This is a genomic window from Pseudomonas sp. P8_229, assembly GCF_034008635.1.
Taxonomy (GTDB): domain Bacteria; phylum Pseudomonadota; class Gammaproteobacteria; order Pseudomonadales; family Pseudomonadaceae; genus Aquipseudomonas.
The window spans coordinates 4694513-4923980 of record NZ_CP125378.1 but is presented as its reverse complement, the minus strand read 5'-3'; the positions used below and the strand labels follow the sequence as shown (position 1 = coordinate 4923980).

Below are 229468 nucleotides of genomic sequence, written 5' to 3'. Positions count from 1 at the left end.
CGCAGCGAAGAACCTGGGCTTCCGTTGCACGCTGGTGGAAGACGCCTGCGCCACCCGTGACCTGCCATTCAAGGGTCGCGTACTCAGCGCCGAGCGGGTGCAGGAAGCGGAAATGGCGATCATGGCCGACAACTTCGCCACCCTCGCCTTGACTCAAGACCTGATCTGATCGCGCACTGATATCAAGCTCCGGTGAGCGGCACACAGCGCCGCTCATCCGCAAAAGCCTCGCATTTGCTTCAATTGCCTTAGCCTCAGGAACAACCCGGTCAACTCCCGGTCGAAGGGCCGATACCCATTGAGGAAGGTCGGAATGAAGTTATCCGATGGATTTGACGCACGCCGCTTGCGGCCCAAAGGCCAAAGCAACTGGCGTTTTCGATTCGGCGCAGCGATCGCCGCCATTCTGGCGATGTTCGGTGTGCTGCTGGCGATGGCCGGTGCCGCCAGCCTGCTGGGACGCCCGCCCGCGCTCGGCGAGCTGAATGCCTCGCCGATGGGTTCGGCGATCATTCTGGCGGTCGGTTTGCTGTTCCTGTATTTCGGCGTGGCGCTGTGGCGTCGTTGCCGGCGTCGTGCACGGCAATCGCGGGAACTGAACATGTCCCCGCACCTGATGAAAAAACACGACTGAATCACCGGCCTGGCTTTTTGCCGGGCCGTTTTGTTTCGACTTGGGTAAACTGGCCGCCCTTCGCGGAGGCTGACATGCAAGACGACGATTTTTCCCTGTTCAAAAGTGCGATTCAAGGCGTCAAGCCGATCAAGCACGACCGCGCCGACACCGGCAAACCCAAGGCAGACCGCGCACAGATCGCCAAGCTGCGCCAGTCCGCCACCGTGCGCACCGACACCACCACCGTGGATGGCCTGTCCGATCAGTTCGTGATCGACGTCGGCCCCGAAGACGAGTTGATGTGGGCCCGCGACGGGGTTCAGGAAAGCCAGATGCGCAAGCTCAAGATCGGGCAGATCCCGTTTGAAGGCAGCCTCGACCTGCACGGTATGAACGTCGAAAAAGCCCGCGAAACCCTCTGGGCCTTTCTCGCCGAAGCGACCAAATTCGAAATCCGCTGCGTGCGTGTCACCCACGGCAAGGCCGTGCGTCTGGACGGCAAGCGGCCGATGATCAAAAGCCACGTCAACACCTGGCTGCGCCAGCACTCGCAAGTACTCGGTTTCTGCTCCTGCCAGGCCAAACATGGCGGTGCCGGCGCGGTTTACGTGATACTTAAACGCACCATGATGGAAGGCCGCGACGAATAATCGCGTTACACCGAACTTGCAGGGTCGTGTCCGCCACCGTACCCTTGCCCTTTGCGAAAATCCCCACAGGTAGTTTCATGTCCCTGGAACAGAATTACACCGCGATCCTCGGCCAACTGGGCGAGGACGTGTCCCGCGAGGGCCTGCTCGACACGCCAAAGCGTGCCGCCAAAGCCATGCAGTACCTCTGCCGCGGTTATGAACAGACGCTCGAAGAGGTCACCAACGGTGCCCTGTTCAGCTCCGACAACAGCGAAATGGTGCTGGTCAAGGACATCGAGCTGTACTCGTTGTGCGAACACCACCTGCTGCCGTTCATCGGCAAGGCGCACGTCGCGTACATCCCGAGCGGCAAAGTGCTGGGCCTGTCGAAGGTCGCGCGGATCGTCGACATGTACGCCCGTCGCCTGCAAATTCAGGAAAATCTCAGCCGCCAGATCGCTGATGCGGTGATGCAAGTCACTGGCGCGCTGGGCGTGGCCGTGGTGATCGAGGCCAAGCACATGTGCATGATGATGCGCGGTGTCGAGAAGCAGAACTCGTCGATGATCACTTCGGTGATGCTCGGTGAGTTCCGCGAAAACGCGGCAACCCGCAGCGAGTTCCTCAGCCTGATCAAGTAATCGGCTGCAGAAAAAACCGGCGTTGATCGCCGGTTTTTTTTCGCCCGTGAAAAATCGGGTAAGCTGCGCGCCTTTCTCAATTTGCACCGTGAGGCTTTCAACGTGTTCGTAAAAGCGCTTCGTGTCGGCCTTGGCCAACTGATCATCTTCATCGACTTCATCACCCGCCCGGGCAAGAAACAGCGCCCTGCCGAAACCCAGGCCCAGGTCAACGCGGCCGCGAAAGGCCTGACCCTGTATCAGTTCCACGCCTGCCCGTTCTGCGTGAAAACCCGCCGCACCCTGCGCCGCCTGAACGTGCCGGTGGCACTGAAGGACGCGAAGAACAGCGAACAGGATCGCCAGACGCTGCTGGACCAGGGCGGCAAGATCAAGGTGCCGTGCCTGCGCATTGAAGAAAATGGGCAGACCACCTGGATGTATGAGTCCAAGGTGATCATTGATTATCTGGACAAGCGCTTCGCGGCGGTCTGATGTTTCTGTATTGCGGCTGATGGCCCTATCGCGAGCAGGCTCACTCCTACATTTGGAATGCGCTCCCCTGTAGGGGTGAGCCTGCTCGCGATGAGGCCCGCGCCGATACCACAAATCCCAGACAAAAATAAACCGGCCCTCGAGCCGGTTTATTGGTTTTTCAGGCCGCTTTATCTATCTGCGCCTGTCGCACCACCGCCGCCAATCGTTTGAGTCCTTCATCCAATCGCGCCGGATCGATGTGGCTGAAATTCAGACGCAAATGCCCATGATGTTTATCCGGCTCGGGAAAGAACGGCTCGCCCGGCATGAACGCCACGTCATTGGCCAGCGCCTCATTGAGCAAGGTGCGGGTATCCAGCGGCTGCTTCAGCGTCAGCCAGAAAAACAACCCGCCCTGCGGCGTGTTCCAGTTCGCCAGATCGGAGAAATGCGTTTGCAGTGCTGACTCAAACGCATCGCGCCGCTCACGGTAAAAGCCGCGCAGTTCGCTCAAGTGCTGCTGATATTGTTCCGTGCCGATCCATTGCAGTGCCTGCCACTGACCGATGCGGTTGGTGTGCAGATCCGCCGATTGCTTGAGCTTGAGCAGGTGCGGGAACAGGTCCGGACTGGCAATCAGGTAACCGACACGCAAACCCGGCAGCAGGGTTTTCGACACGGTACCGGTGTAGATCCAGCTGGCTGTTTTCAGGCGCCCGGCAATCGGCTTGGCGCTGCCGCCATCGAAGGTCAGTTCGCGGTAGGGCTCGTCTTCGATCAGGGTCACGCCGAATTCATCCAGCAACGCGGCGACGGCGGCGCGCCTGGCTTCGCTGTAGCGCACGGCGGACGGGTTCTGGAACGTCGGGATCAGGTAGATGAACGCCGGACGATGCTGCTCAAGGCGGCTGCGCAGTTGGGCCAGATTGGGTCCGTCAGCCTCTTGCGGCACGGTCAGGCAATCGGCGCCAAACAGCTGGAAGATCTGCAAGGCGGCCAGATAGGTCGGCGCTTCCAGCAGAATCTCGGTGCCCTTGTCGATGTACAACTTGGCCGCCAGATCGAGGGTTTGCTGGGAACCACTGACCACCAGCACCTGACTCGCCTTACAGTCCAGGCCAAGCGCCCTCGCCTCTGCTGCCAGGGCTTCACGCAGCGCCGGCTCGCCTTCGCTCATGCCGTATTGGCCGAGGGAAAGCGGCATGTCGGCCCACTCGACCTTCGGCAACATGGCTTCGGCGGGCAGGCCGCCGGCGAACGACATCACCTCCGGGCGCTGGGCGGCGGCGAGGATTTCACGGATCAGAGAACTTTTAAGGCGCGAGACACGTTCGGAAAAAGCCATGGGAGTCACCGGTAGCGAGGCCTGGGAAAAATAAGTCAAACTGGTTGACTGAAACTACGACAGCTTGAGCGAGTACGTCAATATGCTTGACCTTAAAAGCCCTGCAAGCCAACAACAGGCGATGGAAGCGTTTTTCTTCGGCTATCAGGCGTTCACTGCCAAGGCGGATGAAATGCTGGAGCGTCGCGGCTTGTCCCGGGTGCATCAGCGGATTGTGTTTTTCATCGCGCGTTATCCCAATCTCAGCGTCAAGCAGTTGCTGGGATTGCTCGGCGTCAGCAAACAGGCGTTGAACATGCCGTTGCGCCAGTTGCAGGAGATGCACCTGGTGGACAGCGTCGCATCAGAGGCGGACAAGCGTAAGCGCCTGCTGGAGCTGACCGCCGAGGGTGCGAAGTTCGAGCAGGCGTTGCGCCGCGAGCAGGTGAAATTGCTTGAGCGAGTGTTTGCCGAGGCTGGGGAGGCGGCGGTGAATGGGTGGTTGGCGGTGAATATGGCGTTGGGCGACAGCCAGGCACATCTCGATTGATCAGACTGGCCTCTTCGGGAGCAAGCCCCCTCCCCCAGGGTTCTGCTGAGTACCCATGATCCGGGTTCACCGGAGATCCACTGTGGGAGGGGGCTTGCTTCCGAAAGTGCCGGAACGGGCGATATATCCCTATCGCCTGACCTTTCGTAAACAAAACCAAAAACAATATTTGCTTTATTTGTACACAAAAGCATAATCCACAGCGTGCGAGTTCCTGACCGCATGGTCAACAAATTCGCGTATGCCTCAAAGGGCTGCTGCCACCCCTCATGGGTCCGGCCCTGGAAATAACAATAAAACTCTTGAGGAGTACTCGCTGTGGAAAGCCGCAAATCCGAAGCATCGACGCTGGAACTCTCACCGCCATTACGCAGTGGCGTGCTGGAGCGCATCTTTAAACTCAGCTTGCATGGCACCACGGTGAAGACCGAGCTGATTGCCGGTCTGACAACCTTCATCACCATGGCTTACATCATCTTCGTCAACCCGAACATCATGGCCGATGCCGGGATCGATCACGGTGCAGCCTTTGTCGCCACCTGCATCGCCGCCGCACTCGGCTGCCTGCTGATGGGCCTGTACGCCAACTGGCCGGTCGGTCTGGCGCCGGGCATGGGCCTCAACGCCTTCTTCACCTACACCGTGGTCGGCACCATGGGCTACAACTGGGAAACCGCGCTCGGTGCGGTATTCGTCTCCGGTGTGCTGTTCATGATCCTGACCTTCTCGCGCATTCGCGAATGGCTGCTCAACAGTATTCCGGTCAGCCTGCGCTTTGCGATGGGCGCCGGTGTCGGCCTGTTCCTCGGACTGATCGGCCTGAAGACTGCGGGCATCGTGGTCGACAGCCCGGCAACCCTGATCAAGCTCGGCTCCCTGCGTGAACCCGGCCCGCTGCTGGCGGCGATCTGCTTCCTGATGATCGCGATCCTCAGCTACCACAAGGTGTTCGGCGCGATCCTCATCAGCATCATCACCGTGACCCTCGCCGGTTGGGGCCTGGGCATCGTGCACTACTCAGGCATCATGTCGACCCCGCCAAGCCTGGCGCCGACCTTCATGGCGATGAACGTCGCGGGGGTGTTCAACGTCAGCATGATCAGCGTGGTCCTGGCCTTCCTCTTTGTGCACATGTTCGACACCGCCGGCACCCTGATGGGCGTTGCCCAGCGCGCCAATCTGGTCAACGCCGACGGGCGTATCGAAAACCTCTCGCGCGCCATGAAAGCCGACAGTGCCTCCAGCGTATTCGGCGCCGTGGTCGGTGTGCCACCTGTCACCAGCTATGTGGAAAGTGCCGCCGGCGTAGCCGCTGGTGGTCGGACTGGTCTTACCGCCGTCACCGTAGGTGTGCTATTTATAGCCGCGATGTTTTTCGCACCGCTGGCCGGCATGATTCCCGCTTACGCCACCGCCGGTGCACTGATCTACGTTGCGATGCTGATGATGGGCGGCATGGCCCACATCGAGTGGGACGAAGCCACTGATGCGATTCCGGCGATTGTCACCGCGATCATGATGCCGCTGACCTTCTCGGTCGCCGATGGCATCGCGCTGGGCTTCATCACCTACGTGGCGTTGAAGGCCGGTACCGGCAAGTACAAGGAAATTTCCGTCAGCCTGTGGGTGCTCTGCGCGATCTTCATCGCCAAGTTCATCTTCTTGTAAGCGTCACGCGGTTCAAGCGTCAAAACGGCCTCACCCTCGCGGGTGGGGCTTTTGCACATTCTTGAGTACAACAAAAAAGGAGAAAGTGATGAGTCTGGAAACCTGGCTGCTGTTCAGCGGCGCTGCATTGGTAGTGATCCTGATCCCAGGGCCGCTGTCGCTGCTGATGATCAGCAACAGCCTGAACTACGGTCTGCGCCGTTCGTACCCGGCGTTTCTCGGCGGCGTGATCGCCTCGATCTGCCTGCTCAGTGCCTCGGCGCTGGGGCTTGGCGCCCTGCTGCTGGCGTCTGAACAGCTGTTCAGCGCCTTGAAGATCGTCGGCGCGCTGTACCTGTTCTACCTCGCCTGGCAGAGCTGGCAGCAATCGCGCCAGCCAGCCGTGGGCGCTGAAGTGCCGCAAGCGGCGCCGGTACCGCGCTTTCGCACCTTGTTCGGGCGCGCGTTTGTATTGGGCGCGAGCAATCCGAAAGACATTCTGTTCTTCGCCGCGTTTCTGCCGCAGTTCCTCAGTGCACAACAGCCGTTCCTGCCGCAGTTGCTGATCATGATCGCCACCTGGGTGGTGCTCGATCTGTGCTGCAAACTGGCTTACGGGCTGGGTGCGCATGGTGCGGCGCGCTATCTGCGCAGCGGCAAGGGGCAGAGCTGGTTTAACCGGGTGAGTGCCGGGTTGTTCAGTGGCGCTGGCGCCGCTTCCCTGCTGAGCCGCTAAGAGCAAAAACATCGCGAGCAGGCTCACTCCTACAGGGGATCGCATTCCAAATGCAGGAGTGAGCTTGCTCGCGAAGGCGTCAGATCAGGCAACACTTTTCCAAAGACGAAAAAAAGCCCGCAGTGTGAGCGGGCGAAAGACCAAAGAAGCTATATGCGCAGTCGCTTCCCGGTGGGGGCAGCTGCTTGGGGGTCAGCTGCCCCGGTAGGTGGAATAGCTGTAAGGCGAGATCAGCAGTGGCACGTGGTAGTGATCCTGTTCGGCAGAGATGCCGAAACGCAGCACCACCACGTCCAGAAACGCCGGCTCCGGCAACTGCACGCCACGGGCGCGGTAGTAATCGCCGGCGTGGAACTGCACCTGATAAACCCCGGTGCGGTAGTCATCGCCTTGCAGCAGCGGCGCATCGACCCGGCCATCGCTGTTGGTTATCGCACTGGCGACCAATTCCAGGTGCGAACCTTCAACGCGGTACAGCTCGACCTTGATCGAGCTGCCCGGGCAACCGTGTGCAGCGTCCAAAACGTGTGTTGTCAAACGTCCCATTGATTCTGCGCGCCTGCCTGCGTGGAGCAGTCAGACCTCGCGCCTCCCGAAGTCAGGTAAAAAGGAGACCGCACCGATTCGGAGCACGAAAAGCTGCGGCGAGCGACTGATTAAGACACTTTTAAAAAAAATTGTACACAATAAAAACGACATTTTTCACCTCACCCCCGCCGTTCGGGCGTTTACCCTTGATCTGCCTCTCAAGTGCCTATCTATTGAACCTGCGATCCATTAGCTGACTGATCAGGCAGGTTTCTTGCAGGCTCACGTCTTTAACAGCAAAAGATGACAGTCGGTGAAAAATGCGAAAATTCAGGCTTACAAAGTGAGATTAAAGTTGTATACAATCAGCCCATCGCTGTGACGCCAGCCTGCTTACTCACCGCCAGGCCGCCACACCCTCTGTCAACGAATAAGAAGGAAGACTGCAGTGAGCGCTGACTACCCACGCGACCTGATCGGTTACGGCAGTAACCCTCCTCACCCACACTGGCCGGGCAATGCCCGCATCGCCCTGTCGTTCGTGCTCAACTACGAAGAAGGCGGCGAGCGCAACATCCTGCACGGCGATAAAGAATCCGAAGCCTTCCTCTCCGAGATGGTTGCCGCCCAGCCGCTGCAAGGCGCGCGCAACATGAGCATGGAATCGCTTTACGAGTATGGCAGCCGCGCCGGTGTCTGGCGGATCCTCAAACTGTTCAAGGAATTCGACATTCCGCTGACCATCTTCGCCGTGGCCATGGCCGCTCAGCGCCACCCGGATGTGATCCGCGCGATGGTCGAAGCCGGTCACGAGATCTGCAGCCACGGCTACCGCTGGATCGATTACCAGTACATGGACGAAGCGCAGGAACGCGAGCACATGCTCGAAGCGATCCGCATCCTCACCGAACTCACCGGCGAGCGCCCACTGGGCTGGTACACCGGCCGCACCGGGCCGAACACCCGTCGCCTGGTGATGGAAGAAGGTGGTTTCCTTTACGACTGCGACACCTACGACGACGACCTGCCCTACTGGGAACCGAACAACCCGACCGGCAAGCCGCACCTGGTGATCCCGTACACCCTCGACACCAACGACATGCGCTTCACGCAAGTGCAGGGTTTCAACAAGGGTGACGACTTCTTCGAATACCTTAAAGATGCGTTCGACGTGCTCTATGCCGAAGGCGCTGAAGCACCGAAGATGCTCTCGATCGGTTTGCACTGCCGCCTGATCGGTCGTCCGGGTCGCCTCGCCTCGCTCAAACGCTTTATCGAATACGCCAAAAGTCATGAACAGGTGTGGTTCAGCCGTCGCGTCGACATCGCGCGCCACTGGCACGAAACCCAGCCGTACCAAGGGGCCGCCAAATGAGCTGCTTTCAAACCCTGCAACCGTCGACCCTGAGCCGCGACGCTTTCGTCAAAGCCTTCGCCGACATCTACGAACATTCGCCATGGGTGGCCGAGAAGGCCTACGACCTGGGCGCGGACGCTTCGATCGACGAGATCGAAACCCTGCACCAGCGCATGAGCGACATCCTGTTGAGCGCCGATCACGCCAGCCAGCTGGCACTGATCAACGCTCACCCGGACCTGGCCGGCAAAGCTGCCGTCCAGGGCCAGCTTACCGCGGCCAGTACTGAAGAACAGTCTGGCGCGGGGATCCACCAATGCACGGCCGAAGAGTTCCAGCGCTTCACCGAGCTGAACGACGCCTACAAAGCCAAGTTCAAGTTTCCCTTCATCATGGCGGTAAAAGGCAGCAACCGGCATCAGATCCTCGCGGCGTTCGAAACGCGCATTCACAACTCGGTCGACACCGAATTCAAATGCGCGCTGGCGGAGATCAACAAGATCGCCCTGTTCCGTTTACTGACTCTTTAGCAAGCCTGACCCGAGTACATCAGACGCGGAGAGTACCCAGGGTCTTGCAAGCATCCCCAGCCACTTATTTAAAGGCAGACAAGAAGAATGAAAGCTTACGCCGTACCTTTCGAGAAGTTCGTCAACCTGGCCGATGCCCGTCTGGGCACCAAAATCATCTCGGTCACCGATGACTGGTTCGCAGACGCCAATCGTCTGTTTCAGCCGACCCCGGCCGTGTGGAAGGAGGGTGTGTTCGACGACAACGGCAAGTGGATGGACGGCTGGGAATCGCGTCGCAAGCGCTTTGAAGGCTACGACAGCGCGGTGATCCGCCTGGGCGTACCGGGTTCGATCAAAGGCGTGGACATCGACACTTCATTCTTCACCGGCAACTTCCCGCCATCGGCCTCGCTGGAAGCGTGCTTCCTGGCCTCCGGCGAGCCGGACGAAAACACCCAGTGGACTGAAGTGCTGTCGGCCGTCGAGCTGCAGGGCAACAGCCACCACTACCACGAAATCAGCAACGACAAGGCGTTCAGCCACCTGCGCTTCAACATCTACCCGGACGGCGGTGTTGCCCGTCTGCGCGTGTACGGCATTCCGTTCCGCGACTGGTCGGCAGTTGGCGACAACGAGCAAGTCGACCTGGCCGCAGCCCTCAACGGTGGCCGCGCCCTCGCCTGCTCCGACGAACACTTCGGCCGCATGAGCAACATCCTCAACCCGGGCCGTGGCATCAACATGGGCGACGGCTGGGAAACCGCACGTCGTCGTACCCCGGGCAATGACTGGGTGATCGTCGCACTGGGCCACCCGGGCGAGATCGAAAAAATCGTCGTCGACACTCTGCACTTCAAAGGCAACTACCCGGACACCTGCTCGATCCAGGGCGCGTTCGTCAAGGGCGGCACCGACAGCCAGATCGAAACCCAGTCGCTGTTCTGGCGTGAACTGCTGCCGAGCCAGAAGCTGGAAATGCACGCCGAACACACCTTCGCCGAGCAGATCAAGGCGCTGGGCCCGATCACCCACATCCGTCTGAACGTGTTCCCGGACGGTGGTGTGAGTCGCCTGCGCGTTCTCGGCAAGGTCGCTAAATAACACCGCAATGATCGTTCCCACGCTCTGTGTGGGAATGCATCACTGGACGCTCTGCGTCCACTCTGGATGTGACGCAGAGCGTCACGGGCTGCATTCCCACGCGGAGCGTGGGAACGATCACTCAACGAAAAGAAGAACAGCATGCGCACACTACAGATTGAACCGCTGACCAAAGAAGCCTTCGCCCCCTTCGGTGACGTCATCGAAACCGAGGGCAGCGATCACTTCATGATCAACAACGGTTCGACCATGCGCTTCCATAAACTGGCGACGGTCGAAACCGCTACGCCTGAGGACAACGCGATCATCAGCATCTTCCGCGCCGACGCGCAGGACATGCCGCTGACCGTGAGCATGCTGGAACGCCATCCGCTGGGTAGCCAGGCTTTCATTCCGCTGCTCGGCAACCCCTTTCTGATCGTGGTCGCGCCACTTGGCGATGTACCTGTATCAGGCTTGGTCCGCGCCTTCGTCACCAACGGCAGGCAGGGCATCAATTACCATCGCGGCGTCTGGCACCACCCGGTGCTGACGATCGAAAAGCGGGATGACTTCCTGGTGGTTGATCGCAGTGGCACAGGCAATAACTGCGATGAGCATTTTTTCAAAGAGGATGAGCGTTTGATCCTCGCCCCCCACCAATAAGAGAAGGTCTGATCACTCGACAACAAGAGTGACAGGCGAGAGGTAAAGACTGTGGAAGCACATCTGTTGGAATGGCTGAACCTGAGCGTGCGCTGGGTTCACATGATCACTGGCGTGGCCTGGATCGGCGCGTCGTTCTACTTTGTCTGGCTGGAGAACAACCTCAACCGCGTCAACCCGAAAACCGGTCTGGCCGGTGATCTGTGGGCGATCCACGGCGGCGGTATCTATCACCTGGAAAAATACAAACTGGCCCCACCGTCGATGCCGGAGAACCTGCACTGGTTCAAATGGGAAGCCTACTTCACCTGGATGTCGGGGATCGCGCTGCTGTGCGTGGTGTTCTACTCCAATCCAACGCTCTACCTGCTGGCTCCGGGCAGCACACTGAGCGGCCCTGAAGGCGTGGCCATCGGTATCGGCTCGCTGTTCCTGGGCTGGTTCATCTACTCCTTCCTGTGCGACTCGGCCCTGGGCAAACGCCCTGCTCTGCTGGGTTTCATTCTGTTCGTGCTGATCATCGGCGCGGCGTATGGCTTCAGCAAGGTGTTCAGCGGTCGTGGTGCGTACCTGCACGTCGGCGCGATCATCGGCACCATCATGGTCGGTAACGTGTTCCGCATCATCATGCCGGCGCAGCGTGCACTGGTCGCGGCCATCGCCGAGAACCGCACGCCGGACCCGGCGCTGCCAGCCAAGGGCCTGCTGCGTTCGCGTCACAACAACTACTTCACCCTGCCGGTGCTGTTCATCATGATCAGCAACCACTTCCCGAGCACCTATGGCAGCCAGTACAACTGGTTGATCCTGGCCGGGATCGCAGTGTTGGCGGTGTTGGTTCGTCACTACTTCAACACCCGTCACGACAGCCACAAGTTTGCCTGGACCCTGCCAGTGGCAGCGGTGGGCATGATCACCCTGGCGTACGTCACCGGCCCTGCGCCGATGCCGACCGCGCCGGACGTGGCCAAGGCTCCAGCGAAAATCGAGTACCAACCGCTGCCGGAAACGGCACTGGGCGGTGGCGCGAAACCGGCTGAAGCGGCGGCACCTGCAGCGCCAGCCGCAGCCCCTGCTGCGGCACCCGCGCAAGCGTCCAACGCAGGCCCTGCGTTCGACAAGGTGCACAACGTGATCCAGGAACGCTGCGCGGTCTGCCATTCGGCCAAACCGACCAGCCCGTTGTTCAGCGCGGCGCCCGCCGGTGTGATGTTCGACACCCCCGAGCAGATCCGCCAGAACGCGGCGCGGATCCAGGCGCAAGCCATCACCACGCAGATCATGCCACTGGGCAACATCACCCAGATGACCCAGCAGGAGCGTGACCTGATCGGTGCATGGATCGCCCAGGGAGCCCAGACCAATTAAGCAACAAAGCTTCGCGAGCAGGCTCGCTCCCACAGAGATCGCGCATTACCTGTGGGAGCGAGCCTGCTCGCGAATCGCCTTGACGCGGTTTACCTGATGCAAAGAAACAGCTGTGAGCAACCCGGCAGCTGTTCAATCACAAGAATAAAAAGATCCGAGGTGTTGCATGTCCGAGCTGTCCAAAGCGCGCATCCCCGACGCACCCGCCATTCAGCGTTTGCCCCTTTTGCAACTGATCCTGGTCGGTTTGCAACATGTTCTGCTGATGTACGGTGGTGCCATCGCGGTGCCGCTGATCATTGGACAGGCCGCAGGCCTGAGTCGTGAAGAAATTGCCTTCCTGATCAACGCCGACCTGCTGGTCGCAGGTGTCGCCACCATCGTCCAGTCGCTCGGGATCGGCCCCATGGGTATCCGCATGCCGGTGATGATGGGCGCCAGTTTTGCCGCAGTCGGCAGCATGGTCGCCATGGCCGGCATGCCCGGTATCGGTCTGCAAGGGATCTTCGGTGCAACGATCGCCGCCGGATTCTTCGGCATGCTCATCGCGCCGTTCATGTCCAAGGTCGTGCGCTTCTTCCCGCCGCTGGTGACCGGCACGGTCATCACCTCGATCGGTCTGTCGCTGTTCCCCGTGGCCGTGAATTGGGCGGGTGGCGGTGCCGCCGCTGCGCAATTCGGTTCACCGGTTTATCTGGCCATCGCCGCCCTGGTGCTGGCGACCATTCTTTTGATCCACCGCTTCATGCGCGGTTTCTGGGTCAATATTTCCGTACTGATCGGCATGTGCATCGGCTACGTGCTGTGCGGCGTGATCGGCATGGTCGACCTGAGCGGCATGGCCAACGCGCCATGGATTCAGTTCGTCACTCCGCTGCATTTCGGCATGCCGAAATTCGAACTCGCACCGATCCTGTCGATGTGCCTGGTGGTGGTGATCATTTTCGTCGAGTCCACCGGGATGTTTCTGGCGCTGGGCAAGATCACCGGCCAGGAAGTCTGCCCGCGCATGCTGCGTCGCGGCTTGCTGTGCGATGCCGGCGCCTCGTTCGTTGCCGGTTTCTTCAACACCTTCACCCACTCCTCGTTCGCGCAGAACATCGGCCTGGTGCAGATGACCGGCGTGCGCTGCCGCTCGGTGACCATCGTTGCCGGCGGCCTGCTGATCGTGTTGAGCCTGCTGCCGAAAGCGGCGTTTCTGGTGGCGTCGATTCCGCCAGCAGTGTTGGGCGGTGCGGCGATTGCGATGTTCGGCATGGTGGCCGCGACCGGGATCAAGATCCTCCAGGAAGCCGACATCGGTGACCGGCGTAATCAACTGCTGGTGGCGGTAAGCATCGGCATGGGCCTGATCCCGGTGGTGCGTCCGGAGTTCTTCGCGCACCTGCCGATGTGGATGAGCCCGATCACCCACAGCGGCATCGCCATGGCCACGCTCAGCGCGCTGACGCTGAACCTGCTGTTCAACATTCTTGGTGGCAAAGAGCGCGCGACCATCAACGACTGCCACGCACACCAGCACTGACAGCAACAGAAAAATGCCCTTGTGGGAGCGGGCTTGCTCGCGAAAGTGGTGTGTCATTCAGCATTGATGTCGACTGACACGCCCCCTTCGCGAGCAAGCCCGCTCCCACAGGGGTCAGCAACACCCTGCCTCAACAATAAAAACAAGAGGGAGCAACAGATGATTCGCACGCAAACCAACGTTCTGTTGAGTGGCGGCCTGCTGGCCGCGAGTCAGGCCATGGCCGGCGATCTATTGCTGTGGCAGACCAACAGCCTGAGCTATCTGTACGGCAAGAACTTCGCGATCAACCCGTCGATCCAGCAGACGATGACGTTCGAGCACGCCGACAAGTGGAAGTACGGCGACAACTTCCTGTTCGTCGACAAGATCTTCTACAACGGTCAGGAAGACCGCAACAAAGGCCCGCACACCTTCTACGGCGAATTCACCCCACGCTTCTCGTTCGGCAAGATCTTCGACCAGAAAATCGAATTCGGCCCGATCAGGGACGTGCTGCTGGCGATGACCTACGAGTACGGCGAAGGTGAAAGCGAGGCCTACCTGATCGGCCCCGGCTTCGACCTGAAAGTACCCGGTTTCAACTACGTGACCCTGAACATCTTCCGGCGCCAGACCGAAGGCCCGCGTCCTGGTGACGGCGTGTGGCAGATCACACCGGGCTGGTCGTACAGCGTTCCCCTGGGCAATTCCGATGTGCTGATCGATGGCTACCTCGATTGGGTCGTCGACAACGACGAGAACTCGCGGGGCACCTACCACGCCAACCTGCACATCAACCCGCAGATCAAATACGACCTGGGCAAAGCCTTGGGCTGGAGCCACAAGCAGTTGTATGTCGGCACCGAATACAGCTACTGGAAAAACAAGTACGGGGTCGAAAGCAGCCACAACCTCGACACCAATCAGAACACCGCCAGCCTGCTGGTGAAGGTGCACTTTTAAGATGGCCCGCAACCGTGCCCCATACCTGTCGTCGGTGCTCTGTTGCGGGGCACTTGAGACCTGGCCGAGGAGTCAGTATTCTCCGCGGCCTCTTGAATTCGGTCTAAAAAAAAGCCCGAATTTAATTCCTGACCAACGGGCCAACTTATCCCGGCCCCGGTCAGTACCGAGGCATCCCGAAAACACGCGCAATCGACTGTTTTTCAGCAGCCGAACGGGCGTTTTTTTGCTTTTCGAAAGCCTTGGCTCAGCTCTTGCTAACAGCATCAAAGCTGACCGGTCGGATGACTTTTGCAGCAACGAAAAAAGGCGCCACACCAGAGCGCCGATCTTAAAAAAATAAACGTGGAACACCTACTTTGGGAGCAACCGAATGAAACGTATGTGCACCAGCCTGATGCTTGCGGGATCGATGTTGGCCGGCGGCCAGGCCATGGCCGAGGGCCTGCTGCAATGGCAGAACAACAGCCTGACCTACCTCTACGGCAAGGACTTCAAGGTCAACCCGGCGATCCAGCAGACCGTCACTTTCGAGCACGCCGACGCCTGGAAATACGGGGATAACTTCCTGTTCGTCGACAAGATCTTCTACAACGGCAAGCCTGACTACAACGTCGGCAACAACACCTATTACGGTGAGTTCCAGCCACGCATCTCGCTGGGCAAGGTGCTGGATCAGAAGATCGAATTCGGCCCGATCAAAGACGTGCTGCTGGCGATGACTTACGAGTTCGGTGAAGGCGACGTCGAGTCGTACCTGATCGGTCCAGGCTTCGACCTGGCGATCCCGGGTTTCGACTACTTCCAGTTGAACTTCTACCAGCGCCATACCGAAGGTTCGCGCCCGGGTGACAACGTCTGGCAAATCACCCCGGTCTGGTCCTACACCATCCCGGTCGGCAGCTCCAACGTGCTGATCGACGGTTACATGGACTGGGTCGTCGACAACGACGTCAACAGCAAAGGTGAATACCACGCCAACCTGCACTTCAACCCACAGGTCAAATACGACTTGGGCAAGGCCCTGCATTTCGGCGAGAAGCAGCTGTACGTCGGTGTTGAATACGACTACTGGAAAGACAAGTACGGGATCGAAGACTCCCGTGGCTTCACCACCAATCAGAACGTGACCAGCTTCCTGGTGAAGTTCCACTTCTGATCCTGATGTCAGTGGCGTCTGCATGGACGCCTTCGCGAGCAGGCTCGCTCCCACATGGGTTTTGTGAACGCCACAACTCCTGTGGGAGCGAGCCTGCTCGCGAATAGCTTCAGCACAAACCTCAGGCCGGAACCACCGCCTCGGTGATCCCCAGAAACCGGCACAGCTCCTCGCGCTTGGCCAGCGCATCGCGGCGTCCCAGGTCGATCAGTTCGCTGCAATACCCCGACTCGAACAGCAGATAACTCAACACCCCTGCCCCGCTGGTCTTGGTCGCCCCCGGGCCGCGCAAGAACAGGCGCAATGCCGCCGGCAACTCTTGCCGATGCCGCGCCGCAATCTCGTCGATCGGTTGGCTCGGCGCAATCACCAGCACCTCCACCGGCGCCACACCCAACTCACGAGTCGGTACGCCCTCGGGCATCAGGTGACTGAACTGGTTCAGACGCTGCAGCAACTCGATGTCACTCTCAAGACTGTCAATGAATGTGCTGTTGAGCATGTGCCCACCAATCTGCGCCAGCGTCGGCTGTTGCCCGGTATAGGCGCGCTCCAGCGGCTGCTGTGGATCGAAACCGCGCGGGTTGCCGCTGCCCCCCACCACCAGCACCCGGCTCGCGCCCAGATGCAGTGCCGGGCTGATCGGCGCCGATTGGCGCACCGCGCCGTCACCGAAATATTCCTCACCGATTTTCACCGGTGCAAACAGCAACGGGATCGCCGAACTGGCGAGCAGGTGGTCCACCGACAACTGCGCCGGCACGCCGATCCGCCGATGGCGCAGCCACGCATCGATCTTGCCGCCGCCCTGATAGAAGGTCACTGCCTGCCCCGACTCGTAGCCGAACGCAGTCACCGCCACTGCATGCAATTGCTTGCGCGCGATGGATTCGGCGATGCCGGGCATGTGCAGTTTTTCATTGAGCAGGTCGCGCAACGGCGAGCTGTTGAGCAGCGCGACCGGCAGGTGCCGGCCCATGCCCAGCAGACTGTGACTGACAAAGCGGCTGGCCTGGCGAATCACCCCGGGCCAGTCGCTGCGCAACACCCGATGGCTGCGAAAGCCCTGCCAGAACAGCGTCAGGCGTTCGATGGCGGCGCGAAAATCGGTGGCGCCGCTGGCCAGGCTGACCGCATTGATCGCCCCGGCCGAGGTGCCGACGATCACCGGAAACGGATTGTCCGCGCCCAGCGGCAGCAATTCGGCAATCGCTGCCAGCACCCCCACCTGATACGCCGCCCGAGCCCCGCCGCCGGAAAGAATCAAACCTGTGACCGGTTCAGCTGGGCTCATCGCAACGCTCCATGGTGCCTAAAGGGATGGGTCGATCAACTACGCCGCTTGGCGTACAACTTCGGCTCGCCCGGTGGACGGCTCTTGAAGCGTCGATGCGCCCACAAGTATTGCTCAGGGCAGGCGCGCAGCGCACTTTCCACCCACTGGTTGATGCGCAGGCAGTCGGCCTCCTCGGTCTCGCCCGGGAAATCTTCCAGCGGCGGATGGATCACCAACCGATAACCGCTGCCGTCCGCCAGACGCTCCTGAGTGAACGGCACCACCAGCGCCTTGCCCAGACGGGCGAACTTGGTGGTCGCGGTCACGGTCGCCGCCTGAATGCCGAACAGCGGCACGAAGATGCTTTGCTTGGCGCCGTAGTCCTGATCCGGCGCATACCAGATCGCCCGCCCCGAACGCAGCAACTTGAGCATGCCGCGCACGTCGTCACGTTCCACCGCCAGCGAGTCGAGGTTGTGCCGCTCGCGGCCACGACGCTGGACGAAGTCGAACAACGCATTCTTGTGCTCGCGGTACATGCCGTCGATGGTGTGTTGCTGGCCGAGCAGCGCTGCGCCGATTTCCAGCGTGGTGAAGTGCGCGGCCATGAGAATCACACCCTTGCCTTCGCGCTGGGCTTTTTGCAAATGTTCCAGCCCTTCGACATGCGCCAGTTTCGCCAGGCGCTCACGGGACCACCACCAGCTCATCGCCATTTCAAAGAAGGCGATGCCGGTGGAGGCAAAGTTTTCCTTGAGCAGGCGCTTGCGCTCGGCGGCGGATTTTTCCGGGAAGCACAGCTCAAGATTGCGCTTGGCGATGCGCCGCCGGTCGCCGGCCACGCGATACATCAACGCGCCCAGGACACGACCGATCGTCAGTAAAACCGGATACGGTAACTGCACGACCAGCCACAACAGCCCCAGACCGCACCAGAGCGGCCAGAAGCGGGGAGAAAGATAGGCTCTTCGAAAACGCGGGCGATCCATTAAAGCTTCCGTAAATACAGTGGCCGCGCATTCTACATCGTTCGACCCGGCTTGCGGCTCGCGGGCGTTCTCGTTATAAGTCTCGGCACTTTTAGTGACAAGCCGTTGTATGCCGATATGAGCCAAAACGAATCGCCAGACCAAGATCCCGTGTTCCAGTTGAAGGGCAGCATGCTGGCCATTACGGTGCTGGAGTTGTCCCGCAACGACCTCGACAGCCTTGATCGGCAACTGGCCGCCAAAGTCGCCCAGGCGCCGAATTTCTTCAGCAACGCACCGTTGGTCCTGGCGCTGGACAAACTGCCGCCTGGCGAAGGCGCAGTCGACCTGCCCGGGCTGATGCGCGTGTGCCGTCAGCATGGCCTGCGCACCCTGGCAATCCGCGCGAGCCGCATCGAAGACATCGCCGCTGCCATCGCCATCGACATCCCGGTGCTGCCGCCGTCCGGTGCCCGTGAACGGCCGCTGGAAGCCCCGGAACCGGAAGTCAAAAAGAAACCGGAAAAGCCGCCCGAGCCGACCATCAAACCGACCCGCGTCATCACCACGCCAGTACGTGGTGGCCAACAGATATATGCCCAGGGTGGCGATTTGGTCGTGGTTTCTTCAGTCAGTCCGGGGGCGGAACTTCTGGCCGATGGCAACATCCATGTATACGGCCCGATGCGTGGCCGTGCGCTGGCCGGCGTGAAGGGTGACACCAAGGCACGGATTTTCTGTCAGCAATTGAGCGCTGAACTGATCTCCATCGCCGGGCATTACAAGGTCTCCGAAGATTTGCGTCGCGATCCGCTGTGGGGCTCCGGCGTTCAAGTCAGCCTGTCGGCCGACGTGTTGAACATCATTCGGCTTTAACGGATACTGCCGCATTTTCCAAGCATCTCTAAAACGTAGCGAAAACGGCTCAAACGAAGTAGGAAAAAGGCCAAAAGCCAAATTCCAGCCAAGGCTGTCCGACTGCAGTAGTTTTCAAGAGATGTTTTTCAGGGGCTAAAAAGTCCTTCTTCCTTAGGGGTGAAACACCTTGGCCAAGATTCTCGTGGTTACATCCGGCAAGGGTGGTGTGGGTAAGACCACCACCAGCGCCGCTATCGGTACCGGCCTCGCTCTGCGCGGCCACAAAACAGTGATCGTCGACTTCGACGTAGGCCTGCGTAACCTCGACCTGATCATGGGTTGCGAGCGTCGCGTGGTGTATGACTTCGTCAACGTGGTCAACGGCGAAGCCAACCTGCAGCAGGCCCTGATCAAAGACAAGCGCCTGGAAAACCTCTACGTACTGGCCGCCAGCCAGACCCGCGACAAAGACGCGCTGACCGTCGAAGGCGTGGAAAAAGTCCTGATGCAGTTGAAGGAAGACTTCGACTTCGTGGTCTGCGACTCCCCGGCGGGCATCGAAAAAGGTGCGCACCTGGCGATGTACTTCGCCGACGAAGCGATCATCGTGACCAACCCGGAAGTGTCCTCGGTACGTGACTCCGACCGCATGCTGGGCCTGCTGGCCAGCAAATCGCGTCGCGCCGAAAACGGCGAAGATCCGATCAAGGAACACCTCCTGCTGACCCGTTACAACCCACAGCGCGTCAGCGATGGCGAAATGCTCGGCGTTGAAGACGTGAAAGAAATTCTGGCAGTGACCCTGCTGGGCGTCATCCCTGAGTCGCAGGCGGTCCTGAAAGCTTCCAACTCGGGCGTCCCGGTGATTCTCGACGACCAGAGCGATGCCGGTCAGGCCTACAGCGATGCCGTTGATCGTCTGCTGGGCAAAGAAAAAGAACATCGTTTCCTCGATGTTACGAAGAAGGGATTCTTCGAGCGCCTGTTTGGAGGTAGGTAATGAACCTTTTTGACTTCTTTCGTGCCAACAAAAAGCCAAGTACCGCCTCGGTAGCGAAAGAGCGTCTACAGATCATCGTGGCGCATGAGCGCGGCCAGCGCAGCACGCCGGATTACTTGCCAGCCTTGCAGAAGGAACTGGTCGACGTGATCCGCAAGTACGTCAACATCGGCAACGACGACGTACACGTTGCACTGGAAAGCCAGGGCAGTTGCTCGATTCTGGAACTCAACATCACCCTGCCAGATCGCTGAGTCGATCCGGCAGGAACGACGGCGGCTCAGGGCCATTCCCATTGCGGAATGGCCCTGAGCCGCCGTTGGCATTTGTTACGAGGCTGTTTTAATGCCGCTGTCCAACATCCGCATCATTCATCAGGACGCCGCCGTACTGGTGGTCGACAAACCGACGCTGCTGCTTTCGGTGCCCGGTCGCGCCGACGACAACAAGGATTGCCTGATCACCCGCCTGCAGGAAAACGGCTACCCGGAAGCGCGCATCGTCCATCGCCTGGACTGGGAAACCTCCGGCATCATTTTGCTTGCGCGTGACGCCGACACTCACCGCGAACTGTCGCGGCAGTTTCACGACCGCGAAACCGAAAAGGCCTACACCGCTTTGGCCTGGGGTCAGCCGGAACTGGACAGCGGCAGCATCGACTTGCCGCTGCGTTACGACCCGCCGACCAAACCACGCCATGTCGTCGACCACGAATTCGGCAAACACGCGCTGACCTTCTGGCGCGTACTGGAACGTTGCGGCGACTGGTGCCGCGTCGAACTGACGCCAATCACCGGCCGTTCGCACCAGTTACGCGTGCACATGTTGTCCATCGGCCACCCGCTGCTGGGCGACGGGCTCTACGCCCACGAACAGGCCCTGGCGGCCTGGCCGCGCCTGTGTCTGCACGCGAGCATGCTGAGCTTCACCCACCCGCAAACCGGCGAGCGCTTGCGTTTCGAATGCCCGGCACCGTTTTAAGCGCCGCCTGAATGGCAACGCTGTAGTTAAGACAAGGATTCAGTTTCGGATGAGTTGTATTGATTCCCTGGCAACACCCCTCAAGAAAGTTCGTCACCAGTTGCTTTACCTGATTTACGGCAATCAGGATGTGTACCGGCGCGAAGCCAAGTTCAGCATCCTGACCGCGCTGTCCCAAGCCAAAAACAGCGAGCGTCCGGCCATCCGTATTCTCACCGACCGCCCTGAGGATTACGCCGGCTGGCCGGTCGACACGGTGTTGCTGGACGAGGCGACCCAAACCCGCTGGCAAGGCACCCACGGTTATCATCACCGACGCAAGGCCTGCGCCATTGCGGCCGGCATGCAGTGGGCGCAAAAGACCCTGTTCGTCGACACCGACACCCTGTTCACCCGCCACCCGAGCCAGCTGTTCAAGTTCATCGAGCCGAGCTGCTCGGTGATGGATCGTTTCGAGTACGACTGGAAAGACGTACACCTGCGCGCCGACTATCAAAAACTGGGGCGCGACCTGCGCAGCCACGGCGTGACCCCGGACCACGGCTTCAAGCTCTATAACAGCGGCTTGTGCGGCGTGACCGAACGTGATTCGGCGCTGTTCGAAGAGTCGATCCGCCTGATCGATGAGTGGACACTCGGCGGCTTCGAAATCCATACCATCGAGCAGATTGCCCTGTCGTACGCCATGCGCGGACGTCAGGTGGTGGAGGCGCGCAAACACGTCTATCACTATTTTGCCGAAAAACGTTTCTTCCACGCGATGCAGACGTACTTCTTCTCCCAGCACGGCGAGCAGTTCAGTCAGCGCCTGGTGGACCTGTGCACCGACGTGCCACGAGTCAAACCGTTTCCATCGGCTTTTCAGCGCCTGAAAATCAAATGGAAGCTGCGCCATCAGAGCGGCGCGTTGCGCAAGGTCGGTCGCGATCTGCTGTACGGCAGCGCTGCGCCCGAGAACCCGTATTACAGCGCCTGCCGACACGAATGGTGGGAGTGTGCCTCGCGGGAGATTCTGCGCTGGGACGAAAGCCGTCAGAAGAAACTGCTGAGCCAGAACCCCTGGCCGCAACAGCTGCCGCGCCCGAATAAACCGGAAGACGAAAAGGTCATCATGAACTACCTGAAAAAGCGTGTGACCGCTGCTCGTTGATCCATGGGGAACACTGTGGAAGCGGGCTTGCTCGCGAAGGCGTCGTGTCAGTCACAGCGCCATTGGCTGATACATCGTCTTCGCGAGCAAGCCCGCTCCCACAGGTTTTGCGTTCGCAACCAACATCCGCATTGTCATGCCCCAAGCCTTGAGCCGATGCGTTAAACTCCCGCCCATTGCTGTCTGGAGCTTCTTATGCGCGAAGAGTTGAACCAAGGCCTGATCGACTTCCTCAAGGCCTCCCCTACCCCGTTCCACGCCACCGCCAGCCTCGTTCAGCGTCTGGAGGCCGCCGGTTACGTGCGCCTCGACGAGCGCGAGCCGTGGAACACCGAGGCCAATGGCCGCTACTACGTCACCCGCAACGACTCCTCGATTGTCGCGATCAAAATGGGCCGCAACTCGCCGCTGCACGACGGTATCCGTCTGGTCGGTGCCCACACCGACAGCCCGTGCCTGCGGGTCAAGCCGCAACCAGAACTGCAACGCCAGGGCTTCTGGCAACTGGGCGTTGAAGTCTACGGCGGCGCGCTGCTGGCGCCGTGGTTCGACCGCGACCTGTCGCTGGCCGGCCGCGTCACCTTCCGCCGCGACGGCAAGGTCGAAAGCCAGTTGATCGACTTCAAGGCACCGATCGCGATCATTCCCAACCTGGCGATTCACCTCAACCGTGAAGCCAACCAGGGCTGGGCGATCAATGCGCAGACCGAGCTACCGCCGATCCTCGCGCAGTTCGCCGGTGACGAGCGCGTCGATTTCCGCGCCGTACTGACTGATCAACTGGCCCGCGAGCACGGTCTGAACGCCGACGTGGTACTGGATTACGAGCTGAGCTTCTACGACACCCAAAGCGCGGCGATCATCGGCCTGCACGGCGACTTCATTGCCGGTGCGCGCCTGGACAACCTGTTGTCCTGCTACGCCGGCCTGCAGGCCCTGCTCACCGCCGACACCGAAGAAACCTGCGTGCTGGTGTGCAACGACCACGAAGAAGTCGGTTCCTGCTCGGCCTGCGGTGCCGACGGCCCGATGCTCGAACAGACCCTGCGGCGCCTGCTGCCCGAAGGTGACGAGTTCGTCCGGACCATCCAGAAGTCGCTGCTGGTCTCGGCCGACAACGCCCACGGCGTACACCCCAACTATGCCGAGAAGCACGACGCCAACCACGGCCCGAAACTCAACGCCGGTCCGGTGATCAAGGTCAACAGCAACCAGCGCTACGCCACCAACAGCGAAACCGCCGGGTTCTTCCGCCACCTGTGCATGGCCGAAGAGGTGCCGGTGCAGAGCTTCGTGGTGCGCAGTGACATGGGTTGCGGCTCGACCATCGGCCCGATCACCGCCAGCCATCTGGGCGTGCGCACCGTCGACATCGGCCTGCCGACCTTCGCCATGCACTCGATCCGCGAACTGTGCGGCAGCCACGACCTGGCACACCTGGTCAAAGTGCTGAGCGCGTTCTACGCCTCGCGCGAGCTGCCTTAAAAGCTTCGCGAGCAGGCTCGCTCCCACATGGGAATGCATTTCAACCTGTGGGAGCTGGCTTGCTCACACATAGGAATGCATTTCAAACTGTGGGAGCAGGCTTGTTCAGACATTGGAATGCATTTCAAACTGTGGGAGCGGGCTTGCTCGCGAAAGCGGTCGTTCAGATGACAATGATTCATCGTAGAACCGAATCATTCCTGATACACATCACCCCCTGCTGCAGAAACCGACCTAGACTTAAATCATTCCCTTCGACAAGGCAGTCTCCATGATCTCGATGTCTTCGTTCCACGCCATGCTCGTCCCGATCCTGAGCGGGATGATCCTGCTGGCCATCGGTTTCAACTTCCGCGACAAAAACGCCGGTGTCTTCGCCATGTGGATCGGCATGCTGATGATCCTGGCGACCGTGGTCTACAAGATCCTCGCCAAACTCAACGAATAAATCAGCGCCCGGCTCGCATTGATTCTGGCTGGCTCGTACACTCGCTCAATTCGCCCCTTTGCGAGGTTGACCGCCTAGTGTTCGCTCGTCTGTTTGCTCTGCCCTGCCTGTTCCTTGTCTGCCTGATGACGCTGCTGCCGCTGGCCCCTGCCCACGCGGTCGGCTTGCCGGGGCTGCTCAACAACACCAAGGCGCAACCCGAGGCGCAGGAACCACTGGGCCAGTCGCTGGATGAAGTCATCAAGTCGCTGGAAAACGACAAGCAACGAGCGCAGTTGCTGAGCGATCTGAAAAAGCTGCGCGACGCCACGAAAAAAGCCCAGGCCTCACCCGAAGAAGGCGTCCTGGGACTGATCGGCGGCACGCTGGCCAATTTCGAGAAACAGTTCTCCGGCGCCGACAGCCCGCTCACCCGCTGGTCCAACGAATTCGATCAGGCCCGGGGTGAGCTCGACAACCTGATGCTGCCGGCCAGTGAATGGCTGCCGATCATCTTCGGCTTTGCCGTGATCCTGATGGTCTGGAGCCTGCTGGCCGCCGCGCTGATCTGGCTCGGGCACCGGGTACGCATGCGCTTCGGCCTGACCGAAGAGCTACCCCAGCACCCCAAGGCTCTCGACATGCTGCGCTTCGCCCTGCGCAAGCTCGGGCCGTGGCTGATCGCGCTGGTCATCACCGTCTACATGAGCTACGCGTTGCCATCGTCATTGGGCAAGAGCCTGGCGATGGTGCTGGCTTATGCGCTGGTGGTAGGCACCTGTTTCTCGGCGATCTGCGTGATCGCGTTCTCGCTGCTCGACGGCCCGCACCGGCACCGGGCGCTGTACATCCTGCGCCATCAGGCCTTCCGCCCACTCTGGCTGATCGGCAGCTTCGCCGCGTTTGGTGAAGCGCTGAACGATCCGCGCCTGGTGGAAAGCCTCGGCGTGCACCTGGCGCACACCACCGCGACCATCACCAATGTCCTCGCGGCGCTGTTCACCGGCCTGTTCATCCTGCGTTTCCGCCGGCCGATCGCGCACCTGATCCGCAACCAGCCCCTGTCCCGCCGCCTGACCCGCCGCGCCCTCAGCGACACCATCGATATCCTTGGCACCTTCTGGTACATGCCCGCGCTGGTACTGGTCGGGATCTCGCTGTTCGCCACCTTCGTCTCCGCCGGAGACACCAGCACCGCCCTGCGCCAGTCGCTGATCTGCACGGTGCTGCTGGTGATGTGCATGGTGATCAATGGCCTCGTGCGCCGTCATTCGCTCAAACCACAGCGCGGGCCGAAGCGCCATGCATTGTACTCGGAGCGCCTGAAAAGCTTCTTCTACACCCTCGCCCACCTGCTGGTGTGGCTGACCTTCATCGAACTCGGCCTGCGCGTATGGGGCAAATCGCTGATCGGTTTCGCCGAGGGCGAAGGGCATGACGTCAGCGTCAAACTGTTCAGCCTGATCGGCACGCTGATTTTCTCCTGGCTGATCTGGATCCTCGCCGACACCGCCGTGCATCACGCCCTCACCCGCTCGCGCAAAGGCCTGGCGAATGCCCGCGCGCAGACGATGATGCCGCTGATCCGCAACGTGCTGTTCGTGGCGATCTTCATCATCGCGCTGATCGTCGCCCTGGCGAACATGGGCATGAACGTCACACCACTGCTGGCCGGTGCCGGTGTGATCGGTCTGGCCATCGGTTTCGGTGCGCAGTCGCTGGTGGCGGACCTGATCACCGGCCTGTTCATCATCATCGAAGACTCACTGGCGATCGACGACTACGTCGACGTCGGCGGTCACCTCGGCACCGTCGAAGGCCTGACCATCCGCACCGTGCGCCTACGCGACATCGACGGCATCGTCCACACCATCCCGTTCAGCGAAATCAAAAGCATCAAGAACTACTCCCGAGAATTCGGCTACGCGATTTTCCGGGTGGCGGTGCCGTACAACATGGAAATCGACGACGCGATCAAACTGATGCGCGAAGTCGGCCAGAAAATGCGCACCGATCCCCTGCAACGCCGCAATATCTGGTCGCCGCTGGAGATACAGGGCGTAGAAAGTTTCGAGTCCGGCAGCGCGATCCTGCGCGCCCGCTTCAAGACCGCGCCGATCAAACAATGGGAAGTTTCCCGAGCGTTCAACCTGTCGCTCAAACGCCATCTCGACGAGGCCGGCCTGGACCTGGCAACGCCGCGCATGAGCGTGCAAGTGATCACCGCCGGCGGTGGCCAGCCCAAGGAATAGCACTTGGGCGCAATGTGCGGGTCACAGGCAGGGAAGCCAGAAAAACAATAACCATGGAGAAACCCGATGCAACTGACCCGCATTGCCCAAGCCCTTCTGCTCAGCCTGGTCGCCGGCCACGCCGGTGCTGCCCCCCTGGACAGCACCCGCGAACACATCGCCGCGCAAGCCAAGGCACTTGAACCGGAACTGCTGGAAACCCGCCGCGACATCCACGCCCACCCGGAACTCGGCAACAGCGAAAAACGCACCTCGGAGTTGGTCGCCAAACAACTCAAGGCGCTGGGCCTGGAAGTCAAAACCAACGTCGCCCGCACCGGCGTGGTCGCCATCCTCAAAGGCGCCCTGCCCGGCCCGACCGTGGCCCTGCGCGCCGACATGGACGCACTGCCGGTCAAGGAAGTCGGCGACCTGCCATTCGCCTCGAAAGCCAAAGGCACTTATCTGGACAAAGAAGTCGACGTGATGCACGCCTGCGGCCACGACGCGCACACCGCGATCCTGCTGAGCACCGCGAAAATTCTCACAGGCCTGCGCGACACCCTGCCCGGCACCGTGGTGTTCTACTTCCAGCCCGCCGAAGAAGGCCCGAGCGACTTCATCCCCGACGGCAAAAACACCTGGGGCGCGAAAATGATGGTCGAGGAAGGCGTGATGAAATCGCCCAAACCCGACGCCGTCTTCGGCCTGCACGTCTGGGCCGGAGTCCCCGCCGGCCAGATCGCCTACCGCCCCGGCGCCACACTGGCCAGCTCCGACGACCTGCGCATCAGAATCCTCGGCAAACAGACCCACGCCGGCCGCCCCTGGGACGGCATCGACCCGATCACCGTCGGCGCGCAAACCATCGTCGGCCTGCAAACCGTGGTCAGCCGCCGTACCGACATCTCGTCGTATCCGTCGGTGGTCAGCATCGGCACCATCAACGGCGGCACCCGCTACAACATCATTCCCGAGTCCGTGGACATGAGCGGAACCATTCGCTCCTACGACTACGGCATCCGCCAGAAACTGCACGCGGACGTGCGCCAGACCATCGAAAAAATCGCCGAAAGCGGTGGTGCGAAAGCTGACGTGACCATCATCGAAAAATACGACCCGACCATCAACAACCCGGCGCTGACCGAAAAAATGCTGCCGACTTTGAAATGGGCAGCCAAGGACGACGTGGTGAATGCACCGCTGGTGGGTGGCGCGGAAGACTTCTCGTTCTTTGCCAAGGAAGTGCCCGGGCTGTTTGTGTTTCTCGGGGTCACGCCACGGGATCAGGACATGAGCAAGGCCGCGCCGAATCACAATCCGGGGTTCTTTGTGGATGAGTCGGCGCTGGTGGTTGGGGTGAGGACGATGGCGTCGCTGGCGACGGATTATTTGTATGGAAATGCTGAGGCTGCCAGATAGATATGGGGGGATTGTGGGGGCGGCTTCGCGAGCAGGTTCGCTCCCACAGCGGGATTGGGTGTATTCAGTTGTAGATTGGTCGGCTGGCAGGCCGTCTTCGCGAGCAAGCCCGCACACAGCGGGATTGGGTGTATTCAGTTGTAGATTGGTTGTCTGGCAGGTCGCCTTCGCGAGCAAGCCCGCTCCCACAGTGGGATTGGGTGTATTCAGTTGTAGATTGGTCGGCTGTCAGGCCGCCATCGCGAGCAAGCCCGCACACAGTGGGATTGGGTGTATTCAGTGGTAGATTGGTCGGCTGTCAGGCCGTCTTCGCGAGCAAGCCCGCACACAGTGGGATTGGGTGTATTCAGTGGTAGATTGGTCGGCTGTCAGGCCGTCTTCGCGAGCAAGCCCGCACACAGCGGGATTGGGTGTATTCAGTGGTAGATTAGTCGGCTGTCAGGCCGCCATCGCGAGCAAGCCCGCACACAGTGGGATTGGGTGTATTCAGTGGTAGATTGGTCGGCTGTCAAGGCCGCCATCGCAAGCAAGCCCGCACACAGTGGGATTGGGTGTATTCAGTGGTAGATTGGTCGGCTGTCAGGCCGTCTTCGCGAGCAAGCCCGCACACAGCGGGATTGGGTGTATTCAGTTGTAGATTGGTTGTCTGGCAGGTCGCCTTCGCGAGCAAGCCCGCTCCCACAGTGGGATTGGGTGTATTCAGTTGTAGATTGGTCGGCTGTCAGGCCGCCATCGCGAGCAAGCCCGCACACAGTGGGATTGGGTGTATTCAGTGGTAGATTGGTCGGCTGTCAGGCCGCCATCGCGAGCAGGCGAAGGCCTACAGAAAAGCAAAAGCCGACCGCATGCTTCTCACCACTCAACAGGATGAGCGCAAGCTCGGCTGCAGCTCTTGATCTTGCCGTACCGGCCCCATCGGAAGGCTGAGTGGAGGGATTGATCCGGGGGTGGGAGCGCAGCGACCGTTCGACGAAGTCGAACACATCGAGAGGAGGTGCAGCGAAGCAAACCGGAGGCGATGCGCCCGGATCAATTCCGGAACGAAGGAACCCGAGCCACGGCGAGGGCCGAACGCCGGGGCCAAGCCTTTTGGTTACTTTTCGGCGTCTGGAAAAGTGACTCGCCGTCAGGGCGAAACCGTCAGCGGCAGCAACCGAAGAAACGGATATTCACCCCATCAACAAGAACCTGGTCGGCCCAAAGGCCGCCAAGGTCAAACGCTCAAACCACATCTACACCCACGTGAATCGCATCATGCCGCCAAAACTCCAGATCACAATCAATCAACCGCTCATGCTGATCATAATTAACCCGAGCAATCCTCAATCCCGGACTCCCCACAGAAACCCGCAAAGCCGCCGCCGCATCCACAGACAGTGACGTAGGCACAATCTCGAACCGCACCCGCCCATAGTGCAAATCGTAATGCCGCGCATACAACTCGGTAATCGACTGATTCAAATCAAACCCCAGAATCCCCGGAAAAAACTGCGGATTCAGATAGTGCTCCACATACAACACCAATCGCCCATCAATGCGCCGCGACCGGCAAATCTGAATCACGCTCGACAACGCCGGCAACTGCAACCACGCACACACCGCCGCCGAAGCCGGTTGCAGGCGCGCCGAAATCACCTCGGTCGACGGCACTCGCCCCTGCGCACTGACCATCGCGTGAAAGTGACTGCGCTGCATCAGGTTGTACGCCAGACGCGGCGGCGAGACGAACCAGCCGCGCCGCTCCTCACGATAAATCTGTCCCTGTGCCTCCAGCTGCAACAGCGCCTCACGCACTGTGATGCGCGTGGTACCGAACAACTCACTGAGCTTGCGCTCGGCCGGCAGCTTGCTGCCCGGCGCCAACAGGCCGTGATCGAGCTGCTCCTGCAGCACCTGGCCGATGGCTGTCACCGCTTTTGTTGCCTCATCGCGCATCAACGTTACCTATCTGGACTAGACCAGCACTGTTTCAGGGCAAAAACTGCACGGCCTGCAAGCCGTTTCCATGTGTTGCAAGCCTAGGCAGTGCAGATGACCGAGAGATGACAAACCCGCCCGACGGTCGCCCTCATGACTTGCAATACATCGGCCAAGTCCCTTGCCAACCGGGGCTTTGACCTTGGTCTACGCTTACCGGGCAAGCGCCAGAACCGGGCCAATAAAAGCCCTGCCGGACCCGCGCCGACATCAAAGTGTCATCCAGCCCCCTTAAATTGGCTCAGGTATTGCTGACCTAGACCAACACAAACCGCAATCGCAGCGTTGAACACGACCAAGGAGCTTCGGAATGAAACAGCTTTTCCTGGCAACACTGTTAGGCTCGACCATTGCAATGTGCACCGCCGCCATGGCGGCCGACACCGACCTGAAAACCCTCGAAGCCGCTGCGAAAGCGGAAGGCGCCGTCAACAGCGTCGGCATGCCCGATGACTGGGCCAACTGGAAAGGCACCTGGGAAGACCTGGCCAAGACCTACGGCCTGAAACACATTGACACCGACATGAGCTCGGCCCAGGAAATCGCCAAGTTCGCCGCTGAAAAAGACAACGCCACCGCCGACATCGGCGACGTCGGTGCCGCCTTCGGCCCGATCGCGGTCAAGCAGGGCGTAGTGCAACCGTACAAGCCAAGCACCTGGGATCAGGTTCCGGCCTGGGCCAAGGACAAGGACGGCAACTGGGCACTGGCCTACACCGGCACCATCGCCTTCATCGTCAACAAGAAGCTGCTGCACGGTTCCGAAGTACCGACCAAATGGGCTGACCTCAAGGGCGGCAAATACAAGGTCTCGATCGGTGACGTGAGCACCGCTGCGCAAGCCGCCAACGGCGTTCTCGCCGCCGCCCTGGCCAACGGTGGCGACGAGAAGAACATCCAGCCGGCCCTGCTGCTGTTTGCAGACATCGCCAAGCAGGGTCGCCTGTCGATGGCCAACCCGACCATCGCCACCATGGAAAAAGGCGAGATCGAAGTCGGTGTGGTCTGGGACTTCAACGGTCTGAGCTACAAAGCCAAGATGGCCAACCCGGATGACTACGTGGTGCTGATCCCGTCCGACGGCTCGGTGATTTCCGGCTACACCACCATCATCAACAAGTACGCGAAAAACCCGAACGCCGCCAAGCTGACCCGCGAATACATTTTCAGCGACGCCGGCCAGACCAACCTCGCTCGCGGCAATGCTCGCCCAATCCGCGCCGAACACCTGCAACTGCCGGAAGACGTGAAAGCCAAGCTGCTGCCGAACGAGCAGTACAAGAAGGTCACGCCGATCAAGGACGCCGACGCCTGGGAAAAAACCTCCAAGGCCCTGCCGCAGAAGTGGAACGAAGAAGTCATCGTCGAGATGAAGTAAGGCGGCGAATCACCTCTGTGTGATTTGTTGGAGATCCAAATGTGGGAGCGGGCTTGCTCGCGAATGCGGTGGATCAGTCAAGAATTATCGACTGACACTCCGCATTCGCGAGCAAGCCCGCTCCCACAGGGGATCCAGGTTGAATTTGAATTTCCTGTTTTTCGCGGAGTTTTTGCCCCTATGAAGCACAACGTCATCCTTGTCGTGCTCGACGGCCTCAACTTTGAAGTCGCGCGGCACGCCATGGGGCATCTGCAGGCTTACGTTGGCGCAGGACGCGCGGCGCTCTACCAGTTGGAGTGCGAGTTGCCGGCCCTGTCCCGACCGCTTTACGAATGCATCCTCACCGGCGTACCGCCAATCGACAGCGGCATCGTCCACAACAACGTTGCGCGCCTGTCCAACCAGCGCAGCATCTATCACTACGCCCGCGACGCCGGCCTGACAACCGCGGCGGCGGCCTATCACTGGGTCAGCGAGCTGTACAACCGCTCGCCGTTCGTGGCAGCACGCGACCGGCATACCGACAACCTGTCGCTGCCGATCCAGCACGGCCACTTCTACTGGAGTGACCACTACCCGGATTCGCACCTGTTCGCCGACGCGGAAAACCTGCGCCTGCGCCATGCGCCGAATTTTTTGCTGATCCACCCGATGAACATCGACGACGCCGGTCACAAGCACGGTCTCGACTCCTCGCAGTACCGCAACAGCGCGCGCTCGGCGGACGTCATCCTCGCCGATTGCCTGCAAGGCTGGCTCGACGCCGGTTATCAGGTACTGGTGACGGCCGACCACGGCATGAACAACGACCGCTCGCACAACGGCCTGCTGCCGGAAGAACGCCAGGTGCCGCTGTTCGTCCTCGGCGACGCTTTCAGCCTCAACGCGGACGCGGCGCCGAAACAGACTGAAATCTGCGGCACTGTCTGCGAACTGCTCGGCGTGCCCCACGACAAACCTGTGTGCCGGGAGCTGCTCAAGTGAACTCAATGACTCGCGGCAAATGGCTGGCAGCCTTGTGCCTGGTGCCCTTCGCCCTGTTCTTTATCGTGTTCGAAATCGCCCCGCTGGTCTGGGTGATGATCAACAGCCTGCAGTCGGAAGAGTTCGGCTGGGGCTTCGAAAACTTCAGCAAGATCTTCAGTTCGAAGTTCTATCTGCAGGCGATCCAGTACAGCCTCGAGATCAGCTTCTGGTCGAGTGTGTTCGGCATCATCATCGCCGTGCTCGGTGCGTATTCGCTGCGCCGGGTCGACTCGAAACTGCGTAACTTCGTGAATGCCTTCGCCAACATGACCAGCAACTTCGCCGGCGTGCCCCTGGCCTTCGCCTTCATCATCCTGCTCGGCTTCAACGGCAGCATCACCATCATGCTCAAGCAGGCCGGAATCATTCAGGACTTCAACCTGTACTCGAAAACCGGCCTGATCATCCTTTACACCTACTTCCAGATTCCCCTCGGCGTGCTGCTGCTCTACCCGGCCTTCGACGCCTTGCGTGAAGACTGGCGCGAGTCCGCCGCGCTGCTGGGTGCCAACGGCTGGCAGTTCTGGCGCCACATCGGTCTGCCGGTGCTGACCCCGGCGCTGCTCGGCACCTTCGTGATCCTGCTGGCCAACGCCCTAGGCGCCTACGCTACGGTGTATGCCTTGACCACCGGCAACTTCAACGTGCTGCCGATCCGCATCGCGGCGATGGTCTCCGGCGACATTTCGCTGGACCCGAACCTCGCCAGCGCGCTGGCCGTGGTGCTGGTGGCGTTGATGACCATCGTCACCGTCGTGCATCAACTGCTGTTGAAGAGGAGCTACCATGTCTCGCGCTGAATCCGGCCCGGCCGGCGTCTACCACCGCGTCGTGGTTTACCTGTTGTTCGCGATCCTGCTGCTGCCGCTGGTGGGCACGCTGATCTACTCGATCGCCAGCAGTTGGTCGGCGACCATCCTGCCCAGCGGCTTCACCTTCAAATGGTATATCCAGTTGTGGAGCGATCCGCGCTTTCTGCACGCCTTCGGCCAATCGTTGCTGGTGTGCGTCGGCGCACTGGTGCTGTCGGTGGTGTTGATTCTGCCGCTGCTGTTCGTGGTGCATTACCACTTTCCGAAACTCGATGCGCTGATGAACATCCTGATCCTGCTGCCCTTCGCGGTGCCGCCAGTGGTGTCGTCGGTGGGGCTGTTGCAGCTCTACGGTTCCGGGCCGCTGGCAATGGTCGGCACGCCATGGATCCTGATCGGTTGCTACTTCACCGTGGCGCTGCCGTTCATGTACCGGGCGATCACCAACAACCTGCAAGCGATCAACCTGCGCGACTTGATGGACGCGGCGCAACTGCTTGGCGCCAGCACCTTTCAGGCGGCATTCCTGGTGGTGCTACCCAACCTGCGCAAAGGCCTGATGGTCGCATTGCTGCTGTCGTTCTCGTTCCTCTTCGGCGAGTTCGTCTTTGCCAACATTCTGGTCGGCACGCGTTACGAAACCTTGCAGGTTTATCTGAACAACATGCGCAACAGCAGCGGTCACTTCACCAGTGCGCTGGTGATCTCGTACTTCTTTTTCGTGCTGGTCCTGACCTGGATCGCCAACATCTTGAACAAGGACAAAAGCGAATGAGCTATGTCAGCGTCCAGAACCTGAAGAAAAACTACGCCGGCACCCCGGTGTTCAGCGACATCAACTGCGAAATCAACAAGGGCGAATTCGTCACCCTGCTCGGCCCTTCGGGTTGCGGCAAGTCAACGCTGCTGCGCTGCATTGCCGGCCTGACCCCGGTGGATGGCGGCAAGATTCTGCTCGATGGCGTCGATATCGTGCCGCTGAGCCCGCAAAAACGCGGGATCGGCATGGTGTTCCAGAGCTACGCACTGTTCCCCAACATGACCGTTGAACAGAACGTTGCCTTCGGCCTGCGGATGCAAAAGGTCAATGCCGACGACAGCCACAAGCGTGTCTCAGAGGTGCTGAAACTGGTTGAGCTCAACGACTTCGCCGGCCGCTATCCGCACCAGCTCTCCGGTGGTCAGTGCCAACGCGTCGCCCTCGCGCGCTCGCTGGTCACCCGTCCACGCTTGCTGCTGCTGGATGAACCGCTGTCGGCGCTGGATGCGCGGATTCGCAAACACCTGCGTGAACAGATCCGGCAGATCCAGCGCGAACTCGGCCTGACCACTATTTTCGTCACCCACGATCAGGAAGAAGCGCTGACCATGTCCGACCGGATTTTCCTGATGAACCAAGGGAAAATCGTCCAGAGCGGCGACGCTGAAACCCTCTACACCGCGCCGGTGGATCTGTTCGCCGCCGGCTTCATCGGCAACTACAACCTGCTCGACGCCGACGACGCATCGAAGCTGCTGCAACGGCCGATCAACCACCGCATCGCGATTCGTCCGGAAGCCATCGAATTGAGCCTCAATGGCGAACTCGACGCGCAGATCCGCAGCCACAGCCTGCTCGGTAACGTGATCCGCTATCGGGTCGAGGCGCGTGGCGTGGAACTGGTGGTGGACGTGCTCAACCGCTCGGCGGCGGATCTGCATCCCGACGGTCAGCGCCTGGCACTTTCAATCGATCCGACGGCCCTGTGTGAGGTAGCCTGATGACTTTGCTGACGTTGAAGAGAGAACTGCACTGATGGCCCTGGCAATTTTTGATCTGGACGAAACCCTGATCCACGGCGACTGCGCCACCCTCTGGAGCGAGCAGATGGGGCGCCTGGGCTGGGTCGATCCCGAGTCGTTCATGCGCAAGAACGACGAGCTGATGGACGCCTACAGCCATGGCAAATTGCGCATGGAAGAGTACATGGACTTCAGCCTGGAGCCATTGATCGGCCGCACGCCGGAAGAAGTCGATCATCTGGTCGGGCCTTGGGTGGAAGATTTCATCGAGCCGATCATCTTCAGCGATGCGACCAAAACCATCGCCGCTCATCGCAAGGCGGGTGACCGGATTCTGGTGATCTCGGCGTCGGGCACGCACCTGGTCCGACCGATTGCCGACCGACTCGGCATCGACGAGATTCTGGGGATCGAACTGGAAGTCGCGCATGGCGTTTACAGCGGCCACACCGTTGGCACACTGACCTACCGCGAAGGCAAGATCACCCGCTTGCTGGAGTGGCTGGACGCCGAGGAAGAAAATCTTGAAGGCGCGAGTTTTTATTCCGACTCACGCAACGACTTGCCGTTGTTGCTGAAGGTGGATTTCCCGCATGTGGTGAATCCGGATCCGGTGCTGCTTGAGCACGCCGAAAAAGCCGGCTGGCCGATCCACCTCTGGAAATGACAAAGATTTAATGCAGGAGTGAGCCTGCTCGCGATGGCGTCTGGTCAGTCACCATCAATGTTGACTGATAGTCAGCTATCGCGAGCAGGCTCACTCCTACAGGGGGTCTGTGTTGTCAGCTCAGGCTGTCGTCAATCACCAGCACCACCTTCCCCGCCACCGTATTGCTCGCCAACTCGGCAAACGCCGCTTCGGCATCTTTCACCGGAAAAGTTTTCGCCAGTTGCGGGCTCAACCGCCCTTCGGCAAACAGCGGCCACACGTGCTGCCCCAGGTCACTGAGCAGGTCCGCCTTGAATTGATCATCACGGCTGCGCAGGGTCGAACCGAGCAACTGCACACGCTTGGCCAGCACCTGCGCCAGATCCAGCTTCGCCTCACGCCCGCCCATCAACCCGATCAGCACCCAACGTCCGTCGAGCGCCATCAGCTTGAGGTTCAGCGCGGCGTAAGTGCCGCCAACCGGATCGAGGATCACGTCAAACGGAGCGAAGTCGCGCAGGCCCTCCAGGTCATCGCTGCGCACCACGCCGCCCTGGGCGCCGAGCGCTTCACAGTAGGCCAGACGCTCGGCCGAGCCGACGCTGACCCAGCACGGGTTGCCGAACGCCTTGCACAGCTGAATGGCCGCTGAACCAATTCCACTGGCTCCGGCGTGCAAGAGAACTTTCTCACCCGGTTTCAACGCCGCCAGTTGAAACACATTCAGCCAGACCGTTGCATAAACCTCGGGTAATGCCGCGGCTTCGATCAGCGAGACGCCCTCGGGCACCGGCAGCACGTGCCGCCCGTCGACCACCACCTCTTCGGCCATCCCGCCCCCGGCCAGCAAGGCGCAGACCCGGTCACCAACCTGCCAGGAGGACCCGGCGCCGACCTCGCTGATCACCCCGGAGCACTCAAGACCGAGCACCTGACTGGCGCCGGGCGGTGGCGGATAAAGCCCGGCTTTCTGTAATAAATCGGCGCGATTGAGGCCGGCTGCCGCCACGCGAATGCGCACTTGTCCTACATCGCACGCAGGACTCGGCTCTTCAACCCATGCCACTTGACCTTCAACGCCTTGCAATGCCTTCACAGTGCCTCCATAGTGAGTCTGGACTGAGCCCGAAGCTGTAGCGCCGGGCTTTTTGCATTATGCGACCGGCTCTCGTAGAACCGGCGACTTCAAAGACGGCCTAATATGCGTTATCAATTGTCCCCGCGTCGAATCAGCATGAAGCATTTGCTCCCCAGCACCGCCCTCGCTCTTTTCATCGGTATCGGCCTGTTGCCGATGTCGGGCAAAACATTCGCAGCCAACAGCTGGGACAACTTGCAGCCTGATCGCGACGAAGTGATCGCCAGTCTCAACGTCGTCGAGTTGCTCAAGCGTCACCACTACAGCAAGCCGCCGCTCGACGATGCGCGCTCGGTGATCATCTACGACAGCTACATCAAGCTGCTGGATCCATCGCGCAGCTACTTCATGGCCAGCGACATCGCCGAATTCGACAAGTGGAAGACCCAGTTCGACGACTTCCTCAAAAGCGGCGACCTCAACGCCGGGTTCACCATCTACAAGCGCTATCTGGACCGCGTCAAGGCGCGCCTGGACTTCGCCATTGCGGAGTTGAACAAGGGCGTCGACAAGATGGACTTCACCACCAAGGAAACCTTGCTGATCGATCGCAAGGACGCCCCTTGGCTCAAATCCACTGCTGAACTCGACGACCTGTGGCGCAAACGCGTCAAGGACGAAGTGCTGCGGCAGAAGATCGCCGGCAAAGAGCCGAAGCAGATCCAGGAAACCCTGACCAAGCGCTACAAGAACCAGTTGGCGCGCCTCGACCAGACCCGTCCGGAAGACATCTTCCAGGCGTACATCAACACCTTCGCCATGTCGTACGATCCGCACACCAACTATCTGTCGCCGGATAACGCGGAGAACTTCGACATCAACATGAGCCTGTCCCTGGAGGGCATCGGCGCCGTGTTGCAGAGCGACAACGATCAAGTGAAAGTCGTGCGTCTGGTGCCCGCAGGCCCGGCCGACAAGACCAAACAGGTTGCACCGGCTGACAAGATCATCGGCGTTGCCCAGGGCAACAAAGAGATGGTCGACGTGGTGGGCTGGCGCCTGGACGAAGTGGTCAAGCTGATCCGCGGCCCGAAAGGCACCGTGGTTCGTCTGGAAGTGATTCCGGCCAGCAACGCGCCGAACGACCAGACCAGCAAGATCGTGCCGATCACCCGCGAAGCGGTGAAGCTTGAAGATCAGGCGGTGAAAAAATCCGTGCTGAACCTGAAACAGGACGGCAAGGACTACAAGCTCGGCGTGATCGAGATTCCGGCCTTCTACCTCGACTTCAAGGCGTTCCGTGCCGGTGATCCGGATTACAAGAGCACCACCCGTGACGTCAAGAAACTGCTGACCGAACTGCAGAAAGAGAAAGTCGACGGCGTGGTCATCGACTTGCGCAACAACGGCGGCGGCTCCCTGCAGGAAGCCACCGAGCTGACCAGCCTGTTCATCGACAAGGGCCCGACCGTCCTCGTGCGTAACGCCGATGGCCGCGTCGATGTACTGGAAGATGAAAACCCGGGCGCGTTCTACAAAGGCCCGATGGCATTGCTGGTCAATCGCTTGTCCGCCTCGGCTTCGGAGATTTTCGCCGGCGCCATGCAGGACTACCATCGCGCGCTGATCATCGGTGGCCAGACCTTCGGTAAAGGCACGGTGCAGACCATTCAGCCGCTGAACCATGGCGAACTGAAACTGACCCTGGCCAAGTTCTACCGGGTTTCCGGTCAGAGCACCCAGCATCAGGGCGTCCTGCCGGACATCGATTATCCGTCGATCATCGACACCAAGGAAATCGGCGAAAGCGCCCTGCCGGAAGCCATGCCGTGGGACACCATCAAGGCGGCGATCAAGCCTGCGGTCGATCCGTTCAAGCCGTACCTGGCGCAGCTCAAGTCCGAGCATGATGCACGCAGTGCCAAAGACGCCGAGTTCGTGTTCATCCGCGACAAGCTGGCCCTGGCGCAGAAGCTGATGGAAGAAAAAACCGTCAGCCTCAACGAAGCCGAACGCCGTGCCCAGCACACCGACATCGACGCCAAGCAACTGGCGATGGAGAACATCCGTCGCAAAGCCAAAGGCGAAGAGCCGCTCAAAGAACTGAAGAAAGAAGACGACGATGCCCTCGCGGCCGCCGAGCCGGACAAGGTCAAACCAGAAGACGACGCCTACCTGAGCGAAACCGGGCGCGTGCTGCTGGATTACCTGAAGCTGAGCAATCAGGTAGCCAAGAAGTAAGGTGATGGCAATTTAATGCTGACGCTCCTCGGAGCGTCATCAAACAGTCATCATTCTGTCGTGAAATAAAGGACTGGAGCCACTCTCTTCATCGAGAGCGCTCCCAGTCCTTTTTTTATCGCCAGAGATTGCCATGACCACGACCGAACAGCTGAGTGCCTTGAGCTCGATCCTGACTCAAAGCGGTTTGCACAGTCTGTTCCAGCCGATCATCAGTCTCTCCGAACGCCGCATCCTCGGTTACGAAGCCCTCACCCGTGGCCCGTCCAACAGCCCGCTGCACTCGCCTATCGCGCTGTTCGCCGTGGCGCGTCAGGCCGGCCGCCTGAGCGAACTGGAGATCGCTTGTCGCCAGTCTGCCTGCCGTCGCTTCAACGAGCAGCAACTGCCGGGCAAGCTGTTCCTCAACGTCTCGCCGGAATCCCTGCTCGAAGCTGCGCATCAGCCGGGGCGGACGCTGCAATTGCTTCAGGACTTCGGCATTCCACCCAGCCAAGTGGTGATCGAACTCACCGAACAGACACCGATCGACGATTTCCAGTTGCTGCAAACCGCCCTGCATCACTACCGGGCGATGGGTTTTTCGATTGCGCTGGATGACTTGGGCGCTGGCTATTCGAGCTTGCGCCTGTGGTCCGAACTGCGTCCGGATTACGTGAAGATCGACCGCCACTTCATCGACGGTATTCATCAGGATGCGCTGAAACGCGAGTTCGTCGGCTCGATCCTGCAAATCGCCAAGGCTTCGCGAGCGCAGGTGATTGCCGAGGGTATCGAGTTGCCGGAAGAGCTGGCGATGTTGACCGAAATGGGCGTCGATCTGGTGCAGGGCTATCTGCTGGGGCGCCCACAGGAACATCCACCCCACGATGCCCGGGCCCTGATGCCCAAACACGACAGCAATGCCGTGGCCCTCAACGACGAAGGCAGCGACCTCAGCGCCCTGCTCAACGACCAACCAGCCGTGCATCGCGACACACCGACCGCCACGGTGCTGGAAGCCTTCCGCCGCCAGGCCAACCTCAACTCACTGGCGGTGCTCGATGAACAAGGCCAGCCGTGCGGCATCGTCCATCGCCATTCGTTGTCCGACGCGTTGCTCAAACCGTTCGCCACCGACCTGTTCGCGCGCAAACCGATCAGCCGCCTGATGAACGACGACTTCCTCGCCGTGGAGATGAGCCAGTCGCTGCAACAGGTCAGCCGCCTGATCACCAGCCGCGCCCGTCAGCGCATCGAAGAAGATTTCATCATTACCCTCAACGGCGGCTATCTCGGCCTGGGTCGGGTAATTGACGTGCTCAAACTGATCACCGAACTGAAAATCCAGCAGGCCCGCTACGCCAACCCGCTGACCCTGCTGCCCGGCAACGTGCCGATCCAGCAATGCCTGACCCGCCTGCTGCAACAGGGCCGCGAGTCGATCATCTGCTACGTCGACATCGACAGCTTCAAACCCTTCAACGACATCTACGGCTACGGCCGTGGCGACGAAGTCCTGCTGTGCCTGGCGCAATGCCTGAACGAACGCGTTGACCCTTCCCGCGACTTCGTCGGCCACATCGGCGGCGACGACTTCCTCCTCGTCCTCGGCCCGGAAGACTGGCGCAAACGACTCAATCAGCTGCTCGACGACTTCCAGAGCCAATGCCGGCGCTTCTATCGCCCTGAGCATCTTGAGGCGGGGTGCTTCATCGCGCCGAACCGTCAGGGTATGCGGCAGGAGTTTCCACTGCTGTCACTGTCCATCGGCGTAGTCCACCTGCACCCCGAGGCCTGCGCCGAACTGGATGCCAGCCAACTCGCGGAAATGGCCTCGCAGGCGAAGCATCATGCGAAGAATGTTCCGGGGTATAGCGTGCATGTGATTGATAGTCTTACCGTTCCAGAACTCCTTGCTCCACAAACAATCGGCCAACGCTGATATCCCCAACACCCCAAATACCCTGTGAAAACTTGCGTGCTCGCGGAGGGGGGGGGCAGTCACTACGACTTATCCAAATGAAATTCAGACCACCCATTATCAAATTTCTGCTTTTTCGATTAATGCAACGAAACTACTTCCTTCAATCAATCCACCTCTTCTAACTCCAGAACTGCGAGGGGATGGAGTTTTTCTGCAGCCTTTATCATCCAGAATTCGGCTTTAGACCTATCTCTCCGCACCCCCAACAACCCCTCTAAGTATATTTTTCCAAGCTCATACTGTGCATTTGGATCATCTGCTTCCGCGGCCTCTATAAACAATTGAATCGCCACATCTGTATTAATAGGTCCTCCCTCGCCGTCTCTGAGCATTTTGGCCAAATTCGTTTTAGCATAAGAGCTACCAAGTTTCGCAGACTTGCTATACCAGGATCTTGCCTCTATATCACTCCTTATAACTCCCCGCCCATTCCTGTACATATCAGCCAATCTATTCTGAGCATAACTATCGCCGCTTTCGGCACCCTTCTTATTCCAATAAGCCTCAGCTGACTCATCCTTCTCTACAAGCTGACCTTCTCGATAGATCTGAGACAAAACAAAATATGAGGTCACATGCCCCTGCGCTGCAGCCTTTAAATATAAACCCATGGCAGCGCTATCGCTCCTTGGTATATTTCTTGACACATATCGCCCACGATCATACATTTGCGCCAATCCGAATTGAGCATTAGCATTTCCTTGCTCTACCGCTAATCGATACCAAACTAAAGCTTCTTCTTCATTTTTTGCGTTCCACGTGCCAACGAGTTTTTTAGCAAGTTCGGCTTGCGCAACAGCATTACCTTGCTCCGCGGCAAGACGAAACCAATCTATGGAGTATCTTCCCCCTAATTCAACCGCTCCACAGAGGTTCTGGCTTGCAGCGTATCCAAATGCTAATTGTGCTTCCGCATTTCCAGTTAAAGCAATTTCATGAAGTTTATTCGCTGCTGGATGACACTCACCCTGTTCAATTAAACTGAGAAAATCTCCCGCGTCTTCAGCTAAAACATCCGTCATGATCGCCAAGAACAAAGCACAAACAAACGCTTTAATAAAAAATAAAACTGAAACCATTATCAACCCTCCAAATCCAATTGCCAAATTCAAATATCTGCATTACCACAAAGACTGATCCTCCAAACCAGCCCGATACAAATCCACCTCCCACTCTTCAAGTGCCGCTCTATATATCTCTTCAAAAAAAACTCTGGAATTGTCGATTTCAGTTTCGTCCCAAGCCAAATAGATATTGGCTTCATCATCACTTTTGAACAAGGATGAAAAGTCGAAATCAGGGCACGACAGTGCATCCTTCAGTATTTCAACTAACAAAAACCGGTGCCGACATGTCAAACATTCGAATCGACGCAATATATATTTTCGAATAATTGCAGCTCTATCCCCTTGATTATTAGGATTATAAGCCCACAATTCTGCACCGAGCGTTTCCTCTCTATCAAACACGGAAACCCCACCCAGCCAATAATGCATCGTAGGCTCAAATGGCGTATTAAACTTAGGCCACCTCAACATATTTTTTCACTCCTCAATCTGGAAAAGCCGTATAAGGCCTGCCACTTACCTGATCAAACCTAACTTCTGAAAAATTAAGATCCTTTATGAATTTTGGATTATTTTTATCTTTCTTATTCGGCTTGTAGCCTCTACCCCCACCAGGCATTTCCTTTCTAATAACAGGATCCCCATCTTGGGTATAGCCTGTTGGAGTAGGATTTTTTCTCTCCATCCTAGTTACTGCATCATTTATTGCGTTAAGTTGTAGCAACCAGGTTTTGAATTGGGAGCTAGGTCTTATTGGACCTTTCTGACCTTTTTGGGTTGGATGACTACCGTCAATGGATCTCTGCTTCAGCGCCTTATCAGATATCTCCGGGTTATGTTTCGCGACGGTGTGCATTTTGTACTTTTTCTCCAGTTTCAAAACTTCACGCTTCGCGTTCGCCTCCGCCAGCGTATCAATCCTCGCCCGCCGCTCCTGCGCAGTCATCTTTGGGAGCGCTGGCTCTCCTTCATGAACCTTGACGCCACTGACATCACCGGGCACCGGACAACCCGGCCTGTTCGGCGGCGGACAGTTTGAGCTCAACCCCAACGGATCCACCCACCCCGTCGGATTCGGCACATACCGATACTGATTCAACCCACCCGCCAACTTGATGGGATCCGGCGTCAGATACCGCCCCAGCCTCGGGTCGTAATGCCGATGCCGGTTGTAATGCAGCCCGCTCTCCGCATCGAAATACTGCCCCTGAAAACGCAGTGGCTGATCCAGATAGTCCTCACCCGCCAGGGTGATCGCCGAGACTTTGCCGTAGGCGTCGTATTGCGCTGACCAGACGATGTCGCCGCTGTAGTCGGTGAGTTCCTGCGGGGTGCCGAGGTGGTCGAGTTGGTAGTAGAACGGGCAGGCCTTTTTCGGGCCTTTGCCGTCGAGCAGCGCCAGTGGGCGGAAGGTGCCGGGTTCGTAGACGTAGCTGCGGTGGTGCGTCGGGCTGCTTTCGGCGACGAGGTGGTCGCCTTGCCAGAAGAACTCGGTGCTCTGGCCGTCGACGGTCTTGCGGATGCGGCGGCCGAAGGCGTCGTACTGGTAGGACGCGGTGTTGCCATCGGGGCGGGTCAGGCCGATCAGGCGGTGCTGGCAGTCGTAGCGGTATTCGGTGACGAGTTGCTGATCACGGCCGCGACGTTCGCGGATCAGGTTGCCGAAGGCGTCGTAGTCGTAGTGACGGTCGCCCTGCATCAGCAGACGGTTGCCGTGGATGTTCGTCGGGCCGGGACGGTCCTGCATCAGCAGGTTGCCGGCCGGGTCGTGGGCGAAGGATTCCGGCAGTTCGTCACGCGAGTGGCGTACGCGGATCAGCTGGTCGAGGGCGTCGTAGGCGTAGGTGCGCTGGCCGTGGCGGGTGTCGGCAATGTGCTCAAGATTGCCGTTGGCGCTGTAGGCATAATCGCGGCGGTACAGCGAGTCGTGCTGATGGCCTACAGCGTGGGCGAGTAAACGGCCCTGGTCGTCGTAGGCGTAGTCGCTGCGCAGCAGGCCTTGCTGGCGTTGTTGTTCGCGACCGGACTGATAGACGTGGCTGGTCAGCCGTGCACCGTTGAGGTCGATGGCGGTCAGCGCGCCACCCTTGGCGTAGTGGTAGTCGAGTTTGCTGTTGTCCGGCAGACGCTGGTGTTTGAGCTGCCCGCAGGCGTCATACGCATAACGCAAGGTGCCCCAGCCCTGATGCTCGGTGATCAGCCGGTCCTGGCGGTCGTATTCAAAGGCCAGTGGGTGTTGCTGGCCGTCATCGACCCCGGTTAACCGGCCCAGGCGGTCGTAGGTGTAAGCCACCTGAACCCCGTCCGGCAGGGTCTTGAGCAGCAGACGCCCGGCCGTATCGCGCGCGTAAGCGGTGACCAGCGTCGAGCCGTCATCACCGAATTCGGTCTTTTCCAGCAGATGCCCGTTGCGGTCATAGGCATACGCGGTGCGCCGCCCGTCGAAGCCGGTTTCCTGTCGGATCAGTCCGGTCGGTGTGTAGTCCAGTCGGTACTTTTCGCCGGATTCGTTCTCGATTTCCGTCAGCAGCAGTTGCGCATGGTCGTAGCGGTACTGCACCCGCGTGCCGTCGGGGTTGATTCGGCGCGAGACCAGATGCAGGTCGTCGTCATATTCGTAGCGGGTGATGCGCCCGAGTTCGTCGCGTTCGGCAGTGAGCTGGCCGTAAGCACCGTAGCTGTAGGCGCGGGTGGCGCCGGTAGGCACCGTGGTCTGCACCCGTCGGCCCACCGCGTCCCACTGCTGGCGCGTAATCGCGCCGTGTTCGTCGCAAGACGTCGTCCGCCGCCCCAGCGCATCGTAGGAAAAACGCCGCACGCCGCCGTCGGGCAGGGTTTCCTCAATCAGTTGGCCGAGGTCATTCCACGCCAACTGATGCCGACTGCTGTCCGGGTAACGGATCGACAGCAACTGCCCGCGCGTGTCGTAGTAGTAATAGGTGACCAGGCCGTCGGGATCGACCGCTTCGGTGACATCCCCTTCAGCGTTGCGCCGCCAGGTCCACACTGCCTCGCCGCGGGAACGGCGGTGCAGGAAACCGTTGCGGTACTCGTAGGACGTCGGCTCGTCTTGCGGCGGAAGCAGCGCCACCAAGCGTCCGACTTCGTCGTAGCGGTACTCGGTGACCGCGCCCAGCGGATCCTGCTCGGCGATCAAGCGACCCGCCGCGTCATAGACCTTGAGGTGCTCACCACCATCGGCCTCGACCTTGCGCACCAGCCGTGCACGGTCGTCGTGGACGTAGGTCTCTTCGCTGCCATCGACGTAATGCACGGCGACGCTGCCGTCATCCGCCCAGACGTAACGCGTGTCCATCTGCGAAAACGACGCCCAGTGCCGCACACAGCGCGCGGCTTTGCCAGAGCGCTCCCACTCCCAGAAGAAACTCGCGCCGCCGGTCAGTTGCCGCTGCAGGATGACGTGGGCGTCGTCGTAGTCGTAACGCTCGCTGTCACCGACAGCGTTGGTCGCCTCCAGCAGGCGCTGACGGGCGTCGTAGCGGTAGCTGGCGAGGGTCTGTTCGGTGTGCCAGCCAGTCCCGTCAGAGCCAAAGGACTGATAGTCGACGGCAACCAACTGTGCCCGCTCATAACGCAACAGCAGCGACCGCCCCGCGCCATTGTCCAGCCGAACAATCCGCTCCTGATGATCACGAGCAACCCGCAGGCGATTGCCATACGCATCACTGATCGCCGTCAGCCGCCCGGCGCGAAAGTGATAAAACCGCGCCACGTCCCCGGCCAGCGCAACAATCAGTTCCTCCGGCTCATCCCCCAGAAAAATCGCCGCCCGCGATAGGCTGTTGTGAATCGCCGGCCGCTCGACACTGGGCAACGGAAATCGCGTGCGGCGGTTTTCGTGATCGACCCAGACCACCGCATCGCCATCGAACGCCAACCGATGCGCCAACGAGTGGCTCCAGCCAAAGCCCAGCCCGACATCAATCTCGACGGCACTGGTGCGATACAACCGGGTGAACTCGAATGGCAACACCCCATCGAGCGAACCATCGCTCAGGGTCAACAGTTCTTCGCCGGTGACCATCGACACCGGGCAGCCGTTGGTGCAGGTAAACGGCACACAATCGGCGCTGTCGCCGTTGGGGTTTTTCGCTTGATCGGGTGAGTCGTCGTGGTGCTCGTTTTTCTTCAGCGAGGCATTGCGCTTCGCATCCCAGCGCAATTGCAGACGGCCCTTTTTCACCCCAGCGGCAATGCCCCGCGCGGCGACTTTTTTGTAGCGGTCGACGTATTCGATAAACGTGCTGACGATGCCAAACATCGCCTTCACCAAGCGTTTAACAACCGAGAGCAATTGAGCAGCGCGGTCCGCCAGACGCAGGGTCAGATAGGCAATCCCGGCACCGGCCCCGACGAAGGTCAGGACGATGCCGATCAGCACGTCGATCAACAGTTGCACCACAACCATCGACGCCGCTTCAGCGGTTTTCCCGGCGATTTCGCTGGGTGGCAGCATCTCCAGCCAAAGGCTCGCGGCGCGCAGCAGCAAACACAACGCCGCCTCGTCGCTGACCAGCAGTTGCAGCTTCTGCATCACCTGCGGAGCGGTTTGCGCCAGCTTGATCAGATCATCCGCCGCACTCCCCAACCGCTCGGCAAACTTGCCGGGGTTCTGCAGGATCTCCGACAGCATCCCGATGCTGTCCCACACACCCTCGATCGCCGCCCAACTCCCGGCAAGCATGCCGTTGCCCGCCGCCGTCGCCACCGACTGCGACCATTGCGGCTTGAACCCTTGCCACTCGCTACGCAGCCAGCCATCCAGTTCACGCGTCAGCCCGCCATAAGCGGCAAACAGATCGTTTATCTGCTCGGGAGTGACCTCACTGCGGACCTGGACCCGGTAGAATTTGCCTGCCTCGCCGGTGAATGAGCCTTTACCCTGCGCATCCAGCGTGACCGGTGTGATCTCCCCACCATCCGCCGCCACTACATCGACCACGATGTCGCCCAGCGGGATGTCATACACCGACTCGAACTTGCTCTCGATCGCCATCACCCCACCCTGCGGGCACTGGACGACGTTGGAGAAGAATTCGTTGTCGCCAGTGCTGACGGCGGTGACACGATCACCGAAGCGGATGATCCGCTCCATGCCCATCAGCGAAGGCAGGTCCGCCGCGTGGCTGACCTGGTCGGCCGCACGGCTGAACCAGTGTTCAAGCTGTTGGCGATAGAGGCTGAGGGTGTCGGGAAAGCTGTCGAGTTCCTGCTCGATACGGCTGACGGTGTCCATCAGCGCACGCCACCCTGCGGGGAGGAATGAAAAACCGGGTCAAACATGAACGTTCCCTCGCGCAAAAATTAGGCGCGGGGACTTTGCGGGGGATCAATCAGGAAAGAAGTCAGGCGAGTAGGCGTTTGCTGTAGGACTAATCTGCAAAATGCCCATGACTACAAAACGTATGGATTTAAACGCAAACGTGGCGCGAGGTTTCCCTCGCGCCACGTTTATCGGGCCGACACAAATGGATTTACTGCGTTGAATCCCGAGCACTCAACTCTTTGAGTTTGAGCTCGGCCAACGGGTGGCCGGCCTTGGCGGCCAGAGTCCACCAGCGCGCCGCTTCTGCCGGATCCGGCGCCTTGCTCGCAGTGCCGGCCAGGCTGATCACACCGACCTGATAGGCCGCTTTGCCATCACCGGCGAGTGCCGCCAGACGCAACAACCGCACACCCTCTTCGCGGGCGCCGAGGCCAACACCACGAAACGTCAGAATGTGCCCGTAAAAACTCTGCGCACCGACGTCGCCAAGGTTGGCCATGCGCGCGAACTGCCCTTCGAGCCAGTGCCAGCCTTTTGGCTGACGGACAAACCACGACCAGTGAAACAACCGGCGCGCCAGCCAGTAACTGATCTGCGCCTTGAGTCGTAAGAACACTCAGGCCTCCGCCGATTCCGGGTACTCGTATTCGAAAACCCTGACCACTTCCGACGCGTGCCAAGAGGCTGCCGCGACGCCATCGGATGGCCCGGAAAAACGCCCCAGACGTTCGACGCATTCAAAAAAACCGGTACGTGGCAGGCGGCTCGCACCCTGGCTGATCACCAGCGAACTGCGCAAGGGTTGTTCGGCCTTGGCGTCCAGTGCGGCCAGATGTTCCAGTGCGGCGGTCAGGGTTTGCATCGCCGGCGTCGGCAGTTGCAAACGCTCGAGTAACGCCCGATAGGTCAGTAGATGGCGCTGCCTGCGTGCCTGATCGAGTTCCCCCAGCAATCCGTCCCAATGTTGACGACTGATGCGTACGCTCACGATTCATCCCTCCAACCGGGCACCGTCAGTTCCCAGGCCAGGCTGCGGCGAATTGCGGCGTCAGGCTGACGCTCGCCACTTTCGATCATGGCCAGATAAGACGGGCTGATGCCTACCGTGCGGGCCAGCGCCTCGATGGCGATGCCCTTCCCTTCGCGCAAACTGCGTAATTGATCCAGACCTGGAAGAATCGGGTCCGCTGTTGCCGCGAGCGGCGCTGGGGCCTGCTGCGACGGTGTTTCGTTGATGCCTGCTGCTTTCAGTAGAGCCTGATACTGGACCCATGGCAGAACCGCGTATTCGGGTTCGCCATCGCGTGCAATTATCTGAATATCCATGACTACCCCGTAGGACAACAACACTTAGCGAGTCGGCACTTTTCCCTAGAAGTGTAATCCTAACAGCGGCTAAGGTCGCGGGGGGTATCTATCTGTATGCAGGCAGGAATGAATCAGGGCTTTTTCGGGCCCTGAAGCTGCAGTTGCTCCGGGGTATCGGGCAGGCGCTCGACCACGGCGAGCTTTTCCGGCTGCTGGCGGTTACGCCATTGCCGGAAGGCATTGAGTTCATCATCAAGGGTTTTCATCACCCAGGCGAGGACGGCGATGTCATCGAGCATGCCGAACACCGGAATGAAATCGGGGATCGCATCCACCGGGCTGAGGAAATACATCAGCCCCGCCACCACCGAGATCATGGCTTTCGGGCTGATGGCCCGATACTCGCCACGCCAGTAGGCCAGGCACAGCGCCTGAAGCAAACGCAGATCATCCTTGAGCTTGCCCAGGCGATTGCCCTGCGCGGCACCTTTGCTCGCCACCGCAAATAGCAGGGTCGGCAGGCGGCCACGGGCCAGCAGGCGTCCGGCCAAAGGCAGAAATCGGGCGAAATTCCACGGTGCTTTCATCTATTTCTCCCGTTGAAATGTTATCCACACAAATTGTGGATAACCTTGTGAACAGAGCTGCATTTCAGCTCTGAGAGCCCCGTTTTATAAGGGCTGCGCTCAGATCGGGCGTTTTTTACTCACATAAAAAAGCCCAATATTTCATTGACTTGGCGGCTCAGGGCGTCTAGCGCTGGCGGCCTCAATCTCTAGGACTGCTGTCAGCGGGATCCGTTCGCTCTGTTTACCCTTGCCATACTCCAGATGCAACAACGCCCCGCTTAAGCGAGGCGTTGTTGGCGAAGTCGTTGCCGATTACTTGGCAGCAGCAGCGTCTTCTTTGCTCGGGTCCTTGATGGCCAGCAGTTCCAGGTCGAAAACCAGAACCGAGTTGGCCGGGATTGCCGGGCTTGGCGATTGCGCGCCGTAGGCCAGATCGCTAGGGATGTACAGTTTGTACTTCTCGCCAACGTGCATCAGTTGCAGACCTTCAACCCAACCCGGGATCACACCGCTGACAGGTAGATCGATCGGGCTGCCGCGCTCGACGGAGCTGTCGAATACGGTGCCGTTGGTCAGCTTGCCGGTGTAGTGAACAGTCACTACGTCGGTCGGCTTAGGCTGTGGGCCATCGGCTTTCTTGACCACTTCGTACTGCAGGCCGGAAGCGGTGGTGGTAACACCAGCCTTCTTGCCGTTTTCTTCGAGGAATTTCTTGCCAGCAGCTGCCGACTCTTCGCTCATCTTGGCCATACGCTCTTCAGCACGCTTTTGCAGCGCGGCGAAGGCTTCGACCAGTTCGTCGTCTTTCAGCTTCTGTTCTTTCTTGCCGACGGCATCTTCGATGCCCTGGGCTACCGCTTTGGAGTCCAGATCATCCATGCCTTCCTGAGCAAGGCTCTTGCCCATGTTCAGGCCGATACCGTAGGAAGCTTTTTGCGCCGGGGTTTTCAGCTCTACGCTGGTCTGCGAATCACAACCCGCGAGGACCAGGCTAACCAGGGCTACCGCCGCCGCCAACCGATGCTGTTTCATGCTATTTCCTTGTTCATGCGCCGAAAGGGCAATCGAGTAAAGCCGCGAGCTTATCAGGCCGCCACGACCAATGGCTACCGGCATGAGAGCAGGAAACGTCCGATAAGTTCAGGGATTAAAACGCATTCGAGAAAAGGGACGATGAAGCTTCTGTCATCTTGACCTGACAAGGACTGACGAGACTTGTTGCGACAGTTGGCGTAATGGCCACTTGCCGCACCTGCAACAGCTGAGGCATAACAGCGCAACAACTCGACAAGGATGTTTAACTTGCGCCTCTTATTCCGTGTGCTAACCCTGATCATCGTGCTGCTGGGCCTGGTCCTCGCCGTGGTTCTGTATTACGTCGCCAACCCGAAATTACCGTTCTACACCCCCGCTCAGCAGGTGCATTACCTGAATCAGTGGAGTGAAGAGGAACGTCAGACCTACTATTTCACGCCCCAGGGCACGCAGGTCAAAGGCCTGCGCTATGAATGGTTTCAGGCGCTGGAGCTGCCCTTCTCGCAGCAGCGCTTCGCGTCCCCGGAATACCTCGCACGGTTCGGTTTTCTGGTCGATCCGCAACAGAAAGCCACAGCGAACAATCCCGGCAATCTGCCGGTTGGCTTTGCCCGCCACCCGAATCCAGGCGGCACCGAGCAATTTCTCGATATCACCTGCGCGGCTTGCCACACTGGCGAATTGCGCTTCAAGGGCCAGGCCGTACGGATTGACGGTGGTTCAGCGCAGCACGTGTTGCCCTCCAGTGTTCCTACGCTGCGCGGTGGCAGTTTCGGACAGGCATTGGTCGCCAGTCTGACTTCGACTTACTACAACCCATGGAAATTCGAACGTTTCGTCCGACAAGTGCTGGGCAATGACTACGAGGCGCGCCATGCGCAACTGCGCAAGGACTTCAAGGCCTCGCTGAACACCTTCGTGAAAGTCGCCTGGAACGACACCCACCGTGGCCTCTACCCGACCGAAGAGGGCCCGGGACGCACCGATGCCTTCGGCCGCATCGCCAACGCCACCTTCGGCGACGCGATCTCCCCCGCCAACTACCGAGTGGCCAACGCCCCGGTGGATTACCCGCAGCTGTGGGACATGTGGACGTTTGATTGGGTGCAGTGGAACGGTTCGGCGCAGCAACCGATGGCGCGCAACATCGGTGAGGCGCTGGGCGTCGGCGCCACGTTGAATTTTTTCGACAGCAATGGCCAGCCGCTACAGGGCGATGCGCGTTATGCCTCCAGCGTGCGCGTACGTGATCTGCACACAATCGAAGAAACCCTGCAACACCTGCAACCGCCCGCCTGGCCGGAAGAGGTGCTGGGTGCTGTCGACAAACCGTTGGCCGCCAAAGGGCGCGCGCTGTTTGCGCAGAACTGCGCCGGTTGCCACGTGCCGCGCAAGACTCAGGAGGGCGAGCGCTGGGTGCAGCATTTGCACATGCTGCCGGTGGAGGTGATAGGCACCGACCCGAACGCCGCCACCAACATCGCCAATCACCGTTTCGACCTGACACCGCTGCAATGGAACCTCAAGGAGCTTGAGCAGATGGACGTGAAACTGCATCCGACACCCACGCAACCACTGGATCTGAGCCAGCTATCGGTGGCCAAGGGCCTGGCCTACGTCACTGCCTTCGTTGAAAACCGCGCTTATCGCGAGGCCGGGGTCACCGCGCAGGAGAAGCCTCAACTCGATGGTTTCGGCCTGCCTATTGGCGTGCGTGAAAAAGTCGCCTACAAGGCCAGGCCTCTGGCCGGTGTATGGGCCACCGCGCCGTTCCTGCACAACGGTTCGGTGCCGAGCATTTATCAGCTGCTGTCGCCGCAGGATGAGCGCGCCACCACGTTCTATAAGGGCTCGTTCGAATACGACCCGCGCCATCTGGGTTACCGCACCGAGGCCTTCACCAATGGCTTTTTGTTCGACACGCGGATCACCGGTAACCACAACAGCGGCCACGAATTTCGCGCTGGCGAGCGGGGTAATGGCGTCATCGGTCGACTGCTGCAACCGGAAGAACGCTGGGCCTTGCTGGAGTACCTGAAAGTGCTGGGCGGACCGCTGGAGGCGCAATTGCCATGATGATCACCCCCTACAAAAAACCGTCCATGCTGACCCGTGTCTGGTTATGGCTGGGACGACTGATTGGCAAAACCCTGTTGGCATTACTGATTGTCGGCCTGCTTGGCTGGGCCATCGCCAGCGCAGGGTTTGCCTGGCAACACCGCGGCCCAGTGGCGGCGCAGGAGCAGATTCCCGTCGGCGAATCAGCCATGACCCAGAACGTGATCCAGACCGCAGTGCGCATCGTCGATCAGCATCGCGAAAGCACGCGTTATCTGCGTGATGCGCATGCCAAGGCGCATGGTTGCGTGAAAGCTGAAGTGACGGTGTTGCCGGAACTGACGCCAGCGCTGCGTCAGGGCGTCTTCAGCGAACCGGGCAAAATCTGGCAGGCGATGATTCGTCTGTCCAATGGCAACGCCTACCCGCAGTTCGACAGCATTCGTGACGCCCGGGGCATGGCGATCAAACTGCTCGATGTGCCCGGCAAACCGTTGCTCGGCGACCGTCAGGATCGCCGTGAGCAGGACTTTGTGATGTTCAGTCACCCGAATTTCTTTGTCAGCGATGTCGCCGAGTATCGTCAGAATGTGGCGGCTCAGGCTGACGGCAAAAAGATCATGGCGTTTTTTCCCGGCCGGGATCCGCGCACTTGGCAGATCCGCCACTTGTTCATCGCGCTGGCAACCCTGTCGCCAGCGCCGGACAGCCCGACCGGGACCACGTACTTTTCGGTATCGCCCTACAAGTTCGGTGAGGCCAACGCCAAGTTTCGCGTTGTGCCGGATCCGGACAATTGCCCGGCGTACGCCCTGCCCCCGCAAAACCACGACCTGCCGAACTTCCTGCGCAGCGCGCTGAATCAGCAACTGTCGGCGGATCGGGTGCCAGCCTGTTTCGTGTTGCAGATTCAGCGCCAGGACGCGAACAAGTACATGCCGATCGAGGACACCAGCATCGAATGGCGCGAGCAGGACTCACCGTTCGAAACCGTGGCGCGGATTACCCTGCCTGCGCAGGACTTCGACACGCCGGCGCTGAATCTGGCGTGCGACAACCTGTCGTTCAATCCGTGGTTTGGTATCGAGGCGCATCGGCCGATTGGCGGGATCAACCGCTTGCGTAAAGCGGTGTATGAGGCGGTGAGTGACTATCGGCACAGCCAGAACGCCACCCAGTAAAAAGACGAGCAGATGGTTTGTGGTGAGGGGATTTATCCCCTCACCCCAGGTTTAGCGTCAAACCTGAGATTTCATAAATCCCAGACAGCAAAAAGCCCGCACTAGGCGGGCTTTCTGTGGAATCTGGCGTTCAGTGTTCCAGATTCCGAATATGGCGCAGCGGACGGGACTCGAACCCGCGACCCCCGGCGTGACAGGCCGGTATTCTAACCGACTGAACTACCGCTGCGCGAAACGCTTGAAACGAATGGTGGGTGATGACGGGATCGAACCGCCGACATTCTGCTTGTAAGGCAGACGCTCTCCCAGCTGAGCTAATCACCCTTCGCTTCGTTACGGGACGCATTATGTCACAAGTTTTCGTAATGTGTTGATTTAATTGAAGTTTTTTTCAAAAAAATCCGAAAACCGGTGAAACGACACAAACCCGATGGAACAAGGTACAAACTTGAGACAGAAAAAAACCCGCTTCAGCGGGTTTTTCCGTGGTGACCTGGCGTTCAGTGGTCCAGGTTACCGAATATGGCGCAGCGGACGGGACTCGAACCCGCGACCCCCGGCGTGACAGGCCGGTATTCTAACCGACTGAACTACCGCTGCGCTAAACACTTTAAACGAATGGTGGGTGATGACGGGATCGAACCGCCGACATTCTGCTTGTAAGGCAGACGCTCTCCCAGCTGAGCTAATCACCCTTCGCTTCGGTGTGGCGCGCATTCTACGGAGCGACCCAACCTCTGGCAAGCACTTTTTTAAATAATTTTCTCAGGCCTTCCAAAGGCTTAGAGAAGGGTTGGCCTATGCCACGGCGAAGACAATAATGCCCCCCTTTGTATAAAGGAGAGACTCACCCCATGTGGTTCAAAAACCTGCTTATCTATCGCCTGACCCAAGACCTGCCTGTCGATGCCGAGGCGCTGGAAACTGCACTGGCCACCAAACTGGCGCGTCCATGTGCAAGCCAGGAGTTGACCACCTACGGTTTCGTCGCGCCGTTCGGCAAGGGCGAAGATGCTCCACTGGTGCACGTCAGCGGTGACTTCCTGCTGATCGCCGCTCGTAAAGAAGAACGTATTCTGCCGGGCAGCGTCGTGCGCGACGCGGTCAAGGAAAAGGTCGAAGAGATCGAAGCCGAGCAGATGCGCAAGGTCTATAAGAAGGAACGCGATCAGATCAAGGATGAAATCATCCAGGCCTTCCTGCCGCGCGCCTTTATCCGTCGCTCGTCGACCTTCGCCGCCATCGCGCCGAAACAGGGGCTGATTCTGGTCAACTCGGCCAGCCCGAAACGCGCCGAAGACCTGCTCTCCACAATGCGCGAAGTACTCGGCACCCTGCCCGTCCGTCCGCTGACCGTGAAAACCGCGCCGACCGCCGTGATGACCGAATGGGTCACCACCCAGCAAGCCGCCCCGGACTTCTTTGTCCTGGACGAGTGCGAACTGCGCGACACCCACGAAGACGGCGGCATCGTGCGCTGCAAGCGTCAAGACCTGACCAGCGACGAAATCCAGCTGCACCTGAGCACCGGCAAAGTCGTGACTCAACTGTCGCTGGCCTGGCAGGACAAGCTGTCGTTCATGCTCGACGACAAAATGACCGTCAAACGCCTGAAGTTCGAAGACCTGCTGCAGGATCAGGCCGAACAGGACGGTGGCGACGAGGCCCTGGGCCAACTGGACGCCAGCTTCACTTTGATGATGCTGACCTTCGGCGACTTCCTGCCGGCACTGGTTGAAGCGCTGGGTGGTGAAGAGACGCCGCAGGGGATCTAACGCCCGGCGAGTTTCAAAATTGTGGGAGCGAGCCTGCTCGCGAATGCGCAGTGACAGTTAACATTAATGTGTCTGACACTCCGCTTTCGCGAGCAGGCTCACTCCTACATTGGTTTTGTGTGTAACCAATAATAAGGAACAAGCCATGCGCGCACTGGCTGCACTCAGCCGCTTTGTCGGCAACACCTTCGCTTACTGGGTTCTGATTTTCGCCGTGATCGCATTCCTGCAGCCGGCGTGGTTCCTCGGTCTCAAAGGCGCCATCGTGCCGTTGCTGGGGCTGGTGATGTTCGGCATGGGCCTGACCCTCAAACACGACGACTTCGCTGCTGTCGCCCGCCATCCGTGGCGCGTGGCGCTGGGCGTGGTTGCGCATTTCGTGATCATGCCCGGCGTGGCGTGGTTGCTCTGCCAGGTCTTTCATCTGCCGCCGGAAATCGCCGTCGGGGTGATTCTGGTCGGTTGCTGCCCAAGCGGCACCTCTTCCAATGTGATGACCTGGCTCGCCCGGGGCGACCTGGCGCTGTCGGTGGCGATTGCTGCGGTCACCACCCTGCTCGCCCCGCTGCTGACCCCGGCGCTGATCTGGCTGCTGGCTTCGGCGTGGTTGCCGGTGTCGTTCATGGAGCTGTTCTGGTCGATCCTGCAAGTCGTGTTGCTGCCAATCGTGCTCGGCGTGGTTGCGCAACGTTTGCTCGGTGACAAGGTGCGACACGCGGTCGAGGTGTTGCCGCTGGTGTCGGTGGTCAGCATCGTGATCATCGTCACGGCGGTTGTTGCCGCCAGTCAGGCGAAGATCGCCGAGTCCGGTCTGCTGATCATGGCCGTGGTGATGCTGCACAACAGCTTCGGCTACTTGCTGGGTTACTTCACCGGGCGTCTGTTCAAGTTGCCACTGGCTCAGCGCAAGTCACTGGCGCTGGAAGTCGGCATGCAGAACTCGGGACTGGGCGCCGCGTTGGCCAGTGCGCACTTCTCGCCACTGGCGGCGGTGCCGAGCGCGCTGTTCAGCGTCTGGCACAACATTTCCGGGGCGCTGCTTTCGACCTGCTTCCGGCGCATGAGCGAAAAAGAAGATCGTGAAACGGCAGCTCAACAGGCCGCCGACTGACCTCAAACCTTGATCCCCGGATGAATGCTCGTCAATATGTTGCGCAACGCGGGGACGACCCTGCGGCTCGATCGAGTTATTAATCTGGGGACGACCCCGTCAATCGATGGAGGTCTCTCATGTCCTGGATCATTCTGTTTTTCGCCGGCCTGTTCGAAGTCGGCTGGGCCGTCGGCCTGAAATATACCGACGGCTTCACCCGCCCGCTTCCCACCGTACTGACCGTTGCGGCCATGGCCATCAGCCTTGGTCTGCTGGGTCTGGCGATGAAGGAATTGCCGTTGGGTACGGCTTATGCGATCTGGACCGGCGTGGGCGCCGTGGGTACGGTGATTGCCGGGATCATTCTGTTTGGTGAGTCGATGGCGTTGATTCGCCTGGCCAGTGTGGCGTTGATCATTACCGGGTTGATCGGCCTCAAGGTCAGCGCCTAGGCCACTACCGCTTTCGCGAGCAGGCTCACTCCTACAGGGCAACGCGTTTCAAATGCAGGAGTGAGCCTGCTCGTGATGAGGCCCTTAAAGTCAGCGATTATCTGACTGCCCCACGCAACTCCCCCACCACCCCCTGCAACTTCGCCGGTTCCGCGGCTTCAACCGCTACCGCCGAACCCGCCACCAACGTCACCCGCGACCACAACCGCTTGAACAAACCCTTGTTCGGGTCGCGACTGAAGAAACTCCCCCACAACCCCTGCAACGCCAGCGGAATCACCGGCACCGGTGTCTCTTCGAGAATCCGAGTCAGCCCGCCCTTGAACTCATTGATCTCACCGTCGGTGGTCAATTTGCCCTCCGGGAAGATGCACACCAGTTCGCCGTCCTTCAGATACTGGGCAATCCGGGTGAAGGCCTTTTCGTAGATCTGGATGTCTTCGTTGCGTCCGGCAATCGGAATCGTCCCCGCCGTGCGGAAGATAAAGTTCAGCACCGGCAGGTTGTAGATCTTGTAGTACATGACAAAGCGAATCGGCCGACGCACCGCGCCACCAATCAGCAAGGCATCGACGAACGAAACGTGGTTGCACACCAGCAACGCCGCGCCTTCGTCCGGGATCGCCTCCAGGTTGCGGTGCTCAACGCGGTACATGGAATGGCTGAGCAGCCAGATCATGAAGCGCATGCTGAACTCGGGAACGATCTTGAAGATGTACGCATTGACACCGATATTGAGCAGCGACACCACCAGGAACAGCTGCGGAATAGACAGTTTGACCACACTGAGCAACACAATCGAAACGATCGCCGACACCACCATAAACAGTGCGTTGAGAATGTTGTTGGCGGCGATCACCCGCGCCCGCTCGTTTTCGGCGGTGCGCGACTGGATCAAGGCGTACAGCGGCACGATGTAGAAGCCGCCAAAAATGCCGAGGCCGAGAATGTCGACCAGCACGGCCCAGGTATGCACAAAACCCAGCACGTCAATCCAGCTGTGGCCGGTGACACTTTCCGGGATACCGCCGGAATGCCACCACAGCAGCAGGCCGAACACAGTCAGACCGAACGAGCCGAACGGCACCAGGCCGATCTCGACCTTACGCCCGGAAAGCTTCTCGCAAAGCATCGAACCCAGCGCGATGCCGACCGAGAACACGGTAAGAATCAGCGTGACCACGGTTTCGTCGCCGTGCATCCATTCCTTGGCGTAGGCCGGGATCTGCGTCAGGTAAATCGCCCCGACAAACCAGAACCACGAGTTGCCGACAATCGAGCGCGACACCGCTGGCGTCTGGCCCAAGCCGAGTTTGAGGGTGGCCCAGGACTGGCTGAAGATGTTCCAGTTCAGGCGCATTTCCGGCGACGCCGCCGCTGCACGCGGAATGCTGCGACTGGCGAGATAACCCAGCACGGCAATGCCGACAATCGCGGTCGACACCAGTGGCGCGTAATGCGTCGAGGACATGATGACCCCGGCGCCAATGGTCCCGGCGAGAATCGCCAGGAACGTGCCCATCTCCACCAGACCATTGCCGCCGACCAGTTCATCCTCTCGCAGCGCCTGCGGCAGTATCGAATACTTCACCGGCCCGAACAGCGCCGAGTGGGTGCCCATGGCGAACAGCGCCACCAGCATCAGCGACAGGTGATCGAAGAGAAAACCGATCGATCCTACGGCCATGATCGCGATTTCTGCGAGTTTGATCAGACGAATCAGCGCGTCCTTGGCGAACTTTTCCCCGAACTGCCCGGCCAGCGCCGAGAACAGAAAGAACGGCAGGATAAACAGCAGCGCACACAGGTTGACCCAGATCGAACGGTCACCCTCGATGGTCAGCCGATAGAGAATGGCGAGAATCAGCGACTGCTTGAACACGTTGTCGTTGAAGGCGCCCAGCGACTGTGTGATGAAAAACGGCAGGAAGCGCCGGGTGCGAAGCAGGTTGAACTGTGAGGGGTGACTCATCTTCCGTGTTTCCCTGAGGTCGGTAGAGAATGGCCTGGATCTGCATATTGGAATCCCGATCCGCGATCCAGGCCACACATTACCTAAACTTTTCAGGTTATTTCTTCAAACCTGCAATACAAGGTGAGACAAACAGTTCACCGCGCCACGCGCCTTGCACGGTGCGTTTACCGACGATCAGCCACATCACCGCCAGCAACGTCACCAGCACGCAGCCCACCACACTGAAAAATCCGAGGTTCAGCGTGCTGGCAAGCTTGAGGGTCGCCAGCGAATACACGCCCAGCGGGAAGGTAAAACCCCACCAGCCAAGGTTGAACGGGATGCCGTCACGCAAGTAGCGAGCGGTGATCAACAGCGCCATCAACATCCACCACAAGCCGAACCCCCACAGCGTGATGCCGGCGACCAGGCCAATACCGGAAGCGATTTCACCGATGCCCGGCAGACCGTTGGCGGCGAAGATCGCCGGCGCATCACTGCCCAGCAGCAACATGCCCAACGCGCCGGTGCCGATCGGGCCTAGAGCCAGCCAGCTCGAGGCCGCCATGTTTTCGTGAGGCAGTTTGTGCAGGGCCATGCGCAGCAACAGGATGGTCAGAATGCTGAACGCCACCGGCAGGGAAAATGCCCAGAGCACGTAGCTGGTGGTCAGCACCACCAGTTGCGCGTGAGCATCGGCCAGATGCGGCGCGAGCAAGCCACCGCTGGCCGCCGCCACTTCCGCGGCGACCACCGGCAACAGCCAGACGGCGGTCATCTGATCGATGCTGTGTTCCTGGCGGGTAAACATCATGTAGGGGATCAACACGCCGCAGGCCAGCGACATCGCCACGTCGAGCCACCACAGCACCTCGGCCAGATGGATCACGCCCTCGCCCCAGCGTGGCAGACCGAACAGCAGAAAGCCGTTGATGATGGTCGCCAGGCCCATGGGAATGGTGCCGAAGAACATCGATACGGTGGAGTGGCCGAAGATCCGCCGCGCTTCATCGAAAAACAACACCCAGCGCGCGGCATAAGCGAAAGTAAACAGGGTGAACAACAGAATGTTGAACAGCCACAACCCTTCGGCCACCGCGTGCAGCCCGGGAATCGCCACCGGAAGTTGCGCCAGCGCCAGGGCCAGCACGCCGGTGCCCATGGTCGCGGCGAACCAGTTGGGGGTGAATTGACGGATCACTTCACGCGGATGCTGAAGCTGGCTGAACGGCTTGATGCCGGGTTTGGCGCTGTTGGGGCAAGTCATCATGAACTCCTGTCCTCAGGTGAGGTTGAGTCCATGGTAGAACCGAATCGAATATCTATATAACGGGTAATTTCTCTATCTGTTATCTACTTAATAGATAAGCCTCTAGACGCTGCCTTCGCTCTCGATCACCAGAATCCGCGCCGCACCCTGCGGATGCGCTACGTGCTCGGTACCGACCGAGGCGTAGAAGATGTCCCCGATCTCAAGCAGCACCTGCTTTTCTTCACCCTGTTCGCGGTAGTGCATCTGCACTTGGCCGTCGAGCACCACGAACACTTCTTCGCCATCGTTGACGTGCCATTTATACGGCTGGTCGGTCCAGTGCAGGCGCGTGGTGATGCCATTCATGTTGGCGATGTCCAGCGCACCCCAGGCACGCTCGGCGGTGAACGACTTGCTGCGGATTATCTTCATGTCTCGATCCGTGAAATACAGGGCCGGCCAAGGCTAACCCAAACGGCGCCGCTTATGGAGCGCGACAAACCTTGGCCGCACGTGGACGCAGGCTGAGCAACAGCGCGCTCAAGGCCAGTACGATCAAAGCAACACCGTAGCCATCGGTGGTCGCCAGCAGGCCATACGTGCGGGTCAAGTGCCCGGCCACCAACGCCGGCAGGCAGAACGCCAGATAACTCAGCGCGTAGTACGCCGACATCAACCCGGCCCGTTCATGGGGCGACGCCAACGGCACCAGGCTGCGCACCGCGCCAAGGAACCCCGAGCCAAAGCCGCAACCGGCGATTAGCGTGCCGAGGAAAAACAGCGCCAGACTGGCGCTGTGCACGCCGAGCAAAATCAACAGCACCCCGAGCGGCAGCAGACCGGCGCCGATTTGCAGGGCTTTGCTGGCCGGACGATTACGCAAGGTGAAGATCATCAGCGCGCCGGTCACGGTCAACGCCGAGACTGTCGCGCCACCGATCAGATTGGACGTCGAACCGGTAGCGGTGCGCACCAACGACGGCGCCAGCGAGGCAAAAAAGCCGCCAAGGGCCCAGGTCGCGGTGTTCAGCGGCAGTACGCGCCACAAAGTCGAACGTGCCTGGACCGGCACATGCAGGGTCGGCCGCAGCGATGCCCAGGCCCCGGCTTGCGGCGTCACGCTTTCTGGCATGCGCCAGACATACGCCGCTTGCAGCACAAACAACCCGAGCAGTAGCCAGTAGGTCAGTTGCAACGGCGCCGGGGCGAACTCGGCCAGCAAGCCACAGCCCATGCTGCCCAGCGCCATGCCGAGCAACGGTGCGACGCTGTTGATCAACGGCCCTTGCTCGCGGTCGGTGTCGAGCAGTGTCGCGCTCAAAACAGCGGTGGCCATGCCGGTGGCAAAACCCTGCAGTACGCGGGCGCTGATCAGCCAGGCGACACTGTCGGCGCTGATAAACAGCAACATCGCCAACGCGTTGAGCAGTACCGCGGTGAAAATCACCGGTTTGCGCCCCAGGTGATCGGACAGCGATCCGACCGTCAGCAGCGCTGCCAGCAGGCTCAAGGCATACACGCCGAAAATCAGCGTCAGCACCGCTGCCGAAAAATGCAGTTGATCCTGATACAGGTGATACAGCGGCGTCGGCGCTGTGGAAGCGGCGAGAAAACTCAGTAAGGTGATCGCCAGAAAAATCAGGCTGCCACGGTTGGAAGCAAGGCTGGTCATGTGCACACTCCGCAAAAGCTAATTTTTTGCTTTTGCGGAGTGTGCTCTTGGCTTTGGCTTAAAGCAAATTCTTTGTGTTAAGGTCGGACACATGGCTATTAAAGAAGGTTTACGCCCCGGCGGCCGTAGCGCCCGGGTGCAAGAGTCGATTCATTCGGCAGTCCGCGCACTTCTGCAAGAACAGGAGCGCAGCACCGTGACTGTGCCGCAAATCGCTGCACGCGCCGGCGTGACGCCCTCGACGATCTATCGACGCTGGGGTGATCTGGCGGCGTTGCTCGCGGACGTCGCCCTCGCCCGCATGCGCCCCGACAGCGAACCGGCCGTGACTGGTGATCTGCGCGGTGATATCCGCGCCTGGGCCGAGCAGTATCTCGACGAGATGAGTTCCGAGCCCGGGCGCAACATGATGCGCGACGTGCAGGCCAGCGCCACGCCGGGGTATTGCGTGACGATCCTCGGTGCGCAGTTGCAGACCATCATTGACCGCCACCCGGACGAAGCGGCGCCGAGCGTTGACCGGTTGATCAATCTGGTGGTGGCGCCGGTGGTGTTCCGGATTCTGTTTTCGGCGGCGGCACTGGAGGTCGAAGAGTTGCATCGGTTGATTGATATCGCGCTGCAGCAGGGCTGATGCCATCGCGAGCAGGCTCGCTCCCACAGGGGATTGCATACCAAATGTGGGAGCGAGCCTGCTCGCGAAGAGGCCCGACCAGTCAACTCAGAAACCACCTGGATTCAGCACTGCGACACCCCGCCACGCCACGACCTTGGTCGACACTGACTAACCGCCGCACTCATGCGAGACTGTCCGCCCGGGCAGGATTGCCGGGGAGTCTTCTGTCGGGAGTGTTGCATGTCGTTGTCCACCGGGCTGATCGCCGCCGTCGCCCTCGCCTATATGGCCATCATGTTCGCCATCGCCTTTTACGGCGACCGTCGCAGCGCGCCGTTGCCGCCGCGGATGCGTGCGTGGGTGTACAGCCTGTCGCTGGCGGTTTATTGCACCAGTTGGACATTCTTTGGCGCGGTCGGCCAGGCCGCGGAACAGCTGTGGTCATTCCTGCCGATCTACCTCGGGCCGATCCTGTTGCTGCTGGGCGCGCCGTGGGTCCTGCAGAAAATGGTGATGATCAGCAAGCAGGAGAACATCACCTCGATTGCCGACTTCATCGCCGCGCGTTACGGCAAATCGCAATCGCTGGCGGTGGTGGTCGCGCTGATCTGTCTGGTCGGCGTCCTGCCCTACATCGCCCTGCAACTCAAAGGCATCGTCCTCGGTGTGAACCTGCTGATCGGCGCCGGCGCCGACGCCATGGGCACCCGCGCCCAGGACACCGCGCTGATCGTGTCGCTGGTACTGGCGCTGTTCACCATCGTCTTCGGTACGCGCAACCTCGACGCCACCGAACACCACCGGGGCATGGTGCTGGCGATTGCCTTCGAATCGCTGGTCAAACTGTTCGCCTTTCTCGCCGTCGGCGCGTTCGTCACCTTTGGCCTCTACGACGGTTTCGACGACTTGTTCAATCAGGCGATGCTCGCACCACGGCTTGAGGAATACTGGAAAGAAACCATCAACTGGCCGTCGATGGTGGTGCAGACCGGGGTGGCGATGATGGCAATCATCTGCCTGCCTCGGCAGTTTCATGTCACGGTGGTGGAGAACATCGACCCGCAGGACCTGCGCCTTGCCAAATGGGTGTTCCCGGCTTATCTGGCGCTGGCTGCGCTGTTCGTGGTGCCGATCGCCCTTGCCGGGCAGATGCTGCTGCCGAGTCACGTGCTGCCCGACTCGTTCGTGATCAGCCTGCCACTGGCTCAGGCCCATCCGGCATTGGCACTGCTGGCATTTATCGGCGGTGCGTCGGCGGCCACCGGTATGGTGATCGTCGCCAGTGTGGCGCTGTCGACCATGGTCTCCAACGACATGTTGTTGCCGTGGCTGCTGCGGCGCAACAACGCCGAGCGCCCGTTCGAAGTGTTCCGCCAGTGGATGCTCTCGGTGCGCCGCGTGAGCATCGTGCTGATCCTGCTGCTGGCTTACGTCAGCTATCGCTTGCTCGGCTCCACTGCGAGTCTGGCGACCATCGGCCAGATCGCCTTCGCCGCCGTGACCCAACTGGCCCCGGCGATGCTCGGCGCGCTGTACTGGAAACAGGCCAACCGCCGTGGGGTTTTCGCGGGCCTCGCCGCCGGCACATTCCTCTGGTTCTACACGCTGATCCTGCCGATTGCCGCCCACAGCCTTGGCTGGTCGCTGAGCACTTTCCCGGGGCTGGCGTGGCTGCACAGCAACCCGCTGAACCTGCCGATCACCCCGCTGACCCAAGGCGTGGTGCTGTCGCTGGCGGGCAACTTCACCCTGTTCGCCTGGGTCTCGGTGCTGTCGCGCACACGGGTTTCGGAACACTGGCAGGCCGGACGCTTCATCGGCCAGGAAATCAGCGCCCGTCCGAGTGCGCGCTCGATGCTTGCGGTGCAGATCGACGACTTGCTGCAACTGGCGGCGCGGTTTGTCGGTGAAGAACGTGCGCGACAGAGCTTCATCCGTTTCGCCTACCGTCAGGGCAGAGGCTTCAACCCGAACCAGAACGCCGACGGCGAATGGATCGCCCACACCGAACGCTTGCTCGCCGGCGTGCTCGGCGCCTCTTCGACGCGCGCGGTGGTAAAAGCCGCCATCGAAGGTCGAGAAATGCAGCTCGAGGACGTGGTGCGTATCGCTGACGAAGCCTCGGAAGTCTTGCAGTTCAACCGCGCCTTGCTGCAAGGCGCGATCGAGAACATCACCCAGGGCATCAGCGTGGTCGACCAGTCGCTGAAACTGGTGGCCTGGAACCGGCGTTATCTGGAGCTGTTCAACTACCCGGACGGTTTGATCAGCGTCGGCCGGCCGATTGCCGACATCATTCGCTACAACGCCGAACGCGGCCTGTGCGGCCCCGGTGAGGCTGAAGTCCACGTTGCCCGACGCCTGCACTGGATGCGTCAGGGCCGTGCACACACCTCGGAGCGCTTGTTCCCCAACGGCCGGGTGATCGAGTTGATCGGCAACCCGATGCCCGGCGGCGGTTTCGTCATGAGTTTCACCGACATCACCGCGTTCCGTGAGGCCGAGCAGGCGCTGACCGAGGCCAACGAAGGACTGGAGCAGCGCGTCAGCGAGCGCACCCAGGAACTCTCGCAGCTCAACGTCGCGCTGACCGAAGCCAAGGGCAACGCCGAGGCCGCCAACCAATCGAAAACCCGTTTCCTCGCGGCGGTCAGTCATGACCTGATGCAGCCGCTGAACGCCGCGCGACTGTTCTCCGCCGCCCTCTCTCACCAGGACGACGGCTTGAGCAACGAGGCGCAGCAACTGGTGCAACACCTCGACAGTTCGCTGCGGTCGGCGGAAGACTTGATCAGCGACCTGCTGGATATTTCCCGCCTGGAAAACGGCAAGATCAACCCCGATCGCAAGCCGTTTGCGCTCAATGAGCTGTTCGATACCCTCGGCGCCGAATTCAAGGCGCTGGCTCACGAGCAAGGCCTGACCTTCCGCGTGCGCGGCAGCCACTTGCGCATCGACAGCGACATCAAGTTGCTGCGGCGGATTCTGCAGAACTTCCTGACCAACGCTTTCCGCTACGCCAAGGGTCCGGTGCTGCTGGGCGTGCGGCGACGCCGCGGTGAACTGTGCCTGGAAGTGTGGGATCGCGGGCCAGGTATTCCGGAAGACAAGCAACAGGTGATTTTCGAGGAGTTCAAACGCCTCGACAGCCATCAGACCCGCGCCGAAAAAGGCCTCGGGCTCGGCCTGGCGATCGCCGATGGTTTGTGTCGAGTGCTGGGCCATACGCTGCGCGTACGCTCATGGCCAGGACGCGGCAGTGTGTTCAGCGTCAGCGTGCCGCTGGCCCGGCCGCAGTCGGTGCCGGCGCACGCTGCGGTCGAGTTGAACGGCAAGTTGCTCAGCGGCGCACAGGTACTGTGCATCGACAATGAAGACAGCATTCTGATCGGCATGAACAGCCTGCTGAGCCGTTGGGGCTGTCAGGTGTGGACGGCGCGCAACCGCGAGGAATGCGCGGCGTTGCTCAGCGATGGCGTGCGGCCGCAACTGGCGTTGGTCGACTATCACCTCGACCACGGCGATACCGGGACCGAGCTGATGGCGTGGCTGCGCACTACGCTGGGAGAGCCGGTGCCGGGGGTGGTGATCAGCGCCGATGGTCGCCCGGAAACCGTGGCGCAGGTGCATGCGGCTGGGCTGGATTATCTGGCCAAACCGGTGAAACCGGCGGCGTTGCGGGCGTTGTTGAGTCGGTATGTGCCGCTCTAACCGTTCGACTTGAGTGTTGCAGCGCTACTGCTGACGCCTTCGCGAGCAAGCCCGCTCCCACCTTTGAAATGCATTTTCCTGTGGGAGCGAGCCTGCTCGCGAAGCTTTTGGGGCTATTCAGGTAGCTCGACCAGACCATCGACATCAGTCATCGCCCGCTCCAACAGATCCGCCGGCAGACTTTTGCTCGCCCGCGCGCCCAGCAGTTTGAGCTGCTCGCTGCGGCTGACCAGGTTGCCGCGTCCTTCCGTGAGTTTGTTGCGCGCCGAACTGTAGGCCTTGTCCAGCTGTTGCAGGCGATTGCCGACCTCATCCAGATCTTGAATGAACAGCACGAACTTGTCGTACAGCCAGCCGGCACGCTCGGCGATTTCCCGGGCGTTCTGGCTTTGCCGCTCCTGCTTCCACAGACTGTCGATCACCCGCAGGGTCGCCAGCAACGTGGTCGGGCTGACGATCACAATGTTGCGGTCGAACGCCTCCTGAAACAGCGTCGGCTCGGCTTGCAGGGCGGCGGAAAATGCCGCCTCGATCGGCACGAACAGCAAGACGAAATCGAGGCTGTGCAGCCCCTCCAGGCGCTTGTAGTCCTTGCCGGCGAGGCCTTTGACGTGGCTGCGCAGCGACAGCACGTGCTGCTTGATCGCGACTTGGCCGATGCTGTCGTCTTCGGCGGCGACGTACTGCTGATAGGCGGTGAGGCTGACCTTGGAATCGACCACCACCTGCTTGTCGCCCGGCAGATAAATGATCACGTCGGGCTGGAAGCGCTCGCCGTCCGGGCCCTTGAGGTTGACCTGCGTCTGGTACTCACGGCCCTTCTCCAGGCCTGCGTGTTCCAGCACTCGCTCAAGAATCAGTTCGCCCCAGTTGCCTTGGGTCTTCTGGCCTTTGAGGGCGCGGGTCAGGTTGGTCGCTTCGTCGCTCAGGCGCAGGTTCAACTGCTGCAGACGCTCCAGTTCCTTGGCCAGCGAGAAGCGCTCGCGGGCTTCGGCCTGATAGCTTTCTTCCACGCGTTTTTCGAAGGACTGGATGCGTTCTTTCAACGGGTCGAGCAGTTGGCCGAGGCGCTGTTGGCTGGTCTCGGCGAAGCGCTGCTCGCGCTCATCGAAAATCTTGCCGGCCAGCTCGGCGAACTGCGCCCGCAGTTCATCGCGCGAGCCTTGCAGGTCGTTGAGGCGTTGTTGATGGCTTTCCTGTTGCTCGCGCAACTCGGCGTTCAGCGACGCTGCCTGGGCGTCCAGACGGCGTAGTTCGGCTTCCTTGTTGGCGCGCTCGATGTTCCAGGCGTGGGAGGCGTCGCGGGCGTCATCGCGCTCGATCTGCAGCAACTCGACTTCACGGCGCAGGGCGGCCAGTTCAGCCTGTTTCGCGGCGTTGGCCTGCGCCAGATCAACCGTTTCATCGCGACTGGCTTCCAACTGCGCGTTGAGCCCGTCCTGCGCCAGTTGCGCCATGGCCAGTCGCTCTTCGAGCAAGGCGACCTCGGCTTGTCCGTTGCTCGCCCGGCGCTGCAGTTGCCAGGCCAGCGCCAGCAGCGGCAACCCCGCACCTGCCAGACCGAGCAACACGCTGGTCAAGTCCATAGCCATAGCCACTCCTGCCGATTCGATAAAGCCTGAAGGTTAACCAAGGCGTGGGACGTTGGACAGCTCAGTCTTCGAGCAGGCCGAGTTCCTGTTGCGCACGGCGATCACCGGCACGCGCGGCCTGACGCAGCAGATCCTGTCCGATACGGCGATCCCGGGCGTTGCCGCACTCACGGCACATCAACTGACCGAGACGGCTCTGCGCCGCGACCACGCCTTCGCGTGCCGGTTGCTTGAGCAGACGCCCCGCCAGGTGCTTGGCATTGTGGCTGTCGCCCAGACGCGGACTGTCGAGCAGCCATTCGGCCACACGCACGGAAAATCGTTTGGGAGAGGTAACACGAGGGTGTTCGGAGGTAACAGAGTCTGATACTGAGCGAAACTTCATAAAACACTGTGGGGCAGATCGGAAGGCGCGCCACTCTACTCTCTTTTTCGTACAGGTAAAGCCCGAAAAAAACCCGGCACGCCCGTCCTAGAGCAAGCGCTAGGGACAATCCACAGAAGCTGTGGATAACTCAGTGGACAACCGCTCCCGAACCCGCGCAAAGCCTTGTGGAATGGGGCCCGCAGTCAAACTGACGATTTTTTCACCAACAAAAAAAACCGATGTTTTTCATTGACTTAAACTTTTGATGCAGGCAGCCGCTGGGGTCAGGATTGATATGACAGTCGCGTTACGGCCTGCGCAACTAATGTGCACAAGTACCTGTTACCCGGTTATATCGATGCGCTTTTTCGGGTCGTTTTGCGCCTCGGGCTGGGGATAAGCGGCTTGGCGAGGGGGATGACTGCACGCTTTTGTGGCGATGGATGGTTCCTTCGCGAGCAGGCTCGTTCCCACAGGAGTCCACGATCCCCTGCAGGACTGAGCCTGCTCGCGATGGGGCCGGCAATGCCAGCCTATGACTCTGCTACCGGTCGTAATCTTTTTTGCCGCAGGGTTTGCATTGCCCAGGACGATCCGTTAGTATCCGCGGCGTTAGTACCAAGCTGAAAGTCAATTCCGGTCGAACACATCCCCACGGTCAGCCTTCTTCACAGAAGCCTTCCACCGAAAAAGCGGGAACGACCCCTCGATGGTTTCCAGGTAAAACTTGCGTCAACACAGCCTTTGAATGAATGCAAAGGGTGTTGCCAAGCACACTTACTCTGACCGAACCAACCTGCAAATTGATCAGGATCTTCACCCCGGGCCCAGAACCTCTGCCCTTGATGTGTTGCCTGCCCTCCTAAGTACCTACCTGCCAGCCCAAGCGCGCCAACTTAATAGCGCTTCAAACTGGCTGCTTTGTTCCAGTCGGGTTCTTCGTACGACCAATGGTGGTCGACGTTACTGGAACGTTTTAACGTTGCACGGTTCTTATCCGTGTCATTTGTAGGAACACCTAATAACTATGTCTACTCAAATCCAGACTCAGGATGCCATTCGCACCCTAACCAACGCTTTTGCCCCAATGAACTGCCTGATCATGGCCGCTCGCAAAGGCTGCTTCAGCTTCACCGTGGTCAATGAACACGGAATCGCCCGCCACAGCGAGCGTCTGTACCCCGATCAATACTCCAGCGCCGAGCCGCTGCAGGCCGTGATCGACCGTACACGTCAGGCATTGATTGCCTGAGAGCCGAAAAGGCCGCAAAAGCACAAGCCCCGCACAAAATGCGGGGCTTTTTATTGCCCGATGTTTCGCTTTTAGCCCTGCGCGCCTAAGCACCATCGGATATAACGCTTTTGGCTCGCAGCCGGAAATATTTTAAAAACAGGCCTTTACGTCGTGAATATGACACTACACTTCAACTCAAGCGGCTTGATCCGCTTCCGGCGAGCCTGAGTCGATCCACCGCTGCCAAGGCCCCTTCAGGTATCGCCGCCCATTACAAGAATCGAGGGCATTATGGGTATCGCTGCCAGCGAACTGTGTCGCTACGTGATCCGTCCCACATTGATTTATCTGGGACGTCACTGCGCAACCGCCGAATCCCTGCTGCTGGGGATCGCCGCCAGCCAGTCCGCCCTCGGTTCCGCCCTGCATGACCGCCGTGGCCACGGCCTCTACCGGATCGCCGAACATCGCCACCAGGCCCTCTGGGATCACTATCTGGCGCTTGATCCGGAGCGTGCCAGCCTGGTTCGCGGCCTCGCCAGTCAGCATGCTTTTCTCAGTGGCCCGCACCTGGAACTGACCGTCAACCTGCGTTACGCCACCGCCATCGCCTGGCTGCTGGTCGAAGAACAAAACCCCACCCTCCCCGACCCGAATGATCTGTTGGGCATGGCGCGAATCTGGCGTCAGACCTTCCAGCCGCAAGGGCGTCTGCGCGACTTCACTTACGCCTGGCAAACTTGTGTTTCACCGGTGAATCAGGTCGCGTGCTGACCAAGCGGTTTCACAAAATCGCCCAACAGGTCGCGAATCTGGTCGGATTGTCCTACAAAACCGCTCTAACTCAAGCCATAGGGACTATAGCGCTGGAACGAAAATGTTGGTAATTTTCGCCCCGGTGATCACCAGGAGTTCTAATAATGAAAAAAGTAATGCTCAAAACCACCCTTAGCCTCGCCGTGACCATGGCATCCACCCAGATCTTCGCAGCTGGCTTTGCCATCAACGAACACAGCATCAGCGGGATGGGTACTGGTTACGCTGGGCGATCTTCTTCTGCCGACGACGCAAGCACTGTTTATGGCAACCCTGCCGGCATGTCGCGCATCACGCGCGAACAAGTCACTGGCGGTGTTGCATTCCTCGATGCCAAGACCGATATCAAAGACGCCAGCTCCAGCCCTAACGGCGGCAGCAACAAAGGCGACATGGTGCCCTTCACCTCCGTACCTATGGGCTTCTACGTCAAACCGATCGATGAGCATTGGGCATTCGGCCTCGGCGTATACGTGCCGTTCGGCCTGATTACCGACTACGAAAAAGGCTTTGGCGGCCGTTACTTCGGCAGCAAGTCCGAAGTGCAAGTCATCACCTTCCAGCCGACTGTCAGCTACAAGTTCAACGACGTGGTGTCGGTCGGTTTCGGTCCGACCATCAACCGTATCGACGGTACGCTGGAATCCAACCTGTCGATCACCCAGGCCGCTCCGGATGGCAAGGTCAAGATCAAGGGTGACGACACCGCGCTGGGTTACAACATTGGCGTGCTGGTACAGGCCACTGACACCACTCGCCTGGGTCTGACCTACCACTCGAAAGTCGACTACAAGCTCGAAGGCAACACCAAGGTCAACTACGGTGTGCTGGGCGCAGTCGGCCTGGGTGCCGAGCAGAAGTACGACGCTTCGCTGAAGATCACCACGCCTGAATCCGTGGACTTCTCGGTCACTCAAGCGATCAACGACCGCTGGAACGTCTATGCCGGTTCGACCTGGACCCGCTGGAGCCAGCTGAAGAAGATCACCGTCGAAAACTCGGGTGTCCAGCCGCTGCTGGCCGGTCAGTTCGGCGAGATCACCGAAGACCAGAACTGGCACGACTCCTGGGCTTACGCCGTGGGTACTTCGTACCAGTTGAACAAGGAATGGGTACTGCGCACCGGTCTGACTTTCGACCAGTCGCCGACCAACAACGTCGACCGTTCGCCACGCATCCCGACCGGCGACCGGACCATCTTCAGCCTCGGTGCCGGCTGGAGCCCGACCGAAGACCTGACCATCGACGTGGCTTACTCGTACTTGAAGGAAGAGTCGGTCAAAGTCCACAACCAAAACGATCGTGGCCAGACCTACGACGCCAAGTATGAAAACTCGGCAAACGGTTTCGGTGTCGGCGCGACCTATCGCTTCTGATGCTGCACGGCGAGGCTGATCCCTCGCCCACAAAAAAGCCCCGTTTTCTTTACAGAAAGCGGGGCTTTTTTGTGCCTGCATGAACATCAATATGGGAGCGCGCCTGCTCGCGAAAGCGCTGGATCAGACAAACATTATGTCGCGGGTCAGACCGTCTTCGCGAGCAGGCTCGCTCCCACAAAAAGACCGTGTTTCAGTCAGCCAGGGGGTTTGAGGCTATGGCTTTCTCGATGGCGGCGATAAATTCCGGATCATCCGGCTTGGTCAGGCTGGAAAAATTCGCAATCACCTTGCCCTGACGGTCGATCACGTACTTGTAGAAATTCCACTTCGGCGCGCTGCTCTGCTCCGCCAGCACCTTGAACAGGTGGGTAGCGCCATCGCCACGGACCTTCTGCGGCTCGGTCATGGTGAACGTCACGCCGTAGTTGGCATAGCAGACCTTGGCGGTCTCAGCGCTGTCCTTGGACTCTTGCTTGAAGTCGTTGGACGGCACGCCGAGCATCTCCAGACCTTGTGCCTTGTAGCGCTGATTAAGCGCTTCGAGGCCCTCGAACTGCGGAGCGAAGCCACAGAAGCTCGCGGTATTGACCACCACCAGCGGCTTGCCGGCGTAGCGCTGACAGAGGTCGATGGATTCCTTGGCGCGCAACTTCGGCAGCGAACCTTGCAGCGCATCCGGACAATCAGCGGCCTGGGCCAATCCGGTCAACGCCATCAGCAACGCGGGTACAACACACCAGCGCATGAGCATGTCGGGCATCCTTGAGCAGTCATCAGACCCCGACGTTACTCGCCATCAAAGCCTACAGGCAAGCGCCCATACCCAGTTGCATCAGCGCCAGGCCGCCCTGATGCCAGCCCCACCACACCAGCGCCAGCAACAGGGCGCCGAGTGCGGCGAAGGCGAATCGCGGCCAGGAACGCTTCATGCGGCGCTCACACCCGGTTGCAGGCGCGCCACCGGACGCTCGCGCACCGGCCAGTTCAGCGCAGCCGCCAGCAGGCTCAAGAGAATCGCCACTTGCCAGATCAAGTCATAACTCCCGGTACGGTCATACACCACCCCGCCCAGCCAGCCGCCGAGGAACGAGCCGAGCTGGTGGAACAGGAACACGATACCGCCGAGCATGGACAGATTGCGCACGCCAAACAAGGTCGCCACCGTGCCGTTGGTCAACGGCACCGTCGATAACCACAAGAAGCCCATGGCCATGCCGAACAGATAGGCCGAAGTGGTCGTCACCGGCAGCCACAGGAACAGCACAATCACCACTGCGCGCAGCAGGTACAACGCGGTCAGCAGACGCGGTTTGGACATGCGCCCGCCGAGCCAGCCGGCGGTGTAGGTTCCGAAGATGTTGAACAACCCGATCAACGCCAGCACCGTGGTGCCGACCGTGGCCGGCAGATGCTGATCGACCAGATAGGCCGGCAGATGCACACCGATGAATACCACCTGAAAACCGCAGACGAAAAAGCCGAACGCCAGCAACCAAAAGCCGGAATGCGAACAGGCTTCACGCAACGCTTCAGGCAGGGTCTGTTCATGACCCAGCACCGGCAGCGGTTTGTCCTTGAGCATGCTCACCAGCGGCACGATCAGCGCCACCAGCAGGCCGAGCACCAACAGCGCAGCCGACCAGCCGAGCCAGCCGATCAAACCCAGGGTGCCGGGCAGCATGGCGAACTGGCCGAACGAGCCGGCGGCGCTGGCGATACCCATGCCCATGCTGCGTTTTTCCGGCGGCACGGCACGCCCGACCACGCCGAGGATCACCGAGAACGACGTACCGGAGAGGCCGATGCCGATCAACAGACCGGCGCTCAACGACAGGCTCAGTGCCGAATCGGACAGCCCCATGAACACCAGGCCCAAGGCGTAGAACACACCGCCGACCAGCACCACTTTGGCCGCACCGAAACGGTCAGCCAAAGCCCCGGTGAACGGCTGTGCCAGCCCCCAGATCAAGTTCTGCAAGGCGATGGCGAAGGCAAACACTTCGCGCCCCCAGCCGAACTGTGCGCTCATCGGCGACAGGAACAGACCGAAGCCGTGCCGCACGCCCAATGACAACGCCAGAATCAGCGCACTTCCCAGCAACACCCAACCGCACGTACGCCACATCGATGTCATTGTTATTCTCCGCTTGCGGGTATATACCCGCTTGAGTTTGGAAAAAACCGGCCTCAGGCCAGTTCATCCAGCAATCTGAGCAAGGTTTCACGCTTCTCGGCGCCCAGGCGATCAATCAATCGCTGTTGCGCCGCTTCCCAGGCTGGCAGGGCCGCCGCCAAGCGCTGCACACCGGCCTCGGTGAGCCTGACGATGCGGTTGCGCATGTCTTTGCCCTCGGCCAGCGCCACCAGGCCCTCGCCTTCCAGCACCCGCAGATTGCGTCCCAGGGTACTGCGATCCAGACCCATGGCTTCGGCCAGTTCGGAAATGCTTGGTTGATCCAGGCGCTGCAGGTTGCACAGCAAAGAATACTGGGCAACGTTGATCCCGAAGCCGTCGAGAGCGCCGTCGTAATGCCTGCTGACGCCACGAGCGGCGCGACGCAGGTTGGTGCACAAACACTGAGAAGGAAGCATGATGCGTGTATATACCCGGGACTGTGTTAAATCAAGTTACACGTGAGTTTATCAATAAGGTTTGTGGCGTCTGACACACCGCCTTCGCGAGCAAGCCCGCTCCCACCCTTGGAATGCGCTCCCCCTGTGGGAGCGGGCTTGCTCGCGACGGGGCCAGCACGGTTATAAAGATATCTCAGACCAACACCACCCCAATCAACACCGCCATCTCCAGCAATTCGAGCAACGCCCCCGCCGTATCGCCCGTGGCCCCGCCCAGCCGCCGCATCATCACCTGCCGCAGCCAGACAAACACCCCTAACGCGACAGCCAGCGCAACAATCGCTTTAGCCCCTGCGATCAGCACACAGCCCAGCGCACTGAACCCAAGCACCCACCACCCCGCCCTGCGCGGCAGATGATCGGCCAGCGCCTGCCCCAACCCACCCGCCCGCACATACGGTGTGGTCAGAAACAATCCTAACAACGCCGCACGCCCCAGCAGCGGCACGATGATCAGCGCCAGCCCATGCCCTTGCTCGATCAGCGCCAGCAACGCGCAGAACTTGAGCAACAACACCAGCACCAGCGTCACCACCGCGATCGGCCCGCTGCGCGGATCCTTCATGATCGTCAGCGTGCGTTCGCGATCACCGAAACCACCGAGCCAGGCGTCAGCGCTGTCAGCCAGACCGTCGAGATGCAGCGCGCCGCTGAGCAGCACCCACACCGTCAGCAACAGCGCCGCATGCAGCAACAATGGTGCGCCGGCCAACGCCAGGTTGAATGCCCAGAGGATCACCCCGAACAGCAACCCCACCAGCGGATAAAACAGCAACGAGCGCCCGAGTTGCTCCGGCTGAGGCATCCCCGGCAGACGAATCGGCAAACTGCTGAGAAATTGCAGGGCGATCCACAGTGGCAGCATGTCAGTGACCTTCCTTGAGCGAGCCATCGGCTGCAACGGTCAGGGAAAACAACGAAGCATGCGCGACTTCGACATTGAGCAACTGCTGACGGGGCAAACCACGCGCTTGCGCCAGCAACAGGCGCATCACGCCGCCGTGACTGATCAGCAACACACGCTCGCCGACGTACGCCTGATGCAACCGCGCAACCGCGCCCAGCACACGCGCAGCAAAATCGCTGACCGGTTCACCCTGCGGCGGCGTAAAGGCATACGGGTCAGCCCAGAACAGCCCCAGCGCCTCGGCGTCAGTCTCCATCAACGCCGCAGCGCTCTGCCCTTCCCAGGCGCCGAAATGCAGCTCCTGCAGATCCTTGTCCAGATTCACCGGCAAATTCAGTTGCTCACCCAGCTCCGCGGCGAACCGCGCACAACGCTGCAGCGGCGAACTGACCAGCCGATCCCAGGGCCCGCCCGCGATCACCGCCGCACGCATCTGCGCCCAACCGTTTTCCGTCAGCGCATCATCGAGGCTGCCGCGCAAACCACCGCCCAGTTCAGTCTCGCCGTGACGCAACAGGTCCAGGCGCAAAGTCATGCCGGACGATCCGCCACTGCGGCTTCAGCGAACGTCGCCATCTGCCCGTGCAGGTCGCACGCCAGACGCAACAGCGGTACGGCCAACGCCGCTCCACTGCCCTCGCCCAGACGCAAACCGAGCTCCAGCAACGGCTCGGCATTGAGGGCTTCGAGCACATGACGATGGCCCGGTTCGGCGCCACGGTGGCCGAACAATAGCCACTCGCGACAGGCCGGATTCAGCCGCACCGCGACCAACGCGGCGACCGTGCAGATAAATCCGTCGACCAGCACCGCGACGCCTTCCTGGGCACAGGCCAGATACGCGCCGACCAGTGCGGCGATTTCAAAACCGCCAAGATTGAGCAGGGTTTGCAACGCATCACCCCGTTGCGCCGCATGCAGGGCCAGCGCGCGCTCGATCACTTGCGCCTTATGGCTGACGCCTTCGGCATTCAAACCCGTGCCAGGGCCGGTCAGGTGCACCACCGGGCAATCGAGCAAGGCGCAGGCCAGCGCACTGGCGGCGGTGGTGTTGCCGATGCCCATTTCGCCACCGATAAACAACTGCGCGCCTGCTGCCTTGGCACGCAGCACACTGTCGCGACCGGCCTGCAAAGCGAGCTCGCCCTGCGCCCGGGTCATCGCCGCGCCCTTGGCGAAATTCGCCGTGCCCGGGCCGACCTTCAAGTGCCGTACGCCGGGCAGGTTCAGCGACGGTGTCACGGTGCCCAGATCCACCACTTCCAGTTGTGCATCGAGCTGGCGCGCCAGCACGCTGATCGCCGCGCCACCGCTGACGAAGTTGAGCAGCATCTGCCCGGTGACTTCCTGCGGGAACGCCGAAACACCTTCCGCGACCACGCCATGATCACCGGCGAAAATCGCGATCCACAACTGATCAACGCTCGGTTTGACCTGGCCCTGCAATCCCGCCAACTGCACCGCCACCGTTTCGAGGCGACCGAGAGACCCGGCCGGTTTGGTCAGTTGCTGTTGGCGCGCCGCCGCTTGTTCAACGATCTCGGCATTCACCGGTTTGCACGGGTTCAACCACCACGCTTGAGTCATAACGCAGGTCCTTTCAGGGTCAGGGGCAGGCCGGCGACGGTCAAGACGACACGCTGACAGCGCTCAGCCAGAGCTTGATGCAGCCAACCGGCTTCATCGACGTAGCGGCGAGTCAATTCGCCCAGCGGCACGACACCCATTCCGGTCTCGTTGCTGACAAAAATGGTTTCCCCCGGCAATAACGCCAGGCAGTCCAGCAAGGCTTCGCGCTCAGCGGCGAGACGTTCGGCGTCATCGAGCATCAGCAGATTGGTCAGCCACAGGGTCAGGCAATCCACCAGCAAGCAACGCTCGGCGCTGGCGTTTTCACGCAGGACGCGAGCCAGTTCCAGCGGCTCTTCGATCAACGCCCATTCGGCCGGGCGACGGGCGCGGTGATGCGCGACGCGGTCGTTCATTTCGCCGTCCAGCGGTTGGCTGGTGGCGATGTAGGTGACGGCCAGTTGGCTGGCGCTGGCGAGTTTTTCCGCGAGGCGACTTTTGCCGGAGCGGGCGCCGCCGAGGATCAGTTGGAGCATGGGAGACATCCTGAATTTTGTGTGTTGGGGCGGCTGACGCTTTCGCGAGCAAGCCCGCTCCCACAGGGGTTAGGTGATCCAATGTGGGAGCGGGCTTGCTCGCGAAGAGGTCCGCACAGACGATTCAAATCCCACAGAGCCGACGCAACAGACCGGTATCCAGATGCTTCTCCACCAGATCCGCCAAACGTTCGATATCGCGCTCGCGCAAGCCGTGGTAATCCACGTCCTGCACATCGCTCAACCCGGCCCAACGCAGCAACGCCGCACTCGCCGCCGGCGATTCGAACAAGCCATGCAGATATGTGCCGAACACCTGCCCATCCGGACTCTGCGCGCCGTCGCAACGACCGTCTTCCAGATGCACCGCCGCATTCTCCAGCGCCGGCCCCACCGTGACCCCGGCATGGATTTCATAACCACTGACCTCGGCCTCTTCCAGCGCCAGATGCCCGCGCACGTTGCGCAATTGCTTCTCGGCTTCCAGCGTCGTTTCGAACGCCAGCAAACCGAGGCCGGCACTCGAACCGGGCGCGCCTTCCAGCCCCAGCGGGTCATGCACCTGCTCGCCGAGCATTTGCAGACCACCGCAGATCCCCAACAGTTTGCCGCCGTAACGCAGGTGCCGATTGATCGCCGCGTCCCAGCCATTGGCACGCAGATACGCCAGATCGCTGCGCACGCTTTTCGAGCCCGGCAGGATGATCAGATCGGCGGCAGGAATCGCCTGCCCCGGGCCGATGAATTGCAGGTCCACTTGCGGGTGCAAACGCAGCGGATCGAAATCGGTGTGGTTGCTGATGCGCGGCAGCACCGGCACGACTACTTTGAGCACTTGCTCGGCCTTGTCGGTCTGGCGCTGGTCGATACCGTCCTCGGCTTCCAGGTGCAGATCCATCACGTACGGCAGCACGCCCACCACCGGTTTGCCGGTGCGCTGTTCCAGCCAGTCGAGGCCCGGTTGCAGCAAAGCGATGTCGCCGCGAAAACGGTTGATGATGAAACCTTTGACCCGTGCCTGTTCGCTCGGCGACAGCAACTCAAGGGTGCCGACCAGATGCGCAAATACCCCGCCGCGATTGATGTCGGCGATCAGCAGCACCGGGCAATCCACCGCCTCGGCAAAGCCCATGTTGGCGATGTCCCCGACACGCAGATTGATCTCCGCTGGCGAACCTGCGCCTTCGACCATCACCAATGGATACGCCGCGCTGAGCCGCTCGTGCGAAGCCAGCACCGCTTGCATGGCGATGGCTTTGTAGTCGTGATAAGCCACGGCGTTCATGCTGGTGACGGCACGGCCATGGATGATCACTTGTGCGCCGGTGTCACTGTTGGGCTTGAGCAGCACCGGGTTCATGTCGGTGTGCGGTTCGAGGTGCGCAGCTTGCGCCTGCACCGCTTGCGCGCGACCGATCTCGCCGCCGTCAGCGGTCACTGCGCTGTTGAGCGCCATGTTCTGTGGTTTGAACGGCACCACCGCCACGCCCTGACGGGTGGCCCAGCGGCACAGCGCCGTCACCAGCGTGCTTTTACCGGCGTCGGAAGTGGTGCCCTGCACCATCAGGGTGGTCATGTCGATTCCTTGGCAAAGGCTTGCAGCGCTTGTTCGAGACGCGCTTCTTCAGCCGCGTTGGCGGGCAGGCCAAAACGCAGACTGCTGTTGTGGGTGAAGATGCGCAGGAGGATGCCGCGTCGGGCCATGAATTCGTGCAACGCAGGCGCGTGTTCGGTGATCAGCCACTGAAACAGCGCGCAACCGCCCTGGGGTTTGAAGCCGTAGCGCTCCAGCAGCCGTGCCAGGCGTTCACTGGCCTCGTCGCTGCGAATGCGCTGGCGGGTGTGCGCTTCGGTGTCTTGCAGGCAGGTTCGCCCGAGCACCCGTGTCGGCCCGCTGACCGCCCATGGCCCGACCTGTTCGGCGAGCAATCTGAGCAGCTTGCGTTCGGCCAGCACAAAGCCCAGGCGCACGCCGGCCAGACCGAAAAACTTGCCAAACGAGCGCAACACGACCAAGCCGACCTGATGGGTGTACGACGCCAGACTCAGGTGCGGCGTGTTGTCCATGAACGCTTCATCGACCACCAGCCAGCCGCCACGCTGGGCCAGCCGCGCGTGCCAGTCGAGCAGCCGCGCCGGCGTCAGGCTCAGGCCGGTGGGATTGTTCGGGTTGACCACCACCAGCACGTCGAGGCTGTCGAGAAAGAATTCGACTTCCTGCTCCAGCACTTCGCGCACGATGTAGCCGCTGCGGCGCCAGGCTTCGGCGTGCTCGGCATAACACGGCGACAAAACGCCGACCTTGCCGGCGCGGCGCAGACGCGGCAGCAACTGGATCGCCATCTGCGAACCGGCTACCGGCAGCACCTGGGAGGCGCCGTAGTAATCGCACGCGGCCTGCTCCAGTCCGTCGTCGGTTTCCGGCAACCGTGCCCAGGCACGCAACGGAATCTCCGGCACCGCAAATGGCCACGGCGCCAGGCCACTGGACAGGTCGAGCCAGTCGGCCTCGGCAATCCCGTATTCGAGTGCCGCCTTGCGCAGCCGGCCACCGTGCTCAAGCATAGAATTCAGCCCCCACGCAGAGAATCAGCAGCCATAACCATACCCCGCGCTGGACCAATTGCCAGCCGCGATCAATCGAATCGGCATCCGCCGGCGCGCCTGCGCCCAGTTGCGGACGCTCGTGCAGTTCACCGTGATAGATCGCCGGACCGCCCAACTCGACATTCAACGCACCGGCACCAGCGGCCATCACTGGACCTGCGTTGGGGCTGTCCCATTGCGGCGCCTGGGTGCGCCAGCATTTCCAGGCGAGCCGGGTGTTGCCCAGCAGCGCGTAGGTCAGCGCCACCAGTCGTGCAGGAATGTAGTTGAGCACGTCGTCGATTTTTGCCGCGCACCAGCCGAACCGCTCGAAGCGTTCGTTGCGATAACCCCACATCGCATCGAGTGTATTGCTCAAGCGATAGAGCACCACGCCTGGCGCACCGGCCACGACAAACCAGAACAGCGCGGCGAACACTGCATCACTGCCGTTTTCCAGCACCGATTCGGTGGCGGCGCGTGCGACGGCGGTGCTGTCCAGTTCACTGGTCTGACGGCTGACCAGATAACCGACGCGCTTGCGCGCCTCTTCCAGATCATCACTGCGCAGGGCTTTGGCCACAGGCTCGACGTGCTCGCCAAGGCTGCGCATGCCGAGGGCGCAATACAGCGCAAGAATCTCGACAATCCAGCCCACGTAGGGCGCCCAGGAAAACGCGGTGGCGAGCAAGGTCAGCGGCAGCACCGCAATCACCCACGCGGTGACCCCGTGACTGCGCCAGCCACGGCCGCCCGCATTGAAACGTCGCTCGATGCGTCCGGCAAAATTGCCGAACGCCACCAGCGGATGCCAGCGTTTCGGTTCACCCAGCAGCGCATCCAGCGCGACTGCGGCGACACTCAACAACGCCACACTCATTGACTCACTCCCCAATAATTTTCATACAGCAACTCATTGAGCGGACGCGCCTGCGCCCACCCTTCGAGTACCAGCATCGGCGCCGGATAGAATTCCTTGACCGGGCCCAGGCACAACACCGCCAACGGCTTGGCCCCGGCCGGCAGTTGCAGCAGATCGGCCAGTGCCTGCGGGTCGAACAGCGAGACCCAGCCCATGCCCAGTCCTTCGGCACGGGACGCCAGCCACAGGTTCTGGATCGCGCAGGACAACGACGCCATGTCCATTTCCGGCAATGTGCGACGACCGAAAATGTGTTTTTCACGATCGTCCATCAGCGCCGCGACCAGCACTTCGGCGCAATCATTGATGCCTTCAACCTTGAGCTTCATGAACTCGTCGCTGCGCTCGCCGAGCGCTTCAGCGGTGCGGATGCGTTCTTCTTCGACGAGGTTCTGGATCTGGCCACGTAAAGCTCGGTCGCTGATACGAATGAAGCGCCAGGGCTGCATCAGGCCGACGCTTGGGGCCTGATGCGCGGCTTCCAGAAGTCGGCGCAGCAACTCGGGCTCAACCACCCCACCGATGAAGTGGCGCATGTCGCGGCGTTCGGCGATGGCTTTATAGACCGCTTGGCGCTCGGCTTCGGAGAATGCGTTGTCGGTCATGGCCCCATCGCGAGCAGGCTCGCTCCTACAGGGGATTGCGTTTCGTCAGGCACACCATCGCCCACTGTAGGAGTGAGCCTGCTCGCGATAGCGTCCTCAAGTGGCGGCGCAAACAGTGCAGCGACAGCCGCAGGATTCGACGGAAAATAGAAGTGCACATAAGAAGCCGTCATCCGCCCTTCCCGATAAACCGCCTCGGCGCCGCGCCCACCATTCGGGCTCAGCCCTCGAGCAATCGGCGTCAGCTCGGTGGTGGTCAGCGAATGATGATAAGTGTGCCCACGCAACGAACCTTCCGGCAGATCCACCGCCTGCAACGCCAACGCCGCCAGACGCTTTTGCATCACCGCGTCGCCCTTGAGCAACCCGACCAGTTCAGCACGCGCGCCTTCAACATCCGTCAACGAATCGAGCAAATACAGCATCCCGCCACACTCAGCGAGCAACGGTTTCCCTGCCGCATGATGGGCACGAATCGCATCGAGCATCTCGGTGTTTTGCGACAACGCAAGGTGATGCAATTCCGGATAACCACCGGGCAGATACAAGCTGTCCGCTTCAGGTAATTGCATATCGCGAATCGGCGAGAAGAAACTCAACTCGGCGCCCATCGCCCGCAACAGATCGAGACTCGCGCCATAGGTGAAGGCAAACGCCTCATCACGCGCAACGGCAATGCGCACATCCTTCAGCAGCGGCTCGACAGCGATGACGTCAGGCGCGGCGAACTCAACCGCTGGCGGCAGCGCTACCTCGCAACTACTGGCCAGTGCGTCGGCAGCGGCGTTGAGACGCACATCGAGGTCATTCAGTTCGCTGGCCTGCACCAGGCCGAGATGGCGGCTCGGCAGTTCGATGCCAGTCTCGCGCGACAACGCGCCGTACCAGCGCAGACCTTCCGTGAGACTGCCTTCCAGCAATTGCGCATGGCGCAAGGTGCCGACACGATTGGCCAGCACGCCGGCAAACGGCAGGTCCGGCTGATACTTCGCCAAGCCCAGCGCCAACGCACCAAAGGTCTGCGCCATCGCCGTGCCGTCGATCACACCGAGTACCGGCACACCAAAATGCCGCGCCAGATCGGCGCTCGATGGCGTGCCGTCGAACAGGCCCATCACGCCTTCGATCAGGATCAGATCGGCCTCGGCGGCGGCTTCCCACAGCAGGCGTCGACTTTCCTGTTCGCCGACCATCCACATGTCCAGTTGATACACCGGCGCACCGCTGGCGCGTTCGAGAATCATCGGGTCGAGAAAGTCCGGGCCGCACTTGAAGACGCGCACTTTACGTCCCTGATTGCGATGTAATCGAGCAAGCGCGGCAGTGACCGTGGTCTTGCCCTGACCGGAGGCCGGCGCGGCAATCAGCACCGCCGGGCAGTGACGTGGTTGATTCAAAGTTCGACGCCTTTCTGCGCTTTGATGCCGGCCTGGAAGGCGTGTTTGAGCATGCCCATTTCGGTGACGGTGTCACCCATCTCGATCATTTCCGGCTTGGCCGCGCGACCGGTGACGATCACGTGCTGCATCGGCGGACGCGCCTGCAAATCGCTGAGCACCTGATCCAGGTCGAGGTAGCCATGCTTGAGGGCGATGTTCAGTTCATCCAGCACCACCAGGCCGATCGACGGATCGCGCAACAGCTCACGGGACACTGCCCACGCGGCTTCGGCGGCGGCGATGTCGCGCTGACGATCCTGGGTTTCCCAGGTGAAGCCCTCGCCCATCACGTGAAAGCGCACTTGCTCCGGGAAACGGCGGAAGAACAGTTCTTCACCGGTGCTGTTGCGGCCCTTGATGAACTGCACCACGCCGCACTGCATGCCGTGGCCCATGGCGCGAGCGAGCATGCCGAACGCCGAGCTGCTTTTGCCTTTGCCATTGCCGGTCAGCACCAGCACCAGGCCGCACTCGTCAGGCGAGTTGGCGATGCGTTCGTCGATCACGGCTTTTTTGCGCTGCATACGCGCCAGATGGCGTTCGTCACGCTCGGGGGAATCGGTCATGGGGGAGCTCTCCGTTGAGGCTGGGTAACGGCGGGCGGGCACAAGAATAGACGGCAAAAAGCCTGGCATCGCCCACCGTGATGCCGCTGGATGGATCAGGCCGGTCTCCGGGCTCATGAGCGGCGCATCGCCTGGCTGCACGCCTTCCCGCATCTTTCGAGGCAGTGGCTGAATGTGCAGCTTTTACTCATTTACCGTTGCGGGGGCAGCGCCGGGATCGTGATCGTTCTTCGCCTGAAGACAACCCTCACCGGCTTCCCTGTTTCACTCTGTCGACACACGTCACAGAGCACCTGAAACAAGCCGCGAAGGTTAGAGGGTTGGGGGTGGAGCGTCAATTAAAGAGGCGGCCGTCGGGCGAATAACTGCCGCCGATCAATTATCTGGCGCCAATCTTGTGCCACACTGTTACAAATGATATCAAAGAGCCATGCTTTTCTCGAAAAAGCCCATCACAACAATAAGGATGATTACGATGCAAGGCATGATCATCAGCAACCCGCGCCTGGAATTCCTGCGCCCGATGCTTGAACGCTGGTTTGACTGTATCGACCGCTACAACGCCGTGCGCGGCGACAACGACACGCCTTACTGGCATGACGAGAAAGCCAATCTCGGATTGCTCTCCGCTGCGGCATGGATGGCCGAGCTGGTGACCCTTTGCGACACCACCACCCGCAAGCAGAACGAGGACGGCGAGCGCAATGCCCGCGCCGACCTGTTCCTCGCCGGCGCCGAAGACCGCGCCTACCTCCAGGCCACCCAGCGCTGGCCGCGAGTCAACAACCTCAACCTGACCCAGGCCTTGCAGGACATCACCAGCGATGCCAAACGCATCAGCTTTGCCAGCGACCTCAAGCTCGGCTGCCTGTTCGTCGCCCCGCAAAAGGCCCAGCACAGCGCCAGCCCCGAAGAGCTGCAAGACATGGTCGACGACCTGCAAAAGGAACACTGCTGCGCGGTCGCCTGGTATTTCCCCTACGCCTACCGCAAGTTGCGCAGCGAAGCGGGCAACTACCATCCCGGCATTGCCGTGCTGTTCAAAGAGGCCCGTGGCTGAGCGGTTGAACCATCGGGTGCGCAGGCTCCTCTATGATTAGGCATGCATTCATAGGGAAGATCAGTAATGCGCAAAACCCAACTCGCTCTCGTCATCGCCCTCGCCGGAGGACTCGCCGCCTGCGGTGAGTCCTCCAGCCTGCAAGTTTCCGACGGCACCGGTCCGTCACCGAAACTGCCCGAACCCAACAACACTCTGATCCCGACAGTGAACATCGCACCGGCGGTCGGCTGGCCTGCGGGCGGCAAACCGACCGCAGCGGCCGGTACGCAAGTCGCAGCGTTTGCCGAAGGCCTCGACCATCCGCGCTGGCTCTACGTGCTGCCCAACGGCGACGTGCTGGTGGCGGAAACCAACGCCCCGCCCAAGCCTGACGACAGCAGCGGCATTCGCGGCTGGGTGATGAAGAAAGTCATGGGCAAGGCCGGCGCTGGTGTGCCGAGCCCGAATCGCATCACTCTGCTGCGCGATGCCGACCACGACGGCGTGGCCGAGACCCGCACGGTGTTTCTGCAGAATCTCAATTCGCCGTTCGGCATGACCCTGGTCGGCAACGATTTGTACGTCGCTGACACCGATCGCCTGCTGCGTTTCCACTACGAGCCGGGCGCTACCGAGATCAAGACCCAGCCGATCAAAGTCACCGACCTGCCAGGCGGCACTCTGAACCATCACTGGACCAAGAACGTCATCGCCAGCAAGGACGGCAGCAGGTTGTACGTCACCGTCGGCTCGAACAGCAACGTTGGCGAAAACGGGCTGGATAAAGAGGAAGGTCGCGCGGCGATCTGGGAAGTGGATCGCGCCACCGGCAACCACCGGATCTTCGCCTCGGGCATTCGCAACCCCAACGGTCTCGCGTGGGAACCTACCACCGGCGCACTGTGGACGGCGGTCAACGAGCGCGACGAAATCGGCAGCGACCTGGTGCCGGACTACATCACGTCGGTCAAGGACGGCGGCTTCTATGGCTGGCCGTTCAGCTATTACGGCCAACACGTGGATGTGCGCGTCAAACCGCAAAACCTAGACCTGGTGGCCAAGGCCATCGCGCCTGACTACGCCGTAGGCCCACACACCGCCTCCCTGGGCCTGACTTTCGCCGAAGGCAACAGCTTGCCGGCGCAATTCCAGCAAGGCGCGTTCATCGGCCAGCACGGTTCATGGAACCGCAAACCGCACAGTGGCTATAAAGTGATTTTCGTACCGTTCGCGGCAGGCAAGCCAAACGGGGCACCGGTGGATGTGCTGACCGGCTTCCTCGACAAGGATGAGAACGCGTTGGGCCGCCCGGTGGGCGTGGTGATCGACCAGCAAGGTGGCTTGCTGGTGGCCGATGATGTGGGCAACAAGGTGTGGCGGGTGTCGTCCGCCAAATAATTTAGCGCCCAACACATAACAAATGTGGGAGCGGGCTTGCTCGCGAAAGCGTCAGGTCATCAACATCGTAGTTGAATGACACACCGCATTCGCGAGCAAGCCCGCTCCCACATTGGATTTCAGCGACTAAGGGTTATGCGCCAGATGCTCAGGCTGCAACACCCGCTTGGCACTCAGATAGGCTTTCTGCCAATACGCCTTCGACAGACTATCGAGCTTCACCGTGCCGCCGGTTGCCGGCGCATGCACGAAGCGCCCTTCCCCGACGTAGATCCCTGCATGACTGACTTGCGAGCCGCCATTGGTGGCGAAGAAGATCAGATCTCCGGTCTGCAAGCCTTCTTTGCCAACGTTCGGCGCCTGCATCACGATCAGCTCACGCGTCGAGCGAGGCAGATTGATACCGGCCGCGTCGCGGTAAACAAAACCGATCAGACCACTGCAGTCGAACCCCGAATCAGGCGTGTTGCCACCCCAGCGGTAAGGTGTACCAACCAGGCCGAGCGCGCGAAACAGCACGTCTTCAGCAGCGGGGGAGAATGATTGGGAAGGTCCGAACACCACCGGGGCGCGTACGACGGGCGCAGGCGGCGGTGTGCGACTGGCGCAGGCGCTGAGCAGCGCTGCGAAGAAGATCAAAGCAAGGCGGGCCGACATCGTCATAAGCAGAACATCCTGATCTGGCTGCGGCTTTCTCTGCCGAATGGACAGAAAACAAAACCGCCTGCGGAGCACGCAGGCGGTTTGCCATCAATATAGATACAGGATTCTAGCGGCTATACGACAAACTTCAAGTAAGACTTTAACTTCACCTTGTAAAGTCTAGGTCTACTCCGTTGCCGAGGGCCGTTTTGGTCGCCACGGACGTGGCGACAACGGGGGAATCACTTGCGAGCGGTGACCACGGTCGGCGCCATCGCGAGGGCGCGCTTGGCTTCGATGAAGGTCTTGCTCCAGTAGCTGTCACCCAGGCTGTCGATGCGAACACCGCCGCTGCGACGACTGCTGGAGTGAATGAACTGGTTGTCGCCCAGGTAGATCCCGGCGTGACTTACACGACCGCGACGACCATTGGTGGCGAAGAACAGCAGATCACCCGGCTCCAGATTGCTGCGCGAGACCAGCGGGGCATCCACATTGATCATTTCGCGGGTGGAGCGCGGCAGATTCATGCCGGCTTCTTCGCGGAACAGGTAACCGATGAAACCGCTGCAGTCGAAACCGGCTTCAGAGGTACCGCCGAAACGGTAACGGGTACCGATCAGGGACATGCCGCGTTCGAGGATGCTGTCGGCCAGAACCGGAAGCTCGTAAGGCTTCTTGCCGTTGAAATCGGCGAGTTCTTTTTCAGTAGCCAGCTCTTCCTGATAAATAACGGAAGACTGGGCAGTAGCAGAATTTTTAACCTGTTGAGGCTGCTCTTGAACTGGAGAATGAGCAGCGCAACCGAACAACAGGGTGACGAGTGCGAGAGGCACGAGGGGTGCGAAGCGATTTAGCATGGGCACGACCGTGGCTGAAGTTGTAAAGAAGCCGAGACTATGCCCGCTATCAGCCTCATTTGCAAATTCAATCGATCTTTTTGTGACTTCCCGGTTTCTCGTTTACATCTAAGCGCTTAAGCCCATTTGAATCGATACGCGGTCTGCACACGGTGCGGAAAAGCGGATTTTCTGGCGCCTGAAATATGTCGAAACCGGCTGCAAGCCGCGTATTTCAAGGGCTGGACTACCAACCGAGAGTTTCTTTGAGGAACGGAATTGTGAGCTTGCGCTGCGCCTGCAACGAGGCCTGATCCAGTTGTTCGAGCAAGTCGAACAATGCACTCATGCTGCGGGTACCGCGGGTCAAAATAAAATGACCGACCTCATCGGTCAGGTGCAGACCGCGACGCGAAGCGCGCAACTGCAGCGCGCGCAATTTGTCTTCATCGGAAAGCGGTCGCATCTGGAAGATCAGCGCCAGGGTCAGGCGTGATTTGAGGTCGGCCAGTTTGACCGGCAGCTCGCGCGGCGAGGTGGACGCGGCGATCAGCAGGCGCCGACCGCTGTCACGCAGACGGTTAAACAGATGAAACATCGCCTCTTCCCAGTCCGGCTTGCCGGCAATCACCTGCAAGTCATCCAGGCAGACCAGCTCGTACTGTTCAAGGTTGTCGAGAATTTCGATGCCGCGATCCATCAACTCGGCCAACGGCAGATACACTGCCGGCTCACCCATCTGCTCGAAACGCAGACACGCAGCCTGCAACAGATGCGTACGTCCTACGCCATGCTTGCCCCACAGATAGATCAGGCTTTCGGTCCAGCCAGCGTCGGCTTCGCATAGGCGCTCGACATAGCCGAGTGCAGCGGCATTGGCGCCTGGGTAGTAGTTGATGAAGGTGGCGTCGTCACGCAGACGCACACCTAGGGGCAGCTGAATCGGTTTCATGCTGACTGAACAGTTCTCAAGGAACCGTTAGTGGCCTCTGTGTAAAGTTTGCGAAGTTTATACCCGTGAAGCTGAGCGCACAATGCGACAGACCCCAAGCAAAATCAAAGGTTTGCGTTAACGCGCTGGTTTTATGACAGTTTCTCTGACGCGGCGCCGAACAAACTCACCGCAAAACACGGGCCAACCCGGTGCAATACCGGGCCGCCCGCGATGAGGCTACAACTCGGGGTCGTCGACCCCGCTGTAGATATCAGAGTCCTTGTACAAATCGTGCACGTGACGCACCAGCACCATGATTACCGCCGCCACCGGCAATGCCAGCAAGACACCGGTGAAACCGAACAGCTCGCCACCGGCCAGAATCGCGAAGATCACCGCCACCGGATGCAGACCGATCCGGTCGCCCACCAGCAGTGGCGTCAGCACCATGCCTTCCAGGGCCTGCCCCACCATGAACACCGCGACAATCCCGATCATCGGATACAGATCGCCACCGAACTGGAACAACCCGGCAATCAGTGCCGCGCCAATCCCGATCACGAAGCCCATGTACGGCACGATCGCTGCCAGTCCCGCGATCAGGCCGATCAACAGCCCCAACTCCAGACCGACGATCATCAGGCCTGCGGCGTAGATCACACCCAGCGCCAGCATGACCAGCAATTGCCCGCGCACGAACGCACCTAGCACCTCGTGACATTCGCCAGCCAATGAGACGATGGTTTCTTCGCGATCGCGCGGCAACAGGCTGCGAATCTTGGCCATCATCACGTCCCAGTCGCGCAGCAGGTAAAAGCTCACCACAGGAATCAGCACCAGGTTCGCCAGCCAGCCAATCAGCGCCAGGCTTGAAGCTGTCGCCTGACTCAACACCACACTGACGATGTCGGTGGTCTGGCCCATGTGCTCGCTGATCGCTGACTTGACCTTGTCGAACTTCCAGAAACCGTCCGACAAGCCCAGTTTCGACTGCGCCCACGGCAATGCGGTGTGCTGCAGCCAGTCGAGCATCTGCGGCGCCAGTTCATACAAACGCAGCAACTGCTTGGCGAGCATCGGCACCAACACCAGCAACAGGGTCGTGACGATCAACGTGAACAAGGCAAACACCGCGATCACGCCCCAAGTGCGCGACAGGCCGAGTCGCTCAAGGCGATCCACCAGCGGATCGAACAGATACGCCAGCAGCAACGCCACCAGAAACGGCGTGAGGATCGGGTGCAGCAACCAGACAAACGCGCAAAGCAGGACTACCCCACCGAGCCAGAACCAACGCCGCGAATCGGCCATGTACCACTCCTGTTGCTTATATATAAAGAAAGACTTACCAGCGAAACCGCAACGATGGCGCCACAGGTGCCGGGGCCGCAGCGACAACCGGCGCAGAACCGGCAACGGCCGGTTGTGGTGGCGCCACCGGTGCCGGCGCTTCAGCCGGCAACTCCTGCAACTTCGCCAGCGACAATTGCGCGCGCAACTGATCGGCGCTGCCGCTGACCCGATACACGATGCGATCACCCTCGACACTTTGCAGACGCACACCGAATGGTTCGAGTAACCGCAGCAGCGCGGCATAATGCTCAAGATTCATGCCCTGCACTTCCAGGGTCTGTTGACCCGACACCCCAGGCTTGGCAACAAACCTCGGCGCCAGACGCTCGGCCACCGCCAGCATCACCGCATCGGCCACTGCAGCCTGATCAGCGCCCTGCACGCTGCCGGCCTCTTTTTGATCGCCCAGCCACAGATGCCATTTGGCCTGCCACTGCCCACCTTCTTCGTGCGCATGCACCGCCAGCAAGGCATCCGCGCCGTAACGCTCCGAAGCCCCGTGCAACGGCGCAGGATCGGTGCCGTCCAGCACCGGCGCGGTGGCCACCAGTTGTTCACTCAGATCCGCCAGAGGCAAGCGCAACGGCAGACCACGATGCTGGGCCGCCGCACGCAACGGCGCAGCAGCGGCCTGACCGTCACCGACCAGGCTCGAACCTTCAGTCGAATCGTTCAGCCACCAGCTCAGGATCGACGGTCGACTCGCGCCCCACAACGACAGCCCCGCGCGACGCAGCGCCTGCTCGGTGGTGGCCGGATCGAAATCGACTTTCAGCACTTCCGGCGGCCCGGCATCGAAACCGAACTGGCTGATGATCTGTTGCGGATCCTTGCGAATCGCCGCCAGACCCGGGCTCTGCGGCGCCTTCGGGTCGCCGGTCAGACGCAACACCAGCGTATCCAGCGCAGCCTGTGTGGCGCGATCACGCTCTTCGGGTGCCTGGCTGCTGACCGGCTGGCGTACTTGATAGAGACCTTTGAGGTTTTCGGCGTGACTCGCCAGGCTGACCACAGACAAACAACCCACAACCAACAATTTACAAAAACGCATGGAAAATTCCCGTCGACAGGAGCGGCTGGAACAGGCCGCGTGAACCGGTTAAGCAAGGCTGTGACAATCTGCCATCGCAAAACATTCACACGGTAGCGGTAAGTTTTTGCACAGTGATAACGATAGACGGTTAATCGGCACACCTTATACAGGCACCCAGTCAGCACAATTGCAAAAAAATTCGGTCGATTATGTCTCTGCCCGTCGGCGCAAGGATGGCCGCTGCCCCTCAAGCCTGATAAAATCGCGCGCCTTCGCAGACCGGCAACAGCCGGGCACCCCGAAATTCGCGTGAGGCTATCGCCCCACCGGTTTTGGCGTTCCCGCTGAACTCGGTCGTTACCCCTGAATCCCCTCCCCTAAAGGCCTGGATCATGAGCAAGCAACCCTCCCTGAGCTACAAGGACGCCGGTGTAGACATCGACGCCGGTGAAGCATTGGTCGAACGCATCAAGAGCGTCGCCAAGCGCACTGCGCGCCCGGAAGTCATGGGCGGCCTGGGCGGTTTCGGCGCCCTCTGCGAAATCCCGGCCGGCTACAAGCAGCCTGTGCTGGTTTCCGGTACCGACGGCGTCGGCACCAAGCTGCGCCTGGCGCTGAACCTGAACAAGCACGACAGCATCGGCATCGACCTGGTTGCCATGTGCGTCAACGACCTCGTCGTTTGCGGCGCAGAGCCACTGTTCTTCCTCGATTACTACGCCACCGGCAAACTGAATGTCGACACCGCAGCCCAGGTTGTAACCGGCATCGGCGCCGGCTGCGAACTGTCCGGTTGCTCGCTGGTCGGCGGTGAAACCGCTGAAATGCCTGGCATGTACGAAGGCGAAGACTACGACCTGGCCGGTTTCTGCGTCGGCGTGGTGGAAAAGGCTGAAATCATCGACGGCTCGAAAGTCGCCACCGGTGACGCGCTGATCGCCCTGCCATCGTCCGGCCCGCACTCCAACGGCTACTCGCTGATCCGCAAGATCATCGAAGTGTCCGGCGCCGACATCGAAAACATCCAGCTCGACGGCAAACCACTGACCGACCTGCTGATGGCCCCGACCCGCATCTACGTGAAGCCGCTGCTCAAGCTGATCAAAGACACCGGCGCGGTCAAAGCCATGGCCCACATCACCGGTGGCGGCCTGCTGGACAACATCCCGCGCGTTCTGCCAAAAGGTGCTCAGGCCGTGGTTGACGTGGCCAGCTGGACTCGCCCGGCCGTCTTCGACTGGCTGCAAGAGCAAGGCAACGTCGACGAAACCGAAATGCACCGCGTGCTGAACTGCGGCGTCGGCATGGTGATCTGCGTGGCTCAGGAGCACGTAGACGTTGCTCTGAAGACCCTGCGCGACGCTGGCGAACAGCCTTGGGTCATCGGCCAGATCGCCGCTGCCGCCGAAGGTGCAGCTCAGGTTGATCTGCAGAACCTTAAGGCTCATTAATGTCCGCAACCTGTGATGTCGTGGTGCTGTTGTCCGGCACCGGCAGTAACTTGCAGGCTCTGATCGACAGCACGCGGACCGGCGACAGCCCGGTCCGCATCGCTGCGGTGATTTCCAACCGCGTCGACGCCTACGGCCTGCAACGCGCCAGTGACGCGGGTATCGCCACCCGCTCGCTGGATCACAAGGCATTCGAAGGTCGCGAGGCCTTCGATGCTGCCCTGATCGAACTGATCGACGAATTCAAACCGAAACTCGTGGTACTGGCCGGCTTCATGCGCATTCTCAGCGCTGATTTCGTTCGCCACTACCAGGGTCGCCTGCTCAATATCCACCCGTCGCTGCTGCCCAAATACAAAGGGTTACACACTCATCAGCGCGCGCTGGAGGCCGGCGACGCCGAGCACGGCTGCTCAGTGCACTTCGTCACCGAGGAACTCGATGGCGGACCACTGGTCGTACAGGCAGTATTACCGGTAGAGTTGCACGACACGCCGCAGAGTCTGGCGCAGCGAGTCCATGTTCAGGAACACCTGATCTACCCGATGGCTGTACGCTGGTTTGCCGAAGGGCGACTGGCACTCGGTGAGCAAGGTGCTTTACTGGATGGCCAGTTACTCGCGGCCAGCGGCCACTTGATTCGACACTAGGAGATTTTATGCGTCGCGCCCTGCTTTTCGCTTGCGCCTTGCTCGCCCTGCCCTTCGCGCAGGCGGCAGACCTTCAACCGTTCTCCGCCAGCTACACCGCCGACTGGAAGCAGTTACCCATGAGCGGCACCGCCGAACGCAGCCTGACCAAGGAAGCCAACGGCGTCTGGAAACTCAGCTTCAAGGCGTCGATGATGATCGCCAACCTGACCGAAGAAAGCACCCTGACCGTCGACAAGGACACGTTGCTGCCACAGTCCTACCACTTCGAACGGGGTGGTTTGGGCAAGGCCAAGAAGTCTGACCTGGATTTCGACTGGAACGCCAAGATGGTCACCGGTATCGATCGTGGTGACGCGGTCAAGGTTCCACTCAACCGCGGCATGGTCGACAAGTCCACGTATCAACTGGCACTGCAACACGACCTGGCGTCCGGCAAGAAGACCATGAGCTATCAAGTGGTCGACGGCGGCGATGTCGATACCTACGACTTCCGCGTACTGGGTACCGAAAAAGTCGAAACGAAAGCCGGCAAGATCGACGCGATCAAAGTCGAGCGCGTGCGCGATCCGACACAAAGCAAGCGCATCACCGTCCTGTGGTTCGCCAAGGACTGGGATTACCTGCTGGTTCGCCTGCAACAAGTTGAAACCGACGGCAAGGAGTACAACATCATGCTCCAGGACGGCACGGTCAACGGCAAAACCGTTAAAGGCAGCTGATCCGACGCAACAACGAAAAGCCCCGCCAATGCGGGGCTTTTTTGTGCCTGCAATCCAACCGGAAATGGATGCAAGACCTGTAGGAGTGAGCCTGCTCGCGATAGCGGACTGTCAGACAACACATGCAGTGAATGTCAGACAGCAATCGCGAGCAGGCTCACTCCTACAGGGTATAGCACCGCTCAGACCGAAAACTTCGCCACCATATTGTTCAAATCCACCGCCAGCCGCGACAGTTCCTGACTCGCCGCGCTGGTCTGATTGGCCCCCGCCGACGTCTGCATCGCCAGATCGCGGATGTTCATCAGATTGCGGTCCACCTCCCGCGCCACCGCCGCCTGCTCCTCCGAGGCGCTGGCGATCACCAGGTTGCGCTCGTTGATCAAGGTGAACGCCGAGGCGATCTCCTCCAGCGCCATACCCGCTGCCTTCGCCAACTCCAGGGTCGAATGCGCACGAATGTTGCTCTGCTGCATCGAGCTCACCGCCGAATCAGTACCCTGCCGAATGCCGCCGATCATCTGCTCGATTTCCTGGGTCGACTGCTGGGTACGATGCGCCAGCGCCCGCACCTCATCGGCCACCACCGCAAAACCACGCCCCGCATCCCCGGCGCGCGCCGCTTCAATCGCGGCGTTCAGCGCCAGCAGATTGGTCTGTTCGGCAATCGAACGGATCACGTCCAGCACCTTGCTGATGCCATGAACCTTCTGCGCCAGGTCTTCCACCTGCGTGGCGTTGGACGTGACATCCTCGGCCAGGGATTCGATTGACGTCACGGTCTGCTTGACCTGCTCGCGCCCATGCTGGGCAATGCGGTCAGACTCGCGCGATGCCTCGGAAGTCGCCACCGCATTGCTCGCCACCTCTTCCACTGCAGCGGTCATCTGATTGACCGCTGTCGCGGCCTGCTCGATCTCCAGGCTCTGCTGATGCAGCCCGCGCGTGGCGTCTTCGGTGACGCAACTGAGTTCCTCCGAGGCCGACGCCAGTTGGCTGGACGACTCGGAAATCTGCCGGATAGTGTCGCGCAAATTGTGTTGCATGCTTTTCAGCGCCTGCAGCAGCCGCGCCGGTTCGTCCTTGCCGGAAATACTGATATCGCCCGTCAGATCGCCACCGGCCACCACTTGCGCCACACCCAGCGATTGCGCCAGCGGCAGGACAATGCTGCGGGTCAGCAGCAGCGCCAGACCGATGGTGATCAGCGCGGTGATGCCGATCATCACACCGACCCACACCCGCGAATTGATAAACACCAACCGCGCTGCTTCGGTCGCGAGATTAGCGTTGTGCTTGTTCAGCTCGACCAGGTCGCGCAAGGTCACAGCGATGTCGTCCGCCAACGGACTCATCTGGCCGTTGAGAATTGCCGCCGCCTCCTCCACCCGGTTCTGCGCCGACAACGTCATGACCTGCGCCTGCAGCTCCAGATACTTGTGCTCGGCGACCTTGAAGCGATCAAACAGACTTCGCTCCTCGGGCAACACAATCAACACGTCATAGCGTTGCTGGGCCTCACTCAACACACTGCGCAGCTCGTTGAGCTTGGTGACATTCTGCTCCAGAGCCTGCGGATCGCGATTGAGCAGCAGGCGCATGGTCAGCGCCCGCAGGCGCAGCATGTCCTGACTCATCTCGCCAACCGCCATCACGCTCGGCAGCCAGTTGTTATCGACCTCATCAGACTGCGCGCGCATGTTCGACATCTGCAGCAGGGCGAACGCCCCCAGGGCAAACACCATCAGCGCCAGCAAACCAAAACCCAGGCCGGCACGCGGCGCGATATTGAGACTACGGATACTCATTACTCTGGTTCCTTCCAAAAGCGCTGCATCAACCCTGCAGCTGGTTGCCTTAGAAGGTATCGGCCCAGCGTAAATTTGCGTAAGACGAAAAGGTGATATCAAAAGGCCTTGATACTTCTAACCCTTGGCATTAACGATTCAGCGGGGCTTTTCCAGCACTTGGGCGCTGTTCGCGGCAATATCGCCAGGAAGTTGTCCCGGGCGACTTTACGCGCGACGTCTTCGGGCAAGGCATCGAGAAACGGCGTGAAGCTGTGCATTTCCTGACCAAGTTTGTTGAATCGGCCTACAACATCCGAGCCGATCATGAAGCGCTCCGGGTATTTCTCCACCTATGCCAGTCATTCCTGGCGCGGCTTGCCCAACTCGTCCAACAGATTAGGGCGTGAGAAAGTGGAACGCGTGCTTGTGGGAATGCTCTATAACTGCAAGGTCTTTTTTGATCACACGACTTTTCCTACTGCCAGTGAGGTTGCCATGACTGTTACCGTCAACACCGTCTCCGCCGAAGGTTTTCGTCACACCGTAAAGATCGACGAGCACGAATTGTTTGCCGACGTACCGAAGTCGGCCGGTGGCGAAGGCACCGCGCCTGAGCCGCACGACTACTTCGACGCAGCCCTTGGCGCTTGCAAGGCCCTGACCTTGAAGATGTACGCGAAGAAGAAAGACATCCCGCTGACCGGCGTCGGTGTCGAGGTCAAACGTGACAGTAGCGAGGAACAGAAAGGCAAATACGTGCTACACGTCACCCTCACGCTCAAGGGCGTGCTGACTGACGCGCAACGCGAAGAGTTGCTACGAGTGGCCGACCGCTGCCCGATCCACAAACTGATGACCACGACCGACGTCAGCATCGAAACCCACGCCCCGCAAGGCTTCGATAGCCAGTAATCCCCCTCGCGCCAGCGGCGGGTTATGCTTCTGGCATCACCCGCTCAGTCTGGAATGCACCATGGACACGCAACCTCTGATCATCCGCCCGCGCGCCGAAGACGTCGAAGGCCAGCCGATCCTGCGCCCGCTGCCGTCAGCCAAATGCCGCAGCGTCGGGCCTTTCGTGTTTTTCGACCACATGCTCGAGACGGTTTATCCGACGGGCAAAGGCATGAACATCCGACAGCATCCGCACATTGGTCTGTCGACCCTCACCTACCTGTTCCAAGGACAGATCCAGCACAAGGACAGCCTCGGCTCCGATCAAGTGGTCAGCGCCGGTGATGTCAGCTGGATGACTGCGGGCAGCGCCATCGCCCACGTCGAGCGCACGCCCGAGCCGTTGTGGGAGCAGAGCTTCACGATGCACGGCTTGCAGATCTGGCTGGCTTCGCCCAAGGACCACGAGCAAGGCCCGGGTCATTACAGCCATCACCCCGCGGCAACGCTACCGGTCAGCGATAACCTCGGCGTGCAGATTCGCATGATTGCCGGTTCAGGCTTTTGCCTGGAATCGCCGGTGCCAGTGCTTTCTCCAACGCTGTACGCCGAAGTGAAGATGCAGACAGCAACGACACTGCTGATCCCGACCGAGCACGAGGAACGGGCGATTTATGTGCTCAGTGGTGATGCACAGTTGAACGGCGAAACGATCGAGCCGCATGCGCTGATGGTGTTGCCGGCCGGGGAAGAGATGAGCCTGTTTGCCGAGAGTGATGTGCATGCAGTGGTGTTCGGCGGCGCGCCGCTGGACGGGCCACGGCGGATCAACTGGAATTTTGTCGCGAGCGATCCGGCGGTGATCGATGAAGCGCGACGCAAATGGGCGGCCGGGGATTGGCCGACGGTGCCGGGGGAAGTTGAACGGATCGAGTTGCCGCGCTGAAAAGCACCCTCACCCCAGCCCTCCCGAAACGTCGGACCGCCCGGAGGGAGAGGGCGCCGACCGAGGTGTCTTGCGTCATACATCGACCTGAAAAATCTTGGCGATTATGGATTCACCAAGACACTTTCAGGTCGGCGTAACCCTCAAGCATCCCCCAATCAGTCCCCTCTCCCTCTGGGAGAGGGTTAGGGTGAGGGGCTTTTGCTTTTCAGGCTTTAGCCCTTGAACACTTCATCCAGCAAATCATGCATCGACTTGAACGCGCGCTTCGCGGTCTTGGCGTCGTACATCATCTTGCCCGGTACATTGGCATGCGGATCGGTGAACGAATGCACCGCACCACCGTAGCTCAGCAACTGCCAATCCACATTCGCCGCATTCATCTCGTCTTCAAATGCCGGCAACTGCTCTTTCGGCACCAATGGATCGGCAGCGCCATGCAGCACCAGCACCGAGCCCTTGATGTTCTTCGCGTCCGCCGGGTTCGGCGAATCCAGCGTGCCGTGGAACGACACGGCAGCCTTCACCGGCGCGCCAGTACGGGCCAGATCCAGTGCACAGCAACCGCCGAAGCAGAAACCGAACACTGCCAGTTTCGACGTATCGACCGCCGCTTCGCCCTGCTTCTGCAACTGCTCGAACGCTGCCTGCATGCGCTTGCGCAGCAATGCACGGTCGTTCTTCAGTGGCATCATCGCCGCGCCGGCCTGGTCCGCGTTCTGCGGGCGCACAGCCTGGCCGTAAACGTCAGCGATCAACACCACGTAGCCCTTGGCCGCGACCGACTTGGCGATCTCCTCGGCACCGGCGCTGACGCCCATCCAGTTCGGCGCCATCAACAGGCCCGGGCGTGCGCCCTTGTGCTCGGCGTCGAACGCCAGACGACCTTCATAAGGCTGGCCATCAAGCTGATAGACCACGGAACGTACAGTGACTTGGCTCATTTCTGACTCCTGAAGGGTAAACACCAGAATGAAAAAACCCGCCGAAGCGGGTTTTTATACAACGTGATTAAACCGACAGTTCAACCAGCAGCTTGTTCAGACGGCGCACGTACGCGGCCGGATCCTTCAAGCTGTCGCCGGCAGCCAGGGCTGCCTGATCGAAGAGAATGTGCGACAGGTCGCCAAAACGCTCTTCGCTCTGCTCGCCGTCGAGTTTCTCGATCAGCGGGTGGCTTGGATTGAATTCGAAGATCGGCTTCGAATCCGGCACTTTCTGGCCGCTGGCTTCGAGGATCTGGCGCATTTGCAGACCCAGATCCTGTTCTCCGATGGCCAGAATGGCTGGCGAGTCGGTCAGGCGATGGGATACGCGAACCTCGGCAACCGAATCGCCCAGTGCGGTTTTCAGACGCTCAACCAGACCTTCTTTGGACTTGGCGACTTCTTGCGCAGCCTTCTTGTCCTCTTCCGAGTCCAGGTTGCCCAGATCGAGGTCACCGCGTGCCACGTCGACAAAGGTCTTGCCGTCGAATTCGCTGAGGTAGCTCATCAGCCACTCATCGATGCGATCGGTCAGCAGCAGCACTTCGATGCCTTTCTTGCGGAAGACTTCCAGGTGCGGGCTGTTCTTGACCTGCGCGTAGGTTTCGCCGGTGAGGTAGTAGATCTTGTCCTGACCTTCCTTGGCGCGGGCCAGGTAGTCAGCCAGACCGACGATCTGCTCGCCGTCATCGCCCAGGGTCGATGCGAAGCGCAGCAGACCGGCAATTTTTTCTTTGTTGGCGAAATCTTCTGCCGGGCCTTCTTTCATGACCTGACCGAAGTTTTTCCAGAAGCCCTTGTATTGCTCAGGCTCGTTCTTCGCCAGTTTTTCCAGCATGTCCAGCACACGCTTGGTCAGCGCCGACTTCATCGAGTCGATGATCGGGTCTTTCTGCAGGATTTCCCGCGACACGTTCAGCGACAGGTCGTTGGAATCGACCACGCCTTTAATGAAGCGCAGGTACAGCGGCAGGAACGACTCTGCCTGGTCCATCACGAACACACGCTGCACGTACAGCTTCAGGCCTTTCGGCGCTTCACGCTGGTACAGGTCGAACGGTGCACGGGCCGGCACGTACAGCAGTGAGCTGTACTCGAGCTTGCCTTCGACCTTGTTGTGGCTCCAGGCCAGCGGGTTTTCAAAGTCGTGAGCAATGTGTTTGTAGAACTCCTGGTACTCCTCGTCCTTCACTTCAGTGCGCGGACGGGTCCACAGGGCGCTGGCGCGGTTGACGGTTTCCCATTCAACGGCAGGGGCCTCTTCGCCTTCGGCAGCAGCCGCTTCTTTCGGCAGCTCGATCGGCAAAGCGATGTGGTCGGAGTACTTCTTGATGATGTTGCGCAGACGCCAGCCATCGGCGAACTCGTCTTCAGCCGCTTTCAGGTGCAGGACGATGCGGGTACCGCGCTCTGGCTTGTCGATGGTGGCGACTTCAAACTCGCCCTCGCCTTTCGACGACCAGTGCACGCCTTCGCTGGCTGGAGTGCCGGCGCGACGGCTGTACACGTCAACCTGGTCGGCAACGATGAAGGCAGAGTAGAAGCCCACACCGAACTGGCCGATCAGGTGCGAATCTTTCTTCTGATCGCCCGAGAGATTCTTCATGAAATCGGCGGTGCCCGATTTGGCGATGGTCCCCAGGTGGGTGATCACATCGTCACGGTTCATGCCGATACCGTTGTCTTCGAGGGTGACGGTTTTGGCGTCCTTGTCGAAGCTCACACGGATTTTCAGCTCAGCGCCACCTTCGAGCAACTCAGGCTTGGCCAGGGCTTCGAAGCGCAGCTTGTCGACAGCGTCAGAGGCGTTCGAGATCAATTCGCGAAGGAAAATTTCCTTGTTGGAATACAGCGAATGGATCATGAGGTGCAGCAGCTGCTTTACCTCGGTCTGGAAGCCCAGGGTTTCCTTTTGAGTTTCCACACTCATGGTCATCAAACTCCAATCAGATGGCATTGGCCGCGACCCAGATGGTCTGCGGCGGGTTGTTCACTGAGTTGGGGGCAGCGTTCAGGATTTCAAGGGCTCATCGATTTTGAAGTGTGCACGGGCGGTGGCAATCGGCTCGCTCTCGGTGCTTTGCCAGGCAGTGATCGCAACGTTGGCGACGCGGCGGCCCTGACGACAGACCTGACACTTGGCCCAAGTGTCGCGAAACTGCCCGGCACGCAGGTAATCAAGGGAGAAGTCGATGATCTTCGGCACCCCGGGCGCCCCGGTGAAGATCAATAAATGCAACGCGGCCGCCAGCTCCATGAACCCGGCAATCACCCCGCCATGGATGGCCGGCAATAAAGGGTTACCAATGTTGTCCTTGTTCGCCGGCAGCTTGAACAGCAATTCATCGCCGACTCGCGAGCATTCGATGCCGATCAGCCCGGCGTAGGGAATTATCTGCAGCAGCGGCGCGTAATCGCCCTGAGCGTGAGCCTGCTGCAACTGTTGCTTCCAGTCATCACTCATGGACGCTCTCCTTTGATCTTGCCGCCAAATCCCTGAGTGCCCTTCAGGCCCTTGCCCATGCGCATGAATGTGCCAACGACATGGGCGATCGGCTGCTGCGGGTCGTCCTGATAGGCAAAGCCGCGCGCGAAGATCACGTCGGTGGTGACCCGATAACACTGGGCGAAGCCGTAGACGTCCTTGTTCGGTTCAGCAGCGTGCATGTAGTCGATGCGCAGATCCAGCGTCGGGCAGACTTCGAATTCCGGCAGCACGCACAGTGTCGACATGCCGCATGCGGTGTCCATCAACGAAGTAATTGCCCCGCCATGGATCACGCCAGTCTGCGGATTGCCGACTATTTTCGCGCTGTACGGCAACTTTACCGTCAGCCCTTCAGTGCTGGCGCTGTGCACCGTCAAACCGAGCACCTGACAGTGGCGCAACGCCGTAAGAAATCGCGTCGCACGCTCAAAAACGGGGTTTTCGACCATTTGATAATTACTCTTGTTAGTGTCTGTTTTCGGTAGCAGACGGAACGGCAAAAGTTCCATTTAAAAACAAACTTATATATCTGAACGAAATGAGGAACTTAACCTTGAGGCCAGCGTTCTTAAGGCCAGTAGTTATTTTCCATAAGGAGAAACACCCCATGCGTAAGACTTTAGCTATTGCCTTGATGTTGACCGCTTCCCTCGGTCTCGCTGCCTGCGATAAAAAATCCGAGGACAAAGCTCAAGATGCCAACCAACATGCTGAACAAGCTCAGCAGAAAATGAATGAAGCTCAGGATAAAGTGAACGACGCAGCGAAAGAAAACGCTGAAGCCGCCAAAGATCAGGCTGAATCGAATCAGGCTGCTCAAGACGAAGCTGCCAAGAAGCAATAATTGCGACTTGATGCAGAAAAAAGAAAACCCGCCAAGTGCGGGTTTTCTTTTGCCTGGGATTTTTTGGCAATGTCGGCTTAGAGGCTGTTTCTAGAGCAGAAGGGTTCTAAAAGTCGGACTAATCATCAGCAGCAAACTACAGATCAGGCCGACCAGCCACACCAGGCTGCGCAGGGATGGTTTATCAGCCAGGTACAACCACAAGTAGAGAATCCGCGCGATCACGAAGATGATCGCCAATGCATCGATCAACCAGCCTTGTGTTTGCGTGGTGTGCGCCATCAGCACGCCCACCGCAAACAGGATGAACGCTTCAATGCTGTTCTGGTGCGCCGCCAGTGCCCGCGCGCCATAACCGGTGAGTTGCGCCTGTTGTTGGCGCGGCAGGTGGTTGTTGTAACCGCCCTGCTCTTTCATGGCTTTACCCACCGGCATACGCGCGATGTAAATCAACAATGCACTGATAAACACACACCAGAACGGAATACTCATCAAGCGGCCTCTTTATTGGTTTCGGGCAACGTCGCCTCGGTAGGGGTATAGACCATCACATCGAGCACGTCGGAATGAAACTCGCGGCGATACAACACCAGCACCACGCCAGCGCTCATCAACATGAACAGCCACGGGCTGACGAACCACGCCAGCATGGTCATGCCGAAGTAGTAGGAGCGCAAGCCGAAGTTGAACTGGTTGGCCGCCATCGAAATCACCCGCGCCGCCCGTAGCGCGAACGCCTTGCGCTCTTGCTCGGAAACCTGGCGCTCGCCGATCATCGGCGCCGAACCGACCAGTACTGCGGCAAAGTTGTACTGGCGCATGCACCAGCTGAATGTGAAGAAGGCATAGACGAACACCAGCGCCAGGCACAGCAACTTGATCTCCGACATGCCCTGCGACGCCTGCTGGACCATCGGAATGTCCGCCAGCAACGACACGGCGCGCTCGGACGCGCCCAGCACGGTCAGAATGCCGGCGAGAATGATCAGGGTGCTGGAGGCGAAGAACGAGGCGTTACGCTCCAGATTGCCGATCACGCTGGCATCGGCGATGCGGTTGTCGCGCAGCAGCATGCGGCGCATCCAGTCTTCGCGGTACAGGTGCAGCACACTGGCCAGGCACGCGGTGTCGCGGGCCTTCCAGGACGCATAACGGGTATAGCCGCCCCAGCAGATGACAAACCAGAGCGCGGCCAGCAGGTGGATCAGGTTGGCTTGGATGAACGACATGCGGTTCCTTGTGAGCAGTGAGCACAGTACCTGCAGGAGTGAGCCTGCTCGCGATAGCGTAGTGTCAGTGGCCATTGAGAAGTCGGCTGACAAATTGCTATCGCGAGCAGGCTCACTCCTACTTAAAAGCGACGCACCCCTTCGACGTTAGCGTAAGGAAAAAGACACTGCCTGACGCGCATAAAAAATGCCCCGTATCGATTGATACGGGGCATTTCTGTTTAAGCGTTGAAGACCCGCTTTTGGCGGGTCAGACAACGTCAGGCAACTGCTTCGCTGCGCTTGCCCAGCAGGCGATCGCAGACCACTGCGACCACCAGGGTCATGACGCACGGCACCAGCCACGCCAGGCCCTGCTCGCTCAGCGGCAGGTGGGACAGCTGCGACGGCATCCAGTCGGCCAGACCGGCGCCCTTGAGGGCGTCGATGCTGCCGAACACGAAGGACACCAGCATCACCGGGCCGAGGATGCGGCCGTGTTCATGCCAGAAGTCTTTGCAGAAGCTCAGACCGACCAGCACGATGCACGGCGGGTAGATCGCGGTCAGTACCGGAATCGAGAAGGCAATCAGCTTGGTCAGGCCCAGGTTCGACACCAGCAGCGAGAACGCCGCCAGAATGATCACCAGCGTCTTGTAGGACAGTGGCAGCACGCGGCTGAAGTATTCAGCGCAAGCGCAGGTCAGACCGACCGCCGTCACCAGGCATGCCAACGAGATCAGCACCGCGAGGAAACCGCTGCCCAGCGAACCGAAGGTGTGTTGCACGTAAGCGTGCAGCACCGCCGCGCCGTTGGTGGCACCGACCGCCACTTCATGGCTGCCGGAACCGAGGCGGAACAGGCTGATGTAGACCAGCGCCAGACCGACACCGGCGATAAGGCCGGCAATGATCGCGTAACGGGTGATCAGCGCAGGCGAATCGACGCCACGGGAACGGATTGCGTTGACGATGACGATGCCGAACACCAGAGCGCCGAGGGTATCCATGGTCAGGTAACCGTTGATGAAACCCTGGGAGAACGGTGCCGCCACGTACTCCGGCGTGCCCTGACCAATGTCACCCGCCGGCAAGGCGAATGCAGCGATACCGAGCACCGCCAGTGCGATGATCTTCAACGGCGCGAGGAAACGCCCCACGGTGTCCAGCAGCCGCCCCGGATACAGCGAGATGAAGAACACCAGCAGGAAGTACACCGAGCTGTAGAGGAACAGCGCCAGCGGGCTTTCGCCAGTCAGCGGTGCCAGACCCACTTCGAACGATACGGTCGCGGTACGTGGAGTGGCGAACAATGGGCCGACCGCCAGATAGCACGCCGCGGCGAGCACACCGCCGGCGATCTTGCCGATCGGGCTGCTCAGCGTATCCATCGCGCCGCCGACCTTGGCCAGGGCAACGACGGTGATCACCGGCAGACCAACCGCCGTGATCAGAAAACCCAGCGCCGCCATCCAGACATGAGGTCCGGCCTGCAAACCGACGATAGGCGGGAAGATAATGTTACCGGCCCCGACGAACAGGGCAAATGTCATAAAACCAAGTGCCAGGATGTCCTGACCTTTCAAAACTTTCATTAAGGAAATACCACACTACTGAATCGGAATTTAGAGGGGGATTTCCCTGTGGGGTTAGGGAAATGCTGTCAGTCCGTATGAGACTGACCCGTTTAGCGCGTCGCATACCTTGTGGGCGGCAGACGCAAAAATGGCTGCTAGCCTAACGAATTTGTCTGACAAACGCACTGTTTGAGGGCGAACTATCCGATACGCGACGTGTCTGTGTCGCGTTTACGCATCAATTTTTCCTACAGAGAACCCTGTGATGAGGGGATTTATCCCCGATGGGGCGCGGAGCGGCCCCTATCAGTCAACGCAATTGTTCAGACATGCCCCATTGAATGGCTTTGGGGTCGCTTCGCAGCCCATCGGGGATAAATCCCCTCACCACAAAAGCCAACCGAACACCAGAAACGACAAAGGCCACCCGAAGGTGGCCTTTGTTTGGTATAGCGTCAGCTAAGCGCGAGGCTTACTTGACAGCCCAACCGGTCAGCTCGGCCAGGGCCTTGCCGATGTCTGCCAGCGAACGCACGGTTTTCACGCCTGCGTCTTGCAGTGCAGCGAATTTCTCGTCTGCAGTGCCTTTGCCGCCAGAGATGATTGCGCCAGCATGGCCCATGCGCTTGCCCGGAGGAGCAGTCACACCAGCGATGTAGGAAACAACCGGCTTGGTCACGTGTGCCTTGATGTAGGCAGCCGCTTCTTCTTCAGCCGAACCGCCGATCTCACCGATCATCACGATCGCTTCGGTCTTCGGGTCTTCCTGGAACAGCTTCAGGATGTCGATGAAGTTCGAACCCGGGATCGGGTCACCACCGATGCCGACGCAAGTCGACTGACCGAAACCGGCGTCAGTAGTCTGCTTCACAGCTTCGTAGGTCAGGGTGCCGGAACGCGAAACGATACCGACCTTGCCTGGCAAGTGAATGTGACCTGGCATGATGCCGATCTTGCATTCGCCTGGGGTGATCACGCCTGGGCAGTTAGGGCCGATCAGGACTACGCCCAGCTCGTCGCACTTAACTTTGGCGTCCAGCATGTCCAGGGTAGGAATGCCTTCGGTGATGCAGACGATCAGCTTGATGCCGCCGAATGCTGCTTCCAGGATCGAGTCCTTGCAGAAAGGAGCCGGAACGTAGATCACGCTGGCGGTAGCGCCAGTGGCGGCTACTGCGTCTTTGACGGTGTTGAACACTGGCAGACCCAGGTGCTCGGTACCGCCTTTGCCAGGAGTAACGCCACCAACCATCTTGGTGCCGTATTCGATGGCTTGCTGGGTGTGGAAACTACCTTGCGAACCGGTAATACCCTGGCAGATAACTTTGGTGTCTTTATTGATCAGGACGCTCATTATTTGCCCTCCGCAGCTTTGACAACTTGTTGAGCAGCGTCGGTCAGGCTGGTAGCAGCGATGATGTTCAAACCGCTTTCTGCCAGTACTTTAGCGCCCAGCTCAGCGTTGTTGCCTTCAAGGCGAACAACAACCGGGATTTTCACGCCGACTTCTTTCACAGCGCCGATGATGCCTTCGGCAATCATGTCGCAACGAACGATGCCGCCGAAGATGTTGACCAGTACTGCAGCGACGTTGGTGTCGGACAGAATGATCTTGAACGCTTCAGTTACGCGTTCTTTGGTAGCGCCACCACCTACGTCGAGGAAGTTGGCTGGCTTGCCGCCATGCAGGTTGACGATGTCCATGGTACCCATGGCCAGGCCAGCACCGTTGACCATGCAGCCGATGTTGCCTTCCAGTGCCACGTAGTTCAGTTCGAACTTGGCAGCGTGCGCTTCGCGCGGATCGTCTTGCGACGGATCGTGGAAAGTCTTCAGCTTAGGCTGACGGTACATTGCGTTGGCGTCGATGTTGATCTTGGCGTCCAGGCAGTGCAGATCGCCGTCAGCCTTGATCACCAGCGGGTTCACTTCCAGCAGAGCCAGGTCGTGATCCTTGAACAGCTTGGCCAGACCTACGAAGATCTTGGCGAACTGAGCAACCTGCTTGCCTTCCAGACCTAGCTGGAATGCCAGCTCGCGACCCTGGAATGGCTGAGCGCCAACCAGTGGATCGATAGTGGCTTTCAGAATTTTTTCTGGAGTGTCGTGAGCGATTTTCTCGATGTCCACGCCACCTTCGGTGGAAGCCATGAACACGATGCGACGGCTCGAACGGTCAACGACAGCGCCCAGGTACAGCTCTTTAGCGATATCAGTGCACGATTCAACCAGGATCTTGGTGACTGGCTGGCCATTGGCGTCAGTCTGGTAAGTCACCAGACGCTTGCCCAGCCACTGCTGTGCGAAGGCTTTGGCGTCTTCTTTGCTGCGAACCAGCTTGACGCCGCCCGCTTTACCGCGACCACCAGCGTGGACCTGGGCTTTGACAACCCACTCACTGCCGCCGATTTTGTCGCAAGCTTCTGCTGCTGCTTCCGGGGTGTCTACTGCGTAACCAGTGGAAACTGGCAGGCCGTATTCAGCGAACAGCTGCTTACCCTGATACTCGTGAAGATTCATGCTTTTTACCGTCTTCGTTAGGTACTGCGCATTCGGCGCTGCGCTCGTTTGAGTGCCGCGCCACCTGTGACTGCTGCTTGCGTAGCTGAGCTACGCAAGACTGCGTCCAGCGGACATTCCGCGGTGAGACTTGCTCGCAAGGCTCACGACGGGCCGTTACCGCCGTGGTTTCTTATTATGTCTTAACGCTTCTTGCGGTTGGCAATGTGGATGGCGCCGCCATTCACAGCCAGAGCGGCTTCGTGCAAGGCTTCAGACAGGGTCGGATGGGAGAAAACCATCATGCCCAGATCTTCAGCGCTGGTGCCGAATTCCATACCGATCGCGCCCTGCTGAACCAGTTCTGCAGCGCTCGGGCCAATCACGTGCACGCCCAATACGCGGTCAGTCTTGGCATCAGCGATGACCTTGACGAAACCACCGGTATCGTTGGCAGCCATGGCACGGCCGGAAGCGGCGAACGGGAAGGTGCCGACGTTAACTTCAACGCCTTCGGCTTTCAAGGCCTGCTCGGTTTTGCCAACCCACGCGATTTCCGGGTGAGTATAAATAACCGAAGGGATCAGGTCATAGTTCATCTGAGCCTTGTGGCCCTTGATGCGCTCGACAACCATGATGCCTTCTTCCGAAGCCTTGTGAGCCAGCATCATGCCGCGAACCACGTCACCGATGGCGAAAACGCCCGGTACGGTGGTCGCGCAGTGATCGTCAACGTGCACGAAACCGCGCTCGTCGAGGGTCACGCCGCTGTCGGCAGCCAGCAGATCAGTGGTCACCGGACGGCGACCAACGGCTACGATCAGCTTGTCGAAAGTGATGGTCTGTTCGCCGTTGGCATCGGTGTAGTTAACAACGACTTCGTCGCCGTTGACTTTCGAACCGGTCACGCGAGCGCCCAGTTTGATGTCCAGACCTTGTTTGGTCAGGGTTTTCAGCGCTTCCTTGGAAACAGCGGTGTCCGCTGCCATCAGGAAAGTGTCCAGTGCTTCCAGGACAACCACTTCGGAGCCCAGACGCGACCACACCGAACCCAGTTCCAGACCGATCACGCCAGCGCCGATCACGCCCAGACGCTTGGGTACGGTCTGGAATTCCAGTGCACCAGTCGAATCAACGATGACTTTCTGGTCGACCGGAGCCGGTGGAATGTCGATCGGACGCGAACCTGGAGCCAGGATGACGTTTTCAGCTTCGATGACTTCAACCGAGCCGTCCGGCTTGGTGACTTCGACTTTCTTGCCAGCCAGCAGTTTGCCGTGACCCTGGATCGAAGTAACGCCGTTGGCCTTGAACAGGGTAGCAACGCCGCCGGTCAGGTTCTTGACGATGCCAGCCTTGCGGCCAACCATCGCAGCGACGTCCATTTTGACTTCGCCGGTCGAGATACCGTGAACGTTGAAGCTCTCTTTGGCTTCCTTGTACTTCCAGGAGCTGTCCAGCAGCGCCTTGGACGGAATGCAGCCGACGTTCAGGCAAGTACCGCCGAGGGCTTGCTTGCCTTCAGCGTCGGTGTACTTCTCGATGCAGGCAGTGGTGAGACCCAGCTGCGCGGCCTTGATGGCAGCCACATAGCCGCCAGGGCCGGCACCGATCACTACTACGTCAAATTTCTGCGACATTCAAAAATTCCTCTTTAGCGAAAAGCTTCAAGCCGCGCGCTCCAAGCCAAGCTGCCTTTTCCTGCAGCTTGAAACTTGAAGCTCGCAGCTGCTTCTATCAGATATCCAGCAACAGACGAGCCGGATCTTCCAGCAGGTTCTTGATGGTCACCAGGAAGGTCACAGCTTCTTTGCCATCGATCAGACGGTGATCGTAGGACAGTGCCAGGTACATCATCGGACGAATCACGACCTGACCGTTGATGGCCATTGGACGCTGGATGATGTTGTGCATGCCCAGAATCGCTGCCTGCGGCGGGTTGACGATCGGGGTCGACATCATCGAACCGAAGGTACCACCGTTGGTGATGGTGAAGGTACCACCGGTCATCTCGTCCATCGACAGTTTGCCGTCACGGGCTTTCTTGCCGAAAGTGGCGATGCCGCCTTCGATTTCAGCCAGGCTCATCAGCTCGGCGTTACGCAGGACCGGTACAACCAGGCCACGGTCGCTGGAAACGGCAACGCCGATGTCAGCGTAGCCGTGGTAAACGATGTCGCCGCCGTCGATCGACGCGTTGACAGCAGGGAAACGCTTCAGCGCTTCGGTAGCTGCTTTCACGAAGAACGACATGAAGCCCAGGCGTACGCCGTTGTGGGACTTCTCGAACAGATCCTTGTACTTCGAACGCAGCGCCATGACTTCGGTCATGTCGACTTCGTTGAAAGTGGTCAGCATCGCCATGTTCGACTGAGCTTCAACCAGACGCTTGGCGACGGTGGCACGAACGCGGGTCATCGGCACGCGCTTCTCGATGCGGTCGCCAGCGGCGAACACAGGAGCAGCGGCAGCCGGAGCAGCAGCCTTGGCAGGTGCGGCAGCCGGAGCGGCTTTCTTCGCGGCAACAGCAGCCACCACGTCTTCCTTGGTCACACGACCGCCTTTGCCGGTGCCGGCAACGGAAGCGATGTTGATGCCGTTTTCTTCAGCCAGCTTGCGCGCAGCCGGAGCAGCAACAGGATCGTCTTCGCCTTCGCCAGCAGCTGGTGCAGCGGCAGCAGCGGCCGGAGCAGCAGCGGCGGCTGGAGCAGCAGCCGCGCCGCCTTCAACGATGGAGCCCAGGACTTCGTCGGACAGGACGGTTTCGCCCTCGCCCTTGACGATTGCGCCCAGCACGCCGTCGGCGGTAGCCAGAACTTCCAGTACGACTTTGTCAGTTTCGATGTCAACGATCAGTTCGTCGCGCTTGACGGCGTCGCCCGGTTGCTTGTGCCAGGTGGCAACGGTGCCATCGGCAACCGATTCCGGGAAAGTGGGGGCTTTGATCTCGATAGCCATTATCTGTGGTTCCTTAAATTCGGTTTCAGGTGCGCGAAGGCGTTAAATGGTAAACGCGTCTTGCAGGAGTTTTTCCTGCTGCTCGGCGTGCATCGATGCGTAACCACAAGCTGGGGCAGCAGAAGCCTCACGGCCCGCGTACTCAAGTACGAGAGACTTGTCGAGGTTCCCGATGCTGCGACGCAAGTGGTGCTGGCTGCAGTACCAGGCGCCCTGGTTCATCGGCTCTTCCTGACACCAAACGGCATTTTTGACGTTGGTGTACGGAGCCAGGACTTCTTTCAAGTCGTCCTCAGGGAATGGGTACAGCTGCTCGATACGCACGATGGCAATATCTTCACGGCCTTCGGCACGGCGTTTTTCCAGCAGGTCGTAGTAGACCTTGCCGCTACACAGAACAACACGCTCGACCTTTTTCGGGTCCAGAGTATCGATTTCCGGGATCACGGTCTGGAACGAACCTTCGGCCAGATCTTCCAGGGTCGAGATGGCCAGCTTGTGGCGCAGCAGCGACTTTGGAGTCAGAACGATCAACGGCTTGCGCAGCGGGCGAATCACCTGACGACGCAGCAAATGGTAGATCTGTGCTGGCGTGGTCGGTACGGCAACCTGAATATTGTGCTCGGCGCACAGTTGCAGGTAACGCTCAAGACGCGCCGAGCTGTGCTCAGGGCCCTGACCTTCGTAACCGTGTGGCAGCAACATGGTCAGACCGCAGAGACGGCCCCACTTGTGCTCGCCGCTGGTGATGAACTGGTCGATTACAACCTGTGCACCGTTGGCGAAGTCACCGAACTGGGCTTCCCAGATCACCAGCGCATCCGGCGTAGTGGTCGAGTAACCGTATTCGAATGCCAGTACCGCTTCTTCCGACAGGAACGAGTCGTACAGGTCAAAGCGTGGCTGACCGTCGTACAGGTGCTGCAGCGGAATGTAGGTGCCCGCGTCTTTCTGGTTGTGCAACACAGCGTGACGGTGCGAGAACGTACCGCGGCCGATGTCCTGACCGGTCATGCGGATCGGGTGACCTTCGAACGCCAGGGTCGCGTACGCCATGGTTTCGGCGTAACCCCAGTTGATCGGCAGGCCGCCGGCTTGCATCTTCTGACGGTCTTCGTAGATCTTCGCGACCTGACGCTGAACCACGAAGCCTTCCGGAATTTCCAGCAGCTTGGCGGACAGTTCTTGTAGGGTCTTCAGATCAAAGCGGGTGTCGTGACGCGCAGTCCAGGCGTGGCCCAGATACGGACGCCAGTCCACGAACAGCTCTTTGTTCGGCTCTTTGACCAGCGACTTCACTACGTGCAGACCGTTGTCCAGCGCGTTGCGGTATTCGTCGACTTTCGCCTGAACACGCTCTGCGTCGAGCACACCGCCCTGGGTCAGACGATCAGCGTACAGCTCACGGGTGGTGCGCTGCTTGGTGATCTGCTGGTACATCAGAGGCTGGGTGCCGCTTGGCTCGTCGGCTTCGTTGTGGCCGCGACGGCGGTAGCAGACCAGGTCGATCACCACGTCACGCTTGAACTGCATGCGGTAGTCGATGGCCAACTGGGTCACGAACAGCACGGCTTCCGGATCATCACCATTCACATGGAGGATCGGCGCCTGGATCATCTTCGCAACGTCGGTGGCGTACTCGGTGGAACGCGAGTCCAGCGGGTTGCTGATGGTGAAACCAACCTGGTTGTTGATCACGATGTGCACGGTACCGCCGGTTTTGAAACCGCGGGTCTGCGACATCTGGAAGGTTTCCATGACCACGCCCTGACCTGCGAACGCAGCGTCACCGTGGATGGAGATCGGCAGAACCTTCTCACCGGTCGGGTCGTTACGACGATCCTGACGGGCGCGAACCGAACCTTCGACCACCGGGGAAACGATTTCCAGGTGGGACGGGTTGAACGCCATGGCCAGGTGAACTTCACCGCCTGCGGTCATCACGTTGGACGAGAAGCCCTGGTGGTATTTAACGTCACCGGAACCCAGCTCGACCTTCTTCTTGCCTTCGAACTCGTCGAACAGCTCGCGCGGGTTCTTGCCGAAGGTGTTGACCAGCACGTTCAGACGGCCACGGTGGGCCATGCCGATGACGACTTCCTTGGTGCCGTAGGAACCGGAACGCTGGATCAGTTCGTCGAGCATCGGAATCAGGCTTTCGCCGCCTTCCAGACCGAAACGCTTGGTGCCCGGATATTTGGTGCCCAGGTATTTTTCCAGGCCTTCACCGGCAGTGACGCGCTCGAGCAGGTGGCTCTTGATGTCGGCCGAGTACGTCGGACGACCACGCACGCTTTCCAGACGCTGCTGAAACCACTGGCGCTGCTCGGAATCGGTGATGTGCGTAAATTCAGCGCCGATGGTGCGGCAATATGTCTGCTGCAACGCTTCGTGAATTTCGCGTAGGCTCGCTTCCTCTTTGCCGATGAACAGGTCGCCGGCACGGAAGGTCGTATCAAGATCGGCATTGGTCAAGCCGTAATGATTGATCGACAGGTCTGCAGGTGCAGGACGCTGCCACAGCCCCAGCGGGTCAAGCTGGGCTGCCTGGTGGCCACGCATACGGTAGGCCTGGATCAATCGCAGCACTTCAACTTGCTTCTTCTCGTGCTCACTGCTCACGCTTCCGGCGGAAACCGGTTGGGCGCGGCGCTGGTTCTTTGCCAGCAGCACGAAATGATCGCGAATTGTGGAGTGCGAAACATCAGTGGCAGAGTTGCCGTCGGCAGGCAACTTCTGAAAGTAGGTGCGCCACTCTTCTGGCACAGCGTTAGGGTCGTGCAGGTAGAGCTCATAAAGCTCTTCCACATAGGCAGCGTTTCCACCTGAAAGGTAGGCGCTGTTCCACATGCGCTGCATCACGCTTTCTTGCATGCTTGGTCACCCTCGGTTAGGGGAACACCATCGGCGTCAATACCGAGCAAACTTGCAGAAGTCCGAATGCAGCGACCAAAACAAGCCACTTAGGATCACGCTGATAGTCCGGGTACCAGCCCGGATGCCCCTGCTTGTCTCATTTCTTCAAAATAAGAGCTGCAGCTTGTGGCTGCTGCTCTGGTTATAGCCATGACGCGGGTTGAAGCCCGCGCCACAGCCTCTTCGGTACAGCGGTCCTACGGTTACAGCAGCTGAATCACACGCCGCTCGAAAGCAGCATGTTACGGATGTGACCGATGGCCTTAGTCGGGTTCAGGCCTTTCGGACATACGTTGACGCAGTTCATGATGCCCCGGCAGCGGAAGACGCTGAACGGGTCATCGAGCGAAGCCAGACGCTCGGACGTCTTGGTGTCGCGGCTGTCTGCCAGGAAGCGGTACGCTTGCAGCAGTGCAGCTGGACCCAGGAACTTGTCCGGGTTCCACCAGAAGGACGGGCACGAGGTCGAGCAGCAGGCGCACAGAATGCACTCGTACAGACCGTCGAGCTTTTCACGCTCTTCAGGGGACTGCAGACGCTCGATGGCCGGAGCCGGCGTGTCGTTCTGCAGGTATGGCTTCACCTTCTCGTATTGCTTGTAGAAGATGCTCATATCGACGACCAGGTCACGGATAACCGGCAAACCTGGCAGCGGACGAACGATCAACTTGTTGCCTTTTACGACGGCGGACAGCGGCGTGATGCACGCCAGACCGTTCTTGCCGTTGATATTCATGCCGTCGGAACCGCAGACACCTTCACGGCAAGAGCGACGATAGGAGAAACCTTCGTCCTGCTCTTTGATCAGGGCCAGTACGTCCAGCACCATCAGATCTTTACCACCGGTATCGATCTGGAATTCCTGCATGAACGGCGCGGCGTCCTGATCAGGGTTGTAACGATAAACGCTGACTTGCAACATGGCGGCCACCCTTAATAAGTCCGAATCTTAGGTTCAAAAGTCGGAACAGTCTTCGGCGAGAAGTTCACGGCACGCTTGGTGACGCGCTTGTCACCCGGGAAGTACAGGGTGTGGCACAGCCAGTTTTCGTCGTCACGGTCTTCGAAGTCTTCACGGGCGTGAGCACCGCGCGACTCTTTGCGGACTTCAGCGGCGATGGCGGTAGCTTCAGCCACTTCCAGCAGGTTTTGCAGTTCCAGCGCTTCGATACGGGCAGTGTTGAACGCCTGCGACTTATCGTTGATCTTCACGTTGGCGATGCGGGTACGCAGGTCAGCAAGCTGAGCGATACCTTTCTGCATGTATTCGCCGGTACGGAACACACCGAAGTAGTTCTGCATGCAGTTCTGCAGCTCGCGACGCAGGGTTGCCACGTCTTCGCCATCAGTACGGCTGTTCAGTGCGTTCAGACGCGACAGGGCAGCGTCGATGTCGGCTTCGGTAGCGTCGTCGTATTCGATGCCGTCGGTCAGCGCCTTTTCCAGGTGCAGGCCGGCAGCGCGGCCGAACACCACCAGGTCGAGCAGCGAGTTGCCGCCCAGACGGTTGGCACCGTGAACCGATACGCAAGCCACTTCGCCTACTGCGAACAGACCTGGGATGATCTTGTCGACGCCTTCAGCGTCCTGGGTGATCGCCTGGCCGTGAATGTTGGTGGCAACGCCGCCCATCATATAGTGGCAAGTCGGAACAACCGGAACCGGGGCAACAACCGGGTCAACGTGAGCGAAAGTCTTCGACAGTTCGCAGATGCCTGGCAGACGGCTGTGCAGCACTTCCTCGCCCAGGTGGTCGAGTTTGAGCAATACGTGGTCGCCATTCGGACCGCAACCGTTGCCAGCGATGATTTCCTTAACCATCGAGCGAGCAACCACGTCACGACCGGCAAGGTCTTTGGCGTTCGGAGCGTAACGCTCCATGAAACGCTCGCCGTGCTTGTTGATCAGGTAACCACCTTCACCACGGCAACCTTCGGTCACCAGTACACCGGCGCCGGCGATGCCGGTCGGGTGGAACTGCCACATTTCGATGTCTTGTACCGGCACGCCAGCACGCAGAGCCATGCCGACGCCGTCACCGGTGTTGATCAGGGCGTTGGTGGTGGACGCGTAGATACGACCTGCACCGCCGGTAGCCAATACGGTGGCTTTGGCGCGAATGTAGGTGGTTTCGCCGGTTTCGATGCAGATCGCGATCACACCGACGAAGTCGCCTTCCTGGTTTTTCACCAGATCGACAGCGTAGTACTCGTTCAGGAACGTGGTACCGGCTTTCAGGTTGCCCTGATAAAGGGTGTGCAGCAGCGCGTGACCGGTACGGTCGGAAGCGGCGCACGTACGGGCAGCCTGCCCGCCTTTGCCGTAGTCCTTGGACTGGCCGCCGAACGGACGCTGGTAGATGCGGCCCTGTTCGGTACGCGAGAACGGCATGCCCATGTGGTCCAGCTCATAAACGGCAGCCGGGCCTTCCTGACACATGTATTCGATAGCGTCCTGGTCACCGATGTAGTCGGAACCCTTGACGGTATCGTACATGTGCCAGCGCCAGTCATCGTTCGGGTCAGCGGACGCGATTGCGCAGGTGATGCCGCCCTGGGCGGATACAGTGTGCGAACGGGTCGGGAAAACCTTGGTGATCACGGCAGTCTTGTGACCGCCCTGTGCCAGCTGCAACGCAGCGCGCATGCCGGCACCGCCACCACCAATAATGATGGCGTCGAAAGAAATCGTTGGAATGTTAGCCATGACTCAGATACCCCAGAGAATCTGCACACCCCAGACGAAGTAAGCGAACATCGCAACGCCGCATACTGCCTGGAAAAGGAAACGTACTGCGGTCGCGGACTTGCCCAGCGCCATTGGCGTCAGGTAGTCGGTCGCGATGGTCCACATGCCGACCCAGGCGTGAGCGCCAAGGGCAACGAGGGCCAGCAGACTGAAGATACGCATCCCGTTGTGAGCGAACAGGCCGTGCCACTGGTCGTAGCCAATGCCCGGATTCACTGCAAGGTATCCGATCAGAAAGATGAAATAAGCCGCGAGAACAACCGCAGACACACGTTGCGCCATCCAGTCATAGAGGCCCGAACGCGAAAGGTTCGTAACGCTGGTTACCATATCCAAACTCCTGCCAGAACGATCAACACCACGGAAACGGCGATGATAATTTTCGAGCCCAGGCGGCCGCCTTCCAGCGTCTCACCGATGCCCATGTCCATGATCAAGTGGCGCACACCGGCTACCAGGTGATACAGCAGAGCGGACAGGAGGCCCCATGCTACGAACTTGGCCAGCGGACTGGTCAAGCATGCCTTCACTTCGGCAAAACCTTCCTCGGAACCCAGAGACTTGCCCAATGCATAAAGCATGAAGCCAATACCCAGGAAGAGGATGATGCCGGAAACACGGTGAAGAAACGACGTAACGCCGGTGATGGGGAGTTTGATGGTCCTTAGGTCTAGGTTTACAGGTCGTTGGCTTTTCACGGCTTTTTTTTCACACTGAAGAGCCCCTAACAATCAGGGCAAAGTTGTTGGGGAGTGCACTGGTCAGGTAACCACCACCCAGGGATGCGACCCCCAATAAAGCAGGCCCAAAAGCCCTTGGCGGTCGGTGGCCGAGTATAGACAGTTAGGCTACTAATGACAACGCAATCACCTACCCCAAATAGCTGATTGCACAAGTCGTATAAAAGGCGTAAATGGCAGTCAATTTCGAGGAAAAAGTGCGCTTAAAGCCTTCTGGAGCAAGACTTTAGGCAAATTGACATTCGAATTTATCTCACTATAGTGGTGCGGGCCCTGCGTGGGGGGTCTGTCTGATGGTTCAAGCATAAATAGGAGGCCACATGGCTGACAAAAAAGCGCAGTTGATCATCGAGGGCGCAGCCCCCGTCGAGCTGCCCATTTTAACCGGCACCGTTGGTCCCGATGTAATCGATGTTCGGGGCCTGACGGCCACGGGCCGCTTCACTTTCGACCCTGGTTTCATGTCGACCGCCTCGTGCGAATCGAAGATCACCTATATCGACGGCGACAACGGCATTCTGTTGCACCGCGGCTACCCGATCGAACAGCTGGCTGAAAAGTCGGACTACCTGGAAACCTGCTACCTGCTGCTCAACGGCGAACTGCCGACCGCAGAGCAGAAGGCCCAGTTCGTCAGCACCGTGAAAAACCACACCATGGTTCACGAGCAGCTGAAAACCTTCTTCAACGGCTTCCGTCGCGACGCCCACCCGATGGCCGTCATGTGCGGCGTAGTCGGCGCCCTTTCGGCCTTCTACCACGACTCCCTGGACATCAATAACCCGCAGCATCGCGAAATCTCCGCGATCCGTCTGGTTGCCAAGATGCCAACCCTGGCAGCGATGGTTTACAAGTACTCCATGGGCCAACCCATGATGTACCCGCGCAACGACCTGACGTACGCGGAAAACTTCCTGCACATGATGTTCAACACCCCGTGCGAGATCAAACCGATCAGCCCGGTACTCGCCAAGGCCATGGACCGGATCTTCATCCTCCACGCCGACCACGAGCAGAACGCATCGACTTCCACCGTGCGTCTGGCAGGTTCCTCGGGCGCTAACCCGTTCGCCTGTATCGCCGCCGGCATCGCCGCACTATGGGGCCCTGCCCACGGTGGTGCGAACGAAGCCGTATTGACCATGCTCGACGAAATTGGCGATGTGTCCAACATCGACAAGTTCATCGCCAAGGCCAAGGACAAGAACGATCCGTTCAAACTGATGGGCTTCGGTCACCGCGTTTACAAGAACCGCGACCCTCGCGCGACTGTAATGAAGCAGACCTGCGACGAAGTACTGAAGGAACTGGGCATCAACAACGATCCGCAACTCGAACTGGCCATGCGCCTGGAAGAGATCGCGCTGACCGACCCGTACTTCATCGAACGCTCGCTGTACCCGAACGTCGACTTCTACTCGGGGATCATCCTCAAGGCGATCGGCATTCCGACCAGCATGTTCACTGTGATCTTTGCTCTGGCACGTACTGTCGGCTGGATCTCCCACTGGAAAGAAATGCTCTCCAGCCCGTACAAGATTGGCCGTCCGCGCCAGTTGTACACCGGCTATGAGTCGCGTGATATCACCAAGCTGGAAGACCGCAAATAAGACCTGTCTTGCGATAACGTCTTGAAGTTGTACCGGGAACGGCCTCTATTTATATAGGGGCCGTTTTTGTTTGTCTGGGATTTGGGGATTGGGGATTGGGGATTGGGGATTGGGGATTGGGGGCATATCCGTTGCTGCGGGTGCTGCCGCTGGCGGTTTCGCTCTTACAGCGAGTCACCTTTTCCAAACGCCGAAAAGGTAACCCAAAAGGCTTGGCCCCGGCGTACGGCACTTCGCTGAGGCTCAGTGTTCCCTCGCTACGGTGTCCATCCGGGGGCATCGCCTACGGTTTGCTTCGCTGCACCTCCTCTCGATGTATGCGGCTACGCCGCACGGCGCTGCGCGCCTAACCCCCGGATGAACACCTTCGCTCGGCCTGCCGATGGGGCAAAAAATCAAAAGCCGAAGCAAGATCACAAACCAGATCAAAAGCCCCTCACCCCAGCCCTCTCCCTCCGGGAGTGGCTGGGGTGAGGGGCGAATCCACCACCAATCCAAAGCCGAGCACGCTGTTGCTCCTCACCACTCAACAGGATGAGCGTTAGCTCGGCTGCGGCTCTTGATCTGTAAGGCGACGTCGGAAGGCTGAGTGGAGGGATTGATCCGGGCGTGGGAGCGCAGCGACCGTTTGGCGAAGCCAAACACAGCGAGAGGAGGTGCAGCGAAGCAAACCGTAGGCGCTGCGCCCGGATCAATCCCGGAGCGAAGGAACCCCGAGCCCCAGCGAGCGGGCCGCACGTAGGAGCAAGCCTTTTGGGTTACCTTTTCGGCGTTTGGAAAAGGTGACCCGCCGTAAGGGCGGAACCCTAAGAAGCCGTTACCGCAGCAACGGATATGTACTCAATAAGCACCAAACACGAAGCCCCCGCCCGATAACCGCCCACAAAAAAATGCCCCGATCTCTCAACCGGGGCATTCAGTACAACGTTCACACAAGCATTAAGCAATCAGTGAGACACAGCCCCACTCGCCCCCAACCCCGTCTGCGAACGCACAAACTGCGGGAAGAACAGCGCCCGCTCGTTCTCGGCCGCCGCCGACTTGTCGGTGATCGAGAAGAACCAGATGCCGATGAATGCGATAACCATCGAGAACAACGCCGGATACTCGTACGGAAAGATCGCCTTCTCGTGATGCAGGATCTGCACCCAGATGGTCGGGCCGAGGATCATCAGACCCACCGCACTCACCAGACCCAGCCAGCCACCCACCATCGCACCGCGGGTGGTCAGCTTCTTCCAGTACATCGAAAGCAGCAGCACAGGGAAGTTACAGCTCGCCGCAATCGAGAACGCCAGGCCAACCATGAACGCAATGTTCTGGCTTTCGAACAGGATGCCCAGGCCGATAGCCAGCACGCCCAGTGCGATGGTGGTGATCTTCGAAACGCGAATCTCATCCTTGTCGTTGGCTTTGCCCTTCTTGATCACACTGGCATACAGATCGTGCGACACCGCCGAAGCACCGGCCAGGGTCAGTCCTGCCACAACCGCCAGAATGGTCGCGAACGCCACCGCCGAGATGAAGCCAAGGAAAATACTGCCGCCCACCGCGTCAGCCAGATGCACCGCCGCCATGTTGTTGCCGCCGAGCAGAGCGCCCGCTGCATCCTTGAAGGCAGGGTTGGTGCTGACCAGCAGGATCGCGCCGAAGCCGATGATGAAGGTCAGGATGTAGAAGTAGCCAATGAAGCCGGTAGCGTACAGCACGCTCTTGCGCGCTTCTTTTGCGTCACTCACAGTGAAGAAGCGCATCAGGATGTGCGGCAGGCCAGCGGTGCCGAACATCAGCGCCAGACCGAGGGAGAACGCCGAAACCGGATCTTTCACCAGGCCGCCCGGGCTCATGATCGCCTCACCTTTAGGGTGAACCTTGATCGCCTCGGAGAACAGCATGTTGAAGTCGAAGTTGACGTGCTTCATCACCATCAGCGCCATGAACGAGGCACCGGACAGCAACAGCACCGCCTTGATGATCTGCACCCAGGTGGTCGCCAGCATGCCGCCGAACAGCACGTACATGCACATCAGGATGCCGACCAGAATCACCGCGACGTAGTAGTCGAGACCGAACAGCAGCTGGATCAGCTTGCCGGCACCGACCATTTGCGCGATCAGGTAGAACGCCACCACCACCAGCGAACCGCAGGCAGACAGGGTGCGGATCTGGGTTTGCCCGAGGCGATAGGACGCCACGTCGGCAAAGGTGTATTTACCCAGGTTACGCAGGCGCTCGGCGATCAGGAACAGAATGATCGGCCAGCCCACCAGGAAGCCGATCGAGTAGATCAGGCCATCGTAGCCGGAGGTGAACACCAGCGCGGAAATCCCCAGGAAGGACGCCGCCGACATGTAGTCACCGGCGATCGCCAGACCGTTCTGGAACCCGGTGATCTTGCCGCCCGCCGCATAGTAGTCGGCGGCCGATTTGTTGCGCTTGGACGCCCAGTAGGTGATGCACAGGGTCGCCCCGACGAACACCACGAACATGGCGATCGCGGCGACGTTGAGTGGTTGTTTGTGGACTTCGCCGGACAAGGCGTCAGCGGCCCAGACTGCCGGAGCGAACGCTGCGATGCTCAAAAGAGCCAGTAGACGCCGGATCATTGCTGAGCCTCCTTGAGAATCGCATTGTTCAGGTCGTCAAACTCGCCATTGGCGCGTCGTACGTAGATAGCGGTCAGGACGAAGGCCGAGACAATCAGGCCGACGCCGATCGGAATGCCCCAGGTGATGGATGATTCAGGACTGATCTTGGCACCGAGCACTTGCGGCCCGTAAGCGATCAGCAGGATGAAGGCGGAGTAAAGCCCTAGCATGATCGCCGAAAGTATCCAGGCGAATCGTTCCCTTTTCTTCACCAGCTCCTTGAAGCGCGGGCTGTTTTGAATCGAGAGGTAAATGCTGTCGTTCATTGTTTTTATCCTCGCAGCACAAATTATTGTTGGAACATAGCTAATGTATGCGGCTGTGGGAGAGGTAACAGACGACCTTAGTATTAGAACGACATGACACTTTCGCCAATTTTTGGACTGTAAATAGACGAAATAATTGGAAAGCGGCGCTGAAACAGCCGCAAACCCTGCAGGTGAGGGTTGGCCAGAAACAAATGTAGGAGTGAGCCTGCTCGCGATGGCGTTGTATCAGTCGACGTTTGTATCAACTGACAGGACGCTATCGCGAGCAGGCTCACTCCTACAGGGGGTATTGCGGTGTTGGGGTTATTTGGTCCAGTCGGCTACGCGATCCGGGTGTTTGGCGACCCAATCCTTGGCCGCGGCTTCAGGTTTGGCGCCGTCCTGAATCGCCAGCATGACTTCGCCGATCTCGTCTTTCGACGCCCACTGGAAGTTTTTCAGGAACTTGGCCACTTCCGGGGCCTTGGTGGCGAGTTCCTTGCTGCCGATGCTGTTCACGGTTTCAGCCGCGCCGTACACGCCTTTCGGGTCATCGAGGAAGCGCAGTTTCCATTTGGCGAACATCCAGTGCGGCACCCAGCCGGTGACGGCAATCGATTCGTTCTTCTTCTCGGCACGGGTCAGCTCGGCAATCATGCCGGCGCCGGAACTGGCCTTGAGGGTGTACTTATCGAGGCCGTAATCCTTGATTGCCTGATCGGTCTTGAGCATCACGCCTGACCCGGCGTCGATGCCGACAATACGGTTTTTGAAGCTGTCGTCGGTTTTCAGGTCTTCGATCGATTTCGCTTTGACGTACTCGGGCACGATCAGGCCGATTTTCGCATCCTTGAAGTTCGGGCCGTAATCGACGACCAGATCCTTGTTCTTCGTCCAGTATTCGCCGTGGGTGACCGGCAGCCACGCCGAAAGCATCGCATCGAGTTTGCCGGTGGCCACGCCCTGCCACATGATCCCGGTGGCGACGGCTTGCAGTTTCACGTCGTAGCCGAGTTTCTGCTTGATCACTTCGGCCGCCACGTGGGTGGTCGCGACGCTGTCGGACCAGCCGTCAACGTAACCGATGTTCAGGGTCTGTTTTTCAGCGCTGGCGAAAGTGGAACTCATCGCAAGCACCAGAGCGGCACCTGCGCCTAAAAGTCGTCGCATCTTCATCGTTACTTCCCCGAAATGCTGCGCCCGACGGATGCCGGACATCGTCAACGTATTGTTATGGTGCACAGCGCCCCCATCACGCCTGACCGCAAACTCGTTAGAACATCAGCCGTCGTTTCTATAAGGGTACTGACGCTTTCGATCATCGGCCTGACGCCAAACGCGACCTGCTCTGGCAACGACCTCAAGACAACGAGAAACGACATCAGAAAGCCATTAATCGCAGCTGAATAAATGACGCCAGATAATCCGCCCGAACTTTGCATGGGCAAATGATGCAGGCCACCAACCCGTGGATAAATGCAGGTAACATGCGTCGCTTTGTAGCCACTCGGCCTGACCATGTCCGCGACTTCCCGCTTCCCGTTTGTTCCCTATCTCTTCGCTTGCCTGCTCGGCCTGTTTGCCCTTGGCGGTTTCTGGTACGGCCTCGGCAAACCGGTGATCCTGCCGGACGCCGCGACCCCGACGCACAAGTTGCAATGTGCCTCCTACACGCCGTTCGACAAGGATCAGTCGCCGTTCGACGTGCCGTTCAAGCTGCGTCCGGAGCGCATGGACGCCGACCTCGCCCTGCTGGCGACGCGCTTCGAATGCATCCGCACCTACTCGATGACCGGCCTCGACGCCCTGCCTGAGCTGGCGCGCAAGCACGGTTTGAAATTGATGATCGGTGCCTGGGTCAACAGCAACCCGGTGGACACTGAAAAGGAAGTCGACCTGCTGATCGCCTCGGCCAACGCCAATCCGGACGTGGTCAGCGCAGTGATCGTCGGCAACGAAGCCTTGCTGCGCAAGGAAGTCACCGGCGCGCAACTGGCCAGGCTGATCAACAAGGTCAAAAGCCAGGTCAGGCAACCGGTCACGTATGCCGATGTCTGGGAGTTCTGGCTCAAGCATCCGGAAGTTGCGCCGGCGGTGGATTTCCTGACCATTCACCTGTTGCCGTACTGGGAAGACGATCCGTCGAACATCGACGCCGCCCTGCAACACGTGGCGGATGTACGTCAGGTGTTCGGCAACAAGTTCGCGCCCAAGGACGTGATGATCGGCGAGACCGGCTGGCCTAGCGAAGGCCGCCAGCGCGAGACCGCCCTGCCGAGCCGGGTCAATGAAGCCAAGTTCATTCGTGGTTTTGTCGCGATGGCCGAAAAGGAAGGCTGGCACTACAACCTGATCGAGGCGTTCGACCAGCCATGGAAGCGCGGCAGCGAAGGCGCGGTCGGTGGTTACTGGGGCCTGTTCGATGCCGATCGCCAGGACAAGGGCGTACTCGCCGGGCCGGTGACCAACGTGCCGTACTGGAAGGAATGGCTGGGCGTCGGTGGGCTGATTTTCCTCGGTACGCTGCTGCTCGGCGGTCGGGTGCGCAGTACACAATCGGCATTGATCCTGCCGCTGCTCGGTGCAGTGGCTGCCTGCTCGATCGGCGCCTGGGGCGATCTGGCGCGAGTGACCACGCGGTTTGCCAGCGAATGGCTGTGGGTTGGCTTGCTGACCGTGTTGAACCTGCTGGTGCTGGCGCATGCTGCGCTGACCTTGAGCGCCCGCCAGGGTTGGCGTGAACGCGCGTTCAACCTGCTGGAGCGCCGCGCCGGATGGCTGGTCGCCGTGGCCGGTTTTGCCGCAGCGGTGATGATGCTGGAGATGGTGTTCGACGCCCGTTATCGCAGCTTCGCCAGCATGGCGTTCATCCTGCCGGCGCTGGTGTACGTGTGCCGCCCGGTTAGCGTGCCGCGCCGGGAAATCGCCCTGCTGACCTTCATCATCGGCGCCGGCATCGCGCCGCAGCTGTATGAAGAAGGATTGTTGAATCAGCAGGCGTGGGGCTGGGCGCTGGTCAGTGGGTTGATGGTGGCGGCGTTGTGGCGCTGCCTGCGGGTTCGCAACAACTGATCTTCATTGGCCGTATGAGCCTGCTCGCGATAGCTGAGGATCAGGCGCTACGGGACTCGCGGACCAGTCGCAACCCGCCAATCACCAGCGCAAACACCGCCAACGTGGTGTTGTACAACGCCAGCGCCGGCAGGCCGAACACCAGGGCCAATACCGCCAACCACCACCCTGCCCGCCCAGGCAGGACAAAACCGAGCAGCGCCGCACCCAGTGCGGTCCAGCCCAACACCTTGAAGTGAATCATCAGCCCCAGGTTCGAGCGCACCGAGCATTCCCAACGGCTCGCTTCATCGACGCAGATGCCGACCCACTGTCCGTCCTCCATGAAGCCATAACGCGCGCCATAACTGGCCGCCAGCCATAACGGCAGCAGAACGAGCAACAGGATCACGGGCAAGCGGCGGGACATGAATCACTCCAATCTACGGAAATCGGCGGCCAGCTTAATCGGACTTGCACCGTTGGCAAGCACTAACAACTGTTAACTGGTCATCCGCGACGTGCAAAGTGTATCGTCCAGCTACTATTACTCCGAATTCTGCCTGTTTGGTGCCGCCGCATGGCACTTTGGCGCAAACCCGGTGGTCATAGCCTGCGAACCTCATTCGGCACTTTCCTCTAAGGGATCTAGTCATGCTCCGTTCCTTGCGCTTCGCCGCGCTGTTCAGCGGCCTTATTCTAAGTGCGTCCGCACTGGCGGTGGATATCGATGCCGCCAGCTATGGCTATCCCCTGACCAACCCGTTCGAGGCGACCATCGCCACGACGCCGCCTGATCTGCGCCCGGAACTGCCGTCCAACGACGACATCAACCAATCCGACCACAGCATCACCCTGCGCCCGGAGCGGGCCTTCATCCTCCCGGACAATTTCTGGGCAGTGAAGAAACTTACCTACCGCATCGCCGAGCAGGACAAGCCGGCCCCGCTGATCTTCCTGATCGCCGGCACCGGCGCCCGCTTTGACAGCACGCTCAACGAATACCTGAAGAAGCTCTACTACAAGGCCGGCTACCACGTCGTGCAACTGTCGTCGCCGACCAGTTTCGACTTCATCAGCGCCGCCTCACGCTTCGCCACACCCGGTATCACCAAGGAAGACGCCGAAGACATGTACCGGGTGATGCAGGCCGTGCGCGCGCAGCATCCGAAACTGCCGGTCACCGAGTACTACCTCAGCGGCTACAGCCTCGGCGCCCTGGATGCCGCGTTCGTCGCACACCTGGACGAAACCCGGCGCAGCTTCAACTTCAAGAAAGTCCTGCTGCTCAACCCGCCGGTCAACCTCTACACCTCGGTCACCAACCTCGACAAGCTGGTACAAACCGAGGTGAAAGGCATCAACAACAGCACCACGTTCTATGAGTTGGTACTGGGCAAGCTGACCCGCTACTTCCAGCAGAAGGGCTACATTGACCTCAACGACGCCCTGCTCTATGACTTCCAGCAGTCCAAGCAGCACCTGACCAACGAGCAGATGGCGATGCTGATCGGCACCTCGTTCCGCTTCTCGGCGGCCGACATTGCCTTTACTTCGGACCTGATCAACCGTCGCGGCCTGATCACCCCGCCGAAATTTCCGATCACCGAAGGCACCAGCCTCACGCCGTTTCTCAAGCGTGCGCTGCAATGCGATTTCGACTGCTACCTGACCGATCAAGTGATCCCGATGTGGCGCGCCCGTACCGATGGCGGCAGCCTGCTGCAGCTGATCGACCAAGTCAGCCTTTACGCCCTCAAGGACTACCTGCATGACAGCCCGAAAATCGCCGTCATGCACAACGCCGACGACGTGATCCTCGGCCCCGGCGACCTGGGCTTCCTGCGCAAGACCTTCGGCGATCGCCTGACCGTTTATCCGTACGGCGGCCATTGCGGCAACCTTAACTACCGCGTCAACAGCGACGCCATGCTGGAGTTCTTCCGTGGCTAAATATCTCCTGCTGATTGCAGCGCTCCTCAGTGCAGGCGTGGCCCAGGCCGACAACAGCAAAGCCAACGCGCCGGTAGTGGTCGACAGCGACGGCTTCAAGGAGCCGCTGTCCAAACTCAAGTTCAACCCGGGGCTGGATCAGCGTGAGTTCGAGCGCTCGACACTCAACGCACTCAACGTCTATGACCCGCTGGAGTCGTGGAACCGCCGCGTCTACCACTTCAACTACCGCTTCGACCAATGGGTGTTCCTGCCGGTGGTCGATGGTTATCGCTACGTGACGCCAAGCTTCCTGCGCACCGGGGTGAGCAACTTCTTCAACAACCTCGGCGACGTGCCGAACCTGGTCAACAGCCTGCTGCAGTTCAAGGGCAAGCGTTCGATGGAAACCACCGCGCGCCTGTTGCTCAACACCACCATCGGCATCGCCGGTCTGTGGGACCCTGCAACCGCCATGGGCCTGCCACGTCAGAGCGAAGACTTCGGCCAGACCCTGGGCTTCTACGGCGTACCGGGCGGTGCCTACTTCGTGCTGCCGATCCTCGGCCCGTCGAACATTCGTGATACCGCCGGCCTGGCTGTGGACTACACCGCCGAATCGGCGATCAACTACCTGAACGTATCGGAAGTCAGCTCCAACCATCCTGAGATCTGGGCCCTGCGCGCCGTCGACAAGCGCTACCAGACCAACTTCCGCTACGGCCAGATGAACTCCCCGTTCGAGTACGAGAAAGTGCGTTACGTGTACACCGAATCGCGCAAATTGCAGATTGCCGAGTAAAACCCTTCCAACCGCTGGCAAGCGTCGACCCGTCGAGCTTGCCAGCGCGTCTTCACGTCCGACATTTTTCTCATGCCCGCCCTTCTGCGCCCGCCCGGCTAAAGACTGACGCCGTCATTTCGTCTTTCAGACAGGCCCCGCGCGCTTAACGAACTCGTGAGTCAAAGCCACAAGCAGATTCGAAATCGAACATAAAAATTTAAATGTGAATTTTTTATTAACATTCTGTGACAGCTTATGTAGACTCGGTTCAACACTGCAAAGGATGCAATGACGTGTTCAACGATATTCAAGGAATGATATCGGCTCTCCCTTATCCTCCCTTTCGACGCTGGTCTACCCGACATCTGCAACCCGTAGGTCGCAGCGGACTTTATTATTCAAGACTCAGCGGAACTTGCGCATAGCCTGTCGCTCGGCTTATCAGTAATACATCCATCGATACATTTCATTATGCCGCCCGGATGGCAGTGTGTGTCGTGCACTTTCAATTAGCTGCGGATGAATTACTACAGCGATCAGCGTCGGCAATGCATTGATCCAACCACTTCAATCTGCACTTGTCGCGGGTTTGAAAAACGGCCGTCATCCACATGCATACTTCATTAAAAAGCGGTATCACCCAATATATCTCCGAGATGCCACTGTTCATCTGGATATTGTTTATCGGCACCTTTGTCACCCGTGCAACTTCAATGATGGTCTGGCCGTTTATCTCGATCGTGCTGTACGCCCGGTTTGGTTTCAGTGCGACGTTTATCGGCCTGATCCTGACCCTGTCCATCGCCCTGTCGTCGGTAGCGAGTTTTTACAGCGGTTACCTGTCGGACAAAATCGGCCGTTTGAAAATCATCGTGCTGGGCTGCGTCGTGGCTGCGAGTTCTTATCTGCTACTGGGCATCAGCAGCAGCGCTTATGGCTACATTGCCGGGACTCTACTGGCAAACCTGTCGTGGGCACTGGTCAACAACCCGATCAAAACCATCATCGGCGATGTCATCGAATCTCGGCCTCTGGTCGAGCGCGCCATGCATCTGCGCTACTTTTTCCTCAACGCCGGTGCGGCGACAGGCCCCTACTTCGGGCTCAAGCTGGGAATCTCCGCCGACTCACTGTCCTTCGTCCTGGTGACCCTGTCCTATGTACTGCTGCTGGTCGGCGTGGTGATCTTCGGTAAAGGCGTAACCCTCAAGGCGGTCAATACCACCAGTTTCAAAAGCACCATGGGCGTGCTCGCCAAAGACCATCTGTTCCTGGCGCTGGTGATCAACAACATCATCATGATGTTCATCTTTGGCAGTTTTGACTCCAGCTTGCCGCAGCTGATGGCCGCCCTGGCCTTCGAAGGCTACCTGCCCTTTATCGCCTCGTTGATTGTCTTGCATGCCTCGACGATCGTGATACTGCAGTTGCCGCTTGCCAGTGCGCTGTCGTCGGTATCGCTGAACACCAAGATCTATCTTGGCTCGGCCCTGTTGATCCTCGGCGAGGCCGGCTTTGCATTGGCTGCGCACAACGTCGACATCAAACCCTTGTGGTATGGCGCTGTATTGCTCATGAGTATCAGCCAGACCCTGCTCTTTCCGTGTATCAACATGTTTGTCGACAGCTTGGCGCCACCTAATCTGCGAGGCGCCTACTTTGGTGCCGCATCGTTATACAGCATCGGCTTTTCTCTCTCGCCGATTGTCGGCGGGCTGTTCATACAGAACCTCAGCGGAACCGCACTTTATATATTCCTGACAGTGTCCAGCCTGCTGATGACGCTCATCTTCATGGGGATTTTCCGATTGAGGAAGTCCACGGACGAAACAGCTCGCCCAGTAGCAAACATCGAGACTTCGCCCACCACGGGCTAATCACTCGACGTAGAACTTGCAAAGCTCCATCGCTGCACGCCAATCAAGTTGGCGCGGAGTTTCTTTGCCTGAATAAAACCATTTTCTCGAACTTCTCAACTTTCAGGAAAACATCATGAATACGCCGATTTATGACCTCATCCTATGTGGCGCCGGCCCCGCCAACATCTCGCTGTTGCCTGATCTTATTCAGAATGAACAGATACAGCGCTGCCTGATACTTGAGAAATCCAGCACATTGGGCAGCGGCGAGATCGGTCAATACCGGATTACTGCCAACTCGCTTGGCGGGGTCTTTCTGGAAAAATTCCAGGACCGCACGGACGACCTGAGTCGGTTCCTGCAGGGGACGCCAGAATGGGCGTATTTCACCGAGCGGCGGAGCGAGGCGGTAGAGCTGCGCTACGTCGGGCGCTTCCTCGAACACATCGGTACCTATGTGGCCCGGCACAAGGCGCTCTACAAACGCTTCGAAATATCCACGCAATCGACCGTCTGCGACATCCATCTGACCGCGCAGGGTCACTACTGCGTCAGCTATCTGCTCGACGGCCAGCGCGTACAGGCGTTGTGCAAGAAAATCATCTTCAACATCGGTGGCCGGCTGAATCAAGCCACCGTGCAGCACCCCCAACACAACATCAATTCGGACGCGCTGCTCAAGGGCGAACACGACCAGGCGCTGCAAAGTGGCCAATACAACAACCTGGCCATTGTCGGCTCTTCGCACAGCGCCGTTTCCTGCCTGATCCGCCTGGTGGAGCAACTGGACTTCCCTGGCACCATCACCTTGCTGACCAAGCGCGATTTCAAGCTGTTCTTCGACTCTCCTGCATCCGCGCGCGAACAGCACTATCCGTTTGTCGATGCCGATATTTGCCAGGCCAGCCAAAGGGTCAATCGTTATTCGGGCCTGCGATATGACTCGTTCGAATTCGCTCGCAAGATCAAACAAGGCCTGATCCGCAACCTGAACATCGTCGACATCGCTCAGGCCTCTGCCGATCAGGTCCTGAACCTGATCGCGCAATCGGACCTGCTGATCCACAGCACCGGATACAAGGCCGGGTTGGTGCCGATACTGGATGTCGATGGCACGGCGCTGGAACTGCAACAGGACGATTTCGGATTGCTCACCAACCAGCAACTCAACCCGGTCACCCGCGAAGGTCGAGTGCTGGAAAACTTCCATGCATTCGGCCTCGGGGCCGGGATCAAGACCGGTGGAGACAGCGGCGGCGAGGAGAGCTTTCACGGCAGGATCGACGGCGTGTGGATGTACCAGCACGTGGTGCCCGGACTCATTTTCGTTAAATAAGGAAATTACAATGAATAATCAGACAGCCATCATTCTTTGCGCCGGGCGCGGAAGCCGCCTGGGCAAGCGCACGCGCCACACGCCCAAGCCCTTGGTCAAGACCAACAATATCGCGTTCATCGACAACGCCCTGAACAACCTCGAAACGCTGGGTATCAAACACGTGGTCGTCGTGATCGGCTATCAGTCGGAGACCATTACCGCTCATCTTCGGGCGATGGACACCGCCATCACCTTCGAATTCGTGAGCAACCCGGACTGGGCCACGACCAACAACATCTACTCGCTGTACCTGGCCCGCGAACACATTACGCAGAACACCCTGATCATCGAGGGTGACATTTACTTCTCGGCCTCCAGCCTGCAACAGTTGCTGCAGCAACCGGGGGATCTGGTCGCCCTGGTGTCGCCGCTGGGCAAGAACATGGAAGGCACCTACGCCATCCTCGAAGAGACTCAGCTGCAAGGCTTCGGCTCGACCAAGGACATCGGCCATGAGCCCCGTGACGGACAATACAAGACCGTCAACCTGTACCAGGTCGGGTCAGCCACGTTCGCCGAGCACATCAAAAAACAACTCGCCAGCAACGTCAGAAAAAACAACCTCAACGCCTACTACGAAGACGTCTTCAAAAAAGCTTCGCTTGAGGGCAAGTGGGATATTCAGACGGTCATTGTCCCTGCAACCGAATGGTATGAGGTCGACAACTATTACGACCTGACGATCTGCAACTACATTTCCAGTCGTGACCGCCTCGGTTTCGTCCAGAACCGCCACGGTGGTTACTGGCGCTATCCGATGCTGGATTTCGCCTTGATCTACAACTTCCATTTCCCGCCACAGCAGATGAAAGACAAGATCAAGGACAACTTCGATCACATCTTCCTCAACTACCCCGGCGCCAGACGACTCATCGAGGAGTCACTCTGCGAATTCCTCGGCGTCTCCCCGAGACACCTGTGCATAGCCAATGGCGCGGCTGAAATCATCAAGCTGCTACCGTCCGTGTATCCCGGCAGCGCGCTCGTGACCGTGCCGTCCTTCAACGAATACGCCAACGTCTTCGGTGAACAACGCACGCTCTGCCACTACACGCGGGAGGAGGACGACTTCGCTATCGATATCGATGCGCTGCTCGCTACCTGCCGGCAACAGCGCCCTGAGGTGGTGATCATCGAATCACCGAACAACCCGACCGGCGCCCTGACACCCGCCTCGGCCCTGTCGGCGCTTGCCGAGCAGTTGCTGGAACTGGATATCTCACTGATCGTCGACGAATCGTTCCTCGATTTCTCCAACCACGCCGACAGCACCTTGCTCAACGTGCTCGACGAACACCCCAACCTGGTGGTGATTCGCAGCATGAGCAAAACCTTCGGTATCGGCGGTATTCGCATCGGCTACCTGGCCAGTGCCAACCAGACCTTGCTGGCGCTGATCAACTCGCTGCTGCCGATCTGGAACATCAACGGTTTTGCCGAGGAGTTCCTGTTGCATCTGCCGCAATACCAGCAGGAATACCTGGCCAGCTGCCAACAAGTCATCAGTCACACTCGCGCCTTTCAACAGGCGCTTGACGCCATCGAGGGCATCAGCGGCTTCAAGACCGAAGCAAACTTCATTTACTGCAAGGCTCATTACTCTGACGCCCAGACCATTTCCAGGTTGTTGCTGGACAAGCACCATATGTACATCAAGGAGTGCTCGGGCAAACGCAATACCGACTCCGACAAGTACTTCCGCGTGTCCTGCCGCACGCCTGACGAAAACGCCCGGTTGATCCAGGCCCTGAGCGACGTGATGCAGGACCTGGCAGCGCAGAAAAACATCAGCAGCCCAGCGAAGGAGAACGCCGTTGAACTCGCCTGAGCAAGTAGTGATTTGCGGCAAGGGCGAACTGGCCATCTTCGCCTGCGAATACTTCAACGCGTCCCCCGATCACACGGTGTCGTACGTGGTGGCCGATCCTTTCGAGCCGGTCAGCACTGAGCGAACGCTCATCGAGTATTGCCGGGAGCACGGCATCGAGGTGATCGAAAGCGGTCGGATCGAAGACCTGCCAGGTTATGCAGACGGCACCTTCGCCTGCGACCTCTGCCTGGTCATTTTCCACAAGCGGATATTGCCCAAGCGCTTCATCGACTGCTGCGCGAAAATTATCAACCTGCACCTTTCCTACCTGCCCAAATACCGCGGCGTACGCCCGGTCAACTGGGCTTTGAAGAATGGCGAGCGGATGCATGGCGCAACGCTGCACGAGATCAGCGAAGGCATAGACGAGGGGCCGATCCTCAATCAGGTGGCCTTCTGCATCTACCCTGAGTTCGAAGAAGTGATCGACACCTATACCCGCGCGATGGGATACGCCCGTCAGTTGCTGATGGATACCTTGCCGATGATCGACCGCATCGTTCCGGTCCCGCAGGAGCATGCCGACATGAGCATCTACTACGAAAAGGACAATCACCGGCTGGAAGAGCGAATGACCTTCACCAAAGCTCAATCTCTGAAATTGCTCGAACGCCTGTAGCCTTGCGACGCCACTCGATTGCCCGCACAGGCGGCAATCGGGTGGGCAGGCGATCCCTTCCAAGGAGTCATGATGTACTTGCTTATTGCCTCTGACCTGGATGGCACGCTGCTGCTGCCAGGCGATACTTTCGGTGCCTTTACCAAAAGCGTGATTCACCGCCTTAACCGCGCAGGTCATCACATCGTGCTGGCGACGGGTCGCCATCAGGCTGACGTCGAGTCGCTGCTCGACAGCCAGTCCCCGCCGGTTCACCTGATCACCGCCAATGGGGCGCGCATTTCCAGCGCCTGTGGCGGGCTTGCTCTGAGCGCAGAATTATCGACTGCCGTTGTCCAGACATTGCTTGAGGAAACCCGAGCAGACACCGATCTGACGATCAACCTTTACTGCCGATCCGGCTGGCTGATGAGTCGAGAAGACGAAAACCTGAAGGACTTCAGCCAGAACCCGGACTTCCAGCCAACACTCTGCGCTGCCGAGAATCTGCCGCTGCATGCTGTGCAGAAAGTGTTTTTCTTTCAGCGCAGCAAGGATCATGACGCCCTGCTCAGGCTGCAGGCGCGGCTGGAACAACGGCTGGGCGATCAGATCGGCACTGTGTTCACGTTTCCATGGTGCCTGGAGGTCATGGCCAGAGACGTTTCCAAGGGCAATGCCCTGAAGCAGCTGGCCGAATTCCTCAACGTGCCCATTCAGGCCTGCATCGCTTTTGGTGACGCAATGAATGACGTCGACATGTTGGCCGGTGTCGGCAAAGGCGTGCTCATGGGCAACGCACATGCCGAGTTGAGACAGGCACTGCCCGAGGCGGAGATCATCGGCCGATACACCGATGAAGCCGTCGCGCACTACCTGTCGAAGCACCTGCTCAAGAGCGCTGATCTCCCGGCATGAACACCTGCGGGCGGCCTTACGCCCGCACGGCCTTGCACAATTTGCCAACCAGGCTCACCGCGAGCAACACCACGGCCCCGGCAATAATCCCGGCCACTCCATTGAGCAGCACCGGCACCACAAACCCGGCGCTGCCAGCGGCCGCACCCACGCTTTCAATCCAGTGATGCAGCACAGGAATGCCGTGGGTGAGGATGCCGCCGCCGACCAGAAACATCGCCGCCGTGCCGATCGCCGACAGGCCTTTCATCATGTACGGCGCGGCGCGCAGGATCGCGTTGCCGATGCTTTTCGCCGCCGAAGCGGATTTCTGCGTCAGCCACAGGCCCAGATCGTCGAGTTTGACGATGCCGGCCACCAGGCCATAAACGCCGACGGTCATGACAATCGCGATACCGGACATCACGATCACTTGCTGGGTCAGCGAAGCGCCGGCCACGGTGCCGAGGGTGATGGCGATGATTTCCGCCGAGAGGATGAAGTCGGTGCGGATTGCGCCTTTGATCTTGTCCTTCTCGTAGGCCACCAGATCGGTGGTCGGCTCGGCCACCGCCGCGCTCAACTGCGCGTGGTCGGCGTCATCTTCGGTCTTGCTGTGCAGGAACTTGTGCGCGAGCTTCTCGAAACCTTCAAAACACAGATAGGCGCCGCCAACCATCAGCAGCGGCGTCACCAGCCACGGCACGAACGCGCTGATCGCCAGCGCCGACGGCACCAGAATCAGCTTGTTGAGAAACGAGCCCTTGGCCACCGCCCAGACCACGGGGATTTCACGCTCGGCGCGCACGCCGGAGACTTGCTGGGCATTGAGCGCCAGATCATCGCCGAGCACGCCGGCGGTCTTCTTCGCGGCCATTTTGCTCATCAACGCCACATCATCCAGAACGGTGGCGATATCGTCGATCAGCACCAGCAAACTGCTTCCTGCCATGAATCTTGTTTCCTTATGTAAATAATGCCGCGCAGCATACCGCGACTGCGGGCCACACGGGGCATTCTTGAGCCATGCGCGAGGCCGGTGCTACCATGCGCAACCGCCAGAACAGGCAAGGAACCACCGGGTTTATGAGCACAATCCGCGAGCGCAACAAAGAACTGATCCTGCGTGCCGCCAGTGAGGAGTTTGCCGACAAGGGCTTCGCTGCGACCAAAACCAGCGACATCGCCGCCAAGGCAGGATTGCCCAAGCCCAACGTCTACTACTACTTCAAGTCCAAGGAAAACCTCTACCGCGAGGTCCTGGAAAGTATCATCGTGCCGATCCTGCAGGCCTCGACCCCGTTCAACCCGGACGGCGTGCCGAGCGAAGTGCTCAGCGGCTACATCCGCTCGAAGATCCGCATCTCCCGCGACCTGCCCTTCGCCTCCAAGGTGTTCGCCAGCGAAATCATGCACGGCGCCCCGCACCTGAGTGCCGACCTGGTGGAGCAGCTCAACAGCCAGGCCAAGCACAACATCGACTGCATCCAGAGCTGGATCGACCGCGGCCAGATCGCCCCGATCGACCCCAACCACCTGATGTTCAGCATCTGGGCCGCGACCCAGACCTACGCCGACTTCGACTGGCAGATTTCTGCGGTGACCGGCAAGGACAAGCTCGACGAGGCGGATTACGAGGCGGCGGCGCAGACGATCATCCGGTTGGTGCTCAAAGGGTGTGAGCCGGACTGATAGACCGGTGTGACGCCATCGCGAGCAGGCTCACTCCTACATTTGGAATGCATTCCCCTGTAGGAGTGAGCCTGCTCGCGATCGAGGCGACACGGTTTCAGCTCAAACCCAAATCGCATCCCACAGCGGATAATCGCCCAGTTTTTCAACAAGACCAGCCCGCAAGGGGTTGGCGACGACGTACCGAGCCACCTTCACCAGATCCTCCTCCCGTCGCAGTGCCCTATCGTGAAATCCTCTCTGCCAGAGGCCTGGACCTCTACCGGTAGCCTGATTCACCGCTTTGGTACTCAGCGACTTGGTCTTTTGCATCAACTCGCTCAACGACCCTCTCTGCAACTCAATTAGCCAGTGAAAATGATCCGGCATGACCACCCACGCCAATGAGTTCGCCACGCCGAGATCCTGTGCCTGTCGAAATTGTTGAACAACCAATCGACCCAAGGCGAAATCGGCAAAGATCGGTTCACGATCAAGTGTGTTGGTTGTCAGTAGATAGATTCGGTTGGCTTCGGCATAGCGCCCGGCTCGCAATCGGTAAGCTCCCGGTAGACTCGGCATTCCTTTGCCTCTCATGATCAGTTCAGGAGAAGGCTAGTGCTGTCGACTCAGGAGGGCGCGACAAACTGTTGGCAGGATGTGTCTGGTAGATGGCTATCGCGAGCAGGCTCACTCCTACAGGGATCTGTGATGTCCAGACACTTTGTGTCCAGCCACTCCCTTTGTAGGAGTGAGCCTGCTCGCGATGACGGTTAATCCGTCAGCGCAAATTCAATTGACCCCCGCTGACGAGGACACAGGCAAAGCCAGAACCTTTAGCCTTCAAACCCCATCCCCCATCAACCAGCGCAATGCCTGCGGGAACGAAGTACTCCAGTCATCAGGGAAAAAGTGCCCGCCCTCGTGAGTACGCGATTTGACCTCGTTGCCGTCGCTGAACAATTTGCGGAAGTCGGCGCTCATCTGCTGATTGCCCGGTCCTTCTTTCTCGCCATTGATGACAAACACTCGCTTGCCGCGCGCCTTGCTTTCGGTGGGCGTCGGTTGCATGCCACCGGGTGACAGCAGCAACGCACCGGCGTAATCGTCCGGGTGTTGCGCCAACAAGGCGCCGGCATGTTGCGAACCTTGCGAGAAGCCCATCAGGAACACACGCTTGCGATCGATGCATTGCCGGGCTTCCAAGGCATTGAGGCCCTTCTGCACCGTTTGATGAGTGCCTTCGAAGCCGGGGCCGATCCAGCGGAAACTGTGGACCGAGTTGAGCATTTCGGTGCCGTTGATCCCCAGGATGATTGCCCCGGTGTCGGCCAGCGGCTGGTAGCTCTCATCCAGCTCGCCGTTGATGCCATAACCGTGCAGCCAGACCACCACCGGACGACAGGCTTTGGGTGCCGGAATGTTCGCCGATGGGTTGAGCACCGAAATCGCGCCGACCTTGCCCGGGGCAATCTTCTTGTAGCGTTCCTGAGCATTGGCCAACACGGTTTTGAAAGTGCCGGAATCGTGCAGATCAGCAAAATCTTCGTCGCCCGCGAGCAATGGGCCGAACCACAAACCGCGATCATCGGCCTCGCGCAGAAAGCGCTCGGCCAGTTTGTCATCGCCACGGCGAGCGAACAGCGCCGCCACCTGATAAGGCGCCTGCAATTGTGTCGGGTCTTCTCGAGTGGCGGCCAGATACACCGCAATGGCCTGCAACGTATCGCTCGATTCGAGCTTCTCGCCGCGATCCATCAGTTCCTGTACATCGTCCGCGTTGATTAAGGCTGAGACCACCGGGCTCAAGGCCTGGAACGCGATTTCTTCGGCGTCGGGTGTTTCCGTCGCATGCAGGAGGGGGGTGCAGAGGGTCATGGCCGAGGCCAGGGTGATGGCGAATAGCGTCTTCACGCAGATCTTCCTTGATACATAAACGAGAGGGGCGGCAGTCTATAGACCCCGCCCCTCTTCGTCATCATCAAGCCATCAGTCGTACTGGCCTGTTTTCTGTCAGGCCGCCACCCCCGCATCCGCGCGCAGCTCCAGCGCCTCCACCGCTTTGATCGCCACCTGCTCATCAATATCCGACAGATCGCCGCTGATGCCGATAGCCCCCAGCACGTTGCCCGCCTGATCGCGGATCAACACCCCGCCCGGGGCCGGGACGACGCTGCCCTGGCCCATGCTGTTGAGCGCGGCGATGAAGGCCGGGCGTTGTTGCGCGTCCAGCGCCAGCAGGCGTGAGCCCTTGCCCAGGGCGATAGCGCCCCAGGCCTTGCCGATGGCGATGCTCGGGCGCAGCAGGCTGGCGCCGTCTTCGCGTTGCAGGGTGATCAGGTGGCCGCCGGTATCGAGTACCGCGATGGTCAGCGGCGCGGCGTTGATGCCGCGCCCCGCACTGATGGCTTCGTTGACCAGGTTGACTGCGACTTTCAAGGTTAAAGCGCTCATGGTGCCGTCCTCATTTTGTTATTGGGAAAGTCGTGGAGCTGCGCGTTTGTGCCGCAGCTCGATACCACAAATAGAACACAATGAACTATTTTTTTGTATACAATAATTCTCGAAAAGCGCCCTATGCGACGAAAAGCCACAGCAGAACCTGGCTTCCGACGAATGAAACAGGCGCTTGAGAAAATGGATTGACCTGCGCCATCCGCCGTGAATACACTCTGCGCAAAGCCACTTGTATACAATTACAAAACGTAAAGAGGCACAAAACCATGAGCAAAATGAGAGCAATCGAAGCCGCCGTTCTGGTGATGCGCCGTGAAGGGGTTGATACCGCTTTTGGCATCCCGGGCGCCGCGATCAACCCGCTGTACTCCGCCTTGCAGAAAGTCGGTGGCATCGATCACGTCCTCGCTCGCCACGTCGAAGGCGCCTCGCACATGGCCGAGGGTTACACCCGTACCAAGGCCGGCAACATCGGCGTGTGCATCGGTACGTCCGGCCCGGCCGGTACCGACATGGTCACCGGACTCTACAGCGCCTCGGCCGACTCGATTCCAATCCTCTGCATTACCGGCCAGGCACCCCGCGCCCGTATGCACAAGGAAGACTTCCAGGCGGTCGACATCACCAGCATCGTCAAGCCAGTTACCAAGTGGGCGACCACTGTTCTGGAGCCGGGCCAGGTGCCTTATGCGTTCCAGAAAGCGTTCTTTGAAATGCGCTCCGGCCGTCCAGGCCCAGTGCTGATCGACCTGCCGTTCGATGTGCAGATGGCCGAAATCGAATTCGACATCGACGCTTATCAGCCGCTGCCATTGGCCAAGCCGACCGCGACCCGCGTGCAGGTCGAGAAGGCTCTGGCTTTGCTGGATCAGGCTGAGCGTCCATTGCTGGTAGCCGGTGGCGGCATCATCAACGCCGATGCCAGCGATCTGCTGGTGGAGTTCGCCGAGCTGACCGGTATTCCGGTTATCCCGACCCTGATGGGCTGGGGCACCATCCCGGACGATCACCCGCTGATGGTTGGCATGGTCGGTCTGCAGACGTCGCACCGTTACGGCAACGCCACGATGCTGAAATCCGACGTGGTATTGGGTATCGGTAACCGTTGGGCCAACCGTCACACCGGTTCGGTCGACGTCTACACCGAAGGTCGCAAGTTCATTCACGTCGACATCGAAGGCACGCAGATCGGCCGCGTGTTCACGCCGGATCTGGGCATCGTTTCCGACGCCGCTGCCGCGCTGACCGTATTCATCGAAGTGGCTCGTGAATGGCAAGCCGCCGGCAAGCTGAAAAACCGCAGTGCCTGGCTGCAGGATTGCCAGCAGCGCAAAGCCAGCCTGCATCGCAAGACCCACTTCGACAACGTGCCGGTCAAGCCGCAGCGCGTTTACGAAGAAATGAACCAGGTGTTCGGCAAAGACACCTGCTACGTCAGCACCATCGGTCTGTCGCAGATTGCCGGCGCGCAGTTCCTGCACGTTTACAAGCCGCGTCACTGGATCAACTGCGGTCAGGCCGGCCCGTTGGGCTGGACCATTCCGGCCGCGCTGGGCGTGGTCAAGGCCGATCCGAGCCGGAAAGTCGTGGCCCTGTCGGGGGACTATGACTTCCAGTTCATGATCGAGGAACTGGCGGTCGGCGCTCAGTTCAAACTGCCGTACATCCACGTCGTGGTGAACAACTCGTACCTGGGCTTGATCCGTCAGGCCCAGCGCGGGTTCGAAATGGACTACTGCGTGCAGCTGTCCTTCGATAACCTGAACGCGCCGGAACTCAACGGTTACGGTGTTGACCACGTCGCAGTCGCCGAAGGCCTCGGCTGTAAAGCACTGCGTGTGTTCGAACCCTCGGAAATCGCCCCTGCCCTGCGCAAGGCCGAACAGATGATCGAAGAATTCAAAGTGCCGGTGATCGTCGAGATCATTCTGGAGCGTGTGACCAACATCTCCATGGGTACCGAGATCAACGCCGTCAACGAATTCGAAGACCTGGCGCTGGTCGGCAACGACGCGCCAACGGCGATTTCGCTGCTCGACTAACTGCTGACCGCTGATCGTTCCCACGCTCTGCGTGGGAATGCAGCCCGGGACGCTCTGCGTCCCAAAGCGGACGCTCTGCGTCCATTGAGGCATTCCCACGCAGAGCGTGGGAACGAGAATCTAGAACGGGAGACCACCATGCCGCGTTTCGCAGCCAACCTGTCCATGCTGTTCACCGAACAGGATTTCCTTGCCCGTTTCGACGCCGCCGCCAAGGCTGGTTTCAGCGGTGTCGAATACCTGTTCCCGTACGACTTCAGCTCCGCTGAAATCAAGGCCAAGCTCGACGCCAACGGTCTGACCCAAGTGCTGTTCAACCTGCCGGCCGGTGACTGGGCCAAGGGCGAGCGCGGTATCGCGTGCCTGCCGGACCGCGTTGAAGAGTTCCGCGCCGGGGTCGATCTGGCGATTGCCTACGCGCAAGTGCTGGGCAACACCCAGGTCAACTGCCTGGCCGGTATCCGTCCGCAAGGCGTGGACGATGCCACCGTGGAAAAGACCTTCGTCGCCAACCTCAAATACGCCGCCGACAAGCTGCAGGCGGCGGGCATCAAACTGGTGATGGAAGCGATCAACACCCGTGACATCCCGGGCTTCTACCTGAACAACACGGCGCAAGCCCTGTCGATTCGCGAACAGGTCGGCAGCGCCAACCTGTTCCTGCAATACGACATCTATCACATGCAAATCATGGAAGGCGATCTGGCCCGCACCCTGCAATCGCACCTGGGCGAGATCAACCACGTGCAGCTCGCGGACAACCCGGGGCGCAACGAACCAGGCACCGGTGAAATCAACTACCGCTTCCTGTTCGAACACCTCGACCGCATCGGTTATCAGGGCTGGGTGGGTTGCGAATACAAGCCGCTGACTACCACTGAAGCAGGCCTCGGCTGGCTGAAGACCCACAACGCAATCTGACACAAATCCCCTGTAGGAGTGAGCCTGCTCGCGATGAGGCCAGCACATTCAACATCAATGTTGTCTGGCACACCGCTATCGCGAGCAGGCTCACTCCTACACAGAACAACACCCCTATTTCGCTTGAGCAAGACAAAAACAAGAGGATTTTCTCATGGCTAAAATCGGATTTATCGGCACCGGCATCATGGGCCACCCAATGGCTTCGAACCTGCAGAAAGCCGGTCACAGCCTGTTCCTGTCGGCGCATCACGACGCCGCTCCGGCCGACCTGATCGCCGCTGGCGCCGTCGCGCTGGCCAACCCGCGCGAAGTCGCGCAGGAAGCTGAATTCATCATCGTCATGGTCCCGGATACTCCGCAGGTCGACGACGTGCTGTTCCGCGCTGATGGCGTTGCCGCCGGTATCGGCAAAGGCAAAGTGGTAATCGACATGAGCTCGATCTCGCCAACCGCCACCAAGGCCTTCGCCAGGAAGATCAACGAAAAAGGCGCGCAGTACCTCGACGCGCCCGTGTCCGGCGGTGAAGTCGGTGCCAAGGCCGCGACCCTGAGCATCATGGTCGGTGGCGACGCCGATGCCTTCGAACGCGCACTGCCGCTGTTCCAGGCGATGGGCAAGAACATCACCCTGGTCGGTGGCAATGGCGACGGTCAAACCGCCAAAGTCGCGAATCAGATCATCGTCGCCCTGAACATTCAGGCCGTCGCTGAAGCCCTGCTGTTCGCTTCGAAAAACGGTGCTGATCCGGCCAAGGTGCGTGAAGCACTGATGGGCGGTTTCGCTTCCTCGAAGATCCTCGAAGTGCACGGCGAGCGCATGATCAAGGGCACCTTCGACCCAGGCTTCCGCATCAGCCTGCACCAGAAGGACCTGAACCTGGCCCTGCAAGGCGCCAAGGAGCTGAACATCAACCTGCCGAACACCGCCAACGCCCAGCAAGTGTTCAGCACCTGCGCAGCGATCGGTGGCAGCAACTGGGACCACTCGGCGCTGATCAAGGGTCTGGAACACATGGCCAACTTCTCGATTCGCGACAAAAAATAAGCCCTGCTCCGTCGCTCGTTCCCACGCTCTGCGTGGGAATGCAGCCCGGGACGCTCCGCGTCCCTGCCGAAGCGGACGCAGAGCGTCCATTGAGGCATTCCTTTGCTGCGCGTGGGAACGATCATCAGCATTAACCAAGAACAATAAGATTGGGAGCCCGCCATGTCGGTCGATCCGCAACAACTGCTGCGCGAGCTGTTTGCCACAGCCATCGACGCGGCCCATCCGAACCAAGTCCTCGAAGCCCATCTGCCGGCCGATCGCAGCGGTCGCGTGATCGTCATCGGCGCCGGCAAAGCCGCCGCGGCCATGGCGCAAGTGGTCGAGCGCAGCTGGCAAGGTGAAGTGTCTGGCCTGGTGGTGACCCGTTACGGTCACGGCGCCCCGTGCGAAAAAATCGAAGTGGTCGAAGCCGCGCACCCGGTACCGGACGCTGCCGGCCTGGCCGTGGCCAAACGCGTGCTGGAACTGGTCAGCAACCTGACCGAAGACGACCGCGTGATTTTCCTGCTCTCCGGTGGCGGCTCTGCCCTGCTGGCGTTGCCGGCCGAAGGCATCACCCTCGCCGACAAGCAATCGATCAACAAAGCCCTGCTCAAATCCGGCGCGACCATCGGCGAGATGAACTGCGTGCGCAAGCACCTCTCGGCGATCAAGGGCGGCCGCCTCGGCAAGGCCTGCTGGCCCGCCACTGTCTACACCTACGCCATTTCCGATGTACCGGGCGACCTCGCCACGGTCATCGCCTCCGGCCCGACCGTCGCCGACCCGAGCACTTCGGCCGAAGCGTTGGCGATCCTCAAACGCTACGGCATCGAAGTCCCGGCCTCGGTGCGCAACTGGCTGCAAAGCCCTGAGTCGGAAACCGTCAAACCCGGTGATCCGAGCCTGGCGCGCAGCCACTTCCAGTTGATCGCCCGCCCTCAGCAGTCGCTGGATGCCGCTGCGGTGAAATGCCGTCAGGCCGGTTTCAGCACGCTGATCCTTGGCGACCTCGAAGGCGAGTCCCGCGAAGTGGCGAAAGTCCACGCCGGCATCGCCCGCCAGATCATCAATCACGGTCAGCCACTGGCGGCGCCGTGCGTGATTCTCTCCGGCGGCGAAACCACTGTGACCGTGCGCGGCAATGGCCGTGGCGGGCGCAACGCCGAATTCCTCTTGAGCCTCACCGACAGCCTCAAAGGCCAGCCCGGGGTTTATGCCCTGGCCGGTGACACCGACGGCATCGACGGCTCGGAAGACAACGCCGGCGCGATCATGACCCCGGACAGCTACGCCCGCGCGGCCGCCCTCGGTTTGAGCGCCAGCGACGAGCTGGATAACAACAACGGTTACGGCTACTTCGAGGCGCTCGACGCGCTGATCGTCACCGAGCCGACCCGCACCAACGTCAACGACTTCCGCGCCATTCTGATCCTTGAGAGCTCCAAATCATGACGCCTGATAAAAAGGTCAAAATCCTCGCCACCCTCGGGCCTGCTGTCGATGGCATCGAAGACATCCGTGAACTGGTCGAGGCCGGGGTGAACATCTTCCGCCTGAACTTCAGCCACGGCGATCATGCCGACCACGCCAAGCGCTATCAGTGGATCCGCGAAGTCGAGCGCCAGCTCAACTATCCGCTGGGCATTCTGATGGACTTGCAGGGGCCGAAACTGCGCGTCGGCAAGTTCGCCGACGGCAAGGTGCAGCTGCATCGCGGTCAGGCCTTCCGTCTCGATCTGGACGCCACGCCGGGCGACGAGCGCCGGGTGAATCTGCCGCATCCAGAGATCATTGCTGCGCTGGAAGCGGGTATGGATCTGCTGCTGGATGACGGCAAACTGCGTCTGCGTGTGGTCACCAAGTACGCCGATGCGATCGACACCACTGTGCTCGCCGGCGGCGAACTGTCCGACCGCAAAGGCGTCAACGTGCCGCAAGCGGTGCTCGACCTGAGCCCGCTGACGGCCAAGGATCGCCGCGACCTGAGCTTCGGCCTGGAACTGGGGGTGGACTGGGTGGCGCTGTCGTTCGTGCAACGTCCGCAAGACATCCTCGAAGCCCGCGAACTGATCGGCGACAAAGCCTTCCTGATGGCGAAAATCGAGAAGCCGTCGGCGGTTGAACAACTGCGCGAAATCGCCGAACTGAGCGACGCGATCATGGTGGCTCGCGGCGACCTTGGCGTGGAAGTCCCGGCCGAAAGCGTGCCGCAGATTCAGAAAAACATCATCACCACCTGCCGTGAACTCGGTAAACCGGTGGTGGTCGCGACGCAGATGCTCGAATCGATGCGTTTCTCCCCTGCGCCAACCCGCGCGGAAGTCACCGATGTGGCCAACGCCGTGGCCGAAGGCGCCGATGCGGTGATGTTGTCGGCGGAAACCGCCTCCGGTGAATACCCGCTCGAAGCGGTGCAGATGATGAGCAAGATCATCCGTCAGGTGGAAAACGGCCCGGACTACCAGACCCAGCTCGACGTCAGCCGGCCGAAAGCTGAAGCGACCGTTTCCGATGCGATCAGCTGCGCGATCCGCCGCATCAGCAACGTGCTGCCGGTCGCGGTGTTGGTCAACTACAGCGAGTCGGGAACGTCGAGCCTGCGTGCAGCGCGGGAGCGGCCGAAAGCGCCGATCCTCAACCTGACGCCGAACCTGCAGACCGCACGCCGTTTGAGCGTGGCGTGGGGCATTCACTCGGTGGTCAATGATCGCCTGCGTCAGGTCGATGAGGTGTGCTCGACGGCGCTGGAAATCGCCCAGGCGCAAGGCATGGCCGAGCGTGGCGACACGCTGCTGATCACCGCCGGTGTGCCGTTCGGCCAGCCGGGATCGACCAACTCGCTGCGTATCGAAACATTGATTTAACCGCCCACCATGATCGTTCCCACGCGCAGCAAAGGAATGCGGCCCGGGACGCTCTGCGTCCCAAGAGCAGACGCAGAGCGTCCTTTGAGGCATTCCCACGCAGAGCGTGGGAACGATCAACTGCCCAGATTTTCTCAACATGCCTGCCAATCATTTCAACACCCACTGCCCCGACTGGGCCGAGGCTTTGCTCAACGGTTTCAGTCAGATATTCCTCCAGCGCCACCCGCTGTGCGGCCTGCTGTGCCTGCTGGCGATCCTGCTCACCGCGCCGGTGCTGTTTGCCGGCGCGCTGCTCGGGGCCGTCGCCGGATTGCTCACCGCACAACGACGCAACTACGCCAAGGCTGATCGCCAGGCCGGATTGTTCAGCTACAACGGCGTGCTGCTCGGTTTGTTGCTGAGCCTGTATTTCCCCTGGTCGCCGATGTTGCCGCCGCTGATTCTGGCCGCCGGAGGCCTGAGCGCGATGGTCACCCAGCAGTGGCTCAAACATGTGTACCGCAGCCGATCGATACCGGCCTACACCTCGCCATTCGTGGTCATCAGCTGGCTCCTGCTGCTGTTCGCCGAACCGTCGGCGCCGATGGCGCACATCGAGATGAACACGCTGAACCTGCTCGCCGCTGAACTCAAAGGGTTTGGCCAAGTGATGTTCCTCGGTCATCCGCTGGCCGGTGCGTTGATCGCCATCGGTTTGCTGATCGCTGATCGCCGCGCCTTTTGCTGGGCGTTGCTGGCCTCGGCCATCGGCCTGGGTTCCAGCCTGCTGCACCACGAAACCAGCGCTGCGCTTTCAGGACTGGGCAGCTACAACGCGGTGCTCGCCGCCCTTGCCTTCAGCAGCCAACGCCAGCAACCGTGGCTGCCGCTGCCGGGCATCGTCCTCGCGCTGCTGGTCACGCCGCTGTTCGCCGCCATCGGTCTGGCGACACTGACTGCGCCGTTCATCCTCGCCTGCTGGTTGATCCGCGCCGGCATCCAGATGCTCGGCAAAACCGCCGTCGACGGCACGCCTTGCGCTCAGGGGGAGAATCAACCTAGGCTGCGCTGATTTATGGCCGGGGCGATTTGAATGAACAGCAACGACACGTGGCGCAATCGCCTGTACGTGATCATTTTCCAGACCGACACGGTGGCCGGCCGCCGTTTCGACAGCACCCTGCTGCTGATCATCCTCGCAAGCCTGGTGGTGGTGATCCTCGACAGCATCGATGAAGTCCATCAGAACTACGCCAACGTGCTGGCGTACATCGAATGGGGCTTCACGGTGATCTTTCTCGGCGAGTACATCCTGCGCCTGTATTGCTCGCCGAAACCGTTGCGCTACGCCTTCAGTTTCTACGGGCTGGTGGACCTGCTGGCGATCGTGCCCGGCATCCTCGCGCTGTACTACAGCGACGCCCAGTACCTGCTGATCATCCGGATCATCCGCATGCTGCGGATCTTCCGGGTACTCAAGCTCGGGCCGTACCTGAAACAGGCGCATTACCTGCTGGACGCCCTGCGCGGCAGCAAGCAGAAGATCCTCGTGTTCCTGCTCAGCGTCTGCACGCTGGTGATGGTGTTCGGCACCTTGATGTACGTGGTCGAAGGGCCGGAACATGGCTTCACCAGCATTCCCAAGGGCATCTATTGGGCTATCGTTACGCTGACCACGGTGGGCTATGGCGACATCGTGCCCAAGACTGTTCTGGGCCAGATCATTTCGTCGCTGGTGATGGTCACCGGTTACTCGATCATCGCCGTACCGACCGGGATTTTCACCGCCGAACTGGCCACCGCCATGCGTGGCGGTCAGTTGCAACATGAGTGCCCGGTGTGTTCGAAAAACAGCCATGAACACGAAGCGTCGTTCTGCTCCCGTTGCGGCAACGCCCTGTTCAGGAAAATGGAATAAGCACAGAGCTTTTTAATCTTTAAGCGACTATGCGCGCCCGGCTATAGTCGCTGGCAAAACGGTATCACCCCCTACCGCCATCACCGACACAACAAGGAATGCGCAGTGAAAAAACTCTTTGGCGCCTCACTTCTCGCCGCCGGTCTTGCCTTTGGCAGCGTGGCTCAAGCCGCACCGACCCTGCTCAACGTCTCCTACGACGTGATGCGCGATTTCTACAAGGACTACAACACTGCGTTCCAAAAGCACTGGCAAGCCGAGCACAACGAAAACATCACGGTGCAGATGTCCTTCGGTGGATCGAGCAAGCAGGCCCGTTCGGTGATCGACGGCCTGCCGGCTGACGTCATCACCATGAACATGGCGACCGACATCAACGCCCTCGCCGACAACGGCAAACTGGTCCCGGAAAACTGGGTCACCCGCCTGCCGAACAACAGCGCGCCGTTCACTTCGGCCACCGTGTTCATCGTGCGCAAGGGCAACCCGAAAGCCCTGAAAGACTGGCCGGATCTGCTCAAGGACGGCGTGCAGGTGATCGTGCCGAACCCGAAAACCTCCGGTAACGGTCGCTACACCTACCTGTCGGCCTGGGGCTACGTGCTGAAGAACGGCGGTGACGAGAGCAAGGCCAAAGAGTTCGTCGGCAAACTGTTCAAACAGGCGCCGGTGCTCGATACCGGTGGCCGCGCCGCGACCACCACGTTCATGACCAACCAGATCGGTGACGTGCTGGTGACCTTCGAGAACGAAGCGGAAATGATCGCTCGCGAGTTTGGTCGTGATCAGTTCGAAGTGATCTACCCAAGCGTCTCCGCCGAAGCAGAGCCACCAGTGTCGGTGGTCGACAAAGTGGTCGACAAGAAAGGCACCCGCGCTGCGGCCGATGAATACCTGAAGTACCTGTGGTCGCCGGAAGGCCAGGAAATTGCCGCCGCCAACTACCTGCGCCCACGGGACCCGGCGGTGCTGGCGAAATACACCGACCGCTTCCCGAAAGTCGATTTCCTGTCGGTCGAGAAGACCTTCGGTGACTGGCGCTCGGTGCAGAAGACCCACTTCAATGATGGCGGGATCTTTGATCAGATTTATACCGGCCAGTAAGGCTTAAGCAGCCATGAAAAAGGCGACCCTCAGCGGTCGCCTTTTTCATTGATCTGCGCAAATCCCTTGTAGGAGTGAGCCTGCTCGCGATAGGGGTCTGTCAGCCACACATGTGCTGAATGATAAGACGCTATCGCGAGCAGGCTCACTCCTACAGGGGGTTGTGTTTGGCAGTTACATCGGTGGGGTGACGCCATCCTTGCCGGCGGAGATGGACTGCGCCGTCAACGTGCCGTCCGCCCCCTGCGTCACAAAGGTAACGATCTTCACCCCGACCTTGAGCAAGCTGCGATCCCCCGGCGTCAGATTGACGATCGGCACGTCCTCCGGCACCAGAATCTTCTGCTGCCCGCTCTTGTAGTTGACGGTCAACACCCGGCCGTTGCTGACCACCAGATCGCCGACGCTGCCATTGGTCATGCTGCTGCCCTTGGCCAGATCGAACGGCCGATGGCCATCGCCGCTGCCGGCCAGTTCCGGCGGGAATACGTGCACTTCCATTGCCTTGAGCGTGCCATCCTCCTGCGGCATGGCGGCCGAGCCGATGTAGCTGCCGGGTTTGATGTCCTCGATATTGGCCAGCGTGACGGCGCGGACCTTGGTATCCGCGGTCAACTGGATGACCACGTTCTCGCCACTGTTGACGTGCACTTTCAACGAGTCGGCGCTGACCCCGGTGATCTCGCCGCGCACGCCGAGCCGCGTGCCGGGGGCATCGGCCGCCTGCACCGCGCTGGCGCCGAGCACGCCGATCAGGGCAATCGTGGTGGTGTGACGCAGCAGTTGACGCAACATGGCAATCCTCCGGTGATGAACAGAAACAGCGCAGCAGTAAACATAAGCACGCTATCGAAGAAGATGTAAGTGAATGTATCATCACCGCTCCCCGGAGGGACGCAAGGTTCGCCGATCGATGCCACCACGCCTGAAGCCAATCATTCCGCAACGGAATAACTGCTATCGATACAAGGCTTCTACCGCCGCCTCGGTGCGTCCCTTAGCCTCACCGCATTCCCTTTCGCTGGATCGAGAAACCTTATGAACGCCACAACTCACGCAATGACCCGAGGCATGGTGCTGCTGTTCGCCTTCTGCTGCGGCGCCATCGTCGCCAACATCTACTACGCGCAGCCGATCATCGGCCTGATCGCCCCGGACATTGGTCTTTCCGACACCATGGCCAGCTTCATCGTCTCGCTGACGCAGATCGGTTATGCGCTGGGCCTGTTCTTTCTGGTGCCGCTGGGCGACCTGCTGGAAAACCGTCGGTTGATGATCATTACCACCGTGGTGGCGATTGCCAGCCTGCTCGGTGCGGCGTTCACCAGTCAGCCCAACGTGTTCCTGCTGATCTCATTGCTGGTGGGTTTCAGTTCGGTGTCGGTGCAGATCCTGATTCCCCTCGCCGCGCATCTGGCGCCGGAGGAATCCCGTGGCCGGGTGGTCGGCGGGATCATGGGCGGTCTGCTGCTGGGCATTCTGCTGGCGCGGCCGGTGTCGAGCGTCGTCGCTGACCATTTCGGCTGGCGCGCGATGTTCATGATTGCCGCGGCGTTGATGGCAGCGATCAGCGTGGTGCTGGCGCTGACCGTGCCCAAGCGTCAACCGGATCACAGCGCCACGTATGGCCAACTGATCGGCTCGTTGTGGACGCTGCTGCGCCAGCAACCGGTGCTGCGTCAGCGGGCGTTTTATCAAGGCTGCATGTTCGCCACGTTCAGCCTGTTCTGGACGGCGGTGCCGCTGGAACTGGCGCGCAACCATGGCCTGTCGCAGAGCGAGATCGCGATCTTCGCCCTGGTCGGCGCCATCGGTGCCATCGCCGCGCCGATCAGTGGACGCCTGGCTGACGCCGGCCACACCCGCATCGCTTCGCTGCTGGCCATGCTGTTCGCGAGCCTGAGCTTCCTGCCAGCGTTCATCCACCCGGCCTACAGCGTGATCGGCCTGGCCGTGACCGGCGTGGTACTCGACTTCTGCGTACAGATGAACATGGTCCTCGGTCAGCGCGCGGTCTATTCGCTGGATGCCAAAAGCCGTGGTCGCCTGAATGCGCTGTACATGACCAGCATCTTCATCGGCGGCGCCTTCGGTTCGTCGGTCGCCAGTGCGGTGTATGAGCAGGGCGGCTGGTTGTGGATCGTGATTGTGGGGAGTGCGTTCCCGCTGCTGGCGTTGTTGCGGTTTTTGAGTGCTTCCCAGCGTGGTTCATTGGCAACGGCGTAAGGCGTCAAAAGCTTCGCGAGCAAGCTCGCTCCCACAGGTCCTCCACTGAACCTGTGGGAGCGGTGCCATTCAATACCGGACCAGTTTTTCCATCGCCGCATCCGCCAGAAAGGAGGAGCGGCTTTTGACATTGTGCTCACGCACATATCGATCGATACGCTGGATCACATAGCCTGGCAACGTCACGTTGACCTTCTCGGTCTTGCCCATATACGGCGAGATATCCAGCTCAAGCATGCCCCAGCCCATGTCGGCAAACTCCGGATTATTGCGATGAGCCGCTGCCGACGTCGGCATGGGAATCGATTCCCCGTCCGCCGCCATCTCCTGCAGCATGATGTGGGCGATTTCAACGGCTGCGTTGTAGGCGTCCTCGAAGCTATCCCCGGCCGTGACGGCGCCGGGAATGTCGGGTATCTGAATGCCGATGGCGGTGTCTTCGTCACCCCATTCGATACAGATCGGATATTGCATTATGGATCTCCCTTGTAGCTGGGTGGCGGGTTGTACAGCCCGGCACGCCTCCTGATGCTTTTGACCGTCCCCAGCGGCAAATCCTTTTTCGGGTGGGGAACGGGAATCGTGTACGGGTTGTGTCGGTGCGTGAAGATATGGTGGCTGCCGGTCACTCGATCCAGCGTCCAGCCCGCCTCCTCCAGCTCCTTGATCAATAGCCTGCTTTGCACCTACCGCCTCCTTGCTTCGGCCCAACAAAAGTAACTCCAGAGTTATCTTTACTCAAGCACAGAAATCTGCAGAGCGACGTTCGGTTGTTTTACAGGATGTGATCAACCCTGCCATTCCCGCGAAGCATGAATGCTATGCCCGGCACCTGCGTTCCGCTGCCCGCGCCTGACGGTCATCCTTGAACCCAGCCACTACCGGCGCTCCCAGAGGAATTTCGAACATGACCCTGCAAGCAAGACTCGACGCGTTCAAAGCCGACTTCAAAGCCGGCAACCCTCCTTACAACGCACCCGCCGACATTCACCCGGTGATGGAGCGCGCCACAGCCGAACTGATCGCCTCCGGCGCGGCAAGCCGTGCCTTGAAGCTCGGCGACATGGCGCCGCTGTTCACCCTGAAAGACCCCGAAGGCCATCCCGTATCGTCGGCTGATCTGTTGGCGCAAGGGCCGTTGGTGCTGACGTTCTATCGCGGTGTCTGGTGCCCGTACTGCAACATGGAGCTGCAAGCGTTGCAGGCCTTTCTCCCTTCGATTCAGCACGCCGGGGCCAGTCTGCTGGCCATTTCGCCGCAGATCGCTGCCAACAGCCGCAAGTCGCAACGCATCAACGAACTGCAGTTTCCGATCCTCAGCGACCCGCGCAATGACGTGGCGGCGGCGTTCGGCCTGCGCTTCGAATTACCGGATTACCTGATCGAGCTGTACAAGAACCTGCGTAACGACCTGCCAACCTTCAACGATGATCCATCGTGGACATTGCCGATGCCGGCGCGTTATGTGATCGGTCAGAATGGCCTGATTCGTTACGCCGAGGTCAACCCGGATTACACTCAGCGTCCCGAGCCTGAAGCAATGCTGGATGCATTGCGCGGCTGATCCGATCCCCATGTGCCCAGGAGCCGCCATGACCCGACGTACCTTCCTCATCACCGGCGCCAGCAAAGGCATTGGCCGGGCGCTGGCCGAACATCTCGACCGCGCCGGGCATCGAGTAGTAGGGATTGCCCGGCAGCCTGACCTGAGTTTTCCGGGCATCCTGTTTCCGCTGGATCTGAGTGATCGCAAGTTGACCGGCGAAGTGCTGGCGGAACTGGCGCGCACGTATGAGTTCGATGGACTGGTGAACAACGTCGGGCTGGTCCGACCGCAGGCACTGGGGGAAATCGATCTGGACGCGTTCGACGACGTCATGCGTCTGAATCTGCATTCAGCGTTGCAGGCCACGCAGGCAGTGCTGCCGGGGATGCGCACGCGGGGTTGGGGTCGGGTGGTGAACATCTCCAGCCTGACCGTGCTGGGCATCACCCAACGCACGGCCTATGCGGCGGCGAAAGCGGCGCTGGTCAGCTTCACCCGTTCGTGGGCACTGGAGCTGGCGCAGACCGGGATCACCGTGAATGCCGTGGCGCCAGGACCGACCGAGACTGAATTGTTTCGCGCCAACAATCCGCCTGGTAGCGAAGGTGAAGCGCGGTATCTGTCCGGGGTGCCGATGGGGCGTCTGGGGCAGCCGGAGGAGATTGCCTCGGCGATTGCGTTTCTGTTGTCCGAGCAGAGCGGGTTTATCACCGGGCAGACACTGTTTGTCGATGGCGGCGCCTCAGTCGGCAAAGCCGCATTCTGACCAACACCCCATTCCCACAGGGGTGACTCAACAACCTCAAGATTGTGCAAGGACATGAGATGGACCGCCTAGCCGCCATGGAAACCTTCGTCTGCGTCGTCGAAACCGGCTCGTTTTCCGCCGCCGCCCGACGGCTGAATATCGGTCAGCCTGCCGTGTCGAAGACCATCGCTCAGCTGGAAAAGCGCCTGGCGGTCAGCCTGTTGTTGCGCTCGACCCGCGGCCTGACCCCGACCGAAGCCGGCCAAGCCTATTTCGAACGGGCCAAACGCGCCATCGATGAAGCCAACGAGGCCGACAATGCTGCCCGGGGCAGCGCCAGCGGTTTAAGCGGCAACTTGCGCATCAGCGCCGCCGTGACCTTCGGCCGCCTGCACATCGTGCCGCAACTGGGGTCGTTCCTGGATCAGCATCCACAACTGAACATCGACCTGATGCTCGACGACCGCAACATCAATTTGGTCGAAGAAGGCATCGACGTCGCCCTGCGCATGGGCGCACTGACCGATTCGGGCCTGACCGCCCGCAAAATCGCCGACTGCCGCCGCGTGGTACTCGGCACGCCGGCCTACTTTGCCAGGCACGGCGAGCCGAGCTGCCCCGCCGAATTGAGCAAACACCAGGCGGTCGTCTACAACCTCGGTGGGGGCACCACCTGGGAGTTCACCAAAGGCGCAGAACAACAATCGGTCATCATCAGCGGGCGTCTGCGCGTCAGTGCGGCCGAAGGAGTACGCGAAGCGGTACTGGCCGATCAAGGCCTGACCCTCGCCTCCGAATGGATGTTCGCCCCGGAACTGGCCAACGGCGCGGTGAAAATCGTTATGCACGACTGGACGCTGCCCGATCTGGATTTATGGGCGGTATTTCCAACGGGAAGAATGGCCAGTGCCAAGGCGCGGGCGTTTGTCGAGTATGTGCAGGGGTTGTTGGCCAGCTGAACAGCCAGATCAAAAGATCGCAGGCTTCGCCAACGCCTGCAGGGTGGCGATTGCAACGCTTCAAAACAAAACGGCGATCCGAAGATCGCCGTTTTCATTACTGCCCGAACTGCTTGCCCAACCCCGGCGGCACGCCGTGGATGTCGGTGTCTTCCCAGGGGCCGCTGGGGCTGATCGAGCGGCTCCAGCCGTTGTTCCAGCGGAAGTAGGTGCGCTGGCGGTAGAAGGTGTTGGGTTGGTCGTCGAGGACGTAGACGCCGAGCTTCTGGTCCCAATGGCTGTTGCCACCCGGTGGCGGGGCGAAGCTGGCAGAGGTGCGTGGCACCGGTTTGGACGGTTTGGCCGGAATGCTTTTGCCCGGGGTCGGTGAGGTCGACGGGGTCGGGCTCGGTTGTGACGGCGGGATCGGCGGCAGGTGGGTGGTCGGTTCCGGTCGGTGCACCGCACATGCGCTCATGCCCAGGGCCAATGTGATGACGGTGATGCGGGCGAGGCTGTGCATGGCGGTGCTTTCCTGTGGGTCCCGGCGGCTATTTGTCCGGGCTGTCGATGATCAGTTTTTGTAGTGCGGTGGTGCTGCTGGCCAGTGGGCCGCTGCGCCCTACCCATTCCCCGGCGGTCGGCTGACCGGCGCGGGAGATGCGTGCAACCAGTTGGACTTCAGGAAAGTTCGACAGTTTCAACTGCGGCATCATGGCGTCGGCATCGCCCAGCTCGACGGTCACTGGCAGATCGGCCACGGTCAGACGCTTGGCCGCCAGCGGTGCCGGTGGGCCGGACGTGGCGCGAGCGAAGATGAACACGCTGTCACCCGGCTGCACCTTGCTCCTGAGTTCACTGGCCAGGTCAACGTCGACCCTGAGCAGTGCAGCGACCTTGGCGGCCGGCGCTACGGCGAGCTTGCCGCCGCTGGCCTGCAGGCGCTCGGTGGCGCGCTCGATCCCGCCTTGCAGCGCGGCGCGGGAGTTATCGTCGGCCGGCAGTTGCGCCAGCAGGCGGTTCCAGTAATCGATGGCTTGCTGGTAACGCTCGCCTTCGAACGCGGCGATGCCGAGCAGCCCGAGGCTGGTGACTTCTTTCGGATCGGCTTTCAGCGCTTCGTCGGTCAGGGCCTGGATCTTGTCCGACCACTTCTTGCCATCGGCAAAGTACTGCGCCTGCGCCCACTGGCCGAGCAATTCCGGCTGACGACCCGCCAGGTTGGCCGCGCGTTCGAACATCTTCGCTGCGTCCGCCGGACGATCCTGAGCCATGTAGGTGCGACCAAGGAAGTACAGGCCTTCCGCCGAGTCCGGTTGCGCAGCAACGGCACGCTCCAGGCGCTGGGTCATCTGCTCCATCGACTGTGGCGCCTGGGCGAATTCGCGGGTCAGCTCGACCTTGTCGGCAGCGCCGAAATGCAGATACAGCCCCAGACCCAACACCGGCACCAGCACCGCTGCCAGCAGCGGCAACGGTTTGCCCAGCTTCGAGACGCGCGGCGCGGCAACGCCTTCGGTGTCCGCGAGCAGTTCACGCGCAGCTTCCGCGCGGCCGCTGTCCATTTGCGCGGCATCGAGTACGCCTTCGGCCTGTTGCGATTGCAACTCGGCCACGCGCTCCTGATACAGCGCGACGTTCAGGGCAGTCCGATCCTCTTCACGCTGGGCGCGACGGCCACGCAATACCGGGATCAGCAGAAAACTCAGGGCGACCAGAAGCAACAGCCCTGCGGCAAGCCAGAAATCAATCATTCTTGGTTTTTATCCAACAGTTGGTCGAGGCGCTGACGTTCTTCGATGGACAGCGATTGCGGGGGCTCGGCGCGCTGGCCGCGACGACGGCGAACGATCACCACGATCACCGCCAAACCGCCCAGCAACAGCCCGGCCGGGCCGAACCACAGCAGTGCGGTCTTGGCGTTGAGCGCCGGTTTGTAGCGGACGAAATCGCCATAGCGGTCGACCATGAAGTCGATGATCTGCTGATTGTCCTTGCCCTCGCCGAGCATGCGGAAAATCTCTTTGCGCAGGTCGGCAGCAATCGGCGCGTTGGAGTCGGCGATGTCCTGGTTCTGGCACTTGGGGCAGCGCAGTTCCTTGGTCAACTCGCGGAAACGCTCGCGATCACCCTCTTTGGCGAACTCGTAAGTGTCGATCGCGGCATGCGCCGCACCGGCCAGACTCAGGCCCAATACCACGGCGGCGAGAAAACGCTTCATGGCTTCGCCTCATCGACCAGCGCCTGATACTTCGCCGCGAGCTTCTCGCGCCAGACCTGCTCGTCGATCACCCCCACGTACTTGTCGCGAATGATGCCCTTGGCGTCGATGAAGAAGGTTTCCGGTGCGCCGTAGACGCCGAGGTTCAGCCCCAGCGAGCCTTCGTCGTCGCGGATATCCAGCACATACGGATTGTGGAACTCGGCCAGCCACTTCAAGGCATCGGTGTTGGTGTCCTTGTAGTTGATGCCGTAGATCACCACGCCGCGCTCGGCGAGTTTGTTCAGCACCGGGTGCTCGACCCGGCAAGAGATGCACCAGGTGCCCCAGACGTTGACCAGCGCCGGTTTGCCGAGAATGTCAGCCTTGGTCAGGGTCTTGTCACCCTGCACATTCGGCAGAGTGAACTCCGGGAATGGCTTGTTGATCATCGCCGACGGCAGCTCCGCCGGATCGAGGTACAGACCGCGATAAAGAAATACCGCCACCAGCAGGAACATCGCCAGTGGCACCAGCATCAACCAACGTCTCATGCAGCGGCTCCTTGCAGGCCGAGGGCTTCACGCACCCGGGCTTTGACCTTGACTCGATAACGCCGATCCAGCGCCGCCAGCAAACCACCCAGACCGGTGAGCAGGCCACCGAACCAGATCCAGCGCACGAACGGTTTGACGTGGACGCGCACCGCCCAGGCGCCGTTTTCCAGCGGCTCGCCCAGTGCGACGTAGAGATCGCGGGTGAACCCGGCGTCGATCCCGGCTTCGGTCATCATCGAACTCTGCACGGTGTACAGGCGTTTTTCCGGGTGCAACACGCTGACTTCCTTGCCGTCGCGAATCACCCGAATGGTGCCCTTGTCGGAAGTGAAGTTCGGCCCTTCGAAGTGTTTGGCGCCTTCGAAGATGAAGTGATAACCGGCCAGATCCATCGACTCGCCCGGCGCCAGGCGCAGGTCGCGCTCGGCACTGTTCTGGCTCGACAGCACCACACCGAGGGCGCACACGGCGATGCCCAGGTGAGCGATCTGCATGCCCCAGTAGCTGCGGGTCAGGGTTGGCAGGCCCTTGATCAGGCCTTTGTGGCGGGTCTTGTCGAAGATGTCGCGCACACCGGCCAGCAGCACCCACGCGGCGAGCAGGAAGGTGGCGATCACCGCCCAGTTGAAATCGCCGTAAGCGACACCGGCCACCACGGCCAGTGCGACGCTGCCGAGCAGCACGGGCGTCAGCATGTTCGCCAGCCATTTCACCGGAGTGTCTTTCCAACGGACGATCACGCCGACCGCCATCACCACCATCAGCAACGCCATCAGCGGGATGAACAGTGCATTGAAGTACGGCGGGCCGACCGACATCTTCGCGCCGCTCAACGCATCGAGAATCAGCGGGTACAGCGTGCCGAGCAGGATCATCGACGCGGCGACGACCAGCACCAGGTTGTTGCCCAGCAGCAGGGTTTCCCGCGACCACAGGTTGAAGCCGACCTGGCTCTTGACCACCGGGGCGCGCAAGGCGAACAACGTCAGCGAGCCACCAACCACGAACAGCAGGAAGATCAGGATGAACACGCCGCGCTCAGGGTCCGAGGCAAACGCGTGCACCGACGTCAGCACGCCGGAACGCACGAGAAATGTACCAAGCAGACTGAGGGAGAACGCGGCAATCGCCAGCAACACCGTCCAGCTCTTGAACACGCCGCGTTTTTCCGTGACCGCCAGCGAGTGGATCAACGCAGTGCCAACCAGCCATGGCATGAACGAGGCGTTTTCCACCGGGTCCCAGAACCACCATCCGCCCCAGCCGAGTTCGTAGTAAGCCCACCACGAACCGAGGGTGATGCCGATGCCGAGGAAGGCCCAGGCCACAATCGTCCATGGCCGCGACCAGCGTGCCCATGCGGCGTCGAGACGACCACCGAGCAAAGCGGCGATGGCGAACGCGAACGCCACGGAGAAACCGACGTAGCCCATGTACAGCATCGGCGGATGCACGATCAGGCCGATGTCTTGCAGCAATGGATTGAGGTCACGACCATCCGCCGGAATCTGCGGCAGGATGCGCGAGAACGGGTTGGAGGTGAGGATCAGGAACAGCAGGAAACCGGTACTGATCATGCCCATCACCGCCAGCACGCGGGCGAGCATGACTTGCGGCAACTGCCGGGAGAACACCGACACGGCGAAAGTCCAGCCACCGAGAATCAGCGCCCATAGCAGCAGCGAGCCTTCGTGAGCGCCCCACACCGCGCTGAACTTGTAGTACCACGGCAGTGCGCTGTTGGAGTTCATCGCCACGTAGCCGACCGAGAAATCATCGGTCATGAAGGCGTAGGTCAGGCAACCGAAGGCAAACAGCAGGAACGCAAACTGGCCCCACGCTGCCGGCTGGGCCAGGCCCATCCACATACGATCGCCGCGCCACGCGCCGAACAACGGCACCACGGCCTGCACCAGGGCAAAACACAGCGCCAGAATCATCGCCAGATGGCCGAGCTCGGGAATAAACAGTGCGGACGTCATCGATCAACCCTCCTTCGCTTGGGTCGGCGCGGATTGACCACTGTCTTTCAAGGCCTTGGTCACTTCCGGCGGCATGTACTTCTCGTCGTGCTTGGCCAGCACTTCATCGGCGACGACCACGCCGTCGGCGTTGAGTTTGCCCAGGGCAACAATGCCCTGCCCTTCGCGGAACAGGTCCGGAAGGATGCCGCGGTAGGTGATGGTCACGGCTTTGTTGAAGTCGGTAACGACGAATTTGACGTCCAGCGAGTCCGGCGAGCGTTGCAGCGAACCCTTCTCGACCATGCCGCCGGCACGGATACGCGTGTCTTGCGGTGCTTCGCCGTTGGCGATCTGGGTCGGGGTGTAGAACAGATTGATGTTCTGCTGCAGGGCGCTCAAGGCCAGGCCGACGGCAGCGCCGACCCCGACCAGAATGGCCAGAATGATGATCAGACGTTTTTTGCGCAGCGGATTCACTTGCCGTTCTCCCGGCGCAGACGACGCGCCTCTTGTTGCAGATAACGCTTGCGGGCCGCGATCGGCGCCACCACGTTGAGGATCAGCACCGCCAGACAGATGCCGTAGGCCGACCAGACATACAGGCCATGATGGCCCATGGCGAGGAAGTCGCCGAATGAAGCAAAACTCATCGAGCGGCCTCCAGACTGTTCTGCACTTCTTCTTTCACCCAACTGGCGCGGGCTTCGCGCTTGAGCACTTCAAGGCGCATGCGCAGCAACAGCACGGCGCCGAAGAAGCAGTAGAAACCCAGCACGGTCAGCAACAGCGGCAGCCACATTTCGGCCGGCATCGCCGGTTTTTCGGTGAGGGTGAAGGTCGCACCCTGGTGCAGGGTGTTCCACCACTCCACCGAGTACTTGATGATCGGGATGTTGATCACACCGACGATCGCCAGTACCGCGCAGGCCTTGGCGGCGCTGTCACGGTTGCTGATGGCATTGCCCAGCGCGATCACGCCGAAATACAGGAACAGCAGAATCAGCATCGAGGTCAGGCGCGCGTCCCAGACCCACCACGAACCCCAGGTCGGTTTGCCCCAGATCGCCCCGGTGACCAGCGCCACGGCGGTCATCCACGCGCCGATCGGGGCCGCGCATTGCAGGGCGACGTCGGCCAGCTTCATTTTCCACACCAGGCCGACCACGCCGCACACCGCCAGCATCACGTAGATCGACTGCGCAAGCATCGCGGCAGGTACGTGGATGTAGATGATGCGAAAGCTGTTGCCTTGCTGATAATCCGGCGGCGCGAAGGCCAGGCCCCAGACGACGCCAACGGTGATCAGCAACAACGCTGCGATGCTCAGCCACGGCAAGAACTTGCTGCTGATGCCGTAGAACCACTTGGGCGAGCCGAGCTTGTGAAACCAGGTCCAGTTCATACTGTTTCCATCACGGGTGCCGCTCATCGGTGTGAGCAGTCTCAGGGTCTTTGCTGGTTAAATTTTAACCAGACCTCATTATTCGCCGACGCTGATCTTCAGGCCAGCAGCTATTGCAAAAGGTGTCAGGGTGATCGCCAGGGCGGTCAGGCTACCCAGCCATAGCAGATACCCGGTCGCCGGCATGCCTTGCACGGCGGCCTGCAAGGCGCCACTGCCAAGGATCAACACCGGGATGTACAACGGCAGAATCAGCAGCGCCAGCAACAGGCCGCCGCGTTTCAAACCGACCGTCAGTGCCGCGCCCACCGCGCCGAGCAAGCTCAGCACCGGTGTTCCCAGCAGCAACGAAAACAGCAAAACCGGCAGGCAGGCGGCAGGCAAACCGAGCATCAACGCCAGCAGCGGTGAGAGCAGAACCAGTGCCAGCCCGGAGAAAAGCCAGTGTGCCAGCACCTTGGCCAAGACCAGAAGTGGCAGCGGGTGCGACGAAAGGACCCACTGTTCCAGGGACCCGTCTTCGAAATCACTGCGGAACAGCCCGTCCAGCGAGAGCAGGACGGACAAAAGCGCCGCCACCCAGACTAACCCGGGGGACAGGTTTTGCAAGACTTGAGTTTCCGGGCCGACGGCCAGCGGGAACAAAGCGATGACAATGGCGAAGAAAATCAGCGGATTGGCCAGTTCGGCCGGGCGACGAAACAGCAGGCGGGACTCACGGGCAACCAGCAGGCCGAACACACTCATACTGCCCAGTTCCCCAGATCGATGTCGCGATAACCGGCCGGCATCCGGCTCAGCGTGTGGTGCGTGGTCAGCACCACCAGACCGCCGCTTTCGCAGTGTCTGGCCAAGTGCTCTTCGAGTTGCGCCACGCCCTGTTTGTCGAGCGCGGTGAACGGCTCGTCGAGAATCCACAGCGGCGGGCTGTCCAGATACAGCCGCGCCAACGCCACGCGACGTTGCTGACCGGCGGACAGGGTATGGCAGGGAACATCTTCGAAGCCGCGCAAACCTACAGCTGCCAAGGCCTGCCAGATCGCCTCGCGTCCGGCAGGCTGATGCAGGGCGCAGAGCCAGGACAGGTTCTCTTCCGGGGTCAGCAGGTCCTTGATCCCGGCGGCGTGGCCGATCCACAACAGGTTGCGCGCCAGTGCGCTCGGCTGTGCGGCCAAAGGCTGACCATTGAGCAGGACCTGACCGCTGGTCGGCTGCATCAACCCGGACAACAGGCGCAGCAGACTGGTCTTGCCGCTGCCGTTGGGGCCGCTGATCTGCACCATATCGCCACTGGCCAGTCTCAATTCGAGATTTTCGAAGAGCAGCCGCAGGTCTCGCTCACAGGCAAGGGCAACGGTTTGCAGGACAGGACTGGTCAAGGGATCACGGGCCTTATACGGTTCAAGTCGGCTCTGGCGCGGCCGTTAAAGAGATGCAGGATAAATGCAATGACGGTGCGAACCAGAGAGCTGGATCAAACAATTGCTATGTTTTTTGAACGAATCGCAAGACGGGCGGCATTATACATGCCGTGCCTTACTCTCAAGAGTGCAATTTCCTCAGGTTGTGTCCGCGTATGACAGGCGAAATGAACATCCTCCCGCTCCCGCCCATCACCCCTGCGAACGCGCGTCCGCTGGTGATGAGTGGTGAGTTGCTCAAGCTGCTGACGCCGGTCGAAGGCTTGATCGGCGCCGGGCAAAGCGCCCAGGCCGAGGTGTTATCGCTCAAGCAGGCAGACCAGACCTTTCAACTGCTGCTCAAGGTGACCGTCGACGGCGGTCGCCAGACCACCGTGCAAGCCAGCAGCAACCTGCCGCTGCCGACCGGTACCAACCTGGCCGTGACTCAACCGTCGGCGGGTAACCTGGCGATCACCGTGCAGCAGGCCATCGCCAGCAGCGTCGCTGCCCTCACCCGCATCGATACGGCGCAGTTGCCGGTCGGTACCCTGCTGCAAGGCAAGGTGCTGACCTCGCAGACATTGCCGCCAGTGCCTGGGCAGCCGACGGTGTTCCGTTCACTGGTGAGCCTGCTCAACACCGCGCAGAGCGGCGCCACACTGGACATCGACAGCCCGACGCCGCTGCGCATCGGCACCCTGCTCTCGGCCTTGGTCGAGGATTCGCAGACGCTGAAATTCGTGCCGCTGAGCAGCCGTCAGGACCAGTTGGCCGTAAGCCAGCAACTGCTTGGCCAGCAGAGTCGCCAAGGCTCGCTGGACGGTTTGCTCAACGCTTTGCAGAACCTGCCGAGCGACGACCAGACCTCGCAGGATCTGCGCGCAGCCGTCGTACGCTTGCTCGCCAACCTGCCCGACGTGCAGCAGATGAGCACCGCCAAAGGCGTGGCCCTGGCCCTGGCCAACAGCGGCGCCTTCCTCGAAGCCAAGCTGTTGACCGGGCAAAGTCCGGCACTGGCCCCGGACCTGAAAGCCGATCTGCTCAAGCTGATCGCGCAACTGACCCCTGGCCTGCCGAGCAGCACCAGCTTCAACGCGATCATTGCCGCCAACACCCTGGCGCAAGCGCTGCCGAGCTTCGTGCGCAACGCCCTCGGCACCCTCGGCCAGGTCAGCGCCAAACCGCTGCCCAGCAGCTTCCCGCTGCCCGACCGCCTGCTGCAAAGCCAGGACGGCGAAGGTGATCTGGAGCATCTGCTGCGCCTCGCTGCGGCGGCCGTGTCGCGCCTGCAAAGCCATCAGCTGTCGAGCCTGGAACAGACCGGAGTCACCGATGACGGTCGTCTGCTGAGCACCTGGCAGCTGGAAATCCCCATGCGCAACCTGCAAGACATCGTGCCGTTGCAGGTCAAGTTCCAGCGTGAAGAAGCGCCGGAGCGCGAACCGCAACCGAACGAACGCCGCGATGAGCGCGAGCCCAAGCAACAACTGTGGCGCGTCGATCTGGCGTTCGACATGGAACCGCTCGGGCCGATGCAGATTCAGGCGCAACTGATCGCCGGCAGCCTGTCCAGCCAACTGTGGGCCGAACGGCCGTACACCGCAGACCTGATCGAAAACAACCTGTTCGCGCTGCGCCAGCGCCTGCTCGATCGCGGGCTCAACGTCGGCGATATCGACTGCCACCTCGGCACCCCGCCGCAAGGCAACCAAACCCGCCTCGAACACCGCTGGGTCGACGAAACCGCATGAACGATTCCACTGCTCCACGCCAGGCCATCGCCCTCAAGTACGACGGCAACCACGCCCCGACCCTCACTGCCAAGGGCGACGAGGAACTGGCCGAGGAAATCCTGCGCATTGCCCGCGACTGTGAAGTACCGATCTATGAGAACGCCGAACTGGTGCGCCTGTTAGCGCGGATGGAATTGGGCGACAGCATTCCCGAAGAGCTGTACCGCACCATCGCCGAGATCATCGCGTTTGCGTGGAATCTGAAGGGCAAATTCCCCGAGGGACATGATCCGCAGGCACCGATGGTGGAGAAGGATGTTACCGAACGCGGGGATGATTACTGAGGTTTCGAAGGCCCCTTCGCGAGCAAGCCCGCTCCCACATTCGATCGCATTCCTTCTATAGGATCGCGGTCGAATGTGGGAGCGGGCTTGCTCGCGAATGGCGATTTCAGCTCTAGAGCAAAAATCAGCTTCTGTGCAACTTGCGCATCAACTCCGCCTCAGCCTGGGTCAAACCACAGGACTGCGTCAGCTCATCGACGCTTGCGCCCATGCCCACCAGTTTCGCCGCCTGGGCGAATGACAGGCTCGATGGATCGCGCTGCTCCAGCGCAACAATCTTGTCCGGCAACGGAGCGACCACCGAGCGCAGCTCGTGCAGGGCTTCGCCCATGCGCACGTTGCCGTTCTGATAGTCGTCGACGCGCTTGGTCAGGTCCTTGATGCGCTGATCACGCAGCGCATCGCCCTGAGCCTGTTGCGCAGCGATGACTTTTTGCGCCTTGATGTACGCCAGAAACATCGCCAGCGTGCCTGCCCAGAAGAGGAACAGGACAATGACCGCAACCTCGAGGATCAATCAGATGCTCTCCAGTTCCGACCATTCTTCTTCGCTCATCATCTTGTCCAGCTCGACCAGGATCAGCAACTCGTTGTTCTTGTTGCACACGCCCTGGATGAACTTGGCCGACTCTTCGTTACCGACGTTTGGCGCGGTCTCGATTTCCGACTGACGCAGGTAGACCACTTCAGCCACGCTGTCGACCATGATGCCGACGACTTGTTTGTCGGCTTCGATGATGACGATACGGGTGTTGTCACTGATTTCGGCATTGTTCAGCCCGAAGCGCTGACGGGTATCGATCACGGTGACCACGTTACCGCGCAGGTTGATGATGCCCAGCACATAGCTTGGCGCACCCGGAACCGGAGCGATCTCGGTGTAGCGCAGGACTTCCTGAACGCGCATCACGTTGATGCCGTAGGTTTCGTTGTCCAGCTTGAAGGTTACCCATTGCAGGATCGGATCTTCAGAACCCTTTGCCGCCGTCGCCTTGTCGTTCATACCCTAGCCCCTCGAAGTACCGCGCTCGCGGTGTATGTTTCGTTCGCCGGCATGGCTATGCCGGTGTCTGTTATGTCGGTTTGTGATTCGGCTTACTGCCGGACATGTGTTTTGCCCCGCCGCTGGCGATCAACTCGGCCAGTGCAGCGACATCGAGCAAGGCGCACATGTGTTCAATCACCGTGCCGGCGAGCCATGGCCGCTGACCCCGGTGACTTCTCCATTTGATTTCATTCGGGTCCAGACGCAACGAGCGACTGACCTGATGCACTGCCAGGCCCCATTCATAACCTTGTACCGAAATCACGTACTGCAGGCCCTGACGGAAGTCATCGCGATAGCGATCCGGCATGACCCAACGCGCGGTATCCAGCACTTTCAGATTGCCGGCCTGGCTCGGCAGAATCCCGAGGAACCATTCCGGCTGACCGAATAGCGGCGTCAACTCGTGGCCGGCCAGCGAATAGATCGAGCCAAGGCACACCAGCGGTACGGCCAGGGTCAGCCCGGCGACATCGAACAACAGGCATTCGAAGGCTTCCGAGGCCCAGGCCGGGCGGCCATCGGTGTCTACCGGTGGCGGCGTGTTGCTTGGTGGCAGGTGCACTTCCACCAGCGGCGGCACCAGCGTCTGCTCGACGGGTGCGGGCGCAACCGGTGCCGGTTCGACCACCGCCGGTTCCGGCGCGGTTTTCAGCAACTGGGTTTGCAGCAGCGGTGCGAGCGTCGAAACCGCTGCGCGGATCGGCTCCGCCTCTTCAATCAATGCGACGGGTGCCTTGGCCACTGGTGCGGCGGCAGGCGCAGCCACCGGTGTGGCCGGTTTGGCGGTTTTTTGCGCATCACGCGCCTGTTCTTCCAGTACCGCTGCCTGGAACTCGTCCAGCGTCTCGGCGCTTTCCACAATTTCAGGCTGCACTTCGATTGCCGGCGGCAGCTCCTCAGGAATTTCCTGCAGCAAGCCGTCCAGATAGGATTGCAGCGCCAACTGCGGACGCGAGGTGAGTTTGACTGGGCGGTTCATCGGTCAACAGCGCCAGACAGGGAAACCGCGTCGCCTGTTTCGCGAGCAGGCTCGCTCCCACAGGATTTGTGTAAGTCGAGCATGCGCGATCGGGTCACGGTCATCTCACGCCACCTGCGGAACAAGTTGTTGCGCCAGCAGATGCTTGAGCAGCGCGCGGTAAGCCAGCACGCCACGGCTCTTGCCGTCGAATTGCGAAGGCGTGACACCGGCCCGGCTGGCGTCACGCAGACGGGTATCGACCGGGATGTAACCCTGCCAGATTTCCTCGGGGAATTTGTCACGCAGTACGCGCAAGGTGCCCAGCGACGCCTGGGTGCGGCGGTCGAACAGGGTCGGCACGATGCTGAACGGCAGCGCCTGTTTGCGCGAGCGGTTGATCATCGCCAGAGTGTTGACCATGCGCTCCAGACCTTTGACGGCCAGGTGCTCGGTCTGCACCGGGATCACCAGTTGCTGGCTCGCAGCCAGGGCGTTGACCATCAGCACACCAAGCAACGGCGGGCTGTCGATCACGGCGTAATCGAAGTCCTGCCACAGCTGCGCCAGACTCTTGGCGATCACCAGGCCCAGACCACTCTGCCCCGGCGACTGGCGCTCAAGGGTCGCGAGTGCGGTGCTCGATGGCAACAGGGAAATGCGTTCGTCGCTGGTCGACAACAGCAACTGCCCGGGCAAGCCTTGCGGCACCGTGCCCTTGTGCAGAAACAGGTCGTAGTTGCTGTGTTCCAGGCTGTCGGGGTCGTAGCCGAAATAGCTGGTCATCGAGCCGTGCGGGTCGAGATCGACCACAACCACGCGCTTGCCCGCCTCCGCCAGCAATCCGGCTAAAGCGATGGAAGATGTGGTTTTACCGACACCACCCTTTTGATTGGCGACTGCCCAGACTCTCATTCGGTTCGTTCCTCCCGGCCGAGATGCTCGACCGAGACATAGCTCAGCGTATTAATGCGGGTGACGGAGAATTGACGGCACTCTCGCGTCCCGGCGTCTTGACCGGGGTCGGTGCAGTTTGTGTGCCAGCACGCTTCAACGCCGCGTCCGGTTGTGCATTGGCGGTTCCGGTACCGGTCAGACTGCGGCGTACATCGAGGTTTCGCGACACCACCAGCACCACACGACGGTTTTTCGCGCGGCCCTCGGCAGTGGCGTTGTTGGCCACTGGCTGGAACTCGCCATAACCCACCGATGCCAGACGGCCAGGGTTCACACCCTGCATCGCGAGCATCCGGACGATGCTCGCCGAACGCGCCGAAGACAGCTCCCAGTTGGTCGGGTACTGCGCGGTACGGATCGGCTGATCATCAGTAAAACCTTCGACGTGGATCGGGTTATCGAACGGTTTGAGGATCGCCGCTACCTTGTCGATGATGTTGAAGGCGATGTCGCTCGGCATGGCGTCGCCGCTGCCGAACAACAGGCTGGAATTGAGTTCGATCTCGACCCACAACTCGTTGCCGCGCACGGTCATCTGGTTGGAAGCGATCAGGTCGCCGAACGCCGCACTGATGTCATCGGCAATGCTTTTCAACGGATCACTGGCGCCAGCGATACCGGCGTCGACCTGTTCGCTATCCTTGACCAACGGCTTGGCCGGGGTCACGGTCTTCGGTCGTTCATCGCCAATCGGGATCGGCTTGAGCGAGCGGTCGGAGTCGGTGAAAACCCCGATCAGCGCTTCGGAAATGACCTTGTACTTGCCTTCGTTGATCGACGAGATCGAGTACATCACCACGAAGAAAGCGAACAGCAGCGTAATGAAGTCCGCATAGGACACGAGCCAGCGCTCGTGATTAACGTGTTCTTCCTGGTGCCTGCGACGAGCCATAGTCCATTACCCCCATCAATCCATGAAGCCCTGAAGCTTCAGCTCGATAGAGCGAGGGTTTTCACCTTCGGCGATCGACAGGATCCCTTCCAACAACATTTCGCGATAACGCGACTGCCGCAACGCGATTGACTTGAGCTTGGCCGCGACCGGCAGCAAGACCAGGTTGGCACTGGCGACACCGTAGATGGTCGCGACGAAAGCCACGGCGATGCCGCTGCCCAGTTGCGTCGGATCAGCGAGGTTGCCCATCACGTGAATCAGGCCCATCACCGCACCGATGATGCCGATGGTCGGCGCGTAGCCGCCCATGCTTTCAAAGACTTTGGCCGCCTCGATGTCGCGCGCTTCCTGGGTGTAAAAATCCACTTCGAGGATGCTGCGAATCGCTTCCGGCTCAGCGCCATCGACCAGCAGTTGCAGGCCTTTGCGCGAGTAGTTGTCCGGTTCGGCATCGGCTACGCCTTCCAGGCCAAGCAAGCCTTCCTTGCGCGCGGTGAGGCTCCAGTTGACCACCCGGTCGATACCGCCGGCCAGGTCCACCCGTGGCGGGAACAGAATCCAGGCGAGGATCTGCATGGCGCGCTTGAAGGCGCTCATCGGCGATTGCAGCAGCGCTGCACCGATGGTGCCGCCGAGCACGATCAACGCGGCAGGACCGTTGGCCAGCGCACCGAGGTGGCCGCCTTCAAGGTAGTTGCCGCCAATGATGGCGACGAACGCCATGATGATCCCGATAAGGCTTAGAACATCCATCAGATACACGCCTCGACGATGTGCTTGCCGATGTCGTCCAGGCTGTACACCGCGTCGGCGAGATCAGCTTTGACGATGGCCATCGGCATGCCGTAGATCACGCAGCTTGCCTCATCTTGTGCCCACACCGCGCTGCCGCCCTGCTTGAGCAGACGCGCACCTTCACGGCCATCGGCGCCCATGCCGGTCAGTACGACCGCCAGAACTTTGTCACCATAGGACTTGGCTGCCGAACCGAAGGTGATGTCCACGCACGGCTTGTAGTTCAGACGCTCGTCGCCCGGGAGGATTTTCACCGCGCCACGGCCATCGATCATCATCTGCTTGCCACCCGGGGCCAGCAGCGCCAGGCCCGGACGCAGAATGTCGCCATCCTCGGCTTCCTTGACGCTGATGCGGCACAGCTTATCGAGACGCTCGGCAAACGCCTTGGTGAACGCCGCCGGCATGTGCTGGATCAGCACGATCGGTGCCGGGAAGTTCGCCGGCAACTGAGTCAGCACTCGTTGCAGCGCAACCGGGCCGCCAGTCGACGTACCGATGGCAACCAGTTTGTAGGCTTTGCGTTTCGGTGCCGGCGACGAAGCGCTGGCAGCCGGCGCGCGGCTGGCCGCTGGAGCATGCGCAGGCGCAGGTGCCGGACGCGTTGGCGCGCTGCTGCTGTGACTGCTGAAGCTCGATGCCGCCGGAGCAGGCGCAGGCGCAGGCGTCGGTGCAGTGGCCGGAGCCGGCGCACTGTAGGCACTGAAACGACGGTTACTGCGCGAAATGCTATGGACCTTCTCGCACAGCAGTTGCTTGACCTTCTCGGGGTTACGCGAGATGTCTTCGAAATTCTTCGGCAGGAAATCCACCGCGCCAGCGTCCAGCGCATCCAGGGTTACCCGGGCGCCTTCGTGGGTCAGCGAGGAGAACATCAACACCGGGGTCGGGCAACGCTGCATGATGTGCCGCACTGCCGTGATGCCGTCCATCATCGGCATCTCGTAGTCCATGGTGATCACGTCCGGCTTGAGCGCCAGGGCCTGATCGATCGCCTCTTTACCGTTGGTGGCCGTGCCGACCACCTGGATGCTCGGATCCGCTGAAAGAATTTCCGAGACGCGGCGGCGGAAAAAACCCGAATCGTCCACCACCAGGACTTTGACTGCCATAAACACTCCATTAGGCGCAGCGGGACGTCGTCGCCCCGCTGCCCCGGATTCAAATACGCCGTGCGGCGTAACGCTTGAGCATGCTTGGAACATCGAGGATCAGAGCGATGCGGCCGTCACCAGTGATGGTGGCGCCGGACATGCCCGGAGTGCCCTGGAGCATTTTGCCCAATGGCTTGATGACCACTTCTTCCTGACCGACCAGTTGATCGACGACGAAGCCGATCCGCTGGGTGCCCACCGAAAGGATCACCACATGGCCTTCGCGCTGCTCTTCGTGAGCGGCGGAGCTGACCAGCCAGCGCTTGAGGTAGAACAATGGCAGCGCCTTGTCCCGCACGATCACCACTTCCTGACCGTCCACCACGTTGGTGGTCGACAGGTCGAGGTGGAAGATTTCGTTGACGTTGACCAACGGGAACGCAAACGCCTGATTGCCGAGCATCACCATCAGGGTTGGCATGATCGCGAGCGTCAGCGGCACCTTGATGACGATCTTCGAGCCCTGACCCTTGGTCGAGTAGATGTTGATCGAACCGTTGAGCTGGGAAATCTTGGTCTTCACCACGTCCATGCCGACACCACGGCCGGACACGTCGGAGATCTCGGTCTTGGTCGAGAAACCCGGGGCGAAAATCAGGTTGTAGCACTCGGTATCGCTGAGGCGATCGGCCGCATCTTTGTCCATCACGCCGCGTTTTACCGCGATGGCGCGCAGGACGTTCGGGTCCATGCCCTTGCCGTCGTCGGAGATCGACAACAGGATGTGGTCGCCTTCCTGCTCGGCTGCCAGTACCACGCGACCGCCACGGGCCTTGCCCGAGGCTTCGCGCTCTTCCGGCGACTCGATGCCGTGGTCGACGGCGTTGCGCACCAAGTGGACCAGCGGGTCGGCCAGGGCCTCGACAAGGTTTTTGTCGAGGTCGGTTTCTTCACCCACCAGTTCCAGGTTGATCTCTTTCTTGAGCTGACGCGCCAGGTCACGAACCAGGCGCGGGAAGCGCCCGAAGACCTTCTTGATCGGCTGCATCCGGGTCTTCATCACCGCGGTCTGCAAGTCAGCCGTGACCACGTCGAGGTTCGACACGGCCTTGGACATGGCTTCGTCGCCGCTGTTGAGACCCAGGCGCACCAGACGGTTACGCACCAGTACCAGTTCGCCAACCATGTTCATGATTTCGTCGAGACGCGCGGTATCGACACGAACAGTGGTCTCGGCTTCGCTGGCCGGTTTTTCCGGTGGCGGAGCAGCGGCGGCGGCGCGGGCCGGAGCCGGTGCAGCAGCGGCAGCCGGTTTTGGCGTTTCGGCCTTTGGTTCAGGCTTCGGAGCAGCCTTTGGCGCAGCAGCCGGAGCCTTGGCGGCAGGCGCAGCCACGGTCGATGCGGTGCCCGCAGTCGCGGCGCCGACGTCGGTGAACTTGCCTTTGCCGTGCAGTTCGTCGAGCAGCGATTCGAACTCGTGATCGCTGATCAGGTCGCTACCGGCAGCCGCAGCCGCCGGAGCGGCAGGAGCGGCAGGCGCCGAGGCGATCGCCGACTCCAGCGCTTCCACGGCAAAGTTGCCCTTGCCGTGCAACTGATCGAGCAGTGCTTCGAATTCGTCGTCGGTGATGTCCGAGCTGTCGCCCGCCGCCGGTGCTGCCGGAGCCGCTGCAGTCGGTGCCACGGCATCCGCCGCGAACTGGCCTTTGCCGTGCAGTTGATCAAGCAACGACTCGAATTCGGCGTCGGTGATTTCATCGCCGGCAGCAGCATCGGCAGCCGGCGCAGGTGCAGGTGCAGCAGCGGCCGGGGCTTCGGCTTCGGCCTTGGCGGCGTTCAGCGAATCCAGCAGCTGTTCAAATTCGTTATCGGTGATGTCACCCGAATCGCCTTCGACGACCAGCTCTTCGATCATCTCGGCCACTGGCGATGCCGGGGCGACGTCCGCCGATTGCGGTTCGGCCAGGCGCGCCAGAGCGGCCAGCAGTTCCGGGGTCGCAGCGGTGATCGGTGCCCGTTCACGGACTTCGCTGAACATGCTGTTCACCGCGTCCAGTGCTTCGAGCACCACGTCCATCAGTTCTGCATCAACGCGACGTTCACCCTTGCGCAGGATGTCGAACACGTTTTCGGCGATGTGACAGCACTCCACCAGCTCGTTGAGCTGAAGGAAGCCGGCGCCCCCTTTTACAGTGTGGAAACCGCGAAAAATTGCGTTGAGCAGATCTGCGTCATCCGGGCGGCTTTCCAGCTCGACCAGTTGTTCGGACAGTTGCTCAAGAATCTCGCCGGCCTCAACCAGGAAATCCTGAAGGATCTCTTCATCGGCGCCGAAGCTCATTAATGGGGTGCTCCTACAGGTCTAAAAACCCAAAAAACCTAAAATTCCAAAACTCTAGAATCCAAGGCTGGATAACAAATCGTCCACATCGTCCTGACCGGACACAACGTCTTCTCGTTTATCGGCATGAATCTGCGGACCTTCACCCTGCGAGAGATGTTTTTGTGGATCTTTTTCTGCAAGCATCGCGGCGCGGTCGTGTTCGATGCCCGCAAAGCGGTCCACCTGACTGGCCATGAGGACGAGTTTGAGCAAATTGCTTTCGACTTCGGTGACCAGTTGGGTCACACGCTTGATCACCTGACCGGTGAGGTCCTGGTAATCCTGAGCCAGCAGGATGTCGTTGAGGTTGCTCGACACCGCACGGTTGTCCGTGATGCTGCGCGACAGAAAACCGTCGACCCGGCGCGCCAGTTCGCGGAACTCTTCAGCCCCGACTTCACGACGCATGAAACGGCCCCAATCGGTACTCAGGGCCTGGGCTTCTTCAGCCAGGCCATTGACCACCGGGGTAGCGCTTTCCACCAGATCCATGGTGCGGTTGGCCGCGGCTTCGGTCAGCTTGACCACATAGCCCAGGCGTTCGGTGGCGTCGGTGATTTGCGACACTTCCTCGGCCTGCGGCATGTGCGGATCGATCTGGAAGTTGACGATCGCACTGTGCAGTTCGCGTGTGAGCTTGCCCACTTCCTGATACAGGCCACGGTCACGGGTCTGATTGAGCTCATGGATCAGTTGCACAGCGTCGCCGAACCTGCCCTTTTCAAGGCTCTCGACCAGTTCGACCGCGTGTTTTTTCAGGGTCGATTCGAAATCGCCCTGTGAAGATTCGTTATGCTCCATAGCTCCCCCGCGCGTTCATCAGCCGATGCGTTCGAAAATCTTCTCGATTTTTTCTTTCAGCGCCTGAGCCGTGAAAGGTTTGACCACGTAGCCGTTCACACCGGCCTGAGCCGCCTCGATGATCTGCTCGCGCTTGGCTTCTGCAGTCACCATCAGCACCGGCAGGTGCTTGAGTTTTTCATCGGCACGCACGTGGCGCAGCAGGTCGATACCGGTCATGCCCGGCATGTTCCAGTCCGTTACCAGAAAGTCGATGCTTCCGCTGTTGAGCACCGGAATGGCAGTGATGCCATCGTCGGCCTCGACGGTGTTGGTGAACCCCAGATCACGCAGCAGGTTCTTGATGATCCGCCGCATCGTTGAGAAGTCATCAACGATGAGGATTTTCATGTTCTTGTCCAATTCGACCTCCAAGCAGTCTTAAACGCGCCCAGCACCTGGACGCGCCATTTCAATCAATCCGGCAAAGCACTCGATGACTGTCTGGAGCACAACAGAGCAAGACCGGTGCCGTTGATCACCGCACCAGCCTCGTTCGCAGTGTCCCCCACACTGCCTTCAGCGCGCTCGCCACTCCCCCAAACGCCCCCGCAAGCGGGCCGCGCACTGGCTGTGTAACTGGCTGACCCGCGATTCACTGACGCCAAGGACTTCACCGATCTCCTTGAGGTTCAGCTCTTCGTCGTAGTACAGCGCCAACACCAGTCGCTCACGCTCCGGCAAATTGGCAATCGCGTCCGCCAGCGCGGCCTGGAAGCGTTCATCTTCCAGATCGCGTGACGGCTCAAGATGAGCACTGGCGCCATCCTCGTGCAGCCCTTCGTGTTCGCCGTCCTGCAACAGGTCGTCGAAACTGAACAGCCGGCTGCCCAGCGTGTCATTCAAAATCCCGTAGTAATCGTCGAGACTCAATTGGAGTTCGGCCGCAACCTCGTGATCTTTAGCATCACGGCCGGTTTTAGCTTCAATTGCCCGAATTGCGTCACTGACCATACGGGTGTTGCGGTGAACCGAGCGTGGTGCCCAATCCCCTTTGCGCACTTCATCGAGCATCGCGCCGCGGATTCGAATGCCCGCGTACGTTTCGAAACTGGCGCCCTTGCTGGCGTCATATTTGGTCGACACTTCAAGCAGGCCGATCATTCCGGCCTGAATCAGATCCTCGACCTGCACACTCGCCGGCAAGCGCGCCAGCAGGTGATAGGCAATGCGCTTGACCAGTGGCGCGTAACGCTCGATCAACTCGTACTGCGCGTCACGTGCCGACTTCTTGTAGTAGTTCATACCGCTCGCGGTCATAACACAGGCCCTGCCGTTTGCTGCACGAGGCGCTCGACGAAAAACTCAAGGTGACCGCGCGGGTTGGCAGGCAGCGGCCAGGTATCGACCTTCTGCGCGATCGCCTTGAACGCCAGCGCGCACTTGGAACGCGGAAAGGCTTCATAGACCGCTCGCTGCTTCTGCACTGCCTTGCGCACGCTTTCGTCGTACGGCACCGCGCCGACGTATTGTAAGGCGACGTCGAGGAAGCGATCCGTGACCTTGGTCAACTTGGCGAACAGGTTGCGCCCTTCCTGCGGGCTCTGCGCCATGTTGGCGAGGACGCGGAAGCGGTTCATGCCGTAGTCGCGGTTGAGCAGTTTGATCAGCGCGTAGGCGTCGGTGATCGAGGTCGGCTCGTCGCACACCACCAGCAACACTTCCTGCGCGGCGCGTACGAAACTGACTACCGAGTCACCAATACCCGCAGCGGTGTCGATCACCAGCACATCGAGGTTGTCGCCGATGTCGCTGAAGGCCTGGATCAGACCGGCATGTTGCGCCGGACTCAGGTGAACCATGCTCTGGGTGCCGGAAGCGGCCGGCACGATGCGGATCCCGCCGGGCCCCTGCAACAGCACATCACGCAGCTCACAGCGGCCTTCGATCACGTCGGCCAGAGTACGTTTGGGGGTCAGTCCCAGCAGAACGTCAACGTTCGCCAGCCCCAGGTCGGCGTCCAGCAGCATGACCCGACGGCCAAGCTCTGCCAGCGCCAGAGACAAGTTCACTGACACGTTAGTCTTGCCGACGCCACCTTTGCCGCCGGTCACCGCGATCACCTGTACGGGATGCATGCTGCCCATGTTATTTCTTTACCTTGTCTTGCATAGACGGAGGCCACATTACTGGCTGCGCGTTCTCAACCGGAACAATGCATGGCAGGCCATCGATGTAGGTACAAAAACGGTTCATTACCTCAGCCAACCTGCTTGGTCGGGCTGTGGTAGATATCAGCGAACATGTCAGCCATGGCTTCTTCGCTGGGTTCTTCCTGCATTTGCACGCTGACGGCACGGCTGACCAATTGATGGCGGCGCGGCAGATGCAGATCATCCGGAATCCGTGGGCCATCGGTCAGGTACGCGACCGGCAGTTCATGACTGATCGCCAGGCTCAACACTTCGCCAAGGCTGGCCGTCTCATCCAGTTTAGTCAGGATGCAGCCGGCAAGCCCGCAACGCTTGTAACTATGATAAGCGGCGGTTAGAACCTGTTTCTGGCTGGTGGTTGCCAGGACCAGATAATTTTTTGAACGGATGCCCCGACCGGCCAGACTTTCCAGCTGCATGCGCAGTGCCGGATCGCTGGCCTGCAGGCCGGCGGTATCGATCAGCACCACGCGTTTGCGCAGCAGTGGATCCAGCGCCTGAACCAGCGACTGGCCCGGATCAACGTGCGTCACCGGCACATTGAGAATCCGGCCCAGGGTCTTGAGTTGTTCCTGCGCGCCGATACGGAAGCTGTCCATGCTGACCAGCGCCACATTCTGCGCGCCGTACTTGAGCACGTAGCGCGCGGCAAGTTTGGCCAGGGTGGTGGTCTTGCCCATGCCGGCCGGGCCGACCATGGCAATCACCCCACCCTCTTCCAGCGGCTCGACTTCCGGCACGGCAATCATCCGCGCCAGGTGCGCGAGCAACATGCGCCAGGCCTGACGAGGCTCTTCGATGTCGGTGATCATCGCCAGCAGGTCGCGCGACAACGGTCCGGACAGGCCGATACGCTGCAGACGGCGATACAGGTTGGCTTGCGCCGGACGGCTGCCCTGCAACTGATTCCAGGCCAGCGTGCCGAGCTGCACTTCCATCAGCTCGCGCAGGCTGTTCAATTCAAAACGCATTGAATCCAGTGCACGCGGATCCACGCCGCCGGAGGACTGCGCAGGCGCCGGGGCCGGACGCGCCGGAGCGGCATAGGTCGGCTCGCTCAGCGGTTCAGCGGCGGTCAGTGGCAGGCCAGCCGTCAACGGCAGTCCGGCAAAAATCTGGCGATTGCTATTGCCATCGGCTTCGCCACGCAGGCTCAACTCGGCCTGGGCGGTAACGATGCGCGACTGGGTCTTGCGCAGCTCGTCTTCGAGTTCCATGTTCGGAACCCGTGGCGCCAGCGCCGACAATTTGTAATCCAGCGCCGCCGTCAGCTCGACGCCGCCGGCAATGCGGCGGTTGCCAATGATGGCGGCATCAGCGCCCAGCTCATCACGAACCAGCTTCATGGCCTGACGCATATCGGCGGCGAAAAAACGCTTAACTTGCATAAACCACTACCTCAGCCGTTGGGCCCTACTGTCGCAACGATGGTCACTTGCTTGTTGTCCGGAATTTCCTGGTAGGCCAGCACGTGCAGCCCTGGGACTGCGAGGCGGCCGAAACGCGAGAGCATCGCGCGTATCGGGCCTGCTACCAACAGGATCACCGGTTGACCTTGCATTTCCTGGCGCTGCGCCGCTTCGATGAGCGAACGCTGCAGCTTCTCGGCCATGCTTGGCTCCAGCAGAACGCCCTCTTCCGAGCCTTGTCCTGCCTTCTGCAGACTATTGAGCAATATTTGTTCCAACCTTGGTTCCAGCGTGATCACAGGCAGCTCGGAGTCAGTGCCTACAATGCTTTGGACGATGGCGCGGGATACGCCGACGCGCACCGCAGCCACCAAGGCGGCGGTATCTTGACTCTTGGCGGCGTTGTTGGCGATGGCTTCGGCGATGCTGCGGATGTCGCGCACCGGCACGTGTTCGGCCAGCAGCGCCTGCAGCACTTTGAGCAGTTGCGACAGCGACACCACGCCCGGCACCAGTTCTTCAGCCAGTTTCGGCGAGCTTTTGGCCAGCAATTGCATGAGTTGCTGCACTTCTTCGTGACCGATCAGCTCACTGGAGTGCTTGTACAGAATCTGGTTCAAGTGCGTTGCGACAACGGTACTGGCGTCGACCACGGTGTAACCGAGCGATTGTGCCTGGGCGCGCTGGCTGACTTCAATCCACACCGCCTCCAGACCGAAAGCCGGATCTTTGGCGGTAATGCCGTTGAGCGTGCCGTAGACCTGCCCCGGGTTGATCGCCAGTTCGCGGTCCGGGTAGATCTCGGCTTCAGCGAGGATCACGCCCATCAAGGTCAGGCGATAGGCGCTCGGCGCCAGATCGAGGTTGTCGCGGATGTGCACGGTCGGCATCAGGAAGCCAAGGTCCTGCGAAAGCTTCTTGCGCACGCCCTTGATCCGCGCCAGCAACTGCCCACCCTGGTTGCGGTCCACCAGCGGAATCAGGCGATAACCAACTTCCAGGCCGATCATGTCGATCGGGGTCACGTCATCCCAACCCAGCTCCTTGGTTTCCATGGCGCGGGCCGGCGACGGCAGCAGTTCCTGCTGACGCTGAACTTCCTGCAGCGCCTGGACCTTGGCAACGTTCTGTTTCTTCCAGAACAGGTAGGCGCCACCGGCAGCGAGCGCCGCCATGCTCAGGAACGAGAAGTGCGGCATGCCCGGCACCAGGCCCATGACCGCCATCAAACCAGCGGCCACGGCCAGCGCTTTCGGCGAGGCGAACATCTGGCGGTTGATCTGTTTGCCCATGTCTTCCGAACCGGAAGCACGGGTCACCATGATCGCTGCTGCTGTCGATAACAACAGTGATGGCAATTGCGCCACCAAACCGTCACCGATGGTCAGCAAGGCGTACACCTTGCCGGCGTCGGCGAAGGTCATGTTGTGCTGGAAGATACCGACGGCCATGCCGCCAATGAGGTTGATGAACAGAATCAGCAGGCCGGCGATGGCGTCACCCCGGACGAACTTGCTGGCACCGTCCATCGAACCGTAGAACTCGGCCTCTTGGGCGACTTCCTGACGGCGCATCTTGGCTTGATTCTGGTCGATCAGACCGGCGTTGAGGTCGGCGTCGATCGCCATTTGCTTGCCGGGCATCGCATCGAGGGTGAAACGCGCGCTCACCTCGGAAATCCGCCCGGCACCCTTGGTCACCACGACGAAGTTGATGATCATCAGGATCGCGAAGACCACGATACCAACCACGTAGTTACCGCCGATCACCACCTCACCGAAGGCCTGGATCACCTTACCGGCAGCGGCGTGGCCGTCCTGACCGTGAAGCATCACCACCCGCGTCGACGCCACGTTCAACGCCAGCCGCAGCAGCGTCGCCACCAGCAGAATGGTCGGGAACACCGCAAAATCCAGCGGCCGCAGCGCGTATACGCAGACCAGCAGCACGACAATCGACAGCGCGATGTTGAAGGTGAAAAACACGTCCAGCAGGAACGGCGGCACCGGCAACATCATCATCGCCAGCATCACCAGCAACAGCAACGGCACGCCCAGATTGCCTCGACTGAGGTCGGCAATGTTCGAGCGTGCGCTGTTGATTAACTGAGAGCGATCCACCGGTTTTCCCCGTTCCTTTAAAGCAAACTTTTGACGCCCAAAGCAGGCGCACGGCGGCTACTGCAAGAAGCCTTCCAACTTTTGCCAAGGATTGAAACAGAAGGGTTTATCGGGAAAATTTCGGCGCCCGGACTGACGCATTCGCGAGCAAGCCCGCTCCCACATTGGATCTTCAGTGCGTACAGACTGGGTGTGCACCACACAGATCCCCTGTGGGAGCGGGCTTGCTCGCGAAGCGGCCAGCAGCGACGCCGCAGCATCATGAATCGCGGCGCAAATCGTGCGGAATCGCCCGACCTGTGTTTTTTTAAACGCTGGTGTTTAAAAGACACTTCAGGACACGCCTTCAAGGCTACACATCCTTGCGCCATTGCCTACAGCTACCCCAGAATCCGCCGGCTTGTGCGCTTTGGGGTCGGATTCTATTGTGGGTCGGTCGCTGACACATCAGCGATCGGGTCTCGCAGCCCGTCGATCTCTGGACGCACAACATCCGCTTTGCTTATGGCGGCTGTACGTGGGAGACCTTCGGGTCTGCCGGTTCTAGAGTCCCGGTCTGCGACCCGCGTATAGCTGCCACCCTCATTCGTCTCGCAGCGAACGTTGGCAGCTCCAATGACTCTAGGAGCTTCACCATGATCAAACCAACACCCAGCCCACCCGAAACCGACCCCACCTCCCCCTACGAATCCCTCGATTCAAAAAAACTCCACGACGCCGCCGACCGCGCACTCGATCACTACCTCTGCCCGCCCGGCTCCACGCCACCGCCACGTAGAACCCGCAGGATGTACGCCGTTACCGCTGACTTCAAAAATGAGGAACTGCTGGCCGATGCCAGCGAAACACTAGCCTCAGCCAGAACCATCGCCCATGACTTTGCCCATCTCGTACCGGCGTCGCAGCGCAGGACGCTGCTGGGTATCGCGCAGCTGATCATGCTCGGGGAGCTGGCGGTGAATCGGGCGCTGGATAATCTGCAGTTGCAGGGCTAGTTCGGGCACTGATCGTTCCCACGCTCTGCGTGGGAATGCAGCTCGGGACGCTCTGCGTCCCATCCAGAGCCGAACGCGGAGCGTCCGTTGAGGCATTCCCACGCAGAGCGTGGGAACGATCATATTGGCAGTGTGTCAGGGGAGGAAAATGCTGATTGCGCCGACGCCTTCGCGAGCAAGCCCGCTCCCACAGGTTTTGCATACACCACAAAATTTGATGTCACCGCAAAACCACTGTGGGAGCGGGCTTGCTCGCGAAGAGGCCCGTGCAGTCAGCGCCCTCAAGAATCGCGGCGCAAATCCGGCGGGATCGGCAGGTCGTCCTTGAGCGGATCCGGGCGTTTGCCCTTGCCGGCGCGGTACTGGCGGATCTGGTAGACGTAGGCCAAGACCTGCGCAACCGCCAGATACAGGCCGCCGGGGATTTCCTGATCCAGTTCCGTGGAGTAGTAGATCGACCGCGCCAGCCCCGGCGACTCCAGGAGCATGACGTTATTGGCCACGGCGATTTCGCGGATTTTCAGCGCGAGGAAGTCGCTGCCCTTGGCCAGCAATACCGGTGCGCCGCCCTTCTCGGTGTCGTACTTGAGCGCGACGGCGTAGTGGGTCGGGTTGGTGATGACCACGTCGGCGTCGGGAATCGCCGCCATCATCCGTCGCTGCGACATCTCGCGCTGGGTCTGGCGGATGCGTTGCTTGACCTCTGGGCGGCCTTCCTGATCCTTGTGTTCGTCGCGCACTTCCTGCTTGGTCATCAGCAGCTTCTTGTGGCTTTCCCAGAGCTGCACCGGCACATCGACGGCGGCGATGATGATCAGGCCACAGGCCAGCCACAGCGAGCTCCAGCCCACCAGCGTCACGCTGTGAATGATCGCCTGCTCAAGCGGCTCGTGGGCGATCCGCAGGAAATCGTCGATATCGGACGACAACACCATCAGCGCCACGAACAGGGTGATGATGAATTTGGCCAGCGCCTTGAGCAGCTCGATCACCGCCTTCATCGAGAACATGCGCTTGAGGCCCGCACCCGGGTTCATCCGGCTGAATTTCGGCGCCATGGAGCCGGCTGCGAACAGCCAGCCACCCAGGGAAATCGGCCCGATCAGCGCGGCCAGCAACAGGGTGATCATGACCGGCTGGATCGCTACCAGCGCGATCTTGCCCGAGACCAGCAGGAACGTGCCCATGGATTTCTCGTCCATGATCACTTCCCGCGACAGCGTGAAATTCAGGCGCATCAGGTCCATCAGTTCCTGCGCCAGCATGCCGCCGAAGATCAGCAAGCCACCGGCACCGGCAAGCATCACCGCCAGGGTGTTGAGCTCTTTGGAACGGGCAATCTCACCCTTCTCACGGGAGTCCTTTTTACGTTTCTCCGTGGGGTCTTCTGTTTTGTCCTGACCGCTTTCGCTCTCAGCCATGACTCAGCGCGCTCGTGCCAGTTCGCGTAACAACTGCAAGGCCTCAGTGGCCAGCGGTTGATACTGATTGAGGATGTCCGCCAGACCGACCCACACAATGAACAGGCCCAGCACCAGGGTCAGCGGAAAACCGATGGAGAAAATGTTCAGTTGCGGCGCGGCGCGGGTCATCACGCCGAACGCGATGTTGACCACCAGCAGCGCAGTGACCGCCGGCAATACCAGCAACAACGCCGCCCCGAGAACCCAACCAAGCTTGCCGGCCAACTCCCAGTACTGCGCCGTCATCAACCCGCCGCCAACCGGCAGCGTGGTGAAGCTCTCGGTGAGCACTTCGAAGACCACCAGATGGCCGTTCATCGACAGGAACAGCAAGGTCACCAGCATGGTGAAAAACTGTCCGATCACCGCGACCGAGACGCCGTTGGCCGGGTCGACCATCGAGGCGAAACCCATGCCCATCTGGATCGCGACAATCTGCCCGGCCACGGCAAAGGCCTGGAAAAACAGTTGCAGGGAAAACCCGAGCACCGCGCCCACCAGAATCTGCTCGGCAATCAGCAACCAGCCACTGAGAGCAAGCGGACTGACCTCCGGCATCGGCGGCAGCCCCGGGGCAATGCACACGGTAATGGCCACGGCGAAATACAGCCGTATCCGGCGCGACACCAGCGTGGTGCCGAACACCGGCATCACCATCAGCATCGACGCGACGCGAAACAGCGGCAACATGAATGACGCCACCCAGGTACTGATCTGGGTGTCGGTCAGCTGAAGCAGTGATTGCATGGCTCAGCCGATGACCATCGGAATGTTCTTGTAGAGCTGGATGATGTACTCCATGAACGTCTGCACGATCCATGGACCGGCGACGATCAGGGTGACCAGCATGACCAGCAGACGCGGCAGGAAGCTCAGGGTCTGTTCGTTGATCTGCGTGGCGGCCTGGAACATCGCCACCAGCAGGCCGACCAGCAGGCTCGGCACGACGAGGATTGCGACCATCATCGTGGTCAGCCACAGCGCTTCACGAAAGATATCGACCGCAACTTCCGGCGTCATGGCGAAACACCTCCGAAGCTACTGGCCAGGGTGCCGATGATCAGCGCCCAGCCATCCACCAGCACGAACAGCATGATCTTGAACGGCAGGGAAATGATCAGCGGCGACAGCATCATCATACCCATCGCCATCAGCACACTGGCCACGACCAGGTCGATGATCAGGAACGGAATGAAGATCATGAAACCGATCTGGAACGCAGTCTTCAGTTCGGAGGTGACGAACGCTGGCACCAGAATGGTCAGCGGCGCCTGATCCGGCGTCGCGATGTCGGTGCGCTTGGACAGGCGCATGAACAGTTCCAGATCGCTGGTGCGGGTCTGGGCGAGCATGAAGTCCTTGATCGGTACCTGAGCCTTTTCCACCGCCTGCTGCGCGGTGAGTTTTTCCGCCAGATACGGCTGCAGCGCATCGTTGTTCACCCGATCGAACACCGGGGCCATGATGAACATGGTCAGGAACAGCGCCATGCCGGTGAGAATCTGGTTCGACGGCGTCTGCTGCAGACCGAGGGCCTGACGCAGGATAGAGAAGACGATGATGATCCGGGTGAAACTGGTCATCAGAATCACGGCCGCCGGAATGAAGCTCAGGGCGGTCATGATCAGCAGGATCTGCAGGCTGACCGAATACTCCTGCGCGCCGTCAGCGTTGGTACCCAGCGTGATCGCCGGGATCGACAACGGATCGGCGGCGAACGCCAGCGGCGCGGCCAGCAACAAGGCCAGCGTCAAGACGATGCGTAACGCACCCATTACTTCGTATCCTTCTGATCCTTGCCGAGAATCTTCAGCAGATGCTGGGCAAATTCCGGGGTCGCTTTCTCGCTGGTGCTCGGCACCTGCACCGGTTCCTTGAGCACGTGCAGCGCGGTGATGGTGCCGGGACTCAGCCCCAGCAGGATCTGCTCGTTGCCGACCTGCACCAGCATCAGCCGGTCGCGCGGGCCGAGGGCGCGGGAACCGATCAGTTCGATCACCTGGCCCTTGCCTGCCGGACCAGCCTGCTGCAACCGGCGCAACAGCCAGGCGAGGAAGAAGATCAAGCCCAGCACCAGCAACAAACCAAAGACCAGTTGCGTCAGTTGCCCGGCCACGCCGCTGCCGACCGCTGGTGCGGCGGTGGCCGCGGCAGACGTGGTGGCCGGTTCGGCGGCCAGCACACTCAATGGCAGCGCCAGCAATGCCCAGAGAAAGCGTTTCACTCAGCGCAGCTTCTTGATGCGTTCGCTAGGGCTGATCACGTCAGTCAGGCGGATGCCGAACTTCTCGTTGACCACCACCACTTCGCCGTGCGCAATCAGGGTGCCGTTGACCAGCACGTCCAGTGGCTCACCCGCCAGACGATCGAGCTCGATCACCGAACCCTGGTTCAGTTGCAGCAGGTTGCGAATGTTGATGTCGGTGCTGCCCACTTCCATCGAGATCGAGACCGGAATATCGAGGATCACGTCCAGGTTCGGACCGTCCAGTGTCACCGGATCGTTGTTCTTCGGCACGCTGCCGAACTCTTCCATCGGCAGACGGGAGCCGGTAGATGCGTCGGCCGCCAGCAGTGCGTCGATGTCAGCTTGACCATCACCGGTCTCTTCCAGGGCCGCAGCCCATTCGTCGGCCAGTGCCTGATCGTCCTGGGCGTTCATTTCGTCGTTCATCATTTGTCCTCGGCGGGCAACAATTCAGTTAAATGCGTGGGGGTGAGAGCGCCGCTTCAGCGACGCTCGATCGGCTCGATCACCTGCAACGCGAGGTTGCCTTTGTGCGAGCCCATCTTGACCTTGAAGGCCGGTACGCCATTGGCGCGCATGATCATGTCTTCCGGCATCTCGACCGGGATCACATCCCCCGGCTGCATGTGCAGGATGTCGCGCAGCTTCAACTGACGGCGGGCCACGGTGGCACCGATCGGCACGTCGACATCGAGCACGTCCTGACGCAGGGCATTGACCCAGCGCTCGTCCTGGTCGTCGAGGTCCGACTGGAAACCGGCATCGAGCATCTCGCGCACCGGTTCGATCATCGAGTACGGCATGGTCACGTGCAGATCGCCGCCACCGCCGTCGAGTTCGATGTGGAACGTGGAAACCACAATCGCTTCGCTCGGGCCGACGATGTTGGCCATGGCCGGGTTCACTTCCGAGTTGATGTACTCGAAATTGACTTCCATGATCGCCTGCCAGGCTTCTTTCAAATCGACGAAAGCCTGCTCCAGCACCATGCGCACCACACGCAGTTCGGTCGGGGTGAATTCACGCCCTTCGATCTTGGCGTGACGGCCGTCGCCGCCGAAGAAGTTGTCCACCAGTTTGAACACCAGTTTGGCGTCCAGGATGAACAGCGCGGTGCCGCGCAGCGGTTTGATCTTGACCAGGTTGAGACTGGTCGGCACGTACAGCGAGTGCACGTATTCGCCAAACTTCATCACCTGCACGCCACCGACGGCAACGTCCGCCGAGCGACGCAGCATGTTGAACATGCTGATGCGGGTGTAACGGGCAAAACGCTCGTTGATCATTTCCAGAGTCGGCATGCGTCCACGGACGATGCGATCCTGGCTGGTCAGGTCGTAGCTTTTGACACTGCCGGGTTCGGCAGCGTTATCGGTCTGTACCAGACCATCGTCGACGCCATGCAACAGCGCGTCGATTTCATCCTGGGACAGCAGATCCTGCACGGCCATGTCGTGTTCCTACTGCAGTACGAAATTAGTGAAAAGCAACTGTTCGATCACCACTTTGCCCAGCTCTTTCTGCGCCACTTCCTGGACGCTGGCTGTGGCCTTCTGGCGCAACATCTCTTGCCCGACCGGGGTCGCCAATGTGGCGAAATCCTGACCGGAGAAGAGCATCACCAGGTTGTTGCGGATCACCGGCATGTGCACTTTGAGCGCGTCCAGATCGGCCTGGTTACGCGCCAGCATGGTGATGCTCACCTGCATGTAGCGCTGACGGCCGTTCTGGTTGTAGTTGGCGACAAACGCCGGCGCCATCGGCTCGAAGATCGCTGGCTGCTTGCCGACCGGCGCAGCCTCGGCCGCTGCGACAGGCTTGCTCTGGGCACTGTGCATGAAGTACCAGGTCGCGCCCACGGACACACCGATCGCCAGCAGCAGAGCCACCACGATCAGGATGATCATCTTGAGTTTGCCTTTGGTCGCGGGGTCTTTTACAGCTGCTGCTTCGCTCTTCGCCATGCCAATAATCCGTCACTAATCGGGTTTTCACAGTCGCACGGCAAGGCAAGAGCAAGTGTTATGCCAGAAGTGTCGGTAGTGGTGGACAACGCTAAAGTCAAAGGCACCCTCACCCCAGCCCTCTCCCGGAGGGAGAGGGGGCCGACCGAGGTGTCAGACGTCAAACATCGACCTGAAAGACCGAGTCGAATATGGATTCACAGCCGAAGCATCAGGTCGGCGTACTTCGCAAGCATCCCCCAATCAGTCCCCTCTCCCTCCGGGAGAGGGCTAGGGTGAGGGGCTCTTGATTTGATCAGGCGTAATAGTCGACCGCGCTGCTGCCGATCACGCTGGTGGTTTGCGCAGCGGCTTCAGCAACAGCCGCAGGCGCCAATTCTTCATCTGCCGAATCGAGGCGACCGCCGGCGGCGCTGGTACGGCCGCTCTGGCCTTGCTGCGCCTGCTCCTGGCCCTGCTGCCCCTGCCAGCCACGGCTCTGGTCAGAAACGTTGACGTCGACCTGGCCCATGCCCTGCTGGGTGAACATGTCGCGCAGGCGATGCATCTGGCCGTCGAGGGCTTCACGCACGCTTGGATGCGCACTCATGAACGTCACTTGGGTCTGCTGATCCGGCACCATGTTCACCCGGATGTCCAGACGCCCGAGCTCTGCCGGCTGCAATTGAATATCGGCCGCCTTCAGGTTGGCGCTCGACAGGTACATGACGCGGTTGACGATTTCTTCGGTCCAGCCGCTCTGGTGCATGGCGATCGGCTGATTCACTGGCACTGCGTTCGCGGTTTTCGGCGTGGCCGCCTGCGTCAGCGCCGCCAGACGGTTGGCGAAATCATCGACACGAGTGTCGCTGGTGGCAGACTTGAGGTCTTTCAGGCCATCGTCGATCAGGCCGCTGAAGGCTTTTTCGCCATTCTGGCTGGTGCTGTCCTTGTCGGCCTGCACGTCGAGCATGCTGGCCATGCCGGCGGCAAAGGTCTGCGCCGAAGTCAATTCACCGTCGGCCTGAGTCTGGGCCGGCGCGGCTTTGGGCTGAGACTGGCTGGCGGCGGAAATATGCCCGCCCTGCTCCATTGCCATGCGCAATGCTGGCAGCGAGTCGAGAGGATCGGCTGCCGGGTCAAAAGCGCTGTCGGTGGAGGCCGCCGGGTCTTTGATCTCCGCCGGTGCGACGGTAGCGGCCACGACCGGTGATTCGGTTTTGGTCGGTGCCGGCGTTTCAACGACCGGGGTTGGCGCTACAGGCGTCGTCACCAGTGGCTGCACAGTTTGCGCCAGCGCCGGATCCAGCGCCGGATCAACCGCCGCAGTGTCAGCCACTGGCGTCTGCGCCGTGTCTGCGGCAGCGTCGTCGGCAGCAGTTTGGTCGTCGGAAGCCGTCGAGGCGGTCTTGTCGGCAGGCAAGGCATTGCCGCTATCGGCAACGGTCTGTTGCGCGGCGGCAGACTGCGTCTTGCCGACATCCTTCTTATCGCTGGTGTCAGCGACCTTATCGCGCGCCGGTTTCAACGAATTGTCAGGACTGGCGAGCGGTTTTTTCGGACCTTGATCAGCGAACACCTGAGCGAAGCTTGAGGCCTTGTCCCCGGTATCTGCGGCCATTGCCGGCGCTTTGGCAGCAGCGGCTTGCGCCTTGGCCTGGGCGGCAGATTGAAGAAGAATATTGGGGGTCGCAGGCATGACACGGTCTCCGCTGCACTGGGATCGTAGGTACAGTTGAAGAGGATTACTGCAAGTGTCGGGCCAGATTTGTCCGGTGCCTGAGAAAAGCGCCGGACGACGGGTCAGTGAGTCAACGCGTGCTGTCGCTCGTCTTCGTAAACCGGACGGACATCGGCGAACTCGCTGCTGATGTCAGCCACCAGCGCTACGATTTCCGCTGGACTTTTGTCCTTGGCATCCGACTCCAGCGCCTGGCAAAGCGTCGCCAGCCGAACCGCGCCCATGTTGCTGGCGCTGCCCTTGAAGCTATGGGCAAGTTCCGCCAGCACCTTGGCATCGGCGGTCTTTTGCAATTGATCCAAGCGACTTTCAGAATCGGTCAGGAAGGTATCCAGAAGCTCCGGATAACCATCCTCCATGACTTCGCGCAGTACGCTCAGCGCCTCGCGATCAATATGTGTGTCAGTCACTTGTTCACTCCTTGATCAAGAATCGGCGAATTATGCCTTAACCTCCCAGAAAAACTCCACGCAGGCACTGCGACCTTCGTCCGACCAGCGGGCGTTATGCCCCAATTGCCGGATCAAACTGACACCGCGTCCCGACAGACGGACACCGTCCAGCCGCCGTTCCATCACCCGCCCCACGTCAAAACCCTTGCCACTATCCTCGACGCGGATGACCAGGCAGCCACCCGAACCCTGCGGTCGCACTTGCAGATGTACACGCACGTAGCCGTCCTGCAAAGCCTCCAGCCGCTCGTTGCGCTGTTCGTAGTAGCGGGCAAACCCAGTGGCATCGCGCTTGAGACTGGAATCCAGACCCAGCACCCCGTGCTCCAGGGCATTGGAATACAGTTCCGCGAGCACGCTGTAGATCGCACCGCCCTGCGTGCGCAAACCATGTACTTCCAGCAACAACTGCAGCAGGTACGGCAACGGATTGAAGCGTTTGAGCGTGGCGCCGCGAAACTCGAAGCTCACCGACCAGTCCAGCGGACAGGACTGGCCACTGTCAGAATAGACCGGCACCGACGGCACCACCTGCGCAGCTTCCAGCAGGCTGATTTCAACCATGCTCACATCGTCACGGGGCTCGCCACGAAATGCGTGCAAGGCCTGCGCGATCTCGGCAAACAGGTTGTCCGGCTCACGGTTGGCGGCAAACAGTTGCTGTAAGCGCTCTGCACCGAACAACTGGTCATCGGCATCGGTGGTGTCGATCACCCCGTCCGACAGCAGAAACACCCGGTCACCGACGGCCAGGGTCTGCACTTCGGTGCGATCATCAAACGCTTGCGGGCTGAGCACGCCCAGCGGCAAATGCCGCGCCGGCAGCGGCACGCGCTCGCCCGTGGCGATACGGTGCAGATAACCATCAGGCATGCCGCCATTCCACACTTCAACCGAACAACGCTGAAAGCTCAGGCAAAGCATGGTCGCGCAGCAGAACATGTCCACCGGCAGGATGCGCTTGAGCTTGGCATTCATCTCGCGCAGGGTTTCGGCCAGACCGTAACCCTTGGCAGTCATGCCGTAAAACACTTCGGCCAACGGCATCGCCCCAACCGCCGCCGGCAAGCCATGCCCGGTGAAATCGCCGAGCAGCACGTGCATGTCGCCGTCCGGGGTGTACGCCGCCAACAGCAGATCGCCGTTGAACAACGCGTAGGGCGATTGCAGATAGCGAATGTTCGGCGCGCTCAGGCAACCCGAGTGCGCGACCTTGTCGAACACCGCTTTGGCGACGCGCTGTTCGTTGAGCAGGTAATCGTGATGTTTGGCGATCAGATCGCGCTGTTGCAGCACCGTGGCCTGTAAACGGCGCAAGCGATCCATCGCCTTGATTTTGGCGGCGAGGATCACCTGGTTGTAGGGCTTCGCCAGAAAGTCGTCGCCACCGGCCTCCAGGCAACGGGCCAGCGCCTCACTTTCAGTCAGCGATGTCAGGAAGATGATCGGCACCAGGGTTTCCCCCGCCAGTGCCTTGATCTGTCGTGCCGCTTCGAAGCCGTCCATCACCGGCATCATCGCGTCCATCAGCACCAGATGCAGTTGTTGCCAGCGAAAGATCTCGACCGCTTCTGCGCCGTTGGCTGCCGTCAGCACTACATGACCCTGACGGCGGACGATGGTCGACAGCAGCAGGCGATCAGCGGCACTGTCTTCGGCGATCAGGATCGTCAGCGGCTCTTGCGCCTGCATGGCCGTCAACTGATGTCGAAGAGTTTGTCGAAATTGGAGATGGCGAGGATCTTGCGCACGTCGGAGTTGCTGTTGACCACCCGCACATCCGAATTGTCGCCGCCGGCGTGATCGCGCAGCAACAGCAGCATGCCCAGTGCCGAGCTGTCGAGGTAGGTGGCGTCTTTCAGGTCGACCACAATGGAATCGGGCTTCTTGGGAAGACTCTCATAGGACTCGCGAAATTCCTGATGGCGCCCAAAATCGAAGCGCCCCCTGACCGAAATCGTCAGTTTTTGACCATCCGGAGAGACTTCTGTAACGACTGACATTGACTGGCTTCCTTGTCATTGACGAACGTGTACAAGGTTTAGCACTTGGTAGACGCAGGGGCAAGGTGCAACGCAGTTTCAACTGTGGGAGCGGGCTTGCTCGCGAAGGCGATGTTTCAGTGACATTTTCAGTGACTGACACTCCGCTTTCGCGAGCAAGCCCGCTCCCACAGGGTTTAGCCGCGCTGCTTAGAAGGGTTCATGCCGCGGCAAACGCTGCGACAATTCGTCCAGCAGTTTCTGTTCGCGCTTGTCTTCGAGGCGTTGCGCCTCTTCGCGATAGCGCTGCACCAGTTTGCGCAGGCCTTCGACCTTGGCGAACGCCTGCTGCCAGGCGTCCCGCGCCTTGAGCAGGTTGTTCTGGTGCCAGACCAGACTCTGGCGCTGTTGGTCGATGGCGGTGTCCAGCTGCGCCAGAAAGCCGTGATAACCGAGCAGCCATTGCCCGGAAACCCCGTCGCGGCCACGCATGACCCACTGCTCCTGATAATCCAGACGAAAGGCATCGAGGTCGGCGAGTTTGCTTTCGGCCACTTTGACCTGACCCTGAAAGTAGCCCAGACGCTGCACGGCGGTTTTTTCGGCCTGCTCGGCCATGTCCACCACCGGCGCCAGGCGTGCGGCGCGACTCGCGGCCATGGCCGGTTACCCGCCTGCCGCAGGCGCGAACAGGGTTTCCAGATAGGCCTGGCTTTCGCCCATGTTGATTTTATCGTTCAGCCCCTGCCGCTGGTAGCGGGTCAGTTGCGGCTGCAAAGAAATTGCCAGGTCAGTCTCGCGATCGCCACCGGCCACATAGGCACCGACACTGATCAGATCGCGGCTCTGCTGATAGCGCGACCACAGCTGCTTGAAGTACTGCGCGCGCTGCATGTGTTCCGCCGAAACCACGGCCGGCATCACCCGGCTGATCGAGGCTTCGATATCGATGGCCGGGTAGTGACCTTCCTCGGCCAGACGCCGGGACAACACGATGTGGCCGTCGAGCACGCCCCGCGCTGAGTCGGCAATCGGGTCCTGCTGGTCATCGCCTTCGGACAACACGGTGTAGAACGCGGTGATCGACCCCCCGCCCTTCTCCGCATTACCGGCACGCTCCACCAGTTTCGGCAGCTTGGCGAACACCGAGGGCGGATAACCCTTGGTCGCCGGCGGCTCGCCAATGGCCAGAGCGATTTCCCGCTGGGCCTGGGCGAAACGGGTCAGCGAATCCATCAGCAACAGGACGTTCTTGCCCTTGTCGCGGAAATACTCGGCAATCCGCGTGCAATACATCGCCGCGCGCAGACGCATCAGCGGCGCATCGTCCGCTGGGGATGCGACCACTACGGAGCGCTTGAGACCCTCTTCACCGAGAATGTGCTCGATGAACTCTTTGACTTCTCGGCCCCGCTCACCGATCAGGCCGACGACAATGATGTCGGCCTCGGTGAAGCGGGTCATCATGCCCAGCAGCACCGATTTACCGACACCGGTACCGGCGAACAGGCCCAGACGCTGACCACGGCCGACTGTCAGCAAACCGTTGATGCAACGGATGCCGACGTCCAGCGGGACGTGGATCGGGTCGCGGTTGAGCGGGTTGATCGTCGGGCCGTCCATCGGCACCCAGTCTTCGGCCTTCATTCCGCCCTTGCCGTCCAGCGCGCGTCCGGCGCCATCGAGCACGCGGCCGAGCATGCTCATGCCCATCGGCAACCGACCGGTTTCCGCCAGTGGCACCACGCGGGCACCCGGAGCAATGCCGGCGACGCTGCCGACCGGCATCAGGAATACTTTGCTGCCGGAAAAACCCATGACTTCCGCTTCCACCTGCGACGGGTGATAGCTGTCGTCGTTGATCACCAGGCAGCGCGTGCCCATGGCGGCGCGCAGGCCTTCGGCTTCGAGGGTCAGGCCGACCATGCGCAGCAGGCGGCCTTCGAGAATCGGCGCACCGGCCATTTCAGTGGCCTCGGCGTAGCTGCTCAGGCGCTTGGCGAAACTGGTGCGTTCAAGGCGCATCGGCGGTGTCCGCGAGCGGCTCGTCAGGGGTGGCGGCCGATTTGGGTTCTTGCGGCAAGTCCAGACTCAGATCCGGTGCGGCCGGGTGCAAAGCCTGTTCGTGCAACTGGTCGAACAGCTTGTCCATGACCTGGGTGATGCGCGTTTCAATGCTCGCGTCGATCCGGCTGTGCGCGGTTTCAACCCGGCAACCACCGGGCATCAGCGCTTCATCCTCGACGATGCGCCAGGATTCTTCGTGACGCTCGCGCAAGGCCTTGGCCTGTTCGAAGTCCTGCGGATTGACGTACAGGCGCACGTTGTCCACGCCCAACGGCAACAGTTTGAGCGCGTCGCGCATGACGTGTTCGATCTGGCTGGAGTCGATGGCCAGTTCGCGCTTGATCACCTGTTTGGTGATGTGTTGCACGAGGTCGACCAGCGACTTCTCGATCTGTGTGTCCTGCTCGGCAATCGGCTCGAACAGGTGGGTCATCAGTTGCTCGAGGCTGGCCAGTTTTGCCGCCAGCGCAACCTCCGCTTCCTGACGCACCTTGAGCGTGGCACTGTGAAAACCTTCTTTTTCGCCGATGCCAAAGCCCTCGTTGTAAGCCTCCTGACGGATGCTTTCGAGTTCTTCCAGGGTCAGTGGCTGGACTTCCTCCAGCGGCACTTCTTCCATTTCCGGCGGTTCGGGCTCCGGTTCCGGCTCGGGTTCCGGTTTCGGCGGATCGAAGCTGGGCAGTTCCCAGGATTCGAAACCACGGACATCGCGGGCGCGGATCAGATCCGTCACTGACTCGTCATGCTTGTCCATGGGCTTAGATCATTTCCTCGCCACCCTTGCCACCGAGCACGATTTCGCCTGCTTCGGCCATGCGACGGGCAATGGTGAGGATTTCCTTCTGAGCGGTTTCCACATCGCTGACGCGCACCGGGCCTTTGGCCTCGAGGTCGTCGCGCAACAGTTCGGCCGCACGCTTGGACATGTTCTTGAAGATCTTTTCCTTGACGCCTTCGTCCGAGCCCTTGAGGGCCAGCACCAGCACATCGGACGACACTTCGCGCAACAGCGCCTGGATGCCGCGGTCATCGACATCGGCGAGGTTGTTGAACACGAACATGAGGTCTTCGATCTGACCGGACAGGTCTTCGTCGACTTCGCGGATCGAGTCCATGAGCTGGCCTTCGATCGAACTGTCGAGGAAGTTCATGATGTCCGCCGCACGCTTGATGCCACCCAGGGTGGTGCGCGAGGCGTTCGAGTTGCCGGAGAACTGCTTCTCGAGAATCTGGTTCAGCTCTTTCAGTGCCGCTGGCTGCACGGTGTTCAACGACGACACGCGCAGGATGATATCCAGACGCACCTTGTGGTCGAAGTTACCGAGCACTTCACCGGCCTGATCCGGATCGAGGTACGCGACCACGATCGCCTGGATCTGCGGATGTTCGTAACGGATCACGTCGGCAACGGCGCGCGGCTCCATCCATTTCAGGCTGTCGAGGCCGCTGGTGTTGCCACCGAGCAGGATGCGGTCGATCAGGCCGTTGGCCTTGTCTTCACCCAGGGCCTGGGTGAGCATTTTGCGCACGTAGTCGTCGGACCCGACGCCGAGGCTGGTCTGGTCGCCGACGATGTCGACGAACTCGCTCATGACCTGCTCGACCTGCTCGCGATGGACGTTGCCCATCTGGGCCATGGCCACACCGACACGCTGAACCTCTTTGGGGCCCATGTGGCGCAGCACTTGCGCGGCATCGGTCGAACCCAGGGACAGCAGCAGAATCGCGGCTTTGTCGACCTTGTTCAGTTTGACGGTTGCGGCTCGGTTATCACTCATCTGCGTTAATCCACTCTTTCACGACCTGAGCCACGCGACCCGGATCTTCAGCCACCAGACTCTTGATTGCATTCAGCTGCGCGTCATAACCCTCGCTTGGGCTAGGCAACAGAATGCTCTGCGGACCACCGAGGCTCACGCGATCGTTGGCCAGTTCGCCGTCCAGGCCGCCCATGCCACCGAGTTCCACGTCGCTGCCAAGACCGGCCAGCTCCTTGCCTTTGCCGCCACCGGTGATGTTATTCAACACCGGACGCAGCACACCAAACACCAGCACCAGGATGAACAACACACCCAGCACTTGTTTGACGATGTCCCAGAACCATGGCTGGGAGTAGAACGGAATATCGGCGACCACTTCACCGCGCTCGGCGGAGAACGGCATGTTGATCACGCTGACGCTGTCGCCACGGCTGGCGTCGAAACCGACGGCGTCCTGCACCAGACGAGTGAAGCGTGCCAGTTCATCGGCGCTCCACGGCGCGCGGCTGATTTCACCGTTGGCTGCGTTGACCTTGACCTGATCGTCGACCACCACCGACACCGACAGACGATTCAGGCGACCCTGCTGCTGTTTGGTGTGGCTGATGGAACGGTCGAGTTCGAAGTTCTTGGTGGATTGTTGACGCTTGTCTGCCGGGTAAGGCGCGAGCATCGGCTGGCCAGTGGCCGGGTCCATGATCTGCTGGCCGTTGGCGTCAACCAATGGCTGACCTGGCTGCACCATGCTGGCCGGCGCAGCTGCGCCACCGGTGGTTTGCGGTGCCGAGGCCGGCGCCGGTGGCTGGTTGCTCAGGGCACCCGGCACACCTTGCGGGCCATTGCTGGCGGTGCGTTGTTCGTTGACCGACTGTTCGCTGCGCAACGCCGGTTGATCCGGGTTGAACTGCTCGGCCGTCGACTCGACGGCGTTGAAATCGATATCGGCCGAGACTTCAGCCTTGTAGCGATCGTTGCCCAGCACTGGCTGCAGGATGTTGTGCACGCGCTGGGTGAGCATGCTTTCCATGCGGCGGCTGTAATCGAACTGCTTGCCGGCCATGGTCATTTCGGAGTTTTCCGCCTGATCAGAGAGCAAGGTGCCCTTCTGATCGACGACGGTGATCTGCGATTTGCTCAACTCGGGAACAGAGGTCGCCACCAGGTTGATGATCGCAATCACCTGGCCTGGCTCCAGCGAACGTCCGGAGTACAACTCGACCAGCACCGAGGCGCTTGGCTTGCGTTCATCACGCACGAACACCGAACTCTTCGGAATCGCCAGGTGCACGCGGGCGCCCTTGACGTTGTTCAGGCTCGAGATGGTGCGCGCCAGTTCGCCTTCCAGCCCACGACGGTAACGCGTCGCTTCCATGAACTGGCTGGTGCCCAGCCCCTGTTCCTTGTCGAGGATTTCGAAACCGATGTTGCCGTCGCTGGGAGTGACACCAGCGGCTGCGAGTTTCATCCGCGCACGGGACAGGTCGTCGGCCTTGACCAGCAAGGCGCCGGAGTTCGGTTCGACGGTGTAGGGAATATCGGCGGAGGCCAGGGTGTCCATGACCTGTTTGGCGTCCATGCCGGCAAGGCTGCCGTACAACGGACGGTAATCCGGCTGCTGCGACCACAGCACCACGGCAAAGCCAATCGCCACGCTCGCAGCAAGGCCGACCAACAGGCCCACCTGACGCAGCATGGTCATCTCGGAGAGGTTTTCCAGAAAGGACAGGCCGAACAGCGGCGGTTTGCCGTCTATCGGGGTGGCCTTGGCCGGAACGTTATCGGCGACTGCTTCTGCCATGACTCAATCTCGTCCTTAAACCGGCATCTGCATGATGTCTTGATAAGCCTGAACCAGCTTGTTGCGTACCTGGGTCAGAGCCTGGAACGACACGCTGGCTTTCTGCGAGGCAACCATCACGTCGGTCAGGTCGACGCCGCTCTTGCCGATTTCAAATGCGTTGGCCAACTGAGTCGACGCCTGCTGGGTATCGCTGACTTTGTTGATGGCCTGACCGAGCATGTCGGAAAAGCTGCTGCCTGCCAGTTCAGGGACGGCGGCAGTCGATTTCGGCGTGGCCATGGCGTCCATTTTCATGGCCTTCATGTCCATCATCAACCGATTGAATTCAATACCTTGGCTCATGGTCTACTCTCTTGGGCGGCCCGCAATTTTTTGACACTCACTCGGCGGGTACACAGGTGTTAGCAACAAGGGTGCCAGCTCGGCGGATTTCTTCCACAAAAGCCAATCGGGGCGCCTCATCAACTGCGAGTTACGCAAAACTACTTTTGGGAGGGGGCTTGCTCCCGAAGACGGTGTGTCAGTTGCATAAATATCGACTGACACCCCCTCTTCGGGAGCAAGCCCCCTCCCACAATGGGTTCTGGGTTAATTCAGGTGGCGAATAAGTAAGCTTCGACATCCATCCCGGCATCGCGCATTTGCGCCAGCTTGTAGCGCAGGGTCCGCGGGCTGATGCCGAGTTTTTCGGCGGCCTCCTTGCGGCGGCCACGCTCGGCGCGCAGGGTGTCGATGATCACCTGAAACTCCCGGCGACGCAGGTCATCGCCCAGCGCACCGGCGGATTCAGCCTCGACTTCGATCTCGCGCACCAGCGCTTGCACCGGCGCAATAACCGGCGCGGCGGTAAACGTCACCGCCCCCGTCAGACAGAAATCCAGCGGCTGGATCAACCCACCCTGTTGCAAAATCAGTGCACGTTGAATCGCATTATCCAGCTCGCGCACGTTACCCGGCCATGGGTAATTCGTCAGACATGCCTGCGCTTGCGGCGAAAGTTTCGCCGTCGCATGCTTCATTTTATTGACGTGTTTGTTCAGCAACCGCTCAGCCAGCGGCAGGATATCGGCAGTGCGCTCGCGAAGTGGACGCCAGGCCAGAGGGAAAACCGACAGACGGTAGAAAAGGTCTTCACGAAAGCGCCCCGCCGCGACTTCGCCGGCCAGATCGCGGTTGGTGGTGGCGACCACACGGATGTCCAGGGTGATCGGCTTGCGTGCGCCGACGCGCTCGACTTCGCGCTCCTGCAACACCCGCAGCAACTTGGCTTGCAGGCCCAGCGGCATTTCGGAAATTTCGTCGAGCAGAATGGTGCCGCCATCGGCCTGTTCGAACTTGCCGGCCTGCGCCGCGATGGCGCCGGTGAACGAGCCTTTCTCGTGACCGAACAGCGTGGCCTCGAGCATGTTGTCGGGAATCGCCGCGCAGTTGATCGCGATGAACGGCCGACTGGCACGATGGGAATGCTGGTGGATGTAGCGCGCCAGCACTTCCTTGCCGGTGCCGGATTCGCCGGAGATCAGCACCGTGGAATCACTGCGGGCAACGCGCGCCGCCAACTCCAGCAACTGCGCACTGGCCGGTTCGACCGCCACCGGACCTTCACTGTCCACAATGCTGACGCAGCCCAGGGCATGGCGAGAAACCAGGTCCAGCAGGGCCTTTGGCTCGAACGGCTTGACCAGATAATCCGCCGCGCCCTGACGCATCGCATCCACCGCACGCTCGACCGCGCCATGGGCGGTCATCAGCAGCACTGGCAATTGCGGCTGGCGGGCACGCAGCAATCCGAGCAATTGATGGCCATCCATGCCGGGCATGTTGACGTCGCTGACCACCAGACTGAACGCTTCGCGCTCGACCGCTTTCAACGCCTCTTCGGCGCTGCCGACTGCCTGGTAGTCGTGGCCTGCCAGCAACAGCGTATCGGCCAGCGCTTCGCGCAACGAGCGGTCATCCTCGACCAGCAAAACCTTGATGCCCATGACGTTCACTCAGCTCCCTGTACAGCGGAAAACAACGGCAGGATCACCTGCGCGCACGTGCCGCGCCCGACCCGCGAACGCAGCTGCAATTCTCCCTGATGCGCCCGCGTCACTGCCTTGACCACGGTCAGGCCAAGTCCGGTGCCGGTCACTTTGGTAGTGAAAAACGGCTCGCCGAGACGCTCGAGCACCACCGGATCAATACCACTGCCACTGTCGCTGACGCACAGGCGCAGGCTGTTGTCGCGGGTGTAGCAATGCACTTTCAGGCGCACGTTACCGTCACTGGCCTGAATCGCGTTTTCAATCAGATTCAAGATCGCCCCGACCAGGGTGTCGCGATTGCACAGCAACTCGCCGGCGTGGCTGTCGCACTGCCAGCGGATCGGCAAATCCTGCACATGGGTCAGCGCTGCGGCTTGCAGCGACTGCATCAGCGCATTGGGGGTGATGCGATCGGTCAGCGGCAGCTCGCCACGGGCGAACACCAGCATGTCGCGCACCTGATGCTCCAGCTCATGCAGACGCTCCTTGAGGCGTCCGGCAAAGCGCTGCTGGGTGGCGACCGGCAGCGTCTGCTCAGTCAAATGACTGGCGTACAACAACGCGGCGGACAGCGGTGTACGAATCTGATGAGCCAGCGAGGCGACCATGCGCCCCAGCGAAGACAGGCGCTCATGGCGCGCCAGTTGATCTTGCAGATGACGGGTTTCTGTCAGGTCGTTGAGCAGCACCAATTGCCCCGGCTCGGCATCCAGCGAGCGGGTGGCAATCGACAGGCGTCGACCGTTTTTCAGGGAAATTTCGTGACCGTCGTCTTCACGCGGGGCAAAGCAACGGGCGATGACGTGACGCCACAATTCGCCTTCCAGCGGCAGCCCGAGCAGTTCGATCGCCGCCGGGTTGGCTTCACGGACGATGCCGTGGCCGTCAATCACGATGACACCACCGGGCAACAGGTCGAGGAGGTTTTGCAGACGGTTGGCCAGACGCTCTTTTTCAGCCAGCTCCTGCATGCGCTGGGCACTGACCACCGCCAGCTCGCCCTTGAGCTCGGTGACCCGGGCTTCCAGCATGCTGTAGGAATCGGTCAGTTGACTGGACATCTGATTGAACAGCGCGAACGCCTGCTCAAGGCCCTGACGGCTCGCCTGCTCTACGGACGACGGTTGCCCCTCGGCATTGGAGGCAGAAGACATCTGGGCGTGGGGCATTGTGTTCTCTCGCTTGGCTGACCGTCAGTTAAACGGAACGTTGCGAGGGATGTAGCAATACCCGTGCCTAAAAAAAACCGCTTATAAATGAAGAGGTTGAAAAACAGGCGTCAATCATCCGCCTGTTCGTCTCCTTCGCGCCGGCTCATGCCGTACTTGCGCATTTTCTCCACCAGCGTGGTACGACGAATCCGCAGGCGTTCAGCGGCACGCGCCACAATGCCATTGGCATCGTCCAGCGCCTGCTGGATCAGACCCTGCTCCAGACCGCCAAGGTAGTCTTTGAGGTCCAGGCCTTCCGGCGGCAGCATGGCGTTGGCGGTGAAGTCCGGGGTATGACCGTTGATCGCCACACGTTCTTCGAGATCGCTGCGCAGGCTGTCGACCATCTGCTCGTCTTCGTCATCGACGTAGCGGAATTTCTTCGGCAACTCGACGACGCCGATCACCCCGTACGGGTGCATGATCGCCATGCGCTCCACCAGGTTGGCCAGTTCGCGAACATTGCCCGGCCAGCCGTGACGGCACAGCGACATGATCGCTGCCGAGTTGAAACGGATCGAGCCGCGCTTTTCGTGCTCCATGCGCGAGATCAGTTCGTTCATCAGCAGCGGAATGTCTTCCACGCGCTCACGCAGCGGCGCCATCTCGATCGGGAACACGTTCAGGCGATAGTAGAGGTCTTCGCGGAAGGTGCCGATCTCGATCATGCTTTCGAGATTCTTGTGGGTCGCAGCAATGATGCGCACATCGACGCTCTGGGTCTTGTTGCTGCCCACGCGTTCGAAGGTACGTTCCTGCAGGACGCGCAGCAGCTTGACCTGCATCGGCAACGGCATGTCGCCGATTTCGTCGAGGAACAGCGTACCGCCGTTGGCCAGTTCGAAACGCCCGGCACGGCTGGTGATCGCACCAGTGAAGGCACCCTTCTCGTGACCGAACAGCTCGCTTTCCAGCAGCTCTGCCGGGATCGCCCCGCAGTTGACCGGGACGAATGGCGCGTCGCGACGCTTGGAATGGTAATGCAGGTTGCGCGCAACCACTTCCTTGCCGGTACCGGACTCGCCAAGGATCAACACGCTGGCGTCGGTGTCGGCCACTTGCTGCATCATCTGGCGCACGTGCTGGATCGCCCGGCTGGTGCCGACGAGACTGCGAAACAGGTTGGGTTCACGATGACGGCCGCGCTCGCGGGCCTGGTCGTACATCTCGCGATAGACCTGGGCACGGTGCAGGGAGTCGAGCAATTTGCTGTAGCTGGGCGGCATTTCGAGAGTCGAAAGCACTCGGCGACGCTGGTCTTCAGGCAAGTCAACGGAAGAATTATCGCCCATCAACAAAACCGGAAGGAACTCATCCCAGGTTGAGAGTGTCTTTAGCAAGCCCAAAAGCGCACCAGGAGCATTGACCGTCCCGATCAGTACGCAAATGACCTCACGACTAGACGACAAAGAGCCGACTGCCTGCTGCCAGTCATGGCTGCCGCAGGGTAAATTTTCTTCGCCAAGAAAATTTAAAATCACCGCCAGGTCGCGGCGGCGGACGCTATCGTCATCGATCAGCAGAATTTTGGTTTCACGCCACATGCAATAGCAACTTCCCTAGTCAACTCAATGCCCGAAAAATGGGGCAAGCGAGACGCTTGCAGGACACCTTGTGCCTGTAGACGTCTGAAATCTGAAAACAGCCACTAGTTAAGTCAAAAAACCGTGCACAGTCAAATTTATGGCGCACATGTCTGGATTAACTGGGGGTTAATTAACCAAACAGATGGTAAACCTTTGCCGCCTTTTGCGCTTGGGTGATCTGCGACATCTCGTTGGCTATCGCCTGCCGCTCACCCATCGCGGCCTCAAGAAGCTCCTTGTACACGTGGAGCAACTCCTCAAGGTGACTGCGCAAGGCCTCCTCATCCAGCGAGGCCTCGGCCATGACGTCTTCCATGCAGGAACGGCAAGCCAGATCCAACTCGCCAATGGCCTCCCAGTTACGCTCGGCCAGCGCGCTGACCAACGCTTCACGGGTATCTGCGATTCGCTGCAATACAAGACTCATGGTGCTCTCCTTTAAAACTGCGGAGCAGGCTCGGGAGCGATGGCATCCCAGCCTTCTTTTACCGTGCTCAGCAAGCCGGCGACCTCATCAAGAATGCGCGGATCACTGTTGATGTTGGCCTCGGCGAGACGCTTCATCATGTAGATGTACAGTCCATCCAGATCGGCCAGTTCATCAGCACACTTTTCCAGATCCAGACCTTCGCGCAGCCCGCTGACAATGCCTATGGCCTTGCTGATCGAAGTGCATTTGCCAGGAACATCCTTGCGCTCGATGGCACCCTTGGCCTGAGCGATGCGGGCCAGCCCGCCTTCCATCAGCATTTGCACCAGACGGTGCGGGCTCGCCTCGGAGGTCTGGGCGTGCGCGCCGACTTTCTGATATTGCCGAAGGGCTAACATTGGGTTCATGTTCTACCTCATTGCCACAATGACTCGTATAACCAGTGTATCGCCAACGAATCACAGAACTTTAGATCAAAAGACAAAAACCCGGCGCACGCCGATAAAGCGTAGCCGGGTTTTTGTCGTTCCTGCAGGTTACTTCGCGGATTGCTGAGCGTTCAGCGAGCTGAAGAACGATGTGATGTTACTGGCCGTCGCCTTCATCTGACCCACCAGCAAGTCCATGGCGTTGTACTTGGCAGTCAACGTCTTGGTCAGGTTGGCAACACGCAGATCCAGCGCCAATTGCTGGGAAGTCAGGTTACGCGTGTTGTTGTTCAGAATGGTCATGCGCTGATCAAGCAAACCTGTGGTGGTTTTACCATCAGGAGAAGCTTTCAGATACGGGTCCACCGCCTTGCTCATGCGCGCCAGCAGACCATTGGTGTCGTTGGTCCCGGTGAACATCTGCTGAACCTGGCCGGCCTTCCCGGGCTGACTCATGGTTTTGGTGAACGCAGCAGTATCAAACGTCAGGTTACCGGTGTTGCGATCGGTCATTACACCGATCTCCGACAGATAGGACAAAGCACCATCTGCCCCAGCACCAGGAGCAGTCAACTGGCCACGGATGTCGGCGATCAGCGAGCGCGGCAGAGAGTCACCGGTGAAAGCGGCCTGTACCGTCAGCTTGCCATCGGCATCCGGTGTCGCCTTGGACAGGGTGTCGACGGTGGTCTTCAGGGTGTTGTAGGCATCGACAAACGCCTGGACCGAAGCCTGCAGCCCCTTGGTGTTGGTATCGACACTGACAACGGTCGGCGTCGCAACGCCACCAACCACAGGGCTGACACTGGTCAGATTCAGGGTCAAGCCACTGATTGCCCCACTGACCGTGTTGCTCTTGCTGGACACCTGGAGACCGTCGACGGTCACCTTGGCATCTTGTGCAAGACCGTTGACGTTGCCCGAGGCACCCGCCGCCGGATTGCTGCCCATCGGCTGAGTGCCATCGATCTCCAGGCCGGCAATACCGCTGACGGTAAGGTCAGAACCTGCACCGGTCTTGCTCGAACTGATCACCAGACGCGAAGCACCGCTGCTGTCGGTCACGATGTTGGCAGAAATGCCATTGGAGCCCTGAGCCGTGTTTATCGCGTCACGCGTGCTCTGCAAAGTCGCATTGGCCGGGATCGTGACATTGTAATCAGTGCCATTCTGACTGATTTTCAGGGTACCACTCGGAATGGCACTGGCAGCACCGCCGGCGAAAGAAGCGCTGGCAACTTTCGAGCCAGTGGCCAACTGGTTGACAACAATGTTGTAAGTCCCCGAAACCGCGGTGTTATCGGAGGTGGCGCCCAGAATCGCTGTGTTGCTCGAGGTCGCCGTGAAGCCGGCAAACGCCGGGTTGGTCTTGCTGCCCAGGTTGGTCATCGCCGTCTGGTACGCGGTCAGCGCACTCTTCAACGTGCCGATACCGGAAATCTTCAGGGTATTGGTTTTGGTCGCGGAATCGATCTGCGTCTGCTTCGGCGACTTGTCGGCGTTGACCAGCGCGGTCACGATCGCGCCGATGTCCAGGCCGGAACCCAGTCCGGAACCCGGTAGAATTGGACTTGCCATGTGCATCTCCCTTCAGATTGTTGCCAGACTTTTGACCCTTCCAGGCGTCATTAAAGAAATGACAAACACTATTCATGCCAGCTATCAGACTTTGGCGTCGAACAACACATGGCTTGCGTTGGCGAGGCTGTCTGCCAGCTTGAGGGCTTCTGCGGAGGGGATCTGTCGAACAACCTCCCCCGTCTCGCTTGCGATCACCTTGACGATGACCTTTCCGGAATGCTCATCGATCGAAAACTCCAGATTGCGCTTGATCGATTGAACGAACTTCTCGATCTCCTGCACCGCCAGTTTCAACTTGGCGTCATCCGTTATCTGACTTTTCTTGTCAGCGACCGGAGCATCAGTCTGCGCAACTTTGTGCGTCTCTGACGGCTTGTCAGCAACAGGTGTTGCTGGCTTGGGAGCCGGATAAGACACGTTAAGCTTTACGCTCATGTCCATGCTCATCACCCTCTAACGTAAAAAGGCGAGAGAGCGCGACCAGCGCACTCCCCCGCCCAAACTCAATCCGAAATTACTGAAGCAGCTTCAGTACAGCGGAAGGCAGTTGGTTGGCTTGAGCCAGAACCGAAGTCGAAGCCTGTTGCAGGGTTTGCTGCTTGGTCAGGTTAGCAGTCTCTGCGGCGAAGTCGGTATCTTGTACGCGACCTTGTGCAGCAGTGGTGTTTTCAGTGATGTTTTGCAGGTTGGAGATGGTGCTGGTCAGACGGTTTTGCGAAGCACCCAGGCTGGCGCGCTGTGCACCGATCGCAGCGATTGCAGCGTCGATTGCGGTGATAGCGTTGTCAGCGTTAGCTGCAGCAGAACCAGCGGCAGTACCCGAAGTACCGGTCAGGGCCAGAGTACCGCTACCAACCGACAGGCTGGCGGCGTCGAACTTGGAGCTCAGTACCAGGTCGATGTGGTTAGCCGAACCGGTGTTTGCGCCCACTTGCAGGGTCACAGTACCAGCCGAACCGTCCAGCAGGTTTTTGCCGTTCAGGTTGGTCGAAGCCGAGATACGGGTGATCTCGTCGGACATCTGAGCGAATTCGGAGTTGGTAGCGGTCTGGTCAGCAGTGCCGTTGGTGCCGTTACGTGCTTTAACAGCCAGTTCACGCATACGCTGCAGGATGTCGGTAGTAGCTTGCAGAGCGCCTTCAGCGGTCTGGGCAACGGAGATACCGTCGTTGGCGTTCTGGATGGCTTGGGTGTTACCACGGATCTGCGAAGACATACGGTTCGAGATCTGCAGGCCAGCAGCGTCGTCTTTGGCGCTGTTGATTTTCAGGCCGGAAGACAGGCGCTGCATCGAAGTCGACAGGGCGCTGGAAGCGTTGTTCAGGTTCTTTTGAACGTTCAGCGACGTAGTGTTGGTGTTTACTGTTAAAGCCATGACGAATTCCTCGTTGGTTGGGTACTGCGGCTTCCGGCCCTGGCAACCGCCTGGAATGGCCTAGAGAACCTTCGTAATAGTTATCGTCGGATCGGCAGGTTGCTTGAGGGCTTTTTGAAAAAAATTTGCCATCACCCTGCCACCCCCGAGAAAACAAGGGCTTAGCGCCCTCCCACCTGCGAAAAAATGACGTCATAAAACCGACCCGCGCGTAAAGCCGCGGGCCAGTGCGCTCGCTCACTGTGCCGATCGTGCTTTTTGCAACACTTCGATCAGCTCGTACTCCATCCAGTCAGCCAGCCCCAACCAGTCCTGACGCTCCTGACAATCGAGCATGTGCGTGAGCACAAAGGACCAGTCCTGCTGAATCGGCGCAGACGCAGCTATCAGCAACTGCTGCGCGCCCTCGAACACATCGACCATATCCAGCGCCGCCTCGACATCACGCCCCAGACGAAACAGCCCGGCGCACTGACGGCATTCGTCGACGCAATGCTCAATCGTCGTCATTGCACAAACTCCTGATTGAACTGCGTCCCGGCAATCAATGCACCCGCCCGACTGCTGTTGAAGAATTGCACCTGCGGATGGGCGGCTATATAACGCTCCAGCACGCACAGGTAGCCGCGAAAATTCAGCTGCGTGCTGACTCGCTGGCCATGACCGTCCTGCACCCAATGCCGCGCCTGATCAACCCCAGGCCCCAGATCACCGTCATTCCAGCCTGCGTGGGTCTTGTTCATCGGGAACGCGAAGTCGGCGCCGAACAGGGTAATGCGCGATGCCCCCATCTTCACCGCCAGGTCCACCGCCGGATGAATCACGCTGCCGCCAACATGCAGTTGCCCGCGCGGGTATTGCTCGCGCAACGCGGCGTAAACCGGGCTGGCCGAGTAACCGCCGTAACGCTTGCCCTTCCAGGCGGTCAGCACCGCAGGATCACTCATGGGCAAATACACCAGCGGGATGTCGTCAGACGCTTCGAACGGCAAATGCCGAAAGCTGATGCGCTGATCGATGGTGATTACCAGATCCGGCACGACACCATGCTCGCGCAGTGGCCGGTAAGCGGTATCGACACACAGGAACAAGGGCCGCTCGGCCTGCGCGCGTATGTCCGCGAGGCGCTCGAAATGCCCCTCCAGCGTCGGCCCGGTGCCGATCACATAGATTTCTCGGCCACGGGTGCTGCCGAACAGTTGCGCCACATCATCATCGGCCAGCAACACCGGCAAGCAGTCCTGCAAACGCTGCTGAATGAACGGCAACTGCGGATCGAACTCACGATTGTTGAAATTCAGGTGCACTTCACTGACCAGCCGATCGCGGATCTTCGCATTGAAGTCATCGGCCAGCAGCATCTCGGCCGGCAAGGCAAAAAACGGCGTGCAAATGTCCGACAGATCACCGGCATAGAACAACTGCACTCGCGAGTCTTCCAGCCATTGGCGCTGATCGAGCAACTGCAGCACCAGAGCAAAGAGCGCGCCGTTAAGCACATGCACATACAGCCGCTCAAGCCCGGCACGCTCCAGCAGCACCGCTGGTAAATCGCCCAGCCCGGTGCCATAGACATGCAACTGCGCTTGTTCCGGCAAGCTGGCGGCCTGGATTCGGGCTTCGCGGACCCGGTCATGGCGGCTGGTCAACTGGACGCCATTGACGCTCAGCGTCGACCCCAGTCCCTGCACCAGCTCGGCCTGCACGACCGAGCTGTCTTCAGCCATCAGCCGCGTGAGCAACGCCGGCCAGCGTTGCTGGATGACGTGGGCGTTGTTCTGGAAAAAATCGCTCATGCCGCCTAGCGCTCCATTCAGGCAAAAAAATAGCGTTCAAGGGTAACCTTGAACGCTATTTTTGTATCCGCCGTTTTTGACCGACTCAAGGACGATAGATGATCGCCGAGCCCCACGACAGACCGACACCAAAACCGCTCAGGGCAATGCGCTGCCAGTCGGAATCGAGGACGTGTTTTTCCAGCAGCAACGGAATGCTCGAAGACACCGTGTTGCCGGTCTCGACCATGTCCTTGATGAACTTCTCGGGCTCGCCTTCGAAACGACGTGCCACGGCATCGACGATCGCCGCACTGCCCTGGTGAATGCAGAAGGCGTCGATGTCGTCAGCCTTGAGGCCGGAGTCGTCGAGCAACTCGTGCAGGTGCGCCGGAACTTTGAGCAGCGCGAAGTTGAACACCTGACGTCCGTTCATGAAGAACACGCCATCGGTGACTTTCAGGTGCGGCGCGCCGGAACCGTCGGTGCCGAACTTGGCCTTGCCCAGCGCCCAGGAAGGATCTTCGCCCATCCAGGTGGCGGTGGCGGCGTCGCCGAAGAGCATGGTGGTGTTGCGGTCTTCCGGGTCGACGATTTTCGAATACGGGTCAGCGGTGATCAGCAGGCCATTCTTCAGGCCGGCGGCTTCCATGAAACCCTTGATCGCGTAGATGCCGTAGACGTAGCCGGAGCAGCCCAGGGAAATATCGAACGCCGCGACATTAGTCGGCAGACCGAGCTTGTCCTGGACGATCGCAGCGGTGTGCGGCAGACCTTCTTCGTCACCGTTCTGGGTGACGACGATCAGCGCGTCGATCGATTCACGTTTCAGTTCAGGGTTGCTGGCAAACAGCGCATTGGCCGCTTCCACGCACAGATCGGAGGTTTCCTGTTCAGCGTCTTTGCGCGGCAGGAAGGCCGAACCGATTTTACCGAGGATGAATTCTTCATCCTTCTCGAATTTTGCACCTTGTGCGTAATTGTCCACGCCGGCTACAGGAACGTAGCTCGCAATGCTTTTTATGCCAATCATTACGGCTTCCCAATAAAAAACAGCCCAAAACCACCGCTCGCAAGGATTCGAGGGGCGCCGACAAACAGAAAACGGCCGCCACGACGGGCAGCCACGGGGAGCACAAAGGACTATCACTGGAACCGATACACGGCCAGGCGCCATCTCCCCGGTCAATACAATACAGTGAAGATGCGCGTTATGACTCGCAGGTCACGCTATTTTGCCGAATCGGGTGCAGATCGGGTTATTCGACCAACGACCAGTCCAGCGGCGTGCCGCGTTTGATCGCCTGACGGGCGCGGCGACCGAGGACGGTGTCAGTGTGCTTGGGCGGCAAACCGAGACCGGGACGAATGGCGCGCAGATTGGCGACGGTGAAAGGCTCACCGGCGGCCATGTCGGCGGTGACGTACAGCGAGCGGCGATAGACCAGCGACTTGCGCTCGGCCTCCGTTACGCCGTAATGCACCTGCCCCATGGCCTGCCAGGCGCGCTCGGTTTCGACCACCAGACTGGCCAGCTCCGCAGGCTCCAGCGAGAAACTGGCATCCACGCCACCCGCCGAACGGTCGAGGGTGAAGTGCTTTTCCACCACCGTCGCCCCGAGGGCCACAGCGGCCACAGACACGCCAACCCCCATGGAGTGATCGGACAGTCCGACCTCGCAACCGAACAACTCACGCAGGTGCGGGATCGTGCGCACGTTGCTGTTGAGCGGCGTTGCCGGATAAGTGCTGGTGCATTTGAGCAGCACCAGATCCTTGCACCCCGACTCGCGCGCGGCGCGTACGCTTTCGTCGAGTTCGGCGATGCTGGCCATGCCGGTGGAGATGATCAGCGGTTTGCCGGTCGCGGCTACGCGACGGATCAACGGCAGATCGGTGTTTTCGAAACTGGCGATCTTGTACGCCGGGACGTCGAGGCTCTCGAGAAAATCCACCGCCGTGTCATCGAACGGCGTCGAGAACGCGAGCATGCCCAGCGCTTTGGCCCGGGCGAAAATCGGCGCATGCCATTCCCACGGCGTGTGGGCCTTCTCGTACAAGTCGTGCAGCGAAGTGCCGGCCCACAGGCTGTTCGGGTCCTTGATGAAAAACTCGCCCTCGGCCAGATCCAGGGTCATGGTCTGGGCGGTGTAGGTCTGCAATTTCAACGCATGGGCGCCCGCCTTGGCGGCGGCTTCGACGATCTGCAGGGCCACCTCCAGCGACTGGTTATGGTTGCCGCTCATTTCGGCAATGATGAACGGCGGCGCATCGGCGCCAATCAGACGTTCGCCAATCTTGAAACTACTCATCGCGGTGATCCTTCAAAACCTGGGTGAACGCGCAGGCACTCTGGGTGAATCCGGCGTCACGAAATACATTCAAAGAGGGACGATTGCCCGGCAGAACCTGAGCGGTGATGGCGGTCATCTGCGGCCAGTGCTCGCGGACGAACGCCTCGCCTCGCGCCAGCAGCGCCCTGCCCCAACCCAGACCGAAACGCCCGTGCAGCAGATACAGCGACACTTCAGCCTCGAATCCACGCAAGTCATAACGCAAGACGCCGACCGCGCCGTCATCGGCCTCGGCAATCAACAGCAGACGCTGCGGGTTGCGCAGGCTCGCATTCAGCCAGTTCAGATGCTGCGGCCACTCGATTGCAGCCGTGTCCAGTGACCAGCGCCGTACAGCCTCGGCATTGCGCCCGTCGAACAGCGATTGCGCGTCATCGAGGGTCGCCAGGCGCAGCTTGAGCACTGCACCGGCCAGTGCCGCCGCCACGCGCAACGCACCGCGCCCATCGACCAGTTGCCGTGAACGCTCGGCCAGACTCTGGCGCAGATAGAAATTGTCGACGACAAAACCGATGGCGTCGCGCAGTTGTTCGACGCTGACCTGCTCGCGGGCACCCATGAACACGTGCGCCCCCGCCGCCGCCATCACTTCGCCGTTGGCCTGCTGATTGTTCGATACCGCGATGCAGAGGGTCGGCAGGCCCAGGGCTGCGCGCTCCCAACTGGTGCCGCCACCCGCGCCGATGAACAGATCGGCGCCGGCCATGCATTGCTGGAAATCGCTGACGAAACTGTGCAGGCGCCAGTTCGGCCGCGTCTCGGCCATGGCTTGCATTTGCGCCCACGCCGGGTTGTCTGCACCGGCGACGAAATCCACCTCCAGATCAGTGAAATCCTGCAGTGCGAGCATCGCATGATGGGTCTGCATCGCCGCGTCGAAACCACCGAAATTCACCAGCACGCGGCGGGCCTTCGGTTTGATCTCGATGGCCGGGCACACGAACTCTTCGCGCAACATGGCGTAGCGCGGCCCGAGCAAGGTGCGACAGTCGGCAGGCAACAGCGGCACGTAGTTTGCGCTGAGACCGGACAGATTCTGATTGAGCAGCAAATCAACGCTGTAATGCCGGGTGGCGAGATCGTCCACCGCCGCGATCCGAGGCGCCCAACGCCGGGCAGCAGTCTGCCAGTGATGGTCGAGGCCGTAATGGTCGGCGATGATCCAGTCGAATGCGGCATGCCCCTCCAGCAACGATGCCAGAGCGTCGATATCGGCCTGCCACGGCAGCATCGATTCGATGGCCTGCTGCGGGTCTTCAGTGGGGTAACGTTCGGGCAAGGCGAAGGTCTCGAAACCGTCGGCACGCAACGCATCGAGCCGATGCCCTGGCAACCGCCGGCAGGCAAACGCGACATGACTGCCCTGCTCGCGCAGCACCCGCGCCAGCGTCAGGCAGCGGGCAATGTGGCCGCTGCCGATGGTCGGCGAGGCGTCAGCGCGGATCAACACTCTCATTACAGTTCTCCGCCAGCCTTCAGTGCGGCGTAAAGGTATTCGGCGCGCTTCCAGTCTTCAAGCGTATCAATGTCCTGTACCAGATGCCGTGGCAGAATCACCGGCAGGCTCGCGGGCGAATACAGCACCTCACCGCGCAGCCACGCCTCGCTACGACCCCAGTAAAACTGGCCAGCGTCCTGAAAGGCTTCGGGCAGATCCTGCGAACGAGTGTTGCGAAATTCGGGGTACAGCGCCGTGAGCGCGCCCTGCCCGTCCAGCGTCAACGCCCGCTGCACCGGGAAACCAAAGTTGCACACGGAGAACGCAAAGGCTTTGTCCGGGTGCCGCGCCAGCAACTCGAACCCCAGGCGCAGGTAACGGGCCTGCAACAACGGCGCCGTGGCGTACACGCAGCAGGCGTAATCGAAGGCCGGGAGCTGCTGCAAGGCATGCTCAATCACCGCTGCGGTGCCGGTGAAATCATCCGCCAGTTCAGCCGGGCGCAGGAACGGCACTTGCGCACCGTGGGCCAGCGCCAGCTCGGCAATTTCGGCATCATCGGTACTGACCACGACCTGTTCGAACAGGCCACTGTCGAGCGCCGTACGGATCGAGCGAACAATCATCGGCACGCCGTCGAACGGCAACAGATTCTTGCGCGGGATGCGCTTGCTGCCGCCACGGGCCGGGATGATTGCGACGCTGTTCAACGACGCTTTTCCAGCAGGAACCAGGTGATGTCGTCCACCGGAAATTGCGGATCACGGTGATAACCAAAGCCGTAATCGAGCAAGTGCAGATCGGCGTAACGATCGAGCATTTCCCCGGCGAAATCGCGCTTGAACAGCTTGCCGCTGTTGCCGCGATAGGACACTTCCACCGGCGCCGGATTGTAGTATTCGGCGATCAGGATGTAGCGCTGGCTCAACTCATACAACTGCGCATAGGCGGTCGGCAGCAGCTCCGGCGCCAGATGGATCAGCACGCCTTTACTCAGGGTCAGGTCGTAACTGCGCTCGCGCGGAAAGTCGAACAGCGAACCGTGCCAGATCTGCGCGATGCCCAGTGCCCGCGCCTGAGCACAGGCGCTTTCATTGATCTCGACGCCGAACAATTCACTTTGCGGCAGCAGTTGACGCAGCGCCTGCAGGTTGTTGCCGGCATTGGTGCCCAGCTCAACCACACTGCCGATGCGCCCGGCGCGGCTCAGGGCCTTGGCGAACAACGCCAGGTTGGCCGCGACCAGCGGCTGACCGACATTGCGATCCACGTACTGGTTGCCGAACTCGCCCTGCCAGAATTTTTCCTGCTCACTCAGATCACGCATTGCACAGTCTCATTCGCCGCCGCAGCGGGATTTATTCGGTCAGCCGGCGCAATTGCTCGACCACATGATCCTGCTGCTCGTCACTGAGCAACGGAAACAGCGGCAGGCTGATCGCCTCGGCGTAATAACGCTCGGCTTCGGGGAAGTCGCCTTCGGCAAAACCCAGGTCGCGATAGTACGGCTGCAAATGCACCGGAATATAGTGCAGGTTCACGCCGATGCCGGCGGCACGCAAGCCTTCGAACACCTGCCGGTGGGTCAGGCCGATGCGCTCGGTCTGCAGGCGCACCACGTACAGGTGCCACGCCGATTCTGCCTCCGGCTGCGCGCTGGGCAAAGTCAGCGGCAGGTACGCCAGCAAGCGGTCATAGCGCGCCGCCAGCTCACGGCGGCGGGCGATGAATTCATCCAGCTTGCCGAGTTGCGACAGACCCAGTGCGGCTTGCAGATCGGTGATCCGGTAATTGAAGCCCAGCTCGATCTGTTGGTAATACCACGGGCCGTGGCTGGGTTCGCTCATTTGCTGCGGATCGCGGGTCATGCCATGGCTGCGCAGGCGTTGCAGACGCTCGGCCAGTTGCGGGCGATTGGTCAGGACCATGCCGCCTTCGGCGCAGGTGATGATTTTCACCGGGTGGAAACTGAACACGGTCATCGCCGCAAATTCCCCGCAACCCACCGGGCGTCCGGCGTAGCTGGCGCCCACCGCGTGCGAGGCATCTTCGATCACGGTGAAGTTGTAGCGCTCGGCCAGTTCAGCAATCTTGCGCAGGTCGCAGCTCTGCCCGGAGAACGCCACCGCCACCAGCACTTTCGGCAAAGTACCGTCCTGCTCGGCCTGATCGAGTTTCGCGGCGAGAGCGAAAGCATCGAGGTTCCAGGTCAGCGGGTCGATGTCGACGAAATCGACGTCGGCGCCGCAATAGCGCCCGCAGTTGGCCGAGGCCAGAAAGGTGTTCGGCGTGGTCCACAAGCGATCGCCCGGGCCAAGGCCGGCAGCGAGGCAGGCGATGTGCAGCGCCGCCGTGGCGTTGCACACTGCTACCGCGAAGTCTGCCTGGCAGCGTTCGGCCATTGCCTGCTCGAAGCGCTCGATGCTCGGCCCCTGGGTCAGCCAGTCCGATTCCAGGACTTCGACTACGGCATCGATGTCCGCCTGATCGACGCTCTGCCGACCGTAGGGGATCATACCGAGAGCTTCGCGTGCAGGTGGGCGATCTGCCCGACCGAGAGGAAGTGCGGGTTGGTGTCGGAGCGGTACTCGAAGTCCTCCCCCACCGGCCGGCCGCATTCACCAAGCTTGTCGACGGCAAAATCGACATCGACGCTGGTGAAGCGGATCGACGGCTGAATGGTGTAGTGGTCTTCGAACTCCAGGGTCATCCGCGCATCATCCAGCGGCACCATCAGTTCATGCAGTTTTTCACCGGGACGAATACCGACGTTCTTGTGCGGCAGTTGCTCGGCCATGCCGCGCGCCAGATCGACGATACGGATCGACGGGATCTTCGGCACGAACACTTCGCCGCCATGCATCCGCGCGAAGCTGTCGAGGACAAACTGCACGCCGTGATCGAGGGTGATCCAGAAGCGCGTCATGCGCTCGTCGGTGATCGGCAACTCCTGCGCACCGTCGGCAATCAGCTTGCTGAAGAACGGCACCACCGAGCCGCGCGAGCCCGCCACGTTGCCGTAGCGCACCACGGCAAATCGGGTCTGCTGCTCGCCGGCAATGTTGTTGGCAGCGACGAACAGCTTGTCCGAGAGCAACTTGGTTGCGCCGTACAGGTTGATCGGGCTGGCCGCTTTGTCGGTGGACAGCGCCACAACCTTTTTCACGCCGTTGTCGATGGCGGCGGCGATGATGTTCTCCGCGCCATTGACGTTGGTGCGGATGCATTCAGTCGGGTTGTATTCCGCCGCCGGCACCTGTTTGAGCGCCGCCGCATGCACCACGTAGTCGATGCCACGCATGGCCTGACGCAGACGGTCGGCGTCGCGCACGTCGCCGAGGAAATACCGCATGCACGGCGCGTTGAACGTCTGCTGCATTTCGTACTGTTTGAGTTCATCGCGGGAGAACACCACCACGCGCTTGGGCTGGTATTGCTCAAGCAGACGGGCGATGAATTTACGCCCGAACGAGCCGGTGCCGCCGGAGATGAAAATCGATTTACCATTGAACATAGTTTGAATCCCGTTCTTTGTGCACCCGGCTCAGGCGAGCAACTGCGCCCAGTTCAGCGACGCGCTGTCATTCAGGCCATAGCCTTTGCCGGTCAGGCTCAGGTTGGCGTTGTACGCCTGATCCTGAGCAAACGCGGCGGCCCACTTTTCCTGCAAAGCAGCCAGTGACTGCGGCGCCTGGGCAATCTCGCCCTGATGCAGGACCTGCACCGTCGGCGTCCACACCGTCAGGTAGCCGGCCTGAGCAGCGCTCAGGCACAGATCGACATCGTTGAAGCCGTCGCTGAAAGTGCTGTCGTCCAGACCGCCCAGCGCATCGAACAGTTCTTTGCGCACCATCAGGCACACGTTCGATACCGCCGAGCAGTTCTGGTCCACCGACAACCGATGCAGGTAGCCGTCGGCGTCGTGTTTTTCACCGATGAACGCCGAGCCCACCCCGCCATTCATACCGAGGATCAAGCCGGCCTGACTGACTTTGCCGTCGCGGTCGACCAGTTTCGGCCCCACCACGCCGACTTCCGGACGCAAGGCATGATTGAGCAACGAATCCAGCCAGTTCGGGTTGACCACTTCCGCGTCGGCCGCGAGCAGTACCAGATACTCGCCCTGTGCCTGTCGGCTGGCGGCGTTGAGCAACGCCGCTGTGCTCAGCGATTGATCGGCGCGCAGCACCTGGACTTTCGGATGCTGGTGAGTACCGAGCCAGTCATTGACCTCGGCCGATTGCGTGACCGTGGTGGCGATCAGAATTTCGTAATGGTGATAACGAGTGCGCAGTTGCACCCCTTCCAGACAGCGTTGCAGGGCTGGCAGGTCGTTGCCGGCCGGAACCACGATCGACACCAGCGGACGATCGCTGTGGTGGTAATCGATCTGGTAAATGCCAGGCACCGCCGAGGTGACCTTGGCCTTGTAGCCGCGATTGCCCAGATGGCGCAGCAGCGCCAGGCGCTCATGAGCGTTTTCCTCCAGCGACGCGGCTTCGGTGATCAGCAGCGGCTCGTCGAGGTGGGCCAGGCTGTTCAGACCGTGCTCTTCGATGATGCGCAGCAGCACGTCAAATTCCAGGGCCTTGTTGAAGTCGGCGCGGTAGCCGCCAATATCGATCAGCGTGTCACGCCGCACCAGCCAGTGGCGCGCCATCAGGCCCGGCAGGCTCAGCAACAGGTCGAGGTTGAAGCCGGGACGGAACACATCCAGCAGCGCGCCCTTCTCCCCGCGCTGGATCTCGTCGGTGGAAACAGCGCGGCAATCGCCGGCAGCCATCAACTCCAGGCTGGCGCGCAACAAGCCACTGGCAGTGAACTCATCCCCCGCCTCGGCCAGCAGCAGCCAGTCGCAAGGCGACTGACTGGCGCTCTGATTGAGCTTGTCGACCAGGTTGGCCGGCGTCACCCGGACAAAGTGCAAAGTGTTCTGCGCGGTGGTGGCCGCCGGTGCTTCGCCGGTGGTGAACACGACAATCCTGAAGGCCTTGCATTGCCCTTCGAGCAGGCTGTCGAGGCTGACCTGCAACTTGTCGATATCGTTGTCCAGATCCAGCAGGAAGATGCCGAACTGCGGGCCACCGCCGTTGACCGCCAGGTGCTCGGCAATCGACGTCGCCTGACCGGCATCGGGCCGGCGCGAATCCAGCCACTTGAGCAGTCGGCCGGACTGCATCTGGTCAAATACCCGATGGTGGTCCTCCACCGTCAACGCATCAAGCCGGGCATTCCAGTCACGCATTTTCTGCGCCTCTTCGTCCTCGCCGGCCAGTTCCAGCTGCTGCGTCAGACACTTGACCACCGTGCGGTTGAACGCATTGAGGTCGTGCGCCTGCCACAAACGATCGAGGACGCTTTCCGGAGTGTCGTTGTTGCGCGCTTGCAGCAAGTGCGCCTGGCGGGTCCATACACCTTCCAGGCCCTGCAACTGAATGCGTCCGGCCGGCATGGCGTGCAGCATGAATTCGAATTGCGCGAGACGATCGAAAAATGGCTGGTTGTAAAATGGCATCTCGACGTATTGCAGAGGTCCGAACCGACGATCAGGTGCCTTGAGCGACTGATTCCAGGTGGACTGGAAAATCAGTTCCGCCGTCAGTGCCCGACCGCTTTGCAGGCTGTCGACCATTGCCTCGAAACTCTGCAAGGCAAACGCCTTGCCCTGTTGCGCATCGAGATCCTTGATACCGGTGGGCAGCGAGGCGAGGAACTCGGCAAACGCTTCACGCTCGGCGACCGATTTGGCATCAACGTAGGTCAGCGAGTGATACACCTCGGTACTGTGCTCGGAGTTGCCATAGTTGATCTCGCGTACCACGTAAGGCATTGGCAGGATCCGCGCCTTGGCGCTGGCCAACAAGAAGTACACGTGGCCGATTTCCTGCCACTGGAAATTGGTCCCCGCCGGCAATGCCGAGTGCCAGGTTTTCATCAGTTCGGTACGGGTCACCGCATAGAACGGCGGGATGTACTGCCCCATATAATCGATAACCCGATCCTGAGCCCGTTCGGACGCATAGTCCTCCTGGACTTTCTTGTCGCGGCGGTAATAGTTCACACCGCCGGAAAGCGTCAGGTACATCAGGCAATAGCCGTGGCACATGCCGTAGTCCTGGTTCGCTTGCAGGAAACCGACGGACTCGGCCAGCGAATCGTGCAGGATGAAGTCATCGTCGGCCGCCAGCACCATGTACGGCGTGGTCAGGCGCTCCACGCCATACGCCAGCTTGGCCTGCATGCCCCAATAGGCGAACTGCGGCACGTGGTGATAATCGACGGCAGAGAAATCCCCTTCCGGCCGCTCGGGTGTGGAGTCCAGCACCATGATCCGGCAGGGCAAGCTGCTGTAATACTTCACCGCCCGACGCAGGAACGCCGGCCGATTGTGAGTAATCAGCACCACGGTCAACAGCTCGTTGAGCGGTAGCGCCAGTTCAGAACTGTACTTGCCTTGCATAACTTCTCTCCACAACCGGCGACTCGCCGAAATAACGCTTTGGTGATGTTGCGAATTAACGAACGCGGCGCAGATAGCCGTCCGGCGCCACGGTGATCAGCAGCTTGTTCTGCAACTGCTGGTCGATCTCGAAGTCCTGGTTCTCTTCCAGGTACTTCCACACCGCGGTTTTTGGGTTATCACCCGGGCCCCATGGGCGATCAGGGAAGAAATCGGCCGGCATGTCCTCAACCACGGTGTCCATCACCACGCAGTAGCTGTCGACCGAGACCAGCGGCGCGTAAAGGCGCAGCTCTTCGAGTACGTGATCGTGGGTGTGGTTGGAGTCGAGGACCAGAATGACTTTCTTGCCTTTGGCGACTGCTTGCACTTGTGCGGCGATGGCCGGGTCGATGCTCGAGCCTTCGATCATCTTGATGCGCTTGGCCATCGGGTGGCTTTCGATCGCTTCACGGTTGTGCGGGCGGATGTCAAGGTCGATGCCCAGCACTTCGCCGTGACCTTGCAGTTCAAGCAACGAGGCGTAGTAGATGATCGAGCCGCCGTGGGCGATGCCGCACTCGATGACCAGATCCGGCTTGACCTGCCAGATGATCTCCTGCATCGCCATCATGTCTTGTGGCAACTGGATAATCGGGCGGCCCATCCACGAGAAGTGGTAGCTGTACTTGTGTTTGGCCGATTCGTTGAAGAAATCGCGGGCCAGGCCAGTCAGTTTCTGGTCGTCACCCTGCTGAGCGATCTGCTCGCGGCATTCAGCTTCGAAGGCTTGGTTGATGCTGTTGTCGGTCATGTTCAAAGTCTCAATGGTCACTGGAACGAAGCGCTATCGACGGCGTGATAGACGTAGCGTCCACCGGTCATCCGCTTGATTTCTTCGAGGTAATTGGAGTTCATCACAAACAGATTGGCACCTTCGGGCAAGGCGTCCATAGCCTCCTGCGGCGAGGACACTCGCGCGCCGCTCAGGGGCAGATAACGCCCCTGCTTGGCCGGGTTGATATCCACCACGCGATCCACCGCGACACCCGCGCGCTGCAGGAACAGCGAATAGATCACGCCTTTGGACGACGCGCCCCAGATCGCCGAACCCTGCTCGGGTGCGGACTGGATGATCTGCACCGCGCGCTCAAGGCTCGCGGTGAAATCGTCTGGCAACGTCAGGCGTGGCACCGGTTGCTGCGGAGTCAGGCGCAACGTCGACAGGTCGGCGACGATGTACAGGTACTGGCCGCCAAACAGGTTGCCGGCCTCGTGCACGGTGCCGAACATTCGGCGCAGGTCATCGAGGCGGAAATAATTGACGTGCTCGTAGAACAGATCGAACCAGGCCTTGTGCTCGAGGATCCAGTCGAAGCACGGCACTTCGATGTAGATCTGCCCGCCCTGATTGGCTTCGGCGATTACCGCCAGAAAGCTCACCGGGTCTTCGATGTGCTCCAGCACATGACGCAGGACGATGGCGTCCGCCGCCAGGCCGAGACCACGGGTGAACGGCGCCTTGATCACGTCGGCGTTGTCGCCTTCGTAGGCCGGGTCGATCCCGGTGATCGAATAACCGAGGCCCTTGAGCAACTCAAGAAAGTAGCCTTTGCCGCAGCCGACTTCGATCAGCTCCTGGCCCTTGAAGTGTTTGGCGATGATGCCTTCGACGTCGCTCAGGTGCTTCTGGAACTGGCCGGAGTGCGCCTGCTCGTTCTGATAGTCGGCGTCGTAGCTGAGCTTGTCGGCATCGAACGCGGCGTTGAAGATCAAGCCGCTGCGCTCATCCTGCACCAGCAGCATGTCGGCGCTGGCCGAAGCTTTTGCCGACTCGGGGTCGGCAAAGGTGCGGTTCTGCAACACCGGCAGGTCGGTGACCCGATACAACTCGTGCCTCATTGCGGCTCTCCCAGTAGCTGTTGCAAACGCTCGGTCACGGCCCAGAACGCCATCGGTTCATGGGTCGGATAAGGGTAATGGCCGAGGTTCAGATTCAGTGCCGCACCGCGCTCGCGCAGACGTTGTTCAACCAGTGCGCGCACCGATACCGGTTGGCCGCTGGCGCAATTGATCACGCCGTTGAAATCGCGCTGATGCATGATCGTGGCGAGGTAAGCGGCGGCGCTGGCGATCGGCAAAAAGTCCCGCAGCTGCTCGCCGCCAGACATGTTGAACGACGCCTCCCCGGCATCGATCGTCCGGTCCAGCGCCGCCAGCAGACTGTTGGGGTTCTGCCCTTCACCATGCAGGTAGAACAGACGCGCCCACTGCAAGGTGAACGGTTTTTCCTGCTGCAGATTTTGCAAGAACAGATGCAGCGTGTGTTTGGCCAGACCGTAAGGATTGCTCGGCTGCGGCTCGACGGTTTCGCTGAGCGGGCCGCTTTGCATGCCGTACTCGAAGCAGGTGCCGGTCACCAATACCTGCGGCACACCCGCTTCGACCGCGCCTTTGATAAAGCGGTAGTCGGCCATCAGGTTGTGCTCGAAATGGAACAGCGCCCGATAGTTCGGCAGGCCCGGCCAGGCCAGGTGCGCGAGGACGTCGATGCCGTCGGTGAGCGCCGCAATGTCCAGATCCGCCGCGTGAATATCCGCCGCGACGAATTCGACGTGGTCGATCCACGGCATAGTCGAGGCAGTATCTGTATTGCGCGCCACTGCGCGAACGGCGCAGCCACGCGCGAGCAACGCCGCGACCAGATGCCGACCGACGAAGCCCGTAGCCCCGGTTACCAGGACTTTCACAGGACTTTCAACTCAGGCACGGCGATCACGAAGCGCCCGTCCCACTGGCGCACCTGCGCCAGTTGCTGACTGACTTCGTGCAGCAGGTTCCACGGCAGCACCAGCACGTAATCCGGTTTTTCGATGTCGATCTGCGTCGGCGCGACAATCGGGATACGACTGCCCGGCAGGTACTTGCCCTGCTTGTGCGGGTTGGCATCGGCCACCCACGCCAGCAGGTCGGGTTTGACCCCGGCGTAGTTGAGCAAGGTGTTGCCCTTGGCCGCCGCGCCGTAACCGACCACACGCTTGCCGTCGGCCTTGGCCTGCAACAGGAAGCGCAGCAACTCATGCTTGATACGTTCGGCAGCCGGCGCGAGGGTCGCGTAGTACTCAGGGGTTTTCACCCCGGCATCCAGTTCGGCCTGCAGCTGTTGCTGCACCGCCGGCTGCACCGCACGACGCTCACCGTCCCGGCGTTGCACGAACACCCGCAGCGAACCGCCGTGAGTGCTCAACTGACTGACGTCGAACACTTCCAGGCCATTGCGCTCGCACAGGGTCTGCACGGCGGTCAGCGACAGGTAGGAATAGTGTTCGTGATACAGGGTGTCGAACTGCGCACCGGCCATCAGCGTCAGCAGTTGCGGGAATTCGAAAGTAGCAACGCCGGTCGGCTTGAGCAGCGTGGCGAAACCATTGAGGAAATCATTGATGTCCGGCACATGCGCGAGCACGTTGTTGGCGGCCATCAGGTCGGCGCCCCAGCCTTCGCCTTTCAACTGTGCTGCGCTGTCGCGACCGAAGAACAGTTCGCGGATTTCCAGGCCCTTGTCCCGCGCCGCTTGCGCGGTGCTGCGGGTTGGTTCGACGCCCAGGCACGGGATGCCGCGAGCGGCGACGTACTGCAGCAGATAACCGTCGTTGGCGGCGATTTCGACCACACGGCTGCCGGCGTTCAGGTCAAAGCGCTCGACCATCTCGGCCACATAACGCTCGGCATGGGACAGCCAGGTGCTGGAGAACGAACTGAAGTAGGCGTATTCGGCGTCGAACAGGCTGTCGGCGCGGGTGTAGTCCTCGGTCTGCACGAGCCAGCATTGCTGGCACACGGCAACCTTCAGCGGCACCCATTGCTCGGTCTGATCCAGGCGATCGGCGTGCACGTAGGCGTTGGACGGCGGCGAGGTGCCGAGGTCGATCAGCGGCAGGCTCAGCGGTGCGGCGCACCCACGACAGTTCATAGACGCACTCCAGCAAAGTGTTGATCGAGCGCGGGATGGCTGGAATCACGCGCTGACAAATTATTGACAGGCATCGGCCAGGCAATCGCCAGCCGTGGATCGTTCACCGACAGCCCGCCCTCATGCTCCGGCGCGTAATCGGCGCTGTGCAGGTAAAGCAGTTCGGCGTCGTCGGTCAGGGTCTGGAAGCCGTGAGCGAAGCCGGCCGGAATCAACAGGCTGCGACCGTCACCGGCCTTCAGATGCTCGGCGTGCCAGTGCAGAAAAGTCTCGGAATCAGGACGCAGATCCACCGCCACATCCCACACTTCACCGCGCAGGCAGGTGATCAGCTTGGCTTCCGGGGCGTTGGCGTTCTGGTAATGCAAACCGCGCACACTGCCCTTCTCGCGGGTGCAGGAATGGTTGATCTGGCGGATGTGAAATTCACGGCCGAACGCGCTCAGGCTGCCCTCGCAGAACAGCCGGGCGAAGTGCCCGCGCTGATCTTCGAAACGCTTGTGCTGGATGCTGAACAGTCCGGCCAGCGATAACTGTTTCAAGGAGAACTCGCTCACAGCGCGCCTCGGTACAGGTTCAGTTGGCCGAGAGTGACGTTGCGCATGTCATCGCCGTTCTGCCAGGCCAGATGCCAGTCGAGGGTCTGGGTCAGGCATTGCTGCAAGGTCCAGCGTGGCTGCCAGCCGAGTACTTGACGGGCGCGGCTGCTGTCCAGACGCAACAGACCGGCCTCGTGCAGTTCGCTTTTTTCGATGCGCAAACCGCGTGCCTGTGGCCAGCGACTGGCGAGCAACTCGACCACGTCGCCGACACTGCACATGTCTGCCTCGCCCGGGCCGAAGTTCCACGCCCCGGCGTATTCCGGGCCTTGTTCGTAGAGACCTGCAGCCAGTTGCAGGTAACCGGCCAGCGGTTCCAGCGCGTGCTGCCACGGGCGCACGGCTTGCGGGTAGCGCAGGGTCACCGGCTCGTCTGCGGTCCAGGCTTTGAGCACGTCGGGAATCAGGCGCTCAGGGGCAAAGTCACCGCCGCCCAGGACGTTGCCGGCGCGCGCGGTGGCCAGCGCCAGGCCGTGCTCGGCGTACTTGTCGGCCGGGAAGAACGAGGCCGCATACGACTGCGCCAACAGTTCGCAGCAAGCCTTGCTGCTGCTGTAAGGATCGTGCCCGCCAAGCGCTTCGTCCTCGCGGTATGGCCACAGCCATTCCTTGTTGGCGTAGACCTTGTCGGTGGTCACCAGCACGCAGGCGCGCACGCAGCCGACCTGACGAATCGCTTCGAGCAGGTTCAGCGTGCCCATGACGTTGCTGGAGTAAGTGCCCAGCGGGTCGCGATAGCCTTCACGCACCAGCGGCTGCGCGGCCAGGTGCAGGACGATCTCCGGCTCGGTGTCGGCGATGATCTCCAGGAGCGCGCCGAGATCGCGCAGATCACCGCGTTGATCGTTGATGCCTTCGTGAACCCGCGCCAGCTCATACAGGCTCGGCTCGGTCGACGGATCAAGGGAAAAGCCGCTGACTTGCGCACCGAGGCTTTGCAGCCACAGCGTCAGCCAACTGCCCTTGAAACCGGTGTGACCGGTGACCAGTACACGCTTGCCGCGCCAGAAATCCGCACTCAGGCCCATTGCTTCCATGGGGCCTCCCCACTCTGCCACAGCGCTTCGAGGTGGTTCTTGTCGCGCAGGGTGTCCATTGGATGCCAGAAGCCTTCATGTTCGAAGGCGTTCAGCTGTTCGTCCTCGGCCAGGCGCGCCAAGGGCTCGGCTTCCCAGGTGGTTTCGTCACCGGCGATATACGACAAGACCTTGGGTGACAACACGAAGAAACCGCCGTTGATCCAGCCACCGTCGCCGCGCGGTTTTTCGGTGAAACCGAGGACCTGATCGCCCTGACGCTCCAGCGCGCCGTAACGTCCCGGCGGCTGTACGGCCGTGACGGTCGCCAGGCGGCCGTGGGCTTTGTGGTAGTCCACCAGTTGCGCAATGTTGATGTCGGAAACGCCGTCGCCGTAGGTGAAGCAGAACGCCTCTTCATCCTTGAGGTAACGCCCGGCGCGCAGCAGACGGCCACCGGTCATGGTCTCCTCTCCGGTGTCGATCAGAGTGACGCTCCACGGCTCGCTGTAGTTCTGGTGCACGTCCATACGGTTGTTGCGCATGTCGAACGTGACGTCGGAGGTGTGCAGGAAGTAGTTGGCGAAGAAGTCCTTGATCGCGTAGCCCTTGTAGCCCAGGCAAATCACGAAGTCGTGGATTCCGTGAGCGGAATACTGCTTCATGATGTGCCAGAGAATTGGCTTGCCGCCGATCTCGATCATGGGCTTGGGCTTGAGGTGCGACTCTTCACTGATGCGTGTGCCGAGGCCACCCGCCAAAATAACTGCCTTCATCGTCTCCCCTCTCGTTCGTCACCGGGCTGCGCATGGCTTTCTTGAGCGATGCGGGCCGTCTGGCTAACCCTTTTGCCGCCTGCGGCGCCGCTGCGATGACCGCGAGCGCTCGTTTTATGGCGATTTAAGGGGGACTTGCAGGAAACGCGCCAGCTCCGCGAGCACTGCATCAGCTGCGCCGCGAGGCATGAAAAAAGGGATGAATCCAGCAGCGGATTCATCCCTTTCATTGCGTTGCATCAACAGTTTGAGCGATTAGCCAAACATGGCGAACCCATCGACAGTCGCAGGCAGGTCGTAGACCTGGCCATCGGCAGTCTGCAGGTGCTCGATGTTGTTGAACCCGGCATACCATCCCGCCAGTTTCACGCCGCTGTCAGGGACGCCGGTGCTGCCGTCGTTGGCGCTGTGCAGGTAGGCGTCGTCGCCGATGCGGGTGACGTTCATCTGACTGATATTGGCAAGGGTGTTCAGGATCAGGGTGTCGTTGAGATCCCAGCCCTCGTCCTGAATCGACACCAGGCCGCTGGCGTTCACGATATAGGTGTCATCCCCCATCCCCCCCAGTGCGACGCCGCCAGTGCCCGACTGCCCGGAGACGTTGAGATTCAGCACATCGTTGCCGCTGCCGCCGGACAACAGATAGTGATTACCGGTGCCGGTCAGCACGTCATTACCATCGTCTCCAAAGGCGCTGCCGCTGTTGACCCTGAGGGTGTCATTGCCTTGTCCACCGTAGGCCTCGGTGCCGAAGTCATGCGCAGCACTGACGATGACGTCATCGCCGTCGCCGCCGAACAATTTGTCAGCCTGTGCGGTATCGCCTTCGAGACCGGATTTCAGTCCGCCATAGAGGTGATCGTTGCCATCATTGCCATTGATGACATCGTCGCCGTTACCACCCTCCAGACTCGTGTCGTCCCGGCTGGCATCCAGCACATCGTTGAAACGGCTGCCACGCAAACCTTCGATGTCGTAATACATGTCACCTTCGGCCGTGCCGTTCTGGCCGATCTTCCACAACCCCGCTACCACGCCAGTATCGCTGTCGTCATAGCTGACAATGTCCGTCCCCTCGCCGCCGACGAAAACATCACGTCCGGCGCCACCGAAGAACAGATCATTGCCACTGCCGCCGAAGATGTGGTTGTCGGACTCGTTGCCATAACCGGTGAAATCAGCGGTACCGGTGTAAGTCATCTTCTCGATGAACGGATCCATCTTCATCACCGACAGGCTGGTGTACAGCTCGTCGTACCCCGGGCTCCCCCACTCCTCGACGATTGTCACACCCACGCTGTTGACCGTGTAGACATCGCTGCCCCAGCCACCTTCGAAGGTCACGCCAGTGCTATTGGCGGTGAAGTGATCGTCCAGGTTCGTCCCGACAACCTTCTCCACATTGATCAAGGTATCGCCCTCGGCGTAACCGCCGGAACCGAAGCCCTTGCCATCACGAAACTCGATGCTGACCGCATCGTTCGAACGGCTGTAATCGACGGCGTCAAAACCCTCGGCACCGTCCACCACCATCGCGCTTTCGCCAGCGAAGATCACGTCGTTGAAGTTCGAACCCTGCACGGCCTCGATGCTCGAGTAGGTATCGCCGAATGCAATACCGGTGGCGCCCCACGTGCTTGAGAGCTCGATGCTTACGCCTTCAAGGCTGTCGGTATAGCTGACAGTGTCGAAGCCCTCACCCCCCATGAACTGATCGCCGCCGTCGCCGCCCCACAGCACGTCATTGCCTGCACCGGCGACAATCACGTTCGCCTCCGCATTGCCGTAGCCCTTGAAGTCGCCGGTGCCGGTGAAGATCATTTTGTCCAGGAACGGATCCATCCTCTGGGTGTTGACGCTGGTGCGCAGCTCGTCGTAACCGCCGCGCTCCTCTTCGACGATGGTCACACCTTCGCTACCGACGATGTACACGTCATCGCCGTTATCACCTTCCAGCGTGATACCGCTGACCGAACTGACCAAGGTGTCATTGTCAAAGCTGCCGATGACTTTTTCGATGCCGACCAGGGTATCGACGGAGCCGTCCGCCTTGGTGACATTGGCCAACCCCTCACGGAAATCGACACTGACGCCCTTGGACATCATCTGATAACTCACCGAATCGAATCCTTCTCCGCCATTCAGCAAATCGGACCCCGTGGTCCCCCAGATCCGATCATCCGACTCCAGTCCGTAGAGTTCGTCATTGCCCTCGGTGCCCACCAGGTTATCCGCTTCACTCGTTCCATTCACTACTGCCATCTGCTTCTTCCTTGCGTTGTTGTCGGATCCGGAAATCGGTCACCTCAGACACTGGCCGGACAGATCTTCACTGACCATGCCAATTGAGCGCATGGAAAGGTATCGACAGAAAAATCCCAATGCTTGAGCCCACCGCCAAAAAAGTATCCGGCCTGATACAAAAACCTTTTTGCCACGCAAAAAAAAACAGGCGACTCGAAAGTCGCCTGTTTCTCATAGGGCCGTACGCAAATCGATCAATCCGCCAGCCAGCCGTTCTCCCAGTAACGCAAGTTATCGCCACGCAACACGTAGTCGCGCAGCACCACCTCACGCAGTTCGTCACCCATGCGGTAGCTGGCGTCCGGATCGGCCAGGTGCATGCGGATCGCCTGCAGCCACTCATCGGTAGTGTTGGTCTTGACCCGGGTACACGGCAGATAACCGCGATAGGCTTCGGTGTCGGTGCAGACAACCGGGTAGCCGCAAGCGCCGTACTCCAACAGCCGCAGGTTACTCTTGCAGTCGTTGAAGATGTGGAACTCCAGCGGTGCCAGCGCGAGGTCGAGGTTCAGGCTCGCCAGTTTCGCCGGATATACCTCCAACGGAATCACGCCGTGGAACTCATGCATGTAGGGACGCAGGTCATCCGGGCACATGCCGAAGAACACCCAGTCGACTTCATTGGCCAGCTCACGCACGACATCGGCAATCACCGCCAGGTCACCGTGGTGGCTGGTGCCACCGCCCCAGCCGACCCGCGGTTTTTTCGAGGTGCGGCGCTGGCCGCGCAGGCCGGTCCACAAGTTGCGGGCGAGCATATTAGGGACGACGCGAATGTCGTGATGCATGCCCGACAAAGCGTTGGCCAGTGGCTGGGTCGATACCACCACCCGATCACACAGACCGATCGCGCGGCGCACCATCCGCTCCATTTCCTGCTTGTTGGGCATGTTGCGGATATGTGCATTGCGGTGCGGAACGTCGACCACATAATCATCCAGTTCATAGATGCGCCGGGCATGGCAGAACTTCTTCAGCGGCGGAATTTCATCGATGGCACCTTGCGAATAACGCCCTTGCAGAACAATCACGTCCGGGGACTGACGCTCGATATCAATGATCGATGGCAGGCCATAGCAAATCCGCCCTTCGGCGCGGTTGGCCGCTTCCAGTTCGATCAGTGGCTGGCTCATGCGGTAATGACCGATGGCCGAAGCATTGATTGGCACGGCCAGCACGTTCGGCAACTGCGCCCGGGAAAATGCACTCCAGCCGGTACGCAAGCCCGGCTCCAGGCTGAAACTCGTCGCGCCAACACCCTGTAACGTCAGATTGACGTTGAACGCCGGGTCACGGGCAATGCGCGGCAACCAGCGTTTGTAGAAAGTTTCCTGCTCCTGGAGCTGCAATTGCTCCTCTTCTACCGTCGCCAGAGCGCCGGGGCGTGCGCCCAGCGCCAACAAGGCATAAGGAGTCCACACGACCAGGTAACCTTCCTGACCGATCCGCAGGCACAGATCCACGACATTCAGCGTCTGTTTCAGCGCTTGCTCATCAAGCCCGGCGACAGACTCATAAACCACCTTTCGCACCATCAGACAGTCGCCACCCACGGCACTCAGGTCATGGGCCGCCTGCAGCCGGAACATGTAGCCATCCGATTGCAGTGACTGACCATAGAACGGCAAACCCACCGCGCCCTGCAAGCCAAGAATCAGACCGGCGTGCAACACACATCCATCGGGATTGAAGAGCTTGGCACCGACCACGCCGACTTCCGGACGCTGCGCATGGTTGAGCAGTTCGTCGAGCCAGTCAGCCTGGGTGATTACCGCAAACGAATTGAGCAGCAGCACATATTCGCCACACGCCTGACCTACCGCAAAGTTATGCAGCGCCGCCGCGTTGCCCTGCTGCGGATAGCTCAGGACACGAATCCGCTCGCCGGCCAAGTGCGCCATGCCATCAAGCCATGCCCGCGCTTCAGCGCTTTCACTGCCGTTGTCGACCAGCAACAGCTCGTATTCGGAGTAAGCGGTCTTTTCCAGCAGCGTTTCGACGCAGCGCTGCAGGGCAGCCGTCTGGTCCTTGGTCACAATAATGATCGACACCAGGGGACGCCGGGCGTGCTGATAGTCAATGCGGTTGAGCAGTGCGGAACTGCCGCGGCGAATGCCATGGGCCACCCCCAGACGCTTGAGGTGAGCCTCGAGTAGCCGCGGGTTCTGTTCGATGACCGCTGGGGCGGCGAGCCAGGCGGACAGATCGAATGGCGATTGCAGCAGCACTTCGGCGACATGCCCGACCACCTGCGTACCGTCGCTTTCGACCATGCGCCACAGCATGTCATGCGGGGCCAGTTCGGCGAACGTCGCCTCGAACCCGCCCAGCGCCAGAAAACGTTCGCGCTTGAACGCCAGCGCTCGTCCGACATAGGGATAGCTGCGCATCAGGTCGAGGTTGAAATCCGGTTTGAATGCTGGCTCTACCGATTCGCCGTTGCGCAGACTGCCTTCATCGCTGTACAGACACGTCAGCGCCGGGCGATGGGCGATGCGCTCGGCCATGATCAATAACGCCGGCACCACAAGACGATCGCCAGCCTGCAACAGGTAGAACCAGTCAGCCCCTTCCAGTTGCGGCAACAACGCGTTGAGCTGCTCCAGCCCGTCGTCCTGCAACGGCATGCGGAACACCCGTCCGTCGAGCTCCGCCTCGGAACAGGCAGCCGACAACACGAGGATCAGTTCCGGCAGATAATCCTGTGCGGCAAGCGCCTCCAGCGTGCGCTCGACGCCGTCGCGACTGCCATCGCGATCGATGACGATCGGGACGATGCGCGGCTGATGCGACCAGGCGGCCAGGGTCTCCGGAAGCAACTTGCGCTGTCCCTCGGTGAGCACTCGGCACTCCAGCCATTGCGCATAGAGATCGGCAAAACTCCAGCTGTCGATACCGACACACCACTCCTGGCGACTCTGCTTGGTACCGAGCGTGCGGCTCAGAGGCAGCTCCTCCCAGACTCGCGGCATTTCGTCCGCCTTGCTCAGCGGGATGTAGCGGACCCAGCCCGGCGCAGGCGCAGATTCGCCGCTGCGCGCATTGAGCATTTGCAGAATCCACTCGCGCTCGACTTCAACCGCATCTTTCATCGATTGTTGGGCGCTCAGGCGCTCCGGGTAAAGTCGCTCGGCACTGAGCACATTGTTGGACACCGCCACATTGCCGCGTCGCATCAGGCAGACAAACAGCGCGAAATCCAGGCTCGCGACAAAACAGTGGCCTTCCTGGGTCAACGCCGGCAGCAACTCGACAAGATCTTCACGACGGAACAGCGCATTGGTGAAGCCACCCAGCACATTCACTGGAAACTTTTCAAAGATGCCCAGCAGGTCGTCGCCCTTGAAAAGGCCACTGACCGGAGACAGCGAAGTGTTTTCCAGACGCGCCGGAAGAATGATGTCGTCGGCGTCCCAGAACAGACGTTGAGCCAGCACCAGGCGGACTTCCTCGCGCGCCATTTCCTGCGCTTGCTGTTCGATACAGGCGGCGTAGAGATGGTCGTCGTCGCACACAAACTTGATGAGTTGGCCCTGCGCCTGTTCCAGGCAGGCCTTGAGATTGCCGACCATGCCCAAGGTCCGCGGATTACGCACGTAACGCACGGCAACGCCTGTCTGCCCGGTCACAGACACTACGATGTCTTCGATCTCGCTGCCGCGACTGTCATCGCACACAATGATTTCGAGTTGGCCATACGTCTGGCTCACCGCACTGTTCAAGGTCCGCTCGAAGAAGCGCGGATTGAAGGCGGGAATGAGCAGACTGACGAGAGGAAGTGGATTCACGGCGGGCTCACAGGCGGTACGAGCCCGCTCGGTAAAGCGAGCCCATGAAACCGCGAAAAAACATTAACTGAGTGACGAGACAAACGAGCGCCTGCGCGCCCGTCCAACGTCAGATCTTGTTGAACAGACCCAATTGACTGATCTTGCTGAAGGCCAGTTGCGAGGCTTGCAGCATGGTCTGCTGCAAAGTCAGGCGGGTCATCACCTCGGCCGGATCCGAATCACGGATCGAACCCTGGGTCGTGGTGTTGGCCTGGATCAGGCTCTGGTTGGTGGTGTTCTGGTCATCCAGCGACTGACCCCGCGCACCGATCGAGGTCACCGCAGCGCCAATCTGGTTGGACGCGCTGTCGATGTTGCCCAACGCCGACTCCATGGCTCCCTGGAATTTTTGCTTGACCACCGGATCACCATCGACCGGCAGGTTCAGCGCCGTGACCATCTGGCTCAGGGTGTCGAGCACGTTCTGGGTCTGGTGGTTGTTGGACTGGATCGAGAACTGATCGCCCGCGCCCGGCGTACCACCAATGGCGAAGGTCACACCGGCGGCCGTGGCGTTGGTGCCGACCATGGTGCCCGACGATACTGGCTTGCTGTCAGCGGTCACGGGCGCCGCGTACAGATCGAAATCGGTGGCGCTGGTGAACTTCAACACCGCGCCACCACCCGACGGGAAGGCCGCGCTGTAGGCTGCCTGGTTGGTCATGCTGGAGCCGGTGATGACGGCGGTCGACGGGTTGCCCGGGCTGCGCGCCGTGGTGAACGAGTCAGGCGTGGCCGACAGCTGGAAGCTGTGACCGGCGATGACCGCGTCCGGGTTGGTGTCGCCGGCCTTGAGGTTGATGTTCAACTTCATATCGACGCCACGGAAGCTGACGGTCTGGTTGGCACCGTTGCTGTTGCTGATCAAGCCGTTCTGGCTGGCCTCGGACGTCACGTCGTTGCCCAGGGCATCAGTGATTTTCAACTGAGTGCTGCTGAGAAAGCTGACCGTGTACGGCTGGCCGCCGGTGAACTTGGCGTTGTAGGTCGCCGCGGTGCCGACCGTACCGTTGGACAGCACCACACGACCGTCATCCACCGCCGGAGCGGTCATGGTGGTCTGGGTGCGGCTGGTGTTGATGGTCTGCTGGAAGGCGTCCCAACCGGTGGTATTGGTCGCGACCGACATGCCGTCGCCAATGCCCAGGTTGATCTGGGTCTGGTCACCGTTGTAGGTGTAGGTGCCGTCGACATTTTGCGAGTACGGCGCGGTATCGGTCTTGGAACCGGAGAACAGATAGTTGCCGTTGGCATCCTTGGAGTTCATCAGGCCCAGCACTTGCTGCTGGATCTGGCCCAGCTCCGCCGCGTAAGCCTTGCGGTTATCGTCAGTGGCGATGCCATTGTTGGCCGCCAGGCCGATTTCCTTGGCGCGCTGCAAAGCCGTGGTAATGGAGTTCAACGTAGACTCCTGCACGGTCAGGGCGCTCTTGGTGGTATCGATGTTGCCCTGATACTGATCGAGCATCGCACTTTGCTGACCCAGCTTGAGCAGACGGCCAGCGCCAACCGGATCGTCGGCGGCGGTATTGATGCGCTGCAGGCTGCTCGCTTCGTTGGCGGTCGCGACAGTCTTGCTGTAGTTGCGCTGATATTGAGCAGCTTGCGTCGCGTAATACTGGGCGGTGGAAATGCGCATGAATTACGACTCCTTAAAGACTGTTGATCAGCGTGGCGAATGTTTCCTGCGCAGCTTTGATGATCTGCGAAGACGCTGTGTAGTACTGCTGATACTTGACCAGGTTGCCGGTCTCTTCATCGAGGTTGACCTGGGACAACGAGTCGCGCGCGCCCTTGGCCTGATCCAGGATCACCGAGGTGGCGTCGTTGTCGGACTTGCTCTGCGCGGCCTTGGTACCGACGTTGGTCACCAGTTTGTTGTAAGCGTCAGTCAGACTGATGCCTTTGCTGCCGGTGCCGGTGTCCACGGTCTGTTTGGTCTGCAGGCCAACCAGCGCCTGTGCGTTGCGGTTGTCCGAAGAGGCCGCGCCGGTCAGGTTGATCGTGAAGGTTTCGCCGGACTTCGGCGTCGCGCCCACGGTGGTCTGCACGGTGAAAGTCTTCTGCACGTTCGGCGTGACAGTGGTGTCCATCACCGGAGCACCGGTGGAATCAACCATGCCGACCTTGAGGTTCAAGGTGTTGGCCTGCCCCGGCACGATGGTGCCCGAACCGATGGTGTTGCCCTTGGCGTCGACCATGTTGTACGACTGGCTGCCGCTGGCGACCGCACCGAACACCAGTTTGACCGGCGTCGAATACTTGAGCGCATTCTGCAGCTCGGCCTGGGACGCCGGGTTATAGATGTCGACGGTATCGGTCAGCGTCGGCTGGGTGTAAGTGCCGGAATTGTTGGCACTGGCCACGCCAGTCAACGGTGCTGCCGCCGCGACTTTCTTCGGATCGGTCAGTACGGTCTGAATCGAGGTTGCCGCGTTACGGGTCGGGGTCACCTTGAAGGTATCGCCAGCGCTGAGGGCGCCACCGTTGAGGGCCAGGGTGAAGCCGTCGATCACAGGCGGTGGCGTGGTCGTGGTGCTGAACGCCCCCATGTCGGTGCCATCGGAACGCTTGACCGAATAGTTGGTGGCACTGGTGAAGGTCACCTGGTAATCGCTGGTGGTCAGCTTGCCGGTGTCCTTGATGGTGACATCGAGGTTGCCCGAACCGGCGCTATTGGTCGACTGCGCAATACTGCGCTGGCTGACCAGCGCGGCACTGTTGATGTTGTTGAAGATTGCCGCGCCGAAGTCACCGTTCTTGTCGATACCCTGGGCTTGCTGGCTGTTGACCTGATCGGCCACCACCAGTGCGACACGCCCCAACTCATTGAGCGAAGGGTCGAGCACTTCCTTGCGGTAGGTCAGCAGGCCACCGATTTCGCCACCGCTCATGGCCGACGTGATGTCGATCACGCTTGAGCCTCGGTCCAACTGAATGGCCATGCGCGTCGGATCGTCCTTGCTCGGCACGGTGCTCAGGGTGTTGGTGGTGTTGCCGATCACCAGCGGCTGGCCGGTACCGATATACACATCAAAACTGCTGCCACGTTCAACGACCTGCGCACCGGTCAGCTCGGAGAGCTGGCGCACCGCTTCGTTACGGCTGTCGAGCAGATCGTTCGGCTGGCCGCCGCTGGTGGAAATCTCGCCGATCTTCTGGTTGAGCGTGGCGATCGAGGTGGCCAGCTTGTTCACTTGGGACGTCATGTCGCCAAGGTTGCCGTTGATCGTCGTGTTCTGATCGTTCAGCTGTTTGGCCAGTGCATTGAAACGGCTGGTCAGGGCCTGCGCACCGGTCAACACCGACTGACGGGAGGTGTCGTCGGTCGCCGACGTCGCCACACCTTGCATCGAGGTGAAGAACTTCTGCAGCACACCGGTCAGGCCGGTGTTGGAATCGGACAGCGAGGCATCCAGCGCGGTCGCCTGGGTACCGTACGCAGCCGCTTCGCTATTGAGCGAGGTGGCGGTGTGCAGCTGGGTTTCGAGGTAGGAGTTGTAGACCCGGCGCACGTCAGCCAGAGTCGTCCCCGTACCGATGAAGACGTTGCCGAATTGCTGCGAGGACTTGGTGCCCTGCACGGTTTGCTGGCGTGAATAACCGGCGGTGTCGACGTTGGCAATGTTGTTACCTGTCGTCGCCAGAGAGGAAGAGCTCGCGGCCAACCCCGACATCCCGATATTGAGCAAACTCATGATTCAAACCTTACCGTATGTTTATAGAGGCGTCGTTGAAACGCCGGCCGCAGCGTAGTTTTCGAAACTGTTCATCTGCTTGGCAATCTGCGAAATCTTCGTCGCGTAGTGCGGGTCGGTTGCGTAACCGGCCTTTTGCAACTCGCGTACAAACTGTTCTGGGTTATCGGCCGACTTCACAACATCTTGATAGCGATTGTTGGTCTGCAGCAAAGTCACCAGATCGTGGAAACTGTCTTTGTACGAGGCGTAGGAACGGAACTGCGCCGTCTCCTTGACCATCTGCCCATTGCGGAATTCG

The 229468-nt window shown here is 60.3% G+C and carries 215 protein-coding genes, 4 tRNA genes, 1 pseudogene and 1 riboswitch (2 of these 221 cut by a window edge); of the genes and pseudogenes, 76 read left to right on the top strand and 144 right to left on the bottom strand.

Annotation, left to right across the window (positions count from 1 at the left end; genetic code table 11):
- From QMK55_RS22340 to QMK55_RS22320, 5 genes are all read left to right on the top strand, one after another.
- Positions 1–169, top strand: the end of a protein-coding gene (locus QMK55_RS22340; protein ID WP_102359078.1) for a cysteine hydrolase family protein. The gene continues 422 nt to the left of window position 1, outside the view; the window shows 169 of its 591 coding nt (coding positions 423–591); its start codon lies beyond the left edge, outside the window; it ends in the stop codon at positions 167–169.
- Between the two features lie 144 nt (positions 170–313).
- The gene (locus tag QMK55_RS22335) at positions 314–634 is read left to right on the top strand and encodes a hypothetical protein (protein WP_102359077.1); all 321 of its coding nucleotides are present in this window, start codon (positions 314–316) and stop codon (positions 632–634) included.
- A 74-nt stretch (positions 635–708) separates the two neighbouring features.
- A complete protein-coding gene (locus tag QMK55_RS22330; protein ID WP_320329974.1) occupies positions 709–1266 on the top strand; it encodes a Smr/MutS family protein in 558 nt (185 codons plus the stop codon).
- A gap of 77 nt (positions 1267–1343) precedes the next feature.
- Positions 1344–1889 (top strand): GTP cyclohydrolase I FolE, encoded by a 546-nt coding sequence (folE, locus tag QMK55_RS22325; RefSeq protein WP_003442011.1) that lies wholly within the window; start codon positions 1344–1346, stop codon positions 1887–1889.
- A gap of 102 nt (positions 1890–1991) precedes the next feature.
- On the top strand, positions 1992–2363 hold the full coding sequence (locus tag QMK55_RS22320) for a glutathione S-transferase N-terminal domain-containing protein (protein ID WP_102359080.1): 372 nt from the start codon (positions 1992–1994) through the stop codon (positions 2361–2363).
- Positions 2364–2523: 160 nt separating this feature from the next.
- Here the strand turns inward: QMK55_RS22320 and QMK55_RS22315 are convergent, their stop codons facing one another.
- Positions 2524–3690, bottom strand: coding sequence for a PLP-dependent aminotransferase family protein (locus QMK55_RS22315; protein ID WP_102359075.1), 1167 nt, complete (start codon positions 3688–3690; stop codon positions 2524–2526).
- Between the two features lie 82 nt (positions 3691–3772).
- On the opposite strand from QMK55_RS22315, the gene QMK55_RS22310 reads away from it, so the two are divergent.
- From QMK55_RS22310 to QMK55_RS22300, 3 genes are all read left to right on the top strand, one after another.
- A complete protein-coding gene (locus QMK55_RS22310; protein WP_320329973.1) occupies positions 3773–4219 on the top strand; it encodes a MarR family winged helix-turn-helix transcriptional regulator in 447 nt (148 codons plus the stop codon).
- 318 nt (positions 4220–4537) lie between these two features.
- Positions 4538–5887 carry an NCS2 family permease gene (locus QMK55_RS22305; RefSeq protein WP_025113364.1) on the top strand — a complete coding sequence of 450 codons (1350 nt, stop codon included), beginning with the start codon at positions 4538–4540 and terminating at the stop codon, positions 5885–5887.
- 88 nt (positions 5888–5975) lie between these two features.
- Entirely contained in the window at positions 5976–6602 is a 627-nt protein-coding gene (locus tag QMK55_RS22300; protein ID WP_003223174.1) for a LysE family translocator, read from the top strand.
- 192 nt (positions 6603–6794) lie between these two features.
- Here QMK55_RS22300 and uraH read toward each other — a convergent pair whose 3' ends face one another.
- Positions 6795–7148 carry a hydroxyisourate hydrolase gene (gene uraH, locus QMK55_RS22295; protein WP_003223171.1) on the bottom strand — a complete coding sequence of 118 codons (354 nt, stop codon included), beginning with the start codon at positions 7146–7148 and terminating at the stop codon, positions 6795–6797.
- 430 nt (positions 7149–7578) lie between these two features.
- Here uraH and puuE point away from each other — a divergent pair, with 430 nt between their 5' ends.
- From puuE to QMK55_RS22250, 8 genes are all read left to right on the top strand, one after another.
- Complete coding sequence (gene puuE, locus QMK55_RS22290; protein ID WP_102359073.1) at positions 7579–8505, top strand: allantoinase PuuE; 927 nt, start codon at positions 7579–7581, stop codon at positions 8503–8505.
- Entirely contained in the window at positions 8502–9017 is a 516-nt protein-coding gene (gene uraD, locus QMK55_RS22285; protein ID WP_102359072.1) for a 2-oxo-4-hydroxy-4-carboxy-5-ureidoimidazoline decarboxylase, read from the top strand. The genes puuE and uraD overlap by 4 nt, the downstream gene beginning before the upstream one ends.
- 87 nt (positions 9018–9104) lie before the next feature.
- Positions 9105–10100 (top strand): allantoicase, encoded by a 996-nt coding sequence (gene alc / locus QMK55_RS22280; RefSeq protein WP_320329972.1) that lies wholly within the window; start codon positions 9105–9107, stop codon positions 10098–10100.
- A 141-nt stretch (positions 10101–10241) separates the two neighbouring features.
- Positions 10242–10745 (top strand): ureidoglycolate lyase, encoded by a 504-nt coding sequence (locus QMK55_RS22275; RefSeq protein ID WP_102358932.1) that lies wholly within the window; start codon positions 10242–10244, stop codon positions 10743–10745.
- Between the two features lie 51 nt (positions 10746–10796).
- The gene (locus QMK55_RS22270) at positions 10797–12113 is read left to right on the top strand and encodes a urate hydroxylase PuuD (protein ID WP_025113367.1); all 1317 of its coding nucleotides are present in this window, start codon (positions 10797–10799) and stop codon (positions 12111–12113) included.
- 166 nt (positions 12114–12279) lie between these two features.
- Positions 12280–13638 carry a nucleobase:cation symporter-2 family protein gene (locus QMK55_RS22265; RefSeq protein WP_320329971.1) on the top strand — a complete coding sequence of 453 codons (1359 nt, stop codon included), beginning with the start codon at positions 12280–12282 and terminating at the stop codon, positions 13636–13638.
- Between the two features lie 159 nt (positions 13639–13797).
- Positions 13798–14583, top strand: coding sequence for an outer membrane protein OmpK (locus QMK55_RS22255; protein WP_320329970.1), 786 nt, complete (start codon positions 13798–13800; stop codon positions 14581–14583).
- 373 nt (positions 14584–14956) lie between these two features.
- Positions 14957–15742, top strand: a complete 786-nt coding sequence (locus tag QMK55_RS22250; RefSeq protein WP_102358927.1) for an outer membrane protein OmpK — start codon at positions 14957–14959, stop codon at positions 15740–15742.
- Positions 15743–15863: 121 nt separating this feature from the next.
- On the opposite strand, the gene QMK55_RS22245 is transcribed toward QMK55_RS22250, so the two are convergent.
- Together QMK55_RS22245 and QMK55_RS22240 are read right to left on the bottom strand one after the other, a co-directional pair.
- A complete protein-coding gene (locus tag QMK55_RS22245; RefSeq protein WP_320329969.1) occupies positions 15864–17036 on the bottom strand; it encodes a patatin-like phospholipase family protein in 1173 nt (390 codons plus the stop codon).
- A gap of 35 nt (positions 17037–17071) precedes the next feature.
- Positions 17072–18007, bottom strand: coding sequence for a lipid A biosynthesis lauroyl acyltransferase (locus QMK55_RS22240; RefSeq protein ID WP_102358925.1), 936 nt, complete (start codon positions 18005–18007; stop codon positions 17072–17074).
- Between the two features lie 117 nt (positions 18008–18124).
- Here QMK55_RS22240 and minC point away from each other — a divergent pair, with 117 nt between their 5' ends.
- The 9 genes from minC to QMK55_RS22195 all read left to right on the top strand — a co-directional run bounded on the left by minC (position 18125) and on the right by QMK55_RS22195 (position 27540).
- Positions 18125–18862, top strand: coding sequence for a septum site-determining protein MinC (minC, locus tag QMK55_RS22235; RefSeq protein WP_025113373.1), 738 nt, complete (start codon positions 18125–18127; stop codon positions 18860–18862).
- Positions 18863–19031: 169 nt separating this feature from the next.
- Complete coding sequence (minD, locus tag QMK55_RS22230) at positions 19032–19844, top strand: septum site-determining protein MinD (RefSeq protein WP_102358924.1); 813 nt, start codon at positions 19032–19034, stop codon at positions 19842–19844.
- Positions 19844–20098: a cell division topological specificity factor MinE gene (gene minE, locus QMK55_RS22225; protein ID WP_003223146.1), complete on the top strand. Its 255-nt coding sequence runs from the start codon at positions 19844–19846 to the stop codon at positions 20096–20098. The genes minD and minE overlap by 1 nt, the downstream gene beginning before the upstream one ends.
- A 91-nt stretch (positions 20099–20189) precedes the next feature.
- Positions 20190–20825, top strand: coding sequence for an RluA family pseudouridine synthase (locus QMK55_RS22220; RefSeq protein ID WP_007960625.1), 636 nt, complete (start codon positions 20190–20192; stop codon positions 20823–20825).
- 49 nt (positions 20826–20874) lie between these two features.
- Positions 20875–21975 (top strand): hypothetical protein, encoded by a 1101-nt coding sequence (locus tag QMK55_RS22215; protein WP_320329968.1) that lies wholly within the window; start codon positions 20875–20877, stop codon positions 21973–21975.
- Between the two features lie 195 nt (positions 21976–22170).
- Positions 22171–23460 carry a M18 family aminopeptidase gene (locus QMK55_RS22210; RefSeq protein WP_025113375.1) on the top strand — a complete coding sequence of 430 codons (1290 nt, stop codon included), beginning with the start codon at positions 22171–22173 and terminating at the stop codon, positions 23458–23460.
- A 271-nt stretch (positions 23461–23731) separates the two neighbouring features.
- On the top strand, positions 23732–23908 hold the full coding sequence (locus QMK55_RS22205) for a hypothetical protein (protein WP_177327380.1): 177 nt from the start codon (positions 23732–23734) through the stop codon (positions 23906–23908).
- 77 nt (positions 23909–23985) lie between these two features.
- Positions 23986–26139, top strand: a complete 2154-nt coding sequence (locus QMK55_RS22200; RefSeq protein ID WP_102358920.1) for a mechanosensitive ion channel family protein — start codon at positions 23986–23988, stop codon at positions 26137–26139.
- Positions 26140–26205: 66 nt separating this feature from the next.
- The gene (locus QMK55_RS22195; RefSeq protein WP_320329967.1) at positions 26206–27540 is read left to right on the top strand and encodes an amidohydrolase; all 1335 of its coding nucleotides are present in this window, start codon (positions 26206–26208) and stop codon (positions 27538–27540) included.
- A 1221-nt stretch (positions 27541–28761) separates the two neighbouring features.
- Here QMK55_RS22195 and QMK55_RS22190 read toward each other — a convergent pair.
- Positions 28762–29475, bottom strand: a complete 714-nt coding sequence (locus QMK55_RS22190) for a UTRA domain-containing protein (RefSeq protein ID WP_095191885.1) — start codon at positions 29473–29475, stop codon at positions 28762–28764.
- Between the two features lie 352 nt (positions 29476–29827).
- Here QMK55_RS22190 and QMK55_RS22185 point away from each other — a divergent pair, with 352 nt between their 5' ends.
- The 6 genes from QMK55_RS22185 (at position 29828) to QMK55_RS22160 (ending at position 35185) form a co-directional block, all read left to right on the top strand.
- Positions 29828–30895, top strand: a complete 1068-nt coding sequence (locus tag QMK55_RS22185) for an ABC transporter substrate-binding protein (RefSeq protein WP_025113379.1) — start codon at positions 29828–29830, stop codon at positions 30893–30895.
- Between the two features lie 180 nt (positions 30896–31075).
- Positions 31076–31882 (top strand): alkaline phosphatase family protein, encoded by an 807-nt coding sequence (locus tag QMK55_RS22180; protein ID WP_102359040.1) that lies wholly within the window; start codon positions 31076–31078, stop codon positions 31880–31882.
- A 5-nt stretch (positions 31883–31887) separates the two neighbouring features.
- Entirely contained in the window at positions 31888–32724 is an 837-nt protein-coding gene (locus QMK55_RS22175; RefSeq protein WP_177327382.1) for an ABC transporter permease, read from the top strand.
- Entirely contained in the window at positions 32711–33511 is an 801-nt protein-coding gene (locus QMK55_RS22170; RefSeq protein ID WP_003223125.1) for an ABC transporter permease, read from the top strand. The genes QMK55_RS22175 and QMK55_RS22170 overlap by 14 nt, the downstream gene beginning before the upstream one ends.
- Positions 33508–34497: an ABC transporter ATP-binding protein gene (locus tag QMK55_RS22165; RefSeq protein ID WP_102359042.1), complete on the top strand. Its 990-nt coding sequence runs from the start codon at positions 33508–33510 to the stop codon at positions 34495–34497. The genes QMK55_RS22170 and QMK55_RS22165 overlap by 4 nt, the downstream gene beginning before the upstream one ends.
- A 34-nt stretch (positions 34498–34531) precedes the next feature.
- On the top strand, positions 34532–35185 hold the full coding sequence (locus QMK55_RS22160; RefSeq protein WP_320329966.1) for an HAD family hydrolase: 654 nt from the start codon (positions 34532–34534) through the stop codon (positions 35183–35185).
- A gap of 115 nt (positions 35186–35300) precedes the next feature.
- Here QMK55_RS22160 and QMK55_RS22155 read toward each other — a convergent pair whose 3' ends face one another.
- Entirely contained in the window at positions 35301–36263 is a 963-nt protein-coding gene (locus QMK55_RS22155) for a zinc-binding dehydrogenase (protein WP_320329965.1), read from the bottom strand.
- A 138-nt stretch (positions 36264–36401) separates the two neighbouring features.
- Between QMK55_RS22155 and QMK55_RS22150 the strand changes: the two genes are divergently transcribed.
- Together QMK55_RS22150 and QMK55_RS22145 are read left to right on the top strand one after the other, a co-directional pair.
- Complete coding sequence (locus QMK55_RS22150) at positions 36402–38486, top strand: carboxy terminal-processing peptidase (protein WP_178082181.1); 2085 nt, start codon at positions 36402–36404, stop codon at positions 38484–38486.
- A gap of 133 nt (positions 38487–38619) precedes the next feature.
- Positions 38620–40410 (top strand): bifunctional diguanylate cyclase/phosphodiesterase, encoded by a 1791-nt coding sequence (locus tag QMK55_RS22145; protein WP_320329964.1) that lies wholly within the window; start codon positions 38620–38622, stop codon positions 40408–40410.
- A gap of 146 nt (positions 40411–40556) precedes the next feature.
- Here the strand turns inward: QMK55_RS22145 and QMK55_RS22140 are convergent, their stop codons facing one another.
- From QMK55_RS22140 to QMK55_RS22105, 8 genes are all read right to left on the bottom strand, one after another.
- A complete protein-coding gene (locus tag QMK55_RS22140; protein WP_320329963.1) occupies positions 40557–41564 on the bottom strand; it encodes a tetratricopeptide repeat protein in 1008 nt (335 codons plus the stop codon).
- A 9-nt stretch (positions 41565–41573) separates the two neighbouring features.
- On the bottom strand, positions 41574–41948 hold the full coding sequence (locus QMK55_RS22135; protein WP_320329962.1) for a hypothetical protein: 375 nt from the start codon (positions 41946–41948) through the stop codon (positions 41574–41576).
- A 55-nt stretch (positions 41949–42003) separates the two neighbouring features.
- Positions 42004–46776, bottom strand: a complete 4773-nt coding sequence (locus QMK55_RS22130) for an RHS repeat-associated core domain-containing protein (protein WP_320329961.1) — start codon at positions 46774–46776, stop codon at positions 42004–42006.
- A 238-nt stretch (positions 46777–47014) separates the two neighbouring features.
- Positions 47015–47422 (bottom strand): sel1 repeat family protein, encoded by a 408-nt coding sequence (locus QMK55_RS22125; protein WP_102359118.1) that lies wholly within the window; start codon positions 47420–47422, stop codon positions 47015–47017.
- Positions 47423–47794 (bottom strand): hypothetical protein, encoded by a 372-nt coding sequence (locus tag QMK55_RS22120; RefSeq protein ID WP_003223109.1) that lies wholly within the window; start codon positions 47792–47794, stop codon positions 47423–47425.
- Positions 47791–48132, bottom strand: coding sequence for a helix-turn-helix domain-containing protein (locus tag QMK55_RS22115; protein WP_102359119.1), 342 nt, complete (start codon positions 48130–48132; stop codon positions 47791–47793). The genes QMK55_RS22120 and QMK55_RS22115 overlap by 4 nt, the downstream gene beginning before the upstream one ends.
- Positions 48133–48245: 113 nt before the next feature.
- Positions 48246–48701 (bottom strand): YkvA family protein, encoded by a 456-nt coding sequence (locus QMK55_RS22110; protein ID WP_102359120.1) that lies wholly within the window; start codon positions 48699–48701, stop codon positions 48246–48248.
- 294 nt (positions 48702–48995) lie between these two features.
- A complete protein-coding gene (locus tag QMK55_RS22105; protein WP_102359121.1) occupies positions 48996–49715 on the bottom strand; it encodes an FKBP-type peptidyl-prolyl cis-trans isomerase in 720 nt (239 codons plus the stop codon).
- A 270-nt stretch (positions 49716–49985) separates the two neighbouring features.
- On the opposite strand from QMK55_RS22105, the gene QMK55_RS22100 reads away from it, so the two are divergent.
- Positions 49986–51794: a di-heme-cytochrome C peroxidase gene (locus QMK55_RS22100; protein WP_320329960.1), complete on the top strand. Its 1809-nt coding sequence runs from the start codon at positions 49986–49988 to the stop codon at positions 51792–51794.
- 26 nt (positions 51795–51820) lie between these two features.
- Positions 51821–52957 carry a catalase family protein gene (locus QMK55_RS22095; RefSeq protein ID WP_320330276.1) on the top strand — a complete coding sequence of 379 codons (1137 nt, stop codon included), beginning with the start codon at positions 51821–51823 and terminating at the stop codon, positions 52955–52957.
- A gap of 152 nt (positions 52958–53109) precedes the next feature.
- Here the strand turns inward: QMK55_RS22095 and QMK55_RS22090 are convergent.
- From QMK55_RS22090 to QMK55_RS22075, 4 genes are all read right to left on the bottom strand, one after another.
- Positions 53110–53186: transfer RNA gene (locus tag QMK55_RS22090), tRNA-Asp, on the bottom strand.
- Between the two features lie 19 nt (positions 53187–53205).
- Positions 53206–53281 (bottom strand) — tRNA-Val (locus tag QMK55_RS22085).
- Between the two features lie 199 nt (positions 53282–53480).
- Positions 53481–53557: transfer RNA gene (locus QMK55_RS22080), tRNA-Asp, on the bottom strand.
- Positions 53558–53576: 19 nt separating this feature from the next.
- Positions 53577–53652 (bottom strand) — tRNA-Val (locus QMK55_RS22075).
- Between the two features lie 159 nt (positions 53653–53811).
- Between QMK55_RS22075 and rdgC the strand changes: the two genes are divergently transcribed.
- The 3 genes from rdgC to sugE all read left to right on the top strand — a co-directional run bounded on the left by rdgC (position 53812) and on the right by sugE (position 56277).
- The gene (gene rdgC / locus QMK55_RS22070) at positions 53812–54732 is read left to right on the top strand and encodes a recombination-associated protein RdgC (protein ID WP_320329959.1); all 921 of its coding nucleotides are present in this window, start codon (positions 53812–53814) and stop codon (positions 54730–54732) included.
- A 145-nt stretch (positions 54733–54877) separates the two neighbouring features.
- Positions 54878–55843, top strand: coding sequence for a bile acid:sodium symporter family protein (locus QMK55_RS22065; RefSeq protein ID WP_320329958.1), 966 nt, complete (start codon positions 54878–54880; stop codon positions 55841–55843).
- A 119-nt stretch (positions 55844–55962) separates the two neighbouring features.
- Positions 55963–56277: a quaternary ammonium compound efflux SMR transporter SugE gene (gene sugE / locus QMK55_RS22060; protein ID WP_003223093.1), complete on the top strand. Its 315-nt coding sequence runs from the start codon at positions 55963–55965 to the stop codon at positions 56275–56277.
- Between the two features lie 97 nt (positions 56278–56374).
- Here sugE and QMK55_RS22055 read toward each other — a convergent pair whose 3' ends face one another.
- From QMK55_RS22055 to QMK55_RS22040, 4 genes are all read right to left on the bottom strand, one after another.
- Positions 56375–58249: an MFS transporter gene (locus QMK55_RS22055; RefSeq protein WP_320329957.1), complete on the bottom strand. Its 1875-nt coding sequence runs from the start codon at positions 58247–58249 to the stop codon at positions 56375–56377.
- A 97-nt stretch (positions 58250–58346) separates the two neighbouring features.
- Positions 58347–59498 (bottom strand): TDT family transporter, encoded by a 1152-nt coding sequence (locus QMK55_RS22050; RefSeq protein ID WP_102356769.1) that lies wholly within the window; start codon positions 59496–59498, stop codon positions 58347–58349.
- 105 nt (positions 59499–59603) lie between these two features.
- Positions 59604–59915, bottom strand: coding sequence for a cupin domain-containing protein (locus QMK55_RS22045; protein ID WP_102356770.1), 312 nt, complete (start codon positions 59913–59915; stop codon positions 59604–59606).
- A 52-nt stretch (positions 59916–59967) separates the two neighbouring features.
- Entirely contained in the window at positions 59968–61155 is a 1188-nt protein-coding gene (locus tag QMK55_RS22040; RefSeq protein WP_320329956.1) for an MFS transporter, read from the bottom strand.
- Between the two features lie 91 nt (positions 61156–61246).
- On the opposite strand from QMK55_RS22040, the gene QMK55_RS22035 reads away from it, so the two are divergent.
- Together QMK55_RS22035 and QMK55_RS22030 are read left to right on the top strand one after the other, a co-directional pair.
- Positions 61247–61789 (top strand): TetR/AcrR family transcriptional regulator, encoded by a 543-nt coding sequence (locus QMK55_RS22035; RefSeq protein WP_320329955.1) that lies wholly within the window; start codon positions 61247–61249, stop codon positions 61787–61789.
- Between the two features lie 222 nt (positions 61790–62011).
- On the top strand, positions 62012–65482 hold the full coding sequence (locus QMK55_RS22030; protein WP_320329954.1) for a NahK/ErcS family hybrid sensor histidine kinase/response regulator: 3471 nt from the start codon (positions 62012–62014) through the stop codon (positions 65480–65482).
- A 113-nt stretch (positions 65483–65595) separates the two neighbouring features.
- On the opposite strand, the gene rmuC is transcribed toward QMK55_RS22030, so the two are convergent.
- Both rmuC and QMK55_RS22020 read right to left on the bottom strand, forming a co-directional pair.
- Positions 65596–66960 carry a DNA recombination protein RmuC gene (gene rmuC / locus QMK55_RS22025; protein WP_178082140.1) on the bottom strand — a complete coding sequence of 455 codons (1365 nt, stop codon included), beginning with the start codon at positions 66958–66960 and terminating at the stop codon, positions 65596–65598.
- Between the two features lie 175 nt (positions 66961–67135).
- On the bottom strand, positions 67136–67459 hold the full coding sequence (locus QMK55_RS22020) for a hypothetical protein (RefSeq protein ID WP_102356776.1): 324 nt from the start codon (positions 67457–67459) through the stop codon (positions 67136–67138).
- Positions 67460–68468: 1009 nt separating this feature from the next.
- Here QMK55_RS22020 and QMK55_RS22015 point away from each other — a divergent pair.
- The 3 genes from QMK55_RS22015 (at position 68469) to QMK55_RS22005 (ending at position 70867) form a co-directional block, all read left to right on the top strand.
- Positions 68469–68693 (top strand): hypothetical protein, encoded by a 225-nt coding sequence (locus QMK55_RS22015; protein WP_007950419.1) that lies wholly within the window; start codon positions 68469–68471, stop codon positions 68691–68693.
- A 273-nt stretch (positions 68694–68966) separates the two neighbouring features.
- Positions 68967–69449 (top strand): hypothetical protein, encoded by a 483-nt coding sequence (locus QMK55_RS22010; protein ID WP_025111983.1) that lies wholly within the window; start codon positions 68967–68969, stop codon positions 69447–69449.
- Between the two features lie 146 nt (positions 69450–69595).
- Positions 69596–70867: an OmpP1/FadL family transporter gene (locus QMK55_RS22005; protein ID WP_102356777.1), complete on the top strand. Its 1272-nt coding sequence runs from the start codon at positions 69596–69598 to the stop codon at positions 70865–70867.
- 193 nt (positions 70868–71060) lie between these two features.
- Here QMK55_RS22005 and QMK55_RS22000 read toward each other — a convergent pair whose 3' ends face one another.
- The 14 genes from QMK55_RS22000 to cobO form a co-directional block, all read right to left on the bottom strand.
- The gene (locus QMK55_RS22000) at positions 71061–71621 is read right to left on the bottom strand and encodes a glutathione peroxidase (RefSeq protein ID WP_320329953.1); all 561 of its coding nucleotides are present in this window, start codon (positions 71619–71621) and stop codon (positions 71061–71063) included.
- A 52-nt stretch (positions 71622–71673) separates the two neighbouring features.
- A complete protein-coding gene (locus QMK55_RS21995; protein ID WP_256214716.1) occupies positions 71674–71799 on the bottom strand; it encodes a hypothetical protein in 126 nt (41 codons plus the stop codon).
- Positions 71796–73004, bottom strand: a complete 1209-nt coding sequence (locus tag QMK55_RS21990; RefSeq protein WP_102356779.1) for an MFS transporter — start codon at positions 73002–73004, stop codon at positions 71796–71798. The genes QMK55_RS21995 and QMK55_RS21990 overlap by 4 nt, the downstream gene beginning before the upstream one ends.
- Before the next feature lie 53 nt (positions 73005–73057).
- On the bottom strand, positions 73058–73462 hold the full coding sequence (locus QMK55_RS21985; RefSeq protein ID WP_102356780.1) for a MarR family winged helix-turn-helix transcriptional regulator: 405 nt from the start codon (positions 73460–73462) through the stop codon (positions 73058–73060).
- 175 nt (positions 73463–73637) lie between these two features.
- Entirely contained in the window at positions 73638–74369 is a 732-nt protein-coding gene (locus QMK55_RS21980) for an adenosylcobinamide-GDP ribazoletransferase (RefSeq protein ID WP_102356781.1), read from the bottom strand.
- 1 nt (position 74370) lies between these two features.
- Positions 74371–74946, bottom strand: a complete 576-nt coding sequence (gene cobC / locus QMK55_RS21975) for an alpha-ribazole phosphatase family protein (protein WP_320329952.1) — start codon at positions 74944–74946, stop codon at positions 74371–74373.
- A complete protein-coding gene (cobT, locus tag QMK55_RS21970) occupies positions 74943–75998 on the bottom strand; it encodes a nicotinate-nucleotide--dimethylbenzimidazole phosphoribosyltransferase (RefSeq protein ID WP_102356783.1) in 1056 nt (351 codons plus the stop codon). The genes cobC and cobT overlap by 4 nt, the downstream gene beginning before the upstream one ends.
- Positions 75995–76516 (bottom strand): bifunctional adenosylcobinamide kinase/adenosylcobinamide-phosphate guanylyltransferase, encoded by a 522-nt coding sequence (gene cobU / locus QMK55_RS21965; RefSeq protein WP_320329951.1) that lies wholly within the window; start codon positions 76514–76516, stop codon positions 75995–75997. The genes cobT and cobU overlap by 4 nt, the downstream gene beginning before the upstream one ends.
- Positions 76517–76640: 124 nt before the next feature.
- Complete coding sequence (locus tag QMK55_RS21960) at positions 76641–78092, bottom strand: cobyric acid synthase (protein ID WP_102356785.1); 1452 nt, start codon at positions 78090–78092, stop codon at positions 76641–76643.
- Positions 78089–79081, bottom strand: coding sequence for a threonine-phosphate decarboxylase CobD (gene cobD, locus QMK55_RS21955; protein WP_320329950.1), 993 nt, complete (start codon positions 79079–79081; stop codon positions 78089–78091). Before cobD ends, QMK55_RS21960 begins: the two co-directional genes overlap by 4 nt.
- Positions 79074–79982 (bottom strand): adenosylcobinamide-phosphate synthase CbiB, encoded by a 909-nt coding sequence (cbiB, locus tag QMK55_RS21950; RefSeq protein WP_102356787.1) that lies wholly within the window; start codon positions 79980–79982, stop codon positions 79074–79076. Before cbiB ends, cobD begins: the two co-directional genes overlap by 8 nt.
- Entirely contained in the window at positions 79979–80629 is a 651-nt protein-coding gene (gene bluB / locus QMK55_RS21945) for a 5,6-dimethylbenzimidazole synthase (protein ID WP_102356788.1), read from the bottom strand. The genes cbiB and bluB overlap by 4 nt, the downstream gene beginning before the upstream one ends.
- Positions 80626–82026, bottom strand: coding sequence for a cobyrinate a,c-diamide synthase (locus tag QMK55_RS21940; RefSeq protein WP_320329949.1), 1401 nt, complete (start codon positions 82024–82026; stop codon positions 80626–80628). The genes bluB and QMK55_RS21940 overlap by 4 nt, the downstream gene beginning before the upstream one ends.
- Positions 82023–82634, bottom strand: a complete 612-nt coding sequence (cobO, locus tag QMK55_RS21935) for a cob(I)yrinic acid a,c-diamide adenosyltransferase (protein WP_003223053.1) — start codon at positions 82632–82634, stop codon at positions 82023–82025. The genes QMK55_RS21940 and cobO overlap by 4 nt, the downstream gene beginning before the upstream one ends.
- 80 nt (positions 82635–82714) lie before the next feature.
- A riboswitch (cobalamin riboswitch) is annotated at positions 82715–82946 on the bottom strand.
- A gap of 163 nt (positions 82947–83109) precedes the next feature.
- On the opposite strand from cobO, the gene QMK55_RS21930 reads away from it, so the two are divergent.
- Together QMK55_RS21930 and QMK55_RS21925 are read left to right on the top strand one after the other, a co-directional pair.
- On the top strand, positions 83110–83694 hold the full coding sequence (locus QMK55_RS21930) for a hypothetical protein (RefSeq protein WP_102356790.1): 585 nt from the start codon (positions 83110–83112) through the stop codon (positions 83692–83694).
- Positions 83695–83760: 66 nt separating this feature from the next.
- Positions 83761–85074 (top strand): sorbosone dehydrogenase family protein, encoded by a 1314-nt coding sequence (locus QMK55_RS21925; protein ID WP_320329948.1) that lies wholly within the window; start codon positions 83761–83763, stop codon positions 85072–85074.
- 126 nt (positions 85075–85200) lie between these two features.
- Here the strand turns inward: QMK55_RS21925 and QMK55_RS21920 are convergent, their stop codons facing one another.
- From QMK55_RS21920 to QMK55_RS21900, 5 genes are all read right to left on the bottom strand, one after another.
- On the bottom strand, positions 85201–85737 hold the full coding sequence (locus tag QMK55_RS21920; RefSeq protein ID WP_025111851.1) for a C40 family peptidase: 537 nt from the start codon (positions 85735–85737) through the stop codon (positions 85201–85203).
- 221 nt (positions 85738–85958) lie between these two features.
- Positions 85959–86576, bottom strand: a complete 618-nt coding sequence (locus QMK55_RS21915) for a C40 family peptidase (RefSeq protein WP_003223044.1) — start codon at positions 86574–86576, stop codon at positions 85959–85961.
- Positions 86577–86802: 226 nt separating this feature from the next.
- On the bottom strand, positions 86803–87507 hold the full coding sequence (gene hda, locus QMK55_RS21910; protein ID WP_025111852.1) for a DnaA regulatory inactivator Hda: 705 nt from the start codon (positions 87505–87507) through the stop codon (positions 86803–86805).
- Positions 87508–87726: 219 nt separating this feature from the next.
- Positions 87727–88800 carry an AI-2E family transporter gene (locus QMK55_RS21905; RefSeq protein WP_102356792.1) on the bottom strand — a complete coding sequence of 358 codons (1074 nt, stop codon included), beginning with the start codon at positions 88798–88800 and terminating at the stop codon, positions 87727–87729.
- Positions 88801–88834: 34 nt separating this feature from the next.
- A complete protein-coding gene (locus QMK55_RS21900) occupies positions 88835–89893 on the bottom strand; it encodes a DUF2066 domain-containing protein (RefSeq protein WP_320329947.1) in 1059 nt (352 codons plus the stop codon).
- Between the two features lie 374 nt (positions 89894–90267).
- Between QMK55_RS21900 and purM the strand changes: the two genes are divergently transcribed.
- Genes purM through QMK55_RS21885 form a run of 3 tightly spaced genes read left to right on the top strand, consistent with a single transcriptional unit; the run spans position 90268 to position 92698 of the window.
- Positions 90268–91326: a phosphoribosylformylglycinamidine cyclo-ligase gene (gene purM, locus QMK55_RS21895; RefSeq protein WP_102356794.1), complete on the top strand. Its 1059-nt coding sequence runs from the start codon at positions 90268–90270 to the stop codon at positions 91324–91326.
- Positions 91326–91976, top strand: coding sequence for a phosphoribosylglycinamide formyltransferase (purN, locus tag QMK55_RS21890; RefSeq protein WP_102356795.1), 651 nt, complete (start codon positions 91326–91328; stop codon positions 91974–91976). The genes purM and purN overlap by 1 nt, the downstream gene beginning before the upstream one ends.
- 8 nt (positions 91977–91984) lie before the next feature.
- A complete protein-coding gene (locus QMK55_RS21885; protein WP_102356796.1) occupies positions 91985–92698 on the top strand; it encodes a DUF3108 domain-containing protein in 714 nt (237 codons plus the stop codon).
- Between the two features lie 182 nt (positions 92699–92880).
- On the opposite strand, the gene QMK55_RS21880 is transcribed toward QMK55_RS21885, so the two are convergent.
- Positions 92881–94506, bottom strand: a complete 1626-nt coding sequence (locus QMK55_RS21880; protein WP_320329946.1) for a methyl-accepting chemotaxis protein — start codon at positions 94504–94506, stop codon at positions 92881–92883.
- Between the two features lie 130 nt (positions 94507–94636).
- Positions 94637–94889 (bottom strand): annotated as a pseudogene (locus QMK55_RS21875) (amidohydrolase); the annotation flags it as partial.
- 94 nt (positions 94890–94983) lie between these two features.
- On the opposite strand from QMK55_RS21875, the gene QMK55_RS21870 reads away from it, so the two are divergent.
- Both QMK55_RS21870 and QMK55_RS21865 read left to right on the top strand, forming a co-directional pair.
- Positions 94984–95400, top strand: coding sequence for an OsmC family protein (locus tag QMK55_RS21870; RefSeq protein WP_102356798.1), 417 nt, complete (start codon positions 94984–94986; stop codon positions 95398–95400).
- Between the two features lie 61 nt (positions 95401–95461).
- Entirely contained in the window at positions 95462–96328 is an 867-nt protein-coding gene (locus tag QMK55_RS21865) for a pirin family protein (RefSeq protein WP_102356799.1), read from the top strand.
- Between the two features lie 215 nt (positions 96329–96543).
- Here the strand turns inward: QMK55_RS21865 and QMK55_RS21860 are convergent, their stop codons facing one another.
- From QMK55_RS21860 to QMK55_RS21845, 4 genes are all read right to left on the bottom strand, one after another.
- Positions 96544–97272 (bottom strand): dienelactone hydrolase family protein, encoded by a 729-nt coding sequence (locus QMK55_RS21860; protein ID WP_102356800.1) that lies wholly within the window; start codon positions 97270–97272, stop codon positions 96544–96546.
- A 67-nt stretch (positions 97273–97339) separates the two neighbouring features.
- The gene (gene htpG, locus QMK55_RS21855) at positions 97340–99244 is read right to left on the bottom strand and encodes a molecular chaperone HtpG (protein ID WP_320329945.1); all 1905 of its coding nucleotides are present in this window, start codon (positions 99242–99244) and stop codon (positions 97340–97342) included.
- 81 nt (positions 99245–99325) lie between these two features.
- The gene (locus tag QMK55_RS21850; RefSeq protein WP_102356801.1) at positions 99326–99778 is read right to left on the bottom strand and encodes a PaaI family thioesterase; all 453 of its coding nucleotides are present in this window, start codon (positions 99776–99778) and stop codon (positions 99326–99328) included.
- A complete protein-coding gene (locus QMK55_RS21845) occupies positions 99775–100251 on the bottom strand; it encodes a PaaI family thioesterase (protein ID WP_102356802.1) in 477 nt (158 codons plus the stop codon). Before QMK55_RS21845 ends, QMK55_RS21850 begins: the two co-directional genes overlap by 4 nt.
- A 158-nt stretch (positions 100252–100409) precedes the next feature.
- On the opposite strand from QMK55_RS21845, the gene QMK55_RS21840 reads away from it, so the two are divergent.
- Positions 100410–100646, top strand: a complete 237-nt coding sequence (locus QMK55_RS21840) for a hypothetical protein (RefSeq protein ID WP_102356803.1) — start codon at positions 100410–100412, stop codon at positions 100644–100646.
- A 90-nt stretch (positions 100647–100736) separates the two neighbouring features.
- Here QMK55_RS21840 and QMK55_RS21835 read toward each other — a convergent pair whose 3' ends face one another.
- From QMK55_RS21835 to sdhC, 12 genes are all read right to left on the bottom strand, one after another.
- Positions 100737–101138: an MAPEG family protein gene (locus QMK55_RS21835; RefSeq protein ID WP_320329944.1), complete on the bottom strand. Its 402-nt coding sequence runs from the start codon at positions 101136–101138 to the stop codon at positions 100737–100739.
- Positions 101138–101875: a DUF599 domain-containing protein gene (locus QMK55_RS21830; RefSeq protein ID WP_102356805.1), complete on the bottom strand. Its 738-nt coding sequence runs from the start codon at positions 101873–101875 to the stop codon at positions 101138–101140. The genes QMK55_RS21835 and QMK55_RS21830 overlap by 1 nt, the downstream gene beginning before the upstream one ends.
- A gap of 260 nt (positions 101876–102135) precedes the next feature.
- Positions 102136–103449, bottom strand: a complete 1314-nt coding sequence (brnQ, locus tag QMK55_RS21825) for a branched-chain amino acid transport system II carrier protein (RefSeq protein WP_102356806.1) — start codon at positions 103447–103449, stop codon at positions 102136–102138.
- 454 nt (positions 103450–103903) lie between these two features.
- Entirely contained in the window at positions 103904–104785 is an 882-nt protein-coding gene (gene sucD, locus QMK55_RS21820) for a succinate--CoA ligase subunit alpha (protein WP_007919877.1), read from the bottom strand.
- Positions 104785–105951, bottom strand: coding sequence for an ADP-forming succinate--CoA ligase subunit beta (sucC, locus tag QMK55_RS21815; protein ID WP_007919879.1), 1167 nt, complete (start codon positions 105949–105951; stop codon positions 104785–104787). The genes sucD and sucC overlap by 1 nt, the downstream gene beginning before the upstream one ends.
- Positions 105952–106133: 182 nt before the next feature.
- Positions 106134–107570 carry a dihydrolipoyl dehydrogenase gene (gene lpdA / locus QMK55_RS21810; protein ID WP_102356807.1) on the bottom strand — a complete coding sequence of 479 codons (1437 nt, stop codon included), beginning with the start codon at positions 107568–107570 and terminating at the stop codon, positions 106134–106136.
- A 97-nt stretch (positions 107571–107667) separates the two neighbouring features.
- Positions 107668–108888 (bottom strand): 2-oxoglutarate dehydrogenase complex dihydrolipoyllysine-residue succinyltransferase, encoded by a 1221-nt coding sequence (gene odhB, locus QMK55_RS21805; protein ID WP_102356808.1) that lies wholly within the window; start codon positions 108886–108888, stop codon positions 107668–107670.
- Between the two features lie 42 nt (positions 108889–108930).
- A complete protein-coding gene (locus tag QMK55_RS21800; protein ID WP_064117362.1) occupies positions 108931–111762 on the bottom strand; it encodes a 2-oxoglutarate dehydrogenase E1 component in 2832 nt (943 codons plus the stop codon).
- 259 nt (positions 111763–112021) lie between these two features.
- Positions 112022–112726 (bottom strand): succinate dehydrogenase iron-sulfur subunit, encoded by a 705-nt coding sequence (locus QMK55_RS21795; protein WP_077571704.1) that lies wholly within the window; start codon positions 112724–112726, stop codon positions 112022–112024.
- 11 nt (positions 112727–112737) lie between these two features.
- On the bottom strand, positions 112738–114510 hold the full coding sequence (gene sdhA, locus QMK55_RS21790; RefSeq protein WP_320329943.1) for a succinate dehydrogenase flavoprotein subunit: 1773 nt from the start codon (positions 114508–114510) through the stop codon (positions 112738–112740).
- 3 nt (positions 114511–114513) lie between these two features.
- The gene (gene sdhD / locus QMK55_RS21785; RefSeq protein WP_047292833.1) at positions 114514–114882 is read right to left on the bottom strand and encodes a succinate dehydrogenase, hydrophobic membrane anchor protein; all 369 of its coding nucleotides are present in this window, start codon (positions 114880–114882) and stop codon (positions 114514–114516) included.
- On the bottom strand, positions 114876–115250 hold the full coding sequence (sdhC, locus tag QMK55_RS21780; protein ID WP_034156251.1) for a succinate dehydrogenase, cytochrome b556 subunit: 375 nt from the start codon (positions 115248–115250) through the stop codon (positions 114876–114878). Before sdhC ends, sdhD begins: the two co-directional genes overlap by 7 nt.
- Positions 115251–115612: 362 nt before the next feature.
- On the opposite strand from sdhC, the gene gltA reads away from it, so the two are divergent.
- Complete coding sequence (gltA, locus tag QMK55_RS21775) at positions 115613–116902, top strand: citrate synthase (RefSeq protein ID WP_003222994.1); 1290 nt, start codon at positions 115613–115615, stop codon at positions 116900–116902.
- A 947-nt stretch (positions 116903–117849) separates the two neighbouring features.
- On the opposite strand, the gene QMK55_RS21770 is transcribed toward gltA, so the two are convergent.
- The 3 genes from QMK55_RS21770 to QMK55_RS21760 all read right to left on the bottom strand — a co-directional run bounded on the left by QMK55_RS21770 (position 117850) and on the right by QMK55_RS21760 (position 120974).
- Positions 117850–119508, bottom strand: coding sequence for a cation acetate symporter (locus QMK55_RS21770; protein ID WP_320329942.1), 1659 nt, complete (start codon positions 119506–119508; stop codon positions 117850–117852).
- Positions 119505–119816 (bottom strand): DUF485 domain-containing protein, encoded by a 312-nt coding sequence (locus QMK55_RS21765; RefSeq protein WP_102355194.1) that lies wholly within the window; start codon positions 119814–119816, stop codon positions 119505–119507. The genes QMK55_RS21770 and QMK55_RS21765 overlap by 4 nt, the downstream gene beginning before the upstream one ends.
- A 306-nt stretch (positions 119817–120122) precedes the next feature.
- The gene (locus QMK55_RS21760; protein WP_096796228.1) at positions 120123–120974 is read right to left on the bottom strand and encodes a glycine betaine ABC transporter substrate-binding protein; all 852 of its coding nucleotides are present in this window, start codon (positions 120972–120974) and stop codon (positions 120123–120125) included.
- A 342-nt stretch (positions 120975–121316) separates the two neighbouring features.
- On the opposite strand from QMK55_RS21760, the gene QMK55_RS21755 reads away from it, so the two are divergent.
- Positions 121317–122870 (top strand): glycosyl hydrolase family 17 protein, encoded by a 1554-nt coding sequence (locus QMK55_RS21755; protein ID WP_320329941.1) that lies wholly within the window; start codon positions 121317–121319, stop codon positions 122868–122870.
- 40 nt (positions 122871–122910) lie between these two features.
- Here the strand turns inward: QMK55_RS21755 and QMK55_RS21750 are convergent, their stop codons facing one another.
- Complete coding sequence (locus tag QMK55_RS21750) at positions 122911–123279, bottom strand: hypothetical protein (RefSeq protein WP_102355196.1); 369 nt, start codon at positions 123277–123279, stop codon at positions 122911–122913.
- Positions 123280–123503: 224 nt separating this feature from the next.
- Between QMK55_RS21750 and QMK55_RS21745 the strand changes: the two genes are divergently transcribed.
- The 7 genes from QMK55_RS21745 to QMK55_RS21715 all read left to right on the top strand — a co-directional run bounded on the left by QMK55_RS21745 (position 123504) and on the right by QMK55_RS21715 (position 132188).
- Entirely contained in the window at positions 123504–124802 is a 1299-nt protein-coding gene (locus tag QMK55_RS21745) for a serine/threonine protein kinase (RefSeq protein ID WP_102355197.1), read from the top strand.
- On the top strand, positions 124795–125583 hold the full coding sequence (locus QMK55_RS21740) for a VacJ family lipoprotein (RefSeq protein WP_007969640.1): 789 nt from the start codon (positions 124795–124797) through the stop codon (positions 125581–125583). The genes QMK55_RS21745 and QMK55_RS21740 overlap by 8 nt, the downstream gene beginning before the upstream one ends.
- 593 nt (positions 125584–126176) lie before the next feature.
- Positions 126177–127442, top strand: coding sequence for an MFS transporter (locus QMK55_RS21735; RefSeq protein WP_102355198.1), 1266 nt, complete (start codon positions 126177–126179; stop codon positions 127440–127442).
- A 115-nt stretch (positions 127443–127557) separates the two neighbouring features.
- Positions 127558–128760, top strand: a complete 1203-nt coding sequence (locus QMK55_RS21730) for a hypothetical protein (RefSeq protein WP_102355199.1) — start codon at positions 127558–127560, stop codon at positions 128758–128760.
- Between the two features lie 10 nt (positions 128761–128770).
- A complete protein-coding gene (locus QMK55_RS21725; RefSeq protein WP_320329940.1) occupies positions 128771–130630 on the top strand; it encodes an aminotransferase class I/II-fold pyridoxal phosphate-dependent enzyme in 1860 nt (619 codons plus the stop codon).
- Positions 130617–131291, top strand: coding sequence for a formyltransferase family protein (locus tag QMK55_RS21720; protein WP_102355201.1), 675 nt, complete (start codon positions 130617–130619; stop codon positions 131289–131291). Before QMK55_RS21725 ends, QMK55_RS21720 begins: the two co-directional genes overlap by 14 nt.
- Positions 131292–131363: 72 nt before the next feature.
- The gene (locus tag QMK55_RS21715; RefSeq protein WP_102355202.1) at positions 131364–132188 is read left to right on the top strand and encodes a Cof-type HAD-IIB family hydrolase; all 825 of its coding nucleotides are present in this window, start codon (positions 131364–131366) and stop codon (positions 132186–132188) included.
- 16 nt (positions 132189–132204) lie between these two features.
- Here the strand turns inward: QMK55_RS21715 and QMK55_RS21710 are convergent, their stop codons facing one another.
- A complete protein-coding gene (locus QMK55_RS21710; protein ID WP_320329939.1) occupies positions 132205–133119 on the bottom strand; it encodes a DUF808 domain-containing protein in 915 nt (304 codons plus the stop codon).
- 134 nt (positions 133120–133253) lie between these two features.
- On the opposite strand from QMK55_RS21710, the gene QMK55_RS21705 reads away from it, so the two are divergent.
- Entirely contained in the window at positions 133254–133859 is a 606-nt protein-coding gene (locus QMK55_RS21705; RefSeq protein ID WP_007969638.1) for a TetR/AcrR family transcriptional regulator, read from the top strand.
- Positions 133860–133961: 102 nt separating this feature from the next.
- Here QMK55_RS21705 and QMK55_RS21700 read toward each other — a convergent pair whose 3' ends face one another.
- The 3 genes from QMK55_RS21700 to QMK55_RS21690 all read right to left on the bottom strand — a co-directional run bounded on the left by QMK55_RS21700 (position 133962) and on the right by QMK55_RS21690 (position 136292).
- Positions 133962–134420, bottom strand: coding sequence for an REP-associated tyrosine transposase (locus QMK55_RS21700; RefSeq protein WP_320330275.1), 459 nt, complete (start codon positions 134418–134420; stop codon positions 133962–133964).
- Between the two features lie 261 nt (positions 134421–134681).
- Positions 134682–135752: a hypothetical protein gene (locus QMK55_RS21695; protein WP_320329938.1), complete on the bottom strand. Its 1071-nt coding sequence runs from the start codon at positions 135750–135752 to the stop codon at positions 134682–134684.
- A 99-nt stretch (positions 135753–135851) separates the two neighbouring features.
- Positions 135852–136292 carry a GlcG/HbpS family heme-binding protein gene (locus QMK55_RS21690; RefSeq protein ID WP_102355205.1) on the bottom strand — a complete coding sequence of 147 codons (441 nt, stop codon included), beginning with the start codon at positions 136290–136292 and terminating at the stop codon, positions 135852–135854.
- A 269-nt stretch (positions 136293–136561) separates the two neighbouring features.
- On the opposite strand from QMK55_RS21690, the gene gcl reads away from it, so the two are divergent.
- From gcl to QMK55_RS21650, 8 genes are all read left to right on the top strand, one after another.
- Entirely contained in the window at positions 136562–138337 is a 1776-nt protein-coding gene (gene gcl, locus QMK55_RS21685; RefSeq protein ID WP_007919935.1) for a glyoxylate carboligase, read from the top strand.
- Positions 138338–138475: 138 nt separating this feature from the next.
- Positions 138476–139258: a hydroxypyruvate isomerase gene (gene hyi / locus QMK55_RS21680; protein ID WP_025111893.1), complete on the top strand. Its 783-nt coding sequence runs from the start codon at positions 138476–138478 to the stop codon at positions 139256–139258.
- A gap of 154 nt (positions 139259–139412) precedes the next feature.
- Positions 139413–140306, top strand: coding sequence for a 2-hydroxy-3-oxopropionate reductase (locus QMK55_RS21675; RefSeq protein WP_320329937.1), 894 nt, complete (start codon positions 139413–139415; stop codon positions 140304–140306).
- Between the two features lie 162 nt (positions 140307–140468).
- Entirely contained in the window at positions 140469–141743 is a 1275-nt protein-coding gene (locus QMK55_RS21670) for a glycerate kinase (protein WP_320329936.1), read from the top strand.
- Entirely contained in the window at positions 141740–143155 is a 1416-nt protein-coding gene (gene pyk, locus QMK55_RS21665) for a pyruvate kinase (protein WP_102355209.1), read from the top strand. The genes QMK55_RS21670 and pyk overlap by 4 nt, the downstream gene beginning before the upstream one ends.
- A 139-nt stretch (positions 143156–143294) precedes the next feature.
- On the top strand, positions 143295–144209 hold the full coding sequence (locus QMK55_RS21660) for an urea transporter (RefSeq protein WP_102355210.1): 915 nt from the start codon (positions 143295–143297) through the stop codon (positions 144207–144209).
- A 21-nt stretch (positions 144210–144230) separates the two neighbouring features.
- Positions 144231–145055, top strand: a complete 825-nt coding sequence (locus QMK55_RS21655; RefSeq protein ID WP_320329935.1) for an ion transporter — start codon at positions 144231–144233, stop codon at positions 145053–145055.
- 105 nt (positions 145056–145160) lie between these two features.
- Positions 145161–146159 (top strand): sulfate ABC transporter substrate-binding protein, encoded by a 999-nt coding sequence (locus tag QMK55_RS21650; protein WP_102355212.1) that lies wholly within the window; start codon positions 145161–145163, stop codon positions 146157–146159.
- Between the two features lie 174 nt (positions 146160–146333).
- On the opposite strand, the gene QMK55_RS21645 is transcribed toward QMK55_RS21650, so the two are convergent.
- Positions 146334–146954: a DUF5666 domain-containing protein gene (locus tag QMK55_RS21645; RefSeq protein WP_320329934.1), complete on the bottom strand. Its 621-nt coding sequence runs from the start codon at positions 146952–146954 to the stop codon at positions 146334–146336.
- Between the two features lie 243 nt (positions 146955–147197).
- On the opposite strand from QMK55_RS21645, the gene QMK55_RS21640 reads away from it, so the two are divergent.
- Positions 147198–148385, top strand: a complete 1188-nt coding sequence (locus QMK55_RS21640; protein WP_102355214.1) for an MFS transporter — start codon at positions 147198–147200, stop codon at positions 148383–148385.
- A 69-nt stretch (positions 148386–148454) separates the two neighbouring features.
- On the opposite strand, the gene QMK55_RS21635 is transcribed toward QMK55_RS21640, so the two are convergent.
- Both QMK55_RS21635 and QMK55_RS21630 read right to left on the bottom strand, forming a co-directional pair.
- Positions 148455–148859, bottom strand: coding sequence for a type II toxin-antitoxin system HicB family antitoxin (locus QMK55_RS21635; protein WP_102355215.1), 405 nt, complete (start codon positions 148857–148859; stop codon positions 148455–148457).
- The gene (locus tag QMK55_RS21630; protein ID WP_102355216.1) at positions 148859–149071 is read right to left on the bottom strand and encodes a type II toxin-antitoxin system HicA family toxin; all 213 of its coding nucleotides are present in this window, start codon (positions 149069–149071) and stop codon (positions 148859–148861) included. Before QMK55_RS21630 ends, QMK55_RS21635 begins: the two co-directional genes overlap by 1 nt.
- A gap of 221 nt (positions 149072–149292) precedes the next feature.
- On the opposite strand from QMK55_RS21630, the gene QMK55_RS21625 reads away from it, so the two are divergent.
- The 3 genes from QMK55_RS21625 to QMK55_RS21615 are packed head-to-tail and all read left to right on the top strand — an operon-like array spanning position 149293 to position 151638.
- A complete protein-coding gene (locus QMK55_RS21625; protein ID WP_102355217.1) occupies positions 149293–149949 on the top strand; it encodes a peroxiredoxin-like family protein in 657 nt (218 codons plus the stop codon).
- A 28-nt stretch (positions 149950–149977) separates the two neighbouring features.
- Positions 149978–150697, top strand: coding sequence for an SDR family oxidoreductase (locus QMK55_RS21620; protein WP_102355218.1), 720 nt, complete (start codon positions 149978–149980; stop codon positions 150695–150697).
- Between the two features lie 59 nt (positions 150698–150756).
- A complete protein-coding gene (locus QMK55_RS21615; RefSeq protein WP_102355219.1) occupies positions 150757–151638 on the top strand; it encodes a LysR family transcriptional regulator in 882 nt (293 codons plus the stop codon).
- Between the two features lie 97 nt (positions 151639–151735).
- Here QMK55_RS21615 and QMK55_RS21610 read toward each other — a convergent pair whose 3' ends face one another.
- The 10 genes from QMK55_RS21610 to ccmA all read right to left on the bottom strand — a co-directional run bounded on the left by QMK55_RS21610 (position 151736) and on the right by ccmA (position 159119).
- A complete protein-coding gene (locus tag QMK55_RS21610; RefSeq protein WP_320329933.1) occupies positions 151736–152140 on the bottom strand; it encodes a hypothetical protein in 405 nt (134 codons plus the stop codon).
- A 28-nt stretch (positions 152141–152168) separates the two neighbouring features.
- Complete coding sequence (gene ccmI / locus QMK55_RS21605; protein WP_320329932.1) at positions 152169–153371, bottom strand: c-type cytochrome biogenesis protein CcmI; 1203 nt, start codon at positions 153369–153371, stop codon at positions 152169–152171.
- Complete coding sequence (locus QMK55_RS21600; protein WP_320329931.1) at positions 153368–153838, bottom strand: cytochrome c-type biogenesis protein; 471 nt, start codon at positions 153836–153838, stop codon at positions 153368–153370. The genes ccmI and QMK55_RS21600 overlap by 4 nt, the downstream gene beginning before the upstream one ends.
- Positions 153835–154371, bottom strand: coding sequence for a DsbE family thiol:disulfide interchange protein (locus QMK55_RS21595; protein ID WP_102355223.1), 537 nt, complete (start codon positions 154369–154371; stop codon positions 153835–153837). The genes QMK55_RS21600 and QMK55_RS21595 overlap by 4 nt, the downstream gene beginning before the upstream one ends.
- Positions 154368–156356 carry a heme lyase CcmF/NrfE family subunit gene (locus QMK55_RS21590; RefSeq protein ID WP_102355224.1) on the bottom strand — a complete coding sequence of 663 codons (1989 nt, stop codon included), beginning with the start codon at positions 156354–156356 and terminating at the stop codon, positions 154368–154370. Before QMK55_RS21590 ends, QMK55_RS21595 begins: the two co-directional genes overlap by 4 nt.
- 3 nt (positions 156357–156359) lie before the next feature.
- Positions 156360–156815 carry a cytochrome c maturation protein CcmE gene (ccmE, locus tag QMK55_RS21585; RefSeq protein ID WP_102355225.1) on the bottom strand — a complete coding sequence of 152 codons (456 nt, stop codon included), beginning with the start codon at positions 156813–156815 and terminating at the stop codon, positions 156360–156362.
- Positions 156812–156988 (bottom strand): heme exporter protein CcmD, encoded by a 177-nt coding sequence (gene ccmD / locus QMK55_RS21580; protein WP_003222944.1) that lies wholly within the window; start codon positions 156986–156988, stop codon positions 156812–156814. Before ccmD ends, ccmE begins: the two co-directional genes overlap by 4 nt.
- Positions 156985–157740: a heme ABC transporter permease gene (locus QMK55_RS21575; protein WP_025111913.1), complete on the bottom strand. Its 756-nt coding sequence runs from the start codon at positions 157738–157740 to the stop codon at positions 156985–156987. Before QMK55_RS21575 ends, ccmD begins: the two co-directional genes overlap by 4 nt.
- 78 nt (positions 157741–157818) lie before the next feature.
- Positions 157819–158487: a heme exporter protein CcmB gene (gene ccmB, locus QMK55_RS21570; protein ID WP_102355227.1), complete on the bottom strand. Its 669-nt coding sequence runs from the start codon at positions 158485–158487 to the stop codon at positions 157819–157821.
- Positions 158484–159119 carry a cytochrome c biogenesis heme-transporting ATPase CcmA gene (gene ccmA, locus QMK55_RS21565; protein WP_320329930.1) on the bottom strand — a complete coding sequence of 212 codons (636 nt, stop codon included), beginning with the start codon at positions 159117–159119 and terminating at the stop codon, positions 158484–158486. The genes ccmB and ccmA overlap by 4 nt, the downstream gene beginning before the upstream one ends.
- A gap of 197 nt (positions 159120–159316) precedes the next feature.
- Here ccmA and QMK55_RS21560 point away from each other — a divergent pair, with 197 nt between their 5' ends.
- Together QMK55_RS21560 and QMK55_RS21555 are read left to right on the top strand one after the other, a co-directional pair.
- Complete coding sequence (locus tag QMK55_RS21560; RefSeq protein ID WP_320329929.1) at positions 159317–160894, top strand: flagellar hook-length control protein FliK; 1578 nt, start codon at positions 159317–159319, stop codon at positions 160892–160894.
- Entirely contained in the window at positions 160891–161220 is a 330-nt protein-coding gene (locus QMK55_RS21555; RefSeq protein ID WP_025111916.1) for an EscU/YscU/HrcU family type III secretion system export apparatus switch protein, read from the top strand. The genes QMK55_RS21560 and QMK55_RS21555 overlap by 4 nt, the downstream gene beginning before the upstream one ends.
- Positions 161221–161344: 124 nt before the next feature.
- Here the strand turns inward: QMK55_RS21555 and QMK55_RS21550 are convergent, their stop codons facing one another.
- From QMK55_RS21550 to flhA, 14 genes are all read right to left on the bottom strand, one after another.
- Positions 161345–161737, bottom strand: coding sequence for a DUF2802 domain-containing protein (locus QMK55_RS21550; RefSeq protein ID WP_102355231.1), 393 nt, complete (start codon positions 161735–161737; stop codon positions 161345–161347).
- Positions 161738–162223 (bottom strand): chemotaxis protein CheW, encoded by a 486-nt coding sequence (locus QMK55_RS21545; RefSeq protein ID WP_102355232.1) that lies wholly within the window; start codon positions 162221–162223, stop codon positions 161738–161740.
- Between the two features lie 70 nt (positions 162224–162293).
- On the bottom strand, positions 162294–163247 hold the full coding sequence (locus QMK55_RS21540) for a CheW domain-containing protein (RefSeq protein ID WP_102355233.1): 954 nt from the start codon (positions 163245–163247) through the stop codon (positions 162294–162296).
- Positions 163248–163352: 105 nt separating this feature from the next.
- On the bottom strand, positions 163353–164141 hold the full coding sequence (locus QMK55_RS21535; protein WP_102355234.1) for a ParA family protein: 789 nt from the start codon (positions 164139–164141) through the stop codon (positions 163353–163355).
- 43 nt (positions 164142–164184) lie between these two features.
- The gene (gene motD, locus QMK55_RS21530) at positions 164185–165075 is read right to left on the bottom strand and encodes a flagellar motor protein MotD (protein ID WP_025111922.1); all 891 of its coding nucleotides are present in this window, start codon (positions 165073–165075) and stop codon (positions 164185–164187) included.
- A gap of 15 nt (positions 165076–165090) precedes the next feature.
- Positions 165091–165831, bottom strand: coding sequence for a flagellar motor protein (locus QMK55_RS21525; protein WP_003222929.1), 741 nt, complete (start codon positions 165829–165831; stop codon positions 165091–165093).
- Positions 165831–166985 (bottom strand): protein-glutamate methylesterase/protein-glutamine glutaminase, encoded by a 1155-nt coding sequence (locus QMK55_RS21520; RefSeq protein WP_102355235.1) that lies wholly within the window; start codon positions 166983–166985, stop codon positions 165831–165833. The genes QMK55_RS21525 and QMK55_RS21520 overlap by 1 nt, the downstream gene beginning before the upstream one ends.
- Before the next feature lie 49 nt (positions 166986–167034).
- Positions 167035–169308: a chemotaxis protein CheA gene (locus QMK55_RS21515; RefSeq protein ID WP_320329928.1), complete on the bottom strand. Its 2274-nt coding sequence runs from the start codon at positions 169306–169308 to the stop codon at positions 167035–167037.
- A 54-nt stretch (positions 169309–169362) separates the two neighbouring features.
- Positions 169363–170151, bottom strand: coding sequence for a protein phosphatase CheZ (locus tag QMK55_RS21510; RefSeq protein WP_102355237.1), 789 nt, complete (start codon positions 170149–170151; stop codon positions 169363–169365).
- 18 nt (positions 170152–170169) lie between these two features.
- Complete coding sequence (locus tag QMK55_RS21505) at positions 170170–170541, bottom strand: chemotaxis response regulator CheY (protein WP_008006721.1); 372 nt, start codon at positions 170539–170541, stop codon at positions 170170–170172.
- A gap of 168 nt (positions 170542–170709) precedes the next feature.
- Positions 170710–171450, bottom strand: coding sequence for an RNA polymerase sigma factor FliA (gene fliA, locus QMK55_RS21500; protein ID WP_003222919.1), 741 nt, complete (start codon positions 171448–171450; stop codon positions 170710–170712).
- Positions 171447–172277, bottom strand: coding sequence for a flagellar synthesis regulator FleN (fleN, locus tag QMK55_RS21495; RefSeq protein WP_003222917.1), 831 nt, complete (start codon positions 172275–172277; stop codon positions 171447–171449). The genes fliA and fleN overlap by 4 nt, the downstream gene beginning before the upstream one ends.
- 113 nt (positions 172278–172390) lie before the next feature.
- Positions 172391–173731 carry a flagellar biosynthesis protein FlhF gene (gene flhF, locus QMK55_RS21490; protein ID WP_008077677.1) on the bottom strand — a complete coding sequence of 447 codons (1341 nt, stop codon included), beginning with the start codon at positions 173729–173731 and terminating at the stop codon, positions 172391–172393.
- 11 nt (positions 173732–173742) lie between these two features.
- Entirely contained in the window at positions 173743–175872 is a 2130-nt protein-coding gene (flhA, locus tag QMK55_RS21485) for a flagellar biosynthesis protein FlhA (RefSeq protein ID WP_102355238.1), read from the bottom strand.
- 635 nt (positions 175873–176507) lie between these two features.
- Between flhA and QMK55_RS21480 the strand changes: the two genes are divergently transcribed.
- The gene (locus QMK55_RS21480; RefSeq protein ID WP_320329927.1) at positions 176508–176867 is read left to right on the top strand and encodes a DUF6124 family protein; all 360 of its coding nucleotides are present in this window, start codon (positions 176508–176510) and stop codon (positions 176865–176867) included.
- 281 nt (positions 176868–177148) lie between these two features.
- Here the strand turns inward: QMK55_RS21480 and flhB are convergent, their stop codons facing one another.
- The 48 genes from flhB to flgJ all read right to left on the bottom strand — a co-directional run.
- A complete protein-coding gene (gene flhB / locus QMK55_RS21475; RefSeq protein WP_102355244.1) occupies positions 177149–178288 on the bottom strand; it encodes a flagellar biosynthesis protein FlhB in 1140 nt (379 codons plus the stop codon).
- Positions 178289–178291: 3 nt separating this feature from the next.
- Positions 178292–179077 carry a flagellar biosynthetic protein FliR gene (fliR, locus tag QMK55_RS21470; protein WP_320329926.1) on the bottom strand — a complete coding sequence of 262 codons (786 nt, stop codon included), beginning with the start codon at positions 179075–179077 and terminating at the stop codon, positions 178292–178294.
- Positions 179078–179080: 3 nt separating this feature from the next.
- Positions 179081–179350, bottom strand: a complete 270-nt coding sequence (fliQ, locus tag QMK55_RS21465) for a flagellar biosynthesis protein FliQ (RefSeq protein WP_064586586.1) — start codon at positions 179348–179350, stop codon at positions 179081–179083.
- A complete protein-coding gene (gene fliP / locus QMK55_RS21460; RefSeq protein WP_064121002.1) occupies positions 179347–180105 on the bottom strand; it encodes a flagellar type III secretion system pore protein FliP in 759 nt (252 codons plus the stop codon). Before fliP ends, fliQ begins: the two co-directional genes overlap by 4 nt.
- Positions 180105–180554, bottom strand: a complete 450-nt coding sequence (fliO, locus tag QMK55_RS21455) for a flagellar biosynthetic protein FliO (RefSeq protein WP_320329925.1) — start codon at positions 180552–180554, stop codon at positions 180105–180107. Before fliO ends, fliP begins: the two co-directional genes overlap by 1 nt.
- Positions 180555–181004, bottom strand: coding sequence for a flagellar motor switch protein FliN (fliN, locus tag QMK55_RS21450; protein ID WP_102355247.1), 450 nt, complete (start codon positions 181002–181004; stop codon positions 180555–180557).
- A gap of 56 nt (positions 181005–181060) precedes the next feature.
- Positions 181061–182029 carry a flagellar motor switch protein FliM gene (gene fliM / locus QMK55_RS21445; RefSeq protein ID WP_003222890.1) on the bottom strand — a complete coding sequence of 323 codons (969 nt, stop codon included), beginning with the start codon at positions 182027–182029 and terminating at the stop codon, positions 181061–181063.
- 9 nt (positions 182030–182038) lie between these two features.
- Positions 182039–182542: a flagellar basal body-associated protein FliL gene (gene fliL / locus QMK55_RS21440; protein WP_102355248.1), complete on the bottom strand. Its 504-nt coding sequence runs from the start codon at positions 182540–182542 to the stop codon at positions 182039–182041.
- Positions 182543–182837: 295 nt separating this feature from the next.
- A complete protein-coding gene (locus tag QMK55_RS21435; protein ID WP_320329924.1) occupies positions 182838–184220 on the bottom strand; it encodes a flagellar hook-length control protein FliK in 1383 nt (460 codons plus the stop codon).
- 104 nt (positions 184221–184324) lie between these two features.
- Positions 184325–184672, bottom strand: a complete 348-nt coding sequence (locus tag QMK55_RS21430; RefSeq protein ID WP_102355250.1) for an Hpt domain-containing protein — start codon at positions 184670–184672, stop codon at positions 184325–184327.
- A 30-nt stretch (positions 184673–184702) separates the two neighbouring features.
- On the bottom strand, positions 184703–186406 hold the full coding sequence (locus tag QMK55_RS21425) for a fused response regulator/phosphatase (protein ID WP_320329923.1): 1704 nt from the start codon (positions 186404–186406) through the stop codon (positions 184703–184705).
- Positions 186407–186411: 5 nt separating this feature from the next.
- Positions 186412–186717: an STAS domain-containing protein gene (locus QMK55_RS21420; RefSeq protein ID WP_102355252.1), complete on the bottom strand. Its 306-nt coding sequence runs from the start codon at positions 186715–186717 to the stop codon at positions 186412–186414.
- 189 nt (positions 186718–186906) lie between these two features.
- Positions 186907–187356 carry a flagellar export protein FliJ gene (gene fliJ / locus QMK55_RS21415; protein WP_102355253.1) on the bottom strand — a complete coding sequence of 150 codons (450 nt, stop codon included), beginning with the start codon at positions 187354–187356 and terminating at the stop codon, positions 186907–186909.
- 6 nt (positions 187357–187362) lie between these two features.
- Positions 187363–188721 carry a flagellar protein export ATPase FliI gene (gene fliI, locus QMK55_RS21410; RefSeq protein ID WP_083366598.1) on the bottom strand — a complete coding sequence of 453 codons (1359 nt, stop codon included), beginning with the start codon at positions 188719–188721 and terminating at the stop codon, positions 187363–187365.
- Positions 188711–189517 (bottom strand): flagellar assembly protein FliH, encoded by an 807-nt coding sequence (gene fliH / locus QMK55_RS21405; protein ID WP_102355254.1) that lies wholly within the window; start codon positions 189515–189517, stop codon positions 188711–188713. The genes fliI and fliH overlap by 11 nt, the downstream gene beginning before the upstream one ends.
- A gap of 4 nt (positions 189518–189521) precedes the next feature.
- Positions 189522–190541 carry a flagellar motor switch protein FliG gene (gene fliG / locus QMK55_RS21400; protein WP_007920042.1) on the bottom strand — a complete coding sequence of 340 codons (1020 nt, stop codon included), beginning with the start codon at positions 190539–190541 and terminating at the stop codon, positions 189522–189524.
- Positions 190534–192321, bottom strand: a complete 1788-nt coding sequence (gene fliF / locus QMK55_RS21395; RefSeq protein WP_102355255.1) for a flagellar basal-body MS-ring/collar protein FliF — start codon at positions 192319–192321, stop codon at positions 190534–190536. The genes fliG and fliF overlap by 8 nt, the downstream gene beginning before the upstream one ends.
- 15 nt (positions 192322–192336) lie before the next feature.
- Positions 192337–192666, bottom strand: a complete 330-nt coding sequence (gene fliE, locus QMK55_RS21390; protein WP_025111944.1) for a flagellar hook-basal body complex protein FliE — start codon at positions 192664–192666, stop codon at positions 192337–192339.
- Positions 192667–192917: 251 nt separating this feature from the next.
- The gene (locus tag QMK55_RS21385; protein WP_320329922.1) at positions 192918–194309 is read right to left on the bottom strand and encodes a sigma-54 dependent transcriptional regulator; all 1392 of its coding nucleotides are present in this window, start codon (positions 194307–194309) and stop codon (positions 192918–192920) included.
- Positions 194310–194314: 5 nt separating this feature from the next.
- Positions 194315–195508, bottom strand: coding sequence for a sensor histidine kinase (locus QMK55_RS21380; protein WP_320330274.1), 1194 nt, complete (start codon positions 195506–195508; stop codon positions 194315–194317).
- Between the two features lie 125 nt (positions 195509–195633).
- Positions 195634–197109 (bottom strand): sigma-54 dependent transcriptional regulator, encoded by a 1476-nt coding sequence (locus QMK55_RS21375; protein ID WP_003222863.1) that lies wholly within the window; start codon positions 197107–197109, stop codon positions 195634–195636.
- Positions 197110–197281: 172 nt separating this feature from the next.
- A complete protein-coding gene (gene fliT / locus QMK55_RS21370) occupies positions 197282–197578 on the bottom strand; it encodes a flagellar protein FliT (RefSeq protein WP_102355258.1) in 297 nt (98 codons plus the stop codon).
- An 11-nt stretch (positions 197579–197589) separates the two neighbouring features.
- Positions 197590–197988: a flagellar export chaperone FliS gene (gene fliS, locus QMK55_RS21365; protein WP_320329921.1), complete on the bottom strand. Its 399-nt coding sequence runs from the start codon at positions 197986–197988 to the stop codon at positions 197590–197592.
- Positions 197989–198117: 129 nt separating this feature from the next.
- Positions 198118–199587: a flagellar filament capping protein FliD gene (gene fliD, locus QMK55_RS21360; protein WP_102355260.1), complete on the bottom strand. Its 1470-nt coding sequence runs from the start codon at positions 199585–199587 to the stop codon at positions 198118–198120.
- 84 nt (positions 199588–199671) lie between these two features.
- Positions 199672–200031 carry a flagellar protein FlaG gene (locus tag QMK55_RS21355; RefSeq protein ID WP_102355261.1) on the bottom strand — a complete coding sequence of 120 codons (360 nt, stop codon included), beginning with the start codon at positions 200029–200031 and terminating at the stop codon, positions 199672–199674.
- Between the two features lie 73 nt (positions 200032–200104).
- On the bottom strand, positions 200105–200965 hold the full coding sequence (locus tag QMK55_RS21350; RefSeq protein WP_102355262.1) for a flagellin domain-containing protein: 861 nt from the start codon (positions 200963–200965) through the stop codon (positions 200105–200107).
- Between the two features lie 237 nt (positions 200966–201202).
- Positions 201203–201475, bottom strand: coding sequence for a hypothetical protein (locus tag QMK55_RS21345; protein WP_102355263.1), 273 nt, complete (start codon positions 201473–201475; stop codon positions 201203–201205).
- Positions 201472–202761, bottom strand: a complete 1290-nt coding sequence (locus QMK55_RS21340; RefSeq protein WP_320329920.1) for a motility associated factor glycosyltransferase family protein — start codon at positions 202759–202761, stop codon at positions 201472–201474. Before QMK55_RS21340 ends, QMK55_RS21345 begins: the two co-directional genes overlap by 4 nt.
- An 85-nt stretch (positions 202762–202846) precedes the next feature.
- The gene (locus tag QMK55_RS21335) at positions 202847–203773 is read right to left on the bottom strand and encodes a ketoacyl-ACP synthase III (RefSeq protein WP_096796272.1); all 927 of its coding nucleotides are present in this window, start codon (positions 203771–203773) and stop codon (positions 202847–202849) included.
- 226 nt (positions 203774–203999) lie between these two features.
- Positions 204000–205052, bottom strand: coding sequence for a pseudaminic acid synthase (gene pseI / locus QMK55_RS21330; protein ID WP_320329919.1), 1053 nt, complete (start codon positions 205050–205052; stop codon positions 204000–204002).
- The gene (gene pseG, locus QMK55_RS21325; protein WP_320329918.1) at positions 205045–206550 is read right to left on the bottom strand and encodes a UDP-2,4-diacetamido-2,4,6-trideoxy-beta-L-altropyranose hydrolase; all 1506 of its coding nucleotides are present in this window, start codon (positions 206548–206550) and stop codon (positions 205045–205047) included. Before pseG ends, pseI begins: the two co-directional genes overlap by 8 nt.
- The gene (pseF, locus tag QMK55_RS21320) at positions 206550–207242 is read right to left on the bottom strand and encodes a pseudaminic acid cytidylyltransferase (RefSeq protein WP_102355267.1); all 693 of its coding nucleotides are present in this window, start codon (positions 207240–207242) and stop codon (positions 206550–206552) included. Before pseF ends, pseG begins: the two co-directional genes overlap by 1 nt.
- Positions 207239–207859 (bottom strand): pseudaminic acid biosynthesis-associated methylase, encoded by a 621-nt coding sequence (locus QMK55_RS21315; RefSeq protein WP_320329917.1) that lies wholly within the window; start codon positions 207857–207859, stop codon positions 207239–207241. Before QMK55_RS21315 ends, pseF begins: the two co-directional genes overlap by 4 nt.
- Before the next feature lie 31 nt (positions 207860–207890).
- Positions 207891–209048 (bottom strand): UDP-4-amino-4,6-dideoxy-N-acetyl-beta-L-altrosamine transaminase, encoded by a 1158-nt coding sequence (gene pseC / locus QMK55_RS21310; RefSeq protein ID WP_320329916.1) that lies wholly within the window; start codon positions 209046–209048, stop codon positions 207891–207893.
- Complete coding sequence (gene pseB, locus QMK55_RS21305) at positions 209045–210046, bottom strand: UDP-N-acetylglucosamine 4,6-dehydratase (inverting) (protein ID WP_320329915.1); 1002 nt, start codon at positions 210044–210046, stop codon at positions 209045–209047. The genes pseC and pseB overlap by 4 nt, the downstream gene beginning before the upstream one ends.
- A gap of 30 nt (positions 210047–210076) precedes the next feature.
- A complete protein-coding gene (locus QMK55_RS21300) occupies positions 210077–212992 on the bottom strand; it encodes a glycosyltransferase family 2 protein (protein ID WP_102355271.1) in 2916 nt (971 codons plus the stop codon).
- A gap of 55 nt (positions 212993–213047) precedes the next feature.
- Positions 213048–213785: a cephalosporin hydroxylase family protein gene (locus QMK55_RS21295; RefSeq protein ID WP_102355272.1), complete on the bottom strand. Its 738-nt coding sequence runs from the start codon at positions 213783–213785 to the stop codon at positions 213048–213050.
- Between the two features lie 17 nt (positions 213786–213802).
- Positions 213803–214873 (bottom strand): class I SAM-dependent methyltransferase, encoded by a 1071-nt coding sequence (locus tag QMK55_RS21290; protein WP_102355273.1) that lies wholly within the window; start codon positions 214871–214873, stop codon positions 213803–213805.
- Positions 214870–215721: an NAD-dependent epimerase/dehydratase family protein gene (locus QMK55_RS21285; RefSeq protein ID WP_102355274.1), complete on the bottom strand. Its 852-nt coding sequence runs from the start codon at positions 215719–215721 to the stop codon at positions 214870–214872. The genes QMK55_RS21290 and QMK55_RS21285 overlap by 4 nt, the downstream gene beginning before the upstream one ends.
- Entirely contained in the window at positions 215718–216944 is a 1227-nt protein-coding gene (locus tag QMK55_RS21280; protein WP_320329914.1) for a class I SAM-dependent methyltransferase, read from the bottom strand. Before QMK55_RS21280 ends, QMK55_RS21285 begins: the two co-directional genes overlap by 4 nt.
- On the bottom strand, positions 216941–217501 hold the full coding sequence (gene rfbC / locus QMK55_RS21275) for a dTDP-4-dehydrorhamnose 3,5-epimerase (protein WP_320329913.1): 561 nt from the start codon (positions 217499–217501) through the stop codon (positions 216941–216943). Before rfbC ends, QMK55_RS21280 begins: the two co-directional genes overlap by 4 nt.
- Positions 217498–218580 (bottom strand): CDP-glucose 4,6-dehydratase, encoded by a 1083-nt coding sequence (gene rfbG, locus QMK55_RS21270; RefSeq protein WP_320329912.1) that lies wholly within the window; start codon positions 218578–218580, stop codon positions 217498–217500. The genes rfbC and rfbG overlap by 4 nt, the downstream gene beginning before the upstream one ends.
- Complete coding sequence (rfbF, locus tag QMK55_RS21265) at positions 218562–219335, bottom strand: glucose-1-phosphate cytidylyltransferase (RefSeq protein ID WP_095139348.1); 774 nt, start codon at positions 219333–219335, stop codon at positions 218562–218564. Before rfbF ends, rfbG begins: the two co-directional genes overlap by 19 nt.
- A 255-nt stretch (positions 219336–219590) precedes the next feature.
- Positions 219591–221597 (bottom strand): calcium-binding protein, encoded by a 2007-nt coding sequence (locus QMK55_RS21260; protein WP_320329911.1) that lies wholly within the window; start codon positions 221595–221597, stop codon positions 219591–219593.
- 236 nt (positions 221598–221833) lie between these two features.
- A complete protein-coding gene (locus QMK55_RS21255) occupies positions 221834–225427 on the bottom strand; it encodes a glycosyltransferase (protein ID WP_102355278.1) in 3594 nt (1197 codons plus the stop codon).
- Between the two features lie 109 nt (positions 225428–225536).
- Positions 225537–227108, bottom strand: coding sequence for a flagellar hook-associated protein 3 (locus QMK55_RS21250; RefSeq protein WP_102355279.1), 1572 nt, complete (start codon positions 227106–227108; stop codon positions 225537–225539).
- A 13-nt stretch (positions 227109–227121) separates the two neighbouring features.
- Positions 227122–229167, bottom strand: coding sequence for a flagellar hook-associated protein FlgK (gene flgK / locus QMK55_RS21245; RefSeq protein WP_320329910.1), 2046 nt, complete (start codon positions 229165–229167; stop codon positions 227122–227124).
- A gap of 21 nt (positions 229168–229188) precedes the next feature.
- Positions 229189–229468, bottom strand: partial view of a flagellar assembly peptidoglycan hydrolase FlgJ gene (gene flgJ, locus QMK55_RS21240; protein ID WP_320329909.1) — the 3' portion only. The gene runs 1004 nt beyond the window's last position; the window shows 280 of its 1284 coding nt (coding positions 1005–1284); its start codon lies beyond the right edge, outside the window — the gene reads right to left on this strand; the stop codon is at positions 229189–229191.

Bases quoted from the DNA above. Each gene is read 5' to 3' on its own strand.
- lpdA (WP_102356807.1), bottom strand. From the start codon at position 107,570: ATGTCGCAGAAATTTGACGTAGTAGTGATCGGTGCCGGCCCTGGCGGC.
- QMK55_RS21835 (WP_320329944.1), bottom strand. From the start codon at position 101,138: ATGAGTATTCCGTTCTGGTGTGTGTTTATCAGTGCATTGTTGATTTAC.
- brnQ (WP_102356806.1), bottom strand. From the start codon at position 103,449: ATGAAAGTTTTGAAAGGTCAGGACATCCTGGCACTTGGTTTTATGACA.
- purM (WP_102356794.1), top strand. From the start codon at position 90,268: ATGAGCAAGCAACCCTCCCTGAGCTACAAGGACGCCGGTGTAGACATC.
- minE (WP_003223146.1), top strand. From the start codon at position 19,844: ATGAACCTTTTTGACTTCTTTCGTGCCAACAAAAAGCCAAGTACCGCC.
- QMK55_RS22040 (WP_320329956.1), bottom strand. From the start codon at position 61,155: ATGACCAGCCTTGCTTCCAACCGTGGCAGCCTGATTTTTCTGGCGATC.
- QMK55_RS22215 (WP_320329968.1), top strand. From the start codon at position 20,875: ATGAGTTGTATTGATTCCCTGGCAACACCCCTCAAGAAAGTTCGTCAC.
- QMK55_RS21675 (WP_320329937.1), top strand. From the start codon at position 139,413: ATGGCTAAAATCGGATTTATCGGCACCGGCATCATGGGCCACCCAATG.
- fliN (WP_102355247.1), bottom strand. From the start codon at position 181,004: ATGAACGACGAAATGAACGCCCAGGACGATCAGGCACTGGCCGACGAA.
- fliL (WP_102355248.1), bottom strand. From the start codon at position 182,542: ATGGCGAAGAGCGAAGCAGCAGCTGTAAAAGACCCCGCGACCAAAGGC.
- QMK55_RS21595 (WP_102355223.1), bottom strand. From the start codon at position 154,371: ATGAGACGTTGGTTGATGCTGGTGCCACTGGCGATGTTCCTGCTGGTG.
- QMK55_RS22020 (WP_102356776.1), bottom strand. From the start codon at position 67,459: ATGAAGTTTCGCTCAGTATCAGACTCTGTTACCTCCGAACACCCTCGT.
- QMK55_RS22335 (WP_102359077.1), top strand. From the start codon at position 314: ATGAAGTTATCCGATGGATTTGACGCACGCCGCTTGCGGCCCAAAGGC.
- QMK55_RS21930 (WP_102356790.1), top strand. From the start codon at position 83,110: ATGCAAGGCATGATCATCAGCAACCCGCGCCTGGAATTCCTGCGCCCG.
- bluB (WP_102356788.1), bottom strand. From the start codon at position 80,629: ATGACCGACAACGCATTCTCCGAAGCCGAGCGCCAAGCGGTCTATAAA.
- QMK55_RS22130 (WP_320329961.1), bottom strand. From the start codon at position 46,776: ATGGACACCGTCAGCCGTATCGAGCAGGAACTCGACAGCTTTCCCGAC.
- QMK55_RS22095 (WP_320330276.1), top strand. From the start codon at position 51,821: ATGCTGACCCGTGTCTGGTTATGGCTGGGACGACTGATTGGCAAAACC.
- QMK55_RS21575 (WP_025111913.1), bottom strand. From the start codon at position 157,740: ATGAACTGGACCTGGTTTCACAAGCTCGGCTCGCCCAAGTGGTTCTAC.
- QMK55_RS21920 (WP_025111851.1), bottom strand. From the start codon at position 85,737: ATGACGATGTCGGCCCGCCTTGCTTTGATCTTCTTCGCAGCGCTGCTC.
- ccmB (WP_102355227.1), bottom strand. From the start codon at position 158,487: ATGAGTGTGTTCGGCCTGCTGGTTGCCCGTGAGTCCCGCCTGCTGTTT.
- folE (WP_003442011.1), top strand. From the start codon at position 1,344: ATGTCCCTGGAACAGAATTACACCGCGATCCTCGGCCAACTGGGCGAG.
- QMK55_RS21765 (WP_102355194.1), bottom strand. From the start codon at position 119,816: ATGAACGACAGCATTTACCTCTCGATTCAAAACAGCCCGCGCTTCAAG.
- QMK55_RS21715 (WP_102355202.1), top strand. From the start codon at position 131,364: ATGTACTTGCTTATTGCCTCTGACCTGGATGGCACGCTGCTGCTGCCA.
- QMK55_RS22150 (WP_178082181.1), top strand. From the start codon at position 36,402: ATGAAGCATTTGCTCCCCAGCACCGCCCTCGCTCTTTTCATCGGTATC.
- QMK55_RS21705 (WP_007969638.1), top strand. From the start codon at position 133,254: ATGAGCACAATCCGCGAGCGCAACAAAGAACTGATCCTGCGTGCCGCC.
- QMK55_RS21770 (WP_320329942.1), bottom strand. From the start codon at position 119,508: ATGATCCGGCGTCTACTGGCTCTTTTGAGCATCGCAGCGTTCGCTCCG.
- QMK55_RS21640 (WP_102355214.1), top strand. From the start codon at position 147,198: ATGAACGCCACAACTCACGCAATGACCCGAGGCATGGTGCTGCTGTTC.
- fliE (WP_025111944.1), bottom strand. From the start codon at position 192,666: ATGAGCCAAGGTATTGAATTCAATCGGTTGATGATGGACATGAAGGCC.
- QMK55_RS21700 (WP_320330275.1), bottom strand. From the start codon at position 134,420: ATGCCGAGTCTACCGGGAGCTTACCGATTGCGAGCCGGGCGCTATGCC.
- minC (WP_025113373.1), top strand. From the start codon at position 18,125: ATGAGCCAAAACGAATCGCCAGACCAAGATCCCGTGTTCCAGTTGAAG.
- purN (WP_102356795.1), top strand. From the start codon at position 91,326: ATGTCCGCAACCTGTGATGTCGTGGTGCTGTTGTCCGGCACCGGCAGT.
- QMK55_RS21560 (WP_320329929.1), top strand. From the start codon at position 159,317: ATGACAGGCGAAATGAACATCCTCCCGCTCCCGCCCATCACCCCTGCG.
- fliQ (WP_064586586.1), bottom strand. From the start codon at position 179,350: ATGACGCCGGAAGTTGCGGTCGATATCTTTCGTGAAGCGCTGTGGCTG.
- cobO (WP_003223053.1), bottom strand. From the start codon at position 82,634: ATGACCGATTCCCCCGAGCGTGACGAACGCCATCTGGCGCGTATGCAG.
- fliM (WP_003222890.1), bottom strand. From the start codon at position 182,029: ATGGCCGTGCAGGATCTGCTGTCCCAGGATGAAATCGACGCGCTGTTG.
- QMK55_RS21625 (WP_102355217.1), top strand. From the start codon at position 149,293: ATGACCCTGCAAGCAAGACTCGACGCGTTCAAAGCCGACTTCAAAGCC.
- QMK55_RS21250 (WP_102355279.1), bottom strand. From the start codon at position 227,108: ATGCGCATTTCCACCGCCCAGTATTACGCGACGCAAGCTGCTCAATAT.
- QMK55_RS21380 (WP_320330274.1), bottom strand. From the start codon at position 195,508: ATGTCTTCTGCCTCCAATGCCGAGGGGCAACCGTCGTCCGTAGAGCAG.
- QMK55_RS21540 (WP_102355233.1), bottom strand. From the start codon at position 163,247: ATGAACCGCCCAGTCAAACTCACCTCGCGTCCGCAGTTGGCGCTGCAA.
- alc (WP_320329972.1), top strand. From the start codon at position 9,105: ATGAAAGCTTACGCCGTACCTTTCGAGAAGTTCGTCAACCTGGCCGAT.
- QMK55_RS21725 (WP_320329940.1), top strand. From the start codon at position 128,771: ATGAATAATCAGACAGCCATCATTCTTTGCGCCGGGCGCGGAAGCCGC.
- QMK55_RS21635 (WP_102355215.1), bottom strand. From the start codon at position 148,859: ATGCAATATCCGATCTGTATCGAATGGGGTGACGAAGACACCGCCATC.
- QMK55_RS21335 (WP_096796272.1), bottom strand. From the start codon at position 203,773: ATGATTGGCATAAAAAGCATTGCGAGCTACGTTCCTGTAGCCGGCGTG.
- QMK55_RS22190 (WP_095191885.1), bottom strand. From the start codon at position 29,475: ATGCGCGATGAGGCAACAAAAGCGGTGACAGCCATCGGCCAGGTGCTG.
- cbiB (WP_102356787.1), bottom strand. From the start codon at position 79,982: ATGAGTGTGGCGTTGTTGAGTGTCGCCGCAGTCGCGCTGGATGCGCTG.
- fliR (WP_320329926.1), bottom strand. From the start codon at position 179,077: ATGCAATCACTGCTTCAGCTGACCGACACCCAGATCAGTACCTGGGTG.
- htpG (WP_320329945.1), bottom strand. From the start codon at position 99,244: ATGAGTGTGGAAACTCAAAAGGAAACCCTGGGCTTCCAGACCGAGGTA.
- sucD (WP_007919877.1), bottom strand. From the start codon at position 104,785: ATGAGCGTCCTGATCAATAAAGACACCAAAGTTATCTGCCAGGGTATT.
- rfbF (WP_095139348.1), bottom strand. From the start codon at position 219,335: ATGAAGGCAGTTATTTTGGCGGGTGGCCTCGGCACACGCATCAGTGAA.
- QMK55_RS22220 (WP_007960625.1), top strand. From the start codon at position 20,190: ATGCCGCTGTCCAACATCCGCATCATTCATCAGGACGCCGCCGTACTG.
- QMK55_RS21535 (WP_102355234.1), bottom strand. From the start codon at position 164,141: ATGAGAGTCTGGGCAGTCGCCAATCAAAAGGGTGGTGTCGGTAAAACC.
- QMK55_RS21990 (WP_102356779.1), bottom strand. From the start codon at position 73,004: ATGACATCGATGTGGCGTACGTGCGGTTGGGTGTTGCTGGGAAGTGCG.
- QMK55_RS21620 (WP_102355218.1), top strand. From the start codon at position 149,978: ATGACCCGACGTACCTTCCTCATCACCGGCGCCAGCAAAGGCATTGGC.
- QMK55_RS22330 (WP_320329974.1), top strand. From the start codon at position 709: ATGCAAGACGACGATTTTTCCCTGTTCAAAAGTGCGATTCAAGGCGTC.
- QMK55_RS22010 (WP_025111983.1), top strand. From the start codon at position 68,967: ATGGGTATCGCTGCCAGCGAACTGTGTCGCTACGTGATCCGTCCCACA.
- rdgC (WP_320329959.1), top strand. From the start codon at position 53,812: ATGTGGTTCAAAAACCTGCTTATCTATCGCCTGACCCAAGACCTGCCT.
- QMK55_RS21385 (WP_320329922.1), bottom strand. From the start codon at position 194,309: ATGGGCATCAAGGTTTTGCTGGTCGAGGATGACCGCTCGTTGCGCGAA.
- cobC (WP_320329952.1), bottom strand. From the start codon at position 74,946: ATGACTTTGCGCCTGGACCTGTTGCGTCACGGCGAGACTGAACTGGGC.
- QMK55_RS21420 (WP_102355252.1), bottom strand. From the start codon at position 186,717: ATGTCAGTCGTTACAGAAGTCTCTCCGGATGGTCAAAAACTGACGATT.
- fliI (WP_083366598.1), bottom strand. From the start codon at position 188,721: ATGCGCCTTGAACGCACCAGTTTCGCCAAGCGCCTGAGCAGCTACGCC.
- fliF (WP_102355255.1), bottom strand. From the start codon at position 192,321: ATGGCAGAAGCAGTCGCCGATAACGTTCCGGCCAAGGCCACCCCGATA.
- ccmI (WP_320329932.1), bottom strand. From the start codon at position 153,371: ATGATTGATTTCTGGCTTGCCGCAGGGCTGTTGCTTCTGGTCGCCCTG.
- fliT (WP_102355258.1), bottom strand. From the start codon at position 197,578: ATGAGTCTTGTATTGCAGCGAATCGCAGATACCCGTGAAGCGTTGGTC.
- QMK55_RS22240 (WP_102358925.1), bottom strand. From the start codon at position 18,007: ATGGATCGCCCGCGTTTTCGAAGAGCCTATCTTTCTCCCCGCTTCTGG.
- QMK55_RS21745 (WP_102355197.1), top strand. From the start codon at position 123,504: ATGCTCCGTTCCTTGCGCTTCGCCGCGCTGTTCAGCGGCCTTATTCTA.
- QMK55_RS21280 (WP_320329914.1), bottom strand. From the start codon at position 216,944: ATGAACTGTCGTGGGTGCGCCGCACCGCTGAGCCTGCCGCTGATCGAC.
- QMK55_RS22015 (WP_007950419.1), top strand. From the start codon at position 68,469: ATGTCTACTCAAATCCAGACTCAGGATGCCATTCGCACCCTAACCAAC.
- QMK55_RS21690 (WP_102355205.1), bottom strand. From the start codon at position 136,292: ATGAGCGCTTTAACCTTGAAAGTCGCAGTCAACCTGGTCAACGAAGCC.
- QMK55_RS22135 (WP_320329962.1), bottom strand. From the start codon at position 41,948: ATGCATTATTGGCTGGGTGGGGTTTCCGTGTTTGATAGAGAGGAAACG.
- QMK55_RS21480 (WP_320329927.1), top strand. From the start codon at position 176,508: ATGATCAAACCAACACCCAGCCCACCCGAAACCGACCCCACCTCCCCC.
- sdhD (WP_047292833.1), bottom strand. From the start codon at position 114,882: ATGGTAACCAGCGTTACGAACCTTTCGCGTTCGGGCCTCTATGACTGG.
- QMK55_RS21905 (WP_102356792.1), bottom strand. From the start codon at position 88,800: ATGGCCGATTCGCGGCGTTGGTTCTGGCTCGGTGGGGTAGTCCTGCTT.
- QMK55_RS22170 (WP_003223125.1), top strand. From the start codon at position 32,711: ATGTCTCGCGCTGAATCCGGCCCGGCCGGCGTCTACCACCGCGTCGTG.
- QMK55_RS21505 (WP_008006721.1), bottom strand. From the start codon at position 170,541: ATGAAAATCCTCATCGTTGATGACTTCTCAACGATGCGGCGGATCATC.
- QMK55_RS21345 (WP_102355263.1), bottom strand. From the start codon at position 201,475: ATGACGACGATTGAGCATTGCGTCGACGAATGCCGTCAGTGCGCCGGG.
- QMK55_RS21645 (WP_320329934.1), bottom strand. From the start codon at position 146,954: ATGTTGCGTCAACTGCTGCGTCACACCACCACGATTGCCCTGATCGGC.
- sucC (WP_007919879.1), bottom strand. From the start codon at position 105,951: ATGAATCTTCACGAGTATCAGGGTAAGCAGCTGTTCGCTGAATACGGC.
- QMK55_RS22145 (WP_320329964.1), top strand. From the start codon at position 38,620: ATGACCACGACCGAACAGCTGAGTGCCTTGAGCTCGATCCTGACTCAA.
- QMK55_RS22030 (WP_320329954.1), top strand. From the start codon at position 62,012: ATGTCGTTGTCCACCGGGCTGATCGCCGCCGTCGCCCTCGCCTATATG.
- QMK55_RS21925 (WP_320329948.1), top strand. From the start codon at position 83,761: ATGCGCAAAACCCAACTCGCTCTCGTCATCGCCCTCGCCGGAGGACTC.
- QMK55_RS21520 (WP_102355235.1), bottom strand. From the start codon at position 166,985: ATGGCAGTCAAAGTCCTGGTGGTGGACGATTCGGGTTTTTTCCGCCGC.
- QMK55_RS22065 (WP_320329958.1), top strand. From the start codon at position 54,878: ATGCGCGCACTGGCTGCACTCAGCCGCTTTGTCGGCAACACCTTCGCT.
- QMK55_RS21425 (WP_320329923.1), bottom strand. From the start codon at position 186,406: ATGCAGGCGCAAGAGCCGCTGACGATCCTGATCGCCGAAGACAGTGCC.
- QMK55_RS22045 (WP_102356770.1), bottom strand. From the start codon at position 59,915: ATGAAGATAATCCGCAGCAAGTCGTTCACCGCCGAGCGTGCCTGGGGT.
- QMK55_RS22195 (WP_320329967.1), top strand. From the start codon at position 26,206: ATGCAACTGACCCGCATTGCCCAAGCCCTTCTGCTCAGCCTGGTCGCC.
- QMK55_RS21315 (WP_320329917.1), bottom strand. From the start codon at position 207,859: ATGCGTGATCTGAGTGAGCAGGAAAAATTCTGGCAGGGCGAGTTCGGC.
- flhF (WP_008077677.1), bottom strand. From the start codon at position 173,731: ATGCAAGTTAAGCGTTTTTTCGCCGCCGATATGCGTCAGGCCATGAAG.
- gcl (WP_007919935.1), top strand. From the start codon at position 136,562: ATGAGCAAAATGAGAGCAATCGAAGCCGCCGTTCTGGTGATGCGCCGT.
- QMK55_RS22250 (WP_102358927.1), top strand. From the start codon at position 14,957: ATGAAACGTATGTGCACCAGCCTGATGCTTGCGGGATCGATGTTGGCC.
- QMK55_RS21300 (WP_102355271.1), bottom strand. From the start codon at position 212,992: ATGCAAGGCAAGTACAGTTCTGAACTGGCGCTACCGCTCAACGAGCTG.
- QMK55_RS22165 (WP_102359042.1), top strand. From the start codon at position 33,508: ATGAGCTATGTCAGCGTCCAGAACCTGAAGAAAAACTACGCCGGCACC.
- QMK55_RS21735 (WP_102355198.1), top strand. From the start codon at position 126,177: ATGCATACTTCATTAAAAAGCGGTATCACCCAATATATCTCCGAGATG.
- pyk (WP_102355209.1), top strand. From the start codon at position 141,740: ATGACGCCTGATAAAAAGGTCAAAATCCTCGCCACCCTCGGGCCTGCT.
- QMK55_RS21840 (WP_102356803.1), top strand. From the start codon at position 100,410: ATGCGTAAGACTTTAGCTATTGCCTTGATGTTGACCGCTTCCCTCGGT.
- odhB (WP_102356808.1), bottom strand. From the start codon at position 108,888: ATGGCTATCGAGATCAAAGCCCCCACTTTCCCGGAATCGGTTGCCGAT.
- QMK55_RS22245 (WP_320329969.1), bottom strand. From the start codon at position 17,036: ATGAGCCCAGCTGAACCGGTCACAGGTTTGATTCTTTCCGGCGGCGGG.
- QMK55_RS21830 (WP_102356805.1), bottom strand. From the start codon at position 101,875: ATGTCGTTCATCCAAGCCAACCTGATCCACCTGCTGGCCGCGCTCTGG.
- QMK55_RS21660 (WP_102355210.1), top strand. From the start codon at position 143,295: ATGCCTGCCAATCATTTCAACACCCACTGCCCCGACTGGGCCGAGGCT.
- QMK55_RS21915 (WP_003223044.1), bottom strand. From the start codon at position 86,576: ATGCTAAATCGCTTCGCACCCCTCGTGCCTCTCGCACTCGTCACCCTG.
- QMK55_RS21515 (WP_320329928.1), bottom strand. From the start codon at position 169,308: ATGAGCTTCGGCGCCGATGAAGAGATCCTTCAGGATTTCCTGGTTGAG.
- QMK55_RS21525 (WP_003222929.1), bottom strand. From the start codon at position 165,831: ATGGATGTTCTAAGCCTTATCGGGATCATCATGGCGTTCGTCGCCATC.
- QMK55_RS21600 (WP_320329931.1), bottom strand. From the start codon at position 153,838: ATGAAGCGTTTTCTCGCCGCCGTGGTATTGGGCCTGAGTCTGGCCGGT.
- QMK55_RS21960 (WP_102356785.1), bottom strand. From the start codon at position 78,092: ATGACCACCCTGATGGTGCAGGGCACCACTTCCGACGCCGGTAAAAGC.
- QMK55_RS21655 (WP_320329935.1), top strand. From the start codon at position 144,231: ATGAACAGCAACGACACGTGGCGCAATCGCCTGTACGTGATCATTTTC.
- QMK55_RS21730 (WP_102355199.1), top strand. From the start codon at position 127,558: ATGAATACGCCGATTTATGACCTCATCCTATGTGGCGCCGGCCCCGCC.
- QMK55_RS21510 (WP_102355237.1), bottom strand. From the start codon at position 170,151: ATGGAGCATAACGAATCTTCACAGGGCGATTTCGAATCGACCCTGAAA.
- motD (WP_025111922.1), bottom strand. From the start codon at position 165,075: ATGGCTCGTCGCAGGCACCAGGAAGAACACGTTAATCACGAGCGCTGG.
- QMK55_RS21800 (WP_064117362.1), bottom strand. From the start codon at position 111,762: ATGCAAGAAAGCGTGATGCAGCGCATGTGGAACAGCGCCTACCTTTCA.
- cobT (WP_102356783.1), bottom strand. From the start codon at position 75,998: ATGACTCAAGCGTGGTGGTTGAACCCGTGCAAACCGGTGAATGCCGAG.
- QMK55_RS21900 (WP_320329947.1), bottom strand. From the start codon at position 89,893: ATGCGTTTTTGTAAATTGTTGGTTGTGGGTTGTTTGTCTGTGGTCAGC.
- QMK55_RS21615 (WP_102355219.1), top strand. From the start codon at position 150,757: ATGGACCGCCTAGCCGCCATGGAAACCTTCGTCTGCGTCGTCGAAACC.
- QMK55_RS21350 (WP_102355262.1), bottom strand. From the start codon at position 200,965: ATGGCTTTAACAGTAAACACCAACACTACGTCGCTGAACGTTCAAAAG.
- ccmD (WP_003222944.1), bottom strand. From the start codon at position 156,988: ATGAGTTTTGCTTCATTCGGCGACTTCCTCGCCATGGGCCATCATGGC.
- QMK55_RS21590 (WP_102355224.1), bottom strand. From the start codon at position 156,356: ATGACGTCCGCACTGTTTATTCCCGAGCTCGGCCATCTGGCGATGATT.
- QMK55_RS21435 (WP_320329924.1), bottom strand. From the start codon at position 184,220: ATGCCTGCGACCCCCAATATTCTTCTTCAATCTGCCGCCCAGGCCAAG.
- fleN (WP_003222917.1), bottom strand. From the start codon at position 172,277: ATGGGCAGCATGCATCCCGTACAGGTGATCGCGGTGACCGGCGGCAAA.
- QMK55_RS21260 (WP_320329911.1), bottom strand. From the start codon at position 221,597: ATGGCAGTAGTGAATGGAACGAGTGAAGCGGATAACCTGGTGGGCACC.
- QMK55_RS22035 (WP_320329955.1), top strand. From the start codon at position 61,247: ATGGCTATTAAAGAAGGTTTACGCCCCGGCGGCCGTAGCGCCCGGGTG.
- sdhA (WP_320329943.1), bottom strand. From the start codon at position 114,510: ATGGCTAACATTCCAACGATTTCTTTCGACGCCATCATTATTGGTGGT.
- QMK55_RS21555 (WP_025111916.1), top strand. From the start codon at position 160,891: ATGAACGATTCCACTGCTCCACGCCAGGCCATCGCCCTCAAGTACGAC.
- QMK55_RS21885 (WP_102356796.1), top strand. From the start codon at position 91,985: ATGCGTCGCGCCCTGCTTTTCGCTTGCGCCTTGCTCGCCCTGCCCTTC.
- QMK55_RS22265 (WP_320329971.1), top strand. From the start codon at position 12,280: ATGTCCGAGCTGTCCAAAGCGCGCATCCCCGACGCACCCGCCATTCAG.
- QMK55_RS22175 (WP_177327382.1), top strand. From the start codon at position 31,888: ATGACTCGCGGCAAATGGCTGGCAGCCTTGTGCCTGGTGCCCTTCGCC.
- QMK55_RS21880 (WP_320329946.1), bottom strand. From the start codon at position 94,506: ATGAGTATCCGTAGTCTCAATATCGCGCCGCGTGCCGGCCTGGGTTTT.
- cobU (WP_320329951.1), bottom strand. From the start codon at position 76,516: ATGCTCCAACTGATCCTCGGCGGCGCCCGCTCCGGCAAAAGTCGCCTC.
- QMK55_RS21845 (WP_102356802.1), bottom strand. From the start codon at position 100,251: ATGGTCGAAAACCCCGTTTTTGAGCGTGCGACGCGATTTCTTACGGCG.
- pseB (WP_320329915.1), bottom strand. From the start codon at position 210,046: ATGTTCAATGGTAAATCGATTTTCATCTCCGGCGGCACCGGCTCGTTC.
- flhB (WP_102355244.1), bottom strand. From the start codon at position 178,288: ATGGCTGAGAGCGAAAGCGGTCAGGACAAAACAGAAGACCCCACGGAG.
- fliA (WP_003222919.1), bottom strand. From the start codon at position 171,450: ATGACCGCGAGCGGTATGAACTACTACAAGAAGTCGGCACGTGACGCG.
- QMK55_RS21755 (WP_320329941.1), top strand. From the start codon at position 121,317: ATGTCCGCGACTTCCCGCTTCCCGTTTGTTCCCTATCTCTTCGCTTGC.
- QMK55_RS22055 (WP_320329957.1), bottom strand. From the start codon at position 58,249: ATGAGTCACCCCTCACAGTTCAACCTGCTTCGCACCCGGCGCTTCCTG.
- QMK55_RS22005 (WP_102356777.1), top strand. From the start codon at position 69,596: ATGAAAAAAGTAATGCTCAAAACCACCCTTAGCCTCGCCGTGACCATG.
- fliG (WP_007920042.1), bottom strand. From the start codon at position 190,541: ATGAGTGATAACCGAGCCGCAACCGTCAAACTGAACAAGGTCGACAAA.
- QMK55_RS21760 (WP_096796228.1), bottom strand. From the start codon at position 120,974: ATGAAGATGCGACGACTTTTAGGCGCAGGTGCCGCTCTGGTGCTTGCG.
- QMK55_RS21545 (WP_102355232.1), bottom strand. From the start codon at position 162,223: ATGAACGACAAGGCGACGGCGGCAAAGGGTTCTGAAGATCCGATCCTG.
- QMK55_RS21995 (WP_256214716.1), bottom strand. From the start codon at position 71,799: ATGAAGCGTTCCTGGCCGCGATTCGCCTTCGCCGCACTCGGCGCCCTG.
- QMK55_RS21750 (WP_102355196.1), bottom strand. From the start codon at position 123,279: ATGTCCCGCCGCTTGCCCGTGATCCTGTTGCTCGTTCTGCTGCCGTTA.
- QMK55_RS21670 (WP_320329936.1), top strand. From the start codon at position 140,469: ATGTCGGTCGATCCGCAACAACTGCTGCGCGAGCTGTTTGCCACAGCC.
- QMK55_RS22115 (WP_102359119.1), bottom strand. From the start codon at position 48,132: ATGGATATTCAGATAATTGCACGCGATGGCGAACCCGAATACGCGGTT.
- QMK55_RS22105 (WP_102359121.1), bottom strand. From the start codon at position 49,715: ATGAAACAGCATCGGTTGGCGGCGGCGGTAGCCCTGGTTAGCCTGGTC.
- uraD (WP_102359072.1), top strand. From the start codon at position 8,502: ATGAGCTGCTTTCAAACCCTGCAACCGTCGACCCTGAGCCGCGACGCT.
- QMK55_RS21355 (WP_102355261.1), bottom strand. From the start codon at position 200,031: ATGGACATGAGCGTAAAGCTTAACGTGTCTTATCCGGCTCCCAAGCCA.
- QMK55_RS22180 (WP_102359040.1), top strand. From the start codon at position 31,076: ATGAAGCACAACGTCATCCTTGTCGTGCTCGACGGCCTCAACTTTGAA.
- QMK55_RS21865 (WP_102356799.1), top strand. From the start codon at position 95,462: ATGGACACGCAACCTCTGATCATCCGCCCGCGCGCCGAAGACGTCGAA.
- QMK55_RS21710 (WP_320329939.1), bottom strand. From the start codon at position 133,119: ATGGCAGGAAGCAGTTTGCTGGTGCTGATCGACGATATCGCCACCGTT.
- pseG (WP_320329918.1), bottom strand. From the start codon at position 206,550: ATGAGAGTGTTGATCCGCGCTGACGCCTCGCCGACCATCGGCAGCGGC.
- QMK55_RS22185 (WP_025113379.1), top strand. From the start codon at position 29,828: ATGAAACAGCTTTTCCTGGCAACACTGTTAGGCTCGACCATTGCAATG.
- gltA (WP_003222994.1), top strand. From the start codon at position 115,613: ATGGCTGACAAAAAAGCGCAGTTGATCATCGAGGGCGCAGCCCCCGTC.
- QMK55_RS21860 (WP_102356800.1), bottom strand. From the start codon at position 97,272: ATGAGCCAAGTCACTGTACGTTCCGTGGTCTATCAGCTTGATGGCCAG.
- uraH (WP_003223171.1), bottom strand. From the start codon at position 7,148: ATGGGACGTTTGACAACACACGTTTTGGACGCTGCACACGGTTGCCCG.
- QMK55_RS22160 (WP_320329966.1), top strand. From the start codon at position 34,532: ATGGCCCTGGCAATTTTTGATCTGGACGAAACCCTGATCCACGGCGAC.
- pseI (WP_320329919.1), bottom strand. From the start codon at position 205,052: ATGAGTAGTTTCAAGATTGGCGAACGTCTGATTGGCGCCGATGCGCCG.
- QMK55_RS22050 (WP_102356769.1), bottom strand. From the start codon at position 59,498: ATGACTTGCCCCAACAGCGCCAAACCCGGCATCAAGCCGTTCAGCCAG.
- rfbG (WP_320329912.1), bottom strand. From the start codon at position 218,580: ATGGAAGCAATGGGCCTGAGTGCGGATTTCTGGCGCGGCAAGCGTGTA.
- QMK55_RS21375 (WP_003222863.1), bottom strand. From the start codon at position 197,109: ATGTGGCGTGAAACCAAAATTCTGCTGATCGATGACGATAGCGTCCGC.
- QMK55_RS21850 (WP_102356801.1), bottom strand. From the start codon at position 99,778: ATGAGTGATGACTGGAAGCAACAGTTGCAGCAGGCTCACGCTCAGGGC.
- QMK55_RS22310 (WP_320329973.1), top strand. From the start codon at position 3,773: ATGCTTGACCTTAAAAGCCCTGCAAGCCAACAACAGGCGATGGAAGCG.
- pseC (WP_320329916.1), bottom strand. From the start codon at position 209,048: ATGATCCCCTACGGTCGGCAGAGCGTCGATCAGGCGGACATCGATGCC.
- sugE (WP_003223093.1), top strand. From the start codon at position 55,963: ATGTCCTGGATCATTCTGTTTTTCGCCGGCCTGTTCGAAGTCGGCTGG.
- fliD (WP_102355260.1), bottom strand. From the start codon at position 199,587: ATGGCAAGTCCAATTCTACCGGGTTCCGGACTGGGTTCCGGCCTGGAC.
- fliJ (WP_102355253.1), bottom strand. From the start codon at position 187,356: ATGGCCGCGAGTCGCGCCGCACGCCTGGCGCCGGTGGTGGACATGGCC.
- cobD (WP_320329950.1), bottom strand. From the start codon at position 79,081: ATGCTTGAGCACGGTGGCCGGCTGCGCAAGGCGGCACTCGAATACGGG.
- QMK55_RS22275 (WP_102358932.1), top strand. From the start codon at position 10,242: ATGCGCACACTACAGATTGAACCGCTGACCAAAGAAGCCTTCGCCCCC.
- hda (WP_025111852.1), bottom strand. From the start codon at position 87,507: ATGAAACCGATTCAGCTGCCCCTAGGTGTGCGTCTGCGTGACGACGCC.
- QMK55_RS22000 (WP_320329953.1), bottom strand. From the start codon at position 71,621: ATGCTCATGCGCTGGTGTGTTGTACCCGCGTTGCTGATGGCGTTGACC.
- QMK55_RS21985 (WP_102356780.1), bottom strand. From the start codon at position 73,462: ATGCTTCCTTCTCAGTGTTTGTGCACCAACCTGCGTCGCGCCGCTCGT.
- QMK55_RS22110 (WP_102359120.1), bottom strand. From the start codon at position 48,701: ATGAAAGCACCGTGGAATTTCGCCCGATTTCTGCCTTTGGCCGGACGC.
- flgK (WP_320329910.1), bottom strand. From the start codon at position 229,167: ATGAGTTTGCTCAATATCGGGATGTCGGGGTTGGCCGCGAGCTCTTCC.
- fliS (WP_320329921.1), bottom strand. From the start codon at position 197,988: ATGAACCCAATGTTAGCCCTTCGGCAATATCAGAAAGTCGGCGCGCAC.
- QMK55_RS22255 (WP_320329970.1), top strand. From the start codon at position 13,798: ATGATTCGCACGCAAACCAACGTTCTGTTGAGTGGCGGCCTGCTGGCC.
- QMK55_RS22205 (WP_177327380.1), top strand. From the start codon at position 23,732: ATGATCTCGATGTCTTCGTTCCACGCCATGCTCGTCCCGATCCTGAGC.
- QMK55_RS21290 (WP_102355273.1), bottom strand. From the start codon at position 214,873: ATGAGGCACGAGTTGTATCGGGTCACCGACCTGCCGGTGTTGCAGAAC.
- QMK55_RS21980 (WP_102356781.1), bottom strand. From the start codon at position 74,369: ATGCTGCCACTGTGGATCGCCCTGCAATTTCTCAGCAGTTTGCCGATT.
- QMK55_RS21295 (WP_102355272.1), bottom strand. From the start codon at position 213,785: ATGACCGACAACAGCATCAACCAAGCCTTCGAAGCTGAATGCCGCGAG.
- fliP (WP_064121002.1), bottom strand. From the start codon at position 180,105: ATGGGTGCGTTACGCATCGTCTTGACGCTGGCCTTGTTGCTGGCCGCG.
- QMK55_RS22210 (WP_025113375.1), top strand. From the start codon at position 22,171: ATGCGCGAAGAGTTGAACCAAGGCCTGATCGACTTCCTCAAGGCCTCC.
- QMK55_RS21340 (WP_320329920.1), bottom strand. From the start codon at position 202,761: ATGAGCGATTTTTTCCAGAACAACGCCCACGTCATCCAGCAACGCTGG.
- hyi (WP_025111893.1), top strand. From the start codon at position 138,476: ATGCCGCGTTTCGCAGCCAACCTGTCCATGCTGTTCACCGAACAGGAT.
- QMK55_RS21870 (WP_102356798.1), top strand. From the start codon at position 94,984: ATGACTGTTACCGTCAACACCGTCTCCGCCGAAGGTTTTCGTCACACC.
- fliH (WP_102355254.1), bottom strand. From the start codon at position 189,517: ATGGACAAGCATGACGAGTCAGTGACGGATCTGATCCGCGCCCGCGAT.
- QMK55_RS22315 (WP_102359075.1), bottom strand. From the start codon at position 3,690: ATGGCTTTTTCCGAACGTGTCTCGCGCCTTAAAAGTTCTCTGATCCGT.
- QMK55_RS21610 (WP_320329933.1), bottom strand. From the start codon at position 152,140: ATGCACAGCCTCGCCCGCATCACCGTCATCACATTGGCCCTGGGCATG.
- QMK55_RS22300 (WP_003223174.1), top strand. From the start codon at position 5,976: ATGAGTCTGGAAACCTGGCTGCTGTTCAGCGGCGCTGCATTGGTAGTG.
- QMK55_RS21795 (WP_077571704.1), bottom strand. From the start codon at position 112,726: ATGTTGCAAGTCAGCGTTTATCGTTACAACCCTGATCAGGACGCCGCG.